The organism is Nostoc sp. XA010 (assembly GCF_020829625.1).
Lineage (GTDB): Bacteria > Cyanobacteriota > Cyanobacteriia > Cyanobacteriales > Nostocaceae > Nostoc.
Genome location: NZ_JAIVFX010000009.1, coordinates 1 through 230,686, shown reverse-complemented (window position 1 = coordinate 230,686; position 230,686 = coordinate 1). Strand labels below are relative to the sequence as shown.

Here is a 230,686-nt window from a genome sequence, read left to right as displayed (position 1 = left end):
CGAGTTTGCGTGGCAGTTCTCCAATTGTTGCTTGCAATTCAGCCAAAAGTGATGGCGAAATAGTTAGCAAATCACTACCTGCAAGTTCAGTAATTTCACCAAGGTTGCGGAAGCTAGCTCCCATAACTTCGGTTTTATAGCCGAATTTCTTGTAGTAGTTGTAGATTTTTGTGACGGACAAAACTCCTGGATCTTCGGCTGCTGGGTAGCTATCGCGTCCGGTATCTTTTTTGTACCAGTCGAGAATCCGGCCGACGAAGGGAGAAATTAGGGTAATGCCAGCTTCTGCACAGGCGATCGCTTGGTGAAGACCAAACAACAAAGTAAGGTTACAGTGAATACCTTCTTTTTCAAGAATTTCCGCAGCGCGAATACCTTCCCAAGTGCTGGCAATTTTAATTAAGACGCGATCGCGGCCAATTCCAGCAGCTTTATACTGAGCAATTAAGTCCCGTGCCTTAGTCAAGGTAGCTTCGGTATCGTAGGACAAGCGAGCATCCACTTCCGTAGATACACGACCGGGAATGATTTGCAAAATCTTTAATCCAAAGGCTACTGCCAAACGGTCAAAAGCTAGAGAAACTATCTGTGCTTGGGTGGCTCCGGCTCCAGCATCTTTCTTCGCTTGGAGTAAAGTTTGATCGACAATTCCCTGATATTCTGGCATCTGCGCCGCAGCAGTAATCAGCGAAGGATTGGTGGTAGCGTCTCGGGGTTTAAACTTTTCAATTGCCTGGATATCCCCTGTATCTGCGACTACAACAGTCACTTGTCGCAATTGTTCCAGTAAATTCTTAGGCATAAAATACTCCGTGATGTTTGTTTAGGATTTACTTATTCCCCAGTTATTTACACTCTTTACTCTTCCTTCAATTCTGATTCTGGCAATTTTTCTTAATCATTGCCCAATTTTGCTTACTATCTTCAGCCACAGCCTTATTCTAAGTGCCTTATGCAGAAACTGGCTGTCCAATGGAATGCACTTTGATTAAGCTAGTTGTTCCTGATTTACCAATTGGAACACCAGAGGTAATTACTACTTTATCGCCCTTATTCGCTAAACCCATGTCTACAACTGTGTTCACCACATTGGTAAACATCTCTTCGGCATTGTGAACTGGTGGGATCAGTAAAGCTTCCACACCCCAAGAAAGCGCTAGTTGGCGATAAGCGGTGATATCAGAGGTAAGGGCAATAATGGGAGAAGTAGGGCGGTATTTAGACACCATTCTCGCCGTATTTCCTGATGAAGTGTTACAGAGAATTGCCCGTGAGCCTGTTTCATAAGCGATGCGACACACGGACTCTGCTACAGATTCAGTAACACTGAGACTGCCTGCTTCATGACACCAAGCATGTTTACTACCCTCATCTAAAGCCTGTTCTGTCCGCACAGCGATATTGTGCATCATCTCGACGGCGGCGATGGGATATTGTCCAACAGCTGTTTCACCAGAAAGCATTACTGCATCCGTACCATCTAAGATGGAGTTGGCAACATCGGTGGCTTCGGCGCGGGTGGGATCGGGGGCGCTAATCATCGACTCTAGCATTTGGGTGGCTGTAATCACCGGCTTGCCAGCCCGATTGCAACGACGAATAATATCTTTTTGAATTAGGGGGACTTCGTGAATTGGTACTTCTACCCCTAAATCGCCACGAGCAATCATAATCGCGTCGGCAACCTTCAGAATGGAGTCAAAATTTTCTACTGCTTCTGCTCTTTCGATTTTGGCAATTAAGCGGATGGAAGCACCAGCAGCTTCAATCATTCGCTTGGCGGGTTCTAAGTCTTGTGGCGATCGCACAAAGGACACCGCTACCCAGTCTACACCCAACTGAATCCCAAAGCGTAGATCCAGCAAGTCTTTTTCGGTGATCGAACTAACAGGTAAAGGAGTTTGTGGTAGGTTTACTCCCTTGTGCGTGGAAATTAGCCCGCCAATTTTCACTTGTGCCCGAATGCGATCGGCATCACGAGCGGTAACAATCAACTTGACGCGGCCATCATTAATCAAAATCGGTTCACCTGGTCGCACCATTGCGAACAAAGTAGGCAATGGTAAGGGTAGTTCGTCGATACTCTCACCCTTTTCTTGCAAAACAAAGGTGACTTCACTGCCAGCTTCCAGATTTAACCCTTCTGGTGGTAAAGTTCCCAAACGAATTTTCGGGCCACATAGGTCTTGCATAATTGCGATCGGCTTTTGCTGCTCATTACTAATTTGCCTGAGATAGTGAGCAGTTTGGGCGTGGAATTCATAAGCGCCGTGGGAAAAATTCAGCCGCGCCACATTCATTCCAGCTTTTACCAAGGCTTGCAGCTTTTCGGGTGCAGATGTAGCTGGGCCAACAGTACAAATGATTTTGGTTCGACGCATAGGGATTAGGGGTTGAGGAGTAACCTGCAAATTTGGATGGTGTGAGCGATCGCACAAACCAACCAAATTAACATGTGCTTTATATCACTACTTTTGTAAATAAAGATACTAAATAAGGTTTTTTTTTCAGCATATTTACTATTCAACCCAAATCCCAAAAGCCAAGGTCAAGGGTCAAAAGTTAATGACCAATGACCAATGACAAATGACAAATGACAAATGACCAATCAAACCACAGCAGCTGTCGGTGCGAGTTTTTCCTTCTGTGACATAGACAACATCAGGTCAATCACGCGATTTGAGTAGCCCCACTCGTTGTCATACCAGGCAATTACTTTAAAGAAGTTGGAGTTCAACTCAATCCCAGCACCTGCGTCGAAGATACTAGAATGGGTATCGCCTTGAAAATCTGTAGAAACTACTTCTTCATCTGTGTAACCCAAAATACCTGCTAGAGAACCTGCGGCAGCCTCCTTCATGGCAGCACAGATTTCTTTATAACTAGTAGCTTTGGCAGTTTTAAAAGTTAAATCAACTACAGAGACATCGGGAGTCGGAACTCGTAATGCCATACCAGTCAGCCTACCCTTCAATTCTGGTAAAACCAACGCTACAGCTTTAGCTGCGCCTGTGGAGGAGGGAATAATATTCTGGCTTGCACCTCGACCACCCCGCCAGTCTTTCTTGCTGGGGCCGTCTACAGTTGGCTGAGTGGCAGTCATGGCATGAACTGTGGTCATTAACCCTTCGGTCAACCCAAAGTTGTCATTGATGACCTTAGCTATAGGAGCTAGACAGTTTGTAGTGCAGCTAGCATTGGAGACAATGATATCCTTGCTGGGATCAAATAAGTGATGATTAACACCCATTAACAAGGTAGTAACTCTATCTGGATCTTTGGTGGGAGCGGAAATTACCACTCGCTTTGCACCTGCTTTCAGGTGGTTTGCGGCCCCTTCATGGTCAGTGAAGAGTCCGGTAGCTTCCACCACATAATCTGCACCTAATTTTCCCCAAGGTAACTCTGCTGGATTTCTCACCGACACGCAAGGGATAAAGTGCCCGTCAATGAGGATACCATCTTCCTTGGCTTCAACTTTGTGCTTTAATCTACCGTGAGTTGAGTCGTACTTTAATAGGTAAGCGAGGTTATCTGGTGGTACTAAATCGTTAATGCCTATAAACTCAATGTTGGGGTTATCGATGCCAGCGCGAAGCACAAGTCGCCCGATTCGACCGAAGCCATTGATACCAACCTTCAATTTAGTCAAGATTAAACCTACCCTTGTGGAAAGTTGAACAAAAGGAGAAAGTTAAAAGTCAAAATAGATTGCCTTTTACTCTTTACTCTATGATCCTGACAGTCTCAGTCAGCTAAGGCATATTTACTTGGCATATTTTAATGATTGCACATGGGGCATTGAGATTAAATAATTTTCGGCGTTGCAGAGAAAGGGGGATGATTTGGCAAACTTCTAAAATTCCCCCCCTGCCTCCCCTGCTTGTCTCAATTCATCGTACTGTTCTGTAACGCCAATTTTCTTTTGCAACCCACGATTGGTTAGGAGATAAACAGCAAAAGTACCTACCCAGTGGCTAGCTGCATAATGTTCACTTACAATATCTGCTAGTCCATGCTGACGATGGTGAAGGGCAGCAGAGCGAAGTGTTTCTATGCGGCGATCGCTATTTGCTAATCCAGAAATGATCCCCTCAAGCATCCAAGCACGGCTAAGATTAAGACCGTAGAAGTGGGATTGCATATAATCTTTAGGATTATCTACTCCGGGTGATTCTAACCAATTTGCTGAATTATCAATAGGTATTTGTGGAAGAAAATCGGTCAGCCAGTCAGCGAAAGCTGTTGTTGGCAGAACTCGCCGCATTAGGTCTGCTTCAGCAAGGCCAGGAGATAGAAAATCGTAGCCAAGCGGCTCAAATTGTAAGGAGTAGTTGCGATCGCTGAAATAAAATTGCCGTGCCTTATTCTCTAGCAACTGAATGAAGTCAGCATTTTCGGTAATCCTTGCCCAATCTAGCATCAAACCAAGTGCAAAAGCTGTTTGGCTATGCATCCCTGTGCGATTTGGGAGTTTCAATCCGTCAATCCAGCGCTGTAAGTTACCTGCAATTAACTTTTCTAGCGGTTCCAATATAATCCGCCATTGTTTCGCTTGAGGATGATTCCACTCGTGAAGTTCCGCAGCCAGTTGGAGAAGCCATGCCACACCATAAGGAAATTCAAAAAAGGGCAGCCGTTGGAAATGGGCAATCTCTCCTTGAATCTTCTCAGGTGTTAGGCTTTGCTCAAGTGCTTGTTTTGAGGCTGCATTGAAGGAGGCTTCAGGAAAATGACGCATGAGACGCACCAGCAACCAGTGACCATGTACGGCTGAATGCCAATCTAAGCAGCCATAAAATGTAGGAGTCAATTCACGCGGTGGTTTTATATCCTCGTCGCTATCAGCCCAATACAGACCACTGTGAGGATATTCCCGCCCGATACAATCCAGCACCAATTGAGCAAATTGTGCCGCAGTCGTTTCATTAATCTCCAAATTATCGGGTGGCATGGTCAACCCAACCCCTTTGGGGAAGTCAAAAGTCAAAAGTCAATAATTTTGAACCCCATAAATAAATTTAGGGGCTTTGTCGGCGCGGATAGCTCGGTAAAAGCGTAGCGTTTTTAATGCAGACGAACGCATTAACATTGCATCTCGATGCATTGGCATTGCAGACGAACGCATTAACATTGCATCAAGATGCATTGGCATTGCAGGGTGACGCATTAACACTGCATCGGGATGCATTGGCATTGCAGATGAACGCATTAACATTGCATCGGGATGCATTGGCATTGCAGGGCGACGCGTTAACATTGCATCTCGATGCATTGGCATTGCAGGGTATTGCCAAATTTAATTCGCTATCGAATTAACCATTACTTGTGCTTCAGGTTTTACCCTAGCTTCTGCTTCCAGAAATTCAGCGACTTGAGCCTCAATTTCATCGCGGACAATTTGGCGATACTCTAAGAAATGCTCAATTTGGGCACAAACGGCTAAGTAGCTACTGACTCCACCCCGATTATGCTGATACATGTTCCACAAGTTGCGCCAGAATTGCCAGCGCGTCTGACGACGTACACCCTGCCGCCAACAAATAATTAGAAACGCTCGGAGTACTTTCCAGTTCAATGGTTTCTTGGCAGCTTTGCCCTTTTTCGGGTAGGTTGCTTCGCCCAAAAGCCGGAAGTGTTTGTATGTACGCTCCAAAAACCGCTCTGGCTCATACAAATCACAGAACGCCTGCACATATTCACGAGCGATGTCTTCTAAAGGTCGAGTTGGGACAAAGTTCATCAACGTGGTTTGGTTGATGTTGGCTGATTTATTGCGGAGTCGTCCTTCCTTTTCTAATCTATGCCAAAGCGCTGTATCTGGAAGCGCTTGCAGCATACTAAATAAGGCCGTGGGAATTGCTGTTTCCTCGACAAACTTGACAATTCGTGGGCCTGCTCCTACTTTCTCGCCATCAAACCCAATGATAAAGCCTGCCATAACTCGCAACCCTGAGCGGGTAATTCTATTTACCGCATCACTGAGTGAGTCTCTGGTATTTTGGTATTTCTGAGTGAAAGTAAGACTTTCTTCGTCGGGGGTTTCAATTCCCAGAAAAACGGCTCCAAAATTACACGCTACCATCAAATCCATCAGTTCTTGATCTTGGGCTAAATCAACTGAAGCCTCTGTGGCAAAGGAAAATGGATAATTATGTTCTACCATCCAGGGCAGAAGGGACTTCAAAAATAATTTGACATTCCGCTTATTACCGATGAAGTTGTCATCCACCATAAAAATACTGCGTCGCCAACCCAGTTTGTAGAGATAATCTAGTTCTGCTAATAATTGCTCTGGGTTTTTAGTGCGGGGTTTGCGACCGTATAGCACAATAATGTCGCAAAATTCACACTGGAAGGGACATCCACGCGAAAATTGCACCGACATCTCCGCGTAGGCTTCAAATTCTAGCAAGTCAAAGCGAGGGGTTGGAGTGTTGGTAACATCTGGTTTCTCACCGCCAGAGCGAAAAATTCCTGTGCGATCGCCCCGTGCGATCGCTGCTACAAATAAGGGTAGGGTAATTTCCCCTTCGTCCAATATTAAGTAATCTGCTCCGGCGGATGTCATTTCATCTGGTAACGCTGTCGGGAAAGGGCCACCCACAGCTACCCGTTTACCTCTTTGTTTTGCTTCTAATATCTGAGAAAGCAAATCCTCTTTTTGGACAATCATCGCCGACATAATAACCAAATCTGCCCAAGCCCATTCTGCTTCGGTACAGGCGCGAACATTTCGATCTACTAACTTGTACTCCCATTCTTGAGGTAATATCGCGGCTACAGTTACCAAGCCTAAAGGCGGTAGCATTGCTTTACGGTCTAATAAAGCCAGTGTTTTTTCAAAAGACCAAAAGCTTTTTGGAAAACGGGGGTAGAGAAGTAAAACATTCATATTTGATGCTTATAAACCTTGATTTTAGCTGCTGGTTGAGTTCACATACAACTTAGCCACTCTGATAACACACTTAGAGAAGCCTTTGTATGCAGTAGGTGTAAACTCTACTATGACTGATTTAGACAAAGCAATATTTTTTAAGGGCAATTATTACTGCTTTTATACTAGAGATGACTTAAAATTGCTCAATGAGTGCCAGGAGTGCGATCGCAACTTGAAAATAAGCAGACAAGATCGACACTATTAATTAACCATCAAGTGCGAAGGGGGCTAACGGTATATTCCCCTAAATCACGCAATTCGGCAGTTAACTTGCGTCCACGAATAAAGCTTGGTCAACCCAAACTGACAACACAGACAAATAATTGTTGTCAATTTCGCGACATATTAAACTACGTAGTACTTCTCCAATAATTTTAGACAGCCTGGAGAAAAGCCCCTCAGACCTCCAATTTATCGGAGGTTGGGGGGATCTTCGAGAGACAAACATGTTAACCGAAGCGTATGCAGACGGTTATAAACAAGTAGCAGTTCAATATCGGTTCTTTTTCTGACTTGACAAATTGGCAACTCTGAGAAAATTAAGTGTGTTATGTTCAACACTATACAAGGCGTATTTGCACTTTCAAGCTATTTAGAAGGGCTGCAACCCGTCTTTATGTATCCCTAGTTTTAACTAATTCGGCGGAATTCCGTTGACCTAAGTCAGGTGATCGCCCACCTGACTTGGCTTCAGAACCGGACGTGAAAGTTTCCTTTCATCCGGCTCCTCTCCAAATGAGTCTGCGAGCGTCGGAATCACCAATTATTGTATTTTAGTGCTTTATCACAATATATGTTTATGGTAGAGTAAGCACATCAAGGAGGTGATGCTGAGTGTTACACAAGGTTGTACAAGTCCGTTTATATCCGTCACTTGAGCAACAAACACAACTGGCTCAAACTTTTGGGTGTGCTAGATGGTGGTGGAATTATGCTCTAAATAAATCTATTGAGACTTACAAGGAGACAGGTTTTGGGCTTGGCCGTGCTGCACTCAACGCATTCCTTCCTGCACTCAAAAAAAATGAAGAGACAATGTGGTTATCTGATTGTTATAGCCAAGTTTTACAGGCTACAACACTCAATCTAACTACGGCGTACAAAAACTTTTTTGAGAAACGTGCTGGATTTCCTAAATTCAAGTCTAAGCACGGAAAACAGTCTGTCCAGTATCCTCAAAACGTCAAGATTATAGATGGCAATGTTAAACTTCCTGGCAATATTGGGATAATCAAAGCCAAAATACACAGACCTATTGAGGGGAAAGTCAAAACTGTTACTGTAAGCAAAACGTCATCTGGTAAATACCTTGCGTCTATACTGACCGAGCTAGAGGGTGAAAACCCAATTATTACATTCGGTAAGATATATGGAATTGATCTAGGTTTGAAACACTTTGCTGTCGTCACGGACGGCGAAAAAGTATCCATTTACGATAATCCCAAGCATCTTGCCAAACACGAGAAAAATCTCAAACGTAAACAGAAAAAATTAGCACGTAAACAACTCGGGAGCAAGTCAAGAAATAGATATAGAAAAGTTGTTGCTGCATTGTACGAACGAGTTAGTAACTCAAGGCAAGATTTTCTGCATAAACTTAGTTACAAGTTAGTCAGCGATAGCCAAGCTGTCATAGTAGAGAATCTTAATGTCAGGGGCATGGTTCGTAATCATAAATTGGCGAAATCAATATCTGATGTAGGGTGGGGAACATTCACTAACTTTTTAGCTTATAAGCTAGAGCGCAGAGGTGGAAAGTTCGTTGAGATTGATAGATGGTTCCCCAGTTCAAAACTCTGTCAAAAATGTTTGTATCAAATAGGTGAGATGCCATTGGATGTCCGGGAATGGACTTGCCCTCATTGCAATACTCATCATGATCGGGACGCGAACGCCGCGCAGAACATTAGAGCAGAGGGTATCAGAATGATAAAGGCGGAAGGTTCAGCCGTCTCTGCTGTAGGAGGGGAGGTAAGTCCTACTCTTGGGCGAAAGTCTAAGTTTAGGCACTCCCCTATGATTACAGAAGCCCCAACTTCAACCGTACTCGGTAAGTTGGGGTAGTTCACGCTATTACTCCTGAAAGCGGGTGCAGTATTGTTAAATGAAAGCTATGCTTAGTTTCAGGTTTCAAATACCGTTCTTGTAAGGGTTGCCACTGCTGCCACGACTGGTAGCGGTTTTCAGTTAACAAAGTAGCAAGGGTAGGCAGTTCAGTCTGAATTTCTGACTTGAAGACATCAGTAAGCCAGTCAGTTAAGACGGCACTATCTTGCATCGTACCCAAAATTTCTTGGATACTTTTAACTTCTGTAAGATAAGCTGCGTAAGACTCACCATATAAGTCAGTAAATAACTCCATCTGGTAGCGTATACGTTTAGCTTCTTTTCGCAAACTGTGAATAATTTCACCTTGTGTTGTTAATTGTTTTTCTATTTTTTCTGGTTTCCAGTTTTGGTGGATTTTCACTTCTGATTCCACAAATTGAGTGCCAACCAGCCAACCCGGATGCAGTAAAAAGCTACTCACTTCTGGTAAAAGTAAATCGGGTAGTACCTGTTGAATAGTAAAAGATGCTAAAGGTTGATAACTAGGTTTCTCTAACCACTTATCTAATGCATTTTTTAGAGACTTGTAAGATTCATCTTTTAACGTTTTTTGCACACTTGATTCTACATCTTCACGTTGTTTAGCTATAGCGTTAAAAGCTTTTTGTAGAGATTCCTGCTCTTTGCAGGGTAAGTTTGGTTTGTAATTGTTTTCCAAACTTTCTTTAAGTACATCTAAATCTCTCAAACTACCAAGACAACGGGCTATTTTACCAATATTTTTATCGCTGACTGGTTTCGGCAGATCTACCGCTAGCCCAAAGCTAGTTACAGCTGTCCGTAAGCGGCGCATTCCCACTCGCATCTGATGCAGCGCTTCTGGATCTTCATCTTTCTTGACTGATTTTTCCCACTTCAAGGTTTTCTTAAAGTGTTTTTCAATCGCTTGGTAGGCGTAGTCCCCTAGAGTTTTTACTGTGGATTGCGTGGCTAATTTCATAATTTATCTTAAATGAAGATTACCTCATGAGGTTATTGAATAATAACAGCATAATAACAATAGTTAAAAATTTACATCCGCTTTTGCCATTTTTTATTCAATGATTCTTATAAAGTATGCTTATAAACATTAATAGTTGCATCCTCTTCTAGAAATATGCAATATCTATCAAAGGTATAAAGAACAGATTTTTTCAGGCGGTTTTATATGTACGATAGTTTATAAAAATATTTAACATGATCTTAAATCTATTTACTATGATAGCATTATTAACCTTTACGAAAACTTAGAGATCAGATAAGATGTCAAACTCAAATTTTATTAATCAAGTTTTCTTGAGTTTTATAGATAATTTTAAAGAACATAGAAAAGACTTATCAGCATTGCTGCTAACCCACCAGAAGTATCTATGGTTAGGGTCAGATGAAACCTCAACTATTGAACGTCTCTCTTTGGTTGATACTGATAAATTTACAGATCATCAACAATTTAGGGTAGCAGAATTTATCAATTTACCTGCGCCAGAAGATGAAGAAATTGATATAGAAGGACTTGCTTATACAGATTATTACTTATGGTTTGTTGGTTCTCATAGTTACAAACGCAAAAAACCGAAATCTGATAAGACCGATGCACAAAACTTTAAAAGGCTGACAAAAATTGAATCAGAACCCAATCGTTACCTTTTAGGAAGGATTCCTTTGATAGACGGTAAGTTATTCTCATCTTGCCCACATCCCCAAAACCTAGATGTGCAATTGAATGCCGCTAAACTAGAGGTGACGAACCAAGGTAATTTGCTTCTTACTGCTTTAGCAGATGACGCGCATTTAGGCTTATTTATCAAGGCTGGAACTGCGGGAAAAGATAACGGCTTTGATATTGAAGGACTAGGCATTTATCAAAACCGGATTTTTTTGGGTTTGCGTGGGCCTGTATTGCGGGGTTGGGCTGTTGTTCTGGAAATTGAGTTAGAAGATTCTAGCCCTGGAATTCTGAAGCTGCGGCAAATTGGAGAAGCGAAGGAGTTATATAAAAAGCATTTTATCTGGTTAAATGGCTTGGGAATTCGGGATTTGTGTGTAGATGGAAATGATTTGTTGATTTTAGCTGGACCAACGATGGATTTAGATGGGCCTGTGCAAGTTTATCGCTGGACAAATGGCCTTAACTTGCGAGAAAATGTTTTCAGCAATCCAGATTTTGTACAAGATATTCCCTATGGAAATCGGCAAGACCATGCTGAGGGAATGACGCTGTTTCAGGATGTTGCTGGCATACCTTCGCTATTGGTAGTTTATGACTCTCCAGCAAAAACTAGGTTGGTGGGTGATCATAGTGTAATAGCGGATGTGTTTAAGCTGGGCTAATATCAATTTTGGATTTTAGATTGTTAAAGGTTAGTGGAGATTGCTTGTACAGGACAGGTGGGGATACACTGTTCGCAGACGATACAACGCGATCGCGTGAATGTGAGTTTGTATGTCTCTGGGTGGAGAGTGAGAGCTTCGGTAGGGCAAACCCCAGTACACAACCCACAGTGGACACACACATCCTCGTCGATCGCAATTTCGCCTAAGGTATGAGAAACATTAACATGGCGCGATCGCATCCACTCAATCGCCGCATCTAATTGATCGATATCTCCCGATAGTTCTACTACCAGTTTGCCAATTTGATTTGGGGCAACTTGGGCACGGATAATATTGGCGGCAACGTTAAACTCTTTGGCCAGTACGTAAGTGACTGGCATTTGTACGGCGCGTTTTGGGAAGGTAAGAGTTACTCGTTTTTTCACAGGTTTAACAAAGGATTTTTTCTGTTGTAGCGTATTGGGAGTTTTATGGCTTGAAAGATCATTACTCAGTTAGAGGATGTAACTAGTAAGGAATGCTGTGGTTTAATTACTTCAAAAGCACTGTAATTAATTTTGCAATTTAAGTTTATTGCTTGTTATTTGTTGTATCCATTTTAACTTGGAAAGCTTTTAACATGAAAATTTTAGTTGTAGAGGATGACGAGTTAAATGCTTATGCACTCACCGCAGTTTTGACTAACCAAAACTATGCGGTTGAAGTTGCCACTGATGGAGATGCAGCTTGGGATCTTATTCAAACTTACGATTATGATTTAATCCTACTAGATGTAATGTTACCCAAATTGGATGGCATTAGTCTTTGCCGTCAAATCCGTTCTAGTGGTCTGCAAATGCCAATATTGTTATTGACAGGGCGCGATAGTAGTCATGATAAAGCAATCGGGTTAGATGCAGGTGCAGATGACTATGTAGTTAAACCCTTTGACCAAGAGGAGTTAGTTGCTCGGATTAGGGCGCTGTTGCGTCGCAAAGTTGTAACCTCACAACCTGTGCTGGAGTATGGTCAGTTGCAGCTAGACCCTAGTAGCTGTGAAGTGACTTATGCTGGCAAGCTGCTACCACTTACGCCAAAAGAGTTTGCTCTGTTAGAACTATTCTTGCGGAATAATCACCGGGTGTTTAGCTGCGACATGATTTTAGAACATCTTTGGTCTTATGAAGATACTCCACAAGAAGAAGCTGTTCGCACTCATATCAAAGGGTTACGGCACAAACTCAAAGCTGTAGGAGCGCCCAATGATTTGGTTGAAACAGTTTATGGTATCGGCTATCGTCTGAAACAACTAGGAGAGGGAGTAGAGAATAGAGGGGAATTAGATTATGCAAAATCCTCGGTTCCAAATCTGAAATCACAGCAGCAAGCACTAATGGCAGTTGCGGAAATTTGGCAACGATTTCAAGGGCGGGTGGATGAGCAGGTGAAGGTAATAGAGCAAGCGATCGCAACTTTAAATCAAAATAGTTTAAATCCCGAATTGCTCTCACTAGCAGCCAAAGAGGCGCATACCTTAGCAGGATCTTTAGGTACTTTTGGCTTGCCTCTGGGTTCAAAATTGGCACGCAATATCGAATTGCTACTGAGTTCTAATAAAAGCTTGAGTAAATCTGAAATTAGCAACCTCGCAAGTTGGGTAAAGTTATTGCGTCGGGAAATTGAGGGAAACGACACAGCAGCAATATCTGTATCACCAACGGCACAGGTATTAAAAACAGTAACGCAACCGCCGCAAAATTACCCCCATGCAGAAACTAAAATATTGGTTGTAGATGATGATCCGCAAATTCAAGCATTGTTGCAAACCTTACTTAGTCCTTGGGGATTCAAAGCGATCGCTCTTGAAGACCCGCTTCATTTCTGGAGTACTTTAGAAGAAATTGCGCCAGATATGCTGATTCTAGATGTGGAATTACCCTATAAAAATGGTATAGAACTTTGCCAATTGGTACGTAATGATTCGCGCTGGGGTGAGTTACCCATCTTATTCCTCACTGTGCATAGCGATGCCAATATGGTAAATCAGGTGTTTAGCGTTGGTGCTGATGACTTTGTAAGCAAGCCAATTGTCGGGCCAGAACTAGTTACCCGAATCGTCAATCGCCTAGAACGAATAAAATTGCGGCAACGCATGGTGCAGGGGGGTAGGGGAGCAGGGGGAGATAGGGAAGTAAATTCGGAAGTAAATTCTTCCTCATCTTTCGATTTACGAGCTATCAACGAACTGGAACTGAGGGTAGCAGAGCGCACTGCTGAGTTAATTGCCGTGAATGGACAGTTACAGTCACAACTAGATGAACGTCAGCGAACACAAGAAGAACTACGATTTTCTGAAGCCCGATTTGCGCGGATTTTAGATATTGCTGATGATGCAATTATTTCCATTAACGGATTCCAAACCATCACCTTGTTTAATCAAGGAGCAGAGAAAATTTTCGGCTACTCTGCCCAGGAAGTGATTGGGCAGGGTCTTGATTTACTCTTACCGCAGCGCTTTTTCCAAATGCATCGTCAACATGTGGTTGACTTTGGTCAATCTCCCAATATTGCTCGCAAAATGGGTGAACGGCGTGAAATCTATGGTCGCCGCAAGGATGGCACTGAATTTCCGGCAGAGGCTTCCATCTCTAAAATTGATATGGGCAAGGAGATATTTTATACAGTTATATTGCGAGATGTCACAGAGCGTAAGCAAATTGAACGGATGAAAGATGAATTTGTCTCCGTTGTTAGTCATGAACTCCGCACTCCTTTAACCTCGATTCACGGCTCTCTAGGAATGCTAACCAGTGGTTTGCTACCGACAGACTCAGAGCAGGGAAAACGTCTGCTGCAAATTGCTACTGAAAGCGCCGAACGCCTAGTACGCTTAATCAACGACATCCTGGACATCGAGCGGATCGAGTCGGGTAAAGCGAAGATGGAACCAAAAATCTGCAATATCGTTGATCTGATTACTCAAGCAGTAAATGTCATACAGCCTCTAGCCGACAAAGCAGGAGTAACGCTATCCATTTCTGCCTTATCCGGTCAAGTATTGGCAGATTGCGATCGCATTGTCCAAACTTTAACCAATCTACTGAGTAATGCCATTAAGTTTTCGTCTCCTGGATCTACAGTTTGGTTGGGGGCGCAACAACAAGGGAATGAAGTTTTGTTGACAGTCAAAGACACCGGACGCGGTATCCCATCTGACAAACTTGAGAGTATCTTTGAGCGCTTTCAACAAGTTGACTCCTCAGATTCACGCAACCATGATGGTACTGGTTTAGGTTTGGCAATTTGTAAGAGCATTATGCAACAGCACGGCGGACGCATTTGGGCTGAAAGTGTATTAGGCGAAAGTAGCACTTTTTACGTCACTCTGCCGTTGTTTGGGGCTTTTAAAAATGCTGATTTAGAAGATTCTAACATTCCTGTAATTTATAGTCTTTATGAGCAAACTACAAATAGCCAACTAAGTCAAGATACAGAATTTTTGAATAAAGAGAGTAGGACTAACGAAGAATTTGAACAACGCATGATCGAGTTACTTCAGCGAATTACCCTGAACCAACAAGAGGATGGCAGTAATGACAACAAAGCAAATTCTAGTGGTTGATAACGAGCAGTATATTCAAGAAGTTGCCAAGATTTGCTTGGAAACAGTTGCAGGCTGGAAAGTTGAGACAGCGAGTTCTGGTCAAGAGGGCATAATTAAAGCCGAGACTTACCAACCAGATGCAATTTTACTAGATGTGATGATGCCAGGGATGGATGGTATTGCTACCTTTGAAAAATTACAAGCTAATCCGTTAACCAAAGCGATTCCGGTGATTTTGTTAACTGCCAAAATCCAGGCTTCCGATCGCCGTCGCTATACCCAGATGGGAATGATCAGTGCGATCGCTAAACCATTCAATCCTCTAGAATTAGCCACTGAAGTAGCAAGAGCGCTGGGTTGGAGTCTAGAGTAAGCTAAATACCCCTTTGTCATCTATTAACAACACGGAAAGGGTAAAAATTTAAAATCTTTCTCCTAAAAGAGAAAGATTTTACAAATACCGTGGCTATAAATATAGACGAGGAAAGAAACAGATATATAATCACAAATCATTGAGAGATGCTATATGAGTGTGCGTAAGTCCTAATCATGGGACATGATATAAAACACATATAAATCTTAGATTAACGCAAACCTAAAATTTCGGAAATCGCCGCTACAATATCCAAATAAAAGTTGCCTTTGACTGCCCGAAACAATTCAAATTTAGAGTCAGGCGCACCAAAAAACGGTCTGAGAAACCATCCTAACTGCATACCAACAAAAGCATAAAGCAATAACCAGGATCTTAAAATAGTAGTGCGGGTTTTTTTGCCGACTTCATCTTGTTGAGAAAGTAATTGCATTCCTTCATAAAGGAACTTAACGCCAAAGATGCCTGTAATGCCAAAAATTAACACATTCAACAGTTTGAAAAATTGATAAGAATCGGGTGTAGTGATCAGAAAGAATAGCGTAACTGGTGCCAAGCTGAATAAAAGCACACTAATCACTGATACAGATGTGAGCAACACAACGAAATGCTGTTGAATACTGCTCCGGGAACCAAACAAAACGTTAAAAAAGAACAACGTTGGGAAACAAATAATCAGTGTTAATAAATAAAATGCTGGGAGTTTGATAGCACCAGATAATGCCTGTGCCCAACTGTTAGATGCACCAATAATTGCGCCATATATTGCAAAGAAAATCGAACTAGATACAAACAGAGAACTAATTTTATTTTGTAATCGGACTCCCTGACGAATTTCTTCTAAAAACGCCTGGCGATCGCGCAATAAATTAACCAAAACACCAAATTGTTGAATCCCGAACTTTTCCTTATTCCGCATATTTTTATATCTTTTATATTTTATGTAATTACTAATGATTAATTAACGGATTCCTAAGAGATAGCTAATAGCTTGAATCACACTTAAATAGAAATTACCTTCTCTTTCGCGGAATAGTTGAAAAGCAGAATCAGGCGTGCCAAAAAATGGTCTAAGAGTCCATCCTAACTGACTGCCGACGAAAGCGTAAAGAAATAGCCAAAATTGTAAAATCTTCTGGCGTGTCTTACTACCTTCATTATCTTGTTCTAAAACTAAACTTGTGGCCTGATATAAAGACGAAATACCAATAAATCCTGTTAATGCAAATATGAATACATTTAATAGAATTAAAAATTGGTAGTTATTGGTGGTAATTAAGAAAAACAGTGTAATTGGTGCAAAGCTGAATAAAAGTACACTGGTAACTGAAACAGCAGTCAAGACTAATGCTAAATGCTGTCCAAATGTGCGCTTTGAACCAAAAACAACGTTAGCAAAGTACAAAGTTGGAATACAAATTAGGAGTGTGATTAAATAAAGGGCTGGAAGTTTAATAGCGGAAGACAAAGCTTGCATCCAACTATGGTATGCACCAATGATTCCGCCATAAGCAGCGAGAAATAAGGAACTGCAAACTAGTAGAGAAATGATTTTATTTGGTAATCTCGTACCTTGGCGAACTTCCTCTAGAAATCCTTGGCGATCGCGCAGGAATCCAATCAGCACCGCAAAGTATTTGATTCCTAATGATTTCTGTTCTCTCATGTTATCCTCACACAGCTAAAATTCTAAGTTTCATCTGAGTAATCACCGCCAGAACCATACTTCCAGGCATCAATCAAACGATGCCAATAATATTGTTGTTCTTTTGGTTGATTCTTAATCCATGTTTCTAGCATTGGACTTAGCGAAAGCAAGGCAGTGTACACACCTAAATTACTGTAATGTAACATCCAATCTAACAAACTGGCTAAACCTACTTGCGGAATTATCTTGGCAACTAATACAGGATGATCTAAACCAGTTTTTAACAGTGTTTTTGTTAGTGCCGAAAACTGCACTATATCCTGTAAAAATGGTTTTAGCACTGGTGTACCCAACTGTTGCATTTCCTCAAACACCGCCGAGAGTAGTTGGTTAATTTGATCTGGGGCAATTTTCTGATTTACCCCAACACTCATCGCCTTTTGAAACAACCATGTAACAGTTAAACTTGGTTGATAAGGTTGCAGTAGTGCTAAAGCTTTTGCAGATAATTGTTCTGTTTCCAGCGCTTCGTAAATGCCATAAGTTAAACGCTTCAGGTGACGCACCATTGCCCCAAAACCTCCAAAACTCAAGGGAGATTGACTACCACTGCTATCTCCGGCTGGTAGAATGCGACTCCAAGGGGTTTTGATGGGGCTTTGGCGATAGGTAGGAAAGAAACCAAATAGTGATCGCTGAAATTTCAGTTTGCTCAATTCCACTCCCTGATATTCTGGTAAAAGACGCAGATATTCCTCAAATAGAGCTTCTAAACTTAAACGTTGAGGATCTGCATCCATATAAGTAAACAAGTAAGTTGTTCTGCCATCCCTGGCTGGAAAAGCTTCCCAGAAGTACTGACATTGATTTTGCAAAGGTGTAAATGATAATAACAAGTCGCCTGAGTTATTTTCCGCAAAACCTTGGGCGCAACTTCCTACAACTAAGCACAGTGCGTCTGGTTTTTTGCCTTGACGTGCTTGTTGAGTGATGGGTGAAAGATGTCCCATTGCATCGATTAATAACCGAGTTTTAAATTGGTTATTTACCATCACCCCATCTGGATGAACCACTGCTTCAGTAAAGGGTGTGTTTTCTAACAACTTTCCACCTGCGGCCAGAAATCGAGTTTTCAAAGTAGCTAATAGATAAACTGGATCTACGCCAATATTCAAAACATCCTCTACCCAAACTTCTGTACCGCCATCAAAACTAACTCGCGCTGGGTTATATTGAGTTGCGATCGCACTTTCTAATTCTTCCTCAGTCAGCAAGTTCAATTCCACAAACACATCTAATTCTTTGCGAGAAATATTCCACTCTTGTTCCCTCCCCCGCAAAATACCCCGTTCCAGCAACGCCACCCGCAGTCCCTTCACCGCTAAGGCGCAACCAATTAAAATACCCAAAGTGCCACCGCAGATAAGCACATCAAAGTCTACAACGCCTAAAGGCTGTTGGCTTTCTTTAACTAAGGTTGGTACTGGTGCGGAGTTTTCGCGCAGAGATGTTAGGATGCGATCGCTTTGGCGTAACCCTGCTAAAGCATCGCCGGGTAATTGGGAAAGAATTTCTTCAGTTAAAGACATTTTGGAAAAACTCAACTCTACATTCCAAAATTACCTGAGAATGAAGAAAGTAGCTGAATAAAAAGACCTATCCCTGGTTTTACTACCTAAAAACGTCCGTTTCCGAGTCGGCTACGGTGTACAGATAAGCCTGAAGTAGTTTACGAATCTGGTTTTTACCCCACCCTAACCCTCCCCTTGTAAAGGGGAGGGAACTAGATTTCTTTTTTCCCCCCTTTACAAGGGGGGATTAAGGGGGGTAATTCGACTTTTGTATAGTCAAAGGAAAGAATTGAGCTTTAATTTAAGGCTAGGAGAGGTTTGTTGAACTCGCGTTAAATTATGCTAAACCGAATAATTTTGCGATCGCAGGCAATAATTTATTACCCGCTTCTACCAGTGATGCAACAGCAGGTAAGCCTGTAAATATCCCTTTCAACATGGTGATTGCTGCCTTTGCAGTCTTCTGCTTGGTGGATTCTTGGGGATTTTTACCTGCTTCTGCCAAAGTGTTCACCTGTTCTAGCGCTTCGGTTTTGTCTTCTTCTGGTAAATATGTGGATTGGATGATTGCATCTTGCAACTGCGACAATAATTCTTTGATTCCTGGTTTCTCGGCATCGGTTGCATCAGGTAACTGAGTGAGGGCAATACTCACGTTACCGCTAATGGTTCCTAGATTAGCAATAGAATTATTGCCAGCAATACCGCTAACATTACTGCTGCCTTCAATATTGATGCCACTGATATCTGACATGTTGGTATCTCCTTGTGTATAAAATTTCGGCTGCCCAAGTGCAGTTGTGAGCATATTTTTTAAATCACTAACATAACTATCTTCTTCTATCAGCAATAATTGCTGACTCTGCGATAAAGCTTTAAGTTGATTATAGTCATCAAAATATTCTGCACTCAGTTGAGATTTATCGCTACCTGCGGCGGTTTTGGCTCTGAGCAAGATTTTATCATCGCCGCGTTTCTCCATTGCCACGATTTCTAACTGAGCTTCGGGATGGTTTTCGGCAAGGTTTTTGAAGGCAATGGCAACAGCGCGAGGGTCAACGCCTTGATTATGGTAAAGGTCGAGGGTGTCAAAAATTGGCTTGATAAAGTTGGCAAAATCCCCGTCTGCAAATACCTCTTGTTTATTATCAGGTTTACGGAGGGGGTATCTGTTGTATAAATTTGCCCATTTTCAGTGATTTGGCTACTCTAGAAGAAAAATCATTTGATGATATACCAAATACCATTATTGCTTTGACGTAAAAGCTGGTATCTTTGCTCAACAAATTCCAGCAGCTTGGGAAAATTTTCTTTGATAATCGCCTGTGGTTCATAATCAATGAAGATATAAGGAGGCTTTGATGAATCTAACTGCTCTACAAGTGCTAACCATTGCTCAGGCAAAAAATATTCAAGCGCCCAACCACGTAGTATTGTTGCTTGAGTCCGACCAGAAAAGTAGTAAATAGATGGATCACCAGCTACATAAATCTCACCAGCAAGACTTCCTGGTTGAGATATTAAGTTAGCCTCTGAGTGAAGGGATGGATATTTTTTTCTAAAGACAGTCTGATATTTCAATCGTGTATCTTCAGTTAAAGCAAACTTATTATTAACCAGAGTTACACTCTTTTTTATAAGAGTGGATGAAAAAGGTAAGAACAATAAAAATATGAGCATAATTGTCGGTATTTGCGAACTCAATTCTTTTAAAGAGTCCCATAATACATCTAATCCTTTTGTTGCTAAAATACCTACAGGTACAAATAATAATAAAAAATGGTATTCCCACAATGCTTTATATTGTAGAGCAATAACACTCAAACCAAAAATGCACCAAACAACAAGTAACAAAGTTAATATATCCTTAGACTTACGCCATGAAGAATCTATTGCCACAATAGCTATTAAAGCTAAAGGATAAAAATTCTGTAAGAACCATTTTATTCCCGAAATAAAATCTTTTTGATTTAATGCAGAGTTAGCAATAATAAGAGGCGGATATATAAAAAATGTCTGATACACTATTGAAAAACTATTAAACCACGCAAAGTAGCTGGCAACCATTAAAAGAGGAAAGATAATACCTATAAAAATCGGCAAACAAATCTCAATAAATATTTTTTGAATGCCCTGTCGCTTTATTAATAAAGAATACATTAATATAGTTAACCAAAAGGAAAATAATATCAGCAAAAATATTAATTTAAATAAAAGGACAATTCCGCCAATAAAGCCTGAGAGGAAAAGCAGGATAACTCTTTGCTTTCCTTTGCTTTTAAAAGATTGAAAAGTTAGCCAAAGACAAAGGAATAAAGGAAAACCAACCAGCGCTTCTACTTGAGTAAGATGCCAAGCGCCTGAAACAACATAGTAAACGCCAACCGTTAACAAAGGTACTAGGCTTGCGATTATCTGATGCCGAAAATAGCTTTTTAGAGTCAGCAGCAATATTATCGAAAATAATACCATGTAAATAAGTTCAAAAGCATGGATGCCAATCTCATTAAAACCAAACAAAGTTCCCGCCAAAAAGTAAAAGCAGAAAATTCCTGGTTGCTTTACATCCCAAAAATCACGATAGAGTATCTTCCCTTGCTGCATCTCTAAAGCACCTAGCCTAAAAAATGCTTGATCTCCGTCAAATGGAAAAGGTAAATGTACAAGACCAATGACGACAATAATAATTACAACTAAAAAGTCAATTCTATTTAATTTAGTAGTACTAATCATGACATTTTTAATTTAAATACAAGTGACTACCCCGCATTAGTGAATATCCTAGCGAGTTAACAGTAAGTATGTAGCTTCTTAGTCACTGATAATATTTAGATAATGTTTATAAACTGTAAAGAAACTGTAATAGGGAATGGCTATAAGCCTCTTATTACTTAACTTTAATCTTAACTTTGCAATGTTTTACCACACTTTTTAGAGTTTGCAAATGTTTGCAGTGTAAGCAAAACTTCATATTTATATGTTGTTTTAATAAGCATGTGGGCATGGAAAAACTAAACTATGTAAAGATAAATAAGTCGAATGCATTACTAACGGAACGTCTAAACCGTTGCTTTGATAAACTGCAAGTATGTCTTAAGTATTAATGTAGATATAGATACAGCACGATAACTTGCATTAAAGGAAATACTGATGGAGCGTTCAAAATTAGTTGCCATTATTACAGGTGCGATTTCGGTCATTTTAGCGATCGCTTACCTCATCTTAGTCCAACTCCTTGACTACCGGGACATGAAACCCGCGCCCATCAGCCAATTTGGCCAAGCACCTGCGATTATTTGTATTTTTTCGCAGATTGACAAAACTACCGAAGGGTGAGTCACATTTAGCTGAATTGTAGAGACGCAAAGGACTTGCGTCTTTTATCCTTTATGTCAATAAGTAAAAACTCATGATGAATAGATAAAAAACAATAGTTATTATTCATTACTCAAATAGTTTTTTATATAAGATTTATTTAGAGTATTTATCTCAAATTTGTTTAGATAAAGTAATACCATTTTGACAAAGATAACGGTAAGCTGTTTTTAAGAAAATTAAATAAAGATAAAATTGTCTGATCTGCCTAGGCGTAGCCTATCGTAGACATCGCTAGGTTAACGGGGATCAACGCGAGTTGATTCAAACCCCCAAATTTTTGATGACAATATAGAGGTAAGTTGATGGCTCAGTTTCTACTTGAGACTGTTTGGCTAGTTCCGTGCTATGCCTTAATAGGTGGCTTGTTAGCCGTACCTTGGTCGCCGGGGATCATTCGCAAAACTGGCCCAAGACCGGCGGGTTACGTAAATTTGGTAATGACATTTTTGGCGTTTGTACATAGTGCGATCGCCTTACAAGCAACTTGGAATCAGCCAGCCCAAGAAGTATTTATTCCTTGGTTATCTACAGCTGGTTTAGACCTCACCATTGCTTTGGAAATATCCTCAGTGAGTGTCGGCGCTTTAGTTGTGATTAGTGGCTTGAATTTGCTGGCGCAAATTTATGCGATTGGCTACATGGAAATGGACTGGGGTTGGGGACGTTTCTATTCCTTATTAGGATTATTTGAAGCTGGACTATGTGCCCTTGCTCTGTGTAATAACTTGTTCTTCAGCTATGTAATTTTGGAAGTCCTGACGCTGGGAACCTACCTACTAGTCGGCTTATGGTTTAGCCAGCCGTTAGTAGTCTCAGGAGCGAGAGATGCTTTCTTAACTAAGCGGGTGGGAGACTTATTCTTACTAATGGGCGTGTTGGCACTATGGCCCCTAGCCGGAACTTGGAGTTATCCAGAACTAGCAAAGTGGGCGGCTACTGCTAACGTCAACCCGACAACCATGACACTGGTAGGTTTAGCCTTAATTGCCGGGCCGATGGGTAAATGTGCCCAGTTCCCCCTGCATTTGTGGTTAGATGAAGCGATGGAAGGCCCTGTTCCGAGTACGATTTTGCGGAACTCGGTAGTAGTAGCTAGTGGTGCATGGGTACTGATTAAACTGCAACCTGTGTTAACCATCTCGCCCATAGTTTCCTCAGCTATGGTGGCCATTGGGGTAGTGACAGCGTTGGGTGCTTCTTTAATTGCGATCGCTCAAATTGACCTTAAGCGCTGCCAATCCTATTCTGTCAGCGCCTACATGGGTTTAGTATTCATTGCTGTGGGAACGCAACAAAATGAAGCGGCGTTATTGTTAGTACTCACCCATGCCATATCCGCAGCCCTGTTAGTAATGAGTACTGGCGGAATTATCTGGAATAGTATCACCCAAGACGTAACCCAATTAGGCGGATTGTGGACACGTCGCCCGATTTCAGCAATAGCCTTTATCGTCGGGACTTTGGGATTAATTGGTTTTCCACCTTTGGGTAGCTTTTGGGCGTTAGTGAAACTAGCAGATGGCTTGTGGGAAACGCAACCTTGGTTAGTGGGAGTAGTGATAGCGGTAAATGCTTTAACAGCCGTGAGTTTAACCAGAGAATTCGGTTTAATTTTTGGTGGTAAACCTACACAAATGAGTCAGCGATCGCCTGAAGCACACTGGCCAATGATTTTGCCAATGATGATTTTACTTGGTGTCAGTCTACATCTTCCTTTAGTGTTGCAAAGCTTATCACTTTTACCAGATTGGGCAACTGTAAATAAAGATGTCGCACTGCTTTTAATTTGGTCAAGTCTTTTCGGTTGCAGTATAACTGGCGTGATTTATTTAGGCAATATTCCTAAACCGATTCGCCTCCCTTGGCAAGGTTTACAAGACTTGTTCGCATACGACTTTTACACCCCCAAACTCTATAAAGTGACCATTATTTTTGGAGTTGCCAAAATTTCCCAACTTGCCGATATGATTGACCGCTTTGTAGTCGATGGCATCGTTAATTTCGTTGGTTTATTTTCGCTATTAGGTGGCGAAGGTCTTAAATACAGCACCTCTGGACAAACCCAGTTTTATGCCTTAACCGTTCTTTTAGGAGTAGGTGTTTTAGGAATGTGGGTGACTTGGCAATTTTGGGGAATCCAGTTTTTAAATTTGGTTTTTCCAATTTCGACAATCGGGTAGCAGTAACTATCCTACTAAAAGTTAACAGTTTAATATTTTGAGGAGAATTCCATGAGCAGACAACATCCCAAATTCAATCTTTCCAGAAGAAGTTTATTCAAGTTTGGTGCAGGTGCCATCGGAACAAGTGTATTGACAGCCGGACTTAGCTCAAACTTACTTGCTGCCGAAAAAAAAGCCCCAGTAGCGCCAGCAGAAGGTGATATTACCCCTGATAAAGCATTGCAAGAATTATTAGATGGGAATGATAGATTTGTTAAAGCAAAACGTCGCAATCCCAACCAAACTCAATCACGTTTACTCGAAGTTGCCAAAAGTCAAAAGCCCTTTGCTTCTATTTTAGGTTGTGCAGATTCACGAGTTCCTTCAGAGATTGTTTTTGACCAAGGACTTGGAGATTTATTTGTCTGCCGTATAGCTGGGAATATTGCCACACCACAGCAAATTGGTAGCTTAGAATTTGGCAGTTTAGTATTAGGCTCCAAAGTCATTATGGTAGTAGGGCATGAAAGATGTGGTGCGGTAGATGCCGCAATCAAAGGTGCTCAAGTGCCAGGGCGAATTGGAACTTTGCTTGAAGCAATTAAACCAAGTGTAGAAAGTTCAAAAGGAAAGCCAGGAGATAAGTTAGAAAATGCTTGTAAAGCAAATATTTTGGCGCAAGTTGAAGAATTGAAATCATCATCTGTTTTATCTGAATTGATCAAGGCAGAAAAGCTGAAAATAGTTGGTGGTTATTACGATTTAGATACTGGCAGAATCAGTATGGTTAGTTAGATTTTTTCAATCTCGTTTCCAGGTTCAACCTGGAAATGTAGTTTGTTGCTATGCTGCCGCGAATTCAGAGACATTTATAACAATTACCAATTTTCTAAAATCCCCAATTGCCATGTTAAGTGTTTTGATTTGGCTCCCAATTTTCGCTGCTATCGTTATAGCAATATTACCTGCAAGTTTCCCTAAACATCGTATTCGTTTAACAGCATTAATTTTTTCTGGGATAGTTCTTTTCTGGAACCTTTTTATCCTGCTAAAATTTGATATCAGTAATCCAGGGATGCAATTTAAAGAGTATTTACCCTGGAACGAAACCCTTGGCTTGAGCTATCAAATAGGTGTTGATGGGCTTTCTATATTAATGTTGGTGTTAAATAGCCTGCTCACCTGGATTTCTATTTACAGCAGCAGTAAAGAAACTGAACGCCCCCGGCTGTTCTACTCCATGATTTTATTAGTGAGTGGAGGAGTCGCAGGTGCTTTCCTAGCTGAAAATTTGCTGTTATTCTTCCTATTCTACGAACTAGAATTAATCCCTTTCTACTTACTAATTTCCATTTGGGGAGGGGAAAAACGGGCTTATGCTGGGATTAAATTCCTGATTTATACTGCTGTTTCAGGAGCATTAATTCTGGCAACATTCTTGGGTATGGTGTGGCTGAGTGGTTCTACCAATTTTGCTTTTGATGCAGTCTCTACAGAAAACCTGTCAACAGCAAAACAAATCCTTTTACTAGCAGGGATAGTACTGGGTTTTGGTATTAAAATTCCCTTAGTTCCCTTCCATACTTGGCTACCGGATGCTTACGTTGAGGCTTCAGCACCAATTGCCATTCTTCTCGGTGGCGTATTAGCAAAGTTGGGAACTTATGGATTGTTGCGATTTGGGTTAGGTATGTTTCCCCATGCTTGGAGTATCATTGCACCGACTTTGGCAATTTGGGGAGCAGTCAGCGCTATCTATGGGGCAGTAGTTGCGATCGCTCAAAAAGATATCAAGCGCATGGTAGCATACAGTTCCGTCGGTCACATGGGCTATATCTTGCTAGCTGGTGCTGCTGGTACTCCCTTAGCACTTGTGGGTGCAGTCGCCCAAATGTTTAGCCACGGTATCATCCTGGCGATTCTCTTCCACTTGGTGGGAGTCGTGGAAGCCAAAGTCGGTACTCGCGAGTTAGATAAACTTAATGGTTTGATGAGTCCCATACGCGGTTTACCTCTAATTAGTGCCTTACTAGTTTTAGGTGGGATGGCTAGTGCTGGTATTCCTGGTTTAACAGGATTTATCGCGGAATTTATCGTTTTTCAAGGTAGTTTCTCTGTCTTTCCTATCCCGACTATTTTGTGTGTAGTAGCTAGTGGATTAACCGCAGTTTATTTTGTCATCCTCCTCAACCGCACTTGTTTTGGCAAACTAGATAACTTTGCCTACTATCCTAAAGTTCTTTGGTCTGAGAAAATACCAGCTTTAATTTTGGCAGCTTTTATCATCTTTTTGGGAGTACAACCCACTTGGTTAGTGCGTTGGAGTGAATCCACAACTACAACAATGGTGGCTGCAATTCCCGCTTTAGAAAAAACCGTAATCTCTGAAGTCGCGCTCAAATAGAAAATACATCAAAACCCTTGTAGAGACGGCGATTTATCGCGTCTCAAAATTTATCCCCCCAGACGCGATAAATCGCGTCTCTACCAATTTACAATTACCATGACAGCAATTAAAACAGCGATTAAATTACCTCCTTCCAAGCACGAATTTGCTGATGTAATTCACCGCTTAGAAGCAGGCGGTGCAATGTTACCGGATACTCCAGAAAATTTGATGCAAATCATCGGTTTATATAAAGCTTATGCTGTGCCGATGGATTTTTACTGGCGCGACCTACTTTATATTGCCGAACGCGAATTTTTAAACCCGCTTCCCTTCTTCAAATACTTCTTACCCAAAGAATATTTAGAACTGCATAATCATTACGCTGGCGACGATGCCGATTTGCGAATTTGGCGCGGGGAAGCTACTGCACATCCAGAACTTTTGGCATTTATTGAAAAAGGTGAAACCTTCAAAATGCCGAAATTGTTGCATCACTTGTTCCACGATCGCATTAACATGGAATTTGCTGAAGCTTGTATGCGGGCGATGTTGTGGCACAGAGGGATGGGTGGACAATTTGACCCTTACTTAGATTCCGAAGAATACAAAGCCAACGCTGACAAGGCAATTAAAGCTTACTTCCAAGGCAACCCCGTAATGCTGGGGCTTTACAAGCTGTTCCCCGATATGTTTTTGGAACAGTGCCGCCAGATGTCATACTACGCTAATCTGGGCTTATTCTGGGAAATCATGGCCCCAGTGTTCTTTGAAATGTCCGATCGCTATGACGAAGGTACCATTAGCAGCGTCCCAGAGGCAATGAGTTTCTTAGTTAATGGTATATTTGCGATCGCAGGCCGTCCCATTTACCATCACGTTTATATTCGTGGTGAATGCTACGAAATTATCCCCAAATCTAAAGGTTTTATGTGGCTATATGAAGCAGCATTACCTTATGTAGAAGCTGTTTTCTACCGCACCGCACCCTTCCGAGGGACAAAATCTTATAATGCTCAAGCGCGTCAAGTACCAGAAGACCAGAAAGACTTTCATTATGGTATTCTTTACGCTGATGTATTTCCAGTGGGTACTGCTGGCATTCCCCCCACATTATTAATGCAAGATATGTTGCATTTTTTGCCGCCATATCTTGTTGATTACTACAGCCAACATTGCCGGGGTGAAGAAGATATGTTGATTCAGTTGGGAGTTAGTTTTCAACGGTCAATGTACTGTGTAACTTCTGCGGTAATTCAAGCCTTGAGAACTGCACTTTTATATCCATTAGATGACCCAAATCCCAAGCATTTACAAGCAAATCGAGACTTTTTTGAGATGCAGCTAAATCGCTTTACTCGATCCGATTACAATATTCGTGATGCTGCTCGTTTGGGGAGTATTCAAAAGCAAGATTATAGATAAGAGATACACCTAACATCATGTGCGGCTAAAAACTTATCATTTAGAGCGCAGGGAGCAGGGAGCAGGGGGAAAGAGGCTTTTCCGATTTTTGCACAGATCCGGTAATCATAAGTGATTCACCGGACTTGATATAAGAGATTATAAACTCGGCTCCTGCTCCTGGTGCTGAAATACACTAGAATTGCCCGTTTTTATGAAGAGTCTGATTCCGTCATCATTTGCCGAGAAAACATCCCAATAACACCTACAGTCTCACCTTCAATAATTAAAGGATAGCCAGCAAAAGCAACCATACCCTCACGCTTTGCCCATTCTTAATTGCTGACGCGGGGATCTGTTTGCGACTTTTCAGCAACTATACTTAGCTGTTTATTCTAAAATGAGTGTTCGATAAAAATTGATACTTTTTGCTAAGTTTTATTGGTTATAGAGTGTTAAAGTAAAGGTATATATAAAGATTGAAAATTTAGTCATTTAAATAAGATTTTTTATCAAATCATTTTACTTATTATTAAAACCTATTAATTGATCAAGAGAGCTATATATTTTAATTTTTACGATAAAATAATATAAAAAACCTTAATTATTGCTTAATTTTTTTGGTAATAATTTTATTTGAAGTCTTAAAAGAATAGTAAAATTACCGAAATTAATCAAATTAATCATATAGCGTTTTCAAGCGCCTGATATATTCAGTGTAAGAAGAATTTATATTGGTATATTATTAACTAATAAACTAAGTGAAAGCATGATGTAGCTGCGATAGTTATCTCATTACTGGAATTAAGATGCGATCGCCATCACCAATGTTTCGGTTCTAGTAATAGGTGTGGGCGTTACATCTGAGAATAGCTTTAGCTGATTAGGTTCCACGGATATTAGGGAGAGCGTGCCAACTAGCTGAATTACTCCCTAAAACCGAAATGTAATAAATCTGTTAACGAGTTTACCAGAGCGATCGCTCGTACACAGTATCATCTTAAAAGCCGCACTCATAATCCCAATGCACCCTTAAGGTATAGTCTCGGTCAAATTCAGCGTTAGGATTTAAAATAGCTTTATGATTTTTATGAGACGCATATTTGAAGTTATTTAGCTCTACTACCAAAAGATTCTTAAGTTTATTCTGGAACATAGTGAGTGGTGAATCACCTTTATGTATATTCGTGCAATGCTGGTATTGAAGGTTCTTTCATCGCCAAAGAAAGTGCAGGGAGATAAAAAAGTATGGCTGAACATGTATTTCATGACCAACTGAGTTTAGAAGAACAAACTGAAAAACTCGGAAAGCAAGCACTCAGCTTAGGTTTGATTCCCAGCTTTGTGGTGCATTACTTTCCCGATACCTGGATATTTTATATACCTAATGAAAGTCAATCAGAAGGGCTGACACCAGAAGAGGCATACTTTCGTTTAAAACAACTAGTTGAACAGTAGATATTTTGACGACAAATTTTTGAACATAAGACTAGACAGTGCAATTATTAAGTAACAGTAGTTATGGCGAAACCTGCAATTCTAACCGTCGATGATGATCCAGAAGTGTTACAAGCTGTGTCAAGAGACTTGCGGCATCAGTATGGCGATCGCTTCCGCATTGTCCGGGCAGATTCCGGTATTACCGCTCTGGACGTGGTGCAGCAACTAAAATTGCGGAATGAAGCAGTTGCTCTATTTTTGGTTGATCAAAGAATGCCCCAAATGGGAGGTGTGGAGTTCCTTGAACAGGCAAAAGGTATCTTTCCTGATGCAAAACGTGCTTTGCTAACAGCTTATGCAGATACCGATGCAGCTATTAAGTCAATTAATAGTGCCAAACTTGATTACTACTTACTTAAACCCTGGAATCCCCCAGAAGAGCGACTATATCCGGTTTTGGATGATTTGTTAGATGACTGGCTAGCTGGATTTCGCCCACCCTTTGAAGGTATTCGAGTCATTGGTAATCGCTGGTCGCCTTTTTCTCATCAGGTGAAAGACTTCCTTGCACGTAACCAGATTCCATACAACTGGTTAGATATTGAACTGGAGCCAGATGCAGCAAAATTAGTAGAATACGCAGAAGCTGATGGCAGACAACAATTGCCTCTGGTGCTGTTTCCCGATGGTTCCCGATTAATCCAACCATCTAATTTAGAGATTGCTGCCAAAATTGGATTGCAAACCCAGGCAGAGCGCCCATTTTATGATTTAGCGATCGTGGGTGGTGGGCCTGCCGGACTAGCAGCAGCCGTCTATGGTGCTTCCGAGGGATTAAGTACAGTCTTAATTGAGCGTGAGGCTCCGGGCGGACAAGCAGGCACGAGTTCACGCATTGAGAATTATTTAGGGTTTCCTGTTGGCTTGAGCGGCAGCGATTTGGCCAGGCGGGGAGTCACCCAGGCGCGGCGATTTGGGGTAGAAATTCTCACTCCTCAAGTAGTCACCGGAGTTAAGCTGCAAGATCCTTACCGGGTTCTGCAATTAGCGGACGGCAGCGAGATTAGTTGCCATGCACTTTTAGTTGCAACGGGTGTTTCCTACCGTTGGCTAAATGTCCCAGGAGCTGAGAAGCTTACAGGGGCAGGAATTTATTACGGTGCTGCCATGACTGAAGCGATCGCCTGTACCAATGAAGAAGTTTACTTGGTAGGTGGGGCCAATTCTGCCGGACAGGCAGCAATGCACTTTTCTAAATATGCCAGCAAAGTGATCATGTTGGTGCGGGGTGAATCACTATCATTGAGTATGTCGCAATACTTGATTGACCAAATTGCAGCTACTGCAAATATCAAAGTTTGCACAAATTGCAGCGTCGTGGAAGTGAAGGGAGATGAACATCTAGAAGAAATTGTAATTGCCCATGCCTTGACTGGACAAACTGAAACCGTGCCAGCGCGATCGCTTTTTATCTTCATCGGTGCTAGCCCCAAAACGGATTGGCTTGATGGCGTTATTCGGCGCGATACTCAGGGGTTTATCATCACAGGCCCCGACTTGATGCATAATGGCAAATCTCCTCCAGGTTGGCCTTTAGAACGCTCTCCTTTCTTGCTAGAATCCAACGTTCCTGGCATATTTGCAGCCGGAGATGTGCGCTATGGGTCAATTAAGCGGGTGGCATCCGGTGTGGGAGAAGGTTCGATCGCTATTCAATTCGTTCACCGCTACCTGAGCAATGTTTAGGGACTTCCAAATAAAAAATATACCATCCCTATAGAGGCAGGGGGCAGGGAGCAGGGAGCAGGGGGAGAAAAAATCGTTTTGATTCCAAAAATTGGATAATTTATTTTTTGGAGTTCCCTTAGCTGAAATGGGAAAAACTAAGGAGGTTGATTGATGTTGTGTATTGAAGAATTGATCAACTTAGACCCGTTTCAACAGCTTTCTAAAAAGCAGTTGGAGTGGGTTTGCGATCGCGCTCAAACAGTTGAACTCCGTGCCTCAGAAGTGTTGGTGCATGAAGGAGATCCTGGACGCGGCTTATTTATCCTAGTCAAAGGTAAAATGAATCTTACCCGCCGCAGTCAAGGAGTTGAAATTCCCATCGGGCAACATGAAGCCCCATCCTTTTTTGGGGAAATTCCAGTTCTCACAGATGAACCTGTACCTGTGACAATTCGGGCATTGACAGATTGCAACCTTTATGAAGTTAAGGCAGAGGATTTTCGTAAACTGCTGCATGAATGTCGTGATTTTGAGCGGATGGTCTTTCGCATTATGGAACGTCGGCTGCGGGGGCTAGAGTCCTTTATTCGTGGGCGGGAAAAGATGGCGGCTTTAGGGACACTTGCCGCCGGTTTGGCTCATGAACTTAACAACCCAGCTTCAGCACTTGTTCGGACTTTAGGGGAAATGCCAGCCGCTATCCTAGAGCTACAACGAATGAATTTAGTGTATGGGCAACGTAATGTTGAAGAAGCACATACTCAAAACTGGTTGAGGGTGAGGGATCAGGGTTATGATGCGATTTTAAATAATCGTCTAGATCCGGTGACATTAAGCGATCGCGAAACGGTGTTGCTGGAATGGTTAGAAGATTATGGCGTGAAGCAGGCATGGAAATTAGCAGAACCTTTAGCGGAAGGTGGGATTGAGGTCGAAACCTTAGATCATCTCATGGAACGTTGGCGCAACGACGACACTGAATTGCGAGAGATGGGATTGCACTGGCTATCGCTCTCGTTTGAAGTCATGTCAATGATTAAACATGGTTTGCGAGGAGCCGAGAGGATTTCTGAACTTGTGCAAGCGATGAAGTCATACTCTTACCTCGATCAAGGCGTTCAGCAAGAAGTGAATGTGCATCAAGGTTTAGAAGATACATTGCGATTGTTTGCTTATCAACTCAAGTGCGGCATTCAAGTACAACGCAATTACGATCAACATCTTCCTAAAATCCTTGCTTATGGCAGCGAACTCAATCAGGTGTGGACGAACTTAATTGACAACGCCATTGATGCAATGGATGGTAAGGGACTGCTGGAAATTACAACACACCATTGCGAGCGCTTTGCCCATATTGACATCATCGATTCTGGTAGTGGAATTCCACCTGAAATTAAAACCCGCATTTTTGAACCTTTCTTCACCACTAAATCAGTGGGGCGTGGTTCAGGACTCGGTTTGGAAACCGTTCGCCGGATTGTAGAAAATCGCCATCACGGTACGCTTTCATTTGAGTCACAGCCAGGCAGAACTTGTTTCACCATCCGCTTGCCTTATCTCTAAACCCTGCTTTCTGCATTTGTGCAAAAGTCTCTAACTGTTTGCTCATTCCAATAAAAATGGGCTGCTATTTTTCCATGTACCAGCTATGTGCGTTTAGTGTGACATGCTCCTACACTCCTCCTTCGGACTGAGTGTAGGCTTCCAAGATAATCCGGCTATCGCTTAGGAGGCTCTTGGCTTTAAGAACGGAATGCCCTGCCGCTCTATTCTTCACGTTAATTGCTGCGTTATGATCGCGGTCAAGACTGCATTTACAATTAGGGCAGTCGTGCCATCTTTCATACAGTTTTTTAGGAACTTTCACACCACACATAGAACAATCTTGTGATGTGCCTGATGGATTCACTGCAATTACCAACAACCCAGCATTTTCGGCTTTGGTGCTTAGAATTGACAGGAAGGTTGACCATCCAGCGTCATGCACAGACTTGGCTAGCATCGACCGAGAAAGACCTTTGACGTTTAAATCTTCGTGAACTACAACATCATATTTTTTTAGTAGATTGTTGACAGTTTTAAAGTGAAAGTCTTTACGCTTATCAGCTACTTTTTTGTGTTGTTTAGCAACTTGCTTAATAGCTTTTTTACGCCGATTACTTCCTTTCTTGCGGCGTGAGATACGTTTTTGAATGACCCGTAATCGCAACTGATCCTTGCGATAGTGTTGAGGAATTGAAACAACATCACCATCGGAAGTTGTCAGAAAATCTTTTAAACCGAGGTCGATACCCGTGATTGAATCTGGATTAAAGTCAGGCTTAATAGCTGGAACTGTCGTATCTTCAAGACTTAAAGTTAAATAGTAACCATCAGCTTTTTTGGTGACAGATGCAGTCTTGATTTTAAAGCCATCTGGAATAGGACGATGCAAAACAACTTTAACTATCCCGAACATCGGCAAAGCTATTAAATTACCTTGCAAACACCCATCCTTCATCTGTGGATATGTAAACGTGCGATAACGGTCGCGTGATTTAAACCGAGGTCGCCCACTTCGTTTTCCATTGCTATCACCTTTTAAAAAACGGTCAAACGTCACCTTAACTCGTTTAACTATATCCTGTAGCACCTGCGAGTAAATCTCACCGTACCAAGGATGAGTTTTTTTGAGCTGCGGTAACGTTTTCTTTTGCGAATAATAATCTGGGTTATCCCGCAATTCTGGTATGTGGCAAACAAGAGGACAGGCATTTATCGGTGAGCGATTACGTTCGTACCAATCAAATCTATCAGCCAACAAATAGTTATATTGAGCGCATAGCATAGACAGCCATCTGTCTATCTCAATGACTTGTTTTGTTGTTGGTCGTAGCTTGTATTGGTATGCTGTCCTCACCTTGTGCCCTCATCTATTAATATTATATTATCATAATAGTGACAACAATGGGTAGACAAACATGAAAACTACTAGGTTAAATGTCAGGATGTCTGAGCGCAGATTAAACAAACTTCGCTCTTACGCTGCAATAAAAGATAAAACAGTCACACAGATAGTAGAAGACTGGGTTGACAGACTGCCAAATATAGAGAGTGTTAAAAATAACGCTGACCCCCTCCCTATCAATTCTGCGGATTGAATTGGTCGGAGGTCGCGTTATTTTTAACCGCCTTATATCTCACCACTGAACGGAGTACCGTTTCAGTGGGAGGCTTACGGCGTAATAGCTAAATGAAACCCTATAAATTCTAAGTTATCCAGGTCAAACCAAAAATACTCTGGCGTGCGAAAAATATCTTGGTAGATTTGTTTTTTTAAGCCTTTATCTGTCGCTTTTGTGGAAGGCGAAAGCAACTCGACAATGATATTCGGATATTTACCATCTTCTTGCCAAATCACCCAACTTTTGCGCGGTTGGCGATCGCATCCTAGCACCACAAAAAGGTCTGGACCGCGAAATTATTCAGATTTAAGCTGACGTTGGCTGTAGTAAATTGTCAAATTCCCCGCCGCATAAAAGTCATTGCGATTTTGCCACCACAATTCTAAGCATTGTAATAACAGAATAATTTGGCGTAGATGTAAATCGCTTTCCAATGGTGGTTCGTGACTTTCTATATCTCCTGGTGGAAATATTATATCTTTTGCTGGTTCTAATTCTTGGGCAACTGACATGACTTTATTGGGGCTAAAGGTGAGATGTTCAGATAAACGGCTGCGGATGGCTGCACAGATGTAATTACTATCATAATCTTGCTGATTTATAATTATGTGCGATCGCTGTTAGCGGCGTATCGCGTAGCGTAAATCAAGATCCCATTTTAAAACTTGCAAAAGCCTTAATATACAAAACTTTTGACTTTTTATTTTTGCGTAGCGGTAGTAGTACCGCAACCCTATGATGTAAATATCTTTATTAAAAAATCTCACACTGCATTTATATCCCGCCTCGCATAAATTCCGAGTCTGATAGCTAAATTCCACTCAAGTGGACTGAATTGACAATCATTTAGTCCACTTGAGTGGACTTTCACTATGAGCCGCTGAACTTCAGTTCAGGGCGGGATGTCGGCAAGTGTGACAGTAATTTTATCTTAGTCTACGGAGGTAGACTTTGTTTGTGTAGTAGCGAATTCTATTAGCCTCATACTTTTCAAACTTTCGGTATAAAAAAAGTTGCTAATAACCAATTACCAGTAAGGCTTTCATCATAAAAGTAAGCTAAACTTTTATAGCCGAGTATTGCCTAAAAATATTTCATAATTGAAGGGAGAACATCCCAATGGAGAACATAAAAATGCTAGAACAATATCGTAAACACGTTGCTGAAAGAGCAGCACTCGGTATTCCTCCTTTACCATTGGATGCGAAGCAAACATCAGAATTATGTGAATTACTGAAAAATCCGCCAAAGGGTCAAGAGGAAATATTATTACATTTATTACGCGATCGCGTTTCTCCTGGTGTTGATCCAGCAGCTTATGTCAAAGCCGGATTTCTCACCGCGATTGCCAAAAAGGAAATCACCAGTCCCTTGGTTTCGCGCATAGAAGCGGTGCAATTGCTGGGCACAATGATAGGTGGTTACAATGTGCAAGCTTTAATCGATTTGCTGCAATGGCCCACGGTATCCGTCTCAGACTCATCTGAAACACCTTTAGTAATGGGTGGACAAGGAAAGGAACCCATTTCCGCCTACGCCGCCAACGCCTTAAGCAAAATCCTCTTGGTGTATGACGCTTACCACGATGTTTTAGAGTTGTCTAAAACCAATCCTTTCGCCAAGCGGGTGATTGACTCTTGGGCGGAAGCTGAATGGTTTACCCTTCGCCCCACAGTTCCAGAAGCGATTACCGTCACCGTTTTTAAAGTTCCTGGCGAAACCAATACCGACGATTTATCACCCGCCCAAAGCGCCACAACTCGCCCAGATATTCCCTTACACGCCTTAGTGATGTTAGAGTCACGGCAACCGGGAAGCTTACAAACCATTGCCGAATTGAAGAAAAAAGGGCATCCTGTAGCTTACGTGGGAGATGTAGTTGGTACAGGTTCCTCGCGTAAATCTGCCATCAACTCGGTGTTGTGGCACATGGGAAATGATATACCTTTTGTGCCAAACAAACGCGCTGGGGGTTATGTTTTAGGTGGTGCGATCGCGCCAATCTTCTTTAACACAGCTGAAGATGCCGGTGCTTTGCCTATTCAGTGCGATGTCACCAAGCTAGAAACTGGCATGGTAATTACCATCCATCCCTACAAAGGCGAAATCACAAACGAAGCAGGCGAAGTCATTTCCACCTTTGCCCTCAAACCTGACACCATCCTCGATGAAGTCCGCGCAGGTGGACGCATCCCCCTACTTATCGGACGTACCCTCACCGACAAAACCCGTCTTGCACTTGGTTTAGAACACAGCACCGTTTTCACCCGTCCCCAACAAGCCTTTGATACAGGCAAAGGCTACAGCCTAGCACAGAAAATGGTAGGTAAAGCTTGCGGATTACCTGGTGTGCGCCCCGGCACATCTTGCGAACCCATCATCACCACCGTTGGTTCTCAAGATACCACAGGCCCCATGACCCGCGACGAATTGAAAGAACTCGCCTGTCTTGGTTTCAGTGCAGACTTAGTGATACAAAGTTTCTGCCACACTGCTGCTTATCCCAAACCAGTAGACATCCAAACCCATCACGAACTCCCCGATTTCTTTGCTTCTCGTGGCGGTGTCGCTCTGCGTCCCGGTGATGGTATCATCCACTCTTGGTTAAACCGGATGCTGCTACCCGACACCGTGGGAACTGGCGGCGACTCTCACACCCGCTTCCCCTTGGGTATTTCCTTCCCCGCCGGTTCTGGATTAGTCGCTTTTGCAGCCGCCTTGGGTGTCATGCCTTTAGATATGCCAGAGTCAGTTTTGGTAAGATTTAAAGGAGAATTGCAACCAGGTATCACCCTCCGCGATGTCGTGAATGCCATTCCCTACGTAGCAATTCAAAAAGGTTTGCTGACAGCACAGAAGCAGAATAAGAAAAATATCTTCTCCGGGCGAATTCTGGAAATAGAAGGTTTGCCAGATTTAAAAGTCGAACAAGCCTTTGAACTCACCGATGCTAGTGCCGAACGTTCTTGTGCCGGATGCACAATTAAGCTGAGTGTAGAGACAATTTCTGAATATCTGCGTTCTAACGTCGCGCTGCTGAAAAATATGATAGCACGGGGCTATCACGATCCGCGTACCATGCTGCGCCGTGTAGCAAAAATGGAAGAATGGTTAGCAAATCCCGTGTTATTAGAAAGCGATGCCGATGCGGAGTATGCCGAAATAATTGAAATTGATTTGAACGAAATCAAAGAACCAATTGTTGCTGCTCCCAATGACCCCGATAATGTTAAGTTATTATCGGAAGTTGCTAATGATCCAGTGCAAGAGGTATTCGTCGGTTCTTGTATGACAAATATTGGTCATTATCGGGCAACAGCGAAAGTTTTGGAAGGCGCAGGTGAAGTGAAAACTCGCTTGTGGATAGCACCACCAACGCGCATGGATGAACACCAATTAAAAGAAGAAGGTGTATACAGCATTTTTGGGGCTGCGGGTGCTAGAACAGAAATGCCCGGATGCAGTTTGTGCATGGGAAATCAGGCGCGAGTTGCTGATGGCACAACAGTGTTTTCTACCTCTACCCGCAACTTCAATAATCGCATGGGTAAAGATGCGCGAGTGTATCTTGGTTCAGCAGAATTAGCCGCAGTTTGTGCGTTGCTGGGACGGCTTCCTACAGTGCAGGAATACTTAGATATTGTGGCGAGTAGAATTGAGCCTTTTGCAGATGATTTGTATCGATATTTGAACTTTGATCAAATCGTTGGTTTTGAGGATGAAGGGCGCGTGATTGCGTTGGAAGATATGCCGAGGCTTGAGGATCTTTTGGGTATGCCAGCTAGTAGTTTGCGTTAGTAAAGTTAGGTGGGCAATGCCCACCTAATTTTTATTATCTGGGTAAAAATGCCAGCAAAAGATATCTACCATAATGCCGTGAAAAATGCCTAAATTAAAGATAGCTCGACAATTACGGCTGATCCCTATCCAATCAAATATGCTGAAGTTAAACTGTTTGCGGATATGGCTGGTGAAAAAACCCTGGCTGTAAGTAGAGAAAATTAACAGTTGGTATAATTTCAGCTAAAGTGAGTCTTGACTTTAGGAAATGATATAATTCCTGGGGAAAAGATACCTAAGCTTAATGAAGTTAGGGTTTAGTATAATTAGTTAGATCAGATAAAATGTTTTTTCGAGGCTCACCATTAACTTAGCCAAGTGGGAAAATTTGGTCAGATTAGTTAAATCAATACAAAAATCTTTAAGACTAAACATTAACAAAAACAAATTATCAAGTTATGGTAACTCAATTAGAAATTACAGATGAACGCAAAGAAAAGGCTGAAGAAGAAATTCGTGACAAAAGAAGACGTGTTGACTACAACACCTTAGAATACCCTATCGAAGTAATTGTTCAAAAATATTTAGTTGGAAAGGATGAAGATGAAAATGAATTCTTTATTCCAGACTATCAACGAGAAATGGCTTGGGATGAAGATAGGCAATCAAAATTTATTGAATCTGTAGTTTTAGGTTTACCGATACCTTATATCTTCGTTGCTGATATATCAGAATCAGAAGATTTAGCACGTTTAGAAATTATAGATGGTACACAACGTATTCGCACTTTAACTAGGTTTATTAACAATGAACTTAGATTAAAAAATCTTGAAAAATTAAAAACTCTTAATGGGTTTACCTTTGAAGATTTACCGCCACAACGCCAAAGGCGTTTTAACAGAACTAGTATTAGAATGATTCAATTAACAGAAGAAGCAGATGAAGAAGTCAGAAGGGATCTTTTTGAGAGAATTAATAGTGGTAGTGTTGAATTAAATGAAATGGAGAAACGCAGAGGAAGTAAACCAGGAAAGTTTCTCGATTTAATTGAGGAACTATCAAAAAATAAAAAATTTCAAGATTTATGCTCTTTTACTAAACCTGAAATTGACAAAAGAGATCCACAAGAATTTGTCTTACGTTTTTTTGCATTTTTAAATAATTATAAAAATTACTCTGGTAAAAAAGTTCATGAGTTTTTAAATGACTATTTAGAACAAGAAAATAAATCTAGTTATCTAAGTATTGATAAAATGAAAAATGAGTTTTATTTGATGTTAGAATTTGTGGAAAAGTATTTTCCTAATGCTTTACATATTTATCGGAAAATAAAAAATCGCTATGAACCGACAACTCGAATCAAGTTTGAATCAATCTCTGTCGGTATTGCTTTAGCATTAAGAGAAAACCAAAATCTAGTACCAAAATCAACTGGTTTTTTAGATTCTCAAGCATTTAAAGATTGTACTCAATCTGATGCAAGTAGTTCTCAAAATAAGGTCAATAAGCGTATTCATTATGTTCGCGATCAGCTTCTAGGCAATTAATGAAAAGTACATTATTTCAAGATTTTGATGAACGCGCTCAAGAAGTTAGTAGATATTTTTTATTTTTGAAAAATTTAGAGCAAGGTTCAATTAAATTAAGCATGGGTAATGGTAAGAATACAAAAACAAAATTAATAAACAATGATTTAGAAAAAACTCTTAAAGCAACAGGGTTTTTGTTGCTTTATAATCTGGTCGAATCCACAATGCGTAATGCAATTACAACAATTTTTGATGAATTTCAAAATAAAAATATTTCTTTTGATGATGCCACAAATAAAATTAAAAAAATTATTATTAATAACTTCAAAGATAACAACTCTACTGATACTCTTTTAAAGAATATAAACAATATTTCATGTGATATAATATCCAGCAGTTTTGATAAGGAAAAATTATTTTCAGGTAATATTGACGCAAGAAAAATACGACAAACATCTGAGATGTATGGCTTTTCATGTACAACAAATTCTAAGAAAACTAAAGACGGTAGTGATTTACTAACAGTTAAGACTAATAGGAATGATTTGGCGCATGGTTTTAAATCATTTGAGGAGGTTGGTAGAAATGCTACTGCGGACGAATTATTGGAAATTCAAAAAAGAGTTATTTCTTATTTAAAGGGGATATTAGAAAATATAGAGAGTTATCTATCTAACAAAGAATATTTAAAATAGTTAGTTCAGGTGAGTTTTGTGGAAAATAAGATATAAAAACCCGCTTCATTACACAGCTTATAGTAAGGGTATGGATTTCTAAACATAGGAGTTATTAAAATGCTTGAACTTCATAAAAGCTATGTTATCGATGACAATCAACGACCTATTGCCGTACAAATTCCTATTGCTGAATTTGAAAAGATTAAAGAAATTCTTGAGGATTACGGTTTAGCAAAACTCATGCAGGAAGTAGAGGAAGAAGAAGCGCTAAAATATTATCAATTACAAAAAGAAAATTAAATATTGCTTCAGCTATAATTCTTTGGTTCGATTTGCTGTTGGAAGTAAGTTCGCAAACCATCTGCCAAAGCTGGAACCTGAACAGCGCGGCGCACTAAATTTTCATCGGCTTCACGCACGTAGATTTGCACAATATCGGCAACTGTGACATTGTTTTCGTCCCGACTCATCAGTTCAATCTCATCCCCTGCACCAATTTCACCTTCAACGACTACTGAAAAGTAAATGCCACTCAAGCGACTGTTGAGAAACCGTTTGACCATATCATCGCGCCCAAACTTGAGATTGAGCTTGAAGCAGGGAAACCGGGGCTGCGTCACCATCACAATAGCTGTGCCAATACGAAAGCGATCGCCAATATTCACTTTTGTTTCCAATAAGCCCTCAATTGTTAGGTTTTCCCCAAATGCACCCCAAGGCAAGTCCTCATCTGGTAACTCCTGCCGCCAGTAAGCATAATGCTCCATTGGATAAGCGTAAACCGCTTTCTCGACACCCCCGTGAACTGTCAAATCTGCCTGTCCATCTCCGTCTAGATTGAGCGATCGCAGCATTACTCGTCTATTCACAGGCTGCTTAAAAATGCTAGTTGTCACAGACTTTTTCTTCCAAGTCACTTCACGCGGTAGTCCAACGCAAACAGAAATTAATTTCATAGAGGCACTGATAGAAGACGACAATCCAAAATGAATTAATGTGGCAATTTTAAAAACTATTCAATTTGCTGTCTAAGGGATGGTGTTAGAATCATTAGTCCCCTGACAATCTCTTCAGGAGTGGCTGTGCCATCTATCGTCTTTTGAGCGATCGCCATCACTTCCAAAGCCAGGTTCGTAGGAATTCCACTTGCTTCTAACCGCTTCAATTCCAAAATGTCAATGCCTGCTGCCAATCCATCCAAATACTCTTCTACACTCACTCCTAAGTTTTCAATTTCCGACATGGGTATAATTAGTTTTTTGTTTGATTTTTACATTCAAGCATCTATTACGTAGCTATCTCCCAGTTAAATTATCCAATTTTTGGAATCAAAACGATTTTCCTCCCCCTGCTCCCTGCCCCCTGCTCCCTGCTCCCTGCTCCCTGCTCCCCTGCCCTAAAAGCGTTCGCGTAGCGTCCCGCAGGGATGGGATATTTGTCAGTCCCTTAAATATGTTCTTGTTGGGGGCGTAAGCTGCTAATCGTAGCGGTCAAAGCTAGGACAATTGCCAAAACTAACACGGTATTTCTGAGCATTGAATTATCAGAGTGTTTGATTGCGATCGCCACCAATGCCCAAAGTATTACTCCTGTATAAGCGATGTCTCGACGCTGGATGACTATAACTGCTGCAACTGCTGTTGCTATAAATACCATGACGAGAGTCCAGATTACAGCAGAAATCCCCCAACCGTTCCACCCATGAAAATACAAGGCAGACGCTACGTTGACAATGGTTGCTACGCTAATCCAGCCTAGATAAATGCTGATTGGAAAGTGAATACACCATTTTTTCAGCCGAGGTACACGCGATTTGCCAATTTCTAACCGCAAATAAACACCAATCAGGGGCAACAGAATCAAGAGCATTGCAATTACAGAAAGAGCAAAAAGCCGAGACAAAAACAGATACACCCAAATACTTTGAGCAACACAGGCAATAACCAATAGATAACCTGTTTTACGTAAATCAGGCTCATCGCGTTGTTCAGGTAGAGCTTGGTATACCCCAAAAGCAAACAACCCAAGGTAAATCAGCCCCCAGATAGCAAAGGCGTAATTGGCAGGGATAATCAGGACATTTTTAAACAAAGTATTGGAAATTTCCCCTATGCTGAGTCCATTGAGCGGAAAAATGTTCGATACTACGTTGATAATAAAAGCACCAAAGATTGCAGCTAAAGTAACAAGCTGCCGCCAAAAATCCCGGTAATTGCCTCTTGTGGAGTGCTGCATAGGATGTTAACTCATATCTTTTGTGCTTTTAGCTTACATCTGAAAAAGAGCGACGCATATAAACCACAGGCATATCGAGCAAGTCAATGAGAAGCCAGAGCGATCGCTCTCCACCTACCTTAAATTCCTTTCAAGGCATTGCACGGGATAACCCCAGCCACAGCCTGATATTATTTCCTCTAAGAAAATTAGATAGTACGCAAGGCAAGCTACGCATATTACAGCCAGCAGATGCTAAATTTGACTTTTAGCAAGACTTTGAACGATTTAACCATTTATTTGTTAAAAATCATTCATCATGAGCTTCAAAACAGTAGTCTTCTATGGTTCCTACAGGAGCGATCGCCAGGGCATTAAAGCTGCCAGATTCATGATTGATCAGCTTAATCAAAGAAACCATGAGGTGATTTTTGCAGATGCAAAGGAGTATGACTTTGGCATCTTAGACCGGATGTATAAGGAGTATGGCAAAGGCCAGGCTCCTGCAAAGATGGAAGAGCTAGCAGAGCATATCCGAACAGCAGACGGTTTTGTAGTTGTTGCGGGAGAGTATAACCATTCCATTCAGCCAGGGTTGAGCAACCTGATGGCTCACTATCTAGAAGAATACTTTTTCCGTCCGGCTGGTATTGTTTCTTACTCAGTTAGTAGCTTTGGAGGAGTGCGGGCAGCTATACAGTTACGCGCTTTTCTGTCAGAGATGGGAATGCCTACTATTTCAAGTATTTTTGCCATTTCTAAAATTGGGGAGTCTCTTTCTGAAACAGGTGCTTCACAAGAAGCGGCTTTGACGAAAAGAGTTGGTCAATTTTTGGATGAATTAGAGTGGTACGAAGAAGCTTTGCTTCGACAAAGAAAAGAAAAAGGAAACCCGTTCTAATCAAGTCAAAAGAAGTTATGTTTACAACGTATTCTATGATCATTGAAAAATCTCTTTGTTAGCAAAATGTCCAAGCGTAGTTACGCCATTCTAGGAACTGGTGCATTAGGTGGCTTTTATGGTGCAAAACTGCAAAAAGCTGGTTTAGATGTCCACTTTTTGCTGAAGAGTGATTATGAATATGTGAGTAAATCTGGTTTAGTTATTGAGTCAAAAGATGGTGATTTCGCCCTGACTCAAGTCAACGCTTACAATGATATAGAAAAAATGCCACAATGCGATGTGGTGGTGGTAGCACTAAAGACGACACAAAACCATTTATTGCCGCAGATGTTACCGCCACTCGTCAGGGATGATGGGGTAGTGTTGGTATTGCAAAATGGACTGGCGCTGGAAGAAGAAGTTGCCAAAATAGTTGGCAATGTCAGCATTATTGGTGGGTTGTGTTTTCTTTGTTCTAATAAAGTCGGAGCAGGACATATCCGCCACCTCGACTATGGAAAAATTATCGTAGGGGGATATGCTTCTGGCTATGATCCTACTGGGATTACAGATAAGATGCGGCAAATTGCCGATGACTTTACTAGTGCTGGTATCTCAATAGAATTAGTTGAAGACTTATTACTAGGGCGATGGAAAAAATTGGTGTGGAATATTCCTTATAATGGACTGTCTGTAATTCTCAACGCTAGAACAGATGAGTTAATGTCCTATGTCCACACCCGCAAATTAATTGAACAGTTGATGTATGAAGTTACAGCAGGGTCGAAAAGTTGCGGACGCATCATTCCTGATAGCTTTATTCAAACAATGCTGGATTACACCTTGAACATGAAGCCTTATCGTACCAGTATGAAAATTGACTACGACGAAAGGCGACCTATGGAAGTAGAAGCAATTTTCGGGAACCCATTACGGAAAGCGCAAGCAGCAGATGTAGATTTACCGCAGATTAGCTGTATATATCAACAGCTAAAGTTTTTGGATGAGAAAATAAGAGTGGGAGATCGGGAAAACGCTTAATTTTTTCTACCACTCTGCACTTTGTCTAACGCCAAGACTCAAGTTGACATCTCCGAATATAGATACCCGCGTGGTAGGGCTATCAACCCCACGAATCAGTTACTTGAGATTAGCAGGGCGATCATGATCCCGTTTGATTACGAAATCCGCCAACAAGCGGATGAGGTATCTATGCAACGCCCGAATTACGAATTAATCCGCAATACACTTCACCAAAGCTATGATCAGCATGAATCTCAATCACTAGATCAACCACTGTGGCATCTTTTAACAACGGCTTGATGAATAATTCCGGGTGAAGCGATCGCCAAAAATAATTGACAAATTGCTCTATCTCTGAATTGCTCATCCCCGATTTACCCGCAGCAATCATCTGCTGTTCCGCCTGTTTGCGCCACTCCAAAGAACAGCGATAATCAGTTGGATATAGCACAATTAAGCTGTCTAATTGCTCCCACAGTGGTAAATAATCGTGGAGGCGACGATTGATATCACGAGCAAATGCTTTATCTTCATCTGTAAGAATTGGCGGTGGTGCAGTGTCAAATACATCTGGGTCAATTGGTCGCACGCCCACAAACCAACCTTCAAATAGTACAATATCTACGCCTGTGACAATTTCTGAACTAGTGCGATCGCCAGCACCTCCAAAAGCAGATTTATCAAAGCGGGGAACCATCACAGGATTTTGCAACTGGCGAATTTGGTCTAGTACATTTAAGCCTAAATCTACATCGTGGGTTCCTGGTGGGCCGCGCCAAATCAAGCGGGGATCTTGCTGTGTTAAAAGTAAGCGATCGCTGTAAGTTTTATATAAGTCATCCAAAGATAAACTCACAGTCCGGTATCCCAACTGATCGAGAATCAAACTGAGAACCTTGGACATTGTGGTTTTACCAGTGCCTTGCCCCCCCAATATTCCTTGAATCAGGGGGCGTTCTAACTGTTGGCGCTGCGATGCTATCTTGATTCCCAAAGGCAGCCACAAGTCCCACAACACCTGTAACATTTCCTTGGGTTCGATTTTAAAAGTAGTTTGGCAGAGTTGGCTAAAAGCTGGTAAGACAGATTTTAGTAAATGCGATCGCTTTTCTATCACTTCATCGACATTTTCCGGCGTGATGCCAAAAGCTTTGGCCCTCAACTCATCTGCTAATGCCGCTTCTCTTGCTGACTGCTTCTCCATCTCCATCTCCCTACGATCCCAGCTTAAAGGCTTCGAGAAACAGGCTGTAGATGAAACCAACTTTCAGGAGATTTAGTGAGTCTACCAAGAGCGATCGCCTTGACAAAAACCTGGGACTATAAAATATCCTACTGGTAACTTCCGTCAGCAGTACTAAAAAAGCAGCTACCACAATATCCAACACACCCTCTTGACCGGCTGTAGTGGAAACTGCGTTTCCCAGAAAAAAACCGAACAAAAAACTAATTATCAGCAACGATAGTCGCCGCCAAGGATTTAAAAACCATTGCCCCAAGCGTGTAGCAATGGCATCGAATAAGTTATTGAGACGAGTGTTTTGCATCACATAGACTTCTGCGGAAAAGTCAAGATATCTTGAAATATCTTTATATTCAAAAGAGGATATTGGTTTTAACCTCAGCTTGTTTGTTAATATTATAGATATCTGCTGGGCTTTCAGCGTTGATTCAAATTTGCACATCCTATCATGTTTAGGCAAGCATAGCCCCTTAAAAGGCTGCTTATTCTAACGCAAGATGAAATATGCATCTTAGATTTATATAAGGGTTTGGCAAAAAACGCCTTGTTAGGGCCGCTAGTGGTTTCACGAAGTTTTTATTTTTCTTTATACAAATGAATTGGCTGGCTCGGTATCTAATTTTCTTGTTTTTATCCAAGCCTACGGTCAAGACACAAAGCAATGGGTATTTGTACCCCAAGTTTATCAAACATCAAGTAAATTATTTCCTCCAAATATTTTCTCATCAAAATGATGTTTATAATACATTGGTATCGCTAATTGTAGGAAAGTTTATATTAGACTACTTTCTATGATTCCCTTTTGGGATAATAGGCTACTATTTGGTCAAGCCTAAACAAAATATTTATTTCTAATAACTATCAATATGAAATCCTCAGTATATCGTAACGTCGGTATTACAGTTCTTTGCTTGGGACTGCTTGCTGCTCTAGTGGGATGCTTTGGAGTGAGCGTATCCCTTGAGTCTACAAACCCAGATACATCTTCACAACCGCCGACTGAAACTACTCAGTGGGAGACGGCTTCATCTACACCCGTTTCACCTGATAAGGGTATTTCCGCTAATCTATCAACTCCAGCAACTACCTCAAGCAATCAAGTAGAACATAATAATATTAAAGAGAATACTTATCCTGTCTTGGCAGAGCGTGATAAATCAGCTAGCAAAAGTAAGGATCAAGGAACTTTGCGAATGAGCAATCAAACAAATCAGCCTGTACGGTTGGCTCTACTGGCGCGACAGTCGCTCGCAAAAGGCTCTGGGACTAAACAGGCTAACTATGATGTACCGGCACATTGGGATTTTGCTCCCGAAGAAGGTAGTGAAAAGGGACTGATTTTATCTCTACCTCAAAATAATTTAAAGCTGGAGAAGGGAGATATTTTAGTTGCTTTCGCACAAGATGGTTCCCGTCGTTACTGGGGCCCCTATATTGTCGGCGAAACTCAATTACCTAAATGGAATTCCCAGAACAGAGAATGGCAACTAGTGCTGAGTCCATAGTCAATATTTAGTAGTACTAGTACGCGACGGCAGAAATAGAGTAACCATTTAGAATCCCTAAAGTGCTTATTCCATAATACTTTTGAATGCGTGACTTTTGACTTTTGACTTCCGCCTTGCGGTACTAGTGTATTGGAGAAGTTTCTTTGGCGACTTAGAACAACTGGCGTTACTGAACAGGAAAAAGTGTAATATTGTTGAATTTAAAACTCCGAAGAACAAAAGATAGATAATCAACGACTATTGAGTAGTGATTGTTGACTATTGACTAATGAGCATGAAATTGAGTGTTAAGCACACTGTTGATCAGTGGTTCAACAAAATAGCAAAGAATCCAGCCCTTGGTGTAACTGTGTCAATTTTGTGGTTGATATTGATTGGCTGGATAGCTTTTGGGTGGAATTTGGGCAATATTGGCTTGATTGATGAGACAGAGCCGTTGTTTGCCGAAGCTTCCCGCCAGATGTTCGTCACAGGTGATTGGATTACCCCATTTTTCAATGGTGACACTCGTTTCGATAAACCTGCTTTAATTTACTGGTGTCAAGCGATCGCTTATGCAATTATAGGGGTGAATGAGTGGGCAGTACGCCTTCCTTCAGCGATCGCAGCCTTCGCCTTAGTTTGTTTAGTTTTTTATACCATACAGTGGTATTTCGCTAAACAAGACGAATTAGAGCAAGTTTCACGTCCTAATCGCCGCTACAAAACATCTTTTATAGCAGCAGCGCTCATGGCACTCAATCCCGAAACTATTATTTGGGCAAGAACTGGTGTCTCTGATATGCTGCTCACCGGATGTATCGCATCAGCTTTGTTATGTTTCTTTCTCGGCTATGCAGGCAAGGGAGGGGGTAGGGAGCAGGGAGCAGGGAGCAGGGAGCAGGGGGAAAATTCCTCTCCTCTGCACCCTGCCCCCCGGACTGCCTCTTCTGCCCTATTCCCTAATAAGTGGTATTTAGCTTTTTATGTGCTGATTGCTGGCGCAATTTTGACTAAAGGCCCAGTGGGAATTGTTTTACCAGGGCTAATTGTTGCCGTATTTTTGCTTTACGTAGGAAAATTTCGAGAGGTGTTGCGAGAAATGCGCCTTCTCGTGGGTGTATTGATAATTTTAGGTTTATCAGTGCCCTGGTATGCTTTAGTAATTTGGCGTAATGGCTGGAATTATATTAATGCCTTTTTTGGCTATCACAACCTAGAACGCTTTACAGAAGTAGTTAATGGTCACTCAGCACCTTGGTATTTTTACTTTTTAGTAGTGCTGCTGGGTTTTGCGCCCTACTCAGTGTATTTACCACTCTCTATAGTAAGATTAAAGTTTTGGCAGCGATCGCACTGGCGATCCCTTGAACGTTTTCAACAGTTTGGTTTATTCGCCTGGTTGTGGTTTGCTAGCATCTTTGGCTTTTTCACCGTTGCTGTTACCAAACTCCCTAGCTACGTGTTGCCTTTAATGCCAGCAGCAGCTATTCTAGTAGCCTTGTTGTGGAGTGACTTTTTCCAGGATACAGAGGCTAGGCAAAAAATACCTGTTTCTTCCTCTCCCACCTCTCCCATCTCCCCCTCTTATCTCCGAGTGAGTGGTTGGGTGAATGTAGTATTTTTATCAGTTCTGTCTATAGCACTGTTTAACATAACCCACATATTAGGTACTGATCCAGCTATAAGCAACTTCCACGAACAAATTCAACGAACTGGTTTACCAGTAATAGCCGGGGTAATGTGGTTAGTTTGTGCCGTTTTAGTTGCGGGTTTATTACTAAATCACCAATGGAACCAGGTTATTGCTATTAATTTAATAGGGTTTGTGGCGTTTTTAATTTTTGTTTTAACGCCTGCTTCGTTCTTTATTGATCGAGAACGTCAATTACCTTTAAGGGAGTTGTCTGCGGTCATTCTAGAAGCAAAACAACCAAATGAAGAATTGATCATGCTTGGGTTCAAAAAGCCTAGTGTGGTATTTTACAGCCACATTCACGTAAATTATTTAAGATTTCCTCAAGAGGCTATAGAGCACATCAAAAACCAGGCTGCCAAAGGGCTAAAACCTGCTTCAGTGCTGCTGTTGGCTGAACAGAAAAAGTTTTTACAAATGGACTTACAGCCCGATGATTACAAGAATTTATCGACCAAGGGTGCTTATAACTTGGTTCGAGTTCCTTTTAAGAAAAAGAAAACTGAAAAAATGGATATATCTTGATTGGGAATTGGGGACTAGGAAAGATAAGTATGTAGATTTATATCCCAACCAATCTTAAAAGAATTTTTCCCCAGTACCCAGTACCCAGTACCCAGTTCCCAGTACCCAGTTCCCATCAACATTTGTCATTGTAACCATTGGCAGCTAAAGCATGATTGATCTGGTTTAAGAGGTCTTCCATTGATATTGATCGCGGTAATATTTGGGTAGCGATCGCACCAACAACAGTTTCTATAGATTCCAAACCATTCTTCTTCTGCTTGTCAATTTCCTTGTAAGCTACCCCAGACTGGAAACTGGTTTCTGGGTGATTTAATCGCTGATTCAGTACTAAAATTGGTGGTAATTTATCAGGCGAATCTCCCAATGTTTTCAATGCTTTTAGCACGTCTTTGTGGATAACGGATTCTCCTAAACAAATTAGCAGTAAGTCAACGCTTTGGTGGCGAATTTGTTGTAATACTTCTGCCCAACAGGGACTCATCGCCGCTTTGAAGCCTGCTGTTTGTAGGTACTGAATTAAAGCTTGGAACCACTCAGACCCCCGTTTTGCAGTTTCACTGCTAATTGAGCAATTTTTTGCTGTCCGAGAACTCTTAAGTTGCTTGCGTCTTACCTGTGGTAAATCACGCAGCATTGTCAAATCCACTACCAAGATGTTAGGAGGACAGCAAATACCAGAAGCAATTTCCAATACTGATAGTAAGGCATCTGTTTTCTCGGTGCGACTGCTGTTGTCTTTAGCAAATGGTGTTAAGTAAGGAAATACAGATAATTCTGGTATTTTAGAAGCTATTAGAGTAGTTGCAACATCGCAAGTAACTAGTGGTATAGCCGCCAAACGTGGATGCTGAATTAGTTCTTGTAGATAAATTTGGGCGGTGGTACTTTCGACATCTAGCAAAATAACATCAAACTGCCATACCCGCGCTAAAAGTTCTGCTTGATCTAAGTCATCTACTTCAATCACGCGGTGTTCTCGAAGTGAGGGGTGGGGATTAACCGATTCCAACTGGGGATTCACCAACCTGAGAATTCGCAGTGGGGTTTTAGTTGGCACAATTGCGCTGTTGTTTAACCCTTGCGACAAAACTGCTGGTGAAGTACATAATTTTTCGAGAACTGGTGCTAAAAGGTGATTCTCTACTGGCAAGCTTAAGAAACCATCGGCTCGGTTAGCAAATGCTTGCTCCTTTTCGGCTCCCGTTGCGGTCACAATTACAGATATATGCCGGGTTGCGGTGTCAGATTTCAGTAAAGTCAGCACATCCCAGCCTGATAGCAGGGGTAGCAACGGATTCAAAAATATGGCGATTGGTTGCAAGCGCCGAGCTTTTTCGACTGCTTCTGTTCCCGATCGCGCAATCACTACCCGATATCCTAAACCTTTTAGTTGTTCGGTCAAGTCTTCAATATATCGGGCTACTGCCTCGACTACTAAGACCAACCGTTGCGAACTGGCGGGATGATGCTGTGTGGACGTAGTAACATGCAAACGAGCGGCGGCAGAGTTTTCCCGTGTCGGTTGGTATCGTGTTTCTTCCTCTTCGCCAATTCCCATATCTGGTTCCGAAAAGCCTGTTTTCGGGGGACTGGGCGGCAGAAGTAGTGTAAATTGGCTACCTTTTCCTTCACGCGATAAGAAGCTAACATCTCCTCCGTGGAGACGAGCTAGGGCCCGGGTTAATACCAGCCCCAAACCAGTGCCTTCAAATTGGCGTGTGAGGGGATTTTCTAGTTGTTGGAATTTTTGAAAGATTAAGTGTTGCTGGTGTTCAGGAATCCCAATCCCTGTATCCCAAACAGTAAACGCAATCCAGCCTTCCCAACGGCTCACCCGTAGCCCAATTTCACCAGATATTTCGGTGAATTTAAAGGCGTTGGAAAGTAGGTGTACTAGCATCTGGCGCAAGCGCAATTCATCTGCCACTATCTGGTCTAAACCTAGTTCAATGGAAAGGCAGAATTGGGGAGCAGATGAACGGGCGTTTTGAGTTGGTGAGGCAGATGTAGTTTTAGTAGTTTGAGTGTGGATGGCTTTAGCATCTGATAAGGCGCGATCGCACACAGCCTGAATTTTCACCGGAGTCAGCGTCAAATCCATTTGTCCCGTTTCCATCCGGGTCAAATCCAAAATGTCATTCACCACGCTCATCAGGTGGCGTCCACTTTGATGAATCAGTCCCGCATAACGGGCTTGACGCTCATTAAGTTCTCCCAACTGCTGATCCACCAGCAACCGCGATAATCCTAAAACGGCAGTTAGGGGAGTTTTGAGTTCATGACTAATACAAGCTAAAAATTCATCTTTCAACCGATTTAGTTGAATTAAATCGGCATTCTTTGCAGCCAATTCTTTGCAAAGCTGCTGCTGTTCAGTCACATCAGTAGCTAAAATCAACCACAAATCCTCGCTGAGTGCAACCTCAGCTTCAGCACTCATGACTTGAAACTCAGGACTATCTAAAGGAATTTTGGCAAACTGCCAGATTCGCTCCTGACCATTTTGCACTTCGACAACGCAAGTACAAGTCCCTACTTGACTATCCAAATAGCAGCGACTGTATACAGGATCTGGTGATGCTTCTTGCTGAGTCAGTTCCTCTTTACCACCATGCTCATTCTCCCTACCATTGGGATAAACCTTGATTGCTTGTTGGCTGACATATTCTGGTTTTTCGGAGGGTTTAGGGACAAGTATTGCCTCCACCTGTTGCCTAACTCCTTCTGGATCTTTCAAGGCTCCTAATTGCTCCCACCAGGCGGGATTTCGTGCTAGCACCTCGCCAGTACCCGTTTGCAACATCAAAGGCCAAGGCAGTCTTTCCAACAACAGCACTAGTGGCTGGTGTCCCAATGACTTGGGTTGATTTGGCGGCTGTACACGAGTACCATACTCATGGCGATGGTCAGAACTTTGTAATCCAGCCATGCGTTCTTTAGCCAGCGATCGCAACAGGCGGGAACTATCTAGCAGCCCCAAATATTGGCCATGAGAGTCAATCAGCGCCCAATCTAAGTTCTGCTTTTCGGCTTGGGCATAATTCAAGTGCAAGCCTAATTGCTCTACACGCTCAGAAGCTGATATTGTCTGTATTGGCTCAATTAGACCTTTACCCCAGATAGAGAGTGATTCATGTAAATTTAGATTTTTATCGTCACTATGTGCTAATAATTTTTGGATTAAACGGGCAGAATACAGCAATCCGATGGGGGATTGTTGTTGATTCACTACTACCAAGCGATCGCACTGCTCTTGCTCAAAAATCTCTAACACCACTGCCAGAGAACTTGTTTGGGGGCAGCTAGGTACGGTTGCCTGAAAGTCATAAAGCGGGTAATCTAGCATTAACATAAGGCTTTTGGGGTCATTCTTCCTGTGGAACCCTCCGGCATTTCCATCTGCCAAATGTTGATGGTGTTTTCGCCTGAAGCCATATCCTCTAAGAAGACTCATATAAGCAACTCTGGTTATTTCAACGCCATTAAAAAAACGGGATTTCCCCTCACGGGCACTTTTGCGTCCTTTATATTTTTCCAAGAGGCGACGTTTCTAAGTTTTAGCAACTAGCCTCCCCAGTGTCTTACTGGTATTTAAACTCCTCATCGATAGCGACAGCTAAAACAATTATGGCCCCAAAGAATCGCTTTAGAACCTTGAGGAATTATAATGATTTAAAATGGGACAATCCTTTAAGTTCGTTTAAGTATCTTATCAAGGAGCAAAATTAAAAAATCTATCTATTTATTTATATACATAGATATAGATATGGAAATAATAATAGATTAACTACTGTGTCTTGCTATGCCGACAGATACCTCATCATCAAAAACCAGTCTAATTACTCAGTTGCTGCACTAAGTTGTTGAGTAGCTAGGGGCCGCAAAGCGGAAGTCAAAAGGCAAAAGTCAAAAGTCAAAATTTTTGTATGTCGAGGCTTTTGCAAGTTTTAAAATGGTAGCTTGATTTACGCCGCCATTTATTAGCACTACCTGTTAACATAGAGCATTATTTTGGGGTGTAATCACCAGTTTACTGCACACCTAGTATTCCCTTATAAGCGTTAGGCAAAGTTATCAGCCCAAGTTTCTTGGTCAGGGCGATCGAGGAGATAGATTTAAGAATAAATGTTATTACCGATATTGATTCTGCAACCTGATGTTAACAAATGTTTAGATAAGCTAGTTGATTTACACAACCAAAAAGGTTGGAGCCGATGGGTGTGGAAAGTTATTGACGCGATTATTGCCCAATTTTTCTATCTACCCCTTGTTGCAACTACCTCTGGAAAAATTAACTATTTACCAAATTTGCTGCAACAAAATTTAAATCAAGCATACACAGACAATTATATCTATGTATTTGCCAGTCACATCCAAAAAAGCCAACAGGTTTTCCAGGAGATGACTCCAGCAGAAAGGCAAGGATTATTAAGAAGCCTTAAATCAGATTACAGCCTGATTCTTATAAACTATTTTACCACAGATAAAACACTCAAAGAAAAAATTGATAAATTTATCAATACTATATTTTATGCGAATATTCCTGTGCCCCAAATCATCGAAATTCACATGGAGATAATTGAAGAATTTTCTACCCAGCTAAAATTAGAAGGCAGAAGCAACGAAGCCTTACTTGATTATCGTTTAACGTTGATAGATATCCTGGCTCACTTATGCGAACTCTACAGAAATTCGATTTCTAGATAAATTAAAATTATCAATGTTGAACTTAGCAGAAGCTACCTCTGTTAATCACCCACAATCTGTAAACGAATATTGTATTTATATTCTCATGACTAGCTTGTATGTATATGGATAAAGCCAGAAAAACCTACGTTCTCAAACTTTACGTAGCAGGGAATACCCCTAATTCAGTCCGGGCATTAAAAACACTCAAAAATATTTTAGAGCAGGAGTTTAAAGGTGTTTATGCTTTAAAAGTAATCGATGTACTGAAAAGCCCGCAACTGGCAGAAGAAGATAAAATATTGGCGACACCAACATTATCTAAAATTTTGCCTCCACCCGTTCGCAAAATTATCGGGGATCTTTCAGATAGGGAGAGAGTATTAATTGGATTAGATTTGCTCTATGAAGAACTGAGTGAAGGAGATTTTGAAGAGGAAAATAACTAATGAGCTAAAGTTTTAACTATTTAGAGGAGCCATGTTGACAAATAGCCTCGCCAAAATAAAATCAGAAATTTAATCATAAAAAACTGTTTTTAATACCCTTTTGTTATCAAGCAATGAGTGAAACCGAGCAACTAAAACCAAAAAACACACCAAAAATTGGGGGTGTAGAAAAAATTCGCACGATGATCGAAGGGTTTGATGATATTAGTCATGGTGGTTTACCAATTGGTAGAACTACTTTGATTAGTGGCACTTCCGGTACAGGCAAAACTTTATTCTCTCTTCAGTTTCTCTATAACGGCATCACCTACTTTGACGAACCAGGAGTATTTGTTACTTTTGAAGAATCACCCAGTGATATTATTAAAAACGCTCATGTTTTTGGGTGGAACCTGCCACGCCTAATCGAGGAAGGCAAGTTGTTTATTCTCGATGCATCTCCCGATCCTGAAGGTCAGGATATCGTTGGTAATTTTGACCTGTCTGCACTAATTGAGCGATTGCAATATGCTATTCGCAAATACAAAGCTAAACGAGTTTCAATCGACTCAATAACAGCAGTGTTTCAGCAGTATGAAGCGATGGGAGTAGTCCGGCGCGAGATTTTCCGCCTAGTAGCCCGTCTCAAACTACTCAATGTCACCACTATTATTACAACTGAACGTAGCGAAGAATATGGCCCCGTCGCCTCTTTTGGAGTGGAAGAATTTGTTTCCGATAATGTAGTAATTGTTCGCAACGTTTTAGAAGGAGAACGCCGCCGTCGCACAACTGAAATTCTCAAGTTGCGCGGCACAACTCACATGAAAGGCGAATATCCCTTCACAATTACTAATGAAGGAGTTAACATCTTCCCACTGGGAGCAATGCGCTTGACTCAACGATCTTCTAATGTCAGGGTATCTTCTGGTGTCAAAACCTTAGATGAAATGTGCGGTGGTGGTTTCTTTAAAGATTCAATTATTTTGGCAACAGGAGCCACAGGGACTGGTAAAACCCTGTTAGTAAGTAAGTTTATTCAAAATGGTTGCCTGAATGGAGAACAAGCAATATTATTTGCTTATGAAGAATCACGCGCCCAACTATCTCGTAATGCTTCCTCTTGGGGAATTGATTTTGAAGAATTAGAAGATCAAGGTTTACTCAAAATAATTTGTACCTATCCCGAATCAACTGGTTTAGAAGACCACTTACAAATTATAAAATCAGAAATTGCTGTATTCAAACCAGCCCGAATTGCTATTGACTCCCTATCAGCATTAGCTAGAGGAGTCAGCAATAATGCATTTCGGCAGTTTGTAATTGGTGTGACGGGTTATGCTAAACAAGAAGAAATTACTGGTTTCTTTACTAACACAACTGATCAATTTCTGGGAGCGCATTCCATTACTGACTCTCACATCTCCACGATTACCGATACAATTCTGATGCTACAGTACGTAGAAATTCGTGGAGAAATGTCGCGGGCAATTAACGTATTTAAAATGAGGGGCTCTTGGCATGATAAGGGCATTCGTGAGTATAATATTACTGCTGACGGGCCCGATATCAAAGATTCATTCCGAAACTACGAACGGATTATTAGCGGTGCTCCTACTCGCGTTAGTATCGATGAAAAGGCGGAACTTTCTCGCATTGTTAGACGTTTTGAAGACAAACAGAGTTCCGAACCCTAAATTTAGTATCGTAGTATATTCTTTCCTAAATTTAGTATCGTGCTATATTCTGTGGTGAAGAAAGGTTTTCTGCCGCTAGATTGATTTTCGTGTGAGGGATGCGGTGAAAGGACAGCAATTATTCCATAGCTTATTGCCTGGTGTGACAGCAGCAGTCTTAACAACTCAGCCAACTTGGGCTGGTACTGTAAAACTAACTGGGGTACGGCTGGCCTCTTCTCCTAGTGTTTTGACTTCTACTTATGGTCAAGACTTAATTGGGGGCATTGTGAATACGCAATTGCATAATGGTGCAAATGTTAGTGTTCCAACCCTAGTACCTGCTTTCGGTTTCAGTAAACTTAGTATGAAGCCTTTAAGTAATAACAGTATTCCAGTGTTTAGATCTGAAAATACTGTTGTGCCAATAAAACAAGTACTTAAGAAAGATAAAGGTAGATTTTTCAGTTCGACACCTACCTTTAATGCTTCCCAACAGCTTGCTGTCAGCCGTTCTGCTCAAAATAACCAAAAAAACAGTAATTCAAGCGCTTATGGGCAGAAATCAAAGAGCATAGTAGTTCCCAACTACACTTCAAAACCCTCTTCTGTCCAAAAAGAAATTTTGTCCCTGTCTTCTGCACAGCAGCGAGTGGTTCAAAAGATAAATACTGTTACTCAGTCGCAAACATTTTTACAAACTTCAGCTACAGGTGTAGGATCAGCAAAACTGTTGTCAGCGCAACAATGTCCACAGGAGTTAGGGAAAAGCAAATCAGTAGCAAAGCAGCTGATTTCAAGTACCTGCTCACAAGAAAATGCTGCTGGCTTACGCATTGCTCAGAGTAATGCCCCAATTCCGACAGATTCGACGCCAACTCCCACTGCACCGGAAACTATAACTCCTGCACCAGAGGGTTCGGTGCAACCTTCCACAGTGCCAGAAACCATAATTCCTGTACCAGGGGGTTCGGTGCAACCTTCCACAGTGCCGAGAACCATAACTCCTGCGCCGTCAGGGCCGGTGCAAATTCCACAGAACCTGATTCCTAGCTCAAATCCCCTGCAATTTCCCACCAAACCGGAGGAAGTGAGACTTCAGGGAAATCAGCCGATTACTTTAGCACAGGCTCTAGAGCTAGCACGGCGCAATAATCGGGATTTACAGGTGTCTCTATTGGAGCTAGAACGCAATCGAGCATCTCTACGCGAGGCGCAAGCTGCTTTGTTGCCCACTCTGGGAATTAGCACGGATCTTACTCGTAGTCAGTCTGCTGGTAGTCAGCTGACGGACGAATTAAGTGGGCGAAACGGCTTACTTTCTAACCAAGATCAACCCAGTACATCTTTTTCTGGTCAAGCACAACTTTCATATAACATTTATAGTTCTGGAAGAGTGCAAGCTAACATCAGAGCGGCTGAAGAACAGGTACGTTTTAATGAGTTGGCTGTAGAAACTCAGTCTGAGACAATCCGTCTGAATGTTGCCACTGACTACTACAATCTGCAACAAGCGGATGAACAAGTACGTATTGCCCAGTCGGCTGTGCAGAACTCTGAGGCTAGTTTGCGTGATGCAGAAGCTTTAGAGCGAGCTGGGGTTGGTACGCGGTTTGATGTGTTGCGATCGCAGGTAAATTTAGCAAATGCCCAACAAAATTTGACTAATGCTAGATCGCAGCAGGCAATTTCCCGTCGTCAGTTAGCAACTCGGATAAGTTTACCGCAGGCGGTAAATATTAGTGCAGCCGACCCTGTACAGTTAGCTGGTCTTTGGAACCCAACGCTAGAACAAAGTATTGTGCTGGCTTATCAAAATCGTCCAGAATTGCAACAGCAGCTAGCACAACGCAATACTTTTGAGCAACAGCGTAGGCAGTCCCTTGCAGAGTTGGGCCCTCAAGTTAGTTTGGTCGCCAGCTACGACCTGCTAGATCAGTTCGATGATAATGCCAGTGTTACTGATGGTTATTCATTCGGAGTTAGGGCAACCCTAAATGTGTTTGATGGAGGAGCAGCAAGAGCAAGGGCAGCTCAGTCGAGAGCTAATATTGCGATCGCAGAAACTCAATTTGCCGAACAGCGCAACCAAATTCGCTTTCAGGTAGAACAAGCCTATTCTACCCAGCAATCTAGTTTGGCCAATGTTCAAACCGCTAATACCGCTTTAGAACAAGCTAGAGAAGCTCTACGTTTAGCGCGTTTGCGATTCCAAGCTGGTGTAGGTACTCAAACTGATGTCATTAACTCTGAAAACGACCTCACACAAGCTGAAGGTAATCGAGTCACGGCAATTTTGGATTACAACCGTGCTTTAGCTCAGTTACAACGGTCTGTTACCCTCAGAGCATTACGCTAGCGCCCCTTTGGGGAAGTCAAAAGTCAAAAGTCACCCATGCTTTAATTTTGGGCTTTCTGGCTGTAATGAAATGGTAAGTTTATTTCCGCCGACCTGTACTTTCAATTAAAAATTCTAAAAGCCTCATTTTTCAATAATTACATTGAAGAATGAGGCTTTTTGCTAAAAGAACGTATTTTTAACAGCAATTTTGTGAAATGATGTAGCATAACTGAGTGTCCGTAGTTTACCGCCGTAGGCATCGCTCGCCTTGTCAAAGACTCATGACTAAAGTAACATCTCAAGAAATTGCACAGTTTCGCTCTCAATTGGCAGATGATCCCAGCGATATGGAAGCGCTGGATTTGATTGAAGACTGTGATGGAGATTTAGAAGATGCAGCGATGACGCTAGCTATCCGGGCAGGACAGCAACCAGAAAGAGCAAATTCCGAGTGGTTAGATGCTTTGGCTAGAAAATGGCGTGTGGTCATTTGCGAACAAGAATATCGGGAAGATTTGCTTAATAGTTCACCTCAAAAGATGATGGAACATCTAAAAGCAATGCCCACGTTTCCTAAAATTTTGGCAACACCAGTTTTGATATATGTCCTCAAGCAAGGCGTGAACAATTTTTGTGAGCCACTAGATTTGCTAAAGTGATCGGATGTACATTTAACTTGTGTTAACTTGGGCGATGCCTGCGGCGGGCTACGCCTACGCGGTTTGCAGTTGAGTTTTATACAGACCTAACCCCCAGCCCCTTAAGAGCGAGCGTTGGGGAGTAAGATTCCTAACTCCTAACTCCTAACTCCTCACTTCTAACCAATGCAGGATGATTCGACCAGGACTGATACGCTGTTAATTAAGGCAAAACTTCTATTAGACAAATTGTAAAATCAATGAATTACCTTGTTGCCGTATTACCAGACCGTATTCAAGCCGAAGCTGCTTACTTAGCTTTAGAAGAACAAGGCATAAACAGCACTATCCTGGGGAAAGGATATAAAACAGCTGACGAGTTTGGCTTAATTGACCCCAAAGACCAAGCTAAAAAGCAAGCACAACTGATGGCAACCTGGCTGATACCATTCGGCTTTTTTGCAGGTTTTACATTCAGCCTGATTACTGGTTTAGATACTTTTGCCTGGGCGGGTGAAATTGGCAATCACATCGTTGGCGGGCTGCTGGGTGCTGCTAGTGGTGCTATGGGTGGTGTGGTGGTCGGTGGCGGAATCGGTTTACTTGTAGGTGGTGGTGATGCTTTACCTTATCGCAACCGTTTAGATGCAGGTAAATATTTAGTTGCCGTTCAAGGTTCTGAAACTCTCACTCGACAAGCAACCCGAATATTACGTCAGTTTGATCCAGAAAATATCCAAGGTTATGCTGACACAAATACTGTGTATTGAATGAATCGTAGTTTACACGAGAAGAACTTTTAATTTGTAGCCCACTCTTCCTTATTTGCAGGAATTACGGTGTGGGTGAAGGATTTGGATGTTTTCCTGCGTAGTAGACAATGACTTTCAACTCTTCTTGATCAGGAACGTAAAATACTCTGTCCCCTTTTGTCACCTCATATTCCCATGCACCTTTGTAGGGTTTGCCCTTTAAAGGGCAAACCCTACAAAGGTTGTCTGGTGGTTGGTGCAATACATAAATCCTCGTAACAACGACGTGTATTTTCTGGATGGCGCTGCATTAAAGCTTCCCAGTCTCGATTCACCCGACGATTTTTAGCTACCACTAACCAAGTGCTTTCTATCTCAGATGATGCTGGAGCCGTCAGTTTAACGAGTGGCGGCTCCACATTCTCCACTATTGGATTTTCTTGTTGGTTATCTGACTACTCTCATTCAGACAGCACTCTGAGTAGATGGCGGCTTTAATGGTACTTCATCAGTCTCGGCACTAAAAGCATTTGCCAGTTCAGGACTAGCAGCAGCTACGGCGCTCTCATGCCATTCATGGATGATCGCGTCAATTATCTCCCATGCTGTAGTTGAAGAATCTATCAACCCAAAAGCCTCACTCAGTTCCTTAATAAAGTCTTGCAGATCATCTTCTTCAAACACACTCAGCCATCCATAAGGATGTTCAAAACCGATTTCCTTTCCCAGTAACAAAGAGAAGGCGACAGTTAACGCCTCAAAAACAGCTTTACTCTGTGTTGCTGCTTTCAAGAGAAAAGCCACTTCCTCCCGGCGCAGCAAGGCAAAAGACTGATCATTGCGAGTAATTGTCACTGGGCGTTCTAAAGCTTTGTCCAGAACTCGCCCAGGTTGACGATTCAACTCAGTGGCTGTAATTAATTCATCTGAGTAGATATTGCCGAAAGTCCCGATAGACATAAGTTATGCGTTTTTAGTCAACGCCGATTTAAGAAAATTATTAGTCTCTACGTATAATTTTACGTACTATTCATCAGGGGTCAATAGGGATTAAAACTCTGGGTGCTGGAACTATCAAAAGAAAAGCATGAGAGATTTTTAGACTAGAGAAAATGCCGTGTTATAGTTCAACATCAGTCGCTTTAGAAAGTTAGAATCAAGATAGTTATAAAGCTTAATTCTCAATTCATAACTCATAATTTTTAAGAATGTTGCCAAGAGAAGAACTTTTAAAAGGCGTTGAAAATCGAGATAGTGTAGCTCGTGTAATCGATCAAGCGGAGCAAGCCATCAAAACTTGGGAAGTGATTTTGACTGATTTTCTGTCTCCCCCAGAATTGGCAGAAATTCAACGGGTGTTTAACCGATTAACAGAAGTGCAATTAGTTGCGTGGGGCGGATATCCGCAAGCTGAACGCCAAAGAATAGCGATCGCTCGTTCGCAACTTCCCTTAGATCAGTCTGAAGTCAGCCTTGTGGCTGTGGAAATTGCTGGTAATTTCCTGTTTGATACCGCCTCTCACCGCGACTTTTTAGGCGCAATGTTGGGGACGGGAATTGTTCGTGAAAAGACGGGAGATGTGATTGTCTTGGGAGAACGGGGGGCGCAGGCGATTGTTGCACCGGAGTTGGTGGAATTTTTGGAATTGAGTCTGAAACAGGTGCGATCGGTTCCTGTGAAAACTCAGCGGATTGAGGTAAGTGAATTAAGGGTTAGGGAACCGAAGAAAAAAGAATTAACTACTGTAGAGGCTTCTTTGCGATTAGATGCGATCGCATCTGCTGGTTTTGGCATGTCTCGCAGCAAAATGGTTGATTTCATTGATGCTGGTGATGTGCGCGTCAATTGGAAGGAAGTTACTCAAGCTAGTTCTCAAGTCAAATCAGGCGACTTAATCGCCATTCGCTCTAAAGGACGTTTAGAAGTTGGGGAAATCGCTGTTACAAAAAAAGACCGCTACCGAGTTCAACTAACAAGATATATGTAATAAGCGGGGAGTGAAAAGTTAGGAGTTAGGAGTGAAGAGTGAGGAGTGAAAAGTTAGGATTCTTAAATTCCCCGCTTTCTTTAACTCCAAATCCCCAACTCCAAACTCCAAACTCCAAACTCCCAACTCTTAAACATATACTTAGGCTTTAAAGTGTTTTGCTAACATATTCAACAAAAGTTTGCGCGGTACAAGTCGAGATAATTTGCTTCTAATTTGAGTAATACTATCAGAGCTAATAACAGTTGGATAGCCTTTTTCCAAAGCCTCTAAACATTCCCAAACAACTTTTTGGGAAGAATACACTTTATCTGTAGTACTTGCCAGCGCTGGAGGAAAATTAGCTTCTGCAAAAAAGTTCGTTTCTATTGGCCCTGGACAAGTGACCAAAATACGGACACCATATTGACGATTTTCTGCCCATAGTGCTTCACTAAAGCTGAGAATAAAAGCTTTGCTGGCAGCATAAACAGAAAGGTATGGTATCGGTTGAAATGCGGTAATAGAGGATACATTAATAATACTTCCAGAACAACGTTGCCGCATCAAGGGGAGAAATTTGTGGGTTAAATCTACCAATGCCAAAATGTTTAATTGTACAATTTTGACTTGTCTTTCTCCATCCCCTTCAGCAAAGTCGCCATAGTAACCAAAACCAGCATTGTTGATTAATAAGTCAATGGTTAATCCCTTTTCTTTAGTAGTATCAAATATAGCTGCTGCTGCATTAGCTTCTGTGAGGTCTTTAACTATAACCTCTACTTGAATTTCATGTTGTTCTTCTAGTTCTTTAGCTAATTGCCTTAGTTTCTCTTCGGAACGAGCAACGAGTACAAGATTAGTCTTACGTGCACCTAGTTCTTGGGCAAAAGCTTTACCAATACCACTAGAAGCGCCAGTAATTAAAGCAGTTGGCATTCTACATATTCAGATAGTTTTTAAGCACCATTAGAATCTTAACGATGCTGGCTAGAAGTTTTAACTACCCAAAGTGATATACCCAAAAGGTGAAAAGCACAATTTAGTACTGAAATGAGAGCCATGACCAAAATAATGATTTTTCTCATGGCGATTCCAATTCAAAATTAAATTGTTAATCACCATTTTTCAGACCAATAAATAATTTCTGAGGCAGGAGTATTAATAGCAACGCCGTAACTATTTCCATGATTCCACTTGAAGCCAGGTCTACCTTTATCCTCTGTATTTAATACCAATATTTCATAGTTAGGTGGAAAAGATTCTGTATGAGAGTCGCTGGTGTAGAAAAAAGTTGTCGGCACACCATTAGGTTGATTTATGTGATCGTTTGTGTTGCCACCCCTATATTTGTGCTTTGCACTACTTCTGTATTGTAAAAGTAATTTTTCTATTTTTTCTGGTTGCTGTTTTAGCCTAATTTGAAAAAAACTACTTCCTTGCGATTCGGGAGAGTAAGCAATGCGAACATCTTTGGCATCAGTGGGAATCTCATTAGGAAAATGTTTTACTTGGTCATTATCAGACCATAGTTGATTACGAATTTCTTGATAGAGTGATGTATCAGTTATTACTTTAGGTTCCCTAGTACTGCTAAAATTTCTTCTCAGAAAAAAGCTTCCACCGACAATACTAAAACTAGCAAGGGCTAATAGAAACTGCGATCGCTTCATCAAGTTGGGTACGTTTAACTTTTATAGCTATATACCCAACTAATAAACTAAATTCGTACTATTGCGGATATAAGGTCAGAGATATTAATAGAAACTTTGCGTATTCAAGGGAAATTTCGGGTAATTGTAAAATTATTATGAAGTTGGTCAATGATTACCTAGTTAAATACTGTAGGTTATCCTCGAGAATATCAGTACTACTTTTGTAGCTAATGAAATGTATTCTACAGCTATCGATTTTTTTCAATTCTTCCTGATACAGTAATAGCTAAGGGGGATATATAAATAGTAGATGCACCTTAATTAAATCACAGCCCTCAGCTTTTAGTTGGGGGCTTTTTTTATTCTTGACATTTTTTGATTTTAAATTAAAATATTTTTTTGCAAAGTTAAATCTTCCCGGATATGACAATCAATAAAGCGGATTAATAAATGGTAGATGCACCTTAATTAAATTATAGCCCTCAGCTTTTAGTTGAAGGCTTTTTTATTGCTTATATTTTTTAATTTAAGAATAAACGTTTAATTTACCCGGATATGGCAATCACTAAAGCGGATTAATAAATGGTAGATGCACCCTAATAAATTGCAGCCTTCAGCCTAAAGCTGGGGGCTTTTATTATTTAAATATAGATGGCAGTAAACTGGGAGCTAACCATACTGCATAACCAATAAATCCAAAGAACAAGGTAATTAGGATAGTAATACCGTAGCTGATGCAAATTAATAAACCGTCAGATTCGATGGTGGCAACAGTCAAAAGTAAAATACCTACAGTGGGGATGGGATTTGTAAAAGGAATTGGTAATATTAGTAATACTGTTAACAAAGAGATACAAAGCCCATTAATTCGCCAAATCAAAGGATTATGAGCTATTTTTGCCAATCGAGGACGGGCGAGTTTCTGTAACACTTTGGTAAGACGTCCCAAATTTTGCAAAAGTAACTGGGCAAAGGGACGAGGAAATTTGTAATTAGCAATTCTTTTCGGCAGCCAAGGCTTACGCCTTCCTAAAACCATTTGCACTGACAACACTAAACAAGCACCACCAAAAGGGCCGGTTAATCCCGGTGGCATAGGAAATAAAAAAGGCAAAATTAATAATGTAATTACCAGGCAGAACCCCCGTTCTGAGGTTTCTGCCAAAATATCACCTAGAGTTAGCGGTTGTTCAGCTAGGCGTTGCAACAAGGACTTTATATCTTGAGAAAATCTCAGATGCATTTGGTGCAAGTTCCCACATTTTTAGTAGAGGGAGATGAGAGAGAATAACTCCTAACTCCTAATTTCTGGGGGTACTAAAACAGCTATAGCTTTAGGTATAACTCGAAAATGAGCAGGTGTATAGGTAGTGATTTCACCATCTGTATTAATAGGGCGAGGTTTGCGAGTATATACCTTTATTTCTTCACCTTGAAGAGAGCGTACACTCTTCCAATGTATATGTCGCCCTTGTTGCATCGCTGGGAGTAATAGTATAATTTCCCACCAATTTTTAATCTCCAAGCTATAGAGGTCTAGCCTTTGGTCATCTATTGTTGCATCGTCAGCCACTGCCATACCGCCGCCGTAATATCGGCCATTACCCACAGCAATTTGCAGTGTTTTCACGCGAACTGATTCACCATTGATTAAAATCTCCGCAGTAAAAGGTCTAGCTTCCAAAATCACTTGCAATGCAGTGGCAGCGTAAGCAAATATTCCCCAACGGCGTTTGACTTCTTTAGTAAGTCGCTGGGTAATTTTTACACTCAATCCCAGACTGGCAACGTTAAAAAAGTGCTTGCCGTTCACCCAACCCAAGTCGATGCGGTGTAAATTTCTATATCCAATAATTTTGCAAGCTTCGTTGAGAGAATTGGGGATTCCCAAAGTTCTAGCCAGATCATTGGCAGTTCCTAAAGGCAAAATTCCCAAGGGCAACTGAGTTTTAACTAAACCATCAACTGCCGCATTGAGAGTTCCATCTCCTCCACCAATGATTACTAAGTCAACTTGATGCTGATAGCGAAGTATAACTTCAGCAAGATGTTTGGGATCTTCTGTAGACTCCTCAATTAAATCAAAGCCGAGTGTTTTCAGATATTCAATCGCTTCCGATATACCTTTTTCTCCTTGGCGGGCATGACGATTGACTAACAGCAGTGCGCGAGAACTCATGGGTAGTACCTTTTGTAGTTAATATGTCCAGTTATCCGCATCCATGTATTCTGCTTCAAGTTGACTATCGAAAAGTGTTTAATTTATTATGACAGTTATCAAAAATTCATTTAGTGAATGGTTATTATTTTATGCTTACGAATTTTTAATTTCTATTTTATCTAGTTTATCTTTATTAACCGTTGGTGTGTTGATACTCACTAAATGACTGGATTTAAGTATTTTTTGGAGAAGATTTATGTCAATATTATAATACGTAGAAGATAATGCCTAAGAATAAGACATTGTTTTATGAGAGCGAATAAAGGCTAGAGGAATCTACCACTTCATGAACGAACCTTCTAAGGAAGTTATTCAGAAACAGTGAATTAAGGATTACTACGAAGGGGACATCCACCGAATAACTTTAGTGTTGCACCAGGATGTGTATTTCAGCGAACATAATGTAAAACCGTGTCCTATTTGGGGCAATAAGACACGGTTTTATAGAAGTATTTAGTTATAATATTACAAAAATCAAAGTAAGATTTGATTTATACCAAAGTAATCCATTTACTGAGAGTTGTTTCCTGGTTTATTAACTTTCTCTGTTGTGGGTAACCCTTGGTAATCGTAGTTTGTCCTTTCTTGAGTTAAGGCGATCGCACTAAAGAAAATGGCGCTCCCTACAGCCAAGGCTACTATAGGACGTTTCAGCAAGACAAAATCTCTGATAATCCTAGCTAAAGGTCGGCTTTGACGACGTAGCGACGAAGCAACCATCAATTGTCTCCAAGTAAACGGATCGCGCACATAATGACCGCTTTGACAAACTACTAGCCGTTCCTGGCAATTGGGACAGCAAAACAAGCCCATGCGCGTTTTAACTAGTTTGGGCGTATTATTTCTTTGGCAAATTGGGCAAGTAACATATTGATTATCAAAGGTGTGTATATTCATTTACCTCGTCCGCCAGTCCATTTACTCGCTCTATAACAATAGCTATACTGAATTCCGATCGATACTTAGCAGACTTCCAAGTATGGTCTGACATCAGCCATAAATCATACATATATTGTATTACTACCAAGGATGGTCCAATGGTCGCAACACGAGTATAGCTAGATTTAGGCAAGGATGACTCCTAGTACTTGACCAACCCAAAAATAACGGGTGAAGGGAAGTAGGGGAAGAAAACAACTTGATTTTCTTACCATAAAACCCGCGCAAAGTTTCTTTAATGGACTACTAGTTGATATTTGTGGGTGCGTCCACCCAGCCCACAAAAACTTGTTGTCTTTAAAAAGAATAGCGTTGGCGCTCACTCCCACGCCACTAGCCGCAGCTACATCCAAACTAGGCATCGCTGACCCTTAAATAATTGTCTCCCATGTAACCATTTTCCCCATAAAAATTCGCACAATCACATTTTTTACTAAATCTTTGTAAATCAAGCAAATAAAGTCTACTTGTCTGGTTGCTAAATAATGGCTCACAATGATAAGTAACAGATAAAAATTTAAATTTTTTCTTACATTTACCCCGCCTCTCAATGACTCTCTTGCCTCCCACTCAACTGAGGAAGGTAACGGAACAACCTGTCTTTCCTACACCTTCCCCTCGTTTAGCCTACCTAATTAATCGTTTTCAACCATCCCCAGAAACCGTTGTCCTGTTTTTAGCCATGCTCATTGGCGGTGGTACGGGTATGGGTATAGTCACCTTTCACTATTTAATCCAGCTAATTCACCAGTTGATGCTGGAAAATTTAATGGGTCAAATCGGCGTCTGGGGTGCTTGGACTTTAGCCTGCGTTCCCATCCTTGGCGGATTAATCGTTGGCTTGATGCGCTGGCGCACTCAAGATTTTGGCCCTGGACTTTCATCTCTTATCGCCGCTTCTCAGGGAACAGAGATTAAGCAACCACTACGACCAGTTACTAAGATGCTGGCTGCATCTGTTTCTTTGGGTAGTGGTGCTTCTTTAGGCCCAGAGGGTCCGAGTGTAGAAATTGGCGCAAATTTTGGGATGTTGTTGTCTGTGATCCTGAATGTATCTCAAGAACGCCAACGTTTGCTTTTAGGTGCTGGCGCGGCGGCTGGACTTGCGGCTGGATTTAATGCTCCCATCGCTGGAGTATTTTTTGCCCTAGAGGTGGTGATGGGAGCGACATCTTTCGCTACTTCTGCTGTGAGTGTGGTGCTGTTAGCGGCGGTGGTAGCAGCATTAATTGCCCAAATTGGTTTGGGGGCACAACCTGCTTTTGATTTACCTGTCTACCAAGTCCGCAGTCCCTTAGAATTACCCCTTTACCTTGGCTTGGGTTTAGGGGCCAGCCTAATTTCTGTCACTTATACTCAATCAATTCGTTTAGCAAAAGCCTGCTTTGCTGGCAAAGTTCCAGGTTTTGCCTTTTTGGGACAAATTCCTGAGCCGATTCATCCAATTATTGGCGGTGTGATGATTGGCGCAGTTGCTTTGCACTTTCCGCAAATTCTGGGTGTAGGTTATGAAACTGTAGAAGCAATGCTTCAGGATGTGGAGTTTCCACTCTACTTGTTGGTGGTGCTGTTGGTAGTGAAGTTAGTGATGACTGCAATTAGTGCAGGTAGTGGTTTCATCGGCGGTTTGTTTGCACCAGCAATGTTTTTAGGTGCTTCTTTTGGATCGGCTTACGCCAAAATTTTGGCTGTAGCATTCCCGGCTATTTGCGATCAGATGGCGGCTCCCCCAGCTTACGCAATGGTAGGAATGGCAGCAGTGCTAGCTGGTAGTGTTAGAGCGCCGTTAACCTCTATTTTAATGCTGTTTGAATTAACCCGCGACTATCGCATTGTTTTACCGTTGATGGCAGCTGTGGGTTTGAGTGTTTGGCTAGTGGAAAGGATTAAACCAACTTTTAACTCTAACTCTAACTTACAACAAATTGGTCTTTCTGAATTGAAAGATGAACAAGCGGAAATTGTGCAGCAAATTTTGGTAGAAGATGCTATGTATCCCTGCCCAAAAAAGTTACCTGCAACTCTTGGAGTATTAGATGCAGCTGTAGAAATGATCCGCGATCGCGTCCGCAGTGCTTTAGTAATTGATGAAGCAGAGCAATTAATTGGTATACTCTCTCTGGAAGATATTAACCGTGCCCTTGCTCTTTGGCAAACTTACTCAAATTCCCCAACTGAAATTCCAGATAATTTATCCAGTCAAACTCTCATAGACATTTGTACTACTGAAATCCTTTATGCATGGCAAGATGAACTATTATCTGAAGCTTTAGACCGCATGAGTCTTAGAGGTTTGCATCAATTACCAGTAGTAGCACGAGATAAACCCGATCGCATTTTGGGTTTATTAGAAAGAGAACAAATTGCGTTAACCTGCAATTTAGCAGTTACGCGCAAGGCACTTCGCCACTATTTACCGGTCTTACCAACCACAGATATAGTCATTAGTCATTAGTCATTGGTCATTGGTCATTGGTCATTGGTTTCCACAAAGGACAAATGACAATTGACTAATGACCATTTATATTTATTAAGCTGTAGCGTCTATGGCTTCATCATCTTCCCGATCTTCTGGGTCTACCTGTTTTAGACGAATGTGCTTTTTGCCTAAAGTGATCAGAAATTCATCTCCTGGCTTCAGATTCATCTGTTTTGTATAAGCTGAACCTATAAGTAAGTTACCATTCGATTGCACACTAATTCTATAGCTAGCACTACGTCCACCACGCCCATTAGCACTGGGTGTACTGTCCAACTGAATGCCTTCGGCATCAATTAGGGCATTTAAGAACTTCATCATATTGACGCGCTCTATACCATTTTTGGTAACGGTATAGTAGCCGCACTTTTTAGCTTTGTCTTCTTTGCTCTCGCTCTCTAGCTCTTTGACTTTTTTGAGCAGTTCTTCACCGAGTAGGGGTTCAATTTTTTTCTGTTTAGGCATCAACTTAGGTCGAAAATGAATGTTTGAAGTGTTGGAATCGATTTTATTTTAGCTGACGTTGAGCTAATAGGAACATAATCCTTTAGTTTTTATCTCAACCTAGCCAAGTATATTACACTCAGATGCACAATTGTTATCCCATTACCAATATTGCTAAGACAATCTATTTTAGATAACGCTGGCAATGCTGATAACTATATATATATAGTTAGTGAATCACTGCTAGACTATACAAGTTTTAAGTTTTCTAAAGTGACGCTCGAAAACTTGTTTACTTGCTGAGGATGATAACAGTGTCACAGAATGATAAGTAAAACTGATCCTTAACCATTGATAATTGGTTATTGGTCATTGGTTATTTACATAAGACAGAGGACAAACAATAAAGCTTGCCAAAATGAAACTAACTACCAGAGGACACTATAGTGTAAAGGCGTTGCTAGATTTGAGTTTACAGCCAAAATATGGCCCTGTATCTGTAAGAGCGATCGCTAAACGCCAAGATATCCCAGCTCCTTACCTCGAAAAACTACTAATAGAAATGCGTCGTGCATCTTTAGTGAAATCAATTCGTGGTAGCATCGGCGGATACCAATTGGCAAGAGAGCCTGCACAAATATCTATAGGACAAATTTTAGAAGCTGTTGGCGAGACTAGCCCTTTACCCCATCACACTCCAGCACCTGCACAAGCTGAAGATTGGGTAACATTTAGCCTATGGCAGAGACTCAACCAAAAGCTCAAAGAAGCTTTATACAGTATTACTTTGGCAGACCTTTATTATGATGCTCGTAGCTGGCAAGCTGCCCTTGGGGAAGAAGCTAGTTTTGTGGTTTAGTCAAAAGTCAATAGTCCAAATATTGACCCTTGACTCGTAACTTATGAGCAATAGCATCTATATCTTAATAATCGCTGCACTTTTAGATTACTTAATTGGCGATCCTTGGAATTGGCCTCATCCAGTGCAAGTTATGGGGTGGGTAATTTCTCGTCTGACCAAATTTTCTCTACAATTGTGTAAAAATTCTCTAACGCAACGCCTAGCTGGAATTTTACTAGGTATTATCCTAATAATTGGTAGTGGACTTGTTGGCTTTTTGATTATTCAAAGTGCCAAATTGGTTCATCCGTTGTTGGGAATTGTAATAAATAGCATTCTTTTGGCTAGTTGTTTTGCTGGCAGAAGTTTACGAGCCGCAGCAGTGGCTGTTTTAGAACCTTTAACAGCAGGAGATTTGGAAAAAGCTCGGAAGATTTTAAGTAATTATGTTGGTCGGGATACCCAAAACCTCTCACAAACAGAAATTTCCCGAGCCGTTTTAGAAACGGTTGCAGAAAATGCCACTGATGGGGTGATGGCTCCGCTTTTTTATGCAATTGTTGGTGTCTTTGTGCCACTTGTGGGGCCAACTCCTTTGGCTTTAGCATATAAAGCCAGCAGTACCCTTGATTCAATGGTGGGCTATCGAGAAGCACCCTATACTTATTTGGGATGGTTCTGTGCGCGGTTGGAAGATTGTTTGACTTGGCTACCTTGTCGGTTAACAGTTGTGACTCTGGCGCTGTTATCGGGTAAACCAACGCATGTTTGGCGAATTTGTCGTCGGGATGCAATTAACGATCCTAGCCCCAATTCAGGCTGGAGTGAGTGCGCCTATGCTGCTTTTTTGGGTGTGCAGATGGGGGGTACAAATTGGTATCGCGGGGTAGCTAAGTACAAACCACTACTAGGAGATGCTATTTATCCCATTACTGCAACTTCCATTCAGAATGCTTTGCAGTTGACCCGATATTGTTTTTTGGTATGGTTAGGGATAGCGATCGCAATATTCTTAATACTCCCAAATAGGTAATGATAAATATAAAGTTAGGAGTTAGAGAGGCGATTAATCGCGTCTGTACAGGAGTTAAGAATAAAAACTCCTAACTCCTAACTCATCACTCTTAACTTATCACTCACTATGTCTGCCAAAGTAGTTGAAATTCTCTCATCAGAAGAAATCCGTCGTACCTTGACTCGCCTTGCCTCTCAAATTGTGGAAAGGACGCGCGATTTGTCTCAACTGGTGCTTCTTGGTATTTATACAAGAGGTGCGTTATTAGCCGAATTGTTGGCGCGTCAGATTGAGACGCTCGAAGGCGTAGCCGTGTCAGTCGGCGCTTTGGACATTACATTTTATCGAGATGACCTCGACAAAATTGGATTACGGACTCCAGCGAAAAGCGAAATTCCTTTTGACCTGACGGGCAAAACCGTTGTACTTGTGGATGATGTAATTTTCAAAGGACGGACGATTCGTGCTGCTTTGAACGCAGTCAACGACTACGGTAGACCAGAGGTGATTCGTTTAGCTGTGTTGGTAGATAGGGGCCACCGAGAATTACCAATCCACCCAGATTTTATTGGCAAAAAGTTACCTACTGCTAAAGAAGAAATTGTCAAAGTTTACTTACAAAATTGCGATGAACGAGATGGAGTGGAGTTAATTAGTCATTAGTCATTAGTCATGGGTCATTGGTCATTAGTTATTCTCCCCTTGCTCCCCCTGCCTCCCCTGCCTCCTCTGCTCCTCCATCCCCCATCCCCCGCACCTCACCGCAAAATTGGGCTACCGTGATGATGTACTAAATACCACTTCTCGCCAAGGAACTGAAATATATTTGTAGCTGTTGATTGTGCTTCAAGTCTTCTCCCACCTACTACCTGGAATACATTTTCTCTCAGCACAACATAAGCAATATTATCAGTTATATCTGTAGCAATTATATCTGTGTTTATTTCAATATAAGCGGTGTTTTTAAATATCTGCTCCCAAGAGGTGCGAATTTCCTTCCAACCTCGCAGTATATTACTTCCAGGATGAATACAAAAACTACCAGTTCCTTGTGACCATACTGCACTCATTGTCTCAATATCTTTTCTTTCAAAAGCTCGATAAAAAGCTGTATTAGCCGCTAAGACTTCATCCTTAGTCATGGGTAATTAAATAGTTAAGAGTTATGAGTGAAGAGTTAGGAATTCCTAAATTATAACTCTCAACTTTGAAAAATAAATTAGTAATTCCCAATGCTCAACTTCTAATTATTCTTGACTGTGCTAATAGTTTGCAATAATTGGCTAGCTGTATAAGGCTTGTATAAAAAAGCTTTGATACCCATGTCATAAGCTGTATTAACTTTATCCTGCGAAGTCAGTCCACTGACAGCAATAATTTTGACATTTGGGTTAATTTTTCGTAGGGTGCGGATAGTAGTTATCCCATCCATTGACGGCATGAGCATATCAGTTAATACAAGAGATATTTTATCTTGATGTTCTGCATATAAGGCTATTGCTTCAATACCATCACTAGCTGTGATTGCTTTGTAGTTATGGCTTTCTAGAGATGTTTTTGTCACATCTCTAATTGCAGGTTCGTCATCTACAATTAAAATTAATTCTCCTTGTCCTGAAGGTAATCCCTGTTCTTGTTCTTCTATAGTTTCTGCTGTCTCTTGTGCTGGCAAATATACCTTAAACTGGCTGCCTTTTCCTTGAACGCTTACTACGTCAATAAAACCACCGTGACTTTTAATGATGCCAAGTACTGTAGAAAGACCAAGACCAGTACCTTTCCCAAGTTCTTTAGTAGTAAAAAACGGCTCAAATATCCGATCTAATATTTCTGTTTGAATACCAGTTCCGCCATCACTAACAGTAATAACAATGTGATGACCAATTTTAGCATCTATATGCATCTTGGCATAATTTTCATCAATTAAAAGATTTTCCGCTAATATTTTTAAAGTTCCCCCATTTGGCATTGCGTCACGAGCATTGACACACAAATTCATCAGTACTTGATGTAATTGGGTAGCATCGCCGCATACAGTCCAAAGATTTGGCGAAATTTGAGTGGAAAATTCAATGGATTTGGGAAAAGTTTCTCTAATAATTTGCTGAATTTCCACTATTAAATGCTTTAATTGCAATATAGTGCGATCGCCCTCAATTCCGCGAGTAAAAGATAATACTTGCTTAACTAAAGTAGCCCCACGTTTAGCGTTTGTAATCAATATTTGCAACAGTCGCCGAGAACGCTCATCATGGATTTGTAGCTCTAACAGTTGGGCTGTCATCAGAATCGGGGCAAGAATATTATTTAGGTCGTGGGAGATACCACTGGCTAAAGTGCCAATACTTTCCAATCGTTGAGCGCGGAGAAATTGCGCTTCCAGTTGTTTTTTTTGTGTGATGTCAGTGTTAACAATCAGAATAGATTGTGCTTTATTACCGAATTCATGCACCAGTGTCCAACGGCTTTCAACAATAATTTCTTTACCTGATTTTGTTGTTTGATGTAACTCACCCTCCCAAGAGCCATTTTTCATCATAATATTGAGTGCTTTTTCAATTTGAGACACATGTTTTTCCTGCCAGAGAACTTGTGTCTTTTGATTGATAGCTTCTTCTTTTTTCCAACTGTACAGGCTCTCAGCAGCTTTGTTCCAAAATAAAATTTTCTCGTCTAAATCACACACAAAAATTGCATTGGTGGCAACATCTAGTAAAGCAGCTTGTTCGCGGATTTTCTGTTCTGTTTGTTTGCGCTCAATGGCATAACGAATAGAACGCTCTAACAAAGGTGCAGTCAACTGGCTTTTTTCGAGATAATCTGCGGCTCCGGCTTTCATCGCTTCAATATCTATTTCCCAGTCGCCCTGGCCAGTCAGCAAAATTATCGGAGAACAACAGCCGTTGGCAATTGCTTCGCGCAAAAGTTCCAGCCCACTGTCTGGCCCCAAACGGTAGTCTACAAGATAAATGTCATGTTGGTAGCGAGCGATCGCATTCCTTGCTGCTTCATAATTATTTACCCATTCCAACTCGCAGTTTGCTGCCTGAAATTCACTGAACCAATAACGAGTCAAAATATAGTCGTCTTCGTCATCATCAATGAACAGAACTTTGATAGGGCTGTTGTCCATGTTTTTCTCCCACGGCTTCTAGTGGCAGTTTCACAATTTCAAACCAGTATTTAACTAGAGTCTTCATGGCCTCAACTAATGAAGCAAAAGTCACTGGCTTAGTAATGAAGGAGTTTGCACCCAAATCGTAAGTATTAAAATAATCGAATCTCATTAATACTTAACATAATGGTCAATTTGTACAATGCATCAGTCCGAAAAATTACAGGGCACAGTTGTACAATTAAGCTAATCTCAGGGTTTAGCATTATCCCTCTCCATAAATAAAAATCAAGAATGGGAATTCATTGACAATACGATCATAAATTTTGATCCTTGCCCAGGTTTGCTTTGGGCTGTGATATTTCCGTGATGACGCTCAATAATTTTCCGACAGATAGCTAAACCTATGCCAGTGCCTTCGTACTCAATGCTACTATGCAATCGTTGAAAAACATTGGAAATTCGGTTAAGATATTTGTCTTCAAAACCAATACCATTATCTTCTACGATGATTTGACAAAGTTCAGAATTGGCAAAAATGTTATCTGCTTGATTGTCTAAAAATTGACTATAGATTTTGATAACAGGTGGTATCTCTGGGCGGTGGAATTTCAGGGCGTTACCAATCAAATTTTGCAGCAATTGACGCATTTGTAAAGGATCAGCTTCAATGGTGGGTAACTCCCCGATTTCTACACTTCCTCGAGTTTGCTGTACATAAAGTTCTAAATCAAACAAGACCTCTTGGGCAATCTTGGTGAGATTTACTGATATAAAAGCTTGCGCTCTGGTAGTAACTTGTGAAAGTATCAACAAGTCTTCAATTAATGTTTGCATTCTCGATGCAGCATTCTGCATTTGTTCTAGGTAGTCATGTCTCTGTTCAGTTAACGTGTCGCTATAGGTCGTTTTGAGACGATCGCCAAAGCTTTTAATCTTACCCAGTGGCTCTTGCAGATCGTGAGAGGCGACAAATGCAATAGCGATCGCGCTTTCCTTTTGTATGCAATACACCCCAATCTCTCTCTTTTTAGGAGAGAAGTTTTGAATCTTACTCCCCAACGCTCGCTCTTAAGGGGCTGGGGGTTAGGTCTGTATTCGACTCAACTCACAAGCCCTGTAGTGGTGGTTTCAATGCCCAAAACAAAATGTCATGAAAACTTGACATTATTACCATCGCTCAACATCTAACAAGCTAGTAATGTTATGAAACCATGACACTATGATCCCAGAAGGGCTTGTAAATTCGTGAAACAGGCAAAAAACCTAGTTATTACCCCTTGATCCCTAGATATGCTTAGTGGTTAATATTGACTTAACAGATAGAACTTCCTCGATCCCAAAGAAATGCTAATGGCATAACTAAGGAATTGATTGGATGTTACCCCAATTTAAAAACAGACTAAAAAACTTAAACACTGGGCAAAACCAGGAGTCAGGATAAGAAATTCATCTGGAGTGGATGACATTTTATATAGCATTCTTTAACCAGGGGAAATCATTTACCGCTTAAACTACTGGAGTCCAAAATAATGGCAAAAGAACGCCCGCCACTAGAGGAGATGACCTTACGGCAACTACGCAAAGTTGCTAGCGAATATAGCATCTCTCGGTATAGCCGAATGCGTAAATCACAATTACTGGCATCAATTCAAGAAGTCCAGCGCAGTAAAAATTTACTTAGTCCATCTCGTTCATTGGAGGCACAGGAAACCGTGGAAGCTGCAAAGTTTGAATTAGGTCAGGAAGATCGCACTGGTGGATCTTTGGCTGATGTTGATGAAGGACTCGCAGATTTGCCCTCTGGCTATGGTGACAGCCGGATTGTCCTCTTACCACGCGATCCTCAGTGGGCTTACACTTACTGGGATATTCCCAATGAACATAAACAGGAACTGCGCCGACAAGGGGGACAACAACTTGCACTACGGATTTATGATGTTACCGACATCAATATCGAATTCCAAAGCCCCCACAGCATTCAAGAATATCCTGCTGATGAACTAGCTAGAGAATGGTATCTACCGGTTCCAGTTAGCGATCGCGATTATGTAATCGATATCGGCTATCGTACTGCTGATGGACGCTGGTTGGTACTTGCTCGTTCTGCTAGAGTACACATTCCCCCCGTTTATCCTTCTGATTGGATAGAAGATGTCTTCATCACTGTTAACTTTGAAGAAGATTTGCGTGGTAAGACTCAGTACGAACTAGTTCCACCTGCCAAGAAGATTGCAACTACCGCCAATGAAAATGCTGCTGTTGTCAATGGTAACGGCAACCCCATCTACGATCAAATCTTTGGTTTAGCGGAATCTGCCGAATCACTACGGGTTGCTGGTTCTATCTTCGGTTCCCAGCATCAAGTACCAAGTTCAGCGCGTCCTGAACAAGCTATTAGCTCCTACATTTTCCCATCTGGTGTGGGTATGTGGGCAGTTCCTACCGTATCAGGCTTAACCGCTTCCGGTGCAGGAATGTCAGGTGTTGGCTTCTCGGCTTCCGCCGTACCAGTGCGTCCGCGCCAGTTCTGGTTAATTGCCGATGCTGAGTTGATAGTCTACGGTGCAACCGAACCCGATGCTACCGTAACCATTGGTGGCCGTCCAATTCAGCTAAATCCAGATGGAACATTCCGCTTCCAGATGTCCTTCCAGGATGGTTTAATTGACTATCCGATTTTGGCTGTAGCTGCTGATGGTGAGCAAACCCGGTCAATTCAGATGAAATTTAATCGTGAGACACCATCTAGAAATACCAACACCAAAGAAGAAGCTGTTTTAGAATGGTTCTCTTAAGTTTTGGTTCTGAGATAAACTCCAGACTGAAATTTTAAATTATTCCCCGCTATAGTAATTCTGTAGCGGTTTTTTTTGCATTAGTATGTCTACGAAAAAATTATTTTTGTTATTTATCTTGATAATTGGTGCAACCTTATTATCAGGTTGTCAAGAGATTGAAGCAAATTCAGTCCCAAAAGCATCTAAAACTTGCCCTGGCAAAGATGCTAAGTTCAGCATTGATTTTTTTAAAACTAATAATCAAGGTAAAAGAAATCAAAGAGGCATTAACAATGTGATTATTTTTAATCCCAAATCAGCAAAATTAGATTTCAAAGTTAATGTTGGCCTATCTCATAAACTCTACGCCAAAGATGCTAGGGGGAAACTACGTAAAGAATATGTACCAAAACAGTTTCGTGAACTCATCGGCGATGATAATGCCAAATTAAACGGACAGTTACCCATTGCCGCAATTAATGCCGACTATATAGATACTGATGATAAACCACAAGGCTTAAATGTTTCTCGTGGTGTCGAGTATTCAGGAGTATTTAAAAATAAGCGTTCTTCCTTTGGGATATCAGGAGGTACACCCAATCAGCGACAGGCTACTATCCAAGCTGGTAGAAGAAAAAGTGATATTCTCAATTACAATTTAGTAGGTGGTAATGGCAGATTCTATCGTCAGGGTAAATTTAAAGATATTTGTCAAGATTTAGGAGAATTTGCTTGTAAAAATGCTAAAAATCGCTCTATGGCAGCTATTACCAATCAAGGCTATGTAATCTTATTAGTTAATGACTTGAAAGCTAATTCAGATATTGAATTATCTCAAGTTAATCAAGAGTTACTGCCAGACATGTTTGATAATGTCCTAGAAGGTATTACTAGCAATAACTGTTTAGGTAAAATTCAAGAAGCGATATTATTTGATGGCGGTATGTCTCCAGGATTGTATTATAACCAGAAAACTTATGTAGAAAACTTTGGGCCGATAGGTTCAGTTTTTTTGATTTACAAAAAATAAAAATAATCACTCAATTTTATAGTATTGACTCTTTAACTTTTTGCGAATTCTCAAGCTTGTTTGGATTCACCCAACGATTGACAAATTCGTGATTATGTTTATACACCTTTATTTGCACTTGCTTGGAACTTAACTTGACTACTTCGGCAGGAATTCTTTGGACATCGCTAGAATCTGCACGAGGTTTGTAAAGCCAAATGACTTTTTGCCCTACTTGAAAGTAGTCAGCATTACTAGTTAAAGAAGGCGCTTTTTCTGCCCAAGAGGGGAAAGCAATTGCTAAGTTTATCAAAAGTACTAAAACCACTAGAGTGATTTGGAAAAGTTTCATGATCATTGCACTTGTCTTGGGTCTGGTAGGATAATCAATCTGCTGATCTAACATTTAATTATTATTCTCCTTTGTTCTCTCAAAGTTCCTTTGGGGAATTTAGTTAGCATTAGTTTGTTTGCTGGCAAGACACCTAAATTTAATAGCACTAATACCGCAAGGCGGAAGTCAAAAGAATTGTATTCCATGCTCTTGCGCCATTTGAAATGGTGAACCAGCGCTGCGAGAGGGTTTCCCTCCGCAGGCGACTGGTGTTAGCGCAGCGTTAGCGACGCAGGAGCGTCACCCGTTCGCGTAGCGTCTCCGATAGGAGAAGGGTATGTTTATTTCCGCCATATTGTAATAGAGATTTGCAAAGTTTATATTTGTTCAAAGTGCAAATCTTTGCTAATTTCAGCATAAAACGATTGATCCAATAAAAGCAAATAGTCTTATTTGTTAAAAGGATAAATTAAATTTATTATAAAATTTGTGATGCTCTGCCTTGAGATCGCAATCTGATACAATTGCTCTCAATTCTGATTCCGTTTGTCCCTTTGCGGAAGCGATGATTAGATTTTTCCTCCCCTGCTACCCCTGCTAGCCTCTCTACAAGGGAAATATTGCTAGCTCAGTTTCCGGGTCAAAAAAGTGAATTTTCTCTGGAGTTAGCGATAACCATAGTTGTTCACCAGGTTGTACAAATCGGTCTGGTGGTATTCGCACTTGTAAGTAATTGGTAGTAGCAGGTTGAGATCCCGGTTCGGCAATCTTAACTGCCAGAAACGAATCGTTGCCGAGATTCTCTACCAAATCTACTTGCACTGGTATATTTTTGGTAGCAGGCATACTCAAGTTCAAGTGTTCTGGGCGAATGCCTAAAATTAGAGTTTTCCCATCATATTTTTGTAAAGCTTTTCCCCAAACTTCTGGAAGGGTGAAACGCAACCGGGAATGAGTAATCAACTGTGGGGCATGAAATTTAACAGGAATAAAATTCATCGGTGGTGAACCAATGAACTCTGCTACAAAAAGATTGGCTGGGCGGTTGTAAAGTTCTAAGGGAGAAGCAACTTGCTGAATTTTACCCTCAGACATAATCGCAATGCGATCGCCCATTGTCATCGCTTCTGTTTGATCGTGGGTAACGTAAATTGTCGTTGTCCCCAATTGGCGCTGTAATTTGACAATTTGAGCGCGGGTTTCTGCCCGCAGTTTGGCATCTAAGTTAGAAAGCGGTTCATCCATTAAGAATACTTGGGGGTCACGCGCGATCGCTCGTCCCAATGCAACCCGTTGTCTTTGTCCCCCAGATAGCTGTTTGGGTAAGCGATTCAGCAATGTTTCGATTTGCAACAGTTGGGCAACACTACGCACCTGCTGATCCACCGCCCGTTCTTTATCAGAAATGTAGCGAAGTCCTTTAGGTAACTTTCTGGTTGCACCCACGAAGAGATTTTCTGTCCACGTCCGAAGATAAAGAGATGAGGGAGTAATTTCTCCCCCTGCTTCCCCTGCTTCCCCTGCTTCCCCTGCTCCCCCTGCTTTCCCAAAACGGCGACGCAGCCCAAAGGCGATGTTGTCGTACACCGTCATATGGGGATAAAGGGCGTAATTTTGAAACACCATTGCGATATCGCGTTCTTTGGGTGGTAGGTCATTGATTAAGCGATCGCCTATCCAGATATTACCGCCAGTCATCGCTTCCAAACCGGCGATTAAGCGCAGCAGAGTGCTTTTACCACAACCAGAAGGGCCTACCAGCACCATAAACTCGCCATCTGCGATCGTCAGGTTAATTCGCCGCAAGACGTTAACACTTCCGGCACGTTCTTGCGCTGCATCAGTTTTCTCGCCAGACGTGAGAGAAGATTGGTTTTCTGAGGTCACACTTTCCGCTTTACGCGAGGAAAAACTTTTATAAACGTTTTCTAAAATAACTTGGGACACAACTAATTAATTATTGTCATTGGGGATTGGGCATGGGGCATTGGGCATTAAGCATGGGGCATTGGACTAATGACTAATGACTAATGACCAATGACAGTTTAGCGCCAATCATAATACACGTTCTATGTAAATACGAAAAGTAAAAAAAACAGCTTGCACCATCACAAGCAAACTACCCTGAATTTTAAGGCTATCAGAAGGTGTTGTTATAAGAATGTTGGCTAAAAACCTCGAAATTGAAACCTAAAAACTTTTTGTGTTTTTAGGTTTCAACGTCTTTTAAGTTGGGGATGAAAGCTGCGAGGGGGATAAATCCCGCGCTTGATTTAGTGCTATACTTATCTTTAACAGGTAAGGGTAATTAACCTATCTAAAAACCCAGTAACCTAAACGGTTAACGCTGCACCTTGACAATTGAAGATATAAGGTTCTATTCCATAGTTCTAGTTCCTACCCAGGAATAGGTAAAATCTTCATGGGGGCTAGACGACCAGCATTAAACAAAAAAACAAATTTTGGAGTAATCCAACTACGGTAGGGCATACCGAAAGTTAAAGCTTGTGGAGAGAACCACCTCTGGGTTAGATGCCGCAAGGGGTCTAGTCTTAAGTGGACTCGTTGAACCAAGAATCTCCGCATCTTTAGACGCGGAGAGTGTCAAGACTACCGATGTACCTAAAAATCTTTCTCAAGACCCAAGTAATTAACCCTGTGCATGACATTGTAGACAGACAAACCACAGATTGTTGCATTGTGGGTGGGGGGCCAGCAGGAGCAGTCTTGGCGCTGTTGTTAGCGCGTCAAGGCATTTCGGTGATGCTGCTGGAAGCACACAAAGATTTTGACCGTGACTTTCGCGGCGATACAATTCATCCGTCGGTGATGGAAATTATGGAAGAATTGGGACTTAGCGATCGCTTGCTAGAACTCCCCCATGCCAAAATGCGCCAAATTAGGTTTAAAACTCCTCAAGATACTGTCACATTGGCAGATTTTAGTCATCTGAAAACCCATTACCCCTACATTACAATGCTTCCCCAGGTAAAATTCCTGGAGTTCATCACGCAAGAAGCGCAAAAATATCCTAATTTCCATCTGGTGATGGGTGCAAATGTACAGGAATTAATTACGGAAAATGGCGTAACTCAAGGTGTCCGGTATCGGGGAGGCGGTGGTTGGCATGAAATCCGGGCAATAGTGACAGTTGGTGCAGATGGTCGCCACTCACGTTTGCGCCACTTGGGTGAGTTTGAGTCAATCGAAACCTCGCCACCAATGGATGTCCTCTGGTTCCGCCTACCCCGTCAGCCAGAAGACCCAGAGGGGGGAATGGGGCGCTTTGGTAAAGGTAAAATCATTGCCATGCTTGACCGTGGTGATGAGTGGCAAGTTGCCTATGTTATTTCTAAAGGAGGCTATCAACAACTGCGGGCTGCGGGTTTGGAGGAATTAAAAAAATCTGTTGTCGAAGTAGTGCCAGAATTCCAGCAACGCATCCAAAATTTACATGAATGGTCACAAATAGCTTTTCTTTCAGTGGAGTCCAGCCGCGTCAAACGCTGGTATCGTCCAGGTTTGCTACTCATTGGTGATGCTGCACATATAATGTCCCCCGTTGGTGGAGTTGGCATTAACTACGCGATTCAAGATGCCGTCGTCACAGCGAATGTACTCAGCAAACCGCTCAAAAACGGACAAGTACAACTTAGCGATTTAGCAAAAGTACAGCGTCAACGCGAGTTGCCCACACGCATCATTCAGGCGTTTCAAACTTTTATCCAAAAGCGGATATTTGCCCCAGTTCTCGCCTCAAATCGCACCTTTGTACCACCTGCGTTTTTGCGCTTACCCATCTTGCGTGACCTTCCAGCCAGGTTGATTGCCTTGGGTGTTTTTCCAGTTCACGTCAAGACTTAATTTTTGGCAAAAATTTTTTCTATTTAATCAATGGGTGGTACAATTATACTACTCCAGACAGAATTCAATGCTCATTTAGTCAGGCGAGGGTGGCGGGCGGCATATTTAATGCTGTTCAAAGCGATCGCTTGGCTTTTATGCTAGAAATAACTAAAAACTCAAAGCGGATCTAGGAAATTTGTTCAAACATTATTAAAAAATGCAAAAGATTAGACCTATCTAGATATTAATTGCCACTACATAGAAAAACCTTCTCTTTTTGAATCAGTACTTTTTGCAGTCAGGAGTAATTTTAATGAACAGCTGCGTTTTGATGGCGGAAATTATTAACGAGCCGCAACTCCGCTATACAGCCGATAATCTGGGAGTCACGGAAATGCTGGTGCAGTTTCCCAATTCCCAGAAACCAGAAGATCCGCCAGCAACCCTGAAAGTTGTTGGTTGGGGGAATTTAGCGACAGAAATTCAGCAAAACTACCACCAAGGCGATCGCGTCATCCTGGTAGGGCGTTTAGGCATGAATACTGTTCCGATGGAAGGTTTTAAAGAGAAACGCGCTGAATTGACGGTGCAACAAATTCAACCTGTTGGAGGTAGTTTTAATACTGATCCATTACCCTCAGCAACCGTAACTCCATCATTCACTGAAACCGCTCCACGACAACCAGCAGCATCTCGTCCTGCACCGAAAGACGTTCCCAGTTACGATTCACCACGTCCAGCGCCTACCCCGGCTACAAATCCTGTTGGCGCTGCTCCCCAAGCGAAAACTTACGAACCCGTACCCCAACCCACAAATTATGAGCGAACCACTTATCCAGCAGTGAAAGCGGAAGAACCAGATCCAGATGATATTCCGTTCTAAAGTTGGTGTGTATTCAATTTGCTTACATACTTAGCAAAAAGCATTACGATTAAATAATTTTAGAAATAGCCATCTTTGAGGATGTGCTATTTTTTTGTCTGCGTTGACGCTTTGCTTCTTGTCGTGAGACATCGCTTAGTTTAGCTATTGAGCAGTTAGGGATAGAGAATTTTAATCTCTAAATCCCAAGCTTCAGCCTCTATTTGACAATTTAATAAACTTCATCATGGCTGCCAATATCAATCAATAAAATAACCATTTCTAACAATTTTTCATCCTCAGATAAATTAAAGATAATTCTACAATCATAAGTAACAGAACAAGACCACAACCCCGCTAAATTTCCTGTTAACTTATGAGGCTTCAAAGACGGTGTAAATGGATCATCTGCCAAAAGCCTTAATACCTTAACAATTTGATTCTTTAATTGCGGGTTTTTCTTTGTAATCTTCCTAAAAGATCGCTTAAATCCACTACTCCAGACAACTTCCATCATCATCTCCTAGTAAATCAGCGATCAAATCATCAACGCTTCCCCTATGAGCTGTCCCATCCTTAAAAGCCTGCATCACTTCCTGAGCATTAGCCAAAATTTCAACCCGCCGATTCTCAATTCGTTGCTGGCGAAGAAACTCAAATAAATACTCTCGATCTTCTGTGGGCAAACTTTCAATAGAATTAATAATTTCTTGTAAAGTCATCATAGAACCTCCTAATCAAGTAAATCCTACCTTTACTAACTCTATTTTAATCTTTAAATCCAAAGCCTCAGTTTCTTAGATTTGGGCAATTTTGGCAAAACTTATGACATAGCACAGTCGCGGCAAATGTTTTTGGAGGGCAGAAGCAGCGATTAGCGATCGCTGGATGATTTACTTACTATCCACTTTGACGGAATAGGGTTATTTGCTTCCAGAAGGAGGAAGTAAATTCCGATATTCCCAGTGTCCGCGTTTGCCCAAATCTTGAATAATATTTTCAGCAGTTTTTATTGCTTGGCTACTGGTGCTTTGAATAGCTTTACTGAGGATAGCTTTAGTTTCATTCTGCCAACCGTAGATACTCCAACCAGACTTATCATTTTTAATGAGCAATTCAAGGCACTCGACAGATGATTCTGGCATCGTATCAACAAGTACCGCTAGACGTTCGAGCAGCAAAAAGTCAGGGTCTACTTTACCAGTTAATTCAAGAATCTGTTTAATCTGTGCAATAGCCCAAGTGTCATCAAATTTCCCAGAACCGAACCACCAGCCAAAAGCAGCAAGTTCAGTGGCATAGGAACTACGTTCGGTAGAATTACGTGCTGTTTCCAAACGCTTTTTCCAGAGCAATTGGAGACTATTAAGTATTTCTGAATCTATCTCATTTTCTGTCCTATTAAGACTTCTCCCCACAAATTCGAGAGCATAGCCACGTAACGTATCAGAAGCTAACTCAAAAAACCTTGCCAATGCTCCTGGCTCATCCAAATTCAGCTTCCCACGCCAGTAGAGAGTCATCAAATGCTGGGCAAGACCTTCATCAGTATGTGTCAGTTTTTGTCGTTCAATCGAGGTGGGATCGATCTGTTCAACTGCATAGCGGTATTCCTCATGTAGTAAATCAAAAACATTGTTATAAATATCAGAAAAATTAATGTAGCTTTCCCAAGCAGCACGTCGCAGATTGCTGAAAGTTTCATCCTGTGGAAATATTTTTCCTATGCTTTGATTTGCCCATAGCGGATCTAGTAAAGCCAGCCAAGGAAACCACTGACCATAAACTGAGCGTATTGCTAAAGATTGCTCTATATCTGGGTTAAGATGTTCATCAAGTACCTGCCGTACTTCTGGCATTTCATCAAAACCTCGTTGCAAATGCTCTTCACTCTCAGGTATTTGCTCAAAGTGGCGACGAATCCAGAGGGCATAGCGAACAACTGTGTGCATTGCTTCCCCGCGAACAGTATTAATTGCGAGTTCACTATAACTATTATTTGAGCTATGGTAGCCCATTTCTCTTTCTGGTGTGGGGTCTGGATGTTGAGTTAAAAGTCTGAGGATGTTCCAAACCTGATTACGAAAATTAAACTGAATTGCTATTGTATCAAGATTCAGTCCGACTCCAAGCAAGTCTACCACTGTTCGGCAAGGTTCGAGCCAATTGCTGCTGGGTTCCTTATAAATTGTCTGAGATTTCTTCAATCCTTCAGATTTCTCTGCTAACCAATTGCAGATACTTAGAACAGATATCCAATCAAATTCTCTTATTTCTTGCTGTTGTCTTGATTGATTATTTAAAGCTTGACACAGACCTCTAAGCAAATTCGATATATATCTTGCGTGTAGACCTTGAAATTGAGCAGATCCCTGTGCATAACGTTCAGGACTTTTTTCAGCCAGTCTTGCCAGAGCAGATCCTAGCCCTGAGCGTGATGGTTCTTCAAAGGGATCTGTAGAATTTGGCTCCCATGTTCTAAGAAAGGCAACTAACTCCTCAATATTCATAGATTCTAATTCTAAGTCAGTTTTTGGACTTCCAACACCTGACACTCTAAACTCACCTACACCTCCAGAAACAATATCTGAAAGTTCAAGCTCCTTGCCAAATTTATTAACTAAATCATCATAGCGTTCACGCCAATATATTGAAAGACTATCTTTTATTATTGTAAGTTTGTGCCATTGCCAATATTTAACCCATTCAGCTTTTCTCTCTTGATCTTCTTGCCAATTCAAGTCAAGTTCAGGATTGTCAATCCAACTTAGAATTTGCTCTTGTTTCTCTATCGGCAGTTGAGCAAAATTCTCTTTTAGTAAGTGTGCGTACTCATAGTCTTCGTAAGAACTACTATCTGTAAAACGCTCACGTTCAGCCAATTTTTTAATAAGTAAATCTCGGTCTACTTCTGAAAACTTACGAATCAGGTAAAGTGCAATCCGGTGAAAAATTCGCCAGTGTCGCTTCTCTAACTCCGAAACTATATTTCCTATTTTAGTCTTATCGTCTTCTAAAATCCGCTCTGCTGAATCCCTTACTGCTTCTACTAAAATTTCTCTAATTTCATCATGCGAGTAATTTCTAGGATGTTCCTCAATAGCGTATCGCCAGTAACGTGAGCCATCCTCCCAGATAAGTGAGTTTTCTTGCAGTTGTTGAATTTCTTCATCACGGTGGGAAAACTGAACTGCATCAAATAGCAGAAAAGCTAACATTTTAAAAACATCTAGTTTGTTTTTACCTGCTACTTTCACTAATTCCGGTACATTGTTTTTAATAATTTGTTCATAATGCCAGTTATCAAAGCGTATTTGTGGTTTTGGTGAGGGAAGATAAACTCTGGTGCTACCTTCTTCTTGATTGTTTAAACTAAAGTCTTTCTTAACAGCAAGTAATATTCGAGCCAGTTCTAATGCTTTGTTAATCTTACCCCCTTTAGCAAGATGCACTATGAGAGCAGCAACTTTCTCTGGAAGTAGAGATGATGAGTATAGTGATTCTTCTATCCAGGTTTTAACTTTAGGAACTAATTGCCCTGCTTCTTGTGAGGGCATCTGAAGTGCTGCATCAACAAAGTCTTCATGAACACAGGGATTATTACTTTTTATTTGAAGCGCGATTTTTAGAACTTCCCTTGGCTTGTGTTTAGTCATCTGTGCCAAATAGCGAGACTCAGGCCACATAGGAAACCTTACAGTGCCTTGACTAGTATTTTCAATAATTTGTGGAGGATTTTGGAAGAACCCTTTGTTTTTTAATGGCTCAATCCACTCTGGATTTTGCAGATGATTGAAAAAATAAATGCGTTGCTGGGGATGAATCAGCTTTGCGATGGCTTTATCAAGCTGTTGAGGAGTTGGCTTCTTCCAGGATGTCATCGATTTCATCTGTAGTGTTATAAAAACTTTGAGCTAGTGTACTCAAAACCTGCTCGAATAATTGAAAGTGATAAAGGAGACGTTCCTCATTGTAATCTGCATCAACTGTCCCGTTATCATGTGCTTTTCCCACAAACCAAGTTGTAAAGTTTTTCCATTGGTTAACTAGAGGAAGTAGTGAGTTTTGGTACAATTGATTTTCAGGAACACACTCTACAAAAAAAAGCTGTACTCTTTCATCTATTTGGAAACTTGTTTCTTCGTGTTCTTTAATTATGTTAGTAATTTCAAAAAATAGATCGCGAGGTATGGTGATGTCTGGAGAAGAAGAAGGGAAACTAGCTTGAGAATTAATTCCCGATTCTGGAAGTATTCCATCTATGGAGAAACCCTTTCGTTTCCAGAGTGTAGTAAGTTGACTTATTCGGTCTACATAATTAAGCCTACCACCACTTTTTTTGCCAACTTTAACAAAAACTAATCGGTTGCAAATCTCCCGGACACAGTGACTAACAAGCCTAACTCTACCGGGAATATGTATTTCAAATATTAAACGCACTGCACTTTCATAAAGTTCTGCTAGAGAAGGAGCCTCTTCGTGTAACCAGAGGTATATTGTTCTGCGGTCATCTGTCCAGTGAGATAGAAGGATATCTTTAGCAGGGTTAGATTCAGGCTGTTTACCATTTAGTTCCACAACTTATTCGCTAATACTAATAACTAACCTAAACGTTGATTTGTTCAAATTATAATGCTGTTATGTAAAGACTGGAACTCTGAAAACAGAGAATACCATGAGCCGATCGCAATTTGCAGAGATCACAAGCAGTTCTATATCGCAAATGCATGTATATTGTGGAAGTATGCAATGTCAGAAAAACTGCCAAAGAGTGTAAAAACCAAATTTATCCACATATACATCAAAACTATTGTTAAAATCAAATAATTTTAAGTTAATATTTCTACCCAACTCCTATGAGAGAAACTGTCCTAGAGGTTCGCAATCTCCAAGTTGAATTTCCCGGTGATGGCAATACTGTCAGAGCTTTGGATGGTATTTCCTTTGGGCTGCATCGAGGTGAAACTCTAGGAATAGTAGGGGAATCGGGGAGTGGTAAATCAGTGACAGCCCTAGCTGTGATGGGTTTGTTGCAAAGTCCCGGTATAGTTACTGGCGGTGAAATCTGGTTTCGTTCTCAAGAGAATGGCAATGCAATCGATTTGGTAAAATTGCCTCCTCAGCAAATGCAGTTACACCGGGGTGGCGATATCGCCATGATTTTTCAAGAACCCATGAGTTCGCTTAATCCGGTTTATAACATCGGGTTTCAGCTAACAGAAGCGATTATGCGGCATCAAAATGTGTCAGCAGCCCAAGCACGACAAATTGCGATCGCAGGTCTACAAGAGGTTAAACTTCTACCTAGCGATGAGGAGATCCAGCAGCAGTATATCGAAACTTCATCGAAACTAGAACCATCAAAGTTGGCACAGTTGGTTAAAGAACACAAAGAAGCCATGCTAGAACGCTACCCTCATGAACTTTCTGGGGGTCAGTTGCAACGGGTAATGATTGCAATGGCAATTTCTTGCAACCCATTAATCTTAATTGCCGATGAACCAACCACAGCTTTGGATGTGACGGTGCAAGCGACAATTTTGGACTTGTTGCGAGAATTGCAGCAAAGCCGTGACATGGCAATGATTTTCATCACCCACGACTTGGGGCTAATTTCAGAAATTGCTGACGAAGTAGCGGTGATGTATAAAGGTAAAGTTGTCGAATCTGGGACTTCTCGGCAAATTTTTAGCAGTCCCCAGCATCCATATACTAAAGGTTTGATAGCTTGTCGCCCCACACTCAACCGCCGTCCCCAAAAATTACTTACCGTTTCTGACTACATGAGTGCAGAAGAGACAGCAACGGGACAAGTAATAATTCAGGCGAAAGAACCAGCACAACCCACAGAAGTCACCACTGAAGAGATTGCTGCAAGATTGGCAAACTTCAATAAAAAGGAACCCCTGTTGCAAATCCGCAACCTGAAAGTTGGTTTTCCAGTGCGCGGGGTGTTCGGTGGTACAAAACGCTACAATATGGCAGTTAATGGCGTTTCTTTTGATGTCAAACCAGGAGAAACACTAGGTTTAGTGGGAGAATCTGGTTGCGGTAAAACCACCCTTGGCAGAACCTTGCTGCGATTAATTGAACCGATGGGTGGTCAGATTATCTTTGAGAAACAAGATATTACTAGTCTCAAAGGTGAACCGTTGCAAAAACTGCGGCGGGAAATGCAAATAGTCTTCCAAAATCCTTTTAGTTCCCTCGATCCACGGATGAAGGTTGGGGATGCGGTGATGGAACCATTGTTAATTCATGGCGTGGGTAAGACAAAGCAACAACGACGCCAACGGGTAGCCGAACTTTTAGAACGGGTGGGGTTGAGTGCAGATGCAATTAACCGCTATCCTCATCAGTTTTCTGGTGGTCAACGCCAACGGATTTGCATAGCCCGTTCTTTGGCTTTAAATCCTAAGTTTATCATCTGCGATGAATCAGTTTCAGCACTAGATGTTTCAGTACAGGCGCAGGTATTAAATCTCCTCAAAGAATTACAGTCAGATTTTCAGCTTACTTATATCTTTATTTCTCACGATTTAAGTGTGGTGAAATTTATGAGCGATCGCATTTTAGTTATGAATCGCGGTCAAATTGTTGAAGAAGGCACAGCCGAAAGCATTTACCAAGAACCCAAAGAAGAATATACGCAAAAATTAATTGCTGCGATTCCTACTGGTAGTGCTGAACGGGTGCGAAATCGTCATTTACGGGCTTTATAGAAAGGTCGGTTAGAAACCGGGTCTACACGAGACTTTACCCACCTCCGTGGGTTTCAAACACTCAATTTTTCTTTAGGCGGACTTGGTTTGTATAGCCGCGTTCGCCCTTGGCGTGCCGGAGGCATCATTCTATTCGCCCTGGCTCTAAATTCTCATTTTTTCAACAGATATTTGTGCAAACAAAATTAATTACATCTGCAAGTCCTGACTGAGTTTTCAAATTAGTAAAAATAAAAGGTTTATCGCCGCGCATTTTTTTAGCATCTCGTTCCATTACACTTAAATCTGCACCAACATAAGGTGCTAAGTCAGTTTTGTTAATCACCAACAAATCAGATTTGGTAATACCAGGGCCACCCTTGCGGGGAATTTTATCACCAGCCGCAACATCGATAACGTAAATCGTTAAATCCACCAATTCTGGGCTAAAGGTAGCAGCTAAATTATCACCGCCACTTTCCAAAAATACTAAATCCAAATCGATAAAACGTTCTTCTAATTGTTCAATTGCCGCCAAATTCATCGAAGCATCTTCGCGGATAGCAGTATGGGGACAACCACCAGTTTCTACACCCAAAATGCGATCGCTTGCCAACGCCTGAGAACGCACTAAAAACTGAGCATCCTCCTGAGTATAAATATCATTCGTCACCACCGCAATCTGATATTGCCCACGCAACCCCTTGCATAAAGCATCCACCAAAGCCGTTTTCCCCGAACCCACTGGCCCAGCAACCCCCACTCTAAATGCATTCATTGTTATTTGTCCTTTGTCATTTTTCCTTGGTACATGGTTATTAGTTCTTAGTTTTTGACTAATGACTAATGACCGATGACTAACTCCTAAACAACCTTGTATACTGCGTTTCATGCTGCATACTCGCCAGCGATAAACCCCAACTACAACAGGCGAGTTCATCATCCTCCAACGCGAGAATTTCTAACGCCGCAACGCTAAATAATGGTTGTAAATTTAGTAATAACTGCTGTCCTGCTGTTTGTCCAAGGGGGATAAGTTTCACACCAGCAGTAATCAAATTACTTGCCCAACTATGCAGATATCCTAGTAATGCGGCTTGGATGCTGATTTGCCAATGGGCAACGGCAATACCGAAAGCGATCGCATAATTGCAAGGGTTACCTACAGTATTGGCAATAGGTATAATCTGCGGTTCTAGTTTACCAAGTAATTGGATCAGCGATCGCCCCATCTGCCAACTAGAGGCGCGTAACTCTTCTGTTTCCCTAGCAGCCGATAACCAGAGATTCCAACGGCATAGCGACTCTAGATCACCCATTTTTGCCGCTTGCTGCGATCGTACCATTACCGCCGCCTCTAGCCTAATTGCCCCGTAGAGCAACTCTGCTTTTAACCAATCTTTCAGATGTGTGTGGTTAGCGATCGTACCATTTTCTACCAGCATTTCCAAACCTTCAGAATAACTATATGCTCCTACAGGTAAAGCGGGACTAGCCAACTGTAAAATACTCAAAAGATGACTATCAGTGAGCATGATGGTGTTGTCCATAAGCTCCCAATTCTGGCTGAAACGGTAAAATTTCCTCTTTAACTTCTAACCCCAGTTGTTCTAACATGGTGCGTAAAACCGAATCTGAAGACAAGCGTAAATAAGTTGGAGTAATTTCTACAGGTACATGGCGATTTCCCAAATGATATGCCGCCCGTAATAATAAAAGTGGTGTTTGGGCAAAGGCAGTCAACACTAGTTCTGGTTTAGCAGTAATTCTGATTAAACTGCTATGGGTTTCTTCTTGCAAAATATCGCCATCATGTAAGACAGTTCCTCTAGGTAAATGTAAAACTACAACTTTACCATCTTCCGTTTCAAAGCGATGACGGCTGCGGGTTCGTTCTTCTGCTGTCAGCGCTAGAGTAAAAGTAACTACGGCATCGCCATTAGGTGGTTTAAGTTGAGTAAATGTCAGCATACAGAGTTTCGCCTGAACTTTTGCTTTTTATTATGGTTGTAATTTAAATACCATATCTGCCTTGTCTGAAGAAAAGATAAAATTAAACAAAGGCAACGAGCCAAATGGGGACAATCATGAACCAAGCCATTGAGGGAGTACGCTGGACAATTTACGATTTAGAGGTTCTACCCGAAAATGAGTGGACGCGCTATGAAATTATTAATGGAGAACTCTTTGTGACTCGCACTCCTCACCGCCGTCATCAACAAGTTTGTGTAAAAATTGCTCGACAACTCGATGTTTGGTCAGATTCGAGTGGTTTAGGGGAAACAATTGTGGCTCCAGGGGTGCTTTTTTCGCAAGCAGATAGCGTTATACCAGATGTCGTTTGGGTAAGTCGAGAACGACTGGCGCAAATTGAAGATGAAGCGGGACATTTGACAGGTGCACCAGAGTTAGTAGTAGAGGTTTTATCACCTGGTAAACAAAACGAACTTCGAGACAAGGAAGCAAAACTGAAACTATATTCAGTTCAAGGCGTGCGTGAGTATTGGATTGTTGATCGCTTTACTAAACAAGTCGAAGTTTATCGGCGAGAAAAAACACAGTTGGTTTTAGTTGCTACTTTGTTAGGTGATGATGAGATAACATCGCCACTTTTAGCCGGATTTTGTTGTTCTATTAATTTCTTTTTTCCTGAATAATAACAAACTCGATAAGATTTATGGAAATCTAACCGCTAAATATAGATGCAAATATTGATTCCAAAAGTCATGATGGGGTTAGCCTAACTATTTATGCAGACATGATATTACTCATAATTTTGACAAAAAACGCTTAATTTTATTAGTACCCCCTTGAATAACATTATTTTGTCATTAATACTAAGATTTATATAGCAATCCGATTTGATTTCTGGTAAGAATTCAGGAGTCAGAATGGGCTAAATTTAGGGCTGCTGAAACCTTTTTCCAGCTTGATTTGAGCGTATCTTTCTCCCCTCCCTGCCCCCTGCTCCCATGCTCCCCTGCCTATAAAGAAAGGTCAGCTAATAGGCAATGTAAACCAGAAAATTGCCCCTGCATTCAATGCACTATTAATACCAATTTCGCCGCCGTGAGCATTGATAATTTGCTTACATAAATACAAGCCCAATCCCAAACTTACAGAATTGCGGATACTTGTACCCCGAAAGTAAAGCTCAAAAAGCCGATCGCTTTGTTGTTGACTAATGCCCACGCCGTTATCACTAACAGTACAATAAATCATCTCACCCTCACGGGTAGCCTTAATTGTCAAGAGCAAACCAGGCGCATTGTGTTTAAGCGCATTCACAATTAAGTTAGAAAAAACTCGCCATAGTTGCGTGGGATCTGCATTCACTAATGGCAAATCTGCGGATACTAGATTTGTCAGCTTGGCTTGATTTTGCTCTAACAATGGTTCTAAATCTACGATCGCAGCTTCGACAACTGTCAGTAATTGTACGGCTTGACGCTGTAAAACAACACCTTGCACCTCGCTGATATGAGCTTCCATCAACGAATTAATTAAATTAAGTTGGCGATCGCTACTTTGAATCATCCGCTCTAAAATTGAGCGTGAAATCGAAATATTCTCTTCTGGACGTGCTAGCAAATTTTTCAGCACCATTAAAGTACCCAGCACTGGGTTACGTAAGTCGTGAGAAACTGCATGGAAAAATACTCGTAGTTCTTCTTCAGTTTGTTTACGCTGGGTAATATCTTCAATCAAACCTTCGTAGTAAAGTAGTTTTCCTTTTTCGTCACGCACTGCATAGGCTTTTTCCGAAATCCAGACAATACTTCCATCTCGGCGATAAATTTGGGACTCAAAATCGGAAACGCTGCCATACTTTTCCATCAGGCGGACAAATTCGGCGCGGCGGTTCGGATCAACGTACAATTGTTCAATAACAGTAGAATTTGCTGTCACTTCCTCTGTTAAAGAGTAGCCATAAATCCGTGCTAAAGCCGGATTTGCTGTAATGTAACGTCCATCAGGACTGCTTTGAAAAATCCCTTCAACGGCGTTTTCAAAAATGCTGCGATATTTAGCTTCTGCAACCTTGAGTTTTTGGTAGGCAGATTCCAGTTCTTTATGGGCGTAAAACTCAGAACGTTGCAGGCGATCGTACAGATAAACACCGATATCACATATAGCACAAAACCAAAAAATGTATAAAATGAATGTTACATTATATATTTCTGGATGGTCGGGGATTGGTGTTTTTAGCCCAAGTGCCGTATTCACAGCAAAATAGTAAGTTAGCACACTCGCTTGAGTCAGCAGGTGAAGAATCCAGCAGACGGGCATCAACACAGCTTGACTCAAGAATAGCAGCGACCAACCGATGGTATCAGGTAGCGCGAAACCTCGGATCGTTGCAAACAACTGCGATGCTAAAGTAATTGACCAAGAAGACCCCAAAAATAATAAATCTGGACGATCGCGACCTAACTTAGTTTTATGTAAAGCAAGGCAGATTAATATATTCAGCAACAGTGCAATATTAATTACAAGGCGCTGAGTTATAAGCACTTCTGGCAGCTGCTGCAACTCTGCAAAAGGAAAAAACAAGCCGTAAATGTCTCGCAAAGTAAAAGACAACAGACACATCAGCGCCAGCCATAACCATAAACGCAATCTCTGCCACAAAAAACGGTTACGCCAATCTCTGTAAAGAGTAGTGGTTTCATCTCTTATTGGTGCAGAAAAGGTTTGTCTGCACCACCTTTGCACTGTTGTAAACAGAGTAGTCATTAACATCCGAGCAACTTTGCCCATACCTTGAGGGTGTTTCCCTAACTCAACATTGCCATAAATAACACCCTCTCATTTTTTGGTGATTTATGGGCGATTTGTTGCAGATGTTGCTAAAGGTAGTGTAAACCAGAAAGTTAACCCGCGCTTGCGGTTACTAATAACACCGATTTCGCCGCCATGTGCTTTAATAACTTTCCGACAAAGATACGTTTTTAAGCCAATGCTTGTGGAACAACAATCTTGGGGATCGCGGACATGCAGATCGAAAAGGCGATCGCACTCTAGTTTACTCATTACCACACCGTCATCTTGAATCTGAGTGCGAATCATTTTGCCCTCAACGCTGGCACTCAAAATAAAATTTAAGCCTGGTGGATTATTTTGCAAGCTATGTGTTATTAAATGTGCTAAAACTTTCTCTAACCGAGTCGCATCTGCCATCACTAATGGTAAATCGGCGGGAACCAAGTTCTTCAGAGTTGCTTGATTTTGTCTCAGTATGGGTTCTAACTGGGTGAATGTTGCTCCCAGTAGAGTGTTAAAATCCACAGGTTCGGGTTTGATATCAATACCTTGTTTTTCACAAGAATTAATTTCTAGCAATGAGTTAATCATCGTCAGTTGGCGATCGTTGCCTTGAATCATCCGCTCAATTATCGAGCGAGATACTGGAATTTGTGATTGGGAAAAAGCAGAGGGGCACTTAGTAGGAAGCAGAGAGGAAATAGGTAATTTTTTATTCTCCCCCTTGCCCCCTGCCCCCTGCTCCCCTGCTTCCCAACTCCCCACTCCCAACTCCCCACTCCCCACTTTTTGATTTAACAAATTCTTTAACACCATCAAGTTACCCATCACCGAAGTGCGTAAATCGTGGGCAACTGTGTGCAAAACAACATCTTTTACCCGATGCAATTCTTCAACTTCTTGCATTTTCTGCTGCAATTGTGCTGTTCGTTCTTGTACCTGGTGTTCTAAATTAGTATTAAGTTCTGCAAGTTTTTGGTAAATCTGGCTTTGGTGAATGGCGATCGCTACCTGTTCTGACATCTGCTGTAACAAATCAATTTCTATTGGTTGCCAATGACGCGGGCCTGAACATTGATTGGCAATTAACGCCCCAAATAATTCATTACCTAGCATAATTGGTACGCTCAAAGTCGCCCTCGTTTGAAATTTTTGAAAGTGCGTTTTGACTTTGGGAGATAATGCTACTTGCGTTATATCTTCAATGACACCCACAACATTATCTTTGAGTAAGTTTCTCAATTCTTGTAGATAAGCTTCATCATTAGTAGACCATCCTGTGACTGATGGATACTTGGGATCTACTGATTCTGCAAGAGTTTTTGCTCCTAATTTGGTATTATTTAAACCAATAAAAACCCGATCTGCTTGCAGAAATTGCCTGACTTCCGTCACGGTGGTTTGAAGAATTTCCTCTAACTTAAGCGAAGACCGAATTCTTACTAAGGTTTCTGCCAACAAGCGATCGCGTTCTGCTGATAAACGTAATTGCGCTTCCACCTGCTTGCGTTCTGTAATGTCGTGATGGACTGCTAGAATCGAAGGCAGACCACCTAAATCAATGATTTCGGCTGAAAGCAGCGTTGTAATTATCTTGCCAGACTTTTGCCGAAATTCAAATTCCAAGTTGCGAACAACTCCTGTGGCTTGCAACTCCTGTAACAAATTTATGCGATCGCGATCGTGTACCCAAAGATTTAACTCAAAAGAAGTTTTACCAATTGCCTCATCTCGCTCATAACCTGAAAGTTTCACAAAACTGTCGTTAACTTCGATGAAGCGCCCTTCTTGGAGTGTGCTGATGGTAATTGAATCGGGGCTGCAACTAAAAGCTTTAGCAAACTTTTGGGCAAGATTTTGTAAAGCAATTTCTGCTTGTTTGCGTTCTGTGATATCTCGGACAATTGCTACTACCTCATCTTGACCGCTCACTACCAACCGCGCCTCATAATCTTTGACTCCCAAAGGCGTTGGTAGTTGATATTCGCAAGTTTGCAAAGCTCCAGAATCTAAAGTTTTAGCGATCGCTTCCAGGCTAATTGCAGCAACATCACTAGGCAATAACTCTTGCACATGTTTGCCAACTATTTTTTCTCTCGAAAGAGTGAGATTTGCTCCCTCACTTTTCAAATCAAGATATTCGCTATCACGGCTGATGCGAAACATTAAATCGGGGATAGCATCCAAAATTGCTTGATACCGGGCCTCGCTCTCAAGTAATTTTTCTTGGGCTTGTTTTCGGTCTGTAATATCCATGACCAAGCCATTCCAAAGCAAATCACCTGATTCTTGTAATTCACGTTGCGAAGTAGCTTGAATCCATTTAAGTTTCCCACTAGGCGTAATGATGCGACCTTCCCAATGCCAAGGTGTAATACTTGTAGTACAAAAATCTATAGATTCTGTAAAAGCTTTTATATCCTGTGGATGAATCAGTTTGTATAGCACCCGAAAGTCTTTCTGTATAGCTTCTGGTTCTAATTCATACAAATATTCACAACCAGAACTAACATAAAGGACTAACACAGAACCATCCTGCTGTTGCAGAACTTGGAAAATCATTCCTGGTAAATTGACAGCAAGTTTTGAAAGCAAGTTAATAGCGTCTTGCTGGCAATTTGGTGTATACAGCGATTTTACAACGGTTTCATCCACTCTTTGACCCTTTGATACACAAGCTATTGATGTACAATTAAAAGCCAGAATAACTAATTTAACAGTTTTAATTCTGTAGGCATAATCGCTAACAGAATTAAAACTGCACCTTCTTTCAGAGTAGTTCCTGGTGAGGCGATCGCATTCACCCAATCGGGTGAACGATTTGCCAGGGGGAAAATCATTTCAGGAGTGCTGAGTTGTATTATGTCCAGGTAATTTAGTTATGGTTCCATAGTCATTGCACGCCAGATGCTCCACTTTGCATCTCCTCTTCTTACAAAGGGAGAGGCTAGCGCCTGCCGTAGGATGCCTGAACGCGAATTTATATTGAGCGGAGTCGAAACACAGCGGCTCCTTGATGAGAAGGGCTGTAGGGAGAAGTTCCGGCCTAAGCCTTTCGCGTTGATTCAGAATTGCTATATTAGTCCATCAAGCTAACGAAAGCCTGCTACTTAGTAAGCATTGAAGTGCTTAATATAAGGACTAAAGTCATTACTACAAACTTATTTACCTAGCATCGTTAACTTGACAGACTACTAGAATAGAGATATCGCTTCCACCCAAACTGATAACATGAATACTACCACCGTCAGTTTACCTTCTACCCTCGAATTAAATATCGACTTGACTGACGAGCAATTTTTTCAGCTTTGCCAAAATAATCGAGACTTAAAGTTTGAGCGGACAGCTTCAGGGAAATTAATTATTATGCCACCTACGGGGAGTAGTACTAGTGACCGTAATGCTGATTTAACTTATCAATTAAGAGCTTGGAGTCGTCAAAATAAACTAGGTAAATCCTTTGACTCTTCTGGTGGTTTCAAACTTCCCAACGGTGCAGAGCTTTCTCCAGATGCTTCCTGGGTGAAAATGGAACGGTGGAATGCTTTAAGCGAAGCAGAAAAAGAAAGATTTGCTCCTTTGTGCCCTGATTTTGTAGTTGAGTTAATGTCTCCAAGTGATTCCTTAGAAAAAACGCGAGCCAAAATGAGGGAATACATGGAGAATGGCGCCAGATTAGGCTGGTTAATTAATAGAGGACAGCAACAGGTAGAAATTTATCGTCCCAATCGAGAAGTTGAGATTTTACAAAGTCCTAAAACTCTATCGGGAGAACGTATTTTGCCAGGATTTATTTTAGATTTGGTGGAAATTTGGTGAGTAATTGCCTACCCTAAACCATAAGTAGCTAATATTCGCAGAGATACATTACATAAACTCACTTCTAACTTGAGCAAAAACCACGCTTACGTTGGGATTGAGGACTTGAATGTATCTGAGTTGGTACATTAAAAAACTGAGATAATCAACTTTGATCGCAACAATCAGATAGAAAATACTTTATCGATACATTTAATCTAGTTTTACCTAATACCAAGTCTGTATGAAGACGCATAGAAAGAATCCCACCGCCTGCAGCACCTCCCCTTAGTAAGCTACGGTGTACACACAAGTCTGAAATAGCTGATTAGTCAAGGTTTTACCCCACCCTAACCCTCCCCTTAGAAAGGGGAGGGAACTAGATTTATTTTTCTCCCTTTGTAATATATCCAAGGAGACATAAATGCAATTACAACAGATAACAGTTTTGGAAGAAACTCTTTGGCAAGCAGTTCTCAATCGAGATCCCACAATTGATGGCAAGTTTTTCTATGGTGTTCGCTCTACAGGCGTTTATTGCAGACCTATTTGCCCTAGTCGCAGACCAAATCGAAATCAAGTTTGCTTCTTTGAGTCGGCACAAGAGGCTGAAAGCGCAGGTTTTCGAGCTTGTAAGCGCTGTCAGCCACAATTTGAAACAGTTCCAAATACAGCTAAGTCCAAAGTTTTAGCAGCGTGTCGATACATTGAAGCACAAGGCGATCGCATCCCAACTCTCTCAGAATTATCCTCTCAAGTTGAAATGAGTCCTAGTTATCTACAAAGAATATTTAAGCAAATAATTGGCGTATCGCCTTTTCAATATGCAGATGCGCTACGTAGCCAACGATTGAAGCAGCGTCTTCAGTCAGGGGAGGAAATTGCTCATGCAGTTTACGACACGGGGTATGGTTCAAGTAGCCAACTGTATGAGAAAGCACCTAAGCAATTGGGAATGACACCAAAGACTTACCAACATGCTGGAAAGACAATCAGTATTGTCTATGCGATCGCTCCATGTCCACTAGGATATTTGCTTGTGGCAACAACAGAGAAGGGTATTTGCAGCGTTAAGCTAGGTGATGAAGTAGACAAGCTTGAACATATCTTGAACCAGGAATTTCACCAAGCGCACATTATGCGTGATGACCACACACACAAGGAATGGATACAAGCAATCCTCGACTTCATTGCAGGAGGTGAAACACATCTTGATTTACCACTTGATGTCCGTGGGACAGCATTTCAGAAACAGGTGTGGCAAGCATTACAAAAAATTCCTTATGGCAAAACCCGCACTTACACTGATATTGCACGTAATATTGCCAAACCCCAGGCAGTCCGCGCTGTAGGTAATGCTTGTGGCGCTAATCCGATCGCGCTGATTGTACCGTGTCATCGAGTGCTGCGGAGTGATGGCAGTCTTGGTGGTTATCACTGGGGAATTGAGCGCAAACAAAAACTGCTTACACAAGAATCGAAATTTCTCAAAGATGACTCAAACACCTGAACTAGAATCGTTGACTGAAGAAAGTCTTACCCGTGGTTTAATGGTGCTTGCCAATCTTGATAGCGATTTGGCTTGGATTTTAGAAACACTGGGGCCACCACCTATGTGGAAAAGAGAACCAGGTTTTGCAACATTGTTGTGCATAATTCTGGAACAGCAAGTTTCCGTAGCGGCTGCTAGGGCTGTATTTAAACGTTTATGCGGGGTTGTTGTAACTCTGACGCCAGAAACTTTTTTGATATTGGATGATGTTCAATTAAGAGGAATAGGATTCAGTCGGCAAAAGATTTTATACTGTCGTGGATTGGCGAATGCGATCGCAACTGGTCAGCTTGAGCTAACCAAGCTGGAAACAATGGACGAAACTACTATCAGAACTGAGTTAAAGCGTCTTAAAGGTATAGGAGATTGGACAGTTGATATTTATTTGCTCATGGCGCTGCAACGTCCTGATGTCTTTCCTAAAGGCGATTTAGCGATCGCGATCGCTTTCCAAAAACTCAAAAACTTGGCGACGCGTCCAACACCAGTGCAACTAGAAGCGATGACACAGCACTGGCGACCGTGGCGAGCAGTTGCGGCAAGACTTCTATGGCATTATTACCTGAGTAATCCCAAATAATTACTACTTCTCCCTTCTCTAGGAGACGCTCCGCGTTCACGTAGTGTCTCGTAGAGAAGGCGCACTTGGTGGTTCATATTATAAATATAAACTAAATGGCAGAAAATCAATTAAGCCTAACACCAGAAAATGATAAAACTTCAAAAATCCTACCGATAATCATAGTAATAATTGCATTATTCGCTTTATCTTCAACAGCAATATTTATTAAAGTTGCTGTTAGAGAAATGAGCGCTGTTGCTACATTTTTTAATCGTTTATGGATAGCGACTATTATCTTTGGCTTATGGAGTGGAATTAACCAAGTACGGACTCAAATTACAGGTGATAAACCTGTATTACCACAGCAGCCTTATCCAATCAAAGATATAGCACTTTTAATCGCAGTGGGTCTAGTTCATGTATTAGGTCGATTATCTTGGACTTGGGCGTTAACTCAGACTGGTGCTGCTAATGCTAATGCCTTAGGTAGCCTCAATCCGCTATTTACTACTTTAGGAGGATGGCTATTTTTTAATCAATTTTTTGGGCGTAAATTTATCATCGGTCTGATCTTAGCCATAATCGGTGCGATCGCTGTCGGATTTGAAGATTTATTACGTTCTAATAATAATATTACAGGTGATGCTGTTGCCCTGATATCATCGGTTTTTTATGCAGCGAACTTTTTACTTATTGAGCAGATCCGCAATAAGTTTTCAGTTCTCACGATACTTCTGTGGCGCTGTGTGATTGGAACTACATTGATGATACCAGTAGTGCTAATCTTTGAAAAACAAGTTTTTCCAGTTACTTTGTCGGGGTGGTTAGTAGTCTTTGCCTTAGCTGCTATTTGCGAAGCCTTGGGTCATGGGCTAATTGTATACAGCCTCAAAAATTTTTCATCAGGATTTATCTCTTTACTCTTACTACTCAATCCCGTGATTGTTGCGATTCTTGCTTGGATACTTTTCTCGGAAAACTTGAGTATTTTTAACTTGTTAGGGTTGGCTCTAATTGTAGGGGGTATATATCTAGCAATTTCTAATAAAGAATCTATACAATCTAAAGTTAATACCCATATCCAATCTCCAGCAGAAAGTGAATCTTAAAAAGTTCGTAGTAAGGACTTTAGTCCTGATTTATTAAGCACTAAAGTGCTTACTACAAACCTCGAAATACTGAGTAATGCCAATGAAAAGCTGGTTACAGTTTACCAGTGAATACCTTTTGGGCCGGGCCTGTCATGTAAACTCGTTGGTCGATTTCTGACCATTCAATTTGCAAGGGGCCACCTGGTAATTCTACAGTTGCGGCGCGATCGCATTTCCCGGTTAACACTCCAGCTACCAAGGAAGCACAAGCACCAGTCCCGCAAGCTAATGTAATCCCAGCCCCCCGTTCCCACACCCGCATTTTCAAGTAGTCACGGCGTACCACTTGAATAAATTCGGTATTTATGCGTTCGGGGAAAGCTGGGTGATGCTCAAATTTAGGGCCGATGGTTTCTAACTCAATTGCTGCGACATCTTCCACAAAGGTAATGCAGTGGGGATTTCCCATATTTACACAGGTGACTTCCCAAGTTTGCCCCGCCACCTCTAACGGCTGAGAAATTACTTTTTCTTGGGCGGGTGTAAGGGTGGTAGGAATTTCGCTAGCGAGTAACCTGGGTAAACCCATATCTACTTTAACTTGACCATCAGATAACAGTTGCGGTGTCATTACACCACCCAAAGTATGAATGCGATATGAGTCTTGATTCCGGGATTCGCCTTCTAAATCTGCTAAAAAGCCAGCTAAACAGCGAATGCCGTTGCCACACATTTCCGGTTCTGAACCATCGGAATTATAAATCCGCATGGTGTAGTCAGTGCCGTTTTCTCCAGGTAGGGCAAAAATGACACCATCAGCACCGATACCAAAATGGCGATCGCACAACTCGAACGCTTGCTCTGGAGTCACTACAGGCACTGATGACGAGCGATTGTCAATCAAAATAAAGTCGTTGCCTAGACCATGATACTTAGTAAATTCGATTGCCATTTCTTCAAGGATGAATTATCAAGGATTAGTTACTCTTTATTTTGCCTTGTAGGTTCATCTTTACTAAAAATGCTTACCGAATTTGACACTACTTTACCCAGTATTATCCAAGTCCAAAACCTGATTAAACAAACAACGCCAGTAGAGTTAAAGCTGCTGACTGGTGATGTGCTGGCAGGAAAGGTTGTATGGCAAGATCCGCAGTGTATCTGTATTGCTGATGCAAACAGTCAGCACACCGTTTGGAAACAGGCGATCGCTTATATCAAACCCAAGAGTTAGTCATTTATCCTACCCTGCGGGTACTCCGTTGGAGAACTCGTTCGCGTAGCGTCTCCGTCAGGAGAAGAGTAGCCGCTAAGGCGTCTATGTCATTTCTTCTTTGTGAATGATTAATGACCAATGACTATTCTCGCAAATTATCCATCGGCAGAAACTCTTTGAGCGCTTCTGCCTCACCAGCTTTCAACACTGGGATGGAAATGGGTACTGAAGTGGCGACGGCAAATAATTGTTGTAATTTACTCAGACCTGTTAAGCCACCACATAATAATACTTGGTCGCCAACTCGCAAATCCATGCCGCCATCGGGATAGCGGATAAATTTACCATCGCGCCGGATCGCCTGTACTTGTACTCCATATTGCTTACCAATATCTAAATCTGCAAAGGTTTTACCTAGCGTTGGTGTATCTGCATTAACTGCAATCCACTGGCAAGCACTATTTTCTCCGGGGACAGCAGCTTGTCCTTTAGCGAATTCTGCCAAAGCCGCCAATTCTTCATCTGCTCCCACTACCAGCAAGCGATCGCCTGCTTCCAATTTGGTTTGATTATTGGGATAATCTATTTCATCGCCGTTAGCGCGGCGAATTGCCATCAAACTCGCTCCTGTTAAGTAGCGCATATCTGCTTCTTCTATGCTCATACCAATTAAGGGCGAATCAGATGGTAGAGGATACCAGCGTTGATTTAAATCGCGAGTTGCTTGGCGCAAATCACGAGCAACTTCAGTAGCGGAACGCTCTGGGCGAAAATCTAAATAATGATCGTTGCGGATTTGCTGCATTTCCCGTTGGACGACATCTGGCGACAACAAGCCTAAGCTAGTTAATAAATGAGTTGCCATTTCTAAGCTGGCTTCAAACTCTGGTTGCACAACTTCTTTCGCTCCCAATTGATACAGCACTTCAATATTTTTATCCTGGGTAGCACGGACAACCAAATCTAATTCTGGGCGCAATTCCAGAGCGCGTTTCAAGCAAAGACGAGTACTCATGGGGTCTGGAAGTGCGATCGCCATTCCTTTGGCATGATTCACCCCGGCAGTTTCTAGAACATGTAAACTCACGCAATTGCCATAGACATAAGACACCCCAGCCTCACGCAACTGCTGAATTCTACTCTCTGATTGGTCGATTACCACCACAGGTATGTCGTGTTGCAGCAACAACTTCACTAAATTTTTGCCGACTCGCCCATAACCGCAGACTACCAGATGGTTTTTGAAGGGCAAATCTTCCGACACATCCCGTACCTGATCTTCTTGTAAATACGGTTTCAACCAAGGCATTGATTCGGCAAAGTTAAATAAAAATGGCACTAACCGCAGCACAAAGGGAGTCAGCATGAGAGTGACTGCGGTGGTTCCCAAAATTAATAAGTATATCTGTCGGGACACCAGCCCCAAAGTTTGCCCTTCGCTAGCGAGAACAAAGGAAAATTCTCCAATTTGCGCCAGTCCCAAACCGGCGATTATCGCTGTTTTCAAAGGGTAGCCAAACAGCTTTACTAGGGGCGTAATAATCAAAAATTTACCTACGAAAACTATTGCCACCAACCCTAAAATCAATTCCAGGTTGTTCCACAAAAACACTGGGTCGATTAACATGCCAATGGCGGCAAAAAATAAACTGGCAAAGATATCTCGCAGTGGTTCGACATAAGTCAGGGTTTGATCGGCGTATTCCACCTCAGAAATCATCAAACCGGCGACAAATGCCCCCATCTCAATCGATAGCCCCAAATACTCTGTCAACAGAGCAATGCCCAAACAAAGGGCTACAACTCCTAATAAAAATAGTTCTCGGCTTTCGGTACGGGCTAGCAGTCGCAACAAAGGCGGTATCAGCCAATTCCCCGCAGCTATTGCACCAGCAGCGAATAAAGCAATCCACAGCAGTGCTGTTAGCACGGCAATGCCAATGGTTTCTGGGGGTTGGTTGAGGGCTGGTAAGACTGCTAACATCAGTCCCAGCGCCAAGTCCTGTACTACCAAAATCCCCAGCATCACTTGCCCATGAGGCGTTTCTGTTTCGTTACGCTCCATCAAGCACTTGAGGACAACTGCTGTGGAAGACAAGGATAGAATACACCCTAAAAACATCCCCTTAGCAGGTAAGGTTCCCCAGGCTCCGGTTAACCCGCATACCACAACTGTGACCAAAATTGTCAGAGCAATCTGGAGTCCACCTCCGCCAAGAGCGATCGCTTTTACCTTCTTGAGTTCCGCAAAAGAAAATTCCACACCCAAGGCGAATAGCAAAAAGGCGACACCGAACTGTGCCAGAGTCTCTACTTGAATAAGTTCTTTAATCAATCCCAGTCCGGCTGGGCCAATGATCATCCCGCCAATGAGATACCCTAGCAACACGGGTTGTCGCAAAAGTGCCGCCAACAGTCCACCGCAGGCGGCAACGCCTAAAACCAAAACCAAATCAACAATTAACCTAAAATCTTCTTGCACCAGTTTTAAAAGAACTATTTAAGACCTATTAATTCAGCATACAAAGTTTTATGATCTCAAAGAGTTTGTTTAGAGTCTATTCATAAAGGAAATCTTAAGTTTACAAATTACCTGCTAGTAAAGGTGCGACAAAATATGCATATTGAGCATGGGGAAGAGAACTTGAGGACAAGCAGAAAGAAAGACTTGTTGCAAGTTCTCACTCAGATCGCCTTGTCTCCCCTGCTCCCTGCCCCCTGCCCCCTGCTCCCCTGTCCAAGTTCGGAAGTGCAGGAGACTGAACCGCCATGTCCTTCTACCACAATTTGACGAGCGATGGTTACAGCCTAAATAAACACAATTGCGGTTTTTCCAAAAAACAGACTGGGGGATATTATCGATAATTAACCGCAAAAATTGTTCGGTCTGTCCAAGGTTTTTTAGAGTATCTTGTGCTTGCTGATAAAGTTGAGCGTTTTCCAGGGAGATTGCAGCTTGAGTACATAACAGATTCAGAATTTCGACGCGATCGCTGGTAAACGCCCCAGTAGTAAGATTGTTTTCTAAATATAAAATCCCCAAAAGTTTGCCTTGATAGCCAATCGCCGTACACAGCAAGCTTTTGGGTTGTTGACGAATGATGTAGGGGTCAGCTATCAACGCTCGATGCACTGTTGTATCAAGGATGATGGTAGTTTGTAGGCTGCGTTTGACGGTATAAATTAAGCTATGGGGAACATCTGCGCTATCTTCCAGAAAAATGGACTGTAGCATGTTTGATTGCTGCCCAACTTGAGCCGTCGCCTCAACTACCAATTTACCATTTTACGATTCATCCGCCCGGTTTGTTCTGGGGAAAGGTAGGCGAGAGTACCTTCTAAAACATTAGGACTGTGAATGTCCTGACTTTCTCTGGGTAAAAGAGAGGCAATGCTAAACCATCTGCCATCGCTTCAGGGCGAACCCATCTAAAATACCTTTACAAAATTCAAATACGGTTATTCTATGGATTTACAGTAGTTTTATCCTTGCAATTTTATCGTAGCTATGACATACTCTAGGTTGTAAGTTCATTATTCCTATAGACTTACCGTAGTTTAGAAATTGCTTCACAAATCTGCTGCAAGAAATTAATAATGCTTAAAGATGCACAAGGACTAGTAGTTACAACAGATTCAGCCAATGCGATCGCAGGAATTAACCATTTTATCGCTCAGATGCTTGGTTATGGTAAAGATGCAGAAACAGTAATTTTACAAGCAATTGCAGCAGATCCCACTTGTGCATTAGCTAATGCTTATGCGGCTGCTTATTATCTCACCCTAGAAAACCGCAAAGCTTGGCAGGTAGCTCTACCATATCTGCAAACTGCACAACAGTATTGCACCAAGATTACCGCCAGAGAACAGTTATATGTGCAAGCAATTTCAGCTTGGGCAAATCAAGAGATTGATGTAGCGATCGCTATTCATGAGGAAATTACCAGTAGGTTTCCCCGTGATTTGATTTCTGTTCAGCAGGGACAGTATCACTATTTTTATACAGGTAATAAAGATAAATTACTGGAAATCGCCCAAAAAGTTTTACTAAGCAATCCTGAAAATCATTATTTATCCGGCATGGTGGCATTTGGTTTAGAACAGTGTCATCAACTCCAAGCAGCAGAAGAGATGGCACGTCAAGCGATCGCCTTAAATAGATATGATCCTTGGGCGCATCATGCGATCGCTCATGTCATGGAAACTCAGGGAAGAGTCCATGAGGGGATAGCTTGGATGGAAAGTTTTGCAGACACCTGGGAAAACTGCAACTCTATGCTCTACACTCACAACTGGTGGCATATTGCACTATATTATTTGCAGTTAGAAAACTACCAGAAAGTTCTCAAACTCTATGATACGCATATTTGGGAACGTGCCAACAAACAATCTCCTAAAGACCAAGTAGGAGCAATTTCATTATTATTGCGCCTAGAATTGCGCGGTGTAAATGTCGAGAACCGTTGGCAAAGTATCAGTCCTTATCTTTACAGCCGGATTGATGAACACGCATTACCATTCCAGGATTTGCATTATGTCTATGCCCTTACCAAAGCCGGACACCATGATTGGGCAAACCAAATGCTTCAGAATATGGAGTATCACACTTTAAATATTAATCCCTTTCTGCGACGGAGTTGGATAGAAGTAGCAATTCCCGCAGCTAGAGGAATGGTAGCTCATGCCAAAGGTGATTTCCACAGGACTGTTGCGGAACTGAAACCTGTTTTACCACGCTTGCATGAGATTGGAGGGAGTCATGCACAGCGAGTATTATTTGAGAAAATTTATCAAGATGTGGTTTTGTCAGCACAAAAGCAGAGTTGGGACTATGCCATGTCTTAAAAACTGATGCAAAATAAAATTATCCTCCACACACTAATTATTCATACCAGAGAGTTTAAGCGCGTTAATAATTTGCTTACTGAAGATTGGGAGTCTGATTTAATATCTGATAGTCTTTTAATTCCACTGCGGCAAAACGTCTGACTCCAAACTGTTCCATTACTGTTTGCAACTCTGTATCTGGTTGGAGTAGTGCTAACTGCATTTGCTGAATTAAAGATATACCTAGACGCTGTGCTACTACTAAAGGTGGCATCGGGGAAGGCCCCAACACTTCAACCACCCGCAAATGCTGTAATAATTCGGGAAAATCTTTCAATTCCTGTTCTAGCACTACACTATCAATCGATGCACAATCTGCCAATCCCTCAACTACCCAGCGAATTGAATGCTGATGCGAACCTGATTGTAGCGTTTTGGCAAAAAAACTTTCAGGATATTTTTCTTGAATTAATTTATGACAGAGTAAATTGTAGCCACTGTTTGAACCAAGGTCATTATAACAAAATGTTTTTTTTGCTAAATCTGTAAACTTTTTGATATTACTATTAGCATTGACAATTACATCTGCATAGTAAATAGGGCGGTTACTATATCGTGATGATTGCATTACTGGCGCAACTAATGCCTGGAATTGATTTGAAACTATTTGACTATACCGAATTAGTGGTAATCCACAAATAAAAGCTAGGTCTATTTGGTCTTCAAATAACCGGGGATCGTCTAAGGGATCACATTCACCTGGTTGTAGTTGGAATTCTGCTTTTAAAATACGACCTAAATAAGCTGCGATCGCCTGATAAAATCCGAACCAATTGGGAGCCAGATAAGATGTAATTTGCAACTTTTTATAAGATATAGCCATTTTTTTCTCCAGCACTTTCAATCTGAAAAACTTGAGTCAGTTTTTTGCCACCTTGACCATCGCACTACTTGATCAGCAGTAGTATTATTACTACTATTTATAACAAAAATAAAGTTACAAATTTATACTCAAAATAGTTCGTCTAAATATTTTAATAAGGCTAGCGATCGCCATACCCAACATCAATATCATAGTTATCGATATAATTAGTCTAAAAACGACTATAAAAATAGAGTATGCCAAACTTACAAGTTGTAAACAAAGAGTTTTCAAAAGTTCCCGTCATTGATATTAGTACATTAGTTTCTCAAACTAGCAACAATTATGATGTAATTGCAGACCAAATTAGACAAGCCTGCCAAGGTTACGGTTTCTTCTATATCGTCGGACATGGAGTTGATGAACAACTACAAGAGCAACTAGAACATCTCAGTCAACAATTCTTCACGCAGGATATAGAAACTAAACTGAAGATTCGTATGGCTCTTGGTGGTAGAGCATGGCGAGGATATTTCCCCGTGGGTAACGAGTTAACATCAGGTAGACCTGACTTAAAAGAAGGTATTTACTTCGGTGCAGAACTAGAAGAAGACCATCCATTTGTGAAAGCTGGTGTACCAATGCACGGTCAAAATCTTTTTCCATCCAACATTCCCGAATTTAGGGAAACAGTCCTGGATTATATAGACTCAATGACCAAACTTGGACACACCCTAATGGCTGGTATTGCTCTAAGTTTGGGGTTGCAAAAATCCTATTTTGCTGAACGTTATACAAAAGATCCATTAACATTATTTCGGATTTTCAATTACCCTCCCAATCCATCATTATCTAAATCTGAATGGGGCGTTGGTGAACATACAGATTATGGAGTATTAACTATACTCAAACAAGATAATGTTGGTGGATTACAAGTCAAATCAAAGTCTGGTTGGATAGATGCACCTCCTATTCCTGGTTCATTCGTATGCAACATTGGGGATATGCTCGATCGCATGACACAAGGACTGTATCGTTCAACACCCCACCGCGTTCAGAACTTATCGACAAGTCATCGCTTGTCGTTCCCGTTCTTCTTTGATCCCAATTTCAACGTTGAAGTCAAACCTATTGAACTGAACGATGTAGTAGTAAATGATGATAAAAGCGATCGCTGGGATAAAGCCAGTGTCCACGAATTTCGCGGGACTTATGGCGATTATCTTTTGAATAAAGTCTCTAAAGTATTTCCAGAACTACAACACAAAGTGTTTTAGAGAGTTCAAATTAACTTTGATAAGGACACGGTAATTGGCGCAGTTTATGAGCCGTATCCAATTCACTATTGTTTTTTCTGCCATATCCCCAACCCAAGACGCGACGATATTCACCCATAATGCCACTTTCAATTAAATCATCCTCATTGACTGCAACATTAGTATGAGATTCAGGCGCAACATAGGGTGCATCCGCAGGACAATACGCCTCACACATGAAACAAGTTTGACAGTCTTCCTTACGGGCGGCTAGCCTCCATCTACAATCCGAGGTGTTTCGGTATCCACGCCCTCGCTCCAAAATTCGTAGTGATAGTATGCCTTACGGGGGGACAAAAAGGGCTATGATGCAGATAGAATAAGCCTCATAGCTCTCTGTCCTTGTTGGTAGTACTTACGCTTATTAGGACTTAATCTCAATAATTCGGTGACTAACTCATAGGAACTTTCTGTGAAATTGACCCAATTATGGCCATATAACCCAATATAAAAACTACTATGTCGTCGAACAATCCTTAAGAATTCTTTAATTCGTCCAACATATTTTTGAACACCCATGCGTTTAATTTTTTGACCAGATATAGTTGCAGCCGTATAGGCAAGTGAGATTAATAATATTAGATAAATTAGCCGTTTTCCTGATGCATTAGTATCTTCTAAGTTATAACCACCGCTTTTAAAATCTCTAAACATTTCTCGGAGTCGGAGCCACTCCGCCTCCGCTCAATATCAAACCGTTGTTTATAAGCTTTAATAGTAGACTCTAAAGTATCAAAGTTTGTGAGTTGGAATTAATAAAAGTTATTGATGTGGAAACAAAAATTGAGATATTGGTGACATAATGAGGTACATTTATGAGCATCAACTTTGGACGGGAAATTTGTGGAAATATTGATGCAGCAGAGTCGCGTGAGTGGTTAGTAACCAATGGTAGTGGCAGCTATGCTTCGGGTACAGTAGCAGGTTTATCAACACGGGGTTATCACGGTTTACTTGTGGCTGCACTGCAACCACCGTTGCAGCGAACCGTACTATTAGCAAAGCTAGATGATACAGCAGAGTATGAAGGCAACTCTTATCCACTGTTTGCAAATCGTTGGTCAAATGGCACAGTTGATCCTCAAGGTTATCATCATATCGAAAGCTTTTATTTAGAAGGAACAGTACCTGTATGGAGCTTTGCTTGTGGAGGTGCGTTATTAGAGAAACGCATCTGGATGCAGGCTGGATCTGATACTACATATATTCATTATTACTTGCGACAAGCAAAGCGATCGCTTAAATTATCAGTCAAAGCATTTGTTAATCACCGCGATTATCACAGCAGAACCCATGCTCAAGAATCGCCTGCCAAGCATTGGCGAATGAGTATAAACGCGATCGATCATGGAGTCAGTGTCACAGTATTTCAGGGAGCGCAACCTTTATACTTGTTGACAGATAGCGGTAATGCCTCACTTAATAACGAGTGGTACTACGGATTTGAACTTGCAGCCGAAAAGGAACGCGGACTCAACGATATAGACGATCATCTTCATCCAGCAACTTTTGAAGCCACACTTGAGCCTGGAAGCTCATTTACTTTTGTCGCTAGTAGAGAGCAAAATCCTAATTTAAAGGGTGCAGTAGCTTTAGACTTACGTCACCAGTACGAGCAAAAGCTGATAACAGACTGGCAAGCTAAACGATCGCCACAAGCACCTCCACCTCCTGATTGGGTGCAGCAACTTGTACTCGCTGCCGATCAGTTTATTGTTGACAGACAAGACGGAAAAACCATCATCGCCGGTTACCACTGGTTTACTGATTGGGGTCGGGATACCATGATTAGTCTACCCGGTCTGACGCTTGCCACTAATCGTCCCCAAATTGCAGAGTCCATTCTTCGCACCTTTGGCAAATATATCAACAAAGGAATGTTGCCGAATCGTTTCCCTGACGATAATAAGCCACCCACAGAAGATTACTACAATACAGTTGATGCAACACTATGGTATTTTGAAGCCATCCGCCTTTACCTTGCTACGACTGGTGATGACAAGCTATTAGCAGATTTATTTCCTAAACTGGCGGAGATTGTGGAATTTCACCGTAAAGGAACGCGCTACAATATTCACCTCGATCCCAGTGATGGGTTGCTTTATGCAGGGCAACCAGGAGTGCAGCTTACCTGGATGGATGCCAAAGTCGGTGATTGGGTAGTTACTCCTCGCATTGGCAAGCCTATAGAAGTAAATGCCCTTTGGTATAACGCTTTGCGAACAATGTCTCAGTTCGCCCAAAAGTTAGGAAAACCTGAGAAAGACTACGATGCAATGGCTGATGCCACTCAAAAAGGTTTTAGTCGTTTCTGGAATAATGCCAAGGGATACTGTTTTGATGTTTTAGACGGCCCAAATGGTAACGATGGCTCTTTGCGACCAAATCAAATCTTCGCCGTATCCTTGCCAGAAAGTCCGCTCACTCTTGAACAACAACGGCAAGTAGTAGAAGCGTGCGAGCGATCGCTTCTAACTTCTCACGGCTTACGCAGTCTTGCACCTGATGATCCGCAGTATATCGGTCACTACGGTGGAGATCAATTTCATCGTGACGGCGCTTATCACCAAGGAACAGTTTGGGAATGGTTAATTGGTTCATTTGTCTTAGCTCACTTGCGTGTGTTTAACAACCCATCCATTGCTCGGCAATTTCTAGAACCGATGCAACATCACCTCTATACTGCTGGAGTTGGAACTATCAGTGAAATATCTAATGGTGATCCACCAATGGAACCTAAAGGTTGTATTGCTCAAGCTTGGTCAGTTGGAGAAGTACTCCGCGCTTGGCTAGCTACAGAGTGATAGGCAGGGGGCAGGGAGCAGGGGAAGCAGGGGAGGAAATTTTATCAAGTTGTTATCATCCCTCGATTCGGCAACACTACAAATAATATTTAGGTTCGTTTGAAAGTTAATAGCTTATGACTGCTATTAATTATTGCAAATTAATTATCGCAAACATCATAAAAGGAAACGAAAAATAGACTTGTCGCTTTATAAAAAATTAGTGTCTGAAACCCTTGCTTTGCCTGGCTCAAAAAATTCAAAACCTTTATTAGGCGACAAGTCTAATGAACAAGATTCAAGAGACAGCAGAACGAAAAAGATTAATTTAACCCGTAAGCGAGGCTAGAAAATTTCTGAACGCAAAGGAAATACTAGCTATGGCATATCAATAGCAGTTTGTCAGTTAGTTGATACCATCCAGCGAGATGAAAAACAGATATTTCCAGTATCAGTAAGAGCAGATTCTAGGTATGGAGTTGGCAGTGAAGTTGTTTTTGGACTTCCGTGTATCATTAGCTCAATAGGTATTGAGCGCCAACTGGTGTTACCAAGAAATGCTCATGAACAACCTTTATTATAAGAGTCAGCTATCAAACTGAATCAAGCCTATAATTCGAGAGCATAATTAAAATCAACTCATATAGCCTGTCTAAAAATGTGGTATAAGCTTATCTAATTTAGTAGATATCTCCTAATAGGCTATAGCAATTGATTTTTTTATAGATATTTTTGACTTATTTTTCTTTTGTGCTTATTTGTTGAAAGAGACGTGCATACCCTAAAGCTAGTATATACAAAGACTTTTCTACTTGTACAAAAACTTTAAATAGGAAAATCTGGTTACAGAACCTATATTTTTGATACTAATTATAAGGCTATAGTATATCAAAGAAAGTTGTATATTTGCACTGTAGAAATAAAGACAAAATAAAAAATGATTGACTTCAGCCTCACTCAAGAACAGGAGATGTTGCAGTCTCTTGCGCGTGACTTTGCTCAAAACGAGATTGGGCCTATTGTTCAGATAATTGAAGAGTCTAACAATCCAGAGATGGAACCTTGGGATTTTTGCAAACACGTTTTCTATAAGGGAGCTGAATTAGGATTTACATCCTTGATGGTTCCAAAAGAGCTAGGAGGTGTAGGTGGAAACTGCATAGACTTGGCTGTAGTGTTAGAAGAAATAGGCGCTGTCGATGTCAGCATTGCTTGTAGCTACTTTAATCTCACCGCAGCTATGTCACTGTTTGTTAGCAGAGCTGCAACCCAAGAACAGCAAAAACGAATACTATCTTTTGTCAATTCTGGAGAACCCCATCTATTTAGTGCCGCAGAGAGTGAACCTAATGTCGCCACCTCAGATATGTTCTGCCCCTTGCCAGACTCGAATATTGGGATGAAGACCTTTGCAGCACGCGAGGGCAATAAATACATTCTCAATGGAACAAAATCCTCGTTAGTTACAAATGCTGGGATTGCGGATAGCTACTTCATCATTGCCCGTACAGCGATGGATAAACCATTGCACGAAAGTTTGTCTATTTTCTACGTTCCAACAGATACACCAGGGATTAAGTTTGGCAAAAAGACACAGATGATTGGTTGGAAAGCTTCTCATCATGCTGAGATTTATCTGGATAACGTGTTAGTCCCTGCGGAAAATCTGATTGGACAAGAAGGAGGAGCCGCAAAACTACTGATGTTGCTTCCAGAAGTAGCTATTGGGCTGGCAGCTTCTTATGTTGGTTTGGCTCGTGCTGCTTATGAGTATGCTTTGAATTATGCCAAGCAAAGAGTCAGTTGGGGTCGTCCGATTATCCAACATCAGGCAGTGGCTTTAAAATTAGCGGACATGATGATTAACACTCAAGCTGCACGACTGGTAGTATGGGATGCTGCCCATACAGCAGAAACTTCTCCCCAACTTGCCGCCACAATCAAAGCACCAGCCGCCAAGACCTTTGCAGTAGATGTTGCAATCAAAAATGCACAAACAGCAATTGAAATTCTTGGGGGTTATGGGGTAACAAAAGAGTGTTTGGCTGGCAAGTTTCTTGCCGATGCAACTATCGGGTATTCCTGTGACTTTACGCGAGAAATCTTGCGTCTGGGGATAGTGAACTTTTTGTAATAGATTGAGGGGTAGCTAGTTACTTCCAATAGCGGGCGTGTCAAGACAATATCTTATACCAAGTTGCCCCTTGGGTTTAAGAAAAGGCTTTTTTGTTATATTTGTCAAGTTGAGCAACAAATAAACCTGACAGATGGGGATTTTAACTAATACCTTCAAAGTCCCCTTAAATCAATTAAAAATTACAATTATTTAAAAATTGCAAAATATGTTGAGATGTAATTTCCGGTTGTTCAATTTGAGGGGCATGACCACAATTTTTAAGTTTTATTAATTGAGAATTGGCAATGGAACGCTGAAATTTTTCTGCATCTTCAGGTGGAAGGATGTTATCAGCTTCTCCCCATAAAATAAGTGTTGGTTTTTCAACTTTGGCAATTTTATCTGCCAAGTTGCTATAACCCCCGTTTTTTGTATAAGAAATCATGGCATCATGCCAACCAGGCATTTCTTGATGTAGCATGGCGCACTGAATAGCCAAAAGTATTTTGGGATCTAAATTAGGTAACTTACTACATAAATTTAATGCCAAAATTTGGCGTTGACGTAGATATTCCACAGCCAAAAAGTCAAAAGGAGGAAACAAGTATTTGCTAAAAGGGGGAGCATTAGTGTAACCTAAACTATTAATCAATACTAGTGATTTTACAACTTGAGGGTAAGTGAGAGTAAAATCAATTGCAGTTGCACCTCCCATTGATGCACCGACTAGTATTATCGGTCTGTTGATTAAAGTTTTCCAAAAATCGTAAAGGTGAATTTTGATTGTAGTTGGACTGTAATTTATTTCTTTTTGCCTTTGTGTAAAACCAAAACCTAACAAATCTACTGCCCATGTTTCATTTTGAGTAGCAAGTAATGGCAACAGAAGACGGAACTCTAGGATGGAACTGTCAAAGCCGTGTAGCAGCAAAATTGGTGTGACTCCACTACCTTTGTGAATGTAGGCTGTGAAGATTGGGTGTTGGCTCAGGGAGGTTGTAAGGGCAATTCTCTCAATACTTTGGACAAAAGCGATCGCTTTTGGATCTGTTAGTTGATTAACTTGTGATGGTAGAAAATTAGGAAACATTACTATTCACTCCAAACTAATTTTCCACAACCATTCTAGTGGATTAGATTGTTGCAATTGACTATCACTCCTGCCAAGCAAATTGCAAATAAAGAACTAGCAATAGTAGACGGCGTTGCAGCAGCAGCATTTCTACAATTTACCCTTGGTACGCACCCAAGGTTTTTCCTCAAATAGGCACTGGTATTATTTTAATAATCATGGCTACGGTTATTACTGACTTGTTTCAGTGTTGATGATCAATTAAAAAAATTAAATTATACAATTAGCATCCGGAAAAGAAAGATGAAGTTAGGAAAAATAGTGAAGATATGATTGTAACTTTCTTTGATTGAGTTCATATACAAGGCTTTCACAATGGTTACTACTCCTGTATACTATTTGCAAATTCTGGACAATCCGAATATTGAAATTTCTCAAGATGAGTTGCGATCGCTTTTAGGAGAAATAGAAGTACAACTGCATCGTAGCGGAGTTTATCTACGTGCTTTAGCGATTGTGCAGAAGTTAATAGGTTCAGAAACAGATCAGGCTCAAGATTTATTAAAAGCCGTAGGTAGAGAAGCGATCGGGTTAGCATTTCGACAATTTGCCCAACAATCTCAAAAAGTTGAAACAGTTACAGATCCGAAGCAAGCCACAGAAACAGTCAGTTCTTCACCAGAGATACAGCAAGAGCATTGCACTCTCCGCGAGGAACCCTCTAAAAATACAGCAGAAAATTCGCTGTGGAAAAAACCACTACAATTGCTGAATCATCAAAGAATTTCTCAAGCTGAACTTGCTGAACAAGCTGAACGAGCAGCCCAACAACGCATAGTGTGCCTACGTCAAATTGGGCAACAACTCCAAAAAACCCGTCAGTCCAAAGGGCTTTCTTTGGAACACATCCAGCTTTCTACTCATATCCGAACAGAGATGATAGAGGCATTAGAAAACGGCAACTGGAAAGAATTATCAGATGACATTTTTGTACGTGGATTTATCCGACGTTATGGAGATGCTTTAGGACTTAATGGTGTTGCTTTAGCTGCCTCTTTGCCATTCCTAGCAGCCATACCAGTAACTCAGCCCTTTTCGTATCAATCTAAAAAAGGAATGGGATTGGAAATTCGTCCGACGCATTTATATGTAGGTTATACAGCTCTTCTTGCTGATGCAATGGGAGGATTAGCTTTGATATCCCAGCAACAAGCAAATACCAATATATCAATTGAGCAAGATAACTCTTCTTCTGTTTTACAATCGTTAAAACAACAATCCCCTACTGTTAAACCAGGGATTAAATCTACTAACACTGGTGTGGCTGTTGGATCTGATATTTCCCCACCAGAAGGATTATATTAACGAACTGCACCTGCCTAATAACGGCTCTCGTGTGGGCTACGCCACCAATTTTAACCGTTAAGCGGTATCTTCTGAATGTCTACAATGCCGTAGAACGCACTGATATAGCAGTTTTCAGCCGTCTACACCCCAAAAATTTCTTCATAGAGAATTGGTATGAGACTAAACTTAAACTCTGTGAGGTTGAACTGATAATTCAATGAGATTATGTCTTTGATATTCAATCCGCACTTGCTTAACATCAGTTCCCTTAGACTCCCAAAACACGAGTTTTTCTACTTGTTGTAATCCAAAATTATCAAACTGTGCTAATTCTGAGTTTGATAATGGCCAAGGTGGGCCAGAGGGTTCAACTTCTGTGTCTCGAACATGAGTAATCAGCAACAGTGTTCCATTTGCAGCGATGACAGACGTAATTGAAGAAATCACTGAAGAACGCACATTCAACGGCAAAGCTTGAATATTGCGACATTCAAAAACAAAGTCAAAAGTTTGATGCCATTGTGAGGGAATAGCTAACAAATCTGCAACTACATAGTTGACAGTTGAATCAGGAAATCGCTGCTGACACCAAGCGATTGCTGTCGGTGAAATATCAAAGGCGGTTACTTCAAATCCCAAACTAGCTATTGCTTCGGCATCGTCTCCTAAGCCACAACCAATTACTAGTGCCTTTTGCTGTGAGGTAAATGGTTGATGATTCGTCAGCCAATCTTGCAGATAAGGATGAGTAGCTAACTTAGCCCAAGGAATTTGTGCTGTATCCCCTTTGGCTTTGGCATATAAAACTTCAAACCATGCTGATGGTTCTGATTTTTGTAACGCTTCTGTCGCTAACTGTTTAATAGAAAACTGTAAATTTTCTGGTTGTTGTTCCAACATAAAACTGATACCACTTTATTATGAACAGATAGGGAAATATCCTGAGACAAGTCCGATGACCTAACTAAATCTGAAAACTGGCTATAAAAAATCAACATTCCAGAATTAAGGCGTAGTTTACCGCCGCAGGCATCGCTACTCCAAAAGTATACAGTCGCCTTTTGCTATTCCACTCATACTGCACAGAGGGCAACTGCTCAATACCTTCTCTACAGCATTGTGCTGTGAATTATTCCTAGAAAATAACGTGACTGGTAATCGTTGAGTATCCAAGCCTACTCGGATAAATTATAGGACTTACGCAAGTGTCACAAGCAATGGCAGGTGGCTGTTAACTTTGCCACGGGATTAAATCTGTGATGTGCGTAGAGAAGGCGGTAATGTGGGTCACAAAGCTCTATGTCGGCGCTGCTGAAGCATGGGATGATTTTGCTCAATTAAGAACAACTTTTCAATGGTTTCAACCACCTATTCATCCCACATTTATGCAACGCCCTATGTCAAAGCTTGAAACCAAGATAACTGTTCACTGTTAACTGTTAGATAAGCGCAATCTGCCAGGATGGATACCTGAATCCTACTTGATTGCAAAGTTAGACGGGTCTTGATCTCGTCGATGCTTAGTAGGAATGGGGGCGGGCTGCCCATAACCAGCAAGGGCTGCGGTTTTTTCCAGGGATTCCCTCAATCGCTTGGCTGCGTAGATAGACATATCTCGTGGTACATTAATGCGATCGCGCAAATATCGTAGAGCGACATCAGATCCCGATGGAGGTACACAGTCTTCACCTGTCATCATGTGTGTTAAAGCACAACGTAGCGCTTGATCAAACAATTTATCATCTAAGGGGTTGACTCGGATAATATTGGTGCGGTGTTCGATAGTTCGTTGAAGAGCTTCCATACGGGAGTTTTCGGGTTCTGGATAAGTAACATCTGGTAGCCCAAACCAAGGACCATTATCCACCCGCGCTTTATTGAGAAGCATTTGGGTTTCGCCGTTTTCCCAACAGCCCCCCATCTGGGGCGGTAAATCATGTACGTGGGTGTGAAAGTCGCTCTGGGTACCGCAGTAAGTCGGTCGGCTTTCCATTGCCGCAAACCATGCGCTCAAGCGAGGGTTTTCCGAACGCAGGGAATAGCCTTTATAGTAGTAAAGGCTCGCATTCATCCGTTCGAGATATGGCGTAAAAATGACATCAACGATGCCGAAGCTATCTAGAAAGTAAGGACTTGAGGTGCGAGCGAGAGCCTCCTCGACCCTAGCCACCACTTTAATAAATTGTTCTCGGTTGCGTTGTTCTTGTTGAGAGGAATCGGTTCTAGAGCACAGCCAAGCGCACCAGGCTCTAAATAAAAGTCGTTCTAATTGACGTAGAGGAAGCACCGTGAGGTCTTCCATCCCTTGGCTCAATGGGTTAAATACCTTTTCCAAAGCGATCAAAATATCATCGCTTTCCTTAATAATCCGTCCATCTAGCTCGATCGCGGGGAGCATTCCTGATGGTACCTTACGTTTGTACCAACTTTCTTTCTCCCCATAGCAGAACATTGTCACTTTTTCGATGCGATAGGGGATCTGTTTTTCCTCTAGCCATAACCAAACTTTTTGACAGTAAGGACACCAGGCGTGGTTATCGCGGTATAGTGTTACCCGCACATCAGATTCTGGCTGACCAAACAAGCGCAACCTGGCTCTAGCGTTGGTGACACCATTAACGGTATCTATTTGATAGTCCGTGAGAGTTTCTAGTTCTTGCCAGCTTAAGGGTGCGGTAGTCATAGGGTGAATTGCGTAGGGCAATACTTAGGACAATTCTGTACTCTAGCATCTGTGAGAGATTAAAATCATTATATTGAACAACATCTTCAACAGCAATTTTAGGTTCTGTATTTATGTCAGAAAATTATGAAATTATGAGAACTAATAGTTTTAAGATAAATACAGCAATGCTATTAGTTAATCAGCAAATAATAGGCAACTCAATACTAAATTCAGTTCCCCAAGCTGGATCAGATATCACATTAATTTGACCATCATGGCTGTCAATAATTTGGTAACAAATTGATAATCCTAATCCTGTCCCTTTACCGACTGGCTTAGTGGTGAAGAAGGGATTAAATATCTGGTTATGAATCTGACTAGGGATTCCGCTACCGTTATCCTTGATGAAAATTGCAATGTAGCGATCGTTTAGTTTCTGCGTGCGAATCCAAATCCGACTAGGATCATTTTGCATTATTTCTTGCGATGAGCTGCGATCGGTCGGAGAGCATCGCATTTGTTCAGCTTCTTCTAAAGCATCGATCGCATTATTCAGGAGATTCATAAACACCTGATTGAGCTGCCCAGGAGAACAACAAACCAAAGGCAATTCTCCATATTCCCTAATTACTTCAATACCAAAATGCCGTTTGCTAGGGTTGAGCCGACTTTGTAAAATCATCAATGCAGACTCTAAACCCTCATGAATATCAACCACCTTAAATGTTGCTTCGTCTAATCGAGAGAAGTTTCGCAAAGATTTAACAATCTCGCTAATACGTTCGGAACCTGTCTGCATTGACTGAAGTAATTGTTTGATATCCTGTTGAATAAAGTCAAGTTCCAGGGCTTCAATTTCTTGCTGAATGACTAGGCTTGGATTAGGATATTCTTGCTGATAGAGTTGAATCAGTTTTAGTAAATCATCATAGTATTCGCTAGCATAAGTCAAATTTCCATGAATAAAGCTAATCGGATTGTTAATTTCATGGGCAATGCCTGCGACTAAATGTCCTAGCCCAGACATCTTTTCGGTTTGGACAACTTCAAGGGCATTTTGCAGTTTGAGTAAAGTTTGTCTTAAGGTTTCATTCGATTGTGCGAGTTCTACCTGAATGCGTTGGCGTTGTTGAATTTCTTTACTCAGTGCATGATTTTTTTGGTTAAGCATAACGAATTGATCGCTCGTTCGCTTTTCTAACCGCAGTAAATTAATGGCTGGGCTTTCTGGCGATCGCGGCTCGATCACAGATCCTTGGCTACGACAAGCAATTCCCTCTCCTTGGGCTTGTTGGATAGTTAAAACTCCCAAAATCATTTGACGACTTTGAGAGCAAGCTCGAAGATAGTCGATGACTTTCTGTGAAGAATCAGTAACAAACTCGGTAAGACATTGACCAATAAGTGCTTTACTGGTCTTATTAAAGAGCTTGACAGCAGGCTGATTAACTGCTAAAATTTCACCTGCGCTAGTCACAAGAAGCAGAGGTTCTGGTAAAACCTGGGCAAACTTTAAAAATTGATCGGGTGTCATGATCTGAAGGTACTGAAGCAGGGATCTTTATCGTTTGAGGCTACTACTATGCTTTGAAGTATTCTTGTGCTACAAACTCGTCTAATACTTCGCTAGGTTTAAGATGAATGACGATTTTGCATTCTTGTGCGCCTCTAGCAATCGTTTGCTGTAACTCGACTCTAGCGTAGCCAAGGTTGTCGGCTGTGATTGCGCCAAATATATTAGATGTCATGACACACATGGCTTCGCGCCCTTCTACCTGTTCTGCAAAGGGGCATTTGCGATTGCCTAAAACGATCTTCTCATCAGTTTCTTCAATCACGTAAAAGTCGCCTTGAATCCGGCGTTTCCAATCTATGAGGACGGCAGTTACCTGGCTACGAGAAAGATTTGACAGTTGCAAAGCGTTCTGGTAGACCTGATTGACATGTTGACCTGTTCGATAGCCGACCACATTCAAAAAGCCTTCTGCCTGTTCAATCCCAACGACATCTTGTAGGGTTCCAGCCAATTCTCTAATCATTGTACGCAGAAACTGATCGCGCTCGATCGGTAATTCTAAGGATTTTATTTGTTCGTCGAGCGAAGATGTGTGAATCATGATGGTGTTATTTCCTAAATTGTTAGATAGGGCAAGCATGAATGATACTTAGTTAAGCAAAAGTCAGTGACACACCAAAATTTTTTAATTAAGTACGATGTTTACTAAGAATAGTTTTCCCTAATTGGCTACAAAACTAACTTAAACTTAAGAGCATTTACTTATCAGTAAAGGATCAACGCTATGTCTTGTGCTCAAGTTGACTTTACAGCTATCGCCCCGCCATGTTTGCCAACGACCATTTGACGAGCGATCGCCAATCCTAACCCATTCCTTCATCAACATGTTTAATAGTAAATAAATGCATTAATGCCATTCACTAAAATACTTATAAATACCTGATTTAGAGGCTATAAGATACTTACGAAAAATTGAATATACATTTCAATGACTAATAATTTTTGCTGGTTATACTGTAGAGATGATCCTTAGTTTGTCAGAAATCCGGGTTAACCTTCTTTTGTGACTCTAGGCAGAGGAAAATATAAATAAGGGATTGCCAAAACAGTATTAGCCAAAACTTCAGCAAGTTCAGGGCTGAGTTAGTAAACAGCAATAGATTTCATGTTTGATAACTGCAACGCTTTAGCTAATCGTTGACCGATACCATCATCACTACGCAACTCATGACCGTAACCAATAGCGATCGGCGGGCGTTCACGTAGCGTCTGTCTGCGACACGCTGCGCGAACGGAGAGAAGCCATCGCCTCTGGCGGGGCGTAGCCTATCGCATTACAATTCATACTTTCTAGTTATCCTACTTATTTTGAAGTTAGGTAAAAGAATTGAGGAAGTTGTGAGAAAATATTTGAATTAAACAGTTTTTTAATCTGTTAAAAATAAATTATCAACATTGAGTATTTAAAATAAGCTAAACTGGGTGTAAAAGCTGGCAAGGATATTAGTAATCTACAATCAATGTTAATCTATTCTTTGAGAACGTAAAGCACATGTAGATGAATTTTATCAAAATATATCAGATGACGTTAAGGAGGTAAATATCATGCACAGAGAATATATGGAGATTTTAGAAACATTAATTAATAAATTGACATTATCTGCAATATTAGAAATGTTAGAACGAATATGTCACAAAAAAGCGGAAAATCTGAGAACTCATTGGCAAGATGAGACTTCAGCAAAGCTTTGGGATAAAGCTGCTAGACAGATAGAACAGATAAATGTTGATGTTTGATTAGACAATAAAGCTCAGTAAATAAAAGGGATTAGTTACTATAGCAGTCCTATTTGATTCGTGAAAAATATAAATAAGAAAACAACCTGTAAAGTACGCTAAGGGTGCAAAGGGAAGAAAGAAAAAAGAGATATATAATTTTCACAAATGATTTAGGACTGCTATAGGAAGATTTACAGTATTTTTAATTCATGAATTGTGTGCCTAATCTTTCTTATTTATCTTTTATCAATGGGTAATGAAAAGTCACGAGACCATTCATTCCAAGAGCCAAAATAATTTTTAGCAGAAATTCCTGCCTCTTCAAGGGCTATTAATGTATTAGCAGCCCTTGAACCCTTAAAGCAGTAAATGTACACAATGGACTCTGAAGTAATACCTAGTGATTGACAAATTTCTCGGATTTCTTCTGGCGAGCGAAACGTAGGGATTTCTAATTCAGAATTCATCAGACGATGCCATTCTAACCATACTGCATTAGGGATTCTACCTTTGCGAGGACAAAAATCAGGATTATAGGGAGAAGAACTCAGCCCAAGCCATTCTGAACTGTCGCGCACATCTAATTTAATAATTGTTGGATTGTCAATTGCTTGCAACATCTCGGTAGTAGTCACCATGATGTCAGCGTTGGCATGCAATCTAAATATGCTGCTTTCACGCTTTGAGACTTCATCGGTAGTAGGTAATTCTGCCTTGAGCCATGCTCTATATCCTCCGTGTAAAATAGATACCTGAGCGCAACCCAAATACTTCAGCAAGAAAGCTGCTCGACAAGATTGGCCATAACCTTTATTTAAAGCATCTTCATAAACAATTAACTGTTCTGAACCAGATATTCCTACTCTGCTCATAATTTCTGCAAAATACTCTTGCAGTTCCTTTAATCCTGTTGGAGAAGAATTCTCTAAAAGATAGGTGAAAAAATCTCTAATATTTATGGATTCAGGAATATGAGAAATAAAATAATCCTCTTGACTTCGCGTATCGATAATGACAGTCTGTGATGAATTTTCTGCTAAAAGTGAAGTTAGTTCTTGAGGAGAAATAAGGAGTTTTGCATTCACGGCTTCATGCTTCTGTTATTGTACCAGTAGGCATTATCGCCCTTGGTAGATTTGCCTTTTGGAATGCAAATTACAGAATAATGAATGTTAAATGTTACGAGATAACTTTTGGTATGTGTTGTTTGAAAGTAATAATTCCGAATCCAGAAGGTATGGAGCGATCGCTACTAGGGTTTCGCCCACGATCACTAGAGCATCTGGAAAAATTTTGATAGTTTTGCTTTAGAACCCAAGTCCGTTGGTTTGGAACACAAGTCCGTTGGTTCAGAACACAAGTGCAATTAATAAATCATTTGGAACAAGGGGAGTTCCATTTGTTGCAATCCGTAATCGTTTTTTCGATGATAATGAATTACTTATACAAAAAAGATAAGGGATTACTCATATTTTCAGCAAAACCAAGAATACCGCGATCGCGATGTTCGTAAATTAATTTTCCTTGAGAATCAAATAGAAAAGTTCCTCCCCGTTGTGTCAAATAAGATGAATCTGGTACATAAATATTCCAGTTGCTCAAAACTTCGGTCATATTCCGCAGACGCAGGGTTGCTAATTCAAAAGGACGCTGAAAGCCTTTTCCTCCAGCAGCTTTGAAAAATGAACCTTTTATTGGTGGTAAAGGTGTATTCCTGACAACTTCTTCATCAGCAATTAACTGAGGAGCTTTTTTATCACCTTTATAACCTCGAAAAACTTCCTTCAGAGTTCCCGGGCTAGCAATCCCAGCACACATTAGTATTAAATTCAGCCAAGCTTTTTGTGACGTTGATAACATTGGGAATTGTATAGTCAAACCGCGATAAAGCCCCAAAAAAGCGTGAATTTCAGCTTTTGCATCCACAAACAACCATTCTTGAGGGAAGCCCGTATATTCACAAAACTTGATCCCAGAATTGCGGTTTCCAATTCCAATAGCGCGAATTGTGATTCCTCTTGCTTCAATCTCTTCAAATTCTCTTCGCAGCCACCAAGCGTATTCTAAATTATCAAAATCTCCTAACTGCGACCAAATCAGCACGAGCAACTTTGAAGTATTTGAGCAGCCGTCTAAAATGGGTTTAATCTCTCCATCACTAACTCGCAAGCGTTGAGTTTGACTCAAAATCGAGTAAATATCTGGAGAATTGGTGCGTATTTGAGTATTCATGTACGTGAGGGCAACAGTATTTAATTCAATTATCCTGATATTAAGGAAGTAGTGTAAATTTAACCATGACCACAAGCATAGCCATTGCAGAAAAAATTACCACCCTTCGCCAAGTCGAGGCTACGGGAACCCGAACCCAATACAGAAAATTTAAGTCAAGCGCGAAACGTCATCGAAGCACTACAAATGGCTGAGTTAGATAATTTCTTCCGCGATGCTTGTTCCCTAGCACCAACTGTAAGTATTGATAATTTAGATCCGAATGCGGCGGTTATTTATCCTATAGTTTTAAGCGATCACTTAGAAATTATTATCAAGTTGCCTGGTAAAAATTCTTTACGTCATTATACACAAGCCAATACCTCTGAAACTAAAATTGATGCCGCAGTTGCAAATACTTTAAATGCCTTAAGAAAGCGTAGCAGCAGTTTAAGCCAAAGCAAAGCCGCAGCCAAACAACTTTATGATATTCGACCAATGTAGATATATTGTAGGTAGTGCCCGATATTACACAAGTAAGAGCGAACGCTATCAAAATATTTTGTTTCAAAATCATCATATTATGTAATTTATCTATGCCTAGTCTCAGATTGAATTTTAAAAAGTTGTCAAAGTTTCAGGGGAAGACTAATTTGAAATGTGGAGCCTTGACCAAGCATACTATTTACAGTAATTTGCCCTCCGTATCGTTGCACAATTTGTTGAGCGATCGCAAGTCCAAGTCCAAAGCCGCCTGTTTGCCGAGATCGGACAGTATCTACACGATAAAAACGATCAAATATATGTGGCAAATCAGTGGAGGGAATGCCAATCCCGTTGTCTTTGACCTGAATTACTGCGTAGTGAGACTGGGTAAAAAGATGTAATTCTACCTTACCGTCTGCTGGTGTGTACTTAAAGGCATTAGTCAGAAGATTAATCACAGCTTGTTTGAGCAAATTAGCATCGGCTTTTAACATGATGGGATGCTCTGGAAGGTGAGCATTGAAATTGAGGCTTTGGGCAGGAGCAAGGGCTGCGAAATCTTGGAGAAGCGATCGCAATATCTCACACAAATCAATGGGTTTTAATACGGTTTCCGCAAGGGAACCATCATGACGCGACAAAAAAAGCAGATCATTGATCAGCGTACTCATGGACTTAGCAGTTTGAGCGATATTTTGCAACCGCAATCTTTGCTCCACGGGGTCTTCGGGGGGCATCAGGGCGACTTGGGCATTGCTCAATATCGTAGCAACAGGTGTACGTAGTTCATGAGAAGCATCGGCTGTAAATCGCTGCAATTGCTGATAAGCACGCAGGCTTGGTCGCATCGCCAATCCGCCCAAAAACCAACCTGTAATGCCTATTACACCAAAAGTCACAGGAACCCCAAAAGTTAAAAATAAGCGGGCTTGGTTCAGATTAACGCGTAGAGAGTTCATTGGCACTGCTGCTTGGAAGTAGCCAATGAGCCGCTTATCTTCAAAAATAGGAATTGTGACTTGGCGAACCCAGGTTCTTATCAAATATTCAGCACCTAGTGGTAGTTGTAGCGTTTGAAATCCTGGTTCTGCTGTCAACTGGTTGTTACCCAATGAACCGATAGATTGCAAAAGTTGTTTATCAGAGTTGTACCATCGCGCATATATTAGGCCACCATTTAAAGATGCTCCGTTTTCTATGGGAGTTTTGCTGCGCTGATTTCTCCATTGACTTTGATAAAGCGAGTATTGAGTCTTGGCAGCAAAAACTTTACTTTGTGAAAAAAGTTCGTCGTCAAAAACCCGCAACTGTTCTTCTACACTCAGACAATAACCCACCCCTGCAAAAGCGAACAAAATTCCACCCATTGACAGGGCAAACCAGTGAGCAAGATTACGACGGCTACGATCAAACATTAGTCATTAGTCATTGGTCATTAGTCATTTGTCATTGGGCATGGGGCATAGTTATTCTTCTTGTCTCCTTTTCCCCTTGTCCCCTTTTCCTCTTGTCCCTCCCCTGCTCCCCCTGCTCCCTGCTCCCTACTCCCTGCCCCCTGCTCCCTGCCCCCTGCTCCCTCCCCCCGTGGTTACAAATTCGGCGGATTTATTCGATAGCCCATCCGATGCACTGTTTCTATCCAATCTTTCACACCAATGGTTTGTAGGCGCTGGCGCAAGCGGCGAACCAAGGTAGTCACTGCGTTACTTTCTGGTTCCTCTCCGCAACTCCAAAGGGCTTGCTCAATCTGGCTATGAGATAATACTTGCCGGGGATGACGCATTAAATACTCCATCAATTGAAACTCTCGGCTAGAAAGTTGAGTTGTCAACGAACCAAGTTCGAGCGTCAAACTGGATAAATGAAGTTGCAAATCGCCCAGGCTAAGTATATCTCCTTGCCACATGGGCGATCGCCTTCCTAATGCCCGGACTCGTGCCAATAACTCCAGGACATCCACAGGCTTTACCAAGTAATCATCGGCTCCAGCATCTAAACCTATTACCTTATCTAAAACCGTGTCTTTCGCCGTCAGCATCAATACAGGAGCCAGCTTACCTGCTTGTCGATATACTTGACACAATTCTACACCACTCACTTTAGGCAACATCCAATCTAAAATCAGCAAGTCATAGTCTTTGCGAAAGGCAAACCATTGTGCTGTTTCCCCATCAGCGATCGCATCGACTGTATGCCCCACCTTCAATAATGCTGCCCGCAGTGGCTCTAACTGCGATGGGTCATCTTCGACTAGTAAGATCAACATCCTGCTCAGGTTGCCATAATTTTTGCTTGCTAATTTTAGATTAAAGTAAAAGTGACGGGAAACACTCAACCTTATACCTTTCATGCAGCAACTCCAACTTTTTCAAGCGTTGCGATCATTAGGCTTTGTGTTTTGGTTGTCCTTGCCGTTGATTGGGTTAGTTTTTTGGCTGGGGAGCGGTTTTGTCGGAGATAGGATTTTAAATCGCTCCAACTTCACCAAAAAATATCTGCTAGCGGATACCCAATCGGCACGACAGATTATGAAAAGGATAGTAGCTATCAAAGTGGAAATTCTTCCCCAAAAAGGAATTTCACGGGTAAACGTTAAAACAAATAACTCAGTTCTCACAACGATAGTATTTGAATTTCCAGTCACAGAGATGAGCAAACTTGAAGCCGCTCTTAGTCAGGAGTTAGGCTTACCGCGCGATCGGGTTAAAGAATTAATAGTTGAGTCCAATACATTAAGGTAAAAGACCCGATTTATCGCGTCTTTTATTGCATCAACCTGCACCTTTATTGCATCGACCTGCACCTTTGTTGTATCGACCTGCACCTTTATTGTATTGACCTACACCTTTATTGCATCGACCTGCACCTTTGTTGCATTGACCTACACCTTTATTGCATCGACCTGCACCTTTGTTGCATCGACCTGCACCTTTGTTGCATCGACCTGCACCTTTGTTGCATCGACCTGTAAAAATTAATTTACCCTACACTATGCAGTAACTTTAAAAGATTTGTTTATACACAGTAAAGCAAGGTGGGGTTCTTATCTTTGATTTATACCAGAAGTCTCATGACCAATGACCAGCCTTGACATTTCTCTGTCATATTTATCCAATAAACTACAAGAAAGGTAACGTAATTTTACTTATATCTAAATAATTGACTGTTGATAGCGAACATTTGACTATTCATTGTTCACTTTCAAAGGTTAATCTTTAGCCCTTAACCCTCAGTAGCCCACTGTTAATTGCTATGGATACTTCTGAAAATCAAGTTTCAACGGTTGAAACCCAATCAGATAGTTCTGTGCCTTCTGAGTTAGCACCTACTCGTTCGCGTAAACCTTGGTTCTGGAGATTGCTGATTCTATTTCTGGCAACCGGTGGCATTATTCTATGGCGGATGTTAGCTCCTGGTGGGGAACCACGCTCCTCTATTGCACAGCAACAAGGGCCACCTCCAAAACCAATTGAAACAATCTCCCTCGCAACTGGAAGTGCTACAAGAAGTGTGCAGCTGTTGGGACAAGTAGAAGCCACTCAGCAGTCAACAATCCGCGCTCAAACTGGTGGAATTGTCAAGCAAATTTCAGTGCAACCAGGCGATCGCGTCAACATAGGAATGGCGATCGCTTTACTCGACGATACCGATCAGCAATTGGCAATTAGCCAAGCACGAGCGCAAGTGGCACAACAACGGAGCAATCTGGCACGTTTGGAAGTCGGTACTCGAAAAGAAATCATTGCTCAACGTCAAGCGGCTGTCACATCTGCTAAGGCGCGAGAACTGGAAGCACGGGATAACCTGAAACGCACGAGTGATCTTGTCAAAGAGGGTGCTTTGTCTCAAAGATTGTTAGTGGAAGCTCAAGCACAATTGAATAGCATTCAGGGAGAACGATTAGAAGCTCAAGCAGAACTTGCCGAAGCTCAAGCTGGGCCGATTCAAGAAGAAATCGCCGCTCAACGAGCAAATGTAGAGGCAGCTAAAGCCACCTTAGCTCAAGCAGAATTAGCAAAACAGCGAACTCGGATTTTGGCATCAGAATCTGGTATAGTCCAGACTCGCCATATCAGCAATGGTGATTTAGTTCAAACTTCTGGTCAAATTGTCACCTTAGTAGCAGGCGATCGCTTCGATATTTTCCTAGAGTTACCCGAAGAACTCAGTGGTAAAGTTACCCCAGGTATGACAATCGATCTCACAACTCGCGCTCTACCGCAATGGAAACAACGCGCCACCATCACTGCTGTAGTCCCTTCTGCCGATACAGCTTCCCGTCGCCAGCTTGTGCGTGTCCAAATTAACAAACCCCCGTCAGGATTAATACCAGGAATGGCGATCGCAGGCAACCTAAATATGCCCTCGAATCGCTCTAGCTTTGTGGTATCACGAGATGCATTAACCAGAAGACAAAACGAGTGGTTAGTTTTTGCAGTTGCAGATGGCAAAGCTAAACAAATTCCAGTCGAGATGGTTTCTGACATGGGTAAAAATGTCGCAATTTATCATCCCACTTTACGCACCGGTCAACGCATTGTGCTACGTGGCGGTGATGGATTGCAAGATGGTGCGCCTGTAAAGATAGTTGATCCAACTTAAAACATAGGTTGTACCACACTTCCATAGACTTCTTGCAGAAGTCGGTTAAAGAGGAAGAATCGTCTCTTTCTCCTTTAACTTTCCTTCTTTAAAAGACTGGAAACCCAGTTTAAATATGACTTTCTGAATTACTAATTAATATGAATTTTATTGAAACCGCAGTTCGTTGGCGACATGGAACTTTTGTTTTGTTTTGCTTGCTAGCAATGTTCGGGGTGTTCTCGCTACTAAAGTTACCCTTAGAATTGCAACCAGGAGGCGATCGCCCTGAAATTACGATCACAACCACCTATCCGGGCGCAGGGCCAACAGAAGTAGAAGACCTAATTACCCGCCCCATCGAAGAACAGATGCAAGAGGTGCTAGGTGTCCAAGAAATTAGCAGTACTTCCCGTGCTGGACGCAGCAGCATTACCTTAGAATTTGCTCAGGATGCCAACGCCAAAGAGCGGATGATAGATGTTCTCAACCGCTTGCAACAGGTGGAAAGCTTGCCTCCAGAAGCGCAGGAATCGAATGTAGAACTGGTGGGTGGTAACAGTTCACCGATGATGTGGATTCCCTTTGATACCAAAGAAGGATTTCAACCAGATGCAGACCGTTATCGGGACTTAGCAGACGAAGTGGTGATTCCCCGTTTGCGCCGAGTCGAGGGAACTGGACAATTTTTGTTAGTGGGTGGACAAGAACGAGAAGTCGAGGTGAAGGTTGATCCGAAAGCATTAAGCGATCGCAACCTCGCAATTGGCGATGTAGTACGAGTTCTTCAAGAAAACAACCGCGATATTCGGGGTGGGCCATTAATTCTCGGACGACGGGAATATCGAGTCCGCACAATTAGCAGATCGCAAGATTTATCGCAAATTGAAGGCTTTGTCCTACGACGCGACCAATCAGGCACAGTTTACTTGCGAGATGTAGCAAAAGTACAGATGGGACGCAAACCCCAAGATAGCGCGTTGGTGTTCAACGGCAAACCTGGGGTAGCAGTCGGTGTAATTCGGCAAATTGGGGCGAATGTCCCAGAGGTGGCTAAAGGCATCCGGGCGGAAATTGCTGCACTGCAAACTGAATTTGATCGGCAAAACCAAGGTATTCGCTTTGTTTATAACTATGACGAGAGTCAGTACATCAATCAATCGGTAACGTTCGTTCGAGATAACTTAATCAGTGGAGCATTACTAGCAACTATCGTCTTAGTTCTATTTCTTGGCTCAATGCGAACTGTTGCTGTAGTTGCAATCACCATTCCTATCGGTACAATTATTGTGTTCATTGTCATGTCTGCATTGGGACGCACATTGAACATCATCAGTTTAGCAGGACTAGCATTTTCTGTGGGTATGGTTGTAGATAACTCGATCGTTGTGATTGAGAATGTTTTCACCCACATGCAGCAAGGAAAAAGTGCCATGCGAGCAGCCATTGAAGGTACTCAGGAAGTTTGGGGCGCAATGCTTGGTTCCACTTTAACCAATGTAGTGGTCTTTGTACCATTGTTAATGGTGACAGGTGAAGCCGGGCAACTCTACGCTGATATGGCGATCGCTCTTTCTGCCTCTTCTCTATTCTCGCTGTTTGCGGCATTAACTTTAGTCCCAATGTTATCGGGATTGTTCCTCAAACAATCGGAAGCCATGCAAATGATGCAGGGTGGTGAATATCGGGGCGGTAATTGGTTTGAGCGAATGATAGCTAAAACCTCTGCGGTGTTTCGTCATTTTCAAAGCAAACTGGAAAACTTTCTCGCCGCTACTGTTAGTTGGTCATTGGGACGTAAGCGTATTGGTCGCCGGTTAATTGTGCTGTCGATTCCGATTGTTTTATTAGTGACTAGTATTTTTCTCTTACCACCTGCCGATTATCTACCCGAAGGAAATCGTAACTTAGTTGTATTGCGGGCAGAACCGTTACCGGGAACCAGTATCCCAGAAGCGATTCGGCAATCTGAACCTGTGCAAAAATTTCTGCGATCGCAACCAGAAGTTGAGCGCATCATGTATGTTGACCGTCCAGGGGCACTGCGAGGTATTTCAACTATTTTAAAACCAGAATTTGCCACGACTACAGGACTCGCTGATATGGTAGATCGGTTACGCGCCCAAAGCAGTAACTTTGCTGGATACCGCTTTGTAATCCCCACGCGGATTTCTATATTCCGCGATCCGGGTAAAGAATTTGAAGTGGATATTGTTGGGGCTGATTTAAATCAGATTGGTGATTTAGAAAAGCAAATTACCGGCAAATTGCGATCGCTTCCAGGGGTTCAGAATGTGCGCTCAAACTTTGTATTGGGTGCAGGAGAATTACAAGTAATTCCCAACCGCGAACGCATCGCCGAAGTAGGACTTTCGGAAGCGGAAATTGGTTCGATGGTAGAAGCAGCATTGGGTGGTAAAGTTGCCTCCGATTACATTGATGGCAAAGAAGAATTAGATGTCTCAGTGGAACTGCAAAATACTGCTGTGGAAACCCCAGAGCAACTGCGCCAATTACCTCTATATGCACAAGGGCGACAAGTACAACTGGGGGATATTGCCGAAGTCGTGGAAACAACGGGAGCCGATGCCATTAACCACGTTGATTTAGAGCGCTCAATTAGTCTTACTGTTTCCCTTGCACCCGATGCCCCTCTTGCTACGCTGGTAGAACGTACCGAAGAAGAAATTCTGAATCCTTTGCGTGCCAGTTTACCAACAGGCTATCGGCTAGAACTGTCAGGTTCAGCAGATCAGTTAGCAACAACTGTTGGTCAATTAGCTGCTGCCTTTGCATTTTCGATTTTGATTACTTACTTGTTACTGGTGGCGTTGTATCGCTCATTCCTTTACCCAGTGGTGATTATGGCAACAGTGCCGATGGGTATGAGTGGCGCACTATTGAGCTTAGTTATTGCTAACCTGATTCCGGGAATGAATGTGGCATTGGATATGATTACAGCCTTGGGATTTGTGATCCTTACAGGTGTGGTTGTTAACAACGCCATTTTGCTAGTCGATCGCGCCTTGCAACTCCAGCAAGCAGGTGAAGATTTTGATGCATCCTTATATAATGCGACAAGCGATCGCTTACGGGCGATTTTCATGTCTGCTGGAACTAGTGTGTTGGGGATGTTACCGCTAGCAGTTTTACCGGGACAGGGTTCAGAGTTATATCAGGGGTTAGGTATTGTCTTAACAGGTGGTCTGGCTTTTTCTACGATTTTGACTCCTACTGTCGTACCCGCACTTATGGGTTTACTGTACGATCTTTCTGGACGTAAATCGGCGCGATCGCCAACTGCAAAAAAGCCGGACAAACTAGCTACTAACTGATAATCATCTTTTAGAACCTAACCCTCTTCCATCAGTCTTGGAGAAAGTAATCGCTGTAAGGCTTACGAGACTTCGGTTTCCAAGTTTTAGCTATATTTTTGAATTTCTATTAGAAAATAAAGCCTCAAACCTTGATTGGGTCATAGTTTCAGCTTTCTGCTTCGATTATTGTTTTATGAGAGTGATGGAAGAGCGTTATCGTTCGATAGTATCTGCATGTCGGTGTGTCAGTAAAGCATTGATATGTCGCCGCACAAGATATTTTTGTTGATCTGCGGAGAACTGCTCAGGACAAATGACAACACCAGTGCCAATACCATCCACTAGGGCAATGAGTGCATTGGCTTCGAGGGTTAAATCAAGATCGGCTCGAATCAGCAAGGCTTTTTGTAAGTCAGCTAACTCTTGACAAATAATCTGCCGTAAAAAGTCATAGCGTTTTCGGTGTTCCTGAATAAGGCAATCGCGCCCGATAGAATAGCCCAAAAATGCCACCCAAACCTTCCAATCAGCTTTGTCAATGTCCTCCAGAGGTAGAGCCACAAAAATCATCTGTGCTAGTCTGTCAATTCCTTGTCGTCCCTCGGCACAGGTTTTCATATCCTGTAGGACGTTTTCAAACACCTGTTCCAGGGCAAATAGGGTAAGTTCTTCTTTGTCTCGAAAGTAATGGGTAACAACCCCGGTCGAAGAGCCAAGTTCTTGCGCGATCGCCCGCATACTGGCACGATCCAATCCTTCACGGACAATCACCCGCCATGCCGCTTTAGCGACTTCAATACGGCGATCGTCATAACTCATAGCTCTCCTCGGTTTACAGCAACATGAAACAAGTATCTTGACATCTTATCACAACAGTTGTTATGTTGCTTTAAAACATAACAACTGTTGTGATATTTACTTTAGAGACTAACCTATTTTACACACACGGAATTTGCGATGATTCGACCGACCATACCCGATGACACAACCGCACTGATTGCTTTAGCCCATACAACCGGACTGTTCCAAGCGAACCAACTTGAGGAGCTTGGCGAAATGCTGTCCAATTACTTCGGTGGTAGCAGCGACAGCGATTCTCTACCAGACGGCAAAGCCGAACGCTTTTGGATTACCGACGATGACAACGGGGCGGTGGGGGTCGCTTACTGTGAGATGGAACGGATGACTGATCAGACGTGGAATCTACAGTTGATTGCTATCCAACCCGACCGCCAAGGACAAGGACGTGGTACGATTCTGCTACGCTACGTTGAGCAAACATTGATGGCACGGGGTGGGCGTGTGCTGCTGGTGGAAACTTCGGGTACACCGGACTTCAAGCGCACGCGAGCTTTCTACCGCAAGTGCGGTTATGAGGAGGAAGCACGGATACGCGACTTCTATCAAGCGGGCAGTGACAAAATCGTTTACCGCAAGGCGCTGTCCGCTCACAAGCAGTAAACTTTTGAAAGACGCGATCGCTGTGACAGATCAATCTTCTACATAACTCTGGAAAAATAAAATTTAAAGACAACTTCTAATCTCATTGTTCGTTGATTTGAGCATCTACCTTACCGTTTTCATCTCGTGAGGAGCGCTCTTGAGCAAGTAACCTGAGTGAATCACCAATGTTGCGGGGTTTTGGTACTTTGCCTTTACCAGATGGCCAACCTTCACGCTGACGGGAGCGATCGCCATCTATCTGTTCTGTCTGGTCATGGAATAAAATTTGCTGTGTGGGAAAGGGTAAATCGATGCCATTTTCAACTAACGTTTTCTTAATTGTAGAAAGCACCTTGTCCCGTGAGGCGAGGTCATCTGCACGTCGTGGCGGGTTGATCCACCAACGAACGCGGATATTAACGGTACTTTCAGCAAGTTCCATGAGCAGCACATCAGGAGCAGGATCTTTGAGTATTTCCGGCACACTATGCAATGCTTCAAGCATTAACACCTTAGCTCGGTCTATATCATCGCCGTAACCAATACCGACATCATACTGTAGTCGCCGACTTTCAAAGGCAGTGTTTACAGTTACCGAATTAGTGAACAATTCTGAGTTAGGAATCACAATGCGACGACCATCGTAAGTTCTAATTGTTGTCGCTCGTGTCTCAATATTTTCTACAGTTCCCTCAAAATCTTTAAAAACTATTTGGTCATTGATTTGGAACGGCTCTGTCAAGAGAATCAGAATTCCAGCCAAGAAGTTTTGCAGAATGTCACGAAAGGCAAAACCGATCGCTACGCCGCTAATCCCCAGTAGTTGTATCAAATCTCCGGCTCGGAATGTTGGTATTACAATCGATAAAGCAACAAATAGCCCGATTAACAGTATTGTACCTTGCGCCAAGCGTCCCAGTACTAGTCCTAGATTCCGAGCTTGGTGGCGATCACGAGTCAATCGTTTAACTACTCTCTTAATCGCTCTAGCCACCACGAAGAAGATTGCAAAGACAATCAATGCCAGCACGATATTCGGCAGTAGGACAATGAATCCGTTAATCATTCCCTGGATTCTGTCCCAGAGTGCGGATATATCTGCATTCATGATTTTACTTGTTTAATTAGTCATTTTTAAAAAGTATATAAAAAAATCCTGATATTTAACTCCACCTTCAGTTAGTTTTTCCTATCTATAAATCGGATGAAAAATTTATTTTAAGGTAAGATAATAGGATTTTAGATATTAGACATAGGAGTGAAAATGAATTTACAGAAGTAGTATTACTTCGTCTATGCAAGAGTTTTGAATAACGCATATTTAAATTCGGCGATATCTATTTTATTTGAGAGGGGAATCTGATTTTTCTCCTCTGACTTCTTTTACCTGACTAACTTCAAAATCAGAGAAAATGTTGCCCGATTTCTTTTTCGAGAAACGCTTTTAAAAGACTTACTTATTTTGATGTTACAGGTTCTTGTGCGCTAACGCTCAAGCGAACTTGAGGCGGATTACTCAGCCAATTAGTATCAGTTTTCAGTAGTTCCAAACGCCCAAAAGTTACAGTTCGGTTCAGGAGTGCTTTTATAAAATGGGTTTCGAGTTCTGCTTGTCTAACTAATCGAGTAAAGCTCACAGTTAAAGGTATTAATAAAGCACCAGTCAATCCTAATGCCCATAACAGAGCTTTTCGTGCGCGATCGACAGGAGAATAGCCTGTGAATAAAAATGTCAGCATACAAGCAAGGCTAATATCTGGCGATCGCGATTGCGATGCGTAATCCCAAACCCGAACCGGCAGTTTATCAGCAATTCGTGAAGCGCCAGCAAGCAGAAGCTATTCAACAGACTTTAGCTTAAGAAAAGGAACTTAGCGAATTGAAGTTACGCTTTTTTTCAATGGTATCCTATGAATTTGGTACACCATTGAGTATTATATTGGGGTAGGCTCAACTATTGGCTCAAAGTAATCAGCACTGAACCGAAGAGAAGAAACTTAAAAATCTGTATTGCATTCCATCTTCAAAAATCTATCTATTCATACAAAATATAATTATAAAAAGCTAACGTTAATTTAGAATGAACAATGCCACACGTATTACTTGTAGATGATGAAGCGGCTCTTTGCGACAGTCTCAGTTATACGCTACAAAAAGAAGGTTACACGGTGACTACAGCCGCCGATGGACATAGTGCAATCAAACAGTTTCACAAGCAAGTACCAGATGTAATTTTGCTTGACTTAATGTTACCAGAAGTTGATGGTATGGAAGTTTGCTGGCGGATTCGAGCATTTTCCAATGTACCTATCGTCATGCTTACAGCTAAAGATGAGGATATTGATAAAATTTGGGGTTTAGAAGCAGGTGCAGATGATTATATTACTAAGCCGTTCAACACCCGCGAACTACTAGCACGCATCAAAGCAGTATTACGTCGTCGTTCTGGGGAGCAGCCTTCATGAGAGGCTGGATACCTGGGATTAAATTAAATACAATTTATGCCAAGCTGTTAGGCACATACCTCATGTTAACAGCTCTTGGAACGTCAATGATGGCAGGTTATATCCTTTGGTCGTTCCATGATTACTTCATGCGATCGCGACAAGCAGATTTGGATAACTGGACGAGTGCGTTAAGTGAAAGTGTTGCAGATGCACTAGAAGAAAAAGATATTAAACAGGTAAAGGTGCTAGTACAAAGGTATGGCGCACCACAAACTATAACCTTACGTGTTTTTAGTCAACAAGGCAGTTTATTAGCCACTTCTAACCCAAAGTTAGACAACCAAGTTAAAGATTGGTCTCAGGTTCCGGGAATACGGGAAGCTCTACAAAACCGTGTAAAGCAAGGAATTGCCAAAGGCGTTTTATCAAATAGCGATCGCCTCTACATTACCAAACCTATTGAGCGTAACGGTCAATTACTAGGCATAATCCGAATGTCTATGACTTTGGAGCAACTTCAGCGACAGTTTGCTAGGGTAATTTGGAGTATTTTGGGAACGCTAGCAGTAACGATTCTGCTGTGTGCGTTAATTAGCAGTCGTTTTGCTCGCAGTCTCTCAAAACCGATTGAGTTAATGCAGAATTTTGCTATTCGCTTGGGTGGCGGTCATTTTGGCGATCGGGTGACGATCCATGAGAACAATGAGTTAGATCAATTGGCAGCAGAACTCAACCGGATGAGTGAGCGGTTAGCTTCCCTAGACAAAGAGCGACGAGTGTTTTTAGCCAATGTCTCTCATGAATTACGTACCCCTATAAGTAACGTTCAGGTGACAGTAGACGCACTCAAAGCAGGAGCATTTGAAGAACCAGAATTACGCGATCGCTTTTTTCAAACTATCGAAAGCGAAATCAAACGTTTATCACGATTGATTCATGACTTGCTGGATTTAGGACGTTTGGAAGCAGGAGTTACTGAACTAGAACAGCAAACCATCTCGCTGCATGGATTAATTAACCGCGCTGTCAATGCACTAGAACCACGAATGCGAACTCTAGGAATTTCTACACAAGTGAACGTAGGAAATCTAATTATCCAGGGCGATCCAGAGCGGCTATTACAAGCGATTCTCAATTTGTTGGATAATGCGATTAAGCACTCACCAGCCAATTCTCAAATATTTATTTCTGCATACAGCCAAGGTAAACAAGCTATAATCCAAATTCAAGACCAGGGAAAAGGAATAAAAGAGGGTGATATACCCCGAATCTTTGAGCAATTTTATACAACAGACCCCGCACGTAAAGGTAGTGGCAATGGTCTGGGGTTAGCAATTACCAAGCGAATTATTGAAGCCCATCAAGGCAGTATTATCGCCAGCAGCACACCAAATAAAGGGGCAACTTTTACTATATACTTGCCGATAATTTCTAATTCGTAATACTTGTCTCCGGCGAGAAGCAAGCTACGCCCCGCTACCCTAACGTAATTAACAAACTGATATTTAGTCATTAGTCATTGGTGCTAATGACTAATGACCAATGACTAATGACTCGAAATCCCTCGGCTTTAAGCCGGGGGATGAGTTAACTTGTTCGCTGGCTCATTGTGAATAATGTTATTGCAATATTAATAACTTCTTAAGCCCTAATTAAACCCAATTTGGTAATTAATCTTGTTAGCAACTAGATGGTTGTTATTTAGGTTTTTTATTCCCTTTTATTGTAGAAATCTCAACAAGGACTTTTATGGAACGTGTACATTTCCAAAGCTTGTTGTCCACTACAGCAAAGCGACGACGCTTTCTGCTCGGTGTCGGCACATTGACCGCAAGCACTATTGCTAGTCTTTGGACTCATAAAGTTGTTGCACTGTCAAGATTCTCTGCCTATCCCTTCAGCCTTGGTGTTGCTTCTGGCGATCCTTTACCAGATAGTGTAGTGCTATGGACGCGGCTGGCTCCGGATCCCTTAAATGGTGGCGGTATGCCGCAGGTGAATGTGCCAGTACGGTGGCAAGTTGCTTTGGATGAAAACATGAAAAAAGTTGTGCTAAGGGGCGTGGCATTAGCAACTCCAGAATTAGCGCATTCTGTTCATGTAAATGTACGTGGTTTAGAGCCTAACCGTTGGTATTGGTATCAGTTTAAAGTGGGTAATGAAGATAGTCCGATTGGTCGTACCCGTACTGCTCCAGCGATTGGCGCTAAGTTGAATCAGCTCAACTTTGCGTTTGTTACTTGCCAAAAATGGGAGGATGGTTTCTATTCTGCTTATCGTCGCCTAGCTGAAGAAGATTTAGATTTGGTTTTTCACTTGGGTGATTATATTTACGAATACGGCATCCCTGCCACAGGTGGTGTACGCAACGTTTCTTTACCTGAAGAGTTTAGAAAAGAAACGAATACCCTTGAGCAATACCGCCTTCGATATGCTCTATATAAAACTGACCCGGATTTACAAAAAGCTCACGCCTTGTTTCCCTTTACAGTCACCTGGGACGACCACGAAGTTGAAAATGACTATACCGATGACATTTCGGAAAACAACGATCCGGTCAAAAAGTTTCTTAAAAGGCGTGCTGCTGCTTATCAGGCTTATTATGAGCATCAGCCACTGCGGGAATTTTCCCTACCACAGGGGCCAGATATGCTGATTTACCGTCGGCTGACTTTTGGTAATCTGGCGGAGTTTAGCGTACTTGATAGCCGCCAGTATCGGAGCGATCAGCCATGCGGTGACGGTGAAACACCCCGTTGCCCAGCAGCGCTAGATCCATTTAAAACCATGCTTGGTTCTCAGCAGGAGAGCTGGCTGCTGGATGGTCTTGATCGTTCTCAAGCACGTTGGAACATACTTGCTCAACAGGTGCTAATGGCAGAGCTAGATCATAAAATTGGCCCAGGCGAAATCTTTTGGAATGACTCATGGGATGGATATCCGCTTGCACGTAATCGTGTTTTAAGTCACATCGCCAGCCACCGGATTTCTAACCCAGTGGTGATTACTGGGGATTGGCATTCTACATTTGTCAATGACCTCAAGCTCGACTTTAAGGCTTCTAACTCTCCAACAGTGGCTACGGAGTTTGTCACTCCCTCAATTACTAGCAATGGTGATGCCAATGTTTACGGCCCCTACTACGGCCCGAAGATTCCAGAAAACCCACACATTAAGTTCTTTGATGGCGATCGCCGAGGCTACTTCCGAGTCAACCTTAACTATGAGCGCTGGCAGACTGATCTGCGTATTGTTACAACTGTGAGTCGTCCAGATGCGCCTGTATACACTTTTGCTTCGTTTGTTGTTGAGAATGGTCGTCCAGGTGCCAAATTAGACTAATACTTAAGTTTTTGTGTATTCAAATATTTGAATACGCAAAAAAGTGCGATGGTGTACCCGCCCACCCCACCGTAGGTGATGGGGCTTCATTACTCCCCGATAGCGATACTCTGGGTATAACTTTCTATACGATTGCTCATTTAGCCCTTTAACCCACGCGATCGCTCGTCTTGGATTTTTATGTTTAAAGAACTATTATGTTCCCGAACGAGAGCGAAGATGATCGGGTATATGATGGCGATCGCCTAATATTTCTAACAAAGGGCCATTAACGTCAAATTTAACCATACTTACCGACGCGACCAAAATATTCACCCGATAACGATAGCGTCCCAAATCAATCCCCAGTAAACTGCAAAGCATAATCCGAATCGTGGCTTTATGGGAAACTACTAAAACATTACCTTGGGGATGTTTTTCTTGAATTTCAGCAATTACAGGCATAGAACGGTTAGCAATATCTACCGCAGTTTCTCCACCAATGGGTGCATTCCAAGCCGGTTCTGTCAACCATTTTACATAGTTTTCTGCGTAATTCTCTTGAACAAACGATTTACTCTTAGTTTCCCATTCGCCGTAACTACCTTCTCTAAGCCCGTCACGCAACTGCATATCCATACCTATAGCATCACAAAATGGTTTGGCAGTTGCAATTGTGCGCTTCATAGGGCTAACATAAACAGCCTCCCACTTCAATTTTTGATAAACATCGGCAAAACTGGATGCCATCTGCATACCTTCAGAAGTCAACTCCGCATCAGTTTCACCGCAGAAATTACCACTTTGACTAAAAGTAGTTTCTCCATGTCGCAGTAAATATAAATTGAGTGTCATAGCTTGTATAGCGATTGGGATAAAGGAGTTTGTTCAAAAATAAGATACCATCAATCTCGCAATCAAGTCTGTGTCACCAGGACAAACTAATCAAGCAAAAAAGTCAATCGACCACAAACTTTAATGCAGTAACGCAGTAAATAGTTCTGATGTTGGTTGTAAAAATCCTTCAATACACGCTTTCAAGTTATACTTACTGCATCAATTCAGTCATGCAGTATGACAAGCTCAGTCTGTGCGTGGTGGTGCGCCTCAAGCCGCTATATTTATCAGTCGTGCTGCTAAAGGTACAAAGTTATTGGGTGAAGCGATCGCACTTCTATCAAAAACCAAAGAGGCGACAGTATTAAAAACTGTGAGTCACCTAAAAACAAGCGATCGCAGATACTTTTGGTCAAGTTGCAACAATTTGGGATTTACCTGGCTCTCAAGCAGCAGAGTCAGCGCGGGAGTATGAGCAGTTATTTAAGAAAATTCTGGGGATGCTGTACTTAGAGCATTGGCTTCTCAGGATATCCCTCTTGCTCAATCTTGCGGTTTGGCTTACCTGATCGTTTTCCATGATCGTTACTGCTATGAAACTGATTAAGGTTTCTGTTTAGTTAAATCTATAATTATTTTTAACTAAAACAGCAGAAGTCCCACATCTGTACTGTACTCAGTCAGTGTGGGGATGCCAGTCGCCTGCGACGGGAAACCCGTCTACAGCGCACCGCGAGTGAATGCGCGTGAGTAAGGAATTGACCAACAAGCGATATTGAACGCAGTTCAATTAGGATCGTTGGTCGTTGGCAGAGCCTCTCGAAGAGATGACGAACAAACTTTTTCTGAATTGAGAGAATCAATCCAGTCTTCTACCAAGGATGTAATAGTTTTGTCTTTAGTAGCGGCATAAGTTTGCAACAATCGCATTCTTCTTTCGCTGATTCTTAGGCTTAGTCTTTTATTCTTCATTGGGTGGTTATTGGCTATCCTTTATGTTATTATAGCAAGAGGTCGAAACAAAGGGAATAACCAGAAAGCCACATCACCAACTTTCCAGCGCCACCGGACTGTATTCTCAGGACGTGTGATGTAAGCTTGCAACAATTTCACGATTTCATCGGATTCATTCTGTGATAAACCACGCAGACGGCGCACAAACCCACCAATAAATAACCCACGTTCACCGGATTCAGGATGGACGCGGACAACTGGATGCAGGGTTTCGTATATAGTTGAGGTGAAAACAGCCCGATGCTCTAAAACTTCTTGGGGCAAGTCAATTGTAGCTGCTGCATAATCGTAGGCATTGCTGTGTACTGCCCAGAGTTTATCAGCAAGATTACGTAAGTGAGTTGGTAAATCTTCGTAAGCACTCACGGAGTTTGCCCAAATCGTATCACCTCCTGATGGTGGGATGACAAGCGCCCGCAAAATAGAACCAAGAGGGGGACGATCTACAAATGTGACATCGGTGTGCCAAGTGTTGGCGCGGCTCACAGTCTTGCCGTAATTTAGATCAAGAACTTCTGGGTTTTCTGGCAATGAGGGAACGGTGGGATGCGCTGTGGTGACTTCCCCAAAGCGTCGGGCGAAGGCTACTTGTCCTTGAGCGTCAAGGTTCTGATCTCGGAAGAAGATGACTTTGTGTTTAACTAAAGCTTTACGGATATCGCTGATGATTTCATTGCTGAGGTTACTGCTCAAGTCAACACCAATGATTTTTGCACCGATACGTCCGGCGATTGGTTTGATGTCAAAGTGTTGGGAAGTCATAATATTTGTGTCTCCAAGGGTTAATTAATTGTTTTACGCAGAGAGTAGGAGCTTGAGAGAAATTTTTGCGATCTATGCAGGGTAAAAGACGAATGTTCGTAGTTCGATGCTTTCTCGTGGGGGAGCGTTGGCTGGGCTGGTGGGGTCTTCAAAAGCTGTATGGCCGGCAAAACGGGCGGGTCCGTGTTCTGCGGAGTCGAAGCATTTGATAAATAGTGCTTCGTCTCTGTGCATTTGCGGGAACTAGAACCATTTATGTTTGGAGTTATACGTGATTCCGTAGGTTTCACCGACGCGATCGCGGTACACTAAATCACCAGCCACAATGTCTGTGGGTGCGATACTTTGCGCGTCACACACTGCTAATGGTGACTCTTGGATTGGTTGTGCAATCGCTCGCCAAACATTGATGATCGCAAATCGTTGTTGCAATAGTGTATCAATTTCATCATTATCTATCCGCCGCGCTGCTAGTTCCAAACGGGCGCGAGTATAGCCTGATTTGGCGGTGAAGTCATTGTGTACGCGCTTGGCAGGTTCTTTAATATTATTCTCACCTGGCTTGGACTGACCGGCGTTACGCAGGGTGTGATCGAATATTACTACCTTCGTTGCACCTGTCACTTCTTTTAACAATTGCTCGGCTTCTGGATAGTAGACGCGGCGTACTTCGTCTTCGTCGTAAAAGTTGCGGACATTAGTATTATGTCCAGTAAAGGCGAATCCTTCTCGATCTAACGAGATGTTGTTTGAGATAGAACGAGCATTGTAAATTGGCAGTTTGTGCGTCTGATAAGTTGCATTTGTGCGGGGAATGCCTGGCGGTGGTTCATAAGTATAGTTGACAGGTTTTTCTGCCATTGGAACCAGGTAACTAAGGTTAGCCTCTACGTATGGCAGTTCTGCGGAAATTGGTTTGTCTAGAACTTGGTTATTTAAGCTCATAGGTTATCCCATTTTGGATTTTAGTTAATTTCTGTCAATCCCTGTGCCCTATTTTTGAACTGCACCAACGGGAACAGGTTCACCGAGAACTTTGGCGAATCTTTGTAAATAAAAGTCCACAGGGTTTGCTACTGCTTGAATTGAGGAGCGATCGCTTAAGCTGTTCCACCATGTCTGCAAACGAGGTGTTTCTGCTGGTAGTGTGAATTTGCGGAAGTGTTCTAAGAGTGGTAAACGTTCAAACCAAGGATAGAAGCTGATATCAACTAGGCTAAACTGATCTCCTAATAAGTAATCACCTTTGCCTAATCCTTCTTGTTCAATATATAGAAGTGCTTCTGTAAACTCTCTTCGTCCTTGTTCCTGTTCTTGGCTATCTTTACCGCGCAGCAATTTATTAAAAGCTGGGACAAGGCGAGTATTAGCGTAGTCTATCCAGATACGAGCGATCGCTTTAGCTGCGGGATCGCGGGGTAACAAAGGTGGTTCGGGAAAAACCTCATCTAGATATTCATTGATAATGGCAGACTCGTAAATTTCAACATCCCCATGTTTGATAGCTGGAACTTTACCATAGTGGGAAATCTGTGTGTACCCATCTGGTTTGTTTTGTAAGTCAATTTCTATTGGGGTGAAGTCAATACCTTTTTCCAGTAAAACTACACGGGTACGTTGAGAGAAGGTAGAGGCTTTGGCGAAGTACAGTTGTATGTTACTCATGAAATCCTTTCCTTATAATCATCCTGAACAGAGAATATTCGAGATTTACAACTCAAACTCAAGCAATAAGAAGGAAGCAAGATGGGTTGATTAGTGCAGTTAAATAATTGACTGGCAGCTATCTATGTCAGTTAAATGATATATTACACTTTATCGGTCGATTTAGCGTAGTTCTTATATTATACAGTCTTCCTGAAAATATGTATACCTAATTATTAGTGTAACTAAATAAATATTTAGACATAATCAGGCTTGTCAAAAACAGGTATTATATGTACTCGAAAGCTGACTCTAATAGGCAGATCCGTCTTGGCTTGCTAGTACCCGCAGGTAACACGACGTTTGAGCCTGACTTTAACTCCGCTTTTTCCAGTCAAGTCAGTATTCATAGCCATCGCGTGATTGCTCAACGCTTACACGCATCTGAGAGCTATGAATCAATGGATGACATCAATGAAGAAGCTGTTAAGGAAGTAGAAAAATTAGCCAGAGCCGGGGTACATTTGGAGCATACGGCTTCACAACAGCAACATTTTACCGAGGGCGAGTTTTTGCTGAACAACTAGAGCAGGCACAACAACAGGTGCTAGGAGTACCTGTTGTTGTGCCTGCTCTGGCTCTATTAGAAGCCTTGGCATATCTAAAGATTAAGAAAATTTCTGTAGTCACTCCTTATCCAGAATGGAACAACCAAACGCTAAAAACGTTTTTGAGTGAAGCATCTTTTGAAATAGTGGGGTTTAAAGGTGATGAACGCTCAATAGAAGTAGCAAAAAAGAATTACCTTTGGCATCAGTTACCTAATGAAGCCGCAACTTTTATCAAGGAGGTATCTCACAAAGGTGCAGATGCTATTGTGTTGCCCTGTACGGCATGGAGAAGATTTGAGGTGATTGAGGAATTAGAAGCAGATTTAAAGATTCCTGTAGTTACAGCAAATCAAGCCACAATATGGAGTTTAGCAAGGGGTGCTTCTCAGGGCGAACGCATCGCCGTTTCCCCTTCCTAAATAAAATTATTGTAGAGAAATTTAGCTTCTCTATAAATAACAATTGAGAACTGATTTATGATTAATTTTTGCTAGATGATTACTCCATTTTCTGACGTAGGCTTAAAGGTCTCATATCTGTCCAAACTTCTTTAATATATTCAAGACATTCTGATTTAAGCCCTGATTTGCCTACATCTTTCCAGCCAAGAGGATTTTCTTTTTCAGATGCCCAAATTGAATATTGTTCTTCGTGATTGACTACAACTTTGTAAATAGTGGTGTCTTCTTGATCGCCTTGATACATTATTACGTCCTTTGAATTAAGTAAATGTGTATGACTTAAACTACTTTCGCACTGCTCAGAGTTTGAGGGTATTAAGGTAAAAATTCACCCTCTCGGAGTTTTGATATGCTATTTTTAACAGCCTGAATAATTTGATTAATATCTTCATCTGTATGGGCTGTAGATAAAAATCCTCCATTTCCTCTCAACATAATTCCCTGGTCAAGCAGATGATAATAAAGTAAATTATAAGCTAAGGAAATATCGGGATTGCCAGCATCTTCTTCGCTATCGTTTTCTGAATAAACAGGGCCAAAAAGTGAACCAAAATTTGTGAGTTGGATAGGTAATCTTTCTTGATCAAAGTAATTATTCAAGGTTTTTACAAACTTGGTTGTGCGTTGATTTAACTGATTTTGTAGAGTAAAACTTTGAGTTTTCAAATGTTCTAGTACTGCTTTAGCAGCAGCTAAAGCTAGGGGATGTTTGCAGTAAGTTCCGGCAAAAAAAGTAGTTTTTTGGTCAGGAGATGATAAATCTCCATAATTCCACATTCCACCATCGATCGCATCCATGAAATTGGCTTTGCCTGCAATGATGCCGATCGCTATTCCACCACCAACGATTTTACCATAGGCGGCTATGTCTGCTTCTATTCCAAACCAAGCTTGAGCGCCACCTGGATGAATGCGAAAACCTGTGACCATTTCATCGAAAATTAAGGCTATTCCCGATTCTTTGGTTAATTTTCTCAGTTGCTGAAGGAAGGCTTGGGGTTGTAAATCTAAATTTTCTTTTTGAACTGGCTCAACTAAAACCGCAGCTATATCTTGAGCATTATTGGCGATCGCTTCAATTGATTCCTGTTCACCGTACTTTAAAACTAAAATATCTTCAACAAAACTTGACGGTATTCCTAGTGCAATTGGTACAGTTTGTAAATTATCATCTATAATTTTCACTTTTCCTAGTGTACCATCAAAATGCCCATGATAAGAGTTAGAAAATATGACAATTTTCTTACGTCCTGTAACTGTTCTTGCCATACGAATTGCTGTCATTATGGCTTCTGTACCTGTGTTACTAAAAGCGACTCGCTCCATTCCTGTGAGTTCGCAAATCAATTGAGCAACTTCACCTATAATTTCGGCTTGAGAACCTAGCTGTATACCTTTCTCTAGTTGTGCTGCTAATGCTTCCTTGATAAAAGGTGGGTTATGTCCAAAAAGATTAACGCCAAATCCCATCACTAAATCTATATATTCATTACCATCCACATCCCATATTTTGCAGCCAGAAGAACGATTCGTAACAATAGGATAAAAAATTTCTTTAAGAGGAATATGAAAATCAACAAAAGTTTTATTATCAGCTAAAAATGGACGGTGGGCTTGGGAAAGCTGCTTTGATATTTTGGTCTTTTGATTATAGCGGGTAATAAAATCTTCTAAATATTTTTGCTGATGTGTAGTTAGATTGATCGTAGATACTATTTCACCGATTTTTTGCGTATCGATTAAAGAACTTTGTTGGGCAATGAACATATATTTTTTGGTGTTATTTAAATAATGGTTTTTTTATTTTGTGCATACAAAATAAGCTACGATAGCATCATCTGTTCCTGTGAGAATATCGTCTTTGTTGTAGCATTCTACTTTTTGGAATCCTACACTTTTGAGAGCAGATAAGACTTGTGCTTGAAAATAGCCTTTAACTAACCAAGTAATATCGTGACGTTGCCAATTATCATTAATTAATTCAAATATAGTAATATCGATTGTACCGATTGTTTTTTCTGAGCTATAGCTCCGCCTTAACGCCCAAGCATACTCATCTTTTATATCTCCAAGCATTGAGTTATTCCAATCAGACTGATATCGCCGATCTAGACTTAAGTCGAACATGAATAAGCCATCGGAGAGGAGTGCTGTATATACATTTTTAAATACATTGGTTAATTCTTCTAGATTGATGACATGATTAAGACCACAATCTGTAGAAATTACTCCATGAAAGCTTGATGTTAATTTAAAATCACGCACATCATCAATGATAAATTTAGCACTAGGAGCGTTCTCTCTGGCATATTGTATTAGTTTTTCAGAGCCATCAATTCCAGTAATTTTATATCCTTTTTGGAGTAGTTTATGAGCTAAATGTCCTGCTCCACAGCAAATATCAAGAATTTGAGCTTCTTGAGGAAGATATTTGAGTAGTAATTGTTCTATATCAGGAAGTAGTGATTCGCTAACTTCTGTCCCCCAAGTTTCATTGATGATGCGAGCAAAGGGATCGTAAGCGGAATAACAAGTTGATGAAAGCATAAGTTTATCGGATTTAAAATGCAAAGTGACGCTGAGATAAGTGCTAAGGTTCGCAGAGTTTTATTGTTATTTATGGTTTGAGGGATGTTCTAAGAAGCCGCTGCGAATTAGGTATGAAAGGTAGGTACTTAACAATTGTTGATCCAGTGGTGGACAAATAATTGTAGTTTCTGCTAATCCAGTGAGGGTGTTTTGCATATCAATTTGCTGGGTTGCGGAATCTTCAATACTGGTGTTTTGAGATTCTTTATTAGCCATTGTTGCAACTAGGGGAGACAAGGGATTATCAGGCGATCGCTCGACTTCTTTCAGTAGTTTTGAACGCCATTGTAGGTAGTCAATTTGTTTAAGTGAATAGCCAAAGGAGACGATTGAGTTAACTACTTCTCTCCAAGGTAAAGGTTGAGGATTGATCAGGTGAAAAACTTGGCCTAATGAGGCTTCTTGTTGAGATAAATAAACGATCGCTTGACTGGCATAATCTACAGGGGTTAGGTTAACCATCGTGTCATCCTTGGGGACGCTACCGAGTTGGATACAGCCGCGAATCATTCTAAAGGTATGGTCATCGATATTGCAAACGCCTGTTTTACTATCTCCAGAAATCCGTCCTGGCCGATATATAGATATGGGGATTCCGCGATCGCCTGCTATGGTGATTAATTTTTCTGCTACCCATTTACTTTGGGTATAGCCACTACTTATTTTTGCACTGTGATTAATCGGTATCTCTTCTCGGATGATTTCTACACCGGAGTCAGCAGCACCAACAACGCCAATGGTAGAAATAAAATGTACTGGCTTAACTTTAATTTGCGCCGCTAATCTTAAAATTTCTTGAGTTCCCAAGACATTTGCAGCTTTAAGTTGGGAATAAGGATAAGTGAAATTGACGAATGCACCGTTATGATAAATGATATCAATTTGAGCAGCGATCGCTGCAAATTTATCGGCTGAAACTCCTAAAAGTGGTTGAGCTAAATCTCCTATTAAGGGAATAACACGTTGATTAAAACTTTCATCCCACAATAAATAAGATTTTAAATGATTTTGCAGTCGTTCTGTAGCAATATCAGTTGTTTTCGCCCGAATCAAACAGTAGATATCTGCTGTAGTTTTTTGTAGGAGTTCGTAAAGTAAAAAAGCTCCCAAAAAACCTGTCGCACCTGTTAATAAAATAGCAGCAGGTGGGGTTTGTTTATATATATATTTAGTTGCAGGAACAATTGTTGGGTCTAAAACAGCCTCGGAATCAAGATTGATATCTGAAGTAGCTATTTGTGGGTTGTCTATTTGTGCGGCTAAATCAGCAATAGTAGGTGCATCAAATAAAATTTTTAAAGGAAGTTCTATACTGAGGGCTTTTCGGATTTTTGCCAGTAGTTGAGTAATAAGTAAGGAATGTCCACCCAACTCAAAGAAATTATCATAAATTCCTACTTGTTCTAAACCTAGGATTTCTGACCAAATTTCCGCTAGTTGTTTTTCTAAGCCTGTACGCGGTGCTACATAAAGTTGTTCTAGTTCAGGACGATTTTGTTCGGGAGTTGGTAATGCTTGATAGTCAATTTTACCGTTAGTTTTTAGTGGTAACGCTTTGAGTAGTACGAAAGTAGAGGGGATGGCGTATTCTGGCAGTTTATCTAAACAAAAGCTGCGAAGAACACTGGCGATCGCCTGATAATTATGATTGTTCAGACGAAACTGAGGTCTAATAACTATATATGCTACTAAACGTTTGTTATCTAGTGTTTCTTCTGTAGCTGTAACTACCACTTCTTGCACACCTAAATCTTGTTTAAGTATTGTTTCAATTTCCTCTAATTCGATACGAAAACCTCTGATTTTTACCTGACGATCGATTCGTCCCAGAAATTCCAAATTACCATCACTTAAATAGCGTACCTGATCTCCTGTTTTATATAAACGTGCTTGAGAATCAGATACAAAGGGATTTTGAATAAATCTTGTGGCTGTAAGTTCTGGTTGATTTAAATAACCTCTGGCTAACCCCGCACCACCGATATACAACTCACCCGGTACACCTATTGGTACGAGTTGCAATTGTCCGTCTAGGACATAAACCTGAGTATTAGCTAAAGGTTGTCCCAAGGGAACAGTTGATGATAATTGTTGTGTTTGTTGAGTGATAGGATAAGTCAACACTCCTACAGTTGTTTCACTAGGACCATAATGATTAAAAATCTGACATTCACCTGCTAGTTTTTGGAGTTGGTTTATTAGTTGCCAACTGCTGGCTTCACCACCCAAAATTAAACTCTTGCGGGGTATGATTGACGAGGTTGGAGATGCAGCCAAAAGAGCAGTGAAATGAGAGGGAACTATTTTGAGATAGTCTATCGGATGGCGCTGGAAATAGTCAGCGAGTGCTTGAGGATCAGATGCTGTTTCTTGAGGAATGATATGCAGACATCCACCTGTACACAATGCGGGAAAGATGACTGTATTGCCTAAATCTGCTGCAAAAGTGGAAACTGTAGCAAAGCTAGCACCTTTCGCAAAGTCTAATCTGTCTATGATTGCGTAAATATAGTTAACAAGTTGACAATGTACGATCGCAACTGCTTTTGGTTGACCTGTAGAACCAGAAGTATAGATGGCATATACTAAGTTGTTCGGCTGTACCTTACTTAAACAATCTTCTGGATTTTCTGAGTTAATTAGTTCCCAGTCTGTATCTAGACAAATTATTTGTGTAGTGTCGGCGGGAATTTTACTAACTAGCGATCGCTGTGTTAAAAGGACAGATACACCAGCATCTTGTAAACGATAAGCTAAGGCTGCTGCTGGTAGTGCTGGATCTAGGGGTAGGTAAGCACCTCCAGCTTTGAGGATAGCAAGTAGGGAAACGATCATATCAAGCGAACGCTCCATGTATATCCCCACTAATACTTCTGGTTGAACTCCTAGTTTTTGGAGATAATGTGCTAATTGATTAGAGCGAGAATTTAGTTGAGCGTAAGTTAATTTTTGGTCTTCAAATACAACAGCAATACTGTCAGGTGTACGTAATACTTGCTCTACAAATAGTTGCTGAAAACATTTATTTTGAGGAAAGTCGGCTTGGGTATTATTAAATGCGATTAACAATTGCTGGCGCTCGTTCTCATTTAATATCTCTAAATGAGCAATTCGAGTGTCAGGAGCATCAACAGCACTTTCTAGTAAAGTCTGAAAATTTCCGGCTAAAAGTTCGATAACTTCCGCACTAAATAAATTAACATCATAGTCGAAGGTAGCTGTTAAATAATCTATTTTCTGGTAGCAGGAAAGTTTGATTTTAAATCGATCTGTGCAGGCGAACTCTTTATCAATTGAAAAGCAAACTTCTTCAGCATAATACTTTGCTGTTTCTGCTTGAAACTCAAAATTAAAAGGTAGGTAAGCAGAATCAATATCAGTATCTGTAAATTCCGTGAAATTCTCCCAGGCGAAATATTCTTGCCATTCCCTAGCTTCTTGTACTGATTCGCTAACTACTTGCAATACTTCTCTAAATACTAAGTTATTTTCTAATTTTAACGATATTGGTAAATATTTGGTAATAAGTCCGACGACTGTCTCCAACTCCTCATATTTACGTCCATCCGCAGCGATACCAATAACAATATTTGATTTTTTAGCCAATCTCCATAATAAAATCTGCCAACAGCTAAGTAAGAAGTCAGAAATTGAAGATTGATGTTTTTCAACTATAGCGGCTATTTTAGCTAACAACTTAGACTCAATTTTGCACTCATAAGAGCCGATATTAAAAGTAGCAGAGTTAGCTATCAGCTTCTTCTCAAAAGGTAGTGATAATTTTGGTAATGCAGACAGATTATATTTGTCCCAATATTGTTTGCCAACCTCTGCATCTGCATCTTCTAGTAATTCATTCTGCCATTCAGAAAATTGCAAGTATTGTACGACTTCTTCGTTGTTTAGCCCTATACCTTGCAAGTAAGTACTATAACACTGACTAATTTCTTGTACTAAATTTTTGATTGACCATCTATCAGCACAAATTGCAGGTAGATTTAGCAGTAAAATAGACTTATTTACCGACAACTTAATTAACACAGCACGCAACAGCGCACCTTGCTCAAAATGCCAAGAGATTAACCTTTCTTGTTGGTACAAAGATTCGACTTGATTTAATTGTTCTGGATAGGCGCGATCGCTTAAATCAATTTCTTGCCAAAAGAGTAATCCTTGAGCATTTATTTTCTGTATCGGAGTTTTTATTCCAGGTGGTTTGATAAAATTAGTCCGGAGAATTTCTTGACGATTAACGACTTGTTCTAAAGCTAATTTTAGGACATCTATTTTCAAACTGCCTTCTACGGAGATAGCAGCTTGAACGCGATAAGCAAAGCTATCTTTTTGTAAACACCAGACACGTTTTTGTTGCGGTGAAAGTCGAAAACCGTTAATAACATTCTCTAAAATCTGCATTTATTTAACTCCTTTAACTTCTATATTTTTACCATTCACGATTTCGCCCATTGCTACGACAATCTTGCGTTTTCCTACATAGGGATTACGCGCGTGTGCAGCCAGCATATTGTCAAGCATTAAAACATCTCCTTTTTGCCAAGGGAAAATAATTTCAGCTTGTTTATAAACAGCAGTAACTTCATCAATTACTGATTGCTCAATTGGTGCGCCATCACCGTAATAAACATTTCGGGGTAGGTTTTCTTCATCGAATAACGATAAGAGAGACTCACGGACTGATGTATCTAGATAAGCGATATGATGTAATTGAATTTGGTTAAAAAATACCCATTCACCTGTTTTGGGATGTTTAGCGATCGCTTGCCGAATTTCTTTAGTTTTTAAACCGTCTTCTGCTTGCCATTCCCACTCAATTCCATTTTGATTGCAGAATCTTTCAACTGCTGATTTATCAGTGGTATGAAAAAAGTTTTGCCAACTTACATCTAGTCCATCTGTGTAGTTACGGACATACATTAATCCCTTTGTGGCAAATTTTTCTCTGATTTGAGCATCTAACAATTGATAAACCTTGCGACAATCAACAATTGGAGTTTCTCCCCTTGCTTGTGCTGGTTGTACACAGTAAAACCAAATTTTCATTGGCCATCTGTGCATGTGGGAACTTTCATTGTGGAATAAAATAGCTTTATCTGCTGGATAAGGTGTAGAGCCGTAGACTTTGCCACCTAATCCTTCCCGTGGTAAATCACCATATTCACCAAATAATTCTGGACAAATAGCTTGAGCAAAGTTTTCAAAATCCGTTACTGAATTGGTATTAAAGCCTCTAAAGAGGATAGCACCATGTTTCAATAAATTAGTTTCGAGAAATTCTCGATTGCTTTTAGCCCAATCAATGACATCCAAGCCAGAGACATTAGGTTGACAAACAAAGGGTAAAGTTTGTCCTGGCTGAAGATAACCAGTTTTAACTAATTGTTCTTGAGTCAAGCTAATAGCTTTAGGCTTGACCATTTTGAATTTTTGCAAGTTAACCGACTGACGTTTTGTTTTTCCGCTGATTTGTTGTTTTATTTCGTCTGGAGTTAGCATTTCTAAAGAACTAATCTTGGTATCTGGCTGCGCCACAATGCTAGTAAGGAGGGTTTGTAAATGACTTGATAGACGAGCGATCGCTGTTTCGTCAAATAAATCTGTTTTGTATCTCCAGTTAAATGAAATTTTCTGTTCTGTTTCTACCGCAAATAAAGCTAAATCAAACTTTGAATTTCCATCTTCAGTTTCCAGAGGATGTAATTTCAAATCAGTAAGTTCAATTTCTCGTGCAGGTGTATTTTGCAAAACAAACAGAACTTGAAATAGAGGCGTTTGTTGTAAATCCCTCTCAGTCTTTAACTCTTCCACCAATTTATCAAAAGGCAAATCTTGATGAGCATAAGCTTGTAATGTGACTTCACGCACTCGCTGTAATAACTCCCGAAAACTGGGATTACCGCGCATATCTGTACGTAAAACTAACAAATTAATAAAGAAACCAATTAATAATTCAGTTTGGCTCTGAGTACGATTGGCAATATCAGTACCAACTACAATATCATCTAGATTGGTGTAGCGGTAAAGTAAAATTTGCAAACCTGCCAGTAAAGTCATAAATAAAGTTGCATTTTCCTGGCGGCTCAATTCGAGAATCTGTTGTGATAAATTTCCAGATAGTTCAAAACTGTAACTAGCACCTTTATAACTCGGAACAGGGAGGTGCGAACGCTGAATAGGTAAGTTTAATGTTGGTAAATTTCCACCTAATAATTGTTGTTTCCAATAGGCTAATTGAGATTCTAAAACTTCTCCTTGTAAGCATTGTCTTTGCCACACTGCAAAATCAGCATATTGTATTGGTAAAGGTGGTAGTGGGTTAGGTTTGCCAGTACAGAAAGCCTCATACAAAGTTGCTAGTTCTTGAACTAAAATCCCCATTGACCAACCATCAGAAATAATGTGGTGCATTGTCAATAGCAATATGTGTTCTGTCTGATGCAGTCGCAGCAGCTTGACTCGTAGTAAAAAACCAGAAGCGAGATCAAAAGGCTTTAATTCTTCTTCTGTAGCCAAATTCTGCACTTGGGTGGCTTGTTCTGATGGTTCTAGTGCTTGCAAGTCTACAATCGGTAATGACAAATCTAAATTTGGAACAATAACTTGAATTGGTTGTCCTTCTACAGCAACAAAGCTAGTTCGCAAAATTTCGTGTCTTTGCACAACCTCATTAAAGCTATTTTTTAGTGCAGCTATATCTAGCAAACCAGTGAGGCGAACAGGTGCAGAAACGTTGTATAGGGAACTATCCGGTACTAGCTGGCTAAGAAACCACAAGCGTTGTTGAGCGAAAGAGAGGGGTAAGTCTCCATTTCGTGAAACAGGTTGAATTGGGGGATATTCAATAATATTTACTGATTGTAACTTGGTTTGGATGCTTTCGGCTAACCCAGCAACAGTAGGGCTAGTAAATAAACAACTCAACGGCAGTTCCACATTGAAAGCGTCTCGCACCCGTGATATCACTTGAGTAGCCAGCAGTGAGTGTCCACCTAGATTGAAGAAGTTATCATGAACACCTATCTGCTGCACAACTAAAACTTCAGACCAAATTGATACCAGTTTTTCTTCGATGGGATTGCGTGCAACCACATAATCTGCTTCTAACTCCAGTCGTGTCTCATCGGGAGAGGGAAGCGATCGCCTATCGATCTTACCATTTACTGTTAGTGGCCAAGCATCAACTAACACAAATGCTGAAGGCAACATATACTCAGGCAACTTTGCCTGGAGATATTGGCGCACTTCTGGTACAAGCTGGCGAGCAATTTTTCCCGAATTTGGAATCACATAAGATATCAATCGATTATCTTTGCTGATAACTAAGGCATCTTCTACAGACTCATGTTGTCTGAGACTCGCTTCTATTTCTCCTAACTCAATGCGGAAGCCACGAATTTTAACTTGGTGGTCAATCCTTCCCAAGTATTCAATTTCTCCATTGGGTAAATAACGGGCTAAATCACCTGTTTTGTAAACCTTTGTTGAGTTGTTAGCAAAACAATTATTAATAAAGCGTTCCTCAGTCAATTGGGGACGATTAAGATAGCCTCGCGCCACACCAGCACCACCAACATAAATCTCTCCAGGTACACCAATTGGTACTAGTTGTCTATTTTGGTCTAACAAATAAACCTGTAAGTCGGGAATGGGACGACCAACTAAACTTTTTGTATGCTCAAGATCAGCTTTAGTCAAAGGATAATAGGTAACATGTACGGTAGTCTCTGTAATACCGTACATATTGACTAATTGTGGTACTTGGTCGCCGTGACGGTCAAACCAAGGCTTTACGCTTTGAATTTCCAATGCTTCACCACCAAATATTACCAAACGCAAGGCTAGTGGCTTGGTGTTGTCATTTGCTTCCGCTTCTGCACACATTAACTGCCGAAAAGCAGAGGGAGTCTGATTGAGAACTGTGACTTGCTCTTGAGAGAGTAAGTTATAAAAAGCATCTGGTGAGCGACTAATCCAGTAAGGAACTATTACTAGCCGTCCACCGTAAACAAGCGCACCCCATATTTCCCACACGGAAAAATCAAAAGCATAGGAGTGAAATAATGTCCAAACATCTTGCTGATTAAAGTGAAACCATTGATCAGTTGCCGTAAATAAACGCACAACATTTGCGTGGTTCACCAAAACACCTTTAGGTTTACCTGTGGAGCCGGAAGTATAAATTATGTAAGCTAGGTTATGGGAGTTAACATTGTAGGTAAGATTTTCTGAGCTTAGAGTAGCGATTTTGTTCCAGTCGCTATCTAAGCAAATTACTTGCCCTTGATGAGGGGGAAGTTTCTCAATTAGGTGCTGTTGAGATAATAAAATTGAGGTTTGGGAATCTTCCAACATAAAAGCCAAGCGTTCTTGGGGATAAGTCGGATCTAAGGGAACATAGGCACCACCAGCTTTGAGAATACCCAAAATCCCAATTAACATTTCAAGCGATCGTTCTACACAAATTCCCACTAAACTATCTGCTTCTACTCCCAAGGAACGCAAATAAAACGCTAGTTGGTTTGCTTTTGCATTGAGTTCACTGTATGTCAACTGCTGGTTTTCAAAGACCACTGCTACTGCATGAGGTGTCTGTTCTACTTGGGCTTCAAACCATTGATGAAGACACTTTTCTAAAGGATACTCGACCTGAGTATCATTCCACTCTACAAGCAGTTGATGTTGTTCCGTCTCTGTTAATAGTGGCAACTCAGACAGCTTGGCTTGAGGATTAGCAACAATACCAGCAAGCAAGGTTTGGAAATTTTCTATCATCCGCGCAATTGTGGTTGCATCAAATAATTCGGTACTATATTCCAAACTTGCGCTAATTTCCCCATCAATTTCTTCTGATAAGGACAGATGTAAATCAAATGCTGCTGTTTGATTTTCGTATTCCACCATACTTAAAGTTAAATCAGGTAAATCGAGCACTTCCATAGGTGTATTCTGGAGTTGAAAAACAACCTGAAATAGCGGATTGTAGCTTAAGTTCCGCCCTGGTTGAAGTTCTTCGACTACTTTTTCAAAAGGAAAATCTTGATGATCATAAGCTCCTAATGTTACGTCACGCACTCTCACCAACAACTCTCGAAAAGTCAGATTGTTACTGAGATGATTCCGCAACACTAAAGAGTTGATAAAAAAACCAATGAGTTTCTCAATTTCGGCTCGGTTACGGTTGGCGATTGGTGAACCTACGCAGATATCCTCTTGACCAGTGTAGCGGTGCAATAAAACTTTAAAAGCTGCCAGCAAAGTCATAAACAAAGTTACTCCTTCACTGCGACTTAAGGAATTTAACGCCTCAGTTAAATCCTTTGATAAGACAAACAATTGAGTCGCACCTTGCAAACTAGAAATTGCTGGTCGTGGTCGGTCAGTAGGTAGACGCAGTATTGGAGGATTGGCTAGTTGCTGCTTCCAGTAAGCTAGTTGCTTGTCCCATATCTGGCCTTGTAGCCACTGTCTTTGCCAAACTGCAAAGTCAGGGTATTGAATGGGCAATTCTGGGAGAGGAGATACCTTACTATGACAAAAAGCTGGATAGAGTACGGCTACTTCCTCTACTAGCACTCCCATTGACCAAATATCAGAAACGATGTGGTGCATAGTAAATACCATCACGTATTCTGTTTGATTTAACTGCAATAGCTTCACCCGCAGTAACGGGCCCCGCAGCAAATCAAAAGAAGTTATAGATTCTTCAATAATTATTTTTTGTAATTCTTGCTCTTGAGTTGCCGATGGTACTTCACACAAATCAACTATTGATAGTTTTAAGCTTAAAGATGAAGCAATTACTTGAATCGGTTTTCCTTCTACGGCAGTCAAAGTAGTTCTTAGAGCTTCATGCCGTCTAATAATTTCGTTGATGCTTTGTTCTAGTGCCGCTATATTTAGCTTACCTTGCAAACGCACAGCATTAGTAATGTTATAAAAAACATTACCTGGTTGTAGCTGCTCGATAAACCACAGCCTCTCTTGGGCAAAAGATAAGGGAAAAGAGTTAGACTCTCGAGTTTGAGCAGTAATAATGGTGGGTACAACTTTCTCTGTTTGCTGGTTCAGCCGTTGCATCAGCAGTTCGCGCTTTTCAGGAGAAAGGGCAGCAATTCGTTTAGTAAGGTCTGTCATAATTTTCGTTCTCCCTGATTAAATATTGTCTGCACTAAACACAGATGAAATTTCGTCTGCCTCTAACTCTGCTAACATCTCGGCTAGCATTGTCTCATCTGTTTGTTGCGCTAATGTTTGGGCTACCACGATCGCTAAATCAGCAACAGTAGGCGCATCAAAAAACTGACGCAAAGGCAACTCTACTTGCAAAGTTTGACGTAACCGAGAAATTACTTGTGTGGCTAGTAGGGAATGTCCTCCCAACTCAAAGAAACCGTCATGAATACCCACTTGCTCAACACCGAGAATTTCTGACCAAATTTGGGCGATCGCTTCTTCTACAGGAGTCCGAGGTGCGACAAAATTAGCTGATAAATCAGATTTAATTGTCTCTGGTGCAGGTAGTGCTTTGATGTCTACTTTACCGTTCGGAAGATGCGGTAAAGAATCTAACTGCACAAATGCTGATGGCACCATGTAATTAGGTAGTTTTTCTTCCAGAAAATGGCGTAGCTCACTAGTAGTGGGTGAGTATCCCTGTTGCGGTACTATGTAAGCTACTAAACGCTTGTTCCCTGGTTCATCTTCTCTGGCAATGACTATGAGCGATCGCACTTGTGAATTTTGACTTAGTACTGCCTCAATCTCACTTAATTCAATCCGAAAACCTCGGATTTTCACTTGCTGATCAATTCTTCCTAGAAACTCAATATTACCGTCTGGAAGATAGCGTGCTAAATCCCCAGTTTTGTACAGGCGAACGCCCTCTTGATGGCTAAATGGGTTTAGGATAAATTTTTCCGCAGTCAAATCAGGGCGATTGAGGTAGCCTGATGCTAAACCCTCGCCACTAATATACAGTTCTCCAGGTACACCCAAAGGAACTGGATGCAAATGCGAATCTAGTAAATAGATTTGCGTGTTGGCGATCGGGCGGCCGATAGATATTTGCGTTCCTAGTTCTGGCACACGACAAGGATATACGCTGCTCCAAACTGTTCCTTCAGTTGGGCCATACTCGTTGAACAAAGATGTATTTGGCAGTAACTCCAAATGGCGCGTCACCAATGTTTTCGGACAAGGTTCACCCGCTACGATAATGGTGCGAAGTGATGCCAAATTTTCTGGTTGTGCCTGTTCTAAAAGTAGGGCATAGAGTGAAGGCAGGCTTAATGTATGTGATATGCGATTTTGGGCAATTAGTTTACTTAGTTCTGGTAAATCCAGTTCTCCACCTTCTTGAGGAAAGAACAGCGTTCCTCCTTGACACAAAGTCCAAAAAATTCCTGCGACTGAACTATCGAAAGCAAAAGACGAGAGCAATAAGAAACTAGTTAAGGGTTCTTGGTAGTAATTAATCCGAGCAATCGTTGAGTGAACTAGATTGCGATGCGTAATTTTTACTCCTTTAGGTTTGCCTGTAGAACCAGAGGTATAAATAACATAAACTAAATTTTCAGATGTTACTTTAGTAACAAAATTCGCTGCGTTTTGTTGGGTAATAGTTTCCCATTCTGTGTCTAGACAGATTGTTTTTGCTTTGTGTACAGGCAAATTTTCTACTAGGTGTTGCTGCGTCAGCAAAACAGGTGTTTGAGTATCTGACAATAAGAATGCCAGCCGTTCTTTGGGATATTTTGGATCTATTGGTAGATATGCTCCACCAGCTTTGAGGATACCAAGAATGCCAACAATCATATCGAGCGATCGCTCAACGCAAATCCCCACCAAAACCTCTGGTTTTACACCTAATTGTCTAAGGTAATGGGCTAGTTGATTAGCACGGGTATTTAATTCACTATAAGTTAATTTCTTATCGTTCAAAGTAACAGCTATTTTGTTTGGTGTTTTTTCTACTTGCTCCTCAAATAGCTGGTGAATGCACTTGTTTTTTGGGTAATCTACCTGCGTGTTGTTAAATTCAATTAATAGTTGCTGTAACTCAACGGAATTAAGTATTTCTAACTCCCTAATTGTTGCTGAGGGTTGGTTGAGTGTGCTATTTAACAACGTCTCAAATTTTCCTGCCAAGCTTTTAATATTCTCTGCCGAAAATAAGTGAGAATCATAATAAAAATCGACAATCAGCGCCTCATTTTGATACCAACAGGAACATTTGACTTTGAACGTGTCAGTGCAAACATATTGTTTATAAATTGAGAACGAAACATCAGCAGTAGAATAGCTAGCAGGCTGTAACTCAAATTCAAAACAAAAAGGAAAAAAGTCAGCAATATTATTATTGATATTTGTGCTTTTAATTAGTTCCCAATTAAAACTATCCTGCCATTCATAAATTTCTGGTATAGATTTATTATTCTGATTTAATATATCTTTGAGGTGGCTGCTTTCTGATAAATGACAATGTAGGGGTAAATATTTTGTCAATAGTCCTAAAGCACTACTTAACTCCTCATATTGACGACCATCGCCTGCCGTACCAATAACAATATCTAGCTGTCCAGTCAAACGCATTAGCAATATTTGCCAACAAGTTAGTAAAAATATATCTACAGAAGTATTATATTCTTGCGCCAATGCTACTATTTTTTCTGCAATTTCGGGATTGATTGTTACAGAAAAAATTTGCGGTTGAAAATCTGAGTTGACTTCTTGCTGATTCTCTAATGGTAGATGCAAATTCAAAAACTGAAAAATATCTTGCTTGCGCCAATATTCTCTTCCTATTTTTGTATCTTCTGCCTCAAGTAATTCATTTTGCCATTCAGCAATATCAGCATATTGAATTGATTCATCAGATAATTCTTCACCAGTCAAGCAAAGTTCATAATAATTGCTAATTTTACGCACTAAGTTTCTCAGTGTTGCCGAATCAGCACAAAGTGCGGGCAAACTAATTATAAGTACATATTTTTGAGGCGATAGAGTGAATAAAGATGCGTAAACAACAGAGTTCTGCTCAAAATTGAAAGGGAGCTGGAGCATTTGAGCAAAACTTTTTTCAATTTCTGTCTCTTGCTGGGAAAAAGTATAATCACTCAAATTACATTCATCTTTCCAGAAGATGCTGCTGTCTGTTATTACCTGGACAGGAAGATCCATACCTGGCAAGCATTTAAAATTAGTGCGAAGAATTTCCTGTCGATTGACGATATCTTGGACAGCTTGTTTGAGGATAGCTGGGTTGACGTTGCCCTCTATAAGGACAGCACATTGAGAGCGATAAGTCCGTTGATTATTATTTGTTCGCTGTAACATCCACAGATTTTTTTGCTGTGGCGAAAGTCGTACTCCTTCTAAAATTTCTGTTTGCATTTTTCTATCCTTCTCTGTTGATAAATAAAGTTAGGTGGTTTTTGTTATTGTTATTAACTATTACTAATGAGCTTAAATTTAGATTTAGCTGTTAATTAACAAAAATAGTAATATTATCGATTGCTAAACGGTTCTGCCATGCCTACTAAAACTTGCCGTTGTCCTATAAATGGCTCCCTTCCGTGTGCTATTGACATATTATCTAGCATTAATATATCCCCTGCTTGCCAAGGAAAAGAGACCTTTTCTTGGTAATATGCATCTCGCAATTCATCTAATACTGAAGCTTCAATTGGGTAACCATCACCATAATAGGTGTTATTTGGTAAATCTTTTTCTTTGAATGTTAGTAATGCTTCTTTTATTTTAGTTTCTAGGGTTGAAATATGAAAAAAGGTGGCATGATTGAACCATACAAATTCGCCTGTTTGGGTATGTTTGGCTATGGCTTGACGACAGAAACGAGTTCGGAGCCGCTCGCCATCTTTCCACTCAAATTCAATATCATTATTACGACAATATTCTTCTACTTCTGCTTTGTTTGTAGTTTGAAAGACTGTTTGCCAAGGAAGTCCCAATCCATCGTTGTAGTTGCGAACGTACAACACTTTCTTTTCGATAAAACGCTCTCTCACTTTTGGATCTATGCGTGCAAAAATCTTGCGACAATCAGCAATGGGTGTTTCCCCTCCTTGTTGAGAAGCTTGAAGACAGCAAAAGTATATTTTTAGAGGCCAGCGCAACCAATATGTACCTTCGTTATGTAAAAAGATACTATGCTCCGCAGGGTAATCAGTAGAAGTGTATATTTTATCACTAATTACGTGACGAGGTGAGGAGCGATCGCGGTATTCTAGTAACTCCCCGTTAGAAGTTGCTTGGATGAACTCGTTGAATTGGTTGGCTGTAGAGACACCGAAGTTTCTAAAAAGTAAGGCTCTATGCTCTAACAAAAGCTTGGCGATCATTTCTCGATTGTTATTCGCCCAGCTAAAAAGATTCACTCCTTCGACAACAGGTTGAACTAAGACAGGAATATTTTTCCCAGGAAGTAACGGCTTAATTTCTACTAATTCGGCTGGGGACACCTTAATAGTTTTTCTTTTGATGTTTCCCAGATTGCCTATACTTTGCTTTTTTTGTGAGCCAAGATTGTTCATAGTATTTATTGACGATGAGATTTTTGCTTAATTTGACCTAGTTTCTGACGAATTGTATTTTTATATGCTTGTTCTCTAACGAGTTCTTTTTCTTGGTTTGATTCATTGAGTTTTGCAACTAATTGGTTAAGTTGGATTTCTGGTTGCGTAACTACACATCGCAAAATCATTTCTAATGCTTCTATCATGCATCCTATAGTGCTGGATTCAAATAAATCAGTTTTATACTCAAAGCAAGCACTAATACCTTCAGGTTCTTCTGAAAGTATTAGTGCTAAATCAAACGGTGAACTCTGCTTGTTAATTTCAAATGGGCTAAGGGTGAGATCGGGTAAATACAAAGTGAGTTTTTGAATATCTGGTGTGGCTATATTCTGAAAAGCAAACCATACTTGAAACAGTGGATTATAATTCAAGTCTCTCTTTATTTGCAATTCTGCGACTAACTTTTCAAAGGGCAAATCCTGATGAGCATAAGCTCCTAAATTTACTTCGCGTGTCCGTCTTAGCAATTCACTAAAACTGGGATTTCTTGAAAGGTCTGTCCGCAGAGCTAAACTATTAACAAAAAAGCCAATTAATCCTTCAATTTCACTGCGGTTGCGGTTAGCAATAGGCGAACCTACAACAATATCCTCTTGCTTGGTGTAATAGTGCAGCAAAACGTTGAACGTTGTTAGCAAGGTCATAGAGAGGGTTACATCCTCTCGCTTGCTAAGTAATCTCAGTGCATCGCTGAGGTCTTTGGGTAGGTGAAATGATTGGGTTGTGCCAGTATAAGTTGGCTGTAAAGGTCGAGGTTTATCTGTGGGTAATTCTAGCTTTGTTGGTGCGTCTTTGAGTTGCTGTTTCCAGTAATTTAGTTGAGTTTCTAGCACCTTTCCTTGCATCCATTCTCTTTGCCAAACAGCAAAATCTGCATACTGAATTGGCAAGTCTGGGAGTGTCAGCGATTTGTTTTGGCTAAAAGCTGCGTAAAAGTCTGCTAGTTCTTGAATGAGTATTGTCATTGACCACAAATCGGAGATAATGTGGTGCATTGTTAGCAGAAATACATACTCTGTTTCGTCTAGTTGGAGTAGGGTGGCTCGTATTAGTGGCCCTTGAGCTAGGTTGAACAGGTGTTGTGCCTCTTCGAGTGCAATGCGCTGTGCTTCAGCTTCTCGTTGTTGGGGGGATCGCTCATTTACTCTTAAGTCTACTATCGGTATACTAATCTCCGTAATCGGTTGAATTTTCTGGACTGGTTGCCCTTCGACTGTAACGAAAACTGTGCGTAAGATTTCGTGACGACTTACGATCGCATTTAGGCTTTGCTCTAAGGCTGTGATGTTGAGTGAACCGCTCAAACGCACAGATATAGGATCATTATAGGTATTATTTCCTGGGTCTAATTGATCGAGTAACCATAATCTTTGTTGAGCAAAAGATAAAGCTAAGTTTTCACTTCTATTAACAGGTTTGATTGGTGGAGCTTCTAATTTTTCCCCAGTTCTGATTTTAGTTTCGATTCTTTGGGCGCATTCTGCTATAGTTGGCGACTCAAACAAATAACTTAGCGGTATCTCTATTCTAAAAGTGTCCCGCAGGCGAGATATTAGCTGAGTTGCTAACAGTGAATGTCCGCCTAAATCAAAAAAGTTATCATCAATGCCAAAGCCATTTACACCAAGTACTTCTGTCCAGATTCCTGCTAGTACCTCCTCAATTGGAGTACGAGGTGCAACATAAGTTTCCGCAGTTGTAATTACAGCAGACTCAGGAACTGGCAGCGCGCGTCGATCTACCTTGCCATTAGGAGTCAACGGCAGTGTCTCCAGTTCCACAAAAGCTGAGGGAATCATATAATCTGGTAAGTGCTGTTTGAGAAAACTACGCAGTTGATTTGCTGCGAGTGTTTGCGATCGCTCAAGTACCAAATAGGCAACTAGACGTTTTTGCCCTGGTATGTCTTCTCGGTCAATGGCTACAGTTTTTGTTACACTTGGGTGTTGGTTGATGACGGCTTCAATTTCTCCCAACTCAATGCGGAAACCGCGAAGTTTGACCTGATGGTCAATGCGACCGATATATTCAATCTCGCCACTAGGTAAATAGCGTGCCAAGTCACTCGTTTTGTAAAGACGTGCCCCCCATTTGTCGCTGAAAGGATTGGGGATAAATTTTTGTGCAGTCAGTTCTGGACGGTTGAGATAGCCTCGTGCAAGTCCTGCCCCACCTATATGAAGTTCACCTGGTACACCAACAGGAACTAACTGAGTGTGTTGGTCGAGAATATAAAATTGTGTGTTAGCAATCGGGTGGCTAATTGGTACGGTGTTACTATCAGTTTTGACTAGACAGGCTGACGACCAAATAGTAGTTTCTGTCGGGCCGTACATATTCCACACAGATCCACACTTATCAACTAACTGATTTGCCAGCTGTCTAGGTAAAGCTTCGCCACCACAGAGAATTTTCAATGAATGATTACCCTGCCAATTAGCTGCCATAAGTAACTGCCAAGTAGCTGGTGTAGCTTGTATAACTGTAGCTTTTGAATCACTGATCTTTGCTGATAGCTGCATTGCGTCTGAGGCAATTTCCCGGCTAGCGATCACCAAGCGACCACCCACTATGATAGGGAGAAAAAGTTCTAATGCGGCAATATCAAAGGATATGGTAGTGACGGCTAGCAAAGTATCTTGCTCGGTCAACCCTGGTGTTTTCCGCATAGCTTGCAAGAAGTTACTCAAAGCACCGTGAGGAATCTGTACACCCTTGGGCTTGCCTGTAGAACCAGAGGTATAAATGACATAAGCTAGATTCTCAGTAGTTACGCTACAACATAAATTTTCCTGACTTTGTTGGGCAATCAGCGACCAATCCGCATCTAAATAAACAACTTTGCCGTTGTGTTGAGGGATTTCCTGCACAAGATTGGCTTGAGTTACTAATACTGGGGCTTGGGCATCTTCTAAGATAAAAGCTAAACGTTCCGATGGATACGCTGGGTCAAGGGGTATATAAGCACTACCAGCTTTGAGGATGGCTAATAACCCAATTACCACTTCCAGCGATCGCTCGACACAAATTTCCACTAACACCTCTGCACCAACACCCAATTTTTGTAAGTAATGTGCTAGTTGGTTGGCTCGCTGATTGAGTTGGCGATAGGTAAGTTGCTCATTTTCAAATACTACTGCTACTGCATCTGGTGTACGTTCTACCTGTGCTTCAAATAGTTGATGGATGCACTGATCTGAGGAATACTCAACCTGAGTTTGATTCCAGTCTGCTAATAGTTGGCTTTGTTCAGCTGCTGTTAACAGGGATAATTCCGAAAGTCGTTGCTCTGGATTGGCAATGATACTACCTAATAATGTCTGTAAATGCCCTGCCATGCTTTGTATAGTTTGCGGCTCGAATAAGTCGATACTGTACTCTAGAGTGCCTACTAATCCCTCTTCTGTCTCTCTCATATCTAGAGTCAAATCGAACTTCGCAGTACCACTGTCAGTTTCGAGAGTACTTAAAGTCAAACCCGTTAACTCAATCTCTGAGTTTTGTGCATTTTGCAGCACAAACATCACCTGAAATAGAGGTGTATGGCTTAAGTCTCGCTGTGGCTGCATTTTTTCTATTAGAAGTTCAAAAGGCGTATCTTGGTGGGTATAAGCCCCTAAAGCTACTTCTTTGACTCGATGCAGCACCTCTGAAAAACTGGGATTGCCTCCAAGATTAGTTCGCAACACTAGGGTATTGACAAAGAAACCAATTAACCCTTCTATCTGGTTGTAGTTACGATTAGCGATGGGAGAACCTATGACAATATCATTGCTGCCAGTGTAGCGGTGTAGTAATGTCTTAAAAGCTGCCAGCAAGGTCATGAATAACGTGCTTCCCTGTTGCCGACTCAAAGATTTTAGTGCCAGAGATTGGTCTTTTGACAAACAGAAAGAATAGGTGGCACCACGGGAGGATTGAATAGCTGGTCGCGGATAGTCAGTTGGTAACTCTAGGACTGCTGGCGCACCATCTAGCTGTTTTCGCCAGTAAGCAAGCTGGGATTCTAGTACTTCTTTCTCAAGCCATTGTCTCTGCCAAGCGGCGAAGTCTGCATACTGAATTTCAATTTCAAGTAAAGGTGACGGTTGCCTCTGGGAAAAAGCTTGATAAAGTGTTGCTAGTTCACGCACTAGCACATCTATTGACCAACCATCAGAGACAATGTGATGCATGGTCAAGAGTGTCACATATTCCTGTTCACTCAGGCGGAGTAATTTCACTCGTAGCAGAGTGTCAGCCTCAAGGTTAAATGGCTGTTGCGCCTCTGCTAAGGCTAGTTGTCTAACCTGGGTTTCTTGTTGAGCCGGAGGTAATTCGCTCAGGTCAATTACTGATAATAACTGCGGTGTTGCTGGCGAAATAACGGCTATGGCTTGCCCTGCAACTGTCCGAAAATTAGTTCGCAAGACTTCGTGACGGCGGAGAATTTCATTAAAACTCTGTTCTAGTGCTGCGAGATTCAATTGTCCTTCTAAGCGCACAGCCGCAGGAATATTGTAAAAAGGGCTATTTGGCTCTAACTCGCTCAAAAACCATAATCGCTGTTGGGCAAAAGATAGGGGTAATTGTTGCGATCTCGCAATGGGTTTGATGGGCGGTACTTCTAATCTTTTGTCGGCGTTAATCGCTGTTTGAATCTCTTTGGCTAACTCGCTTACTGTTGGCAACTCAAACAAGCGACGTAAAGGTATCTCAACCTCAAATACTTGCCGTATCTGAGACATAACACGAGTTGCAATTAAGGAATGTCCCCCCAAATCAAAGAAGTTATCGTTTACGCCTATCTTTTCTAAACCAAGTACCTGCGCCCAAATTCCAGCTAGCATTTCTTCTACTGGTGTGGAAGGAGCGACAAAATTAGATTCAGATATTAGTTGTGTTAGGTCAGGTGCTGGTAATGCTCGTCTGTCTATCTTGCCATTGGGTGTCAAGGGTAACACCTTTAACACCACAATAGCCGTTGGCACCATATAATTTGGCAGTTTTGATTCTAAAAAGCGACGCAGTTCGGGAATTGCGATTGTCTGCTGTGGCTGGACAGTTATATAAGCTACTAAGCTTTTATTCTCGGTTCCATCTTCTCGAACAATAACCACACTCGCAGATATCGATGGATGTTGGTTGATGACAGCATCAATTTCGCCCAATTCGATGCGGAAACCCCGGATTTTTACCTGATGGTCAATTCGACCAATATATTCTATTTCGCCATTGGGTAAATAGCGAGCTAAGTCCCCCGTTTTATATAAACGCGCAGATGGTTCATCGTTAAAGGGATTGGGAATAAATTTCTCTGCTGTCAAATCTGGACGTTGAAAATAACCTCGTGCCAGTCCCACCCCACCAATACACAACTCGCCTGCTATACCTACAGGAACCAACTGATTGTATTGGTCGAGGATGTAAAGTTGTGTGTTGGCAATTGGACAACTAATTGGTACGGTGTCGTTAACAGTTTCTATCCGGCTAGCGGCTGACCAAATAGTGGTTTCCGTCGGGCCGTACATATTCCAAACAGAACTACAGCGTTCTAATAATTTACTCGCTAAAGGTGCGGATAAAGCTTCTCCACCACAAATAATTTTTAATTGACTGTCTCCATCCCAACCTGCTACCAAAAGTAACTGCCATGTTGCTGGTGTGGCTTGCATGACTGTCGCTTTTGAGTCTTTGATTTTTGCTAACAACTGGTTGCCATCGGAGATAATTTCTTGACTAGCGACTATCAAACAAGCACCAACTATGATGGGTAGAAAAATCTCTAATGCGGCAATATCAAAGGAATAAGTTGTAACTGCTAGTAATTTGTCTTCAGATGTTAAACCTGGGGTTTCGTTCATGGAGTACAAAAAGTTGCTCAGAGCAAGGTGAGGAATTTGTACACCTTTTGGTTTGCCCGTGGAACCAGAAGTATAAATAATATAAGCTAAGTTCTCAGTTGTGAGTTCGGAATATAAATTATTTTGGCTTTGTTGAGCTATCAGATGCCAATCACTATCTAGACAAACTACTTGCCCTTGATGCTGTGGCAATACCTCTACTAATGAGGCTTGAGTTAGTAATACTGGGGCTTGAGTATCTTGTAGTATATATTCTAAGCGTTGTTGGGGATAATTAGGGTCAAGGGGTACATAAGCTCCTCCAGCTTTGAGGATGGCGAGTAACCCAATCACCATTTCCAGAGAACGCTCTACACAAATCCCTACTAATACTTCCGGCTGTACTCCCAGTTTTTGCAGATAGTGGGCGAGTTGATTTACTCTTTGATTTAATTCTCGATAGGTTAATTGCTGATTTTCATAAACAACTGCAACTGCGTCGGGTGTGAGTTCTACCTGTTGCTCAAATAGTTCATGGATACATTTATTCACAGGATAGGCAACTTCTGTGTCGTTCCATTTTTGTAATAATTGATACTCTTCTGGCGCGGTTAATAGTGGTAACTGGGATAAACGCTGCTGTGGATTAGTCACAATTGCTTCTAGCAGCGTTTGTAAATGCCCAGCCATCCGCTTGATTGTGCTTTCTTGGAATAAATCGCTATTGTATTCAAAAGTTCCTATTAACCCTGACTGTGTTTCTGTCATGTCTAGGGTTAAATCAAATTTAGCAGTAATACCATTCCCTTCCAATAAACTCAAAGTCAAATTCGGCAATTCTAAAGCTGACATCGGTGCATTTTGCAGCACAAACATCACTTGAAATAGTGGTGTGTAGCTCAAGTTTCGTTGGGGTTGCAGTTCCTCTACCAACAACTCAAAGGGTAAATCCTGGTATGCATAGGCTGATAGGGCGACTGAACGCACCTGATTTAGTAACTGTTCAAAGGTGGGATTACCAGCTAAGTTAGTCCGCAGTACTAAAGTATTGATAAATAATCCAATAAGCCCTTCAAGCTCTGCTCGATTGCGGCTACCAATTGGCGAACCGATCGCAATATCTTCGCTACCAGTGTAACGGTATAGTAGGGTTTGAAAAGCTGCTAGCAATGTCATAAACAAGGTGGTTCCCTGTTGCTGACTCAAATGATTTAAGGCTACAGATAGCTGCTGGGATAACTCAAAAGTATAGGTTGCACCTCGGAAGCTTTGAACGGGCGGACGGGGGAAATCTGTTGGTAACTCTAATAATTTTGGTACGCCCTCTAACTGCTTTCGCCAATAAGATACCTGCGACTCTAGTCTCTCTCCTTGCAACCATTGTCGTTGCCAAGCTGCAAAATCGACATATTGAATGGGTAATTCAGCTAATGGTGCGGGTTGTTCTTCACGAAAAGCTTGATAAAGGGTGGCAAATTCACGTACTAAAATATCTGTTGACCAAGCATCAGAGGCGATGTGATGCATTGTCAAAAGTAATACGTGTTCTTGTTCGCTCAGGCGCAGTAATTTGACTCGGAGTAAAAAACCATCGTTCAAATCAAAGGGTTGTTGTGCTTCCTCGATTGCTTGTTGTTGAACTTCTAACTCTTGTTGATTTACAGGCAAATTACTAATATCTAATATTGGCAATTGTACTGATGTTGGTGGTAAGATAACCGCCACAGGTTGCCCTTCAATGGTTTGAAAATTAGTTCGTAAAGCTTCGTGACGGCGTAAAATATCATTGAAACTTTGTTGTAAGGCTTCTATATTCAGTTGTCCCTGCAAACGCACAGCACTGGGCATATTATAGGAAGAACTGTGCATTTCTAACTGAGCTAAAAACCAGAATCGCTGTTGAGCAAATGATAAGGGTAAATGTGGCGATCGCTCAATTCGTTCAATCTTTGTTGCTTCAACTCCCAAGTTAGCTTTGGTAGCTTTTTCAATATCTTTAGCTAACCCAGCTATTGTTGGTTTTTCAAAGATGCGACGCAAAGGAAGTTCTATTTGAAAAGCTTGCCGTATTTGGGAAACCAGACGAGTTGCTAGTAAGGAATGTCCTCCCAAATTAAAAAAATTATGATGAATGCCTATATTTTCAATTCCTAATACCTCTGTCCAGATATTTACTAGCATCTCTTCAATTGCTGTTGAAGGAGCAATAAAACCTGATTCAGATAATAGCTGTGTCGCTTCTGGTGCTGGTAATGCCTGCCGATCTAACTTACCATTAGGGTTTATTGGCAAGGCTTCTAGTACCACAAAAGCAGCAGGTATCATGTATTCAGGAAGCTTTTGTTCTAGAACTTCACGTAAATCTAAGGCTAATTGACTCTGTTGATTTTTTGTTAAGGGAGCGGGTAAATCTGCGTTTAAAGGTGCTGATAACTGTTGTTGATTTATTTGATCAACCTGGAAATTCGCAATAAAATATGCAACCAAACGCTGATCGCCAGGAACATCTTCTCTAGCAATAACCACAGCTTCACCCACGTATGGATGTTGCTTAATAACAGCTTCAATTTCTCCTAGTTCGATGCGGTAGCCCCGGAGCTTGATTTGATAATCCAGTCTTCCAAGAAATTCAATATTCCCATCTGCTAAATATTTGGCTTTGTCACCAGTTTTATATAGTCGTTTTTCTCCATTCCAAAGGATAAATTTCTCTTTTGTTAAGTCTGGTCGATTCAGATAACCTTGGGCTAATCCCTCGCCACCGATGTAAAGTTCGCCTGGAATACCAACAGGGACTGGTTGGAGATAGGGGTCTAATATATAAATTTCTGTGTTCGCAAACGGACGACCAATTGGGACTAGTCCATTCTCAGATAAGTTAATTTCTGTAACTTCAAAATATGTACTATCAATAGTAGCTTCTGTGACACCGTAGGAATTAATCAAGCGTGTTTGCTTACCACAAAAACGCTGAAATTCTTGATATTCTTTGACATATAAGGTATCTGAACCAACTACTAGCAAGCTCATGAAGTGAAGATTTTGCTGAGTTCTTTCTAGATACTGAACCAAATTCTTCAACACAACGGGAACAAACTCGGCACTATCAACTTCTTCTGCGAGCATGAGTTGATATAAATTTTCTGCTTCTAAAAGCCATTCACGGGGACATAAGACTAACTTAGCACCACTACACAGAGCGCGAATTACATCCCCTGAAAAGACATCGAATGCAAAATTTGCCATTTGCAAATGACTAGTCAAACAATCAAGTTGATAGGCTTTGTCCCAAGCATAAAATTTATTTACCAAGCTGCGATGAGCGATCGCTACTCCTTTTGATTTGCCTGTAGAACCCGATGTATAAATTACATAGGCTAAATCATCTGGGCTGCTGTGAGTGGCTGGATTTACCTGGCTTTGTTGAGAAATTATCTCCCAGTCTCTATCTAAACAAACTACAGGGACATTCTCAATTGCTAAACTTGATACTAACCTTTGTTGAGTCAGCAACACTGAAACTTGTGAATCACTCAGCATGAAACTCAAGCGTTCTTCAGGATAAGCAGGATCTAAAGGTACATAAGCTCCACCAGCTTTGAGAACTCCCAATAAGGCGACAATCATCTCAACAGAGCGATCAACACAGATACCAACTAGTAAGTTTTGATTTACTCCTAAAGAATGTAAGTAATGTGCTATTTGATTGGCTTTGTTGTTTAATTCTTGATAGGTTAGTCGCTGTTGTTGAAATACTATCGCTACTGCATTTGGTGTTTTGTTTACACAGGTTTCAAACAATTGATGAATGCATTGTTTTTGGGGATATTCAAATTTGTTATTGTTCCACTTCCACAGCAAATCATTTTCTGCGGCTTTTGTAAGCAGAGGTAAGGAAGCAATGTGTTGCTCTGGATTAGCAACAATTCCTGCTAGCAAATTTTGGAAATGTTCTGTTATGCGGGTAATAGTATCTGCATCAAACAAATCGCTACTGTATTCAAATGTACCTATCAGTTCCTCTTCGCGTTCTACCATATCCAGGCTTAAGTCAAACTGAGCCGTTGCTCTCTCAGCCTCTGATATGGTCAAAGTTAGTTCCCCTATTTGCAAAGCTGGCATGGGGCTGTTATTGAGGGCAAACCATACTTGAAAAAGCGGGTTATGGCTGAGGTTGCGTTCTGGCTGAATTTCTTCTACTAACTTCTCAAAAGGTAAATCCTGGTGGGTATAAGCATCTAATGTTACCTCCTTAACTCGTGCCAGTAAATCTAGAAAACTAGGATTACCACTGACATCAGTTCGCAACACTAAAGTATTGACAAAAAAACCGATTAATTTTTCAATTTGAGGAAGATTGCGGTTGGCGATCGCAGTCCCAACAATGATGTCATTTTCTTGACTATAGCGATAAAGCAGGATTTTGAAAGCAGTCAGCAAGCTCATAAATAAAGTAGCTCCTGCTTGCTGACTGAGTATTTTTAGTGCAGTGGTTAAATATTTAGGGATGGTGAAACAATAATTGTTCCCCTTGTAAGATTGAACCGCAGGGCGAGGATAATCTGTTGGGAGTTGTAATACTGGTAGAGCGCCTCCTAATTGTCGCTTCCAGTAATTTTTTTGTGCAGTGAGGGCTGCTCCTTGCAAGTATTCTTGTTGCCAAATAGCAAAGTCTCCATACTGAATTGGTAGTTCAGGTAATGATGTACCCCTTTGGGGAAGCAAGCTATGCGAAGCGTCTCGCAGAGAGGTTTTATCATCACAAAAAGCTTGATATAGTGTTGCTAATTCATGTATCAATACACCTATAGACCAACCATCAGAAACAATATGGTGCATTGTAAATAATAATATATGTTCCTCTGGATTTAGCCGCAGTAACTTCACTCTTAATAACAAGTCACGGCTGATGTCAAAGGGATCTTGTGCTTCTTGAGATGCCAGTTTTTGTACTTCTGCTGCTTGTTGATTTATAGGTAATTCGCTAATATCCAATACTGGTAACAGTAATGACTTTGTGGGATAAATAAATGCTACAGGTTTATCTTCTATAGTTTTAAAATTACATCGCAAAGCTTCATGACGGTTGATAATTTCTTGAAAACTATCTTGCAGAGCCTTAAAATTTAATTTTCCTTTTAGACTAGCTATAGCAGACACATTATAGAAAGGGTTATCTGGCTCTAACTGTGCCAAAAACCATAACCGTTGTTGAGCAAAAGACAAAGGAACAGGATTATGCTGCGAACGACAGGGAATAAATTTTTCTTGATTATCTGACTTGTATTCACCCCGTAAGCGTTTTTCTAAAAGTGCTTGTTTTGCAGGTGATAGCTGAGAACGTTTAATAGAAATGTCATTTTTTTTGTTATTCATAATAATATCTTGATAATTTTTAAAATCTGTAATGTTCCTTATTCCTTGCCTCTAAAAAATTAACTAGCCTGAAATTTGATATATGAGGGTACAGGCTGAATCCGCGTTAAATCATTTTCTAGAACTATCAAGCCATCATTTTTTTCAATTTCTTTAAATCCAGCAAATTTATAAGATATATACATCATACGATTACGATTATTGGATACAAATTCTGCTAACAGGCGGACATTGTTGCTTTTAGCTAAACTCATCACATAATTCAACATGATTGTTCCAACACCTCTAGACATAACGCGACAGGACATCAGTAAAAGCTTTATTTTCCAAGCATCTGGTTGACATTCAATTAGCATTAAACCGATTTTCCCGTAGCTTCCATATTTATCTTCCAGATTGGCAATTAGCAGTTTGTGATTTTCTGAAGAGCGAAAATGATTGAGTTCATTATATGAATATGTATAACCAGTTGTATTCAATTGGTTAGTGCGTAAAGTTAATTCTTCTGCTCGTTGTAAATCTTCTTCTTCTGCCAAAGATATAGTGAAATTCATGTTGAGGGTAGCCAAGAATTCGTCTGTTGTTCCGACAAAATCCTTCTCTGCATTTTGACGATCAATATCGCTCAGATACATTAACCTTCTCATGCGTGAATCCTCTGTAAAAAAGCAGGGATTCATCACAGGCATATGTAGAATTTTATCAATTTCATCAGCATTTATACAAAGAATTTCTGGTACAGAAAACCTGACTTCTTCGAGTTCAAATAATTGGTCATCCACAAAGGCGATCGCATCTAGACCAATATTCAATAATTTAGCAATCTCTTTCACTGAAGACGCTTTAGAATTCCAATTGATTTGTGGATATAGAAAATATTCTTTCAACCCATATTCTTCTAATTTAGCTATTGCTGTTGCATAATTATTTTTGCTAGCAATAGATTGTAAAATACCACGATCATCCAAAGTATGAATAATATTTACTATGTCTTTCCGCAGGGAAAGTTTTTCATCCTCTAATAATACTCCATGCCATAAAGTATTATCTAAATCCCAAACTATACATTTAATAACTTTTTTATCTTCTTGTTGACTATTTATGTCTTGCTCTTGAGTAATAATCATAGTTAAATTTCTCAATTTTTCAGTTATACAGTTAATTCAATAATTTTAAAATATATAAGTGATTGCTATATATTAAACTTTTTCTGTTAGTTTCTTTTCCCAACCAGGAGAAACGCTAGAGATAAAATAATCTTGATATGCTGACTCAGCAATAGTAATTTCTTGAATTTGAGTACTACCTTCAATAATTTCCATAATCTTAGAATCTCGTAAATACCGTTCCACGGGGTACTCACTACTACAGCCATTTCCACCATGAATTTGTACAGCATCATTAGCTATTTTGCTCGCTGTTGTAGATGCAAAATACTTGGCAATAGAAGTCTCTATAATCGAGTTGGGATGGCTAATATCTTTGAGATAAGCAGCTTGATAACATAACAATCTTGCTGCTTTGATATTAGCTATCATCTGAGTAATCTTTTGGCGAATTAATTGATGTTCCTTGAGATACACATCAAATTGTTTGCGATCGCTAGTATACTTGATGCAAGCTTCTAAACAAGCTTGAGCAATACCTACACAACCAGATGCGACACTATATCTGCCATAATCAAGTGCAGAAGCAGCAATGTAGGAAAATCCAAAACCTAATTTACCTACTAAATTCTCTTCAGAAACATGACAGTTATTAAACCGTAATTCTGCTAGCATCGAAGCTCTAGTACCTAATATACCAGATATCGGTTTTACTGAAAGACCTGGATTATTTTTTTCAACTAAGAAAGCAGTCGGTTTACCATCGCACTTAGCAAAGACCAAAAATACATCTGCTATTTGTCCATAAGTAATCCATTTTTTTTGCCCATTTAAAATATAAGCATCTCCCACAAATGTTGCTGTTGTTTCTACACTTTTAGCATCGCTACCTACATTCGGTTCGCTTAATGCAAAAGCAGCTATAATTTCTCCCAGTGCAAGTTTAGGAAGCCAATAGTCTTTTTGAGATTTATTTCCCCATTTGCATAAAGCCTGGGAAACCATGTTATGAACTGTCAGCAAGCTCCGTACAGAAGAACATCCCCGTCCCATTTCTTCATTGAGAATACCGAAAGTAATCATGTCCATTCCTTTACCAGCATATTCTGTTGGTAATATGCCACCGAGGAAACCACGTTGAGCTATTTTTTTGATCAGTTCAGGGGGAGTAAATTCTTTCTTATCCCATTCACCAGCATGAGGATATATTTCCTCGTTTACAAAAGCTTTAATTTCAGCTTGATAATTCTTTTGTTGCGGAGTTAGTTCTAGTTTCATATACCATCAGTGCCATAAAAAATGGCTATATATTTGATTACTGCACGAGGATAGCAGTTTTACGCTCAATTAGATTGGCGATAGAGTTGATTGTTCGGAAGTTATCAAATTCCAAGTCTTCGTTTTCAATGCTGATTTTAAACTCTTGCTCTATAAATAAAACAAGTTGCATAGCAAACATGGAATTAACAAATCCTAAAGCAAAAATGTCTTCATCAGCTTGCAAATCATGATTGCCAAAAAATCTGGAAAGAAATGTTTTAATTTGGGTTTGAATTTTGTTCATTGTGATTGATCATTCCTATTTATTGATAAGCATAAAAACCTTTGCCATTTTTCCTACCATATAATCCTGCATCTACCATTTTTTTAAGTAAAGGGCATGGTCTATATTTACTATCGTTAAAGTTTTCGTACAAAACTTCGATAGAAAATAAAATTGTGTCTAGTCCAATCAAATCTGCTGTTTCTAAAGGCCCCATTTTGTGACCAAAACAGCCTTTAAAGATTTTATCTATATCTTCTGCGGTTGCAACTTGGTCTTGCAACAGAAAAACAGCTTCGTTAATAGTTAACATTAAGACGCGGTTGGAGACAAAACCAGGTGAATCATTAACAAGTATGCACTCTTTACCCATTTGAGATAGCATTTTTTTGGCTATTTCAATTGTTGTCTCTGACGTATGGTAGCCGCAAATCATCTCTACCATTGGCTTCATTGGTACAGGATTCATAAAGTGAATCCCCACAACTTTATCGGCACGTTTGGTAGCCGAAGCAATGCGAGTAATAGGAATTGCTGAGGTGTTAGCGGCAAATATACAATCTGCTGAACAGATAGGATCAATCAAAGAGTATACTTGTTTTTTAGTATCCCATTTTTCGGTAACATTTTCTATAACAAAATCTGCATTTTCTAAGAATTTGTAGTTTGTAGAAAATTCTATTCTGTCGAGGACTTCTTCTAGATTTGCTGGTTGGTCTTTTTTCTGAAAAAAAGACTGGAAGCGAATATTATTCTTGATTTCTTGTTTAGCTTTATCGAGAATTTCTTCTTTAATATCTACTAAAATTACATCATGACCTGTTTGTGCAAGGTTTTGGGCGACTCCTATCCCCATGACACCTGCACCAACAACGCCAACAGTTTTTATCTTCATAATTTTTATCCGGGAATGAGCAATTTTTGTGTTTTGTGTTTTGTTTTTTGATTTAGTTAACCACCAACATACGAATACCCAGAAGAGATAGATTAACTTTTTTGTAATTTTTTAGTAGCGTTTCAGTACAAAAACACTACTATTGATTTTTATTTTGACAATTGCATATCGGAAGTAGTAGTTGACTCTAAATCAGATATTTCTTCTAATTCTTCCAATTCTTCTATAAGAATTTCTTCAATTACTAACGCAAATTCAGCGATAGTAGGAGCTTCAAACAGAAGACGTACTGGTAATTCAATTTGGAAAATTGTGCGAAGTTGAGAAATTAATACTGTTCCTGTTAGCGAGTCTCCCCCCAAGGCGAAGAAGCTGTCATGAATACCTATTTGTGCAATACCCAGTAACTCTTGATAAACTTCAACCAGTTTTTGTTCTAAATCGTTAGTAGGAGGAGTATAGGCATTTTTTAAATTCGGTCTGGAATGGTGAGTAGATAAATTGGCTTTAGTAACAGTGTTTTTCTCAGTAAATGCTGCTGAGGCAGTTGCCTGAGCTAGAATTACATGGTCTGTAAAAGGTGCAAATTCTGAGAACCCTATCACCTGCTCAAAACCATGAGATTTGAGTTCTTTTTCCCATTTTTCTTTAGATAAAAAAGGATTGCACATATTACGATCGCTTTGGGAATCTTCTATCGGATTCATCAGCAGCGCGTCAATAAACTCAAATTCTAACCTGGGTTGAGTTGTTTCCCAAAATAGTAGTAAACCTCCAGGCGCAAGTAAAGAACGAAGGCGATCGAGAGTCTGTCCTATATTCTTAGCAACGTGCAGTACTTGGAAAGCTACGATCACATCAAAGCTGTAACTTGAGTATCCTTGTTCTTGTGGCGATCGCTCAATGTCTAACAACTCATATTCAACAAATGGATAATCGCTAAACTTCTTTTTGGCTGTGTTTAGGAAAAAACTACCCACATCGGTAAAGGTATAATTCGTCCTTTGCGATGGCAGTATGGGTAATAATTCAGCAGTACCTGTACCAGTTCCACCACCAATTTCCAGAATTCTCAGATTGATATCTGATGGTAATGCTTTTAACACTTGTTGTAAGCATACCTGCATGATTGAATTATAGTACTTATTCTCAGGTAATTGTTGAACTGAAAATTCCCCTTCTTTTAATAAGGTGGAAACATGAAACTCTAATGGTTCTTTTTCCCCTGTTAGCAGCGCCACCATATTTTCGCCATAGAGTTGTAGCAAATCTATTTGTTGTGGTGTGTCTCTCCATTTGGCTTTAACTTCTACTAGCAACTGGTTAACAAAGTCTGCTGATATTGGTGATAAATTGGTAAACAATTCTTGCTTTTGATTTAACTTACCTTGTTCTACCAATATTTCTAGCCATCGACTTAATAATTCTTTGTAGGAAGGAATAATCTGACATGTCTCTAACAATTCCTCTAAGGAATACTTTTTATCAGGATGGCTAAAAGCTCCTAATTGTGATATTGCCAGATGAATATAAGCAATGCACAGGCGATCGCGCCACGCTTTTTTATCATGGAAAATTTGCTCGTCAAATTTTGCAGCACCGACACTGGCTTGGAGTTGACTGGCTTCTACCAGAGATTGCCAAAGTCCTGATGTAGATGGAGTTTGAGGAGTTATTTGTCCAGGTGATAATTTTTGTGCTTCAATCCAATATCTTTGTCGCTCAAAGGGATACGTCGGTAAAGGAAGGCGATATCGACGCTCATGAGTATGAAATTCTGACCAATCAATCTTGACTCCCTCCAGCCATAGCTGCCCTAATGTATTCAAGATGAAAGCAATATCTGACTGTTGCTCATAGGCATAGCGGAGGGAAGATAACACAACTAAGTCATCTCCAGCAATATTATCTAAAGATTGCCTTGCCAAGCTGCTTAATGCTTGTCCCGCGCCTACCTCCAATAAAATGGGACTGTGTTGTTTCCACAACTGTTGTAATCCATCGGCAAATCGCACTGGTTGACACAGATGCTGTGTCCAATAGCTGGGATTTGTAGCTTGCTCGGTTGTGATCCAGGTTCCCGTGACGTTGGAGAGATAAGGAATTTGCGGTGGTTGGAGATTGATAGTTTGTAACAGTTGAGTGAAAGAGTCAGCGATCGCTTCCATCATGAAAGAATGAAAGGCATGGGATGTCTGCAATTGACGACAGGCTAAACCCTTAGCGCTCAACTCCCGTGACAATTCCTCTACAGCCTGGGTAGTTCCTGCCAGCACACATTGAAATGCGCCATTAACTGCTGACAGAGAAAGGTTTTCATTCAAGTAAGGTTGTACTTGTTGCTCTGTTAAGGGAACCGCTAACATGGCTCCCCCTGGCAACTTTTGAATCATTTGCGCCCTAGCAGCTACAAGCGCGATCGCATCTTCTAGAGATAATACTCCTGCTAAGGTTGCTGCCACATATTCACCAATGCTGTAACCAATCATCGCCGCAGGACGAATACCCCAGGACATCCATAATTGAGCTAAAGCATATTCAACGGCAAATAATGCTGGCTGAGTCAAATAGGTTTGGTTAAGTTTTTCTGTGGCGGGATCTATTGGTTGAGTATCACGCCCCAACATTTGACGTAAATTGATACCCGGTTTTTCATTAGTTGCTGCTGGTTTGGTTGTTAGGGAAGGAGGATAAATAACTTCTTTGAGATCAACACCCAAAAGAGGTTGGAAGAGAGCAAAACAACGATCTAGATGTTCACGAAAAGTTGGCTCTACTTGATAAAGTTCCCCAGCCATATTGATGTACTGAGTTCCTAAACCAGTAAACATAAAGGCGATCGGGCGCTGATTCGTCTCCTGAGTGTTAGTCAAAACTCGTTGGGGACTCTGAAGGGCAATTATGGCATCTGGAATATCTTGGCAAACAACCGTGCGCCGATGAGTAAATGGGTAACGACCAACTTGTAATGTATAAGCTACATCTGCAAGGTTTAGTTCTGGATGCTGTTGCAGATGATTGAGCAAATTTGTAGTTGCGGTCTCTAAAGCTGAGTCAGTTTTGGCAGAAAGTACCAATAACTGATAACCTCTCCCCTGCTCCCCTGCTCCCCTGTTCCCCTGCTCCTCGACCGGAGCTTCTTCCAAAACAACATGAGCATTAGTCCCCCCTAAACCAAAAGAACTGACTCCAGCGCGGCGTGGTGTTCCGTTTGTTTGCCATCTAGACAGTTGGGTATTGACGTAAAAAGGGCTGTTGGCAAAGTCTATCTCAGGCGATGGTTCTTCAAAATACAAGCTAGGGGGTATTTGTTGATGTTTTAAAGCCAAAGCAGTTTTAATTAAGCTCGTTACACCAGCAGCCGTATTCAAATGGCTGACATTAGGTTTAACGGAACCGATCGCACAAAAACCCTTCTTACTGGTTCCGGCACGAAACACTTTATCTAACGCTCGAATTTCGATTGGGTCGCCCAAGGCTGTACCAGTGCCATGAGTTTCAATGTAAGTAATGGTATCTGGATCAAAGGAGGCGATCGCTTGAGCTTGGGCAATAACTTCTGCTTGTCCCGTGACACTTGGTGCTGTGTAACTTACTTTCACTGCACCATCATTATTAATAGCTGAACCTTTAATTACTCCATAAATATAGTCACCATCTGCTACAGCATCTTCTAATCTCTTGAGAACAACAACACCTGCCCCTCTACCAAAAGGGCCACCAGTAGCTCTAGCATCAAAGGCACGAGTGTGAGCATCAGGAGAAGCCATCCCTCCAGCTTGATAGAAATAACCCTCTACTTGCGGAACTTGGATCGCAATACCCCCAGCTAGCGCCATGTCACATTGGTAACTCAATAATCCTCGGCACGCTAGATGAACAGCTACTAACGAAGTGGAACAAGCTGTACCAACATTCACACTTGGCCCTTTCAAATTCAATTTGTAAGAAACTCGTGTAGGAATAAAGTCTTTATCATTGCCAAGGGTAACTTGCAAATTTAGCGATTTCAGAAGGTCGGGGTGTGAAGCGAGATTATAGAACAAGTAAGTACTTAAGTTTCCCCCTGCATATAAACCAGTTAAGTTGTTGTCTGCTTTCGGATTATAACCAGCATTTTCCAATGCTTCCCAAGCACACTCTAAAAAAACTCGCTGCTGAGGATCGAGAATTTCAGCTTCTCTAGGAGAAAAACCAAAAAATGAAGCGTCAAACATCTCAATATTTTCTAGCACAAACCCAGCTTTCACGTAGTTAGGATCGCGCAAATAAGCGGGGTCTACACCTGAAGCTAACAACTCTTCATCATTGAAGTAGGAAATAGACTCAACACCATCACACAAGTTTTGCCAAAATTGAGCTACGCTTTTAGCTCCAGGAAACCGACCTGCCATGCCAATGATAGCTATCCCTTTTAATTTATTGTGCATATAATCTCCTTCTTTGCTTCATCAACTGTATTTCTTCTTCAATTGCGGCTTCTTGCCTCTTGGCACGGTCTTGTGCTTGCTCAAAGCCTGGTTGTTCATTATTTTGCCGGCTGAAATATTCTGATAAGTTACTAATGGTAGGATATTCAAATAACTCAGCTATAGAAACATTACAGTTGAAAGCTGCTTGCAACCTACTCCGTACTTGCACCATGAGAAGCGAATCACCACCCAACTCGAAAAAGTTATCGTAAACACCGACTTTTTCTGTGCCAATTAGTTCTTGCCAAACAACCGCTATCTTTTGCTCGGTTTCATTTCTAGGAGCAACATAAGAATTTTGTAAGTTAGGTCTGGGATGAAGTGATAAATTGGATTTTTGGCTAACTGTTTCTTCCGGTAAAGTAGCTAAATCTACCCATTGATTAATTCTGGTTTGTAGGTCTGCGGTAGATACAACAACTTGATTGATCTTATGACTACAATTCAAAATTCTTTGGAAAACTTCTACACCTTCGTTTGGTTTGATTGCCAAATCTGCCAGTCCGGTAGCAAAGTATGATTGATTTTGCTGCTCTATTTTTACAGTTTGCCAAGCATCCCAATTAATACTTGTCCACGACGTAGCACTACTTCTATTATGTTGATGCACAAAAGCATCCATAAAACTATTAACCGCAGCGTAGCTAATAAATCCTAATCCTCCTAAAACTGAAGATAAAGAAGACATTAATAAACAGAAATCAAGTTTTTTATTGTTTAAAACATTTTTTAATACTAATAATCCATATACTTTTGGCGTAAATTGAAGCTCACAGTCGATTTTACTGGTCTGTTCAATAAATGAAAACGATTTTTCCTCAGTTATTCCAGCAGCATGAATTACACCATTGATTTGACCATATAGTAATTCTGCTTGAACCAGAACTTCTTGCATTTGTTCAAAGTTGGCAACATCAGCACTGATTGTCAAAACCTCAGCACCTAGCATCTCCAAATCCTGCAACTTCTTAATCTTGCAGCTAATTGGATGTTGTTCATCATTAGTCCTTAGCCATTCAGACCAATCATCTCTGGGAGGAATTACTGCACGTCCTATCAAGACTAGTTTAGCTTTGACGGTTTTTGCTAGATATTCCGCTAATATAAGTCCAATTCCTCCTAGACCACCTGTAATGAGATAAACTCCTTCTTCCCTTAATCGTAGTGCTTCTTTTTGAGATTTATTTAATTGGATAGGTTCAAACGTTTGTACCCATCGATGATTACCACGGTAGGCAATTATGGAATCAGCACCAGGACTGATAATTTCTTCTAGGATCAGATTTGTTAGCTTATCCTCCTGTGAACTTCCTGGCAAGGGAATGACAATATCAATGTTCCGACATCGGATATTGGAATACTCTTGAGGGATAACCTTAATTGCTCCGAATAAAGTAGCCTTTTCAGGACAGAGATCCTCGTCTCCCGTCACTGCTTGCATGTTATTAGAAATAATCGTAATTTGTAATTTCTTTGAAGCATTTAATTTACTTATAGCTTGAACTATAAATAGTAAACTATAAAATCCTTGCGATTGAATTTCTTCTAGCCATTCTAATTCTGAAACTGTGTAATTATTTGACTTAATGCTCCACAGATGAACAATTTTTGTTGGTAGATTATTTTGTGCCTCAAGTTGCCGAAATAAAAGATCGTAGTCACTACTATGTTTAGGATTGATGCTGTATTGATTACCATTTAACTTCGTGAACTTTGTGCCCACTCTGACAACAATTACATCTTGATTGCCAGTTTCTAGCTGTCTTACCAACTGAGAACTTAAGCTCAACTCGTTAGTGAAAACTAAAGTGCTAGATTTCTGCAACGTCAATTCTGGCTGTTCTATAAGAGGTGGAGATTGCTTCCACAAAGGTAGATAAAGCCAGTCTGTAACGTCTGATTTTTTGCCAAATGATGCGGGTGCAGCTTTAGTAATCTTATTTTGCCTATGTTTATAGTCTTCAATCCAATAACGCTGGCGCTCAAAGGGATAAGTTGGTAAGGGAAGACGATAACGACGCTCGTTGGAATAAAATCCCAACCAATCTATCTGTACTCCATATAACCAAAGTTTGCCCAGTGTGTTCAGTAAGAACGCCACATCTGACTGCTTTTCCTGGGGATGGCGTAATGAACATAATCCTGCGGAATCAGAATGTTTTTTCGCCAAAGTACACAAGCTACGTCCTGGCCCCACTTCTAGCAGAATAGGATTTGATTCTTGCTGTAATGCAGAGATACCTGCTGCAAACTGCACAGTTTGCCGTAGATGTTTTGCCCAGTAGTTAGGCTCTGTGGCTTGCTCGGCTGTTATCCAGGTTCCTGTGATATTGGAGATAAAGGGAAGTTGGGGAGGATTTAGTTTGACTTTTTTAACTTCCTTGATAAATGGCTCCATGATTGGTTCCATCATCGCCGAATGAAAGGCATGGGAAGTATGCAGACGGCGAGATTCTACACCTAATGCTGTAAGTTGTTGATCAATTGTATCTACAGCTTCATCGGTTCCAGAAACAACACATAAGGAAGGAGCATTATTAGCAGCTAAAGATAAATTTTCATTTAGTAAAGTTTTAATCTCTGCTTCTGATTGGGAAACCGAGAGCATAGCGCCTGCGGGAAGTTGTTGCATCAGTCGCCCACGCATAGCAACCAAAGCCAAAGCATCTTCTAGGAAGAATACACCAGCAAGACAAGCTGCGACATATTCCCCAATGCTATGACCAATCATCGCACTAGGAGCAATTCCCCAAGACATCCACAACTTAGCTAAGGCATATTCAACTACAAATAATGCAGGTTGGGTGATGGCAGTTTGTTGCAGTTTTTCGGCTGCGGCTTTTGACTCAGATTCGTTGGGATAAATAACTGTTCGCAAATCTAGCCCTAAATGAGGTTGCAGCAATTGACAACACAAATCGACCTGTTGTTGAAAAATTGGCTCAGTTTGGTAAAGTTCTTTACCCATATCTACATACTGAGCGCCCTGTCCGGGGAACATAAAGACGAGACGATACTCCTGCGGAGTCACTTCTTGAACGCCACTTTCACCTAAGCGAGTGAAAGTTCTTTGGGGATCTCGTAGTTGCAAGGTGCTAGCTGCATCCTCGATATTTGGACACACTATCACGCGACGATGATTAAATTCAGCACGCCCCAGTTGCAATGTATGGGCAACATCCGCTAAGTTCACATCGGGATGTTGTTGGAGGTAATTAGCCAGATTTTCTGTTGCAGTTTCTAGAGCCGATTCGGTTTTGGCAGAAAGTGGCAACAATTGCCAAGGGCGAGAAGGGCTAGAAGGTTCCTGCACTGGTGCTTCTTCTAGAATGACATGAGCATTAGTCCCACCAATACCCAAAGAACTCACACCAGCACATCGAGGTGTGTCCCCTGATTTCCATTCTGTCAGCTTGGTATTAACGTGAAAGGGACTATTTGCAAAATCAATTTGGGGATTTGGCTGCTCAAAATTTAAGCTGGGTGGTATTTGTTTGTGTTCCAAAGACAAAACAGTTTTAATCAGTCCAGCAATTCCAGATGCTGCATCTAAATGACCGATATTTGTTTTGACTGAACCGATTGCACAATGTGCACGCTTCGCGATCGCACAAAAGCCTTTCTTGTTGTTACTGCTACGAAATACTTGAGAAAGTGCGGCGATTTCAATGGGATCGCCCAAAGTTGTACCAGTACCATGAGCTTCGATATAGTTGATTGTCTCCGGCTCAACACCTGCGAGCATCATTGCTTCGCCTATCACCTCTGCTTGACCATTCACGCTAGGGGCTGTGTAGCCAACTTTAAACGAACCATCATTATTGATAGCTGAACCTTTAATGACAGCATGAATGCAATCACCATCTGCTAAAGCGTCACTCAATCGCTTGAGAACCACAACACCTACACCATTACCAATAGTTGTTCCCTGCGCTTTAGCATCAAAAGCACGACAATGACCATCAGGAGAGAGCGTTCCTCCCTGCTCGTATAAATAACCTGTTTTTTGGGGAACATGTATAGAAACCCCACCAGCCAAAGCCATATCACATTGGTAGTTCAGTAAACTTTGACAAGCAAGTGTGGTTGCAACTAATGAGGTGGAGCAGGCTGTTTGGACTGTAATACTTGGGCCTGTGAGATTTAATTTATAAGAAACACGAGTTGTGAGGAAATCTTTATCGTTACCTATTAAGGTTTGGTAGCATTGGGCTGAACCCATGCGATCGCGGTTGATATCCAAAGAATAATAGTTATTGAAGCTCGCACCAGCATAAACTCCAATCCGACTTGTATATCTATGAGAATCATAGCCAGCATTTTCCAACGCTTCCCAAGCACACTCTAAAAAAAGACGGTGTTGGGGGTCAGTAACCTCTGCTTCTCTATGATTAAAACTAAAAAATGCCGCATCAAATAAATCAATACCTTCTAAGATGGCACTAGCTTTTACATAATTGCGATCGCCTAGAATCGCCGGGCTTATCCCAGCCGATATCATCTCTTCATCGGTGAAAGTGGAAATCGACTCTATCCCATTTCGTAAATTCTGCCAAAATTCTTCGAGATTTTTAGCACCAGGAAAACGCCCTGACATACCAACTATGGCGATTCCTTCTAGAGCATCATTATGTATAGTGCTAACCATAATTCTTTCTACCTTGTTTGCTCAATAATTGCTTTTGACGATTGATAGCCTCAATTTGCTTATTCGCGCGATCGCGTGTTCCTGTAAAAGAAAGTTGTCGATCTTGACTTAAATATTGCGCTAGTGAGTAAATAGTTGGATTTTGAAACATTGTCACTACTGATATATCTCGCTGCAAAGTTGTACGCAGTTTATGATTTACTTGCAGCATCAGTAGTGAATGACCGCCAAGGTCAAAGAAATTATCATGAATCCCTACTTTATCTAGATGCAGCACTTGTTGCCAAAGCTTTGCTATCTGCTGTTCCATTTCAGAATTGGGAACTTGATAATTTGTCGTTAGTGTTGGGCGTAAGCTATCAGGTACAGGTAAAGCTTTGCGGTCAACTTTGCCATTAGGCAACAGTGGTAAGGTATCTAGGAAGATGAAAACACCAGGAATCATGTAATCAGGTAACAATTCTTTGAGATACTTTCGCAGTTCCTTAATTGTAGGTATTTGGTCTGGGAAAGCCACTACGTAAGCCACTAATTGCTGATTGCTTTGCTTATCTTCTCGCACCAAAACAACAATTTCCTGCACTCCTGGATGCTTGAGCAGAGCATTCTCTATCTCACCTAGTTCAATCCGAAATCCTCTCATCTTGACCTGACTATCGGCTCGCCCTAAATATTCTAAATTTCCATCTGGTAAATAACGGGCTAAATCTCCAGTTTTATATAATCGCGAGTCAAGTTCATGACTAAGTGGGTTAGATATAAACAGTTCTTTTGTTAACTCTGGTCGGTTTAAATATCCTCTTGCTAATCCAGCACCACCAATATAAATTTCGCCTGGAACACCAATTGGTACTGGCTGTAAATGAGTATCTAGCAGATAAATTTGTGTGTTGGTGATGGGACGACCAATAGTTACATTGCTGTCTCTATTTACTCGAGCAAATGTAGAATAAGTGGTATCTTCAGAAGGGCCATAAAGATTCAAAACGTTTTGAATATGATGATTTTGATAAATTTGCTGTACGAGTTGATTTTGCAGAGGTTCGCCAGCAAGATTAACTGTTCTGACGGAAGTTGGTAAACCATTTACTCGCAGTAATTCTGCAATGATGCTGGGAACTGTATTAATTAAGCTGACTTCTTCATTCAAAGAGAGTAAATGCAAAGCATTCTCTACGAGAATTACTCTACCACCCCAACTCAGGGTAACAAAGAGTTCAAATACTGATAAATCAAAGCAAATAGAGGTTGATGCTAAAACTCCTACAAGGTCATCATCTGTAAACACCTCTCTTGACCATGTTAATAAAGCAACACAACTTTGATGTTCTATAGCAACGCCTTTTGGTACACCAGTAGAACCGGAAGTATAGATTACATAAGCTAAGTTATTGGGTTTTACTTCACTCAACAGATTTTCTTTACTCTGTTGGCTAAGTAATTCTGAATCTCTATCGATACAGACTATAGATACATTGGGTTGAGCAAGCAACTCAATTAGATCGCCTTGAGTCAGCAGTACCTTTGCTTGACTGTCTTCTAGCATGAAAGCCAAGCGTTCCTGAGGATAAGTTGGATCTAGGGGTACGTAAGCTCCGCCTGCTTTCAGGATCGCCAACAATGCGATCGCCATTTCTGGACTGCGCTTCATGCAGACACCTACAATGTCTTCTGGCTTTACGCTTAGTTTGTGCAAGTATCGTGCTAGTTGATTGGCGCGGTTGTTCAACTCCTGGTAGGTTAATTTTTGGTTTTCAAAGGCGACTGCAACAGCATCTGGGGTTTTTTCTACTTGTTCTTCAAAGAACTGATGAATGCACTTATGTTGTGGATAATCTGTTTTGGTATCATTCCAGCGAATTAATAACTGTTGGATTTCCGATGGTGTTAATAGTTGCAATTGTGAAATACATTGTTCAGGATTGCTAACTATGCTTTCTAACAAAGTCTGGAAGTGTCCCAGCATCCGGTTAATGCTATCTGCATTAAATAAATCCGTGTTGTACTCGCAAGTTGCAATTAACCCTCCCTCGCAATCCTCCATAAACAACGTCAAATCAAACTTAGATGTGCCGTTGTAACCTTCCTCATAACTAACTGACACATCCGTTAGATTTAGATTGGGTTTTGGCAAATTCTGGAGAACGAACATTACCTGAAATAGTGGATTGTAGCTCAAGTCTCTGCTTGGCTGTAATTCCTCTACTAACTTTTCAAAAGGTAAGTCTTGATGTATGTAGGCTTCTAAAGCCGTTGACTTCACCCGTGCTAACAACTCCTGAAAACTCAGATCGCCAGATAAATCTGTACGCAATACCAAAACATTGACAAATAATCCTATTAATGATTCAATTTCTGCTCTGTTACGATTAGCTATCGGCGAACCAACTATAATATCAGCCTGACCTGTGTAGCGATAGAGCAAGATTTTGAAGGCTGTAAGCAAGGTCATAAACAAAGTTACTCCCTGCTGACGGCTCAAATTTTTCAATTCTTTTGTCAGTGTTTGGGAAAGAACTAATTTGGCTTGAGCGCCTTTAAATGTTTCAATAGGCGATGTCTGATGACAATAAGCAAAGCTTCTACGCGGACGGTCAGTTGGTAAGTTTAGTACAGGAAGTTCACCCTCCAACTTTTGTTTCCAATAGGTGAGTGAAGATTGAAGGGGTTTGGAATCAATCGATTTGTGTTGCCAGTTGACAAAATCTCTATACTGAATGGGTATTTCACTAAGTGGGGAGAGTTTACCAATAGAAAATGCTTCATATATTGCAGCTAGTTCTTTGATCAAAACTCCTATAGACCAACCATCCGCAATTATATGATGCAGAGTGACAATCAAATGATAATTTTTATCAGTTAACTGTAAAATTTTAGCACGCAAAAGCGATTGAGCAGATAAGTCAAAAGATTGCTGTGCTAACTCAATAGCTAAACGTTGTGCTGCTAGAGTGCGTTCACTTTCGGATAGTATACGTAAATCTTCAACCGCCAAAGTTAAAGGTATAGCTTGATTGATAACTTGTACTGGTTGTCCATCAACCACTGTAAAGCTTGTACGTAAGACTTCATGTCGTCTAATAATTTCGTTAAGGCTGTCCTGTAAGACTGCTAAGTTAACACAACCTTGGAGGTTAATAATTATAGGAATATTATATGTAGGAGTATGGGGAGTCAGTTGATTGATAAACCATAACCCCTGTTGGGCAAAGGATAGAGGATGAATAGATGTATTGATTTGTTGTTGGGTAAGCGATAGTGACGGTAGTCCATCTGTCGTCATTTGAGCAAGGATCTTGGTGAGGAGCGATCGCACACTCATCCCTTCAAAGAAGTCTGCTACGGATATATCTACTTCTAAGTCAACTTCAATCCGATTCTTTATTTCAAATACTTTTAAAGAGTCAAGTCCTATCGTAGTTAATGGTTCTTGAGGATTAATATCATCTGATATAACTGAAAATACTCTTGCCAAGAGTTCAATTATGTATGCTTCTAGAGTCGTTTGACATTCCCTTGGAGAAAGTGCTAAAAGTTCAGAACGTTGTAAATGAGTTTCATTTTGGGTGATATCGCTAATTTTAATAATGTTACTTTCAACTATATTTAGTTCGCCATTCTGGAATTGAGCGCGAGTTGCACGTCGCTGAATCTTACCACTGGAAGTTTTCGGGATACTACCTGGTTTAATTAAAACCACTGCATAAACTTGTACCTCATACTCTTCAGTCACCGCTTGGCGAATTGCATTAACTACTTCTTCTAAATTAGGTTTGGCGCGAAACTCTAATTCTTGTACAATTACTAGCTTTTCTTCATTATCAACTTCAACTGTAAATGCTGCATTAGCACCAGTACGCAAGGATGGATGACTATGTTCGGCGGTTAATTCTATATCCTGTGGGTAAAGATTGCGGCCTCGAATGATTATTAAATCTTTAGCTCTACCTGTAATAAAAAGCTCTCCATCCTGCAAAAAACCTAAATCTCCCGTCCGCAGGAAAGGCCCTTCTCTTGTATCTGATAAATAAGCACGGAATGTCTCTTCTGTCTCTTGAGAACGATTCCAATAGCCTTGACCAACACTCAATCCAGATACCCAAATTTCTCCAATTTCATCAGGTTGACAAGTCTTAAGTGTTTCTGGATTAGTAATAACTACCTTCTGTTCTGGTATGACTCGACCGCAACTCACAAAATGATATAGATTCTCATCCGTAAGCGATGATGCAACAACTTGATTAGATTCTAATGCAGATTTCTGAATCGCTTTCACTCGCGGTGAGGTAGCTTTATCTACGCCTGATACCATTAGGGTTGTTTCAGCCATTCCGTAACATGGATAAAAAGCCTCCCTACGGAAACCACACTCTGCAAACGCTTCTGCAAAACGCTCTAAGGTATCGTAACGAATCGGTTCAGCACCATTAAATGCTACACTCCAGCTACTCAGGTCAAGAGTTGCTTTTTGTTCTGGAGTGATTTTTTGAGTACATAACTTATAGGCAAAATTTGGGCCTCCACTTGTTGTCCCTTGATATATGGAAATTGCCTGCAACCAACGATATGGACGTTGGAGAAAGGAAGTTGGAGGCATGATAATGCAAGGAAAACCCCCATACAAAGGTTGCAAGATGCCACCAATTAGACCCATATCATGGTACATCGGCAGCCACGTCACGAATTTACTTTCTGCGGAATGCTCCATAAATTGGCAAGTTGTCTGAGCATTGTGCAGTAGGTTTCCATGACTAATCATTACACCCTTGGGTGTGCCTGTAGAACCGGAGGTATATTGCAGAAAAGCTAAGGTATCTATATCAATATCGGGTTTTTGCCAACTTTCTTCTATTCCCTGTGCCAGATTATCAGTAGTCAGCCACTGCAATGATCCCAGATCACTCTTTTCTGTTATTAGAGGCTGCACTGTTGACAAAATTTCCGTAGTTGTCAGAGCGATCGCAGCTTGTGCATCTATGGCAATTGCCTTTATTCTTGGTGTGTTGCGTTGATTTCTGGGAGGATATGCAGTAACCGCCACAACTCCTGCATATAAACAACCGAAAAAGGCAATTAAAAAATCCAATCCAGCAGGATAAAGCAGTAAAGCTCGTTCACCTTTTAAACCCAATGCTTGTAACCGAGCCGCAACTCGACGCGCTAGCTGATCTAATTCTTGATAGGTCAGGGTTGATTGTTCTGTTTCCCCATCTAACAAAAAGGTGAAAGCATCTCGAGTTGGTTGGGTAGAACTTCTCAAACGTAAGAGTTCTGCAACAGTAGAACAGCTAGGATAACTTTGAGCAAAGGAACGATTGGATTGACTCATTTTTATTTTCGACAACTAAATGCACCTGATAAACTGGTGATTTTTCTTTTCGCTCTCACCACGGAAAAATGGGCAGGAAATCCTTAATATCTACAGAAATTTCGGCTGGCAATCAAAATATGCCTGGAAGCCTTTATTTTGCATTTGATTTATGACACTGTGGAGTATTTTCATCATCTGCTTTCTATGACTACTGCTTACTTATCATCAACAAGATTTACTTATCTCAAAACTTCCAGCTTAGTACGGCACGGCGTAAATAGAGCAACCATTTAAAATCCCTAAAGAGCTTATTTCATAATACTTTTGACTTTTGACTTTTGACTTTTGACTTCCGCCTTGCGGTACTAGTAGTTAACCAAACCTTGGTTTGCGAGTCGAATTAGAAAAGATTTTTGTTTACTTAACTCTAGACCTCGACGATTGATTATCAGTTTAGCCAACCACTAGCCCTGGCAAAATCATAAGACTGAAGGCTTGTCTATAAAAATAACTATCACTATTATTGAAAATCATTTTTATTTAGCTTGAATTACTTTAACGAGAATCAATGGCTTTAAGCAATAGAATATTTATGAGTAAAAATTATAGATTTTTATACTTATATAATTTATACCTATCTTTTGGCAACAATGCCTCAAATGTATTCCTTCACGAGAAGATCCCACAACCAAGCATGAAAATAGCTCTTTACTAGAACACCGATTTATTAACAAAACATAAGGCATATAAACCCTGTTTTAACGTCTTCTACAACCAAAAATTCCTTGTTTTAGCCCCAATGAACCCAGTTTTTGGTCATGATTCTGAATACTGAATCGGTGTTCTAGTCCCTAGCCCCTATTTTCAAGACAGTTTGAATGCAGAGCCTAGGTTCGACTCATCAATGCTGTATCTGCTTATGACAACAAGCGATCGCTAAATTTCTATTTTTCAGCATTAAACTGTGCATATTCAGTAGTATCATGGTCGGGTAAAATTTTCTCCATATCCCGCAGTTGGGGAATATAAAATCCAGCACACCCAACCAATAACATACATGCAGCACAGATCACATACAGCAGTGCGATCCCTGCACCTGCGTTAGTACCAAATATTCTTCCAAAAATCTCAACATGACCATCACCTGCGGCTAATGCAGGGGTAAATATATTATCTGCTAAAGGCCCTGCGATTAAATAAGCTGCTGCTGACCCAAATTGCACAACTAATGAATGGGCTGCAAATACCCGTCCCTGGATATGGGGAGCAACTTTGGCTAACCAAATGGCGTTATCGGAACTACCGTTGAAAGGGAAATTAAAAGAAGAACAAAACTGTGTGGGTATCCAAATCCAAGGCGTTCGACCCAAACCAAAGACAATTTTACTTAATCCTGCGCCAATCATCCCCAATAAAACACCGTTGACTTTCTTTTTGAAACCACCCCAGGTACTCATAATGATGGCTCCGGTGACACCACCAAAACCAGCTGCTGCGGCTAAACTGCCTAACACCACAGTATCATTTCCGGTTCGAGATAAAATCATCGCTGAATATAGAGAATCCCCAACATCATGAGCAAACCAAAACAAAAAGGTGATGATTAAAAGCGCAAGTAAGCTTTTACGAACTAAGATGTAGCGCAGACCAAATCCTAAACCTTGCCAAATATGGGAGGAATTTTCATGTTCATTGGTTTGTAGTGGTTTAGGGATGTGGGCAAATAGTAAACTACTAATGGCGATCGCAAAGCTAGAAATATCAATCAGCCAAATTCCCAATAGACCAATAACTTGATAAAGATATCCTGCTAAGGCGGGAGCAATAATATTACTTCCATAACCTGACAAAAATTGGAGACTGCTAGCACGGGTGTAGTTTTGCTTGGGGACTAATAACGATAGTGATGCAGAGTAGGCTAAAGATTGAAATTGATTGAATGTCCCGACTATGGCGCTAGTTAGATACAGATGCCAAATTTGCAAATGATTGGTGAGATACAGCAGCATCAGTATTATTGTCATCAAGACTGCTACTGTGTCACCCACCATCATCAGTAATTTCCGATTGAAACGGTCAACAATTGCACCACTAATGGAAGCGAGCGCTATGCTAGGTAGCAAGCTAAAAAAGCCCACTAGAGTCAGAGTGGTTGCCTTACCTGTAATTTCCCATGCCCAAATTGCGATCGCAAAGCTACTCATGCTACTACCAATGGTAGAAACCAATTGACCTGCCCAGATAATCAAAAAATTACGCATACTGCTGGGATTTGGTGATTGTGACATTTAAATTCCTATTACCGAACTTATGGCAGTATCGAAGGCGATCGCAAAGCCTATCTTGTGGAGAATTACTGTTTGTTCTAGTCTTACATTTTATACATAAGCATTAATATTAATTTGTATAGCTTTGAATCATGATATATATTTATCAATCAAACAATAAATCAGTATTTAAGAGCTTACATATATGTTTTTTCTATAGTTTTACTCTTAGAGGATGTTTTAAAAGTCGTAATTGATGTATCAAATATTTTTTACCCCTCCCTAACCCTCCCCTTGTAAAGGGAGGGAACCGGATTTTTGCTTGTTTCCCCCTTGTAAAGGGGGGACTAAGGGGGGTAACAACGCAATTAAAATCACAGTCAAACACTTTTCAAACATCCTCTTATATAGCATCTGATTTTTGCGAAGGTATTGAATCAAGACTCAGGAATTTCCTGGCTCATCACAGAAGGAATACAGGCCAAAAAGGCAGAGTCCAACTGTATGGGGAGTTTGTCCCAGTCAACTGCTCCCTTACGATGACTAATATACATCTGTGTAAATTCAAGTAATGCTGAGGCATTTTCTTCGTCAGGAGGCAAATCGCCAAGCAGATATGTCGGTTTATCCGGGTTAGAAACAGCAACAACACAACCACGGTTACAAGCCCACAGACAGTCGATCGGCTGAATTTCTAATTCTTCTGCTGCAAATTTTTCAGTAGATAAAGCGGTGATTTTATCAAGAAAAATACTGCCGTCGCAAGGCTGATTTTCTGATAATTCTTCTGATGAACGGCGACAGGATTTGCAAACGAATAGGGTATGTTTAGACATGGATTTAGGTGTGTGAAAGTAAAAGTGAGGGTAGTTGTTCTAATATCAGAGAATTAGCTATAGGTGCGCCAATTACACCACCCCATAGGGTGTAGTCTACAAAGTAAACTCGTCCTTCTTTCCATGCTCTCGAATTGTGCAATAGAGGATTTTTAGCCCATTTTTGCTGGAGTTCTTGGAGGGGAATTTTATAAGTAGATTCACCATTCCAATTATCTACCCAGGTATTAACAATGACTATATCTGCGTCGAGTTGAGCAAGGGTTTCCAAATTAATCTGTGGTCTTAACCCTAGTTTTCGTTCTATACCTGGCAGCAATACAGTTTGAAATCCAATTTTTTCCAGAAGTTCAATTGTATGTCCGTTGTATGTAACCTCTATATAGTCCATTGATTGACTGCAAGCAATATTTAGCACTCGCGGATGGGTGTTGACGAGAGGGGCTAATTGAGTGCGGACTTTAGCTAGTTGTTGCTGTTGTGAGGTGATGATTGATGGAATATTTTTCTGGCTATCAAGTGCTTTGGCGACAATTTTAATGTTGTCCTGCCAATTTTGCTCATTATCTATCAATACAGTGGGCGCGATCGCTCCTAATAACTGATTGTCCTGATAATTTAAGCCCAGAATCAAATCTGGTTTGAGTAGAGTCAAAGTTTCCAGGGAGGGTTGGGAGCGATCGCCTAAATTAATCGGTTGACTATTGACAAAATTACCTAAGTAGGGAATTTGTTGGCTAGGCTTGTCAAATTTAGGCGATCGCACTAAATAAGCATCGGCGTAAGCAGCAGGTTGGACATCGAGAGCTAACATCAGACTCAGCATCTTAGGTTCGAGAACTGCGATTTTTTGAGGTTTACCACAAATATTGGTTTTTCCTGCTGCATGTTCCACGACTCGACAATCAGCAGAAAGCGATCGCTCACTTTCTAAACGGAGGTTTTGAGGACTACCACCATGACAAGCTGTAATTAAGATGGCTGTCACCAGAACCCAGCCAATATATTTATAGAAGAAAGCGGTCGCGTTGCAGCAAGTTTCCAAGAACATGAGTAGATTCAATAAAAATCAAGGTTAGAACTGAATTGAAAATGAGCCGATAACAGTGAACGGTGCGCCGGGATAGATTATATTTCTGCTTTGAGATGTCTCATAATAAGTCTCATTGAAAAGATTTCGGAAATTCAGTGCTAACCTCCAGTTCTCTTGTTTGTAATAAATGGCTGAATCTGTTCTGAAATAGCTGGGCAAAACGCTCGTATTGTCCAAATCGGCGTATCTATCTCCCACATAGTAAAGGCCTAAACCAAAACCCAAGCCTTTTAAATCACCGCTTTGCAGTTCGTATGTTGACCACAAACTAGCAGCGTGTTCAGGAACATTAGTCAGCCGATTACCCACAGCAATGGCGTTGTCTTTTGAAGTAATCGCGTCGGTGTAGGTGTAAGAGGCAATGATATTCCAACCTGGCAAAATTTCGCCGCCAATATCTAATTCAATACCTCTACTTCTCTGTTCTCCCACCTGTATGGACTCATCGGGATCGTTGGGGTCGCTTGTAATAACGTTGGCTTTGGTAATCTCGAAGGCTGCTAAAGTTGCCGAAAGTCCTTCACTGATATCTGCTTTGATCCCCACTTCATACTGCGTTCCTTCTGTTGGCTTAAAGGGTTCGTTTGTTGCCGAGCGACCAAAAAAGCGATCGGGTTGAAACGATTGAGTGTAGCTGGCATAGAGGGAAATTGGTTGAATTGGTTGATAAACGATCCCAAAACGGGGACTAAAAGCGCTGAGGGACTCTTCACCCACTGTTTCTCCGAATTCTGTTTCTTTTCGTTGGAAAGTATCAAAGCGACCACCAACTAAAACCTTGAGATTCTCTGCAAAAGCAATTTGATCTTGGAGGTAAATCCCCAAGGTGTCTCTACGAGTCGTGTAAGAGGAAGTTTCTTCATCAGGTATGGCAGGTAAATCAACATCATAATTGGGATTAAAAATGTCTAGCTGTATGCGATTTGTCGCCTCAAATCCGGTATATTCCCAGGTGTTTCGTCTTAATTCCACCCCAATTAAAGGTTGATGGACAATCGATCCCGTCTTGAACTTTCCGACTAGTTCTGTTTGTAGGGTATAGATTTTTCGTGTGAATTCTTCACGACCTACAGATATTGGGGCAAACTGGTCATCAACTAGTGGTCTGCCACCAAAGGCATAAGCATCAGAAGATGATTTACCAGACACAAAAGAAAACGCATTACGAAGCTGCCAGTCTTTGCTAAATTCATGCTCAAGTCGATAGCCAAGCCGAAGACTGCTATCGTTATAAACACTTTCTGGCAGACCAATGAAGCGACTAATGGGGATGGGGGCGGGTCTGTCTCCAATGGAAGGGAGTCCGCGATCAAAGAGGTAATCATTGTTTAGATATTCAAGGTCGAATGTTAATGAAGTGCGATCGCTAATATTCCAGGTAATTACAGGTGCAACAAAGACACGTTCGGTAAAATTAAAATCTCGAAAGCTCTCAGAGTTTTGATAAGCCACATTCAGCCGATATAACACCGAACCGTCATCTGTGAGTGGCCCAGAAATATCAAAACTGGGGCGATAAAACCCATAATTTCCGACATTAAATTCAGCTGAATAATAGGGAGTGCTGAGGGGTTGCTTTGTAACAATATTGACAATCCCTCCCGGTTCAGCCTGACCAAATAGAACAGAAGCCGGCCCTTTGAGGACTTCGATTCGCTCGATATTTGCTGGATCTACCGAAGAATAAAAGTCATTGTCAGGAAATCCATTGCGGAAATTTCCATCTTGAGCGAAGCCACGAATATTATATCCACCGGCATCCGAACCTCCGTAGTTACCTTGTTTGCGTACACCACTGACGTTCTCCAAGGCTTCTTGTATACGCGTCGTTTTTTGGTCTTCTAAAATTCGACGCGGGATCACTTGAATTGAACCAGGAATATCTCGTACAGGTGTATCGGTTTTGGTCGCAGTGGTCGCATTCGGCACGCGATATCCGTCTTGTTCTCCCGTCACCACCAATTCAATTGCTTCATCCTGCTCCGCTACGGGTTCTTCTGGGGGTGTCTGGGTTGCTGGTTGTTCCTCTGTTTGTGGTGTTTGAGGTTGTTGTGCTGCTGTGGTTGTAGATGCAACAGCCAAAATCAACCCTGCATCATCATCAAATAACTCAACCGCAGGTAACGCTTTTTCCCCGACTACCGTCACCCGCACAGTATTTGCATCAATATTCGCAACTGTTATCTCAGTAATCCCCTCTGTAGGTTTTTCCGAGCGGTATGTAAAACCATCTCCATTAGGCAACTTTAACTGTCCACCAATAATATCTGCGATAAAATTATTACCAGTACTGCGATTGGTAACTTGCAGTTGCTCCCCTTGCTTAGTTTCTAAAATTACCTCCAGCCCTTTTTCAGTGGAATTTGCCCTTACTCCCGTAATAGTTATGACAGTTATGACATTACTATCTTGAGTTGGTGTCTGTACCAAAGTGCCAGCATTCGTATTGGGAATTTCGATGTCACTCAGTTGAGAAATTTTTTTACTAATTTCATCCTTTGCTAATTCCTCAGCTGTCGCAGGGATGGAGAGTAAAACGGCAATAGTAGCAAAGCTAACTGCTAAAGGCATCGTACTTTTCAAGAGCAAGCTGGAAAATAACTTATATGGCTTCATTTTTGATGTTTGGCTTCTTACCAATGGACTGCGGCAATTGTTTGTTCTTTAAAGGTATTTATCAATTTGATAGGTCGATGGTGATAGTTGCACACATAAACCTTTTTCATCTTCCAATAAGGGGGTAGATGATACCTATTTTCGATTGGTGAAATAGGGTGCGTTTGCTCTGATACTAATCACATCAGCAAAATCGCTCCCTCCTATTTAGGTTTAGATTTTGGATGACAAAACCCACAGCAATGCTGGTAAAGTTTTAGCCATCTACTTTCCTGCTTGCAAGTTTAATTAATTGCTCTTGACATTGAAATCGGGTTATTGCTAACTATTATCAGTATGATTATTACACGATAATGCTTTTTAAATCAATCTTAGTCAAAAAGAATAGTATTTTTTGTCAATAAATCTCTACTTCTTTGTGCGTCATTTTATCAGTAGAGCTGATTTACAAGCTTGCCTGAGAACGTGTGGGGTTAAGAGAATAGACAATATAGGAATCGTCAAAGGTTACAAAAGATCTCAGAATCTTCTTTATATTATGTGCGGCTGATTAGTTATAATTTCCGCATCTGTGCAAAAACCTGAAAACCCTTTCTCCCCCTGCTCCCTTGCAGTCTTAATGATAAGTCTTTAACCGGACACGATATTAGAGGTATTTCTGCTGCACCGAGAGTGACATTTGCTTTGTGGTTTGCAAGGTGTAGCGTGGTGAATTATAAATCCTACCTCTGCACCCCTAATAAAAATAGAATCAGGAATTTAAGTAAATTTGTTGGTTATTTACCACTTTTCCCTTGCGCCCTATCGGTACACACATCGGCGTCTCCACCACTGGATCATGAATAATCCGACACTGCAACCCAAACACTTCTTGAACTATTTCTTGAGTCATCACTAGCTTTGGTTCGCCAGCAGCAAAAATTCGACCATCTTTAACTGCAACTAAGTAATCAGCATAACGACATGCCAGATTTAAATCATGCAGCACCATCACAATTGTCCGTCCCTGATTTTGATTCAATTCATACAACAAATCTAAAATCTCTATTTGGTGTGCCAAATCTAAAAAAGTAGTCGGTTCATCTAAAAGTAAAATATCTGTGTCTTGTGCCAACGCCATTGCAATCCAAGCTCTTTGTCGTTGTCCACCAGATAAAGTATCTAATGCTCTCTCTGCCAATTCCAACAAGTCTGTAATTAAGAGTGCCTGTTGCACGATTTTTTCATCTTTTGCCGACCACTGCTGCGACCAATTTTGATAAGGGTAACGTCCTTGTGCTACCAAATCTTGTACTGTTAACCCTTCTGGTGCTACTGGACCTTGAGGCAAAATGCCTAACTGCTGTGCTACTTCTTTGGTGGAAAGATTAAAAATAGATGTTCCATCAAGATAGACTGTACCGCTACGGGGTTTAAGTAATCTTGCTAAACCTCTTAATAAGGTTGATTTACCACAACCATTAGCACCAACTAAAATACTAATTTGTCCGGTGGGAATTGCCAGATTTAGGTCACGGATAATTAGCGCACCATCGTAAGCTAAAGACAGACTTTTGGTTGAGAGTCCTTTCATAAGTAATATTTCCCAGCTTTATTTTTTGCGGTTACGAATTAATAAATAAAGAAAATAAGGAGCGCCAATTGCAGCAGTTACCACCCCACAAGGAAGTTCGATAGGTGCAAAGAGTGTTCTTCCTAACAAGTCTGCCATCACAACAATCACTCCCCCCAAGAGTGCGGAAGTAGGTATCAAGCTTTCATGGGTTGCACCTACCAACTGTCGTCCTAAATGGGGTGCAATTAAACCAATAAAACTAATATTTCCGGCGGTGGCGACTCCTGCACCTGCTAAGGCTACACCCACCAGCACGAGTAAAGCACGTTGCCATTCCACCCGACTACCTAAACTTTTAGCAACATCATCTCCCAAGTTTAGAGCGTTCAAATGCCTGGCCAATGTCAAAGCCATTGGGACAAAAACAATTAACCAAGGTAATAGAGAAAATACTTGCTCCCAAGTCCGTCCGTAGACGCTCCCAGCTAACCAAACCAAAGCATTACTAACGTCAGAAATTTCGCCAAAGGTAATCATCAAGGTGGTTATAGCACTGGCGATCGCAGATAAGCCAATACCCATTAAAATTAATAGAATTGGGGAACTACCGTTATTCCAAGCCAGTGAGTAAATTAAAATCGCCATCAGCGAAGCACCAGCAAAGGCTGATAGAGGTAAAGTATAAATAGGTGCTGATGGAAACAGTACAATTACTACAACTGCCGCCAGACTTGCCCCAGCGTTGATGCCGATAATACCAGGATCAGCCAATGGATTGCGTGTCACTCCTTGAAATATAGTACCTGAAATTGCCAGCGCCATTCCCACCATAAAAGCCACAAGGGTGCGGGGTAGACGCAGATTTTGAATCACGAATTGATGGTCTGGGTTTCCTGTATCTAAACCCAATATAGTTTTCACAATATCCAAAGGCGAGATTGGATATTCACCTTTGGCCACATTCATCACCATCGCCAGTGCGATCGCTACTACCAAACATAACAATACGACTGGTACACGTCGGTCGATTCGGAAAGATATCGCCTGTGAACGAATGACTAGCCAATCAACCTTCATTTTTTCACCTTTGATTTAACCAGGTAGACAAAAAAAGGAGCGCCTACTATTGCTGTCATTACACCTACAGGTAACTCCTGTGGTTTGAGCAATACACGGGCGGCAATATCTGCAACTAAGAGTAAGATTGCCCCCAAAACTGCACAATAGGGTAATATCCAACGATAATTGGCTTTAATGTAAAATCTCACTATATGGGGAACGACTAAACCAATGAAGCCGATTGGTCCTGCAAGGGCAACGGAACTTCCTGCTAGTAAAACTACGCTGATAGCGGTAAATATTTTGATCCAAGCTGTCTGTTGCCCCAAACCTTTAGCGACATCTTCACCTAAACTTATAGTGGTAATTTGTTTGCCGAGGGCAAAAGCTATAACTAATCCCATGCCGACAAAAGGCAGTAGTTGCAAGAATAAATTAAAATCTCGACCAGATAATGAACCAGCTAACCAAAATCTCACTTGTTCGAGTGTTTGTTGACTAACAATGAGGATACCGGTGGTGAAAGAAGAAATTAGAGCAGTTAACGCCGCTCCCGCTATCGTCAAATTCAGTGGGGTGGCTCCTCCCCGTCCCAGAGAACCAAGGATGTAAACTAACACTGCTGTTAACCCTGCACCCAAAAAGGACACAAGAGCGTAAATACTTAGGGATGAACTGCCAAAAACAAAAGTTGCCACAACGACAAACAGCGCGGCTCCCGACTCAATACCTAAAATACCTGGATCTGCTAAAGGGTTCCGTGTCAAACCCTGCATTAATGCTCCCGATACAGCAAGGGCTGAACCTACAAAAATAGCAATTAGCGATCGCGGTAATCTCACAGTCTGAACAACTAAGTGATCATAGGAACCATCAAAGGCTATAAAAGATGTAAAAATCTTGTCTAAAGGTATTTCTGCTGCACCTAGCGTCACACTAAACAGTAAGCAAATTAGCAGTATACATAGTCCCAAAACCAGACCAAATAAGGCTGTAATGAGTGGCTTTTTCAATTCTCTAGGTGAGAGTGTAGTTGCTTTTGTCATGATCCTGCCGTCAATGGAAAATATTACGCTCTGCTGGTTAGTTGTTTTTTCACTGGACACTCTCAATATTTAACAGCTTTTTTGTCATAGGAGTTGATAATCTTTCTTGATAAATATATAGATTACATGATCGTGTAGCCTTTTCCCCATTTTTTAAAAGGAATAAAAGACACCCTTATAGCTTTGATATAGTTTCTCAATAAAGTGGTATTGTTAGATAAACTTAAATCTGCTTTGTCAAAGTCACTTGCACGCCAAGAGGGGATTGGGGACGCTATGTTGCTAGCAAACCCACATCTACCTTGGTCAGATTTATTTTCATGGTATGAAGCCCAAATCACCGCACCCGGAATTGATGCTTATGGGGCATTCGTTGCTTCCACCCACATTAATCCTTCTATTTCTAGCGATCGCAATGCATCCGTAAAAAATGTATTTTTTAATACAATAATGCTGCCACTATATCAAGTAATTCGCACTTCTTAAAACATTATTGTATAATTATTAACCATAAAAACATTTAAATACTCAGTTAACCTTGCTTCTTCTTGCGTTGTCGCCTGTATTATCGCTTCTACGGCTGCGGTAATTGCTCAACCCAAACCTTCACAAACCAATTTGGTCATAAAATTAACCCCGACTCAGTTAAAAGTTTTGCGATCGCTAGGGTTAAAAGTAGCATTACCAAGTTACGTACCTCCAAGTTTTAATGCCGATACAGTATTAGTCTCGGCTGGGCGCGAAAATGTTGACAGCTTGCGTTATTTAGTTGTTTACCAAAATTTAAGTGCAGATAAATGCTTTGTGATTGAGTCAGCGTCTGGTGGTATTGGCGACTTGCCTTCTGGGCCGCGCAGTTACTCAATAAATTCTCCGATATTTGGAAAAAGCGTTTTGGAGCAAGGATTATATGGGAATGCCAAACAACCAACATTGCTATCGCAGTGGTTGGGGGAGGAAAATGGCCCCTTTTACAGATTTGTTGGTACAGGAGTAATACCAGAATTGTCCAATTGTAGTAACGTTACTCCCCAAGAAGCAGTCAAAGTTTCGCAGTCGATTCGATACTTGAATTAATTAACTACGGTTATTAAACCGCAGATGTTTATTCATAATAGAGGTTGGAGATATTAAGGCGATTGAGAAAGCGATGCCTACGGCGGGCTGCGCCTACGCGATTAAACTAGGCAACTACATTTTGCCTCAATTGCTCCCGCTTTGACTCTTCAGCAATCTCCTCTACTGTGCTTCCCCACCTTCTCCACTACCTCTGGGTAAACATCAGTACTATACCCGGTAAGACTTCGATATTGCTAGCCAGGATGAGATCATGCATTTTGTAATCACAGTAGTACTCGCTAGCTTGATGTGATTGGGAGCGTTTTGCAGACAACATTATGATTGCACAGTTCGATAGCAGAGCGCGATGGTGAATGATGTCGCAGCCGCAAGCGCCGTCCCCGTCCGAATATGATTCCATATTGTCCAGTTGGCAAGGTAGCTAGACCATAAAGAGAGTTCGATGGCGCTACCCGGCTCGACTCTGGCCAGCGCATCGTTGAGTGGCACATTGAAAACAATAGTCACGCCTAAAGTGCCAACGAGATAAAGCAGGCTGCCGACAAGCAAATAGACAGCACCAGGTTGATGCCACCTTAACAGTGAGAAGATAAATAGAAAAACGCAAGCCGCAGCCGTTCCGAATAGCACCGTCATAAACAACGGATTGATCGCTGCGATATTGATGGATTGCATGGCAATAATGCCCTGCGTCGGTGCTATTCGGGCAAGAGCGTTCATTACAAAGGTCGAAAAAGCGAAAAAGACTCCAGCAATCAACCCACAGCCGAGTGCGGCTAAAAGTTTCAATCCGAAAAGCGAGTAGTCAAAATTTGTCAACAAATTTCTTTGGGAGTAAAGGTCTTGAATGAACGGTTTTGGAAAATTAGGGCAATATCCTCTAAGTGGGGCATTCAGTGTTAAGTTGGTGTACGACAATAATTGGCTCGGCAGGAGTGATAGTCAATCCCAAGAGTCAAATCTGCTAGACTGGCTGTGGAAAATTAGTTTGGATTGAATACTCATCCAATTTTAAAAAAGTTTTTTACTTTTGACAGGCTAACTAAAAAATATATCCTCTGCTAGATCCTAAGTAACTACTTAATTAATAAAGTAAAGTATATTATATGCAAAGATAATAAGTAATAAATGGAAGTTGGCATCCAAAATACAGCAGAAATCCTGGAGCAAGTTCACCAATTAGAATCTACACTAGGTCTTAAAAACGAAGCTTGTCGTTCCAAATTTTTAATTCATCCTTACTTAACATCAAAAGTTTTTTTGTTTTTGCATGGTTTTACAGCAGGGCCTTACCAGTTTGAGCCACTCGGTAAAGCCTTCTTTAACAAGGGATATAACGTTCTGATTCCTTTACAACCGGGTCATGGACGATCAGGTAACTGGAATCGTCAAAATCCTCCACCACTACCAACAGATATTCAGATATATCAACAATTTCTACTCAAATGGTTGGAGATTGCAAAAACGCTAGGTCAACAAGTTGTAATTGGTGGATTGTCAACGGGTGGAACTTTAGCTGCTTGGTTAGCTTTAGAGCATCCCCAGGAGATTGACCGCACTTTATTGTTCACGCCTTATTTAGCTAGTCGTTACTCACTATTGGATCAACTTATCAAAATTCTGCCAATTTACTTTGAATGGTTCAACAAAGATGCATCTGGCAATTTTGGTTATAAGGGTTTTTGTCTCAAGGCATTACGGATATTTCTTCAATTGGCAGAGGAGGTTTTAGAAAAGGCTCAAGACTGTATTTCTGCTCCTATTTTAATGGTATGTAGCGAAGGAGATCATGCTGTTAACCGTTCCAAACAACAGGATTTTTTCCGAAGGGTAGTTAACCAGCAACCAAAATCCTGGTATTACTGTTTCGATGATTCGCTTCACATTGAACACCGGATGATGACAAAACTGGAAGACAATGATTATGAGGAACTGGTAATCACCCTTGCTAAGGCTTTTGTTGAGAGTGATTTGACTTGGATAGAGTTTGAGCAAATGGCAAAGCTAATAGCGCAGGGACGAGCCTATGACCAAATCATGCTCGAATTCAACCTCGATGGTCAAATTTCTCAAGAGCTATCTGCAATGATGACTCAAGCTTTTGGCTGTGAGCATCTCAAGTGCATCAATCCATACGAATAATGCATAACACCCTTTGATTACTAAGTACAAGATGCCCTGTCCCCTTTTCAATGTCTAAAATCTAATAACCAGAACTGCTGGAAATAAAATTATCAACCAGTTGCGGAGAATTGGTAATTCAATCTGGAGCGATCGCACTCAGATTTATTGTCCACATTTACACGCTCTTTAAAGGTGTTAGGGCTAAAGTTTTCGTCAAATCAGCAAGGAGAAAACGATCGCAGAGGTTAAACATTTCTACCTCGGTAGAGGTCTGTCGCATCAGCCGCAGGAAATCACCTTCAGTGTCAACACTTAGGGCAATGTAGTTAAGAAACATTTTTAGGTAGCCTATGCGCGATCGCTCTGGCATAGTTGCTGCTGTGGGGGTTTGCCATAAACGATCAATATAGTTGCGTACCTCTACTAAAGGAACAGGCGTGATCGTCTCGAAGCGCAAAGCCTGCCGAATTTGATTAAAAAGCCAAGGATTGCCGATGGCCCAGCGTCCAACCATTACACCCGCCGCGCCCGTTTGAGAAAGCACTTTAAGGGCAGTTGTTGCAGAGTGGATATTGCCATTGGCAAGCACTGGACAATCAACCCGTTTCACCGCTTCAGCGATCAAATCATATTTCACTGCTCCGTGGTACATATCTTTCACAGTGCGACCATGCAAACTCAGCAAATCAATGCTGTGGCGATTGATCATATCTAGAATTTCGTAAAAGTTATCTGTATTTTCAAAGCCTAAGCGCATCTTGACTGTCAAAGGTCGATCGTTCACAGCAGAACGTAGTTCTCCCAAAATCCGATCCACTTTTTCAGGTAATAGCAGCAATCCACCCCCAACATTTTTACGATAGATTCTAGGTGCTGGACAGCCCATGTTCAAGTCAACTCCAGCGATATTATAGTTGCAGAGTTCCTTTGCTGTTCTTACTAAATCTGGAATGCTTTCGCCAATCATTTGAGCAAAAACGGGCCGACCCGTGTCATTTTCGGTGATTGCTGTCAGAATGCTACGATTGAGCCGTGAGGTATCATTCACCCGGAAATACTCGGTGAAAAAGTAGTCAGGGCTGCCGTAGTGGGCAATCACCTTCATAAACCAGAGGTTTGTTACATCCTGCATGGGTGCAAGAGCCGTGAAGGGTAGGTCTGGATGCAGCGATTGGGGGAGCGATACCTGGGACGACATAGAGATGAAGAGCGTTCAACAAAACTTCACTCTATCAAAAAATGCTTAATTGTTGGCAAATACAATAGATTTGTCCCCTAATAAAGTTTTTGAGTTTTTTGAGCCATGCAAAGCAAGGGTTTCAGACACCAATTTTTTAAACTGGAAGATGTATAAGAAATAAATTGCTGATGTAGTAGCATTTATGCTCAGTGATGAAGCACGATGGAGAACTGGGTCAAAAGAGGCAGGGGAGCAGGGGGCAGGGAGCAAGGGAGAAAGCTGAGACGGAGCTTCCCCAGCAAGAGCGCCCTTTATGGCGGGGCTTTATACCCATGTTCCGCTCTGCTCCACGGCTTCGGGTAGGGCTTGCTCCCCCTGCTCCCTGTTCCTCCGCTTCTTGGTAAAATATCTGCGTTAATGGTGGAATTGCATGAGATGATATTTGAAGAACTGCCGAAAAATCAAATTTAAATTTTCCACCTCTTTGGTTTATACGCCAAAAAACTTATTCTCTGGCTTTAAGCAAATAAAGATTCTGTTCATTGTAAAAGTCAATATTTTTTGCTCCGGGAGGCTCCTAAATGGCACCGCAATTATATAGTCGGGTGTGTCTTGTTCCGCTAGCTTTTTCTTTACTGACCGTGGGTACAAGTACGGCAAAAGCGATCGCCCAAACTACGTTTCCATTCGACGTAGTATATGACACAAACGTTACTCTGACACCTATCCCATCAACCGACGTATCAAAAGCGTTTGTCTCAGGCTTCAATCCTGATGCTGACTATGGTCTGACTAACTTTTTAAGCATAGACAACTACAGCCGAGTTGACCCGGATACTGGAAATCTCGTGTTCGTTCAAGACCCAACAAAATTTGGTTTGCAAGGCTTACCAATTGGCAGAGACGAGTTTTTTGGCAGTGGCGATGATAAATTATTTGCCAGCAGTAGCGCTACTGCTTCATTTGACTTTATCAACCGCCAATTAGTAGGTTCTGGTACTATAACCATCACTGGCTGGTGGTGCAGGCAAGTTTAGCGGTGCTACAGGCATATTTAACTTTAATGAAATTGAGTCACTTGATCAAGATCCCACTGCTCCTTTGAGAGGTCAAGCTTTTTTGAGCGGTTCCTTCCAGACACCGCAGAAAGTTCCAGAACCAAGAACTAAGGCAATAATATTCGGTATATATTAGGACTTACGCATTGACATAAAAGCAAAAATGACAGGTAGAGTTTTCAAGGCTTCTATCTAGGTTTTTCAATCATATTTTGGCGATCGCCAGCAATCAAAAGCAACCTCCAAAAGCCTGGAACAATGTATTTACGTTAAAACACAAGATAGCTCTTTTGTACAGTGCGTAAGTCCTATATATGTAATTGGGATTGGTTTGATGTCACGCAGACTTACTTTTAAACCACTGGGTAAATTATGACCAAAAAATAATTTGGGGCGTTCCTGAATGATGGGATGATTTCGCCATATTCTGAACGAATTATTAATATTTTCAGCCGCTAATTCATCCCGCATTTATGCAACTGCTAATTTGGATGCAGAGCAACTAAATTTATTTATGGGGTTCTTAAGTTTGAATGAGTGAATGCGTGACTTTTGACTTTTTCCAACGCGAGTTTATGTTGAGCGGAGTCGAAGCACAGCGTCTCCAAGAGTTGGCGCTGACGGCGTAACTTTCGGGAATCATATCATGTCCGGCTGATTAAGCTGATAATTTTGTAATTTACACATTGTGCTTTTTTCAAATCATTGTAGTGCGGGCATCCTGCCCGCGTTCAGTATGCAATTTAAAAGCGCGACAGCTTAGTTATAATTTCCGCATCTGTGGATAAGTCTTTAACCGGACACGATATCACTCCTTCTCCTGATATAGAGGCTATTGGAGTAGTGAGTAGCGTATTGGTGGGAAAACTGGCGCGAAGATTCGGGAAGTGCGATTGCTCCGAGCAATCGTCTGCTGTTTTTTACAGTCATAAATAACCCAAAATAACAGAAGCTTGTACCCTATAAATAGACTGTTGAGGCTGCTATTAAAAAAAGTACAATCACATGGCTGATTCTGATAAATTTCTGTGCCATCGGAGCGTGCGCTCTATCGATATGCTTCAAGGTGTAATTACTTCTATCCTATTGCACTCAATTTTATTAATAGGGAGCAAATATTGGTACAGAGCTTTGATGCGTGAGCCGAAGCAAGAAATTACCCAAGAGACTCCAATCGAGGTAGTTGAAGTTCCTGCTGATAAAACAGATATACCTCCTCAAACCTCATTCCGGGCTACTAAAAATTCTATTGCCGGTGGTAAAGCTTTGCCAGAAAGACCTGTTTCTGTAGTGAAGTCAGCGAATCCCACAGAATATAAAGCCTATAATAAGCGTTCTTCTGACTTAACAGCCTCATCTCCAGCAGAGGTATTCCAGACAGGACGGCAGCAGCAGAAAACAGAATCACCAAATATATCTCGTCAACGACCACAATTTAAATCTCAAAAAGCGGTATCAGCATCAGTAACCAAGGCACAACTACCTAACTCTAAAAAAATTGCAGTAGCACCAATGGCTACACCACTACCAGTTCCACTTCTTAAAACAGCGCCCAACCCAAAGCCAATACCTTCAGCACGTACAACCACAGTACAAGCACCTGATTCTAAGAAAATTGCAGTAGCACCACTTCTTAAAACAGCGCCTTTGACAACACCTTTAGTACTCAATCCAAAGCAAACAGCCTCAGCACGTACAACCATAGTACAAGTGCCTAACTCTAAGAAAATTGCAGTAGCACCAACGACTACACCATTACCAGCAACACTGGGAAAAACAGGGCTTGAAAGAGCTACGACATTACCAGTACCCAGTAATCCTAAGAAGTTAGGGCAATCGACAACTAGATTAAGTGCGCGAACACCGACCCAAGCTCAGTCATCTCTAAAAACAGGTGCAGCAAGTTTGTTGGGTGGTACTCTGGGTGTATCTAGCCAGAATTATCGTGGTGATGATCTGGCAGCCTTGCCTAATTCCAACCGCGATCGCCAAGCTCCTTCTGGTATTGATGCCCGCAGTCAAGATATAGACCTCACCTCTTACTTAAACAAACTAAAGCAACGCGTTCGGCAGCAGTGGCTACCAGGAATGAGCCAGTCTAATCGGCGAACGGTGCTTAACTTCACTATTAACCGTTCAGGTCAAGTTAGCAATCTCAATATTGCACAAACCTCTGGGTTCAGTATAACTGATGAAGTAGCACTCAATGCTATACAGCGAGCTGCACCTTTTGCACCTTTGCCCACAGGATATCCCAAAAACCAGATTGATATCGAATTTACGTTTGATATCAATGTTTATGGCGAACTAAATTTATGGAGGGATGGCGGTTAATAGCAGGAAAACAGAGTGCTGGCTGGCGATATCAAAGCTTGTCGAGTGTAGTGGTGCTGTGGTCTTGTTGGCATGATGCAGCCACTCTGCCTGCAACGCCAGCTTACCCGAACCGTATCAATGGGTACATAATTATATATATGTGGCAATTTTTTTTGTAACGAATTTATGCAAAGCTGTAAAAGAAAAATGCTTTGTTAAACGTTATCCATGAAGATCCATAAAGTTTCTACTACTCCTTTAAGCGACCAAAAGCCTGGTACTTCTGGGCTGCGGAAAGCAGTTAAGGCTTTTCAGCAGCCCCACTACCTAGAAAATTTTATCCAATCCATCTTCGATTCTGTAGGTGACTTGCGTGGGCAAACCCTAGTCCTGGGTGGTGATGGTCGTTATTACAATCGCCAAGCCATTCAAATCATTTTGAAAATGGCTGCGGCCAATGGCATTGGGCGAATTAAAGTTGGTCAACAGGGGATTTTGTCTACTCCTGCAACTTCTGCTATTATTCGCAAGTACCAGGCTATTGGTGGCATCATCTTGTCTGCTAGCCATAATCCGGGCGGACCAAATGGTGACTTTGGTGTGAAATATAACATTAGCAACGGTGGCCCAGCCCCGGAAAAAGTCACCCAGGCTATCTACGATCGCAGTAAAGTAATTGATAGCTACCAAATTCTGGAAGCACCAGATGTAGATTTAGAAACTTTAGGTGAGTCACATTTGGGAGAGACGGTAGTTGAGGTGATTGACTCCGTACATGATTATCAAGAGTTAATGGAGTCCCTGTTTGATTTTGATCGCATTCGTGAACTATTAACAAGAGAAAGTTTTCAGATCAGTATCGATGCCTTACACGCAGTGGCTGGCCCTTATGCCCATGCCATTTTTGAGCAACGTTTGGGCGCACCAGTGGGAACTGTGCGTAATGGCACACCCTTAGAAGACTTTGGCGGCGGACATCCTGACCCAAATCTGGTTTATGCCCATGAGTTGGTGGATATTTTATATGCAGAGGATGCGCCAGATTTTGGGGCGGCTTTTGATGGAGATGGCGATCGCAATATGATCTTAGGGCGTAAGTTTTTTGTCACCCCTAGCGATAGCCTCGCAGTGTTAGCAGCCAACGCCAAGCTAGTCCCTGGTTATAGTACAGGTTTAGCCGGGGTAGCGCGATCGATGCCTACTAGCCAAGCAGTAGACCGAGTTGCTGCTCAGATTGGGATTGAATCCTATGAAACACCTACTGGCTGGAAGTTTTTCGGCAATCTTTTAGACGCGGGGAAAGCGACTCTCTGCGGTGAAGAAAGTTTTGGTACCAGCTCTAACCATATCCGCGAAAAAGATGGGCTATGGGCTGTGCTGTTTTGGCTGAATATCCTAGCAGTCCGACAACAATCTGTCGAGCAGATTGTCCGGGAACATTGGCAAACTTATGGACGCAATTATTACTCTCGCCATGACTATGAAGAGATACAGACAGGGCCTGCTAACACTTTAATAGAAAGACTGCGTTCTTTATTGCCAACTCTCAAAGGCAAGCAATTCGGTAACTATCAAGTTGAATACAGTGATGACTTTAGTTATACTGATCCTGTTGATGGTAGCATTAGCGATCAACAAGGTGTTCGCATTGGCTTTACCGATGGTTCTCGAATTGTGGTGCGACTTTCTGGTACGGGGACTCAAGGTGCAACCCTAAGGGTTTATATAGAAAGCTACGAGCCAGATCCCAGCAAACATGACCTTGATCCACAAGAAGCACTTGCTTCTTTAATTACTATTGCCCAGGAGATAGCCCAGATCCGCGAACTTACAGGACGGGAACAGCCAACTGTAATTACCTAGTACTTTGCTTGCGCTATGAGTTTTGTAGTAAGCACAAAGCCTATTCTTTTCTAAGCACTCTTTGTGATTACTACGAACTTACCATTGCCATTAGTTGGTGAAGCCCAGATATTAACCCAAATTGCTAGTTATGCAAAAGTGCGATCGCAGCGATCATACTGAGAGAGCTTTTTTACCATCTCTCCGACTTTTCAAACACCCTCTTAGCATTCTGAGTATAAATCAAGTGCAAGCCCAAGTAGTAGCTGCACCCGATGGCATCAGTACAATTGTCACTCCTAATGGTAATCAAATTGATATTAACTATGGGCAATTAGCTGGAGACAAAGCCAATCTCTTCCACTTAAAACTGCGGCCAGAGAGGATAGTTTCGCAAGACTGCTTAAACAATGCAATAATAAATTTCACCCTTTGACTAAGCCGATAGTGCAATGACAAAAGCCCATCAATTAAGTCAATCTACTTACAGATGTTATTAACCTGTCCCTAATTCCTGAATTTGAGAACTGAATTTTTACTAGAAGTTTCAAGTATTACTTGTTCATTTAGGTACTCCTATGAAAAAATTGATTAAAGGTTTGCGCGAGTTTAAAAGTAGTTATTTTTCCGCCAATGAAGAACTGTTTGAACAACTTTCTCATGGTCAAAAGCCCAGAGTACTATTTATTACTTGTTCAGATTCGCGTATCGATCCAAACCTGATTACCCAAGCTGGGTTAGGCGAATTATTTGTTATCCGCAATGCAGGTAATATTATTCCACCATTTGGTGCAACTAATGGCGGTGAGGGGGCAACAATTGAATATGCTATTCAAGCATTAGATATTCAACAAATTATTGTCTGTGGTCACTCACATTGTGGTGCTATGAAAGGGTTAATGAAGTTAGACAGCTTGCGGGTAGAAATGCCTCTTGTACATGACTGGCTCAAGTATACAGAGGCAACGCGACGACTAGTAAAAGACAATTATAGCCACTACGAAGGGGAAGAACTCTTAGAAATAATTATTGCTGAGAATGTGCTTACCCAAATCGAAAATTTACGGACTTATCCGGTGATTCACTCTAAGCTTTACCAAGGGAAACTCAATATTTATGCTTGGATTTATCAAATTGAGACAGGAGAAATTTTGGCATACGATCCACAAAAGCACGCCTATGTCTTGCCTCAAAATCAGCTTCCTCCATCGGAGACAGATGAGACATTACTTAGCCCAGCTTTAAATAGCAATGTGGAAATACATTTTACTAAAACTCAACAACGGGAATTTGAATCGTCCCCGGAACTTCCTAACGCACATGAATGGTTTCCAATGACAGTGCTTTCTCCAGAGCAAATGGAGCGAATTTATCGAGGCTCGACAAAAAAGTAAAGCGACAACAAGCAGTCAGACGGTAAGCATTGCTTTCTGTTTGGCTGCCTTGATACCCTAGCCGTAACGCACTAAAAGCTTTGGAGAAAGTGCCGTACTTTATGCGCTTTCACACCTATGTATATTTTAAAAATCAAATATAAACCCTATATATGGCTCAGAATTTTCAGGAATTGGTATTAGTTAATCGCTGCTTAATCGATTCAGATAATCGTTCTGGATGCTTAGAAAAATAAAAGATTTTTAATAAAATAAAATTCAGGTTCCGAGCTAACCAAATCTGCCATTGTTCTATCAGTGGTAATGTTTTAATATAATCATTAAATACCTTTCTCATTCGCACTAGACTCATTCCTCTTGCAGAATCATCAAATGTTTTAGTTCCTGGATAATATCTATAGTTACCCCAAATCTCATTGAAATATTTAACATGAGATGATCTAACCGCTTTCAAAAGGAAATCTACATCCATTGCATAATGTTCTTCTACTTTGTATAGTCCTATTTGCTCATGCAATGATTTGTGGTAAAAGTAAGCAGAAGGATTTAACGGAAAAGAAGCATCGATAATTCCATCGTCATTAATTCGTCTTTCTAACAATAAATCAATCGTCCTTAATTGTTTAACTTTATTAATAGAAATTAGTTTCCCTTCCCGATTGCAAACATTACAGTTACCAACAATCAAGCTAGGCTCTGGTAAACTTTGGAAAATTTCACAGATGCGGTTAAGGACGTTTATTTCATAAAAATCATCAACATTTAAAACACCAATAATTTCTCCTTGTGCCATAGCAATTCCTTTATTGAGAGCATCAGATTGTCCTCGATCCTTTTCGCTAACCCATCGGATGTGGGGATATTGATTGGCTTTATCTTTAATAATGTCTATTGTTTTGTCGCTTGAACCTCCATCGACAATGATATGCTCCACTTCTAAACAGTTTTGGTCAATCACAACTTGAATGCAAGATTCTATGAATTTCTCACCGTTATAAACTGGTGTAATTATACTAATCATTAACAAGCGCCTCGTGTGGGTATTCCAAACAAAAAAATCATTTAAACGATTGCTCTCTAATCATAGAGTTCCCCATTTGCACAAGTTTATAACGTAACTGCTTTTTTGCGTAAGTCCTGTAGTTTATACAATAGCTCTGTCTGCGACAAGAACACGGATTTCAAGAACTCGTTTTAAATTATACATACTTATCTACGGTTTGGCATTCACTGTTGATGAATAGAGAATTCGCTGTTCATTCTTGTGCATACAGCATATTGCTACGGCAAGAAGATACTTTGACATCAACTATTCTCAAGCTTTCCATCCTTTTTTTGTTTGATACGGTAAATCCAACTTATGTCTGTACGGTTTACCCAACTTTTTTTAGATTTTCCTTTTATTAAATTAGTTTCTAGAGAGAAGAAACAAAACAAATAAAGCTTCTCTCTCAAAACGTAGAGGTTCGATAATTGGTTAAATATCTGAAACCTCTACATTCCCCTAAAACTTAGTTTGATTGCTCAAAAGTCAATTAGAAAGTTAAGGAGAGATTAAGATATGGCAGTCATTCGTTGGGAACCATTCCGTGAAATGGAGATTTTACGTCGTCAAATGGATCAACTCTTCTCTGAGCTTACAGCAGCCGAGCGCGCCAACTCTGATATTTCTGCATCACCGAGAACAGCTTGGGTTCCTGCTGTTGAATTATCTGACAATGGTTCAGAGTTCATCTTAAGAGTTGAGATTCCAGGCGTGGAAGCTAAAAACCTGGATGTTCAAGTTACTCAAGATGCAGTTTCGATTGCTGGTGAGCATCGTTACGAAAAACATTCCGAATCTAACGCCAAAGTTCATTCTGAATTTCGGTATGGCAACTTTACTAGAATAGTTCCTCTACCAAGCAAAGTTCAGAATCAACAAGTTAAGGCGGACATGAAAGATGGGATTTTAATTCTGACTTTACCTAAACTGGAGCAAGAGCAAAACAAGGTATTCAAAGTGAATTTAGGTAACTCTCAAAGTACTACAGCTTCTATAGAAGCTGGCAATGGTAATACACAACCCAGCATTACATCACAACAAAGCGTTTAAGTTACTTGAGAAAATGTTTTCTCTGATTCAATAGTTCTTATATCTCTGAAATAGTTGCATTTTGAGAAAAACCCCAGCTAAACTTCTCGGCTGGGGTTTTTGTCGCTTAACTCCTAAAAAATAGATAGGCTAGTATCGTCAGGTGGAAGTCAAAAGTCAAAAGTTTTGTATATCAAAACTTTTGCTGTTTCAAATGGTAGTTTGATTGATGCCGCGCTGTACTAAATATATTGCAAGAAATTCAGGGAGAGGGCGCTATTCCTCTTGTACATCAACCCAGATGCTACCTTCTTCCACACGAATAGGAAATACTGGCAATACTTTTTGTGGCGAAACCATCGAGAGTACTTTACCTACACCAGGTGGCCAAGAACACCAGCCTTTTACCACACCAGTCTGTAGGTCAAAAGCACTGCGATGGAAGGTACAAACTATTGCCCCATCTTCAGTGATTTTCCCATTTTTCAAGGGTAATTTTAAGTGGGGACAGTAGTTATCTACAGCATAAAGCTGATTTTCGTGGTTCAAAACCAGAATTTTCCGGTTGCCAACTTTCACCACTTGTCGCGTACCTGGGGAAAGTGCTTCGACTGCAAGAACTTTAGTCCAACTCATTAGGTGCTCCTCTCCTAATTAATCTGCTTTCAGTTTCTCGCAATTGTAACCACTGCGATCGCCTTTGAGTACTAGGGAGTCAAAAGGTTATACGATTTTGGATTTTGGATTTTAGATTTTGGATGGGAAACCGCTTGGTGTATCTGGGTTTTCTCGTTCTAGCCTCAAACCTCTTTCCATAAGCATCTGAGGTTCGATATTCTCAACTTTAGGTATCGCTTCTAACTGAGCAATCCTAGCGATCGCATCTGCAATATTACCTGATTGGGCACGCAACCAAGCGGTGTGAGGTGCATAGTCAAGGCTTTCTACTATTTCGTAACCGACTCGATTAATTACCTCTCGCTGCGACTTCACATCAACGCCTTCAGCAAAGCGGATGAAAATAAGCCCGGTTGGTACTGCTAGGGAACCATTTGGTTGTAAGGTGTAAATTGGACTTAGTGTTCCCTGTTCTGATTGATTGGGTTCGCCTGGAAAAACTGCTATTTTACCATCGTTAAGTTGTAAAATTGCTCCTGTTACCAGGGTTTTGGGTTGATTGTAATGTATTGCATAATATCCAGGCTTACGAGTGTAAGATACATCAGTGCGTAGTCGTAGCCCGGCGTAGGCATGGCTGCCAACGTGAATTTGTTCAGGATACTCAGAAAAGTAATCTTTTTGAAATCTCACTTCCGGAATCAGGGGTAAAGAATACACCTGTAGAAAATACTCTGCTGGGAAATAAAACATTTTTTCAAGTTCTAATGATGTTATAGCGTTTTTCAATGGTATGGAATACAAATTTTCTATCGGAATGCAAGCTATACGCCTTTATTCATATTGAAGATTCGTAAAACAGCCTGACCTTGAATTCCTCTTTTCTGGAAAGACGAATCAAAGGCTTGTATGAACTTAGATAGATTAAATTCTGTTTTAGTTGTATCTTTTTAAACTGTAATACACATATAACACATGAAATCAGAAGCATCCATAAACTAAACGTAAATACCAAGCGCACGGTGCAAGAATGCAACGTATGATGCAGTTTTTCCCATCCAAATGCCCAATTTTTAAGATAGTAATATTTCAAATATCCCAGGAGATAAAATTATGGTTCAAGTTCGCTATGGTGGGCAGAACGGTCAACAATATGAACTTGCTATCAGTGACGAACACGTTGTAGTGCGTACCGAAAGCCGCAGCGCTCTTGTTGGTGCAAGACCCTTTGAAGTCGCACCAGTGTCACCCACAGCTCGCAACATCCTTAATGAATTCGAGTTAGCAACGCGGTTTCGGCAAGCGGGTGTAGAAATTTTGCGAGCGAAAGTTCCGACTGAAGGTGTCGCTTTGCGCGATCGCGCCCGTGAAATTCTCAACCAAGAGCCTGAAGTCCAATTTGCGGGACGTGTTCTTGTCGATCCAGTATCCCAACAACCTATAATTTACACCGAAAACCTCTTCCTTAAATTCCATAGCGAAGAAGAGTTAACGGTTTGCCAAGAGGTCTTAAGACGTTACGACTTAACAATTAAACGCCAACTGGAATATGCGCCAAATGCTTACTTTGTCAGTGCATCTGCAAATACTGGTATAGCTATCTTTGACATTGCCGAAAGACTTTTGAATGAAGAATCAGTTGATTTGTGCCATCCTGAACTAGTGCGGGAGTTACGCCAACGTCAGGTTTTCCCGCAGCAGTGGCACTTAAAGCAAACAACAATTAATGGTAAGGTAATTAACGCCCATGCCAACGTTGAGGCAGCTTGGAAGTTGAGCGATGGCACTGGGACGATTATTGCAATTATTGACGACGGTGTGGATCTCGATCATGAAGAATTCCGTTCCTCTGGAAAAATTGTTGCTCCGCGTGATGTCACACGTAAAACTGACAATCCCAGCCCGGGAAACGACAATAACCACGGGACAGGCTGTGCAGGAGTAGCTTGTGCAAACGGCAACTTTGGTGCATCTGGTGTGGCACCAGGTGCAAAGCTGATGCCGATTCGTTTAGCTTCGGCGCTAGGGTCGCAGGATGAAGCAGATGCTTTTGTTTGGGCGGCTCAAAATGGTGCTGATGTAATTTCTTGTAGTTGGGGTCCCGCAGACGGTGTTTGGTATGAGCCAAACGATCCTGTACACAAGCAGAAAGTACCTCTGCCTGATTCCACACGCCTTGCTATAGAGTTTGCAATTAATAAAGGACGCAACGGCAAGGGCTGTGTAATTTTATTCGCGGCTGGCAATGGTAATGAAAGCGTCGATAATGATGGCTACGCCAGCTACCAAAAGGTAATTGCTGTGGCAGCTTGTAACGACTACGGCAACAGAAGCGCTTACAGTGACTTTGGTCAGGCGGTCTGGTGTGCCTTCCCCAGCAACAATGGTGAGAGTTCTCAAACCCCTGGAATTTGGACAAGCGATCGCTCTGGTGTAGTTGGCTATAATTCGGGTAATCGGAATCTGGGTGACGTTCCAGGCAACTACACGAACCAATTCGGCGGAACTTCTAGTGCTTGTCCAGGTGCGGCTGGTGTAGCAGCCTTAATTATTGCTAGAAACCCAAATCTGCGTTGGGACGAAGTGCGAGATATTATTAAACGCTCTTGCGATCGCATTGATCAAGCTGGAGGTAAATATGATACCAATGGTCGTAGTCCCTTCTACGGTTACGGTCGAATGAATGCTCTGAAAGCTGTAGAATTGTCCAAGCCACCTGAAACATCACCCATCAGCAGATTCCAGGCAGTGCAAGATATCCCAATTAACGACTTACAAACATCAACATTATCGTTGGCGATCGCTAGTACTAGCCTGGTAAAATCTATCAAAGTTAATGTAGACATCGAGCATACTTTTATTGGGGATCTTGTAGTTACTCTCCTTCCCCCAGTGCAAATAGGCGTACTTCCTGTAATTCTGCACGATCGCCAGGGCGGAGCTACAGATAATATTAAAACAACCTATGACGAGATAAATATTGTTAAACTTGCTGCTTTTAAAGGTAAAAATCCCCAAGGAACCTGGACTCTGGAAGTTGCAGATAAAGCTGACGCAGATACAGGAAAGATTCGCAGTTTGATCATTGAAATTGGATTTTAACCCAAACATATTCGCTTAAAGATAAGCAGTTATAAGGTTAATTAAACAATAAGGAATTTCATGAGGACTAAATTATAACATTTACCTAAAACATGCTGTATGTGTGAATTCATCAGCGTGGTATTTATTTTTTTAATTTCCATAGAGATAGACTGTCCTTGAAAACTAAACCTATGTTCAAGCCGTGTTCTTTTTTCAAAGTATCTTGTAATTTTTCAGAAGCATTGAGGAAAAAGACATCAGTAAAAGTATCAGAAATTTCTTTAATATTTGTTTCAGGAAATAATTGAAATTTTGTTTGTGGTTCTAGAAGATAACTTATAGATAATACATTTCCCCAACCCCAATCTCTTCCACATTTTAAGCAAATAATTAAAGGGTTTGGAGATTGCTTAATAATATTTACTATAGGAATATTATCAGAATTGTAACCTTTATTCCACCAAGTTTTTTTCGGTAAAATAATCAAACATGATATGATTTGTAGAAAAATTAACCCAAGGAGTAGTAATCTCCATAAATGCTTACGCATATTCATATCTGGAGATAAGATAGTTTTTTGAGCTAATAAATAAGCTATAGCTAAATGGCATCCTAAATAAACAGGAATTGAGTATCTAATAATTACAGAACGAATCCCACCAAAAATTACATCCGGTATGGCTTGGGCTAGTGCTGTTAATGAAATTAATATTAAAATAAAAGACCAAGTTGACTTGGAAGTTTTACGACAAAGAAAATAAACTGCATAAAGTAATAAAATTACTAAAAGTCTAATGATTAAAAACCAAAGGCTATTTTTTAACTGATCTGGGTAACTATACTCCGATGTTATATCAAAAAAAATACGCGCCCAATGAATCTGCCATGCATCTACTAAATCATTTAGCGGCACACTACTCTTCGACCATTTTATTGTTTCTTGAACTTTGCCTGATTGAGTAATTATTAAAAATAACCAAGGAAGAAAAGCTAATATTCCAGCTAATAATGCGCTCACATAAGCAATCAATATTTTTCTGGTTCGGAGTCCTTGATTGACAGCTACATAAATACCTTGCCCAATCGCTACCAAACTAAACAATAAATTTGTGTATAATCCTATTAATAAAGTGACAGAATAAATACTCCAACTTGGTTTTGTATGCAACCTGATTGCTCTGAGCAATGCAGCACTAGATAACAGGATATTTAGTGTAGAAAAACTATACATTCTTGCTTCCTGGGCATACACAAGATGAAATGGTGATACAGCTATAATAGCAATTGCTACTAAACCGACGATTTTTGATTGAAATAATTCCTGGCATAGCCAATAAAGAGCAGGAAAAACTAATAAACTTATAAAGGCAGAAAAACTTCTTGTGGCTGCGACTGTACTTCCAAAGCATTGCACCCACAAATTCGTCATCACAAAATACAGGGGTGGATGTTTTGGATCTTCTAGCGCTAAACCTTTAACAGTATCAATGATACTTTTCCCAACTCCAGGACTTTGATATTTTTCTAATAATGTTCCAGCAGTTAATATTTGGCTATTAACTACTTCTTGCATTAAATCTGATTTGGTGTAACCATAAATTCTTAAATAAGTAAATGTTTCATCTGCCCAAGTTATTTTTTCATCAAGATTGGTAAATCTTATCAATATCCCTATGACTATCAAAACAACAGTTAGCAACTTGAAACTATTAAAGAATAAATCATCATCTTTTTTTTGAATTGTTTTAGATGAGTCAGGCATAAAAGCAGATTATCAATAATGATTTTTAATTTATTAGTTTATTTGACTTTGGATATAAAAATTTAGGGCTTACGCATCATACATCTGAGTTTTCACGGTATCTGGAAAACCTCTCTCCATAGACGTGGTAGACGCTTCGCCTTCCATACTCTCTCACGGATGGACTAGTAGAGGCGCACAGCTAGCTGTGCGCCGTCTGTCCTCTCATCGATGTGAGCTATAGGTATTCAACTGGACTCGATATAATAATCTGTTAGCTTTGAGTCACAGTTTCTTTCGCCAAGAACTTCTCTAATTCTGTCAGCGCATCAGCATCAACCTTAGTTTGCATTGGGCAGAACTTAGGCCCACACATCGAACAAAACTCAGCAGTTTTATAGATATCTGCGGGCAGAGTTTCATCGTGATATTCCTTAGCTCTTTCTGGATCGAGTGATAATTCAAACTGACGGTTCCAATCGAAGTTGTAACGCGCCTTAGAAAGTTCATCATCTCTATCCCTTGCACCAGGGCGATGTCTAGCAATATCAGCCGCATGAGCCGCTATTTTATAAGCAATCAACCCATTCCGCACATCTTCGGCATCTGGTAGACCCAAATGTTCTTTAGGTGTTACATAGCACAGCATTGCAGTTCCGTACCATCCAGCCATTGCTGCTCCAATAGCTGAAGTGATATGGTCATAACCGGGAGCAATGTCTGTCACCAATGGCCCTAAAACATAGAAAGGTGCTTCAGAACATTCTTCCATTTGCTTACGGACGTTGAATTCAATTTGATCCATTGGGACGTGTCCAGGACCTTCCACCATCACCTGTACATCATCTTCCCAGGCTTTGCGAGTTAGCTGTCCAAGGGTTTTCAATTCAGCTAATTGTGCTTCATCTGAGGCATCATGGGTGCAGCCAGGACGTAGGGAATCTCCTAAACTGAAGGAGACATCGTACCTTTTGAAAATCTCAATAATATCTTGGAAGTGGGTATAAAGTGGATTTTGTTTGTGGTGATGCAACATCCACCGCGCCAAAATACCGCCGCCACGAGACACAATACCAGTGAGGCGATTTCTCACCAAGGGCAAATGCTCAATCAAAATCCCTGCGTGGATAGTTTGATAGTCTACTCCTTGCTGGGCGTGCTTTTCGATGATATGGAGAAAATCATCAGCAGTCAGGTTTTCGATTGTGCCGTGGACACTTTCTAAAGCTTGGTAAACTGGCACTGTACCAATGGGAACAGGTGAAGCGTTGATGATGGCGGTACGGATTTCATCCAAATTACCGCCGCCTGTGGACAAATCCATCACGGTATCAGCACCGTACTTCACCGCCAGATTTAGCTTATCAACTTCTTCCTGAAGATTAGAAGAGTTGGGAGAAGCGCCGATATTAGCATTTACCTTACATTTAGAGGCGATGCCAATAGCCATCGGCTCTAGGTTAGTGTGATTTATATTAGCAGGGATAATCATTCGTCCCCGCGCCACTTCCTCACGAATGAGATCAGCAGGGAGATTTTCGCGTTGGGCGACGTAGTGCATTTCTTCGGTGATAACACCTTGGCGGGCGTAGTGCATTTGAGATACATTACTTTGCCCACGTCGTTTAGCAACCCATTCTGTCCGCATATTGTAATTCCTCAATAAACAGCTTCCCTCCGCTGGTATTACCCAGACTCAGGTGTTAAGGGTGTGATCTCAGCCTGGTTATATAGGCACCCCTAGCATTGATGTAGTGTACCACCTTCGTTATATCTGGGGGCAAGGGTGTTAAAAATTTATGCTGTTTTTTCGGAGTCTGGGCTTAGAGACTTCCAACTAAAAAAATATTATCTCATCGCTTTGGCGAGCAGGGAAAGCAGGGGAGGAAGAATTTAATGATCATAATAGTCGCTCCCAAAATTGAATAATTTAATTTCTGGAAGTCCTTTTAATAAACTGTATTGACTTATACCGTTTCTTTGTGAAGCTGCATATATTTACCCCCCGGCTACGCCGTCCCCCCTTACCAAGGGGGGACTACAGGGGGGTCTTGTTACGTGCATCTTCATGCAGAATTGGTATTATAGACTTACCCCTTTAGGAAAGCAAGTTAGGGACATCCAAGAATTAAATTACTCAATTCCTACATCCAACGTAACTATCCAATTTTTTCTCCCCCTGCTTCCCCTGCTCCCCCTGCTCCCTCTGCCTCCCCTGCCTTCCAAAACGATTGATTATTTTTTAGTTGGAAGTCCCTTATGCACAGCATTTGCTATTGAAAGGGAATTTAATACAAAAATTACGAATTACGAAGTTGTTCAATTAGCTCAATAATTTGTTGATAATACTGGATATTTCCTTCTTGATAATACAAGTCTGCTGATTTCTGGAAATCTGTAATTGCTGGTTGATAGTCTCCCAGATTGCGATAGACATCTGCCCTAAGAATGTAAGCTGAAGCCCAATTAGGCTGACGCAGCAAGGCTTGGTTTAAGTCTGCAAGCGCCCCTTGTAAGTCTCCCAGCAGAGAACGGCTACGACCCCGATTGTACCAGTCTTCAGCAAAGCTAGGGTCGATCGCGATCGCTCGACTATAATCTTCTATTGCCCCTTGATAATCTTCTAGGGCATAGTGAGCATTAGCGCGATCGCTGTAAAATGCAGCAGATTGGGGATTTATTTGTAATGCTTGGGTGTAATCCGCGATCGCATTTTCATATTCTTCTAAAGCATAATGGGTAGAACCTCGGTTGTAATATGCTTCAACTAAATCGGGATTAATTTCTAATGCTTGATTATAATCTGCGATCGCTCCTTGTTCATCCCCCAAAAGACGACGAGCATTTCCTCGATTGCAGTACGCTTGCGAAAATTCAGGAACAAGCTCTATTGCTTGAGTGTTATCATCAATTGCTCCCTGTAAATTTTGCAAGGCTTCACGGGCAATCCCCCGACCGTAATAAGCTGCGGCTAAGTTATCATTAATTTGCAATGCCCGATCGTAATCTTTAATTGCTCCTTTATGATCTCCTAAAGAACGACGAGCCGCCGCGCGATCGCAATATCCTTCTGCTAAATTAGGATTGAGTTGTAATAAGCGATTACTATCTTCAATTGCACCTTGATAGTTTCCCAGTCGGCGACGAGCATTCGCCCGAAAGCCGTATACTAAAGCTAGAGTCGGATTTTCTTGTAACGCTTGGTCATAATCTGCGATCGCACCCTCATAATCTCCAAGAGTACTACGAATCAGACCTCGCTCAGAATAGGCTTGCACATCATCAGGATTGAACTTTAGCGCTTGGTTAAAATCCTCAATTGCTTGATGATATTCTTTGAGATGAGCAAGAACCAGACCTCGATTGTAATATGCTCCGGCAAACTTGGGATTGATTTCTAGGGCGCGGTTGAAATTAGCGATCGCACTTTGATAATCTGCTAAAGAGTAGTGGGCATTACCTCGGTTATGATAAGCTTCTGCCAAGTTTGGATCTAATTGTAATGCTCGGTCGTGGTCAGCGATCGCTTCGTGAAAATTTCCTAAGATATGGTGAATATTACCCCGATTGCTGTAGGCTGCGGCAAAATTGGGATGCCACTGTAAAGCTTGCTGAAAATCTGCGATCGCACCTTGATGATCGCCGCTTTCAAAACAAGCTACGCCTCGATTATGATAGGCATTAGCAATATCAATATTGATATTATCAGCTAACTGGGTACTAGTTTCAATTGTTTGGATATAATCAGCGATCGCTTTGTCGTATTTTTCTAAAGCAAAGTAAGCATTACCCCGGCTGTGGTAAGATTGGGCGAGATTTGGATCGATTTGTAATGCTTGGTTATGATCTGCGATCGCTCCTTCGTAATCGGCTAAAAAGTAACGTGCATTACCTCGGTGAAAGTAGGCTGTGGCAAAATTGGGATTGATTTCTATAGCGCGATTAAAATCTGCGATCGCACCACGATAATCTTTGAATTGACCACTTAGAATAATCCCTCGATTATGGTAAACTTCGGCATAATTAGGGTTGAGTTTGATTGCTTGGGTGTAAGCTGCGATAGCTCCTTGATAATCCCCTTGCAAGTTGTGATTTAATCCTTGGTTTAATAATTCTTCAGCATTCATATAATTTTTTTAGATTTCGACATTCCCTAACTTTCAGGCAACGGGATTTTTTACGATATGTTTTGAAAATCGCTCCAGTTACTATTGTGCCTCTTGCTAAGATTTTAATTCCTGATTTTCTGTGAGCTTAGATCAGTGCGACGTATTTCAGGCGACTTAAACAGCAGCAAGCACCGCAAATAAGAACGGTGGGTGTCTGACTCGCCGTTTTTTGCTGGTATTAACATAGTAGCGGATAACACATTTAACCAAGTGCGATCGTATCTACTATTAACATGAGTAATCGGTTAAAATATTTTGCTGGTTTACAGTCCAAGTATCAAGCAACACAATATATAGATGCTGAAATAAAACGAGTAATCAGGAGTACAAAAAATGAGGGAAAATGACATGAAGCAGCAGAGTATTTGTTAAAAGAAGATGCAGTTCGCTATGGTTGGGCTAAGTCTTATCTCAAAAAATCGTCAGACAATAGTAAATAAACTGGTTTGCATCACCAAACTACCAACATGACCAGATTTATTCACGACCAATTTGCCAAAGATTATCTCGAACAATTACTCACTCCTTACGGCGAAGTCCAAGCAGCTAGACGAGTCGCAGGAGAAGTTAGAGAAATTGACGTTTATTTCATCCCTAAACCACAACCAAATAACATACCAGAAACACTAGGATTGTTAGGTCAACTTGTCACTACCCCTTCTCTACTTGAACCATTTCGTAAGGCAGCATCAGCTACAGAAATTTGCGATTGCCTTTTAAAATTATTAGAGGTACGTGGCGATTTACAACGACAGGCAAATCGAAATAAAACACGCATTTTAGAATCTGACTTACCAAAATTATGGATTCTTACCCCCACAGCATCAGCGCAACTCTTATCAGGATTTGGTGCTAATCCAAAAGTTGGCTATCTTCCTGGAATCTACTTCATGCCAGAATATTTGCGTACCGCGATAGTAGCAATTCATCAGTTGCCATCTATCTCAAAAACCTTATGGCTGAGAATAATCGGTAGAGGGAACGTTCAAAAGCAAGCAATTGACGAACTAGAAGCCCTTACTCCTGATAATGCTTTCCGAAAAGCAGCGTTAGAATTGCTGTACAACTTGCAACAAAACTTACAAGTCACTCAAAATCAAGACGAGGAAGATAGGGAATTACTTATGCGATTAGCACCACTTTACCAACAAGACCGAGAACAGGCTAAACAACAAGGAATTCAGCAGGGAGAACGCTTAGTGGTGGAAAACTTGCTCAAAGTTCGCTTTGGTGAAATAGATAATGAGCTTCAAGCAATTATTGAACCTTTATTGACGTTACCACCAGAAGAGTTTACGCCTTTACTGTTGCAGTTATCCCGTGAAGAATTAATTGATAGGTTTTCGTAGTGTCAATCACATATCTTTTACTGATTATGAAAAAGAGTTTAACTCTTTTTCCTTCTTATTTTTTCCACTTTTTACCTCACGTTAAAATGTAAAATTAAAGACATTAATACAGCATTATAAACACCAGATTATAAGTTTTTCTAATAATGAAAACTTTATTTTATAGGTTTGCATAGTCATGGATTTTCTGACAATGTTAGGATTAGCGGCTGCCACAATAACCACAATCTCTTTTTTGCCACAGATGTTTAAAACGTGGCGAACAAAATCAGCAAAAGATGTTTCTATGGTTACACTAATTACATTCATAACTGGTGTTTTTTTGTGGTTAATCTACGGAATCTATTTACAAGCCTTGCCAATTATTCTTGCTAATAGTGTGACATTAGTTTTTAACTTGATAATTTTATGGCTTAAAATTAGATATAGATAAAGAAGTCCTGGCGACTATAAATCTCGGCTAGACAAACTCTCGTCAGCCTGCGCGGACTAAAATCAAACCCACGTTCGCGTCCCATCTCGTAGAAAAGAGAAGGAAAAGTGGTTTTTGCCTGTGTAGGCGCGAATTCTATAGGACTCATATTTGATTTTTGAACAAAACTCAGTACACCTTTATTCCTTGTTCCCAGTCCCCAGTCCCCAGTCCCCAGTCCCCAGTCCCTTGCCTCTACGAGTGATTCAGAAATCAAATCGGATTGCTATATAAGACTCCATTATTTAAACACCCCTAAAAAACATCTGTGACATCATCTGTATTTACCTCTGAACACCTCCTTTTCACCCCCGCTAACCCAGATACCAACGCTATCCCCATCATCTTTGCCTTTCCCAATGAGTACAGCGTAGGCATCACTAGCCTCGGCTATCAGGTAGTTTGGGCAACCTTAGCAATGCGTGATGATGTGCAGGTGAGTCGCCTGTTTACAGACACTCACGAACAACTCCCCAGAAGCCCGGAAATTGTGGGATTTTCGATTTCCTGGGAACTGGATTATGTGAATATTTTAAATTTGCTGGAATCTTTAGAAATTCCTATTCTGGCAACCTCTCGTGATGATTCTCATCCGATAATTTTTGGTGGTGGGCCCGTTCTCACAGCCAATCCCGAACCTTTTGCAGATTTTTTTGATGTAATTTTACTAGGAGATGGCGAAAACCTCTTGGGAAATTTTATTGAGGCGTACAAAGAAGTGAGAAATGCTTCTAGACAAACTCAACTCAAAAGACTTGCACAAATACCAGGAATTTATGTACCCAGTTTGTATGAAGTCGAATATCACAGCCTAGATGGTGAAGTAAAGTCAATTAAACCAATTTCTCCCGAAATTCCCGCAGTGGTGCAAAAGCAAACTTACAGAGGAAATACTCTATCGGCATCGACTGTAGTCACCGAAAAAGCCGCCTGGGAAAATATTTACATGGTGGAAGTGGTGAGAAGTTGTCCAGAAATGTGCCGCTTTTGTTTAGCGAGTTATCTCACACTGCCTTTTAGAACAGCCAGTCTTGAAAGTTCATTAATTCCAGCCATTGAACGAGGTTTAGAAGTCACAAATCGGTTAGGATTACTGGGCGCTTCTGTAACTCAGCATCCAGAATTTGAGACTTTGCTAGATTATATTAGTCAGCCAAAGTACGATGATGTCCGTCTCAGTATTGCTTCAGTGCGAACCAATACCGTAACAGTTCAGTTAGCAGAAACTTTGACGAAACGAGACACGCGATCGCTTACCATTGCAGTAGAGAGTGGTTCTGAGAAAATCCGCCAAATCGTCAACAAAAAGCTGCATAACGACGAAATTATCCAAGCGGCGATAAATGCCAAAGCTGGCGGATTGAAAAGCTTGAAACTCTACGGAATGGCGGGAATTCCCGGTGAAGAAACAGAGGATTTAGAACAAACCGTGGCGATGATGCGTAATATCAAAAAAGCTGCGCCGGGATTGCGGTTAACATACGGATGCAGCACCTTTGTACCCAAAGCACACACACCATTTCAATGGTTTGGAGTGAATCGCCAAGCCGAAAAGCGGTTGCAGTTTTTGCAAAAACAACTAAAACCACAGGGAATAGAGTTTCGCCCAGAAAGCTATAATTGGTCGATTATACAGGCTTTGTTATCGAGAGGCGATCGCAGAGTGTCCCAACTCCTCCAACTTACTCGTGGCTTTGGGGACTCTTTGGGTAGCTACAAACGTGCTTTCAAACAACTCAAAGGACAAATCCCCGATTTAGATTTTTACGTCCACGCCGAATGGTCAACAGAACAAGTATTACCTTGGAGCCACTTGCAAGGTCCTCTGCCACAGTCTACACTACTAAAGCATTTGGCTGATGCAAAGAGTTATATCAACCCATCCCCCAAGGAACTACAGCCATTGAATTCCTAGCTGAAAACTTGATGCAAAACACAGCCGAGTATTACTGCGCCTATTGCGGCGAACCGAACTTAACTTTTATTGACTTGAGTGCTGGAGGACAACAATCTTATGTTGAAGATTGTCAAGTTTGCTGTAACCCAAATATTTTGTATGTTCGGGTTGATGAAGATACCCTAGATATCGAGATTGATACAGAATCCGAAAGTTGAATTTTAGGTTTTTCTTTCCATGCTGCACTTTAAACATTCCTCAGTAATTAATGTCCCACCAGAAGTAGTTTGGAAATTTCACGAAAGGGCAGATATTTTGCAACTGCTGAATCCACCTTGGCAGCCAGTCCAAGTGGTTCGTCGTGAAGGGGGGCTGAACGTGGGCGCTATCACAGAATTTCGCCTGTTTCTTGGCCCATTACCCTTAACTTGGTTAGCGCGTCATACTGAATGTGAAAAATATCGCCTGTTTACCGACGAACAGATATCTGGGCCTTTTGAATCTTGGGTACATCGACATGAATTTGAACCGGAAGCTGGCAAAACTAGGCTGACTGATGCTATTTCCTTCTCTATGCCTGGTGGAGGAACAGTTGAATTTGTCAGTGGTTGGTTAGTGCAAGTGCAACTAGAAGCTATGTTTCGCTATCGCCACTATGTAACGAAACGAGAATGTGAGTCACAATAGCAAAATGTACTGATAGCAAAAATTAATTATCCTGATTCTGCAACCCTTACCGCGAAACCCACTTTATCAAACCGGGAAACAAGCGATACAAAGCTTGCGATAAATTCCCCGAAGCAATCATCGCACCTGTAATCAGTACCGTAGGAGTCATACTTTAAATTTGAAAAACCTATTTACTATTTATCGGTCTGGGCAATTACACTCCAGAAAACTTCTAGCTTTCGTTAGATTTTTTACTTGCGGGGCTACAAAAAGGGCTAGGATGCAGATAGAATAAGCCTCATAGCCCTCTCAAAGAGCTGGTAGTACTTGCACTTATTAGGATTTAGTGTCAATAACTCAGCGACTAATTCATAAGAGTTT

General features: G+C 41.2%; 172 protein-coding genes, 7 pseudogenes and 1 riboswitch (1 of these 180 cut by a window edge). Of the genes and pseudogenes, 81 read left to right on the top strand and 98 right to left on the bottom strand.

Annotated features, from left to right (window positions below; genetic code table 11):
• The 4 genes from LC608_RS16160 to LC608_RS16145 all read right to left on the bottom strand — a co-directional run.
• On the bottom strand, positions 1 to 802 hold the 5' portion of the coding sequence (locus LC608_RS16160) for a transaldolase (protein WP_229554501.1). The gene continues 203 nt to the left of window position 1, outside the view; the window shows 802 of its 1,005 coding nt (coding positions 1–802); its start codon is at positions 800 to 802; its stop codon lies off the left edge, out of view.
• A 148-nt stretch (positions 803 to 950) separates the two neighbouring features.
• Positions 951 to 2,381: a pyruvate kinase gene (gene pyk / locus LC608_RS16155; RefSeq protein WP_229554500.1), complete on the bottom strand. Its 1,431-nt coding sequence runs from the start codon at positions 2,379 to 2,381 to the stop codon at positions 951 to 953.
• 227 nt (positions 2,382 to 2,608) lie between these two features.
• Complete coding sequence (gene gap / locus LC608_RS16150) at positions 2,609 to 3,652, bottom strand: type I glyceraldehyde-3-phosphate dehydrogenase (RefSeq protein ID WP_190731386.1); 1,044 nt, start codon at positions 3,650 to 3,652, stop codon at positions 2,609 to 2,611.
• A gap of 204 nt (positions 3,653 to 3,856) precedes the next feature.
• A complete protein-coding gene (locus LC608_RS16145; protein WP_229554499.1) occupies positions 3,857 to 4,954 on the bottom strand; it encodes a DUF2891 domain-containing protein in 1,098 nt (365 codons plus the stop codon).
• A 116-nt stretch (positions 4,955 to 5,070) separates the two neighbouring features.
• Between LC608_RS16145 and LC608_RS16140 the strand changes: the two genes are divergently transcribed.
• Positions 5,071 to 5,319, top strand: a complete 249-nt coding sequence (locus LC608_RS16140; protein ID WP_229554498.1) for a hypothetical protein — start codon at positions 5,071 to 5,073, stop codon at positions 5,317 to 5,319.
• Here the strand turns inward: LC608_RS16140 and LC608_RS16135 are convergent.
• Positions 5,300 to 6,895 (bottom strand): B12-binding domain-containing radical SAM protein, encoded by a 1,596-nt coding sequence (locus LC608_RS16135; RefSeq protein WP_229554497.1) that lies wholly within the window; start codon positions 6,893 to 6,895, stop codon positions 5,300 to 5,302. The genes LC608_RS16140 and LC608_RS16135 overlap by 20 nt on opposite strands.
• An 879-nt stretch (positions 6,896 to 7,774) precedes the next feature.
• On the opposite strand from LC608_RS16135, the gene LC608_RS16130 reads away from it, so the two are divergent.
• The gene (locus LC608_RS16130) at positions 7,775 to 9,004 is read left to right on the top strand and encodes a transposase (RefSeq protein WP_229554496.1); all 1,230 of its coding nucleotides are present in this window, start codon (positions 7,775 to 7,777) and stop codon (positions 9,002 to 9,004) included.
• A 1-nt stretch (position 9,005) separates the two neighbouring features.
• On the opposite strand, the gene LC608_RS16125 is transcribed toward LC608_RS16130, so the two are convergent.
• A complete protein-coding gene (locus LC608_RS16125) occupies positions 9,006 to 9,989 on the bottom strand; it encodes a CHAD domain-containing protein (RefSeq protein ID WP_229554495.1) in 984 nt (327 codons plus the stop codon).
• 302 nt (positions 9,990 to 10,291) lie between these two features.
• Here LC608_RS16125 and LC608_RS16120 point away from each other — a divergent pair, with 302 nt between their 5' ends.
• Positions 10,292 to 11,359 carry a DUF3616 domain-containing protein gene (locus tag LC608_RS16120; protein WP_229554494.1) on the top strand — a complete coding sequence of 356 codons (1,068 nt, stop codon included), beginning with the start codon at positions 10,292 to 10,294 and terminating at the stop codon, positions 11,357 to 11,359.
• Positions 11,360 to 11,382: 23 nt separating this feature from the next.
• Here the strand turns inward: LC608_RS16120 and LC608_RS16115 are convergent, their stop codons facing one another.
• Positions 11,383 to 11,787 carry an NIL domain-containing protein gene (locus LC608_RS16115; RefSeq protein WP_109009783.1) on the bottom strand — a complete coding sequence of 135 codons (405 nt, stop codon included), beginning with the start codon at positions 11,785 to 11,787 and terminating at the stop codon, positions 11,383 to 11,385.
• Between the two features lie 194 nt (positions 11,788 to 11,981).
• Between LC608_RS16115 and LC608_RS16110 the strand changes: the two genes are divergently transcribed.
• Together LC608_RS16110 and LC608_RS16105 are read left to right on the top strand one after the other, a co-directional pair.
• The gene (locus LC608_RS16110; protein ID WP_229554493.1) at positions 11,982 to 14,963 is read left to right on the top strand and encodes a response regulator; all 2,982 of its coding nucleotides are present in this window, start codon (positions 11,982 to 11,984) and stop codon (positions 14,961 to 14,963) included.
• Entirely contained in the window at positions 14,935 to 15,318 is a 384-nt protein-coding gene (locus LC608_RS16105) for a response regulator (RefSeq protein WP_229554492.1), read from the top strand. The genes LC608_RS16110 and LC608_RS16105 overlap by 29 nt, the downstream gene beginning before the upstream one ends.
• 211 nt (positions 15,319 to 15,529) lie before the next feature.
• Here the strand turns inward: LC608_RS16105 and LC608_RS16100 are convergent, their stop codons facing one another.
• The 5 genes from LC608_RS16100 to LC608_RS16080 all read right to left on the bottom strand — a co-directional run bounded on the left by LC608_RS16100 (position 15,530) and on the right by LC608_RS16080 (position 21,270).
• On the bottom strand, positions 15,530 to 16,237 hold the full coding sequence (locus LC608_RS16100) for an actin-binding WH2 domain-containing protein (RefSeq protein WP_229554491.1): 708 nt from the start codon (positions 16,235 to 16,237) through the stop codon (positions 15,530 to 15,532).
• A gap of 42 nt (positions 16,238 to 16,279) precedes the next feature.
• Entirely contained in the window at positions 16,280 to 16,984 is a 705-nt protein-coding gene (locus tag LC608_RS16095; RefSeq protein ID WP_229554490.1) for an actin-binding WH2 domain-containing protein, read from the bottom strand.
• A gap of 23 nt (positions 16,985 to 17,007) precedes the next feature.
• The gene (locus LC608_RS16090; RefSeq protein ID WP_229554489.1) at positions 17,008 to 18,555 is read right to left on the bottom strand and encodes an FAD-binding oxidoreductase; all 1,548 of its coding nucleotides are present in this window, start codon (positions 18,553 to 18,555) and stop codon (positions 17,008 to 17,010) included.
• A 319-nt stretch (positions 18,556 to 18,874) separates the two neighbouring features.
• The gene (locus LC608_RS16085; RefSeq protein WP_229554488.1) at positions 18,875 to 19,519 is read right to left on the bottom strand and encodes a hypothetical protein; all 645 of its coding nucleotides are present in this window, start codon (positions 19,517 to 19,519) and stop codon (positions 18,875 to 18,877) included.
• Positions 19,520 to 19,758: 239 nt separating this feature from the next.
• Entirely contained in the window at positions 19,759 to 21,270 is a 1,512-nt protein-coding gene (locus LC608_RS16080) for a hypothetical protein (protein WP_229554487.1), read from the bottom strand.
• Positions 21,271 to 21,687: 417 nt separating this feature from the next.
• Here LC608_RS16080 and LC608_RS16075 point away from each other — a divergent pair, with 417 nt between their 5' ends.
• From LC608_RS16075 to LC608_RS16040, 8 genes are all read left to right on the top strand, one after another.
• Positions 21,688 to 21,873, top strand: a complete 186-nt coding sequence (locus LC608_RS16075) for a hypothetical protein (RefSeq protein ID WP_229554486.1) — start codon at positions 21,688 to 21,690, stop codon at positions 21,871 to 21,873.
• 344 nt (positions 21,874 to 22,217) lie between these two features.
• Complete coding sequence (locus tag LC608_RS16070) at positions 22,218 to 24,095, top strand: NAD(P)H-quinone oxidoreductase subunit F (protein WP_229554485.1); 1,878 nt, start codon at positions 22,218 to 22,220, stop codon at positions 24,093 to 24,095.
• 51 nt (positions 24,096 to 24,146) lie between these two features.
• Positions 24,147 to 24,872, top strand: coding sequence for a carbonic anhydrase (locus LC608_RS16065; RefSeq protein WP_229554484.1), 726 nt, complete (start codon positions 24,147 to 24,149; stop codon positions 24,870 to 24,872).
• A gap of 112 nt (positions 24,873 to 24,984) precedes the next feature.
• Positions 24,985 to 26,481 carry an NADH-quinone oxidoreductase subunit M gene (locus tag LC608_RS16060; protein WP_229554483.1) on the top strand — a complete coding sequence of 499 codons (1,497 nt, stop codon included), beginning with the start codon at positions 24,985 to 24,987 and terminating at the stop codon, positions 26,479 to 26,481.
• A gap of 99 nt (positions 26,482 to 26,580) precedes the next feature.
• Entirely contained in the window at positions 26,581 to 27,888 is a 1,308-nt protein-coding gene (locus tag LC608_RS16055; RefSeq protein WP_229554482.1) for a CO2 hydration protein, read from the top strand.
• 1,227 nt (positions 27,889 to 29,115) lie between these two features.
• Positions 29,116 to 29,325 (top strand): hypothetical protein, encoded by a 210-nt coding sequence (locus LC608_RS16050; RefSeq protein ID WP_229554481.1) that lies wholly within the window; start codon positions 29,116 to 29,118, stop codon positions 29,323 to 29,325.
• 63 nt (positions 29,326 to 29,388) lie between these two features.
• Positions 29,389 to 31,053 carry an FAD-dependent oxidoreductase gene (locus LC608_RS16045; RefSeq protein ID WP_229554480.1) on the top strand — a complete coding sequence of 555 codons (1,665 nt, stop codon included), beginning with the start codon at positions 29,389 to 29,391 and terminating at the stop codon, positions 31,051 to 31,053.
• 153 nt (positions 31,054 to 31,206) lie between these two features.
• Positions 31,207 to 32,598 carry a sensor histidine kinase gene (locus LC608_RS16040; RefSeq protein WP_229554479.1) on the top strand — a complete coding sequence of 464 codons (1,392 nt, stop codon included), beginning with the start codon at positions 31,207 to 31,209 and terminating at the stop codon, positions 32,596 to 32,598.
• Positions 32,599 to 32,707: 109 nt separating this feature from the next.
• Here the strand turns inward: LC608_RS16040 and LC608_RS16035 are convergent, their stop codons facing one another.
• A complete protein-coding gene (locus LC608_RS16035) occupies positions 32,708 to 33,934 on the bottom strand; it encodes a transposase (protein WP_229554478.1) in 1,227 nt (408 codons plus the stop codon).
• A gap of 61 nt (positions 33,935 to 33,995) precedes the next feature.
• On the opposite strand from LC608_RS16035, the gene LC608_RS16030 reads away from it, so the two are divergent.
• Positions 33,996 to 34,175: a hypothetical protein gene (locus LC608_RS16030; protein ID WP_229554477.1), complete on the top strand. Its 180-nt coding sequence runs from the start codon at positions 33,996 to 33,998 to the stop codon at positions 34,173 to 34,175.
• An 89-nt stretch (positions 34,176 to 34,264) separates the two neighbouring features.
• Here the strand turns inward: LC608_RS16030 and LC608_RS16025 are convergent.
• Positions 34,265 to 34,711, bottom strand: a pseudogene (locus LC608_RS16025) (Uma2 family endonuclease); the annotation flags it as partial.
• 622 nt (positions 34,712 to 35,333) lie between these two features.
• Here LC608_RS16025 and acnB point away from each other — a divergent pair.
• The 5 genes and pseudogenes from acnB to LC608_RS16000 all read left to right on the top strand — a co-directional run bounded on the left by acnB (position 35,334) and on the right by LC608_RS16000 (position 40,485).
• On the top strand, positions 35,334 to 37,997 hold the full coding sequence (gene acnB, locus LC608_RS16020) for a bifunctional aconitate hydratase 2/2-methylisocitrate dehydratase (RefSeq protein ID WP_229554526.1): 2,664 nt from the start codon (positions 35,334 to 35,336) through the stop codon (positions 37,995 to 37,997).
• 93 nt (positions 37,998 to 38,090) lie between these two features.
• Positions 38,091 to 38,198, top strand: a pseudogene (locus tag LC608_RS16015) (element excision factor XisH family protein); the annotation flags it as partial.
• A gap of 239 nt (positions 38,199 to 38,437) precedes the next feature.
• Positions 38,438 to 39,526, top strand: a complete 1,089-nt coding sequence (locus LC608_RS16010; protein ID WP_229554476.1) for a DUF262 domain-containing protein — start codon at positions 38,438 to 38,440, stop codon at positions 39,524 to 39,526.
• Positions 39,526 to 40,203, top strand: a complete 678-nt coding sequence (locus tag LC608_RS16005; RefSeq protein WP_229554475.1) for an MAE_28990/MAE_18760 family HEPN-like nuclease — start codon at positions 39,526 to 39,528, stop codon at positions 40,201 to 40,203. The genes LC608_RS16010 and LC608_RS16005 overlap by 1 nt, the downstream gene beginning before the upstream one ends.
• Before the next feature lie 99 nt (positions 40,204 to 40,302).
• A complete protein-coding gene (locus LC608_RS16000; protein ID WP_229554474.1) occupies positions 40,303 to 40,485 on the top strand; it encodes a hypothetical protein in 183 nt (60 codons plus the stop codon).
• An 8-nt stretch (positions 40,486 to 40,493) separates the two neighbouring features.
• On the opposite strand, the gene LC608_RS15995 is transcribed toward LC608_RS16000, so the two are convergent.
• The 3 genes from LC608_RS15995 to LC608_RS15985 all read right to left on the bottom strand — a co-directional run bounded on the left by LC608_RS15995 (position 40,494) and on the right by LC608_RS15985 (position 42,420).
• The gene (locus LC608_RS15995) at positions 40,494 to 41,141 is read right to left on the bottom strand and encodes an MOSC domain-containing protein (protein WP_229554473.1); all 648 of its coding nucleotides are present in this window, start codon (positions 41,139 to 41,141) and stop codon (positions 40,494 to 40,496) included.
• 56 nt (positions 41,142 to 41,197) lie between these two features.
• Positions 41,198 to 41,428, bottom strand: coding sequence for a hypothetical protein (locus LC608_RS15990; protein WP_229554472.1), 231 nt, complete (start codon positions 41,426 to 41,428; stop codon positions 41,198 to 41,200).
• Positions 41,429 to 41,631: 203 nt separating this feature from the next.
• Positions 41,632 to 42,420, bottom strand: coding sequence for a tryptophan-rich sensory protein (locus tag LC608_RS15985; RefSeq protein WP_229554471.1), 789 nt, complete (start codon positions 42,418 to 42,420; stop codon positions 41,632 to 41,634).
• Positions 42,421 to 42,506: 86 nt separating this feature from the next.
• Here LC608_RS15985 and LC608_RS15980 point away from each other — a divergent pair, with 86 nt between their 5' ends.
• From LC608_RS15980 to LC608_RS15970, 3 genes are all read left to right on the top strand, one after another.
• On the top strand, positions 42,507 to 42,671 hold the full coding sequence (locus LC608_RS15980; protein ID WP_229554470.1) for a hypothetical protein: 165 nt from the start codon (positions 42,507 to 42,509) through the stop codon (positions 42,669 to 42,671).
• Positions 42,672 to 42,718: 47 nt separating this feature from the next.
• Positions 42,719 to 43,300 carry an NADPH-dependent FMN reductase gene (locus LC608_RS15975; protein WP_229554469.1) on the top strand — a complete coding sequence of 194 codons (582 nt, stop codon included), beginning with the start codon at positions 42,719 to 42,721 and terminating at the stop codon, positions 43,298 to 43,300.
• A gap of 66 nt (positions 43,301 to 43,366) precedes the next feature.
• Positions 43,367 to 44,323, top strand: a complete 957-nt coding sequence (locus tag LC608_RS15970) for a putative 2-dehydropantoate 2-reductase (protein WP_229554468.1) — start codon at positions 43,367 to 43,369, stop codon at positions 44,321 to 44,323.
• A 169-nt stretch (positions 44,324 to 44,492) separates the two neighbouring features.
• On the opposite strand, the gene LC608_RS15965 is transcribed toward LC608_RS15970, so the two are convergent.
• Together LC608_RS15965 and LC608_RS15960 are read right to left on the bottom strand one after the other, a co-directional pair.
• Positions 44,493 to 45,509 carry a glycerate kinase gene (locus LC608_RS15965; RefSeq protein ID WP_374108403.1) on the bottom strand — a complete coding sequence of 339 codons (1,017 nt, stop codon included), beginning with the start codon at positions 45,507 to 45,509 and terminating at the stop codon, positions 44,493 to 44,495.
• Positions 45,510 to 45,519: 10 nt separating this feature from the next.
• Positions 45,520 to 45,852 carry a DUF565 domain-containing protein gene (locus LC608_RS15960; protein WP_229554466.1) on the bottom strand — a complete coding sequence of 111 codons (333 nt, stop codon included), beginning with the start codon at positions 45,850 to 45,852 and terminating at the stop codon, positions 45,520 to 45,522.
• 562 nt (positions 45,853 to 46,414) lie between these two features.
• Here LC608_RS15960 and LC608_RS15955 point away from each other — a divergent pair.
• Both LC608_RS15955 and LC608_RS15950 read left to right on the top strand, forming a co-directional pair.
• A complete protein-coding gene (locus tag LC608_RS15955; protein WP_229554465.1) occupies positions 46,415 to 47,053 on the top strand; it encodes a hypothetical protein in 639 nt (212 codons plus the stop codon).
• A 271-nt stretch (positions 47,054 to 47,324) separates the two neighbouring features.
• A complete protein-coding gene (locus LC608_RS15950; protein WP_229554464.1) occupies positions 47,325 to 49,256 on the top strand; it encodes a glycosyltransferase family 39 protein in 1,932 nt (643 codons plus the stop codon).
• 115 nt (positions 49,257 to 49,371) lie between these two features.
• Here LC608_RS15950 and LC608_RS15945 read toward each other — a convergent pair whose 3' ends face one another.
• The gene (locus LC608_RS15945) at positions 49,372 to 52,611 is read right to left on the bottom strand and encodes an ATP-binding protein (RefSeq protein ID WP_229554525.1); all 3,240 of its coding nucleotides are present in this window, start codon (positions 52,609 to 52,611) and stop codon (positions 49,372 to 49,374) included.
• Positions 52,612 to 53,384: 773 nt separating this feature from the next.
• On the opposite strand from LC608_RS15945, the gene LC608_RS15940 reads away from it, so the two are divergent.
• The 6 genes from LC608_RS15940 (at position 53,385) to LC608_RS15915 (ending at position 59,798) form a co-directional block, all read left to right on the top strand.
• Positions 53,385 to 53,966, top strand: a complete 582-nt coding sequence (locus LC608_RS15940) for a circadian clock protein KaiA (RefSeq protein WP_229554463.1) — start codon at positions 53,385 to 53,387, stop codon at positions 53,964 to 53,966.
• Positions 53,967 to 54,070: 104 nt separating this feature from the next.
• On the top strand, positions 54,071 to 54,394 hold the full coding sequence (gene kaiB, locus LC608_RS15935) for a circadian clock protein KaiB (RefSeq protein WP_109012544.1): 324 nt from the start codon (positions 54,071 to 54,073) through the stop codon (positions 54,392 to 54,394).
• A 113-nt stretch (positions 54,395 to 54,507) separates the two neighbouring features.
• Positions 54,508 to 56,070 carry a circadian clock protein KaiC gene (gene kaiC / locus LC608_RS15930; RefSeq protein ID WP_229554462.1) on the top strand — a complete coding sequence of 521 codons (1,563 nt, stop codon included), beginning with the start codon at positions 54,508 to 54,510 and terminating at the stop codon, positions 56,068 to 56,070.
• A 103-nt stretch (positions 56,071 to 56,173) separates the two neighbouring features.
• Positions 56,174 to 58,408: a TolC family protein gene (locus LC608_RS15925; RefSeq protein ID WP_229554461.1), complete on the top strand. Its 2,235-nt coding sequence runs from the start codon at positions 56,174 to 56,176 to the stop codon at positions 58,406 to 58,408.
• Positions 58,409 to 58,671: 263 nt separating this feature from the next.
• Complete coding sequence (locus tag LC608_RS15920; RefSeq protein ID WP_109008624.1) at positions 58,672 to 59,049, top strand: hypothetical protein; 378 nt, start codon at positions 58,672 to 58,674, stop codon at positions 59,047 to 59,049.
• 239 nt (positions 59,050 to 59,288) lie between these two features.
• Positions 59,289 to 59,798: a hypothetical protein gene (locus LC608_RS15915; protein ID WP_229554460.1), complete on the top strand. Its 510-nt coding sequence runs from the start codon at positions 59,289 to 59,291 to the stop codon at positions 59,796 to 59,798.
• A gap of 215 nt (positions 59,799 to 60,013) precedes the next feature.
• Here LC608_RS15915 and LC608_RS15910 read toward each other — a convergent pair whose 3' ends face one another.
• Both LC608_RS15910 and LC608_RS15905 read right to left on the bottom strand, forming a co-directional pair.
• Entirely contained in the window at positions 60,014 to 60,199 is a 186-nt protein-coding gene (locus tag LC608_RS15910; RefSeq protein ID WP_229554459.1) for a hypothetical protein, read from the bottom strand.
• A 46-nt stretch (positions 60,200 to 60,245) separates the two neighbouring features.
• Positions 60,246 to 60,740 carry a hypothetical protein gene (locus LC608_RS15905; RefSeq protein WP_229554458.1) on the bottom strand — a complete coding sequence of 165 codons (495 nt, stop codon included), beginning with the start codon at positions 60,738 to 60,740 and terminating at the stop codon, positions 60,246 to 60,248.
• Between the two features lie 248 nt (positions 60,741 to 60,988).
• Here LC608_RS15905 and LC608_RS15900 point away from each other — a divergent pair, with 248 nt between their 5' ends.
• Positions 60,989 to 61,768: a photosystem II S4 domain protein gene (locus LC608_RS15900; RefSeq protein WP_229554457.1), complete on the top strand. Its 780-nt coding sequence runs from the start codon at positions 60,989 to 60,991 to the stop codon at positions 61,766 to 61,768.
• A gap of 141 nt (positions 61,769 to 61,909) precedes the next feature.
• On the opposite strand, the gene LC608_RS15895 is transcribed toward LC608_RS15900, so the two are convergent.
• The 6 genes from LC608_RS15895 to LC608_RS15870 all read right to left on the bottom strand — a co-directional run bounded on the left by LC608_RS15895 (position 61,910) and on the right by LC608_RS15870 (position 66,924).
• Positions 61,910 to 62,686: an SDR family oxidoreductase gene (locus LC608_RS15895; protein ID WP_229554456.1), complete on the bottom strand. Its 777-nt coding sequence runs from the start codon at positions 62,684 to 62,686 to the stop codon at positions 61,910 to 61,912.
• Between the two features lie 179 nt (positions 62,687 to 62,865).
• Positions 62,866 to 63,420, bottom strand: a complete 555-nt coding sequence (locus LC608_RS15890) for a hypothetical protein (RefSeq protein ID WP_229554455.1) — start codon at positions 63,418 to 63,420, stop codon at positions 62,866 to 62,868.
• A gap of 619 nt (positions 63,421 to 64,039) precedes the next feature.
• A complete protein-coding gene (locus tag LC608_RS15885; protein ID WP_229554454.1) occupies positions 64,040 to 64,645 on the bottom strand; it encodes an exopolysaccharide biosynthesis protein in 606 nt (201 codons plus the stop codon).
• Between the two features lie 51 nt (positions 64,646 to 64,696).
• On the bottom strand, positions 64,697 to 65,581 hold the full coding sequence (locus tag LC608_RS15880) for a lipid kinase (protein WP_229554453.1): 885 nt from the start codon (positions 65,579 to 65,581) through the stop codon (positions 64,697 to 64,699).
• A 552-nt stretch (positions 65,582 to 66,133) separates the two neighbouring features.
• Entirely contained in the window at positions 66,134 to 66,520 is a 387-nt protein-coding gene (locus LC608_RS15875) for a hypothetical protein (protein ID WP_229554452.1), read from the bottom strand.
• Between the two features lie 167 nt (positions 66,521 to 66,687).
• Positions 66,688 to 66,924 (bottom strand): hypothetical protein, encoded by a 237-nt coding sequence (locus tag LC608_RS15870; protein ID WP_229554451.1) that lies wholly within the window; start codon positions 66,922 to 66,924, stop codon positions 66,688 to 66,690.
• 188 nt (positions 66,925 to 67,112) lie between these two features.
• Between LC608_RS15870 and LC608_RS15865 the strand changes: the two genes are divergently transcribed.
• The gene (locus LC608_RS15865) at positions 67,113 to 69,017 is read left to right on the top strand and encodes a chloride channel protein (RefSeq protein WP_229554450.1); all 1,905 of its coding nucleotides are present in this window, start codon (positions 67,113 to 67,115) and stop codon (positions 69,015 to 69,017) included.
• Between the two features lie 75 nt (positions 69,018 to 69,092).
• Here the strand turns inward: LC608_RS15865 and LC608_RS15860 are convergent, their stop codons facing one another.
• Positions 69,093 to 69,506: an AbrB family transcriptional regulator gene (locus LC608_RS15860; protein WP_229554449.1), complete on the bottom strand. Its 414-nt coding sequence runs from the start codon at positions 69,504 to 69,506 to the stop codon at positions 69,093 to 69,095.
• A 397-nt stretch (positions 69,507 to 69,903) separates the two neighbouring features.
• Here LC608_RS15860 and LC608_RS15855 point away from each other — a divergent pair, with 397 nt between their 5' ends.
• The 3 genes from LC608_RS15855 (at position 69,904) to pyrR (ending at position 72,004) form a co-directional block, all read left to right on the top strand.
• Positions 69,904 to 70,344, top strand: coding sequence for an Rrf2 family transcriptional regulator (locus LC608_RS15855; protein WP_229554448.1), 441 nt, complete (start codon positions 69,904 to 69,906; stop codon positions 70,342 to 70,344).
• Between the two features lie 43 nt (positions 70,345 to 70,387).
• Positions 70,388 to 71,359 carry an adenosylcobinamide-phosphate synthase CbiB gene (gene cbiB / locus LC608_RS15850; protein WP_229554447.1) on the top strand — a complete coding sequence of 324 codons (972 nt, stop codon included), beginning with the start codon at positions 70,388 to 70,390 and terminating at the stop codon, positions 71,357 to 71,359.
• 108 nt (positions 71,360 to 71,467) lie between these two features.
• Entirely contained in the window at positions 71,468 to 72,004 is a 537-nt protein-coding gene (gene pyrR / locus LC608_RS15845; protein ID WP_229554446.1) for a bifunctional pyr operon transcriptional regulator/uracil phosphoribosyltransferase PyrR, read from the top strand.
• Positions 72,005 to 72,099: 95 nt separating this feature from the next.
• Here pyrR and LC608_RS15840 read toward each other — a convergent pair whose 3' ends face one another.
• The 4 genes and pseudogenes from LC608_RS15840 to LC608_RS15825 all read right to left on the bottom strand — a co-directional run.
• Complete coding sequence (locus tag LC608_RS15840; protein ID WP_229554445.1) at positions 72,100 to 72,483, bottom strand: nuclear transport factor 2 family protein; 384 nt, start codon at positions 72,481 to 72,483, stop codon at positions 72,100 to 72,102.
• Between the two features lie 101 nt (positions 72,484 to 72,584).
• Entirely contained in the window at positions 72,585 to 74,474 is a 1,890-nt protein-coding gene (locus LC608_RS15835; protein ID WP_229554444.1) for a response regulator, read from the bottom strand.
• Positions 74,440 to 74,619, bottom strand: a pseudogene (locus LC608_RS15830) (response regulator); the annotation flags it as partial. The pseudogene LC608_RS15830 and the gene LC608_RS15835, both read right to left, overlap by 35 nt.
• 125 nt (positions 74,620 to 74,744) lie before the next feature.
• Positions 74,745 to 75,434: pseudogene (locus LC608_RS15825) on the bottom strand (ATP-binding protein); the annotation flags it as partial.
• A 554-nt stretch (positions 75,435 to 75,988) separates the two neighbouring features.
• On the opposite strand from LC608_RS15825, the gene LC608_RS15820 reads away from it, so the two are divergent.
• Both LC608_RS15820 and LC608_RS15815 read left to right on the top strand, forming a co-directional pair.
• On the top strand, positions 75,989 to 77,254 hold the full coding sequence (locus LC608_RS15820; RefSeq protein ID WP_229554443.1) for a DUF4912 domain-containing protein: 1,266 nt from the start codon (positions 75,989 to 75,991) through the stop codon (positions 77,252 to 77,254).
• A gap of 85 nt (positions 77,255 to 77,339) precedes the next feature.
• Positions 77,340 to 78,266 carry a phosphodiester glycosidase family protein gene (locus LC608_RS15815; protein WP_229554442.1) on the top strand — a complete coding sequence of 309 codons (927 nt, stop codon included), beginning with the start codon at positions 77,340 to 77,342 and terminating at the stop codon, positions 78,264 to 78,266.
• A 16-nt stretch (positions 78,267 to 78,282) separates the two neighbouring features.
• Here the strand turns inward: LC608_RS15815 and LC608_RS15810 are convergent, their stop codons facing one another.
• Positions 78,283 to 78,651 carry a hypothetical protein gene (locus LC608_RS15810; protein ID WP_229554441.1) on the bottom strand — a complete coding sequence of 123 codons (369 nt, stop codon included), beginning with the start codon at positions 78,649 to 78,651 and terminating at the stop codon, positions 78,283 to 78,285.
• Between the two features lie 534 nt (positions 78,652 to 79,185).
• Positions 79,186 to 80,526 (bottom strand): ABC transporter ATP-binding protein, encoded by a 1,341-nt coding sequence (locus tag LC608_RS15805; protein ID WP_308189881.1) that lies wholly within the window; start codon positions 80,524 to 80,526, stop codon positions 79,186 to 79,188.
• A 669-nt stretch (positions 80,527 to 81,195) separates the two neighbouring features.
• On the opposite strand from LC608_RS15805, the gene LC608_RS15800 reads away from it, so the two are divergent.
• Together LC608_RS15800 and LC608_RS15795 are read left to right on the top strand one after the other, a co-directional pair.
• Positions 81,196 to 82,443 (top strand): FAD-dependent oxidoreductase, encoded by a 1,248-nt coding sequence (locus tag LC608_RS15800; RefSeq protein ID WP_229554440.1) that lies wholly within the window; start codon positions 81,196 to 81,198, stop codon positions 82,441 to 82,443.
• Positions 82,444 to 82,738: 295 nt separating this feature from the next.
• Positions 82,739 to 83,308, top strand: coding sequence for a single-stranded DNA-binding protein (locus tag LC608_RS15795; protein ID WP_229554439.1), 570 nt, complete (start codon positions 82,739 to 82,741; stop codon positions 83,306 to 83,308).
• A gap of 211 nt (positions 83,309 to 83,519) precedes the next feature.
• On the opposite strand, the gene LC608_RS15790 is transcribed toward LC608_RS15795, so the two are convergent.
• The 4 genes from LC608_RS15790 to LC608_RS15775 form a co-directional block, all read right to left on the bottom strand.
• The gene (locus LC608_RS15790; RefSeq protein ID WP_196524452.1) at positions 83,520 to 83,801 is read right to left on the bottom strand and encodes a type II toxin-antitoxin system YafQ family toxin; all 282 of its coding nucleotides are present in this window, start codon (positions 83,799 to 83,801) and stop codon (positions 83,520 to 83,522) included.
• Positions 83,782 to 84,012, bottom strand: coding sequence for a hypothetical protein (locus LC608_RS15785; protein WP_099100473.1), 231 nt, complete (start codon positions 84,010 to 84,012; stop codon positions 83,782 to 83,784). Before LC608_RS15785 ends, LC608_RS15790 begins: the two co-directional genes overlap by 20 nt.
• Before the next feature lie 198 nt (positions 84,013 to 84,210).
• On the bottom strand, positions 84,211 to 87,168 hold the full coding sequence (locus LC608_RS15780) for a hypothetical protein (protein WP_229554437.1): 2,958 nt from the start codon (positions 87,166 to 87,168) through the stop codon (positions 84,211 to 84,213).
• Positions 87,131 to 87,865, bottom strand: coding sequence for a hypothetical protein (locus LC608_RS15775; RefSeq protein ID WP_229554436.1), 735 nt, complete (start codon positions 87,863 to 87,865; stop codon positions 87,131 to 87,133). The genes LC608_RS15780 and LC608_RS15775 overlap by 38 nt, the downstream gene beginning before the upstream one ends.
• Before the next feature lie 278 nt (positions 87,866 to 88,143).
• On the opposite strand from LC608_RS15775, the gene LC608_RS15770 reads away from it, so the two are divergent.
• Positions 88,144 to 90,009, top strand: a complete 1,866-nt coding sequence (locus LC608_RS15770; RefSeq protein WP_229554435.1) for an ABC transporter ATP-binding protein — start codon at positions 88,144 to 88,146, stop codon at positions 90,007 to 90,009.
• A 160-nt stretch (positions 90,010 to 90,169) separates the two neighbouring features.
• Here the strand turns inward: LC608_RS15770 and ureG are convergent, their stop codons facing one another.
• The 3 genes from ureG to ureE form a co-directional block, all read right to left on the bottom strand.
• Positions 90,170 to 90,766, bottom strand: coding sequence for an urease accessory protein UreG (gene ureG / locus LC608_RS15765; protein WP_229554523.1), 597 nt, complete (start codon positions 90,764 to 90,766; stop codon positions 90,170 to 90,172).
• A gap of 79 nt (positions 90,767 to 90,845) precedes the next feature.
• A complete protein-coding gene (locus LC608_RS15760) occupies positions 90,846 to 91,538 on the bottom strand; it encodes an urease accessory protein UreF (protein ID WP_229554434.1) in 693 nt (230 codons plus the stop codon).
• Positions 91,513 to 91,959 carry an urease accessory protein UreE gene (gene ureE / locus LC608_RS15755; RefSeq protein ID WP_229554433.1) on the bottom strand — a complete coding sequence of 149 codons (447 nt, stop codon included), beginning with the start codon at positions 91,957 to 91,959 and terminating at the stop codon, positions 91,513 to 91,515. The genes LC608_RS15760 and ureE overlap by 26 nt, the downstream gene beginning before the upstream one ends.
• 116 nt (positions 91,960 to 92,075) lie before the next feature.
• On the opposite strand from ureE, the gene LC608_RS15750 reads away from it, so the two are divergent.
• Entirely contained in the window at positions 92,076 to 92,645 is a 570-nt protein-coding gene (locus LC608_RS15750; RefSeq protein ID WP_229554432.1) for a Uma2 family endonuclease, read from the top strand.
• Positions 92,646 to 92,985: 340 nt separating this feature from the next.
• Here LC608_RS15750 and LC608_RS15745 read toward each other — a convergent pair whose 3' ends face one another.
• From LC608_RS15745 to LC608_RS36870, 3 genes are all read right to left on the bottom strand, one after another.
• Positions 92,986 to 94,725, bottom strand: a complete 1,740-nt coding sequence (locus tag LC608_RS15745; RefSeq protein ID WP_374108405.1) for an ATP-binding protein — start codon at positions 94,723 to 94,725, stop codon at positions 92,986 to 92,988.
• Between the two features lie 87 nt (positions 94,726 to 94,812).
• Entirely contained in the window at positions 94,813 to 97,407 is a 2,595-nt protein-coding gene (locus tag LC608_RS15740; protein ID WP_229554430.1) for a PAS domain S-box protein, read from the bottom strand.
• Positions 97,408 to 97,460: 53 nt separating this feature from the next.
• On the bottom strand, positions 97,461 to 97,592 hold the full coding sequence (locus tag LC608_RS36870; RefSeq protein ID WP_267871099.1) for a hypothetical protein: 132 nt from the start codon (positions 97,590 to 97,592) through the stop codon (positions 97,461 to 97,463).
• Between the two features lie 391 nt (positions 97,593 to 97,983).
• Between LC608_RS36870 and LC608_RS15735 the strand changes: the two genes are divergently transcribed.
• From LC608_RS15735 to LC608_RS15720, 4 genes are all read left to right on the top strand, one after another.
• Positions 97,984 to 98,571 carry a Uma2 family endonuclease gene (locus LC608_RS15735; protein ID WP_229554429.1) on the top strand — a complete coding sequence of 196 codons (588 nt, stop codon included), beginning with the start codon at positions 97,984 to 97,986 and terminating at the stop codon, positions 98,569 to 98,571.
• A gap of 403 nt (positions 98,572 to 98,974) precedes the next feature.
• Positions 98,975 to 100,060 carry a bifunctional DNA-binding transcriptional regulator/O6-methylguanine-DNA methyltransferase Ada gene (ada, locus tag LC608_RS15730; RefSeq protein ID WP_229554428.1) on the top strand — a complete coding sequence of 362 codons (1,086 nt, stop codon included), beginning with the start codon at positions 98,975 to 98,977 and terminating at the stop codon, positions 100,058 to 100,060.
• Positions 100,044 to 100,682 carry a DNA-3-methyladenine glycosylase gene (locus tag LC608_RS15725; RefSeq protein WP_229554427.1) on the top strand — a complete coding sequence of 213 codons (639 nt, stop codon included), beginning with the start codon at positions 100,044 to 100,046 and terminating at the stop codon, positions 100,680 to 100,682. The genes ada and LC608_RS15725 overlap by 17 nt, the downstream gene beginning before the upstream one ends.
• Positions 100,683 to 100,777: 95 nt before the next feature.
• The gene (locus LC608_RS15720; RefSeq protein ID WP_229554426.1) at positions 100,778 to 101,773 is read left to right on the top strand and encodes a DMT family transporter; all 996 of its coding nucleotides are present in this window, start codon (positions 100,778 to 100,780) and stop codon (positions 101,771 to 101,773) included.
• 94 nt (positions 101,774 to 101,867) lie between these two features.
• Here LC608_RS15720 and dapF read toward each other — a convergent pair whose 3' ends face one another.
• Positions 101,868 to 102,707, bottom strand: coding sequence for a diaminopimelate epimerase (dapF, locus tag LC608_RS15715; RefSeq protein ID WP_229554425.1), 840 nt, complete (start codon positions 102,705 to 102,707; stop codon positions 101,868 to 101,870).
• A 69-nt stretch (positions 102,708 to 102,776) separates the two neighbouring features.
• Here dapF and LC608_RS15710 point away from each other — a divergent pair, with 69 nt between their 5' ends.
• Positions 102,777 to 102,989, top strand: coding sequence for an RNA chaperone Hfq (locus tag LC608_RS15710; protein WP_229554424.1), 213 nt, complete (start codon positions 102,777 to 102,779; stop codon positions 102,987 to 102,989).
• Positions 102,990 to 103,113: 124 nt separating this feature from the next.
• Here LC608_RS15710 and LC608_RS15705 read toward each other — a convergent pair whose 3' ends face one another.
• Together LC608_RS15705 and LC608_RS15700 are read right to left on the bottom strand one after the other, a co-directional pair.
• Complete coding sequence (locus LC608_RS15705; RefSeq protein ID WP_229554423.1) at positions 103,114 to 105,453, bottom strand: cation:proton antiporter; 2,340 nt, start codon at positions 105,451 to 105,453, stop codon at positions 103,114 to 103,116.
• A gap of 114 nt (positions 105,454 to 105,567) precedes the next feature.
• Entirely contained in the window at positions 105,568 to 106,206 is a 639-nt protein-coding gene (locus LC608_RS15700) for a GAF domain-containing protein (RefSeq protein ID WP_229554422.1), read from the bottom strand.
• Positions 106,207 to 106,568: 362 nt separating this feature from the next.
• On the opposite strand from LC608_RS15700, the gene LC608_RS15695 reads away from it, so the two are divergent.
• A complete protein-coding gene (locus LC608_RS15695; RefSeq protein ID WP_229554421.1) occupies positions 106,569 to 107,816 on the top strand; it encodes a tetratricopeptide repeat protein in 1,248 nt (415 codons plus the stop codon).
• A 76-nt stretch (positions 107,817 to 107,892) separates the two neighbouring features.
• Here LC608_RS15695 and LC608_RS15690 read toward each other — a convergent pair whose 3' ends face one another.
• Positions 107,893 to 108,681 (bottom strand): PhnD/SsuA/transferrin family substrate-binding protein, encoded by a 789-nt coding sequence (locus LC608_RS15690; protein WP_229554420.1) that lies wholly within the window; start codon positions 108,679 to 108,681, stop codon positions 107,893 to 107,895.
• A gap of 236 nt (positions 108,682 to 108,917) precedes the next feature.
• Between LC608_RS15690 and LC608_RS15685 the strand changes: the two genes are divergently transcribed.
• Complete coding sequence (locus LC608_RS15685) at positions 108,918 to 109,937, top strand: isopenicillin N synthase family oxygenase (protein WP_229554419.1); 1,020 nt, start codon at positions 108,918 to 108,920, stop codon at positions 109,935 to 109,937.
• A gap of 10 nt (positions 109,938 to 109,947) precedes the next feature.
• Here the strand turns inward: LC608_RS15685 and LC608_RS15680 are convergent, their stop codons facing one another.
• Positions 109,948 to 110,154, bottom strand: coding sequence for a hypothetical protein (locus LC608_RS15680; RefSeq protein ID WP_229554418.1), 207 nt, complete (start codon positions 110,152 to 110,154; stop codon positions 109,948 to 109,950).
• Positions 110,155 to 110,279: 125 nt separating this feature from the next.
• Positions 110,280 to 110,728: pseudogene (locus tag LC608_RS15675) on the bottom strand (IS4 family transposase); the annotation flags it as partial.
• 63 nt (positions 110,729 to 110,791) lie between these two features.
• Here LC608_RS15675 and LC608_RS15670 point away from each other — a divergent pair.
• From LC608_RS15670 to LC608_RS15665, 3 genes are all read left to right on the top strand, one after another.
• Positions 110,792 to 112,780 carry an amylo-alpha-1,6-glucosidase gene (locus LC608_RS15670; protein ID WP_229554417.1) on the top strand — a complete coding sequence of 663 codons (1,989 nt, stop codon included), beginning with the start codon at positions 110,792 to 110,794 and terminating at the stop codon, positions 112,778 to 112,780.
• A gap of 331 nt (positions 112,781 to 113,111) precedes the next feature.
• Entirely contained in the window at positions 113,112 to 113,342 is a 231-nt protein-coding gene (locus LC608_RS37555) for a hypothetical protein (protein WP_374108404.1), read from the top strand.
• Between the two features lie 354 nt (positions 113,343 to 113,696).
• Complete coding sequence (locus LC608_RS15665) at positions 113,697 to 114,893, top strand: acyl-CoA dehydrogenase family protein (protein ID WP_229554416.1); 1,197 nt, start codon at positions 113,697 to 113,699, stop codon at positions 114,891 to 114,893.
• Positions 114,894 to 115,068: 175 nt separating this feature from the next.
• Here LC608_RS15665 and LC608_RS15660 read toward each other — a convergent pair whose 3' ends face one another.
• Positions 115,069 to 115,965, bottom strand: coding sequence for an alpha/beta fold hydrolase (locus LC608_RS15660; RefSeq protein ID WP_229554415.1), 897 nt, complete (start codon positions 115,963 to 115,965; stop codon positions 115,069 to 115,071).
• Positions 115,966 to 116,322: 357 nt separating this feature from the next.
• Here LC608_RS15660 and LC608_RS15655 point away from each other — a divergent pair, with 357 nt between their 5' ends.
• Positions 116,323 to 117,312 (top strand): helix-turn-helix transcriptional regulator, encoded by a 990-nt coding sequence (locus LC608_RS15655; protein ID WP_229554414.1) that lies wholly within the window; start codon positions 116,323 to 116,325, stop codon positions 117,310 to 117,312.
• A 168-nt stretch (positions 117,313 to 117,480) separates the two neighbouring features.
• On the opposite strand, the gene LC608_RS15650 is transcribed toward LC608_RS15655, so the two are convergent.
• Positions 117,481 to 118,194: a class I SAM-dependent methyltransferase gene (locus tag LC608_RS15650; RefSeq protein ID WP_229554413.1), complete on the bottom strand. Its 714-nt coding sequence runs from the start codon at positions 118,192 to 118,194 to the stop codon at positions 117,481 to 117,483.
• A gap of 380 nt (positions 118,195 to 118,574) precedes the next feature.
• On the opposite strand from LC608_RS15650, the gene LC608_RS15645 reads away from it, so the two are divergent.
• A complete protein-coding gene (locus LC608_RS15645; RefSeq protein WP_229554412.1) occupies positions 118,575 to 118,730 on the top strand; it encodes a hypothetical protein in 156 nt (51 codons plus the stop codon).
• Between the two features lie 41 nt (positions 118,731 to 118,771).
• On the opposite strand, the gene LC608_RS15640 is transcribed toward LC608_RS15645, so the two are convergent.
• The 3 genes from LC608_RS15640 to LC608_RS15630 all read right to left on the bottom strand — a co-directional run bounded on the left by LC608_RS15640 (position 118,772) and on the right by LC608_RS15630 (position 122,115).
• Entirely contained in the window at positions 118,772 to 119,977 is a 1,206-nt protein-coding gene (locus tag LC608_RS15640) for a glutathione S-transferase family protein (protein ID WP_229554411.1), read from the bottom strand.
• Positions 119,978 to 120,158: 181 nt separating this feature from the next.
• Complete coding sequence (locus LC608_RS15635; RefSeq protein WP_229554410.1) at positions 120,159 to 121,493, bottom strand: ATP-binding protein; 1,335 nt, start codon at positions 121,491 to 121,493, stop codon at positions 120,159 to 120,161.
• 46 nt (positions 121,494 to 121,539) lie between these two features.
• Complete coding sequence (locus LC608_RS15630; RefSeq protein WP_229554409.1) at positions 121,540 to 122,115, bottom strand: methanogen output domain 1-containing protein; 576 nt, start codon at positions 122,113 to 122,115, stop codon at positions 121,540 to 121,542.
• Positions 122,116 to 123,080: 965 nt separating this feature from the next.
• Here LC608_RS15630 and LC608_RS15625 point away from each other — a divergent pair.
• The gene (locus LC608_RS15625; RefSeq protein ID WP_229554408.1) at positions 123,081 to 123,272 is read left to right on the top strand and encodes a hypothetical protein; all 192 of its coding nucleotides are present in this window, start codon (positions 123,081 to 123,083) and stop codon (positions 123,270 to 123,272) included.
• 218 nt (positions 123,273 to 123,490) lie between these two features.
• Here the strand turns inward: LC608_RS15625 and LC608_RS15620 are convergent, their stop codons facing one another.
• Entirely contained in the window at positions 123,491 to 124,339 is an 849-nt protein-coding gene (locus LC608_RS15620; protein ID WP_229554407.1) for a sulfurtransferase, read from the bottom strand.
• Between the two features lie 352 nt (positions 124,340 to 124,691).
• A complete protein-coding gene (locus LC608_RS15615; protein ID WP_229554406.1) occupies positions 124,692 to 125,486 on the bottom strand; it encodes a peroxiredoxin-like family protein in 795 nt (264 codons plus the stop codon).
• Positions 125,487 to 125,570: 84 nt separating this feature from the next.
• Between LC608_RS15615 and LC608_RS15610 the strand changes: the two genes are divergently transcribed.
• Positions 125,571 to 125,969 carry a hypothetical protein gene (locus tag LC608_RS15610; RefSeq protein WP_229554405.1) on the top strand — a complete coding sequence of 133 codons (399 nt, stop codon included), beginning with the start codon at positions 125,571 to 125,573 and terminating at the stop codon, positions 125,967 to 125,969.
• A 125-nt stretch (positions 125,970 to 126,094) separates the two neighbouring features.
• Here the strand turns inward: LC608_RS15610 and LC608_RS15605 are convergent, their stop codons facing one another.
• Together LC608_RS15605 and LC608_RS15600 are read right to left on the bottom strand one after the other, a co-directional pair.
• Complete coding sequence (locus LC608_RS15605; protein WP_229554404.1) at positions 126,095 to 127,366, bottom strand: cell wall metabolism sensor histidine kinase WalK; 1,272 nt, start codon at positions 127,364 to 127,366, stop codon at positions 126,095 to 126,097.
• Positions 127,367 to 127,539: 173 nt separating this feature from the next.
• Positions 127,540 to 128,217 carry a response regulator transcription factor gene (locus tag LC608_RS15600; RefSeq protein WP_229554522.1) on the bottom strand — a complete coding sequence of 226 codons (678 nt, stop codon included), beginning with the start codon at positions 128,215 to 128,217 and terminating at the stop codon, positions 127,540 to 127,542.
• 82 nt (positions 128,218 to 128,299) lie between these two features.
• Between LC608_RS15600 and LC608_RS15595 the strand changes: the two genes are divergently transcribed.
• The 3 genes from LC608_RS15595 to LC608_RS15585 all read left to right on the top strand — a co-directional run bounded on the left by LC608_RS15595 (position 128,300) and on the right by LC608_RS15585 (position 133,867).
• A complete protein-coding gene (locus tag LC608_RS15595) occupies positions 128,300 to 128,692 on the top strand; it encodes a hypothetical protein (protein ID WP_229554403.1) in 393 nt (130 codons plus the stop codon).
• Positions 128,693 to 129,203: 511 nt separating this feature from the next.
• On the top strand, positions 129,204 to 130,553 hold the full coding sequence (locus LC608_RS15590) for an efflux RND transporter periplasmic adaptor subunit (protein WP_229554402.1): 1,350 nt from the start codon (positions 129,204 to 129,206) through the stop codon (positions 130,551 to 130,553).
• A 140-nt stretch (positions 130,554 to 130,693) separates the two neighbouring features.
• Positions 130,694 to 133,867: an efflux RND transporter permease subunit gene (locus tag LC608_RS15585; protein ID WP_229554401.1), complete on the top strand. Its 3,174-nt coding sequence runs from the start codon at positions 130,694 to 130,696 to the stop codon at positions 133,865 to 133,867.
• Positions 133,868 to 134,062: 195 nt separating this feature from the next.
• Here LC608_RS15585 and LC608_RS15580 read toward each other — a convergent pair whose 3' ends face one another.
• Complete coding sequence (locus LC608_RS15580; RefSeq protein WP_229554400.1) at positions 134,063 to 134,668, bottom strand: TetR/AcrR family transcriptional regulator; 606 nt, start codon at positions 134,666 to 134,668, stop codon at positions 134,063 to 134,065.
• 138 nt (positions 134,669 to 134,806) lie between these two features.
• Here LC608_RS15580 and LC608_RS15575 point away from each other — a divergent pair, with 138 nt between their 5' ends.
• Positions 134,807 to 135,310, top strand: coding sequence for an N-acetyltransferase (locus LC608_RS15575; RefSeq protein WP_229554399.1), 504 nt, complete (start codon positions 134,807 to 134,809; stop codon positions 135,308 to 135,310).
• A gap of 82 nt (positions 135,311 to 135,392) precedes the next feature.
• Here LC608_RS15575 and LC608_RS15570 read toward each other — a convergent pair whose 3' ends face one another.
• Together LC608_RS15570 and LC608_RS15565 are read right to left on the bottom strand one after the other, a co-directional pair.
• Positions 135,393 to 136,400, bottom strand: coding sequence for a mechanosensitive ion channel family protein (locus LC608_RS15570; RefSeq protein WP_229554398.1), 1,008 nt, complete (start codon positions 136,398 to 136,400; stop codon positions 135,393 to 135,395).
• 349 nt (positions 136,401 to 136,749) lie between these two features.
• Positions 136,750 to 137,031 (bottom strand): hypothetical protein, encoded by a 282-nt coding sequence (locus tag LC608_RS15565; protein WP_229554397.1) that lies wholly within the window; start codon positions 137,029 to 137,031, stop codon positions 136,750 to 136,752.
• Between the two features lie 348 nt (positions 137,032 to 137,379).
• Between LC608_RS15565 and LC608_RS15560 the strand changes: the two genes are divergently transcribed.
• The 3 genes from LC608_RS15560 to LC608_RS15550 all read left to right on the top strand — a co-directional run bounded on the left by LC608_RS15560 (position 137,380) and on the right by LC608_RS15550 (position 141,081).
• Positions 137,380 to 137,757: a response regulator transcription factor gene (locus LC608_RS15560; protein ID WP_229554396.1), complete on the top strand. Its 378-nt coding sequence runs from the start codon at positions 137,380 to 137,382 to the stop codon at positions 137,755 to 137,757.
• Positions 137,754 to 139,181, top strand: a complete 1,428-nt coding sequence (locus LC608_RS15555) for a cell wall metabolism sensor histidine kinase WalK (protein ID WP_229554395.1) — start codon at positions 137,754 to 137,756, stop codon at positions 139,179 to 139,181. The genes LC608_RS15560 and LC608_RS15555 overlap by 4 nt, the downstream gene beginning before the upstream one ends.
• A 307-nt stretch (positions 139,182 to 139,488) precedes the next feature.
• A complete protein-coding gene (locus LC608_RS15550) occupies positions 139,489 to 141,081 on the top strand; it encodes an alkaline phosphatase (RefSeq protein ID WP_229554394.1) in 1,593 nt (530 codons plus the stop codon).
• 195 nt (positions 141,082 to 141,276) lie between these two features.
• On the opposite strand, the gene LC608_RS15545 is transcribed toward LC608_RS15550, so the two are convergent.
• Positions 141,277 to 141,915: a histidine phosphatase family protein gene (locus tag LC608_RS15545; RefSeq protein WP_229554393.1), complete on the bottom strand. Its 639-nt coding sequence runs from the start codon at positions 141,913 to 141,915 to the stop codon at positions 141,277 to 141,279.
• A 235-nt stretch (positions 141,916 to 142,150) separates the two neighbouring features.
• Between LC608_RS15545 and LC608_RS15540 the strand changes: the two genes are divergently transcribed.
• The gene (locus tag LC608_RS15540; protein WP_229554392.1) at positions 142,151 to 142,372 is read left to right on the top strand and encodes a hypothetical protein; all 222 of its coding nucleotides are present in this window, start codon (positions 142,151 to 142,153) and stop codon (positions 142,370 to 142,372) included.
• Between the two features lie 311 nt (positions 142,373 to 142,683).
• Here the strand turns inward: LC608_RS15540 and LC608_RS15535 are convergent, their stop codons facing one another.
• The 4 genes and pseudogenes from LC608_RS15535 to LC608_RS15520 all read right to left on the bottom strand — a co-directional run bounded on the left by LC608_RS15535 (position 142,684) and on the right by LC608_RS15520 (position 145,338).
• Positions 142,684 to 142,827 (bottom strand): hypothetical protein, encoded by a 144-nt coding sequence (locus tag LC608_RS15535; RefSeq protein WP_308189880.1) that lies wholly within the window; start codon positions 142,825 to 142,827, stop codon positions 142,684 to 142,686.
• 63 nt (positions 142,828 to 142,890) lie between these two features.
• On the bottom strand, positions 142,891 to 143,673 hold the full coding sequence (locus LC608_RS15530) for a TauD/TfdA family dioxygenase (protein WP_229554390.1): 783 nt from the start codon (positions 143,671 to 143,673) through the stop codon (positions 142,891 to 142,893).
• 72 nt (positions 143,674 to 143,745) lie between these two features.
• A pseudogene (locus LC608_RS15525) lies at positions 143,746 to 144,618 on the bottom strand (CmcJ/NvfI family oxidoreductase).
• Between the two features lie 48 nt (positions 144,619 to 144,666).
• On the bottom strand, positions 144,667 to 145,338 hold the full coding sequence (locus tag LC608_RS15520; RefSeq protein WP_229554389.1) for a glutathione S-transferase family protein: 672 nt from the start codon (positions 145,336 to 145,338) through the stop codon (positions 144,667 to 144,669).
• Between the two features lie 272 nt (positions 145,339 to 145,610).
• Here LC608_RS15520 and LC608_RS15515 point away from each other — a divergent pair, with 272 nt between their 5' ends.
• Positions 145,611 to 145,904, top strand: coding sequence for a hypothetical protein (locus LC608_RS15515; RefSeq protein ID WP_229554388.1), 294 nt, complete (start codon positions 145,611 to 145,613; stop codon positions 145,902 to 145,904).
• A complete protein-coding gene (locus tag LC608_RS15510) occupies positions 145,820 to 146,347 on the top strand; it encodes an aspartate/glutamate racemase family protein (protein ID WP_229554521.1) in 528 nt (175 codons plus the stop codon). The genes LC608_RS15515 and LC608_RS15510 overlap by 85 nt, the downstream gene beginning before the upstream one ends.
• Before the next feature lie 79 nt (positions 146,348 to 146,426).
• Here LC608_RS15510 and LC608_RS15505 read toward each other — a convergent pair whose 3' ends face one another.
• The 22 genes from LC608_RS15505 to LC608_RS15400 form a co-directional block, all read right to left on the bottom strand.
• Positions 146,427 to 146,633, bottom strand: coding sequence for an MbtH family NRPS accessory protein (locus LC608_RS15505; protein WP_229554387.1), 207 nt, complete (start codon positions 146,631 to 146,633; stop codon positions 146,427 to 146,429).
• 71 nt (positions 146,634 to 146,704) lie between these two features.
• Positions 146,705 to 148,156 (bottom strand): aminotransferase class III-fold pyridoxal phosphate-dependent enzyme, encoded by a 1,452-nt coding sequence (locus LC608_RS15500; RefSeq protein ID WP_229554386.1) that lies wholly within the window; start codon positions 148,154 to 148,156, stop codon positions 146,705 to 146,707.
• 33 nt (positions 148,157 to 148,189) lie between these two features.
• Positions 148,190 to 148,936, bottom strand: coding sequence for a class I SAM-dependent methyltransferase (locus tag LC608_RS15495; protein ID WP_229554385.1), 747 nt, complete (start codon positions 148,934 to 148,936; stop codon positions 148,190 to 148,192).
• 66 nt (positions 148,937 to 149,002) lie between these two features.
• Positions 149,003 to 153,394, bottom strand: a complete 4,392-nt coding sequence (locus LC608_RS15490; RefSeq protein ID WP_229554384.1) for a non-ribosomal peptide synthetase — start codon at positions 153,392 to 153,394, stop codon at positions 149,003 to 149,005.
• Positions 153,395 to 159,130: a non-ribosomal peptide synthetase gene (locus LC608_RS15485; protein ID WP_229554383.1), complete on the bottom strand. Its 5,736-nt coding sequence runs from the start codon at positions 159,128 to 159,130 to the stop codon at positions 153,395 to 153,397.
• A gap of 18 nt (positions 159,131 to 159,148) precedes the next feature.
• On the bottom strand, positions 159,149 to 162,388 hold the full coding sequence (locus LC608_RS15480) for a non-ribosomal peptide synthetase (RefSeq protein ID WP_229554382.1): 3,240 nt from the start codon (positions 162,386 to 162,388) through the stop codon (positions 159,149 to 159,151).
• Between the two features lie 113 nt (positions 162,389 to 162,501).
• Positions 162,502 to 163,548 (bottom strand): TauD/TfdA family dioxygenase, encoded by a 1,047-nt coding sequence (locus LC608_RS15475; protein ID WP_229554381.1) that lies wholly within the window; start codon positions 163,546 to 163,548, stop codon positions 162,502 to 162,504.
• A 5-nt stretch (positions 163,549 to 163,553) separates the two neighbouring features.
• Positions 163,554 to 174,791 (bottom strand): non-ribosomal peptide synthetase, encoded by an 11,238-nt coding sequence (locus LC608_RS15470; RefSeq protein ID WP_229554380.1) that lies wholly within the window; start codon positions 174,789 to 174,791, stop codon positions 163,554 to 163,556.
• Between the two features lie 59 nt (positions 174,792 to 174,850).
• Positions 174,851 to 175,918 carry an HAD family hydrolase gene (locus LC608_RS15465; protein ID WP_229554379.1) on the bottom strand — a complete coding sequence of 356 codons (1,068 nt, stop codon included), beginning with the start codon at positions 175,916 to 175,918 and terminating at the stop codon, positions 174,851 to 174,853.
• Between the two features lie 72 nt (positions 175,919 to 175,990).
• Positions 175,991 to 177,175, bottom strand: a complete 1,185-nt coding sequence (locus tag LC608_RS15460; protein WP_229554378.1) for an acyl-CoA dehydrogenase family protein — start codon at positions 177,173 to 177,175, stop codon at positions 175,991 to 175,993.
• A gap of 37 nt (positions 177,176 to 177,212) precedes the next feature.
• Entirely contained in the window at positions 177,213 to 177,461 is a 249-nt protein-coding gene (locus LC608_RS15455; RefSeq protein WP_229554377.1) for an acyl carrier protein, read from the bottom strand.
• Positions 177,462 to 177,480: 19 nt separating this feature from the next.
• Positions 177,481 to 178,335, bottom strand: a complete 855-nt coding sequence (locus LC608_RS15450; RefSeq protein WP_229554376.1) for a 3-hydroxyacyl-CoA dehydrogenase family protein — start codon at positions 178,333 to 178,335, stop codon at positions 177,481 to 177,483.
• A 149-nt stretch (positions 178,336 to 178,484) separates the two neighbouring features.
• Positions 178,485 to 182,765: a type I polyketide synthase gene (locus LC608_RS15445; protein WP_229554375.1), complete on the bottom strand. Its 4,281-nt coding sequence runs from the start codon at positions 182,763 to 182,765 to the stop codon at positions 178,485 to 178,487.
• A complete protein-coding gene (locus LC608_RS15440) occupies positions 182,755 to 187,455 on the bottom strand; it encodes a type I polyketide synthase (RefSeq protein ID WP_229554374.1) in 4,701 nt (1,566 codons plus the stop codon). Before LC608_RS15440 ends, LC608_RS15445 begins: the two co-directional genes overlap by 11 nt.
• Positions 187,448 to 192,784 carry a non-ribosomal peptide synthetase gene (locus tag LC608_RS15435; protein ID WP_229554373.1) on the bottom strand — a complete coding sequence of 1,779 codons (5,337 nt, stop codon included), beginning with the start codon at positions 192,782 to 192,784 and terminating at the stop codon, positions 187,448 to 187,450. The genes LC608_RS15440 and LC608_RS15435 overlap by 8 nt, the downstream gene beginning before the upstream one ends.
• A gap of 926 nt (positions 192,785 to 193,710) precedes the next feature.
• On the bottom strand, positions 193,711 to 195,054 hold the full coding sequence (locus tag LC608_RS15430) for an MFS transporter (protein WP_229554372.1): 1,344 nt from the start codon (positions 195,052 to 195,054) through the stop codon (positions 193,711 to 193,713).
• A 416-nt stretch (positions 195,055 to 195,470) separates the two neighbouring features.
• Positions 195,471 to 195,869: a DUF1636 family protein gene (locus tag LC608_RS15425; RefSeq protein ID WP_229554371.1), complete on the bottom strand. Its 399-nt coding sequence runs from the start codon at positions 195,867 to 195,869 to the stop codon at positions 195,471 to 195,473.
• Between the two features lie 4 nt (positions 195,870 to 195,873).
• Positions 195,874 to 196,920 carry an iron-siderophore ABC transporter substrate-binding protein gene (locus tag LC608_RS15420; protein WP_229554370.1) on the bottom strand — a complete coding sequence of 349 codons (1,047 nt, stop codon included), beginning with the start codon at positions 196,918 to 196,920 and terminating at the stop codon, positions 195,874 to 195,876.
• A 24-nt stretch (positions 196,921 to 196,944) separates the two neighbouring features.
• On the bottom strand, positions 196,945 to 199,533 hold the full coding sequence (locus tag LC608_RS15415) for a TonB-dependent receptor (RefSeq protein ID WP_229554369.1): 2,589 nt from the start codon (positions 199,531 to 199,533) through the stop codon (positions 196,945 to 196,947).
• A 796-nt stretch (positions 199,534 to 200,329) separates the two neighbouring features.
• Positions 200,330 to 201,151 (bottom strand): ABC transporter ATP-binding protein, encoded by an 822-nt coding sequence (locus tag LC608_RS15410; RefSeq protein WP_229554368.1) that lies wholly within the window; start codon positions 201,149 to 201,151, stop codon positions 200,330 to 200,332.
• Positions 201,152 to 201,169: 18 nt separating this feature from the next.
• On the bottom strand, positions 201,170 to 202,210 hold the full coding sequence (locus LC608_RS15405) for an iron ABC transporter permease (protein WP_229554367.1): 1,041 nt from the start codon (positions 202,208 to 202,210) through the stop codon (positions 201,170 to 201,172).
• On the bottom strand, positions 202,207 to 203,238 hold the full coding sequence (locus tag LC608_RS15400; protein WP_229554366.1) for an iron ABC transporter permease: 1,032 nt from the start codon (positions 203,236 to 203,238) through the stop codon (positions 202,207 to 202,209). The genes LC608_RS15405 and LC608_RS15400 overlap by 4 nt, the downstream gene beginning before the upstream one ends.
• Before the next feature lie 267 nt (positions 203,239 to 203,505).
• On the opposite strand from LC608_RS15400, the pseudogene LC608_RS37550 reads away from it, so the two are divergent.
• Positions 203,506 to 203,607 (top strand): annotated as a pseudogene (locus LC608_RS37550) (penicillin acylase family protein); the annotation flags it as partial.
• A gap of 249 nt (positions 203,608 to 203,856) precedes the next feature.
• Positions 203,857 to 204,315 carry a hypothetical protein gene (locus LC608_RS15390; RefSeq protein ID WP_229554364.1) on the top strand — a complete coding sequence of 153 codons (459 nt, stop codon included), beginning with the start codon at positions 203,857 to 203,859 and terminating at the stop codon, positions 204,313 to 204,315.
• A gap of 318 nt (positions 204,316 to 204,633) precedes the next feature.
• Here LC608_RS15390 and LC608_RS15385 read toward each other — a convergent pair whose 3' ends face one another.
• Entirely contained in the window at positions 204,634 to 205,137 is a 504-nt protein-coding gene (locus tag LC608_RS15385) for a DUF1772 domain-containing protein (RefSeq protein ID WP_229554363.1), read from the bottom strand.
• 28 nt (positions 205,138 to 205,165) lie between these two features.
• On the opposite strand from LC608_RS15385, the gene LC608_RS15380 reads away from it, so the two are divergent.
• Both LC608_RS15380 and LC608_RS15375 read left to right on the top strand, forming a co-directional pair.
• Positions 205,166 to 205,315, top strand: a complete 150-nt coding sequence (locus LC608_RS15380) for a hypothetical protein (protein ID WP_229554362.1) — start codon at positions 205,166 to 205,168, stop codon at positions 205,313 to 205,315.
• Between the two features lie 131 nt (positions 205,316 to 205,446).
• On the top strand, positions 205,447 to 206,460 hold the full coding sequence (locus LC608_RS15375; RefSeq protein WP_229554361.1) for a carboxylesterase: 1,014 nt from the start codon (positions 205,447 to 205,449) through the stop codon (positions 206,458 to 206,460).
• A 157-nt stretch (positions 206,461 to 206,617) separates the two neighbouring features.
• Here the strand turns inward: LC608_RS15375 and LC608_RS15370 are convergent, their stop codons facing one another.
• Positions 206,618 to 207,640 carry a tRNA-dihydrouridine synthase family protein gene (locus LC608_RS15370; protein WP_229554360.1) on the bottom strand — a complete coding sequence of 341 codons (1,023 nt, stop codon included), beginning with the start codon at positions 207,638 to 207,640 and terminating at the stop codon, positions 206,618 to 206,620.
• Between the two features lie 563 nt (positions 207,641 to 208,203).
• Between LC608_RS15370 and LC608_RS15365 the strand changes: the two genes are divergently transcribed.
• The 5 genes from LC608_RS15365 to LC608_RS15345 all read left to right on the top strand — a co-directional run bounded on the left by LC608_RS15365 (position 208,204) and on the right by LC608_RS15345 (position 214,232).
• Positions 208,204 to 208,659 (top strand): hypothetical protein, encoded by a 456-nt coding sequence (locus LC608_RS15365; RefSeq protein WP_229554359.1) that lies wholly within the window; start codon positions 208,204 to 208,206, stop codon positions 208,657 to 208,659.
• A gap of 1,026 nt (positions 208,660 to 209,685) precedes the next feature.
• Positions 209,686 to 211,014 carry an energy transducer TonB gene (locus tag LC608_RS15360; protein WP_229554358.1) on the top strand — a complete coding sequence of 443 codons (1,329 nt, stop codon included), beginning with the start codon at positions 209,686 to 209,688 and terminating at the stop codon, positions 211,012 to 211,014.
• 210 nt (positions 211,015 to 211,224) lie between these two features.
• Positions 211,225 to 212,859 (top strand): alpha-D-glucose phosphate-specific phosphoglucomutase, encoded by a 1,635-nt coding sequence (locus LC608_RS15355; protein ID WP_229554357.1) that lies wholly within the window; start codon positions 211,225 to 211,227, stop codon positions 212,857 to 212,859.
• A gap of 226 nt (positions 212,860 to 213,085) precedes the next feature.
• Positions 213,086 to 213,274 (top strand): hypothetical protein, encoded by a 189-nt coding sequence (locus LC608_RS15350; protein WP_229554356.1) that lies wholly within the window; start codon positions 213,086 to 213,088, stop codon positions 213,272 to 213,274.
• Between the two features lie 142 nt (positions 213,275 to 213,416).
• Complete coding sequence (locus LC608_RS15345) at positions 213,417 to 214,232, top strand: carbonic anhydrase (protein WP_229554355.1); 816 nt, start codon at positions 213,417 to 213,419, stop codon at positions 214,230 to 214,232.
• Between the two features lie 166 nt (positions 214,233 to 214,398).
• On the opposite strand, the gene LC608_RS15340 is transcribed toward LC608_RS15345, so the two are convergent.
• Entirely contained in the window at positions 214,399 to 215,253 is an 855-nt protein-coding gene (locus LC608_RS15340; RefSeq protein ID WP_229554354.1) for a glycosyltransferase family 2 protein, read from the bottom strand.
• A 540-nt stretch (positions 215,254 to 215,793) separates the two neighbouring features.
• On the opposite strand from LC608_RS15340, the gene LC608_RS15335 reads away from it, so the two are divergent.
• The gene (locus LC608_RS15335; protein ID WP_229554353.1) at positions 215,794 to 216,327 is read left to right on the top strand and encodes an Hsp20/alpha crystallin family protein; all 534 of its coding nucleotides are present in this window, start codon (positions 215,794 to 215,796) and stop codon (positions 216,325 to 216,327) included.
• Between the two features lie 255 nt (positions 216,328 to 216,582).
• Here the strand turns inward: LC608_RS15335 and LC608_RS15330 are convergent, their stop codons facing one another.
• Both LC608_RS15330 and LC608_RS15325 read right to left on the bottom strand, forming a co-directional pair.
• Positions 216,583 to 216,942, bottom strand: coding sequence for a Rieske (2Fe-2S) protein (locus tag LC608_RS15330; protein WP_229554352.1), 360 nt, complete (start codon positions 216,940 to 216,942; stop codon positions 216,583 to 216,585).
• A 111-nt stretch (positions 216,943 to 217,053) separates the two neighbouring features.
• A complete protein-coding gene (locus LC608_RS15325; RefSeq protein WP_229554351.1) occupies positions 217,054 to 217,677 on the bottom strand; it encodes a hypothetical protein in 624 nt (207 codons plus the stop codon).
• A 360-nt stretch (positions 217,678 to 218,037) separates the two neighbouring features.
• On the opposite strand from LC608_RS15325, the gene LC608_RS15320 reads away from it, so the two are divergent.
• Positions 218,038 to 220,026 carry a S8 family serine peptidase gene (locus LC608_RS15320; RefSeq protein ID WP_229554350.1) on the top strand — a complete coding sequence of 663 codons (1,989 nt, stop codon included), beginning with the start codon at positions 218,038 to 218,040 and terminating at the stop codon, positions 220,024 to 220,026.
• 124 nt (positions 220,027 to 220,150) lie between these two features.
• Here the strand turns inward: LC608_RS15320 and LC608_RS15315 are convergent, their stop codons facing one another.
• The 3 genes from LC608_RS15315 to LC608_RS15305 form a co-directional block, all read right to left on the bottom strand.
• Complete coding sequence (locus LC608_RS15315; protein WP_229554349.1) at positions 220,151 to 221,770, bottom strand: glycosyltransferase family 39 protein; 1,620 nt, start codon at positions 221,768 to 221,770, stop codon at positions 220,151 to 220,153.
• Between the two features lie 253 nt (positions 221,771 to 222,023).
• The gene (thiC, locus tag LC608_RS15310) at positions 222,024 to 223,397 is read right to left on the bottom strand and encodes a phosphomethylpyrimidine synthase (RefSeq protein ID WP_229554348.1); all 1,374 of its coding nucleotides are present in this window, start codon (positions 223,395 to 223,397) and stop codon (positions 222,024 to 222,026) included.
• Between the two features lie 7 nt (positions 223,398 to 223,404).
• Positions 223,405 to 223,501, bottom strand: a riboswitch (TPP riboswitch).
• A gap of 548 nt (positions 223,502 to 224,049) precedes the next feature.
• Positions 224,050 to 225,876 carry a tetratricopeptide repeat protein gene (locus LC608_RS15305; protein ID WP_229554347.1) on the bottom strand — a complete coding sequence of 609 codons (1,827 nt, stop codon included), beginning with the start codon at positions 225,874 to 225,876 and terminating at the stop codon, positions 224,050 to 224,052.
• Positions 225,877 to 226,385: 509 nt separating this feature from the next.
• Between LC608_RS15305 and LC608_RS15300 the strand changes: the two genes are divergently transcribed.
• The 5 genes from LC608_RS15300 to LC608_RS15280 all read left to right on the top strand — a co-directional run bounded on the left by LC608_RS15300 (position 226,386) and on the right by LC608_RS15280 (position 230,323).
• On the top strand, positions 226,386 to 227,267 hold the full coding sequence (locus tag LC608_RS15300) for a DUF4351 domain-containing protein (protein WP_229554346.1): 882 nt from the start codon (positions 226,386 to 226,388) through the stop codon (positions 227,265 to 227,267).
• A gap of 178 nt (positions 227,268 to 227,445) precedes the next feature.
• Positions 227,446 to 227,700 carry a SemiSWEET transporter gene (locus LC608_RS15295; protein WP_229554345.1) on the top strand — a complete coding sequence of 85 codons (255 nt, stop codon included), beginning with the start codon at positions 227,446 to 227,448 and terminating at the stop codon, positions 227,698 to 227,700.
• Positions 227,701 to 228,007: 307 nt separating this feature from the next.
• Positions 228,008 to 229,654 (top strand): radical SAM protein, encoded by a 1,647-nt coding sequence (locus LC608_RS15290; RefSeq protein WP_229554344.1) that lies wholly within the window; start codon positions 228,008 to 228,010, stop codon positions 229,652 to 229,654.
• Between the two features lie 11 nt (positions 229,655 to 229,665).
• The gene (locus LC608_RS15285; RefSeq protein ID WP_012411100.1) at positions 229,666 to 229,854 is read left to right on the top strand and encodes a CPXCG motif-containing cysteine-rich protein; all 189 of its coding nucleotides are present in this window, start codon (positions 229,666 to 229,668) and stop codon (positions 229,852 to 229,854) included.
• A 19-nt stretch (positions 229,855 to 229,873) separates the two neighbouring features.
• Entirely contained in the window at positions 229,874 to 230,323 is a 450-nt protein-coding gene (locus tag LC608_RS15280; RefSeq protein WP_229554343.1) for an SRPBCC family protein, read from the top strand.
• The last annotated feature ends 363 nt before the right edge of the window (positions 230,324 to 230,686 follow it).

Coding starts and splice junctions, on each gene's coding strand:
- LC608_RS15280 (WP_229554343.1), top strand. CDS start 229,874: ATGCTGCACTTTAAACATTCCTCAGTAATTAATGTCCCACCAGAAGTA.
- LC608_RS15795 (WP_229554439.1), top strand. CDS start 82,739: ATGAACAGCTGCGTTTTGATGGCGGAAATTATTAACGAGCCGCAACTC.
- LC608_RS15355 (WP_229554357.1), top strand. CDS start 211,225: ATGAAGATCCATAAAGTTTCTACTACTCCTTTAAGCGACCAAAAGCCT.
- LC608_RS15815 (WP_229554442.1), top strand. CDS start 77,340: ATGTCTACGAAAAAATTATTTTTGTTATTTATCTTGATAATTGGTGCA.
- LC608_RS15370 (WP_229554360.1), bottom strand. CDS start 207,640: ATGTCGTCCCAGGTATCGCTCCCCCAATCGCTGCATCCAGACCTACCC.
- LC608_RS15565 (WP_229554397.1), bottom strand. CDS start 137,031: ATGCTGACATTTTTATTCACAGGCTATTCTCCTGTCGATCGCGCACGA.
- LC608_RS15880 (WP_229554453.1), bottom strand. CDS start 65,581: ATGAGTTCTCGCGCACTGCTGTTAGTCAATCGTCATGCCCGCCAAGGA.
- LC608_RS15550 (WP_229554394.1), top strand. CDS start 139,489: ATGGAACGTGTACATTTCCAAAGCTTGTTGTCCACTACAGCAAAGCGA.
- LC608_RS15695 (WP_229554421.1), top strand. CDS start 106,569: ATGCTTAAAGATGCACAAGGACTAGTAGTTACAACAGATTCAGCCAAT.
- LC608_RS15575 (WP_229554399.1), top strand. CDS start 134,807: ATGATTCGACCGACCATACCCGATGACACAACCGCACTGATTGCTTTA.
- LC608_RS16125 (WP_229554495.1), bottom strand. CDS start 9,989: ATGAAATTAGCCACGCAATCCACAGTAAAAACTCTAGGGGACTACGCC.
- LC608_RS16100 (WP_229554491.1), bottom strand. CDS start 16,237: ATGCGGAATAAGGAAAAGTTCGGGATTCAACAATTTGGTGTTTTGGTT.
- LC608_RS15460 (WP_229554378.1), bottom strand. CDS start 177,175: ATGAAACTAGAACTAACTCCGCAACAAAAGAATTATCAAGCTGAAATT.
- LC608_RS15480 (WP_229554382.1), bottom strand. CDS start 162,388: ATGCAAACAGAAATTTTAGAAGGAGTACGACTTTCGCCACAGCAAAAA.
- LC608_RS15640 (WP_229554411.1), bottom strand. CDS start 119,977: ATGACTACCGCACCCTTAAGCTGGCAAGAACTAGAAACTCTCACGGAC.
- LC608_RS15420 (WP_229554370.1), bottom strand. CDS start 196,920: ATGTTCTTGGAAACTTGCTGCAACGCGACCGCTTTCTTCTATAAATAT.
- LC608_RS16120 (WP_229554494.1), top strand. CDS start 10,292: ATGTCAAACTCAAATTTTATTAATCAAGTTTTCTTGAGTTTTATAGAT.
- LC608_RS15515 (WP_229554388.1), top strand. CDS start 145,611: ATGTACTCGAAAGCTGACTCTAATAGGCAGATCCGTCTTGGCTTGCTA.
- LC608_RS15980 (WP_229554470.1), top strand. CDS start 42,507: ATGAGAAGCCAGAGCGATCGCTCTCCACCTACCTTAAATTCCTTTCAA.
- LC608_RS16145 (WP_229554499.1), bottom strand. CDS start 4,954: ATGCCACCCGATAATTTGGAGATTAATGAAACGACTGCGGCACAATTT.
- LC608_RS15570 (WP_229554398.1), bottom strand. CDS start 136,400: ATGAATGCAGATATATCCGCACTCTGGGACAGAATCCAGGGAATGATT.
- LC608_RS15745 (WP_374108405.1), bottom strand. CDS start 94,725: ATGACTACTCTGTTTACAACAGTGCAAAGGTGGTGCAGACAAACCTTT.
- LC608_RS15790 (WP_196524452.1), bottom strand. CDS start 83,801: ATGGAAGTTGTCTGGAGTAGTGGATTTAAGCGATCTTTTAGGAAGATT.
- ureE (WP_229554433.1), bottom strand. CDS start 91,959: ATGCTGACATTTACTCAACTTAAACCACCTAATGGCGATGCCGTAGTT.
- LC608_RS15545 (WP_229554393.1), bottom strand. CDS start 141,915: ATGACACTCAATTTATATTTACTGCGACATGGAGAAACTACTTTTAGT.
- LC608_RS15330 (WP_229554352.1), bottom strand. CDS start 216,942: ATGAGTTGGACTAAAGTTCTTGCAGTCGAAGCACTTTCCCCAGGTACG.
- LC608_RS15485 (WP_229554383.1), bottom strand. CDS start 159,130: ATGACAGACCTTACTAAACGAATTGCTGCCCTTTCTCCTGAAAAGCGC.
- LC608_RS15530 (WP_229554390.1), bottom strand. CDS start 143,673: ATGACTTCCCAACACTTTGACATCAAACCAATCGCCGGACGTATCGGT.
- LC608_RS15770 (WP_229554435.1), top strand. CDS start 88,144: ATGAGAGAAACTGTCCTAGAGGTTCGCAATCTCCAAGTTGAATTTCCC.
- LC608_RS16065 (WP_229554484.1), top strand. CDS start 24,147: ATGAGCAGACAACATCCCAAATTCAATCTTTCCAGAAGAAGTTTATTC.
- LC608_RS15725 (WP_229554427.1), top strand. CDS start 100,044: ATGACTCAAACACCTGAACTAGAATCGTTGACTGAAGAAAGTCTTACC.
- LC608_RS36870 (WP_267871099.1), bottom strand. CDS start 97,592: ATGATTTTCCCCCTGGCAAATCGTTCACCCGATTGGGTGAATGCGATC.
- LC608_RS15680 (WP_229554418.1), bottom strand. CDS start 110,154: ATGTGTGAGGCGTATTGTCCTGCGGATGCACCCTATGTTGCGCCTGAA.
- LC608_RS15780 (WP_229554437.1), bottom strand. CDS start 87,168: ATGACATCCTGGAAGAAGCCAACTCCTCAACAGCTTGATAAAGCCATC.
- LC608_RS16080 (WP_229554487.1), bottom strand. CDS start 21,270: ATGATTAGTACTACTAAATTAAATAGAATTGACTTTTTAGTTGTAATT.
- LC608_RS16030 (WP_229554477.1), top strand. CDS start 33,996: ATGAAAACTACTAGGTTAAATGTCAGGATGTCTGAGCGCAGATTAAAC.
- LC608_RS15490 (WP_229554384.1), bottom strand. CDS start 153,394: ATGCAGATTTTAGAGAATGTTATTAACGGTTTTCGACTTTCACCGCAA.
- LC608_RS16095 (WP_229554490.1), bottom strand. CDS start 16,984: ATGAGAGAACAGAAATCATTAGGAATCAAATACTTTGCGGTGCTGATT.
- LC608_RS15300 (WP_229554346.1), top strand. CDS start 226,386: ATGACCAGATTTATTCACGACCAATTTGCCAAAGATTATCTCGAACAA.
- LC608_RS15915 (WP_229554460.1), top strand. CDS start 59,289: ATGAATTACCTTGTTGCCGTATTACCAGACCGTATTCAAGCCGAAGCT.
- LC608_RS15690 (WP_229554420.1), bottom strand. CDS start 108,681: ATGGCTATATCTTATAAAAAGTTGCAAATTACATCTTATCTGGCTCCC.
- LC608_RS15865 (WP_229554450.1), top strand. CDS start 67,113: ATGACTCTCTTGCCTCCCACTCAACTGAGGAAGGTAACGGAACAACCT.
- LC608_RS15855 (WP_229554448.1), top strand. CDS start 69,904: ATGAAACTAACTACCAGAGGACACTATAGTGTAAAGGCGTTGCTAGAT.
- LC608_RS15380 (WP_229554362.1), top strand. CDS start 205,166: ATGAACGGTTTTGGAAAATTAGGGCAATATCCTCTAAGTGGGGCATTC.
- pyk (WP_229554500.1), bottom strand. CDS start 2,381: ATGCGTCGAACCAAAATCATTTGTACTGTTGGCCCAGCTACATCTGCA.
- LC608_RS15840 (WP_229554445.1), bottom strand. CDS start 72,483: ATGACTAAGGATGAAGTCTTAGCGGCTAATACAGCTTTTTATCGAGCT.
- LC608_RS15535 (WP_308189880.1), bottom strand. CDS start 142,827: ATGCGATTGTTGCAAACTTATGCCGCTACTAAAGACAAAACTATTACA.
- LC608_RS15365 (WP_229554359.1), top strand. CDS start 208,204: ATGGCACCGCAATTATATAGTCGGGTGTGTCTTGTTCCGCTAGCTTTT.
- LC608_RS15305 (WP_229554347.1), bottom strand. CDS start 225,876: ATGAATGCTGAAGAATTATTAAACCAAGGATTAAATCACAACTTGCAA.
- LC608_RS15945 (WP_229554525.1), bottom strand. CDS start 52,611: ATGTTAATGCTAGATTACCCGCTTTATGACTTTCAGGCAACCGTACCT.
- LC608_RS15870 (WP_229554451.1), bottom strand. CDS start 66,924: ATGCCTAGTTTGGATGTAGCTGCGGCTAGTGGCGTGGGAGTGAGCGCC.
- LC608_RS15600 (WP_229554522.1), bottom strand. CDS start 128,217: ATGTTGATCTTACTAGTCGAAGATGACCCATCGCAGTTAGAGCCACTG.
- LC608_RS15885 (WP_229554454.1), bottom strand. CDS start 64,645: ATGCATCTGAGATTTTCTCAAGATATAAAGTCCTTGTTGCAACGCCTA.
- LC608_RS15720 (WP_229554426.1), top strand. CDS start 100,778: ATGGCAGAAAATCAATTAAGCCTAACACCAGAAAATGATAAAACTTCA.
- LC608_RS15555 (WP_229554395.1), top strand. CDS start 137,754: ATGAGAGGCTGGATACCTGGGATTAAATTAAATACAATTTATGCCAAG.
- LC608_RS15835 (WP_229554444.1), bottom strand. CDS start 74,474: ATGGACAACAGCCCTATCAAAGTTCTGTTCATTGATGATGACGAAGAC.
- LC608_RS15810 (WP_229554441.1), bottom strand. CDS start 78,651: ATGTTAGATCAGCAGATTGATTATCCTACCAGACCCAAGACAAGTGCA.
- LC608_RS15345 (WP_229554355.1), top strand. CDS start 213,417: ATGAAAAAATTGATTAAAGGTTTGCGCGAGTTTAAAAGTAGTTATTTT.
- LC608_RS15685 (WP_229554419.1), top strand. CDS start 108,918: ATGCCAAACTTACAAGTTGTAAACAAAGAGTTTTCAAAAGTTCCCGTC.
- LC608_RS15895 (WP_229554456.1), bottom strand. CDS start 62,686: ATGCCAACTGCTTTAATTACTGGCGCTTCTAGTGGTATTGGTAAAGCT.
- LC608_RS15670 (WP_229554417.1), top strand. CDS start 110,792: ATGAGCATCAACTTTGGACGGGAAATTTGTGGAAATATTGATGCAGCA.
- LC608_RS15975 (WP_229554469.1), top strand. CDS start 42,719: ATGAGCTTCAAAACAGTAGTCTTCTATGGTTCCTACAGGAGCGATCGC.
- LC608_RS15430 (WP_229554372.1), bottom strand. CDS start 195,054: ATGTCACAATCACCAAATCCCAGCAGTATGCGTAATTTTTTGATTATC.
- LC608_RS15985 (WP_229554471.1), bottom strand. CDS start 42,420: ATGCAGCACTCCACAAGAGGCAATTACCGGGATTTTTGGCGGCAGCTT.
- LC608_RS15860 (WP_229554449.1), bottom strand. CDS start 69,506: ATGCCTAAACAGAAAAAAATTGAACCCCTACTCGGTGAAGAACTGCTC.
- LC608_RS16000 (WP_229554474.1), top strand. CDS start 40,303: ATGCTTGAACTTCATAAAAGCTATGTTATCGATGACAATCAACGACCT.
- LC608_RS15955 (WP_229554465.1), top strand. CDS start 46,415: ATGAAATCCTCAGTATATCGTAACGTCGGTATTACAGTTCTTTGCTTG.
- kaiB (WP_109012544.1), top strand. CDS start 54,071: ATGGATAAAGCCAGAAAAACCTACGTTCTCAAACTTTACGTAGCAGGG.
- LC608_RS15820 (WP_229554443.1), top strand. CDS start 75,989: ATGGCAAAAGAACGCCCGCCACTAGAGGAGATGACCTTACGGCAACTA.
- LC608_RS15605 (WP_229554404.1), bottom strand. CDS start 127,366: ATGTTTGATCGTAGCCGTCGTAATCTTGCTCACTGGTTTGCCCTGTCA.
- LC608_RS15435 (WP_229554373.1), bottom strand. CDS start 192,784: ATGAGTCAATCCAATCGTTCCTTTGCTCAAAGTTATCCTAGCTGTTCT.
- LC608_RS16050 (WP_229554481.1), top strand. CDS start 29,116: ATGGCTGAACATGTATTTCATGACCAACTGAGTTTAGAAGAACAAACT.
- LC608_RS16135 (WP_229554497.1), bottom strand. CDS start 6,895: ATGAATGTTTTACTTCTCTACCCCCGTTTTCCAAAAAGCTTTTGGTCT.
- LC608_RS15590 (WP_229554402.1), top strand. CDS start 129,204: ATGGATACTTCTGAAAATCAAGTTTCAACGGTTGAAACCCAATCAGAT.
- LC608_RS16055 (WP_229554482.1), top strand. CDS start 26,581: ATGACAGCAATTAAAACAGCGATTAAATTACCTCCTTCCAAGCACGAA.
- LC608_RS15630 (WP_229554409.1), bottom strand. CDS start 122,115: ATGCTTGCCCTATCTAACAATTTAGGAAATAACACCATCATGATTCAC.
- LC608_RS15800 (WP_229554440.1), top strand. CDS start 81,196: ATGTACCTAAAAATCTTTCTCAAGACCCAAGTAATTAACCCTGTGCAT.
- LC608_RS15500 (WP_229554386.1), bottom strand. CDS start 148,156: ATGTTCATTGCCCAACAAAGTTCTTTAATCGATACGCAAAAAATCGGT.
- acnB (WP_229554526.1), top strand. CDS start 35,334: ATGCTAGAACAATATCGTAAACACGTTGCTGAAAGAGCAGCACTCGGT.
- LC608_RS15785 (WP_099100473.1), bottom strand. CDS start 84,012: ATGATGACTTTACAAGAAATTATTAATTCTATTGAAAGTTTGCCCACA.
- LC608_RS15655 (WP_229554414.1), top strand. CDS start 116,323: ATGGTTACTACTCCTGTATACTATTTGCAAATTCTGGACAATCCGAAT.
- LC608_RS15495 (WP_229554385.1), bottom strand. CDS start 148,936: ATGCTTTCATCAACTTGTTATTCCGCTTACGATCCCTTTGCTCGCATC.
- dapF (WP_229554425.1), bottom strand. CDS start 102,707: ATGGCAATCGAATTTACTAAGTATCATGGTCTAGGCAACGACTTTATT.
- kaiC (WP_229554462.1), top strand. CDS start 54,508: ATGAGTGAAACCGAGCAACTAAAACCAAAAAACACACCAAAAATTGGG.
- LC608_RS15645 (WP_229554412.1), top strand. CDS start 118,575: ATGTGGGTCACAAAGCTCTATGTCGGCGCTGCTGAAGCATGGGATGAT.
- LC608_RS15665 (WP_229554416.1), top strand. CDS start 113,697: ATGATTGACTTCAGCCTCACTCAAGAACAGGAGATGTTGCAGTCTCTT.
- LC608_RS15470 (WP_229554380.1), bottom strand. CDS start 174,791: ATGAATAACAAAAAAAATGACATTTCTATTAAACGTTCTCAGCTATCA.
- LC608_RS15940 (WP_229554463.1), top strand. CDS start 53,385: ATGTTATTACCGATATTGATTCTGCAACCTGATGTTAACAAATGTTTA.
- LC608_RS15995 (WP_229554473.1), bottom strand. CDS start 41,141: ATGAAATTAATTTCTGTTTGCGTTGGACTACCGCGTGAAGTGACTTGG.
- LC608_RS15750 (WP_229554432.1), top strand. CDS start 92,076: ATGAACCAAGCCATTGAGGGAGTACGCTGGACAATTTACGATTTAGAG.
- LC608_RS15445 (WP_229554375.1), bottom strand. CDS start 182,765: ATGCACAATAAATTAAAAGGGATAGCTATCATTGGCATGGCAGGTCGG.
- LC608_RS15400 (WP_229554366.1), bottom strand. CDS start 203,238: ATGACAAAAGCAACTACACTCTCACCTAGAGAATTGAAAAAGCCACTC.
- LC608_RS15405 (WP_229554367.1), bottom strand. CDS start 202,210: ATGAAGGTTGATTGGCTAGTCATTCGTTCACAGGCGATATCTTTCCGA.
- LC608_RS16110 (WP_229554493.1), top strand. CDS start 11,982: ATGAAAATTTTAGTTGTAGAGGATGACGAGTTAAATGCTTATGCACTC.
- LC608_RS15315 (WP_229554349.1), bottom strand. CDS start 221,770: ATGCCTGACTCATCTAAAACAATTCAAAAAAAAGATGATGATTTATTC.
- LC608_RS15735 (WP_229554429.1), top strand. CDS start 97,984: ATGAATACTACCACCGTCAGTTTACCTTCTACCCTCGAATTAAATATC.
- LC608_RS15760 (WP_229554434.1), bottom strand. CDS start 91,538: ATGGACAACACCATCATGCTCACTGATAGTCATCTTTTGAGTATTTTA.
- LC608_RS15965 (WP_374108403.1), bottom strand. CDS start 45,509: ATGGAGAAGCAGTCAGCAAGAGAAGCGGCATTAGCAGATGAGTTGAGG.
- LC608_RS15700 (WP_229554422.1), bottom strand. CDS start 106,206: ATGCTACAGTCCATTTTTCTGGAAGATAGCGCAGATGTTCCCCATAGC.
- LC608_RS15505 (WP_229554387.1), bottom strand. CDS start 146,633: ATGTATCAAGGCGATCAAGAAGACACCACTATTTACAAAGTTGTAGTC.
- LC608_RS15450 (WP_229554376.1), bottom strand. CDS start 178,335: ATGAAGATAAAAACTGTTGGCGTTGTTGGTGCAGGTGTCATGGGGATA.
- LC608_RS15905 (WP_229554458.1), bottom strand. CDS start 60,740: ATGTCTATCGGGACTTTCGGCAATATCTACTCAGATGAATTAATTACA.
- LC608_RS15325 (WP_229554351.1), bottom strand. CDS start 217,677: ATGTTTTATTTCCCAGCAGAGTATTTTCTACAGGTGTATTCTTTACCC.
- LC608_RS16005 (WP_229554475.1), top strand. CDS start 39,526: ATGAAAAGTACATTATTTCAAGATTTTGATGAACGCGCTCAAGAAGTT.
- LC608_RS15950 (WP_229554464.1), top strand. CDS start 47,325: ATGAGCATGAAATTGAGTGTTAAGCACACTGTTGATCAGTGGTTCAAC.
- LC608_RS16085 (WP_229554488.1), bottom strand. CDS start 19,519: ATGGAGAAACGCGGCGATGATAAAATCTTGCTCAGAGCCAAAACCGCC.
- LC608_RS15635 (WP_229554410.1), bottom strand. CDS start 121,493: ATGACACCCGATCAATTTTTAAAGTTTGCCCAGGTTTTACCAGAACCT.
- LC608_RS15585 (WP_229554401.1), top strand. CDS start 130,694: ATGAATTTTATTGAAACCGCAGTTCGTTGGCGACATGGAACTTTTGTT.
- thiC (WP_229554348.1), bottom strand. CDS start 223,397: ATGCGGACAGAATGGGTTGCTAAACGACGTGGGCAAAGTAATGTATCT.
- LC608_RS15320 (WP_229554350.1), top strand. CDS start 218,038: ATGGTTCAAGTTCGCTATGGTGGGCAGAACGGTCAACAATATGAACTT.
- LC608_RS16075 (WP_229554486.1), top strand. CDS start 21,688: ATGGAGCGTTCAAAATTAGTTGCCATTATTACAGGTGCGATTTCGGTC.
- LC608_RS15415 (WP_229554369.1), bottom strand. CDS start 199,533: ATGCCTTTAGCAGTTAGCTTTGCTACTATTGCCGTTTTACTCTCCATC.
- LC608_RS15625 (WP_229554408.1), top strand. CDS start 123,081: ATGCACAGAGAATATATGGAGATTTTAGAAACATTAATTAATAAATTG.
- LC608_RS15455 (WP_229554377.1), bottom strand. CDS start 177,461: ATGAACAAAATTCAAACCCAAATTAAAACATTTCTTTCCAGATTTTTT.
- LC608_RS15580 (WP_229554400.1), bottom strand. CDS start 134,668: ATGAGTTATGACGATCGCCGTATTGAAGTCGCTAAAGCGGCATGGCGG.
- LC608_RS15295 (WP_229554345.1), top strand. CDS start 227,446: ATGGATTTTCTGACAATGTTAGGATTAGCGGCTGCCACAATAACCACA.
- LC608_RS15440 (WP_229554374.1), bottom strand. CDS start 187,455: ATGGTTAGCACTATACATAATGATGCTCTAGAAGGAATCGCCATAGTT.
- LC608_RS16060 (WP_229554483.1), top strand. CDS start 24,985: ATGTTAAGTGTTTTGATTTGGCTCCCAATTTTCGCTGCTATCGTTATA.
- LC608_RS15660 (WP_229554415.1), bottom strand. CDS start 115,965: ATGTTTCCTAATTTTCTACCATCACAAGTTAATCAACTAACAGATCCA.
- LC608_RS16140 (WP_229554498.1), top strand. CDS start 5,071: ATGCAGACGAACGCATTAACATTGCATCTCGATGCATTGGCATTGCAG.
- LC608_RS15520 (WP_229554389.1), bottom strand. CDS start 145,338: ATGAGTAACATACAACTGTACTTCGCCAAAGCCTCTACCTTCTCTCAA.
- LC608_RS15335 (WP_229554353.1), top strand. CDS start 215,794: ATGGCAGTCATTCGTTGGGAACCATTCCGTGAAATGGAGATTTTACGT.
- LC608_RS15560 (WP_229554396.1), top strand. CDS start 137,380: ATGCCACACGTATTACTTGTAGATGATGAAGCGGCTCTTTGCGACAGT.
- ureG (WP_229554523.1), bottom strand. CDS start 90,766: ATGAATGCATTTAGAGTGGGGGTTGCTGGGCCAGTGGGTTCGGGGAAA.
- LC608_RS16010 (WP_229554476.1), top strand. CDS start 38,438: ATGGTAACTCAATTAGAAATTACAGATGAACGCAAAGAAAAGGCTGAA.
- LC608_RS15595 (WP_229554403.1), top strand. CDS start 128,300: ATGCAGCAACTCCAACTTTTTCAAGCGTTGCGATCATTAGGCTTTGTG.
- LC608_RS15890 (WP_229554455.1), bottom strand. CDS start 63,420: ATGAAGCGATCGCAGTTTCTATTAGCCCTTGCTAGTTTTAGTATTGTC.
- LC608_RS15990 (WP_229554472.1), bottom strand. CDS start 41,428: ATGTCGGAAATTGAAAACTTAGGAGTGAGTGTAGAAGAGTATTTGGAT.
- LC608_RS15285 (WP_012411100.1), top strand. CDS start 229,666: ATGCAAAACACAGCCGAGTATTACTGCGCCTATTGCGGCGAACCGAAC.
- LC608_RS15920 (WP_109008624.1), top strand. CDS start 58,672: ATGACTAAAGTAACATCTCAAGAAATTGCACAGTTTCGCTCTCAATTG.
- LC608_RS15710 (WP_229554424.1), top strand. CDS start 102,777: ATGCTTACCGAATTTGACACTACTTTACCCAGTATTATCCAAGTCCAA.
- cbiB (WP_229554447.1), top strand. CDS start 70,388: ATGAGCAATAGCATCTATATCTTAATAATCGCTGCACTTTTAGATTAC.
- LC608_RS15425 (WP_229554371.1), bottom strand. CDS start 195,869: ATGTCTAAACATACCCTATTCGTTTGCAAATCCTGTCGCCGTTCATCA.
- LC608_RS16105 (WP_229554492.1), top strand. CDS start 14,935: ATGACAACAAAGCAAATTCTAGTGGTTGATAACGAGCAGTATATTCAA.
- ada (WP_229554428.1), top strand. CDS start 98,975: ATGCAATTACAACAGATAACAGTTTTGGAAGAAACTCTTTGGCAAGCA.
- LC608_RS15360 (WP_229554358.1), top strand. CDS start 209,686: ATGGCTGATTCTGATAAATTTCTGTGCCATCGGAGCGTGCGCTCTATC.
- LC608_RS15465 (WP_229554379.1), bottom strand. CDS start 175,918: ATGATTATTACTCAAGAGCAAGACATAAATAGTCAACAAGAAGATAAA.
- LC608_RS15615 (WP_229554406.1), bottom strand. CDS start 125,486: ATGAATACTCAAATACGCACCAATTCTCCAGATATTTACTCGATTTTG.
- LC608_RS15875 (WP_229554452.1), bottom strand. CDS start 66,520: ATGAATATACACACCTTTGATAATCAATATGTTACTTGCCCAATTTGC.
- LC608_RS16090 (WP_229554489.1), bottom strand. CDS start 18,555: ATGTCTTTAACTGAAGAAATTCTTTCCCAATTACCCGGCGATGCTTTA.
- LC608_RS15900 (WP_229554457.1), top strand. CDS start 60,989: ATGTTGCCAAGAGAAGAACTTTTAAAAGGCGTTGAAAATCGAGATAGT.
- LC608_RS15970 (WP_229554468.1), top strand. CDS start 43,367: ATGTCCAAGCGTAGTTACGCCATTCTAGGAACTGGTGCATTAGGTGGC.
- LC608_RS15375 (WP_229554361.1), top strand. CDS start 205,447: ATGGAAGTTGGCATCCAAAATACAGCAGAAATCCTGGAGCAAGTTCAC.
- LC608_RS16070 (WP_229554485.1), top strand. CDS start 22,218: ATGGCTCAGTTTCTACTTGAGACTGTTTGGCTAGTTCCGTGCTATGCC.
- LC608_RS16040 (WP_229554479.1), top strand. CDS start 31,207: ATGTTGTGTATTGAAGAATTGATCAACTTAGACCCGTTTCAACAGCTT.
- LC608_RS15650 (WP_229554413.1), bottom strand. CDS start 118,194: ATGTTGGAACAACAACCAGAAAATTTACAGTTTTCTATTAAACAGTTA.
- LC608_RS15340 (WP_229554354.1), bottom strand. CDS start 215,253: ATGATTAGTATAATTACACCAGTTTATAACGGTGAGAAATTCATAGAA.
- LC608_RS15475 (WP_229554381.1), bottom strand. CDS start 163,548: ATGAACAATCTTGGCTCACAAAAAAAGCAAAGTATAGGCAATCTGGGA.
- LC608_RS15960 (WP_229554466.1), bottom strand. CDS start 45,852: ATGCAAAACACTCGTCTCAATAACTTATTCGATGCCATTGCTACACGC.
- LC608_RS16045 (WP_229554480.1), top strand. CDS start 29,389: ATGGCGAAACCTGCAATTCTAACCGTCGATGATGATCCAGAAGTGTTA.
- pyrR (WP_229554446.1), top strand. CDS start 71,468: ATGTCTGCCAAAGTAGTTGAAATTCTCTCATCAGAAGAAATCCGTCGT.
- LC608_RS15410 (WP_229554368.1), bottom strand. CDS start 201,151: ATGAAAGGACTCTCAACCAAAAGTCTGTCTTTAGCTTACGATGGTGCG.